Source organism: uncultured Phocaeicola sp. (assembly GCF_948499155.1).
GTDB lineage: Bacteria > Bacteroidota > Bacteroidia > Bacteroidales > Bacteroidaceae > Phocaeicola > Phocaeicola faecalis.
In genome coordinates, this window is the sequence record NZ_CAOOSE010000001.1 from 173,015 (window position 1) to 403,700 (window position 230,686).

General features: G+C 43.4%; 187 protein-coding genes, 1 tRNA gene, 1 other RNA gene and 1 pseudogene (1 of these 190 only partly in view). 113 read left to right on the plus strand and 77 right to left on the minus strand.

Annotation, left to right across the window (positions count from 1 at the left end):
- From QYT14_RS00790 to QYT14_RS00865, 16 genes are all read left to right on the plus strand, one after another.
- On the plus strand, positions 1 to 251 hold the 3' portion of the coding sequence (locus tag QYT14_RS00790; RefSeq protein ID WP_237038122.1) for an SPOR domain-containing protein. The gene continues 244 nt to the left of window position 1, outside the view; only the last 251 of its 495 coding nucleotides appear in the window; its start codon lies beyond the left edge, outside the window; the stop codon is at positions 249 to 251.
- Positions 252 to 379: 128 nt separating this feature from the next.
- Positions 380 to 1,339 carry a PCMD domain-containing protein gene (locus tag QYT14_RS00795; protein WP_237038121.1) on the plus strand — a complete coding sequence of 320 codons (960 nt, stop codon included), beginning with the start codon at positions 380 to 382 and terminating at the stop codon, positions 1,337 to 1,339.
- Between the two features lie 71 nt (positions 1,340 to 1,410).
- The gene (gene ruvX / locus QYT14_RS00800) at positions 1,411 to 1,833 is read left to right on the plus strand and encodes a Holliday junction resolvase RuvX (RefSeq protein ID WP_237038120.1); all 423 of its coding nucleotides are present in this window, start codon (positions 1,411 to 1,413) and stop codon (positions 1,831 to 1,833) included.
- Between the two features lie 7 nt (positions 1,834 to 1,840).
- Positions 1,841 to 2,395 carry a peptide deformylase gene (gene def, locus QYT14_RS00805; protein WP_237038119.1) on the plus strand — a complete coding sequence of 185 codons (555 nt, stop codon included), beginning with the start codon at positions 1,841 to 1,843 and terminating at the stop codon, positions 2,393 to 2,395.
- A 1-nt stretch (position 2,396) separates the two neighbouring features.
- Complete coding sequence (locus QYT14_RS00810) at positions 2,397 to 4,406, plus strand: tetratricopeptide repeat protein (protein WP_237038118.1); 2,010 nt, start codon at positions 2,397 to 2,399, stop codon at positions 4,404 to 4,406.
- 80 nt (positions 4,407 to 4,486) lie between these two features.
- Positions 4,487 to 6,427 (plus strand): threonine--tRNA ligase, encoded by a 1,941-nt coding sequence (gene thrS / locus QYT14_RS00815; RefSeq protein ID WP_288324067.1) that lies wholly within the window; start codon positions 4,487 to 4,489, stop codon positions 6,425 to 6,427.
- A 116-nt stretch (positions 6,428 to 6,543) separates the two neighbouring features.
- Positions 6,544 to 7,119: a translation initiation factor IF-3 gene (gene infC / locus QYT14_RS00820; protein WP_237038116.1), complete on the plus strand. Its 576-nt coding sequence runs from the start codon at positions 6,544 to 6,546 to the stop codon at positions 7,117 to 7,119.
- A 73-nt stretch (positions 7,120 to 7,192) separates the two neighbouring features.
- Positions 7,193 to 7,390: a 50S ribosomal protein L35 gene (gene rpmI / locus QYT14_RS00825; protein ID WP_237038115.1), complete on the plus strand. Its 198-nt coding sequence runs from the start codon at positions 7,193 to 7,195 to the stop codon at positions 7,388 to 7,390.
- 108 nt (positions 7,391 to 7,498) lie between these two features.
- Positions 7,499 to 7,849 (plus strand): 50S ribosomal protein L20, encoded by a 351-nt coding sequence (gene rplT, locus QYT14_RS00830; protein WP_005937092.1) that lies wholly within the window; start codon positions 7,499 to 7,501, stop codon positions 7,847 to 7,849.
- Positions 7,850 to 8,363: 514 nt separating this feature from the next.
- On the plus strand, positions 8,364 to 9,131 hold the full coding sequence (locus QYT14_RS00835) for an EFR1 family ferrodoxin (RefSeq protein ID WP_288324068.1): 768 nt from the start codon (positions 8,364 to 8,366) through the stop codon (positions 9,129 to 9,131).
- Between the two features lie 137 nt (positions 9,132 to 9,268).
- The gene (locus QYT14_RS00840) at positions 9,269 to 10,180 is read left to right on the plus strand and encodes a hypothetical protein (RefSeq protein WP_288324069.1); all 912 of its coding nucleotides are present in this window, start codon (positions 9,269 to 9,271) and stop codon (positions 10,178 to 10,180) included.
- Entirely contained in the window at positions 10,165 to 10,614 is a 450-nt protein-coding gene (locus QYT14_RS00845; protein WP_237038112.1) for a S24/S26 family peptidase, read from the plus strand. Before QYT14_RS00840 ends, QYT14_RS00845 begins: the two co-directional genes overlap by 16 nt.
- Positions 10,614 to 10,880: a PqqD family protein gene (locus tag QYT14_RS00850; protein WP_237038111.1), complete on the plus strand. Its 267-nt coding sequence runs from the start codon at positions 10,614 to 10,616 to the stop codon at positions 10,878 to 10,880. The genes QYT14_RS00845 and QYT14_RS00850 overlap by 1 nt, the downstream gene beginning before the upstream one ends.
- Complete coding sequence (locus QYT14_RS00855) at positions 10,877 to 12,001, plus strand: nucleotidyltransferase family protein (protein ID WP_288324070.1); 1,125 nt, start codon at positions 10,877 to 10,879, stop codon at positions 11,999 to 12,001. Before QYT14_RS00850 ends, QYT14_RS00855 begins: the two co-directional genes overlap by 4 nt.
- A gap of 1 nt (position 12,002) precedes the next feature.
- Positions 12,003 to 13,655, plus strand: coding sequence for an ABC transporter ATP-binding protein (locus QYT14_RS00860; RefSeq protein WP_288324071.1), 1,653 nt, complete (start codon positions 12,003 to 12,005; stop codon positions 13,653 to 13,655).
- A 16-nt stretch (positions 13,656 to 13,671) separates the two neighbouring features.
- On the plus strand, positions 13,672 to 13,944 hold the full coding sequence (locus QYT14_RS00865) for a hypothetical protein (protein WP_288324072.1): 273 nt from the start codon (positions 13,672 to 13,674) through the stop codon (positions 13,942 to 13,944).
- A 22-nt stretch (positions 13,945 to 13,966) separates the two neighbouring features.
- On the opposite strand, the gene mltG is transcribed toward QYT14_RS00865, so the two are convergent.
- Together mltG and QYT14_RS00875 are read right to left on the minus strand one after the other, a co-directional pair.
- Entirely contained in the window at positions 13,967 to 15,001 is a 1,035-nt protein-coding gene (mltG, locus tag QYT14_RS00870) for an endolytic transglycosylase MltG (RefSeq protein ID WP_288324073.1), read from the minus strand.
- Positions 15,002 to 15,380: 379 nt separating this feature from the next.
- A complete protein-coding gene (locus QYT14_RS00875; protein ID WP_288324074.1) occupies positions 15,381 to 16,238 on the minus strand; it encodes a DNA/RNA non-specific endonuclease in 858 nt (285 codons plus the stop codon).
- Positions 16,239 to 16,391: 153 nt separating this feature from the next.
- Between QYT14_RS00875 and QYT14_RS00880 the strand changes: the two genes are divergently transcribed.
- From QYT14_RS00880 to QYT14_RS00890, 3 genes are all read left to right on the plus strand, one after another.
- Positions 16,392 to 17,741 (plus strand): alpha-L-fucosidase, encoded by a 1,350-nt coding sequence (locus tag QYT14_RS00880; protein ID WP_288324075.1) that lies wholly within the window; start codon positions 16,392 to 16,394, stop codon positions 17,739 to 17,741.
- A 20-nt stretch (positions 17,742 to 17,761) separates the two neighbouring features.
- On the plus strand, positions 17,762 to 19,810 hold the full coding sequence (locus tag QYT14_RS00885; RefSeq protein ID WP_288324076.1) for a sugar-binding protein: 2,049 nt from the start codon (positions 17,762 to 17,764) through the stop codon (positions 19,808 to 19,810).
- A gap of 136 nt (positions 19,811 to 19,946) precedes the next feature.
- Positions 19,947 to 20,189, plus strand: coding sequence for a hypothetical protein (locus tag QYT14_RS00890; protein WP_177798027.1), 243 nt, complete (start codon positions 19,947 to 19,949; stop codon positions 20,187 to 20,189).
- 442 nt (positions 20,190 to 20,631) lie between these two features.
- On the opposite strand, the gene QYT14_RS00895 is transcribed toward QYT14_RS00890, so the two are convergent.
- The 5 genes from QYT14_RS00895 to gltB all read right to left on the minus strand — a co-directional run bounded on the left by QYT14_RS00895 (position 20,632) and on the right by gltB (position 29,024).
- Complete coding sequence (locus QYT14_RS00895; RefSeq protein ID WP_177798026.1) at positions 20,632 to 20,874, minus strand: hypothetical protein; 243 nt, start codon at positions 20,872 to 20,874, stop codon at positions 20,632 to 20,634.
- A gap of 266 nt (positions 20,875 to 21,140) precedes the next feature.
- Positions 21,141 to 21,213 (minus strand) — tRNA-Thr (locus tag QYT14_RS00900).
- 135 nt (positions 21,214 to 21,348) lie between these two features.
- The gene (gene asnB / locus QYT14_RS00905; protein ID WP_288324077.1) at positions 21,349 to 23,016 is read right to left on the minus strand and encodes an asparagine synthase B; all 1,668 of its coding nucleotides are present in this window, start codon (positions 23,014 to 23,016) and stop codon (positions 21,349 to 21,351) included.
- 148 nt (positions 23,017 to 23,164) lie between these two features.
- On the minus strand, positions 23,165 to 24,505 hold the full coding sequence (locus QYT14_RS00910) for a glutamate synthase subunit beta (protein ID WP_288324078.1): 1,341 nt from the start codon (positions 24,503 to 24,505) through the stop codon (positions 23,165 to 23,167).
- Positions 24,506 to 24,545: 40 nt separating this feature from the next.
- Entirely contained in the window at positions 24,546 to 29,024 is a 4,479-nt protein-coding gene (gene gltB, locus QYT14_RS00915; RefSeq protein ID WP_288324079.1) for a glutamate synthase large subunit, read from the minus strand.
- Between the two features lie 1,009 nt (positions 29,025 to 30,033).
- Here gltB and QYT14_RS00920 point away from each other — a divergent pair.
- The 4 genes from QYT14_RS00920 (at position 30,034) to QYT14_RS00935 (ending at position 38,900) form a co-directional block, all read left to right on the plus strand.
- On the plus strand, positions 30,034 to 31,917 hold the full coding sequence (locus QYT14_RS00920; protein WP_288324080.1) for an amidophosphoribosyltransferase: 1,884 nt from the start codon (positions 30,034 to 30,036) through the stop codon (positions 31,915 to 31,917).
- Positions 31,918 to 31,942: 25 nt separating this feature from the next.
- A complete protein-coding gene (gene carA / locus QYT14_RS00925) occupies positions 31,943 to 33,019 on the plus strand; it encodes a glutamine-hydrolyzing carbamoyl-phosphate synthase small subunit (protein ID WP_237038100.1) in 1,077 nt (358 codons plus the stop codon).
- Positions 33,020 to 33,157: 138 nt separating this feature from the next.
- On the plus strand, positions 33,158 to 36,385 hold the full coding sequence (gene carB / locus QYT14_RS00930) for a carbamoyl-phosphate synthase (glutamine-hydrolyzing) large subunit (protein WP_237038099.1): 3,228 nt from the start codon (positions 33,158 to 33,160) through the stop codon (positions 36,383 to 36,385).
- Between the two features lie 169 nt (positions 36,386 to 36,554).
- Positions 36,555 to 38,900, plus strand: coding sequence for a PAS domain-containing protein (locus QYT14_RS00935; protein ID WP_237038098.1), 2,346 nt, complete (start codon positions 36,555 to 36,557; stop codon positions 38,898 to 38,900).
- A gap of 718 nt (positions 38,901 to 39,618) precedes the next feature.
- On the opposite strand, the gene QYT14_RS00940 is transcribed toward QYT14_RS00935, so the two are convergent.
- From QYT14_RS00940 to QYT14_RS00960, 5 genes are all read right to left on the minus strand, one after another.
- Complete coding sequence (locus tag QYT14_RS00940; RefSeq protein ID WP_288324081.1) at positions 39,619 to 43,491, minus strand: TIM-barrel domain-containing protein; 3,873 nt, start codon at positions 43,489 to 43,491, stop codon at positions 39,619 to 39,621.
- 322 nt (positions 43,492 to 43,813) lie between these two features.
- A complete protein-coding gene (locus QYT14_RS00945; protein ID WP_288324082.1) occupies positions 43,814 to 44,257 on the minus strand; it encodes an Hsp20/alpha crystallin family protein in 444 nt (147 codons plus the stop codon).
- A 226-nt stretch (positions 44,258 to 44,483) separates the two neighbouring features.
- Positions 44,484 to 44,987 (minus strand): hypothetical protein, encoded by a 504-nt coding sequence (locus tag QYT14_RS00950; protein ID WP_288324083.1) that lies wholly within the window; start codon positions 44,985 to 44,987, stop codon positions 44,484 to 44,486.
- 77 nt (positions 44,988 to 45,064) lie between these two features.
- Positions 45,065 to 45,613 carry a GNAT family N-acetyltransferase gene (locus QYT14_RS00955; protein ID WP_288324084.1) on the minus strand — a complete coding sequence of 183 codons (549 nt, stop codon included), beginning with the start codon at positions 45,611 to 45,613 and terminating at the stop codon, positions 45,065 to 45,067.
- 177 nt (positions 45,614 to 45,790) lie between these two features.
- Positions 45,791 to 46,843 (minus strand): linear amide C-N hydrolase, encoded by a 1,053-nt coding sequence (locus QYT14_RS00960; RefSeq protein ID WP_237038093.1) that lies wholly within the window; start codon positions 46,841 to 46,843, stop codon positions 45,791 to 45,793.
- Between the two features lie 191 nt (positions 46,844 to 47,034).
- On the opposite strand from QYT14_RS00960, the gene QYT14_RS00965 reads away from it, so the two are divergent.
- Both QYT14_RS00965 and QYT14_RS00970 read left to right on the plus strand, forming a co-directional pair.
- Positions 47,035 to 48,096 (plus strand): MBL fold metallo-hydrolase, encoded by a 1,062-nt coding sequence (locus QYT14_RS00965; RefSeq protein ID WP_288324085.1) that lies wholly within the window; start codon positions 47,035 to 47,037, stop codon positions 48,094 to 48,096.
- 314 nt (positions 48,097 to 48,410) lie between these two features.
- Positions 48,411 to 49,499 carry an HpaII family restriction endonuclease gene (locus QYT14_RS00970; protein WP_237038091.1) on the plus strand — a complete coding sequence of 363 codons (1,089 nt, stop codon included), beginning with the start codon at positions 48,411 to 48,413 and terminating at the stop codon, positions 49,497 to 49,499.
- A gap of 539 nt (positions 49,500 to 50,038) precedes the next feature.
- Here the strand turns inward: QYT14_RS00970 and QYT14_RS00975 are convergent.
- From QYT14_RS00975 to thiD, 4 genes are all read right to left on the minus strand, one after another.
- Positions 50,039 to 51,736 (minus strand): alpha-amylase family protein, encoded by a 1,698-nt coding sequence (locus tag QYT14_RS00975; protein WP_288324086.1) that lies wholly within the window; start codon positions 51,734 to 51,736, stop codon positions 50,039 to 50,041.
- Positions 51,737 to 51,752: 16 nt separating this feature from the next.
- The gene (locus QYT14_RS00980; RefSeq protein WP_288324087.1) at positions 51,753 to 52,538 is read right to left on the minus strand and encodes a patatin-like phospholipase family protein; all 786 of its coding nucleotides are present in this window, start codon (positions 52,536 to 52,538) and stop codon (positions 51,753 to 51,755) included.
- Positions 52,539 to 52,806: 268 nt separating this feature from the next.
- Entirely contained in the window at positions 52,807 to 53,694 is an 888-nt protein-coding gene (gene fabD, locus QYT14_RS00985) for an ACP S-malonyltransferase (RefSeq protein WP_237038088.1), read from the minus strand.
- Positions 53,695 to 53,755: 61 nt separating this feature from the next.
- Positions 53,756 to 54,583, minus strand: a complete 828-nt coding sequence (gene thiD / locus QYT14_RS00990; protein ID WP_288324088.1) for a bifunctional hydroxymethylpyrimidine kinase/phosphomethylpyrimidine kinase — start codon at positions 54,581 to 54,583, stop codon at positions 53,756 to 53,758.
- 126 nt (positions 54,584 to 54,709) lie between these two features.
- On the opposite strand from thiD, the gene QYT14_RS00995 reads away from it, so the two are divergent.
- Both QYT14_RS00995 and QYT14_RS01000 read left to right on the plus strand, forming a co-directional pair.
- Positions 54,710 to 55,648 (plus strand): UDP-glucuronic acid decarboxylase family protein, encoded by a 939-nt coding sequence (locus QYT14_RS00995; RefSeq protein WP_288324089.1) that lies wholly within the window; start codon positions 54,710 to 54,712, stop codon positions 55,646 to 55,648.
- A gap of 8 nt (positions 55,649 to 55,656) precedes the next feature.
- Positions 55,657 to 56,796: a response regulator gene (locus QYT14_RS01000; RefSeq protein ID WP_288324090.1), complete on the plus strand. Its 1,140-nt coding sequence runs from the start codon at positions 55,657 to 55,659 to the stop codon at positions 56,794 to 56,796.
- A gap of 111 nt (positions 56,797 to 56,907) precedes the next feature.
- Here the strand turns inward: QYT14_RS01000 and QYT14_RS01005 are convergent, their stop codons facing one another.
- Together QYT14_RS01005 and QYT14_RS01010 are read right to left on the minus strand one after the other, a co-directional pair.
- Positions 56,908 to 57,969: an endonuclease/exonuclease/phosphatase family protein gene (locus tag QYT14_RS01005; protein WP_237038084.1), complete on the minus strand. Its 1,062-nt coding sequence runs from the start codon at positions 57,967 to 57,969 to the stop codon at positions 56,908 to 56,910.
- 3 nt (positions 57,970 to 57,972) lie between these two features.
- Complete coding sequence (locus tag QYT14_RS01010) at positions 57,973 to 59,823, minus strand: ATP-binding protein (RefSeq protein ID WP_288324091.1); 1,851 nt, start codon at positions 59,821 to 59,823, stop codon at positions 57,973 to 57,975.
- A 131-nt stretch (positions 59,824 to 59,954) separates the two neighbouring features.
- Here QYT14_RS01010 and QYT14_RS01015 point away from each other — a divergent pair, with 131 nt between their 5' ends.
- Positions 59,955 to 60,308 carry a response regulator gene (locus tag QYT14_RS01015; protein ID WP_237038082.1) on the plus strand — a complete coding sequence of 118 codons (354 nt, stop codon included), beginning with the start codon at positions 59,955 to 59,957 and terminating at the stop codon, positions 60,306 to 60,308.
- Here the strand turns inward: QYT14_RS01015 and QYT14_RS01020 are convergent, their stop codons facing one another.
- The 11 genes from QYT14_RS01020 to QYT14_RS01070 all read right to left on the minus strand — a co-directional run bounded on the left by QYT14_RS01020 (position 60,309) and on the right by QYT14_RS01070 (position 73,237).
- Positions 60,309 to 61,493, minus strand: a complete 1,185-nt coding sequence (locus QYT14_RS01020) for a glycosyltransferase family 2 protein (protein ID WP_288324092.1) — start codon at positions 61,491 to 61,493, stop codon at positions 60,309 to 60,311. It abuts the gene before it with no gap.
- The gene (locus QYT14_RS01025; RefSeq protein WP_288324093.1) at positions 61,490 to 62,611 is read right to left on the minus strand and encodes a glycosyltransferase family 1 protein; all 1,122 of its coding nucleotides are present in this window, start codon (positions 62,609 to 62,611) and stop codon (positions 61,490 to 61,492) included. The genes QYT14_RS01020 and QYT14_RS01025 overlap by 4 nt, the downstream gene beginning before the upstream one ends.
- A gap of 7 nt (positions 62,612 to 62,618) precedes the next feature.
- On the minus strand, positions 62,619 to 63,467 hold the full coding sequence (locus QYT14_RS01030) for a glycosyltransferase family A protein (RefSeq protein ID WP_288324094.1): 849 nt from the start codon (positions 63,465 to 63,467) through the stop codon (positions 62,619 to 62,621).
- A 6-nt stretch (positions 63,468 to 63,473) separates the two neighbouring features.
- A complete protein-coding gene (locus tag QYT14_RS01035) occupies positions 63,474 to 64,625 on the minus strand; it encodes a glycosyltransferase family 4 protein (protein ID WP_288324095.1) in 1,152 nt (383 codons plus the stop codon).
- A 61-nt stretch (positions 64,626 to 64,686) separates the two neighbouring features.
- Complete coding sequence (locus tag QYT14_RS01040) at positions 64,687 to 65,823, minus strand: glycosyltransferase family 1 protein (RefSeq protein ID WP_288324096.1); 1,137 nt, start codon at positions 65,821 to 65,823, stop codon at positions 64,687 to 64,689.
- Complete coding sequence (locus QYT14_RS01045) at positions 65,820 to 66,968, minus strand: glycosyltransferase family 4 protein (RefSeq protein WP_288324097.1); 1,149 nt, start codon at positions 66,966 to 66,968, stop codon at positions 65,820 to 65,822. The genes QYT14_RS01040 and QYT14_RS01045 overlap by 4 nt, the downstream gene beginning before the upstream one ends.
- Complete coding sequence (locus QYT14_RS01050) at positions 66,965 to 68,110, minus strand: glycosyltransferase family 4 protein (protein WP_177796099.1); 1,146 nt, start codon at positions 68,108 to 68,110, stop codon at positions 66,965 to 66,967. Before QYT14_RS01050 ends, QYT14_RS01045 begins: the two co-directional genes overlap by 4 nt.
- Positions 68,107 to 69,255 (minus strand): glycosyltransferase family 4 protein, encoded by a 1,149-nt coding sequence (locus QYT14_RS01055; protein WP_288324098.1) that lies wholly within the window; start codon positions 69,253 to 69,255, stop codon positions 68,107 to 68,109. Before QYT14_RS01055 ends, QYT14_RS01050 begins: the two co-directional genes overlap by 4 nt.
- Positions 69,252 to 70,424 (minus strand): glycosyltransferase, encoded by a 1,173-nt coding sequence (locus QYT14_RS01060; protein ID WP_288324099.1) that lies wholly within the window; start codon positions 70,422 to 70,424, stop codon positions 69,252 to 69,254. The genes QYT14_RS01055 and QYT14_RS01060 overlap by 4 nt, the downstream gene beginning before the upstream one ends.
- 73 nt (positions 70,425 to 70,497) lie before the next feature.
- A complete protein-coding gene (locus QYT14_RS01065) occupies positions 70,498 to 71,988 on the minus strand; it encodes a DnaB-like helicase C-terminal domain-containing protein (protein WP_288324100.1) in 1,491 nt (496 codons plus the stop codon).
- Positions 71,989 to 72,607: 619 nt separating this feature from the next.
- Complete coding sequence (locus QYT14_RS01070; RefSeq protein ID WP_237038071.1) at positions 72,608 to 73,237, minus strand: helix-turn-helix domain-containing protein; 630 nt, start codon at positions 73,235 to 73,237, stop codon at positions 72,608 to 72,610.
- A 379-nt stretch (positions 73,238 to 73,616) separates the two neighbouring features.
- Between QYT14_RS01070 and QYT14_RS01075 the strand changes: the two genes are divergently transcribed.
- The gene (locus QYT14_RS01075; RefSeq protein WP_288324101.1) at positions 73,617 to 74,051 is read left to right on the plus strand and encodes a hypothetical protein; all 435 of its coding nucleotides are present in this window, start codon (positions 73,617 to 73,619) and stop codon (positions 74,049 to 74,051) included.
- Between the two features lie 28 nt (positions 74,052 to 74,079).
- On the opposite strand, the gene QYT14_RS01080 is transcribed toward QYT14_RS01075, so the two are convergent.
- Complete coding sequence (locus tag QYT14_RS01080; RefSeq protein ID WP_288324102.1) at positions 74,080 to 74,310, minus strand: DUF4248 domain-containing protein; 231 nt, start codon at positions 74,308 to 74,310, stop codon at positions 74,080 to 74,082.
- Positions 74,311 to 74,588: 278 nt separating this feature from the next.
- Here QYT14_RS01080 and QYT14_RS01085 point away from each other — a divergent pair, with 278 nt between their 5' ends.
- The 13 genes from QYT14_RS01085 to QYT14_RS01145 all read left to right on the plus strand — a co-directional run bounded on the left by QYT14_RS01085 (position 74,589) and on the right by QYT14_RS01145 (position 87,326).
- Positions 74,589 to 75,011 (plus strand): HU family DNA-binding protein, encoded by a 423-nt coding sequence (locus QYT14_RS01085; protein ID WP_237038068.1) that lies wholly within the window; start codon positions 74,589 to 74,591, stop codon positions 75,009 to 75,011.
- Positions 75,012 to 75,334: 323 nt separating this feature from the next.
- On the plus strand, positions 75,335 to 75,442 hold the full coding sequence (locus QYT14_RS01090; protein WP_237038067.1) for a smalltalk protein: 108 nt from the start codon (positions 75,335 to 75,337) through the stop codon (positions 75,440 to 75,442).
- 4 nt (positions 75,443 to 75,446) lie between these two features.
- Positions 75,447 to 75,899, plus strand: a complete 453-nt coding sequence (locus QYT14_RS01095) for an N-acetylmuramoyl-L-alanine amidase (RefSeq protein ID WP_288324103.1) — start codon at positions 75,447 to 75,449, stop codon at positions 75,897 to 75,899.
- A 34-nt stretch (positions 75,900 to 75,933) separates the two neighbouring features.
- Complete coding sequence (locus QYT14_RS01100) at positions 75,934 to 76,314, plus strand: hypothetical protein (protein WP_288324104.1); 381 nt, start codon at positions 75,934 to 75,936, stop codon at positions 76,312 to 76,314.
- A 244-nt stretch (positions 76,315 to 76,558) separates the two neighbouring features.
- Positions 76,559 to 77,497 carry a glycosyltransferase family 2 protein gene (locus QYT14_RS01105; protein ID WP_288324105.1) on the plus strand — a complete coding sequence of 313 codons (939 nt, stop codon included), beginning with the start codon at positions 76,559 to 76,561 and terminating at the stop codon, positions 77,495 to 77,497.
- Between the two features lie 14 nt (positions 77,498 to 77,511).
- A complete protein-coding gene (locus QYT14_RS01110) occupies positions 77,512 to 79,164 on the plus strand; it encodes a DUF6056 family protein (RefSeq protein WP_288324106.1) in 1,653 nt (550 codons plus the stop codon).
- A gap of 115 nt (positions 79,165 to 79,279) precedes the next feature.
- Entirely contained in the window at positions 79,280 to 81,046 is a 1,767-nt protein-coding gene (locus QYT14_RS01115) for a sulfatase-like hydrolase/transferase (RefSeq protein WP_288324107.1), read from the plus strand.
- A 201-nt stretch (positions 81,047 to 81,247) separates the two neighbouring features.
- A complete protein-coding gene (locus tag QYT14_RS01120) occupies positions 81,248 to 82,417 on the plus strand; it encodes a glycosyltransferase (RefSeq protein ID WP_288324108.1) in 1,170 nt (389 codons plus the stop codon).
- On the plus strand, positions 82,414 to 83,271 hold the full coding sequence (locus QYT14_RS01125; RefSeq protein WP_288324196.1) for an ABC transporter permease: 858 nt from the start codon (positions 82,414 to 82,416) through the stop codon (positions 83,269 to 83,271). The genes QYT14_RS01120 and QYT14_RS01125 overlap by 4 nt, the downstream gene beginning before the upstream one ends.
- Before the next feature lie 83 nt (positions 83,272 to 83,354).
- Entirely contained in the window at positions 83,355 to 84,275 is a 921-nt protein-coding gene (locus tag QYT14_RS01130) for a glycosyltransferase (protein ID WP_288324109.1), read from the plus strand.
- A gap of 2 nt (positions 84,276 to 84,277) precedes the next feature.
- Positions 84,278 to 85,129 carry a glycosyltransferase family 2 protein gene (locus QYT14_RS01135; protein ID WP_288324110.1) on the plus strand — a complete coding sequence of 284 codons (852 nt, stop codon included), beginning with the start codon at positions 84,278 to 84,280 and terminating at the stop codon, positions 85,127 to 85,129.
- 51 nt (positions 85,130 to 85,180) lie between these two features.
- Positions 85,181 to 86,491: an ABC transporter ATP-binding protein gene (locus tag QYT14_RS01140; RefSeq protein WP_288324111.1), complete on the plus strand. Its 1,311-nt coding sequence runs from the start codon at positions 85,181 to 85,183 to the stop codon at positions 86,489 to 86,491.
- Positions 86,492 to 86,495: 4 nt separating this feature from the next.
- Positions 86,496 to 87,326 (plus strand): hypothetical protein, encoded by an 831-nt coding sequence (locus QYT14_RS01145; protein WP_288324112.1) that lies wholly within the window; start codon positions 86,496 to 86,498, stop codon positions 87,324 to 87,326.
- An 84-nt stretch (positions 87,327 to 87,410) separates the two neighbouring features.
- Here the strand turns inward: QYT14_RS01145 and QYT14_RS01150 are convergent, their stop codons facing one another.
- Genes QYT14_RS01150 through QYT14_RS01200 form a run of 11 tightly spaced genes read right to left on the minus strand, consistent with a single transcriptional unit; the run spans position 87,411 to position 99,017 of the window.
- Positions 87,411 to 88,376: a glycosyltransferase gene (locus tag QYT14_RS01150; RefSeq protein ID WP_288324113.1), complete on the minus strand. Its 966-nt coding sequence runs from the start codon at positions 88,374 to 88,376 to the stop codon at positions 87,411 to 87,413.
- Between the two features lie 3 nt (positions 88,377 to 88,379).
- Positions 88,380 to 89,204 carry a DUF4422 domain-containing protein gene (locus tag QYT14_RS01155; protein WP_288324114.1) on the minus strand — a complete coding sequence of 275 codons (825 nt, stop codon included), beginning with the start codon at positions 89,202 to 89,204 and terminating at the stop codon, positions 88,380 to 88,382.
- 6 nt (positions 89,205 to 89,210) lie between these two features.
- Positions 89,211 to 89,825 carry an acyltransferase gene (locus QYT14_RS01160; protein ID WP_237038056.1) on the minus strand — a complete coding sequence of 205 codons (615 nt, stop codon included), beginning with the start codon at positions 89,823 to 89,825 and terminating at the stop codon, positions 89,211 to 89,213.
- 2 nt (positions 89,826 to 89,827) lie between these two features.
- The gene (locus QYT14_RS01165) at positions 89,828 to 90,991 is read right to left on the minus strand and encodes a glycosyltransferase family 2 protein (RefSeq protein ID WP_288324115.1); all 1,164 of its coding nucleotides are present in this window, start codon (positions 90,989 to 90,991) and stop codon (positions 89,828 to 89,830) included.
- Positions 90,992 to 90,997: 6 nt separating this feature from the next.
- The gene (locus tag QYT14_RS01170) at positions 90,998 to 92,125 is read right to left on the minus strand and encodes a glycosyltransferase family 2 protein (RefSeq protein ID WP_288324116.1); all 1,128 of its coding nucleotides are present in this window, start codon (positions 92,123 to 92,125) and stop codon (positions 90,998 to 91,000) included.
- A complete protein-coding gene (locus QYT14_RS01175; protein ID WP_288324117.1) occupies positions 92,122 to 93,027 on the minus strand; it encodes a glycosyltransferase family 2 protein in 906 nt (301 codons plus the stop codon). The genes QYT14_RS01170 and QYT14_RS01175 overlap by 4 nt, the downstream gene beginning before the upstream one ends.
- Positions 93,008 to 94,471 (minus strand): O-antigen ligase family protein, encoded by a 1,464-nt coding sequence (locus QYT14_RS01180; protein WP_288324118.1) that lies wholly within the window; start codon positions 94,469 to 94,471, stop codon positions 93,008 to 93,010. The genes QYT14_RS01175 and QYT14_RS01180 overlap by 20 nt, the downstream gene beginning before the upstream one ends.
- Positions 94,468 to 96,615, minus strand: coding sequence for a hypothetical protein (locus tag QYT14_RS01185; protein WP_288324119.1), 2,148 nt, complete (start codon positions 96,613 to 96,615; stop codon positions 94,468 to 94,470). Before QYT14_RS01185 ends, QYT14_RS01180 begins: the two co-directional genes overlap by 4 nt.
- Position 96,616: 1 nt before the next feature.
- The gene (locus QYT14_RS01190; RefSeq protein WP_237038050.1) at positions 96,617 to 97,441 is read right to left on the minus strand and encodes a TolC family protein; all 825 of its coding nucleotides are present in this window, start codon (positions 97,439 to 97,441) and stop codon (positions 96,617 to 96,619) included.
- 40 nt (positions 97,442 to 97,481) lie between these two features.
- The gene (locus tag QYT14_RS01195; RefSeq protein WP_288324120.1) at positions 97,482 to 98,648 is read right to left on the minus strand and encodes a sugar transferase; all 1,167 of its coding nucleotides are present in this window, start codon (positions 98,646 to 98,648) and stop codon (positions 97,482 to 97,484) included.
- Positions 98,649 to 98,651: 3 nt separating this feature from the next.
- A complete protein-coding gene (locus QYT14_RS01200) occupies positions 98,652 to 99,017 on the minus strand; it encodes a response regulator transcription factor (protein ID WP_237038048.1) in 366 nt (121 codons plus the stop codon).
- Positions 99,018 to 99,470: 453 nt separating this feature from the next.
- Here QYT14_RS01200 and QYT14_RS01205 point away from each other — a divergent pair, with 453 nt between their 5' ends.
- A complete protein-coding gene (locus QYT14_RS01205; protein WP_288324121.1) occupies positions 99,471 to 102,047 on the plus strand; it encodes an SLBB domain-containing protein in 2,577 nt (858 codons plus the stop codon).
- Between the two features lies 1 nt (position 102,048).
- On the plus strand, positions 102,049 to 103,149 hold the full coding sequence (locus QYT14_RS01210; RefSeq protein ID WP_288324122.1) for a Wzz/FepE/Etk N-terminal domain-containing protein: 1,101 nt from the start codon (positions 102,049 to 102,051) through the stop codon (positions 103,147 to 103,149).
- A gap of 222 nt (positions 103,150 to 103,371) precedes the next feature.
- Here the strand turns inward: QYT14_RS01210 and rfbC are convergent, their stop codons facing one another.
- Together rfbC and rfbA are read right to left on the minus strand one after the other, a co-directional pair.
- Positions 103,372 to 103,941 carry a dTDP-4-dehydrorhamnose 3,5-epimerase gene (rfbC, locus tag QYT14_RS01215; RefSeq protein WP_237038045.1) on the minus strand — a complete coding sequence of 190 codons (570 nt, stop codon included), beginning with the start codon at positions 103,939 to 103,941 and terminating at the stop codon, positions 103,372 to 103,374.
- The gene (rfbA, locus tag QYT14_RS01220; protein ID WP_288324123.1) at positions 103,941 to 104,831 is read right to left on the minus strand and encodes a glucose-1-phosphate thymidylyltransferase RfbA; all 891 of its coding nucleotides are present in this window, start codon (positions 104,829 to 104,831) and stop codon (positions 103,941 to 103,943) included. Before rfbA ends, rfbC begins: the two co-directional genes overlap by 1 nt.
- Before the next feature lie 137 nt (positions 104,832 to 104,968).
- On the opposite strand from rfbA, the gene QYT14_RS01225 reads away from it, so the two are divergent.
- From QYT14_RS01225 to QYT14_RS01290, 14 genes are all read left to right on the plus strand, one after another.
- Entirely contained in the window at positions 104,969 to 106,033 is a 1,065-nt protein-coding gene (locus tag QYT14_RS01225) for a mannose-1-phosphate guanylyltransferase (RefSeq protein WP_288324124.1), read from the plus strand.
- Positions 106,034 to 106,081: 48 nt separating this feature from the next.
- Positions 106,082 to 107,164: a GDP-mannose 4,6-dehydratase gene (gmd, locus tag QYT14_RS01230; protein ID WP_237038042.1), complete on the plus strand. Its 1,083-nt coding sequence runs from the start codon at positions 106,082 to 106,084 to the stop codon at positions 107,162 to 107,164.
- Complete coding sequence (locus tag QYT14_RS01235; RefSeq protein WP_288324197.1) at positions 107,164 to 108,234, plus strand: GDP-L-fucose synthase; 1,071 nt, start codon at positions 107,164 to 107,166, stop codon at positions 108,232 to 108,234. Before gmd ends, QYT14_RS01235 begins: the two co-directional genes overlap by 1 nt.
- Before the next feature lie 337 nt (positions 108,235 to 108,571).
- On the plus strand, positions 108,572 to 109,138 hold the full coding sequence (locus QYT14_RS01240; RefSeq protein ID WP_288324125.1) for a UpxY family transcription antiterminator: 567 nt from the start codon (positions 108,572 to 108,574) through the stop codon (positions 109,136 to 109,138).
- A 163-nt stretch (positions 109,139 to 109,301) separates the two neighbouring features.
- On the plus strand, positions 109,302 to 110,423 hold the full coding sequence (locus QYT14_RS01245) for an MraY family glycosyltransferase (protein ID WP_288324198.1): 1,122 nt from the start codon (positions 109,302 to 109,304) through the stop codon (positions 110,421 to 110,423).
- Between the two features lie 3 nt (positions 110,424 to 110,426).
- Entirely contained in the window at positions 110,427 to 111,863 is a 1,437-nt protein-coding gene (locus QYT14_RS01250; protein ID WP_288324126.1) for a lipopolysaccharide biosynthesis protein, read from the plus strand.
- Positions 111,860 to 112,870, plus strand: coding sequence for a glycosyltransferase family 2 protein (locus tag QYT14_RS01255; RefSeq protein WP_288324127.1), 1,011 nt, complete (start codon positions 111,860 to 111,862; stop codon positions 112,868 to 112,870). The genes QYT14_RS01250 and QYT14_RS01255 overlap by 4 nt, the downstream gene beginning before the upstream one ends.
- Positions 112,871 to 112,874: 4 nt before the next feature.
- Positions 112,875 to 114,767: a hypothetical protein gene (locus tag QYT14_RS01260; protein WP_288324128.1), complete on the plus strand. Its 1,893-nt coding sequence runs from the start codon at positions 112,875 to 112,877 to the stop codon at positions 114,765 to 114,767.
- Positions 114,768 to 114,772: 5 nt separating this feature from the next.
- A complete protein-coding gene (locus QYT14_RS01265; RefSeq protein WP_288324129.1) occupies positions 114,773 to 115,774 on the plus strand; it encodes a glycosyltransferase in 1,002 nt (333 codons plus the stop codon).
- The gene (locus tag QYT14_RS01270) at positions 115,764 to 116,684 is read left to right on the plus strand and encodes a glycosyltransferase family 2 protein (protein WP_285947409.1); all 921 of its coding nucleotides are present in this window, start codon (positions 115,764 to 115,766) and stop codon (positions 116,682 to 116,684) included. The genes QYT14_RS01265 and QYT14_RS01270 overlap by 11 nt, the downstream gene beginning before the upstream one ends.
- Complete coding sequence (locus QYT14_RS01275) at positions 116,681 to 117,871, plus strand: glycosyltransferase family 4 protein (protein ID WP_285947408.1); 1,191 nt, start codon at positions 116,681 to 116,683, stop codon at positions 117,869 to 117,871. Before QYT14_RS01270 ends, QYT14_RS01275 begins: the two co-directional genes overlap by 4 nt.
- Before the next feature lie 88 nt (positions 117,872 to 117,959).
- Entirely contained in the window at positions 117,960 to 118,970 is a 1,011-nt protein-coding gene (locus tag QYT14_RS01280) for a hypothetical protein (RefSeq protein ID WP_288324130.1), read from the plus strand.
- Complete coding sequence (locus QYT14_RS01285) at positions 118,967 to 120,085, plus strand: glycosyltransferase (RefSeq protein WP_288324131.1); 1,119 nt, start codon at positions 118,967 to 118,969, stop codon at positions 120,083 to 120,085. Before QYT14_RS01280 ends, QYT14_RS01285 begins: the two co-directional genes overlap by 4 nt.
- Before the next feature lie 97 nt (positions 120,086 to 120,182).
- Positions 120,183 to 120,623, plus strand: a complete 441-nt coding sequence (locus QYT14_RS01290; RefSeq protein ID WP_237038032.1) for a hypothetical protein — start codon at positions 120,183 to 120,185, stop codon at positions 120,621 to 120,623.
- A 101-nt stretch (positions 120,624 to 120,724) separates the two neighbouring features.
- On the opposite strand, the gene QYT14_RS01295 is transcribed toward QYT14_RS01290, so the two are convergent.
- The gene (locus QYT14_RS01295; protein ID WP_288324132.1) at positions 120,725 to 121,942 is read right to left on the minus strand and encodes a VapE domain-containing protein; all 1,218 of its coding nucleotides are present in this window, start codon (positions 121,940 to 121,942) and stop codon (positions 120,725 to 120,727) included.
- A gap of 293 nt (positions 121,943 to 122,235) precedes the next feature.
- On the opposite strand from QYT14_RS01295, the gene QYT14_RS01300 reads away from it, so the two are divergent.
- Entirely contained in the window at positions 122,236 to 122,853 is a 618-nt protein-coding gene (locus tag QYT14_RS01300) for a hypothetical protein (protein WP_288324133.1), read from the plus strand.
- Between the two features lie 60 nt (positions 122,854 to 122,913).
- On the opposite strand, the gene tpx is transcribed toward QYT14_RS01300, so the two are convergent.
- From tpx to QYT14_RS01325, 5 genes are all read right to left on the minus strand, one after another.
- Complete coding sequence (gene tpx, locus QYT14_RS01305) at positions 122,914 to 123,417, minus strand: thiol peroxidase (protein ID WP_288324134.1); 504 nt, start codon at positions 123,415 to 123,417, stop codon at positions 122,914 to 122,916.
- Positions 123,418 to 123,478: 61 nt separating this feature from the next.
- On the minus strand, positions 123,479 to 124,105 hold the full coding sequence (locus tag QYT14_RS01310) for a DedA family protein (RefSeq protein WP_237038028.1): 627 nt from the start codon (positions 124,103 to 124,105) through the stop codon (positions 123,479 to 123,481).
- Between the two features lie 10 nt (positions 124,106 to 124,115).
- Positions 124,116 to 125,627: a tetratricopeptide repeat protein gene (locus QYT14_RS01315; protein WP_237038027.1), complete on the minus strand. Its 1,512-nt coding sequence runs from the start codon at positions 125,625 to 125,627 to the stop codon at positions 124,116 to 124,118.
- 10 nt (positions 125,628 to 125,637) lie between these two features.
- The gene (locus tag QYT14_RS01320; protein WP_288324135.1) at positions 125,638 to 127,377 is read right to left on the minus strand and encodes a glutamine--tRNA ligase/YqeY domain fusion protein; all 1,740 of its coding nucleotides are present in this window, start codon (positions 127,375 to 127,377) and stop codon (positions 125,638 to 125,640) included.
- Between the two features lie 58 nt (positions 127,378 to 127,435).
- Entirely contained in the window at positions 127,436 to 128,254 is an 819-nt protein-coding gene (locus QYT14_RS01325) for a PstS family phosphate ABC transporter substrate-binding protein (protein WP_288324136.1), read from the minus strand.
- A gap of 230 nt (positions 128,255 to 128,484) precedes the next feature.
- On the opposite strand from QYT14_RS01325, the gene pstC reads away from it, so the two are divergent.
- The 12 genes from pstC (at position 128,485) to nhaA (ending at position 142,928) form a co-directional block, all read left to right on the plus strand.
- Entirely contained in the window at positions 128,485 to 129,690 is a 1,206-nt protein-coding gene (pstC, locus tag QYT14_RS01330) for a phosphate ABC transporter permease subunit PstC (protein WP_237038024.1), read from the plus strand.
- A gap of 12 nt (positions 129,691 to 129,702) precedes the next feature.
- Positions 129,703 to 130,590 carry a phosphate ABC transporter permease PstA gene (gene pstA / locus QYT14_RS01335; RefSeq protein WP_288324137.1) on the plus strand — a complete coding sequence of 296 codons (888 nt, stop codon included), beginning with the start codon at positions 129,703 to 129,705 and terminating at the stop codon, positions 130,588 to 130,590.
- Between the two features lie 10 nt (positions 130,591 to 130,600).
- On the plus strand, positions 130,601 to 131,353 hold the full coding sequence (pstB, locus tag QYT14_RS01340; protein WP_237038022.1) for a phosphate ABC transporter ATP-binding protein PstB: 753 nt from the start codon (positions 130,601 to 130,603) through the stop codon (positions 131,351 to 131,353).
- A 43-nt stretch (positions 131,354 to 131,396) separates the two neighbouring features.
- Complete coding sequence (phoU, locus tag QYT14_RS01345) at positions 131,397 to 132,098, plus strand: phosphate signaling complex protein PhoU (RefSeq protein ID WP_237038021.1); 702 nt, start codon at positions 131,397 to 131,399, stop codon at positions 132,096 to 132,098.
- A gap of 405 nt (positions 132,099 to 132,503) precedes the next feature.
- On the plus strand, positions 132,504 to 135,080 hold the full coding sequence (locus QYT14_RS01350) for a DUF5686 and carboxypeptidase-like regulatory domain-containing protein (RefSeq protein ID WP_237038020.1): 2,577 nt from the start codon (positions 132,504 to 132,506) through the stop codon (positions 135,078 to 135,080).
- A 158-nt stretch (positions 135,081 to 135,238) separates the two neighbouring features.
- Positions 135,239 to 136,516 (plus strand): replication-associated recombination protein A, encoded by a 1,278-nt coding sequence (locus QYT14_RS01355; RefSeq protein WP_288324138.1) that lies wholly within the window; start codon positions 135,239 to 135,241, stop codon positions 136,514 to 136,516.
- 15 nt (positions 136,517 to 136,531) lie between these two features.
- Positions 136,532 to 137,488: a D-2-hydroxyacid dehydrogenase gene (locus tag QYT14_RS01360; protein WP_237038018.1), complete on the plus strand. Its 957-nt coding sequence runs from the start codon at positions 136,532 to 136,534 to the stop codon at positions 137,486 to 137,488.
- Positions 137,485 to 137,946, plus strand: a complete 462-nt coding sequence (locus QYT14_RS01365; protein WP_237038017.1) for a C-GCAxxG-C-C family protein — start codon at positions 137,485 to 137,487, stop codon at positions 137,944 to 137,946. Before QYT14_RS01360 ends, QYT14_RS01365 begins: the two co-directional genes overlap by 4 nt.
- Positions 137,947 to 138,104: 158 nt before the next feature.
- Positions 138,105 to 138,308, plus strand: a complete 204-nt coding sequence (locus QYT14_RS01370; RefSeq protein ID WP_005937362.1) for a winged helix-turn-helix domain-containing protein — start codon at positions 138,105 to 138,107, stop codon at positions 138,306 to 138,308.
- A gap of 99 nt (positions 138,309 to 138,407) precedes the next feature.
- Entirely contained in the window at positions 138,408 to 140,189 is a 1,782-nt protein-coding gene (lepA, locus tag QYT14_RS01375; RefSeq protein ID WP_237038016.1) for a translation elongation factor 4, read from the plus strand.
- A gap of 90 nt (positions 140,190 to 140,279) precedes the next feature.
- The gene (locus tag QYT14_RS01380; protein WP_237038015.1) at positions 140,280 to 141,458 is read left to right on the plus strand and encodes a cation:proton antiporter; all 1,179 of its coding nucleotides are present in this window, start codon (positions 140,280 to 140,282) and stop codon (positions 141,456 to 141,458) included.
- Between the two features lie 132 nt (positions 141,459 to 141,590).
- Positions 141,591 to 142,928 carry a Na+/H+ antiporter NhaA gene (nhaA, locus tag QYT14_RS01385; protein ID WP_237038014.1) on the plus strand — a complete coding sequence of 446 codons (1,338 nt, stop codon included), beginning with the start codon at positions 141,591 to 141,593 and terminating at the stop codon, positions 142,926 to 142,928.
- Between the two features lie 27 nt (positions 142,929 to 142,955).
- Here nhaA and QYT14_RS01390 read toward each other — a convergent pair whose 3' ends face one another.
- Together QYT14_RS01390 and gadC are read right to left on the minus strand one after the other, a co-directional pair.
- Entirely contained in the window at positions 142,956 to 145,202 is a 2,247-nt protein-coding gene (locus QYT14_RS01390; RefSeq protein WP_288324199.1) for a HAMP domain-containing sensor histidine kinase, read from the minus strand.
- Between the two features lie 257 nt (positions 145,203 to 145,459).
- Positions 145,460 to 146,953 carry a putative glutamine/gamma-aminobutyrate antiporter GadC gene (gene gadC / locus QYT14_RS01395; RefSeq protein WP_288324139.1) on the minus strand — a complete coding sequence of 498 codons (1,494 nt, stop codon included), beginning with the start codon at positions 146,951 to 146,953 and terminating at the stop codon, positions 145,460 to 145,462.
- Between the two features lie 163 nt (positions 146,954 to 147,116).
- Between gadC and QYT14_RS01400 the strand changes: the two genes are divergently transcribed.
- Both QYT14_RS01400 and QYT14_RS01405 read left to right on the plus strand, forming a co-directional pair.
- Positions 147,117 to 147,872 (plus strand): potassium channel family protein, encoded by a 756-nt coding sequence (locus tag QYT14_RS01400; RefSeq protein ID WP_237038012.1) that lies wholly within the window; start codon positions 147,117 to 147,119, stop codon positions 147,870 to 147,872.
- A 95-nt stretch (positions 147,873 to 147,967) separates the two neighbouring features.
- Positions 147,968 to 150,634, plus strand: coding sequence for a transglutaminase domain-containing protein (locus QYT14_RS01405; protein ID WP_288324140.1), 2,667 nt, complete (start codon positions 147,968 to 147,970; stop codon positions 150,632 to 150,634).
- A gap of 97 nt (positions 150,635 to 150,731) precedes the next feature.
- On the opposite strand, the gene QYT14_RS01410 is transcribed toward QYT14_RS01405, so the two are convergent.
- From QYT14_RS01410 to QYT14_RS01425, 4 genes are all read right to left on the minus strand, one after another.
- The gene (locus QYT14_RS01410; RefSeq protein ID WP_288324141.1) at positions 150,732 to 151,598 is read right to left on the minus strand and encodes a copper homeostasis protein CutC; all 867 of its coding nucleotides are present in this window, start codon (positions 151,596 to 151,598) and stop codon (positions 150,732 to 150,734) included.
- Between the two features lie 4 nt (positions 151,599 to 151,602).
- Complete coding sequence (locus QYT14_RS01415) at positions 151,603 to 152,925, minus strand: alpha-L-fucosidase (protein WP_288324142.1); 1,323 nt, start codon at positions 152,923 to 152,925, stop codon at positions 151,603 to 151,605.
- 143 nt (positions 152,926 to 153,068) lie between these two features.
- Complete coding sequence (gene glsA / locus QYT14_RS01420; protein ID WP_237038008.1) at positions 153,069 to 154,031, minus strand: glutaminase A; 963 nt, start codon at positions 154,029 to 154,031, stop codon at positions 153,069 to 153,071.
- 65 nt (positions 154,032 to 154,096) lie between these two features.
- On the minus strand, positions 154,097 to 155,545 hold the full coding sequence (locus tag QYT14_RS01425) for a glutamate decarboxylase (protein WP_237038007.1): 1,449 nt from the start codon (positions 155,543 to 155,545) through the stop codon (positions 154,097 to 154,099).
- Between the two features lie 242 nt (positions 155,546 to 155,787).
- Between QYT14_RS01425 and QYT14_RS01430 the strand changes: the two are divergent.
- The 12 genes and pseudogenes from QYT14_RS01430 to galE all read left to right on the plus strand — a co-directional run.
- Positions 155,788 to 155,910 (plus strand): annotated as a pseudogene (locus tag QYT14_RS01430) (AAA family ATPase); the annotation flags it as partial.
- A gap of 204 nt (positions 155,911 to 156,114) precedes the next feature.
- Complete coding sequence (locus tag QYT14_RS01435; protein WP_237038006.1) at positions 156,115 to 157,305, plus strand: MFS transporter; 1,191 nt, start codon at positions 156,115 to 156,117, stop codon at positions 157,303 to 157,305.
- A gap of 197 nt (positions 157,306 to 157,502) precedes the next feature.
- Positions 157,503 to 158,402: a DMT family transporter gene (locus QYT14_RS01440; RefSeq protein ID WP_237038005.1), complete on the plus strand. Its 900-nt coding sequence runs from the start codon at positions 157,503 to 157,505 to the stop codon at positions 158,400 to 158,402.
- Positions 158,403 to 158,580: 178 nt separating this feature from the next.
- Positions 158,581 to 159,009 carry a SoxR reducing system RseC family protein gene (locus QYT14_RS01445; protein WP_237038004.1) on the plus strand — a complete coding sequence of 143 codons (429 nt, stop codon included), beginning with the start codon at positions 158,581 to 158,583 and terminating at the stop codon, positions 159,007 to 159,009.
- 20 nt (positions 159,010 to 159,029) lie between these two features.
- On the plus strand, positions 159,030 to 159,959 hold the full coding sequence (locus QYT14_RS01450; RefSeq protein WP_288324143.1) for a Fe-S cluster domain-containing protein: 930 nt from the start codon (positions 159,030 to 159,032) through the stop codon (positions 159,957 to 159,959).
- 38 nt (positions 159,960 to 159,997) lie between these two features.
- Positions 159,998 to 161,335: an electron transport complex subunit RsxC gene (rsxC, locus tag QYT14_RS01455; protein ID WP_288324144.1), complete on the plus strand. Its 1,338-nt coding sequence runs from the start codon at positions 159,998 to 160,000 to the stop codon at positions 161,333 to 161,335.
- A gap of 14 nt (positions 161,336 to 161,349) precedes the next feature.
- Complete coding sequence (locus tag QYT14_RS01460; RefSeq protein WP_237038001.1) at positions 161,350 to 162,339, plus strand: RnfABCDGE type electron transport complex subunit D; 990 nt, start codon at positions 161,350 to 161,352, stop codon at positions 162,337 to 162,339.
- Positions 162,336 to 163,220, plus strand: a complete 885-nt coding sequence (locus QYT14_RS01465) for an RnfABCDGE type electron transport complex subunit G (RefSeq protein WP_288324145.1) — start codon at positions 162,336 to 162,338, stop codon at positions 163,218 to 163,220. The genes QYT14_RS01460 and QYT14_RS01465 overlap by 4 nt, the downstream gene beginning before the upstream one ends.
- A 14-nt stretch (positions 163,221 to 163,234) precedes the next feature.
- Positions 163,235 to 163,819: an electron transport complex subunit E gene (locus tag QYT14_RS01470; protein WP_005841504.1), complete on the plus strand. Its 585-nt coding sequence runs from the start codon at positions 163,235 to 163,237 to the stop codon at positions 163,817 to 163,819.
- Positions 163,820 to 163,837: 18 nt separating this feature from the next.
- Positions 163,838 to 164,440, plus strand: a complete 603-nt coding sequence (gene rsxA / locus QYT14_RS01475) for an electron transport complex subunit RsxA (RefSeq protein WP_005841506.1) — start codon at positions 163,838 to 163,840, stop codon at positions 164,438 to 164,440.
- Between the two features lie 139 nt (positions 164,441 to 164,579).
- Positions 164,580 to 165,476: a hypothetical protein gene (locus QYT14_RS01480; protein WP_237037999.1), complete on the plus strand. Its 897-nt coding sequence runs from the start codon at positions 164,580 to 164,582 to the stop codon at positions 165,474 to 165,476.
- 33 nt (positions 165,477 to 165,509) lie between these two features.
- Positions 165,510 to 166,544, plus strand: a complete 1,035-nt coding sequence (gene galE, locus QYT14_RS01485) for a UDP-glucose 4-epimerase GalE (protein WP_237037998.1) — start codon at positions 165,510 to 165,512, stop codon at positions 166,542 to 166,544.
- A 516-nt stretch (positions 166,545 to 167,060) separates the two neighbouring features.
- On the opposite strand, the gene ispE is transcribed toward galE, so the two are convergent.
- Positions 167,061 to 167,888 (minus strand): 4-(cytidine 5'-diphospho)-2-C-methyl-D-erythritol kinase, encoded by an 828-nt coding sequence (ispE, locus tag QYT14_RS01490; RefSeq protein ID WP_288324146.1) that lies wholly within the window; start codon positions 167,886 to 167,888, stop codon positions 167,061 to 167,063.
- Between the two features lie 232 nt (positions 167,889 to 168,120).
- On the opposite strand from ispE, the gene dnaB reads away from it, so the two are divergent.
- The 4 genes from dnaB to QYT14_RS01510 all read left to right on the plus strand — a co-directional run bounded on the left by dnaB (position 168,121) and on the right by QYT14_RS01510 (position 173,414).
- On the plus strand, positions 168,121 to 169,680 hold the full coding sequence (gene dnaB / locus QYT14_RS01495) for a replicative DNA helicase (RefSeq protein WP_237037996.1): 1,560 nt from the start codon (positions 168,121 to 168,123) through the stop codon (positions 169,678 to 169,680).
- 82 nt (positions 169,681 to 169,762) lie between these two features.
- Complete coding sequence (gene pheT / locus QYT14_RS01500) at positions 169,763 to 172,225, plus strand: phenylalanine--tRNA ligase subunit beta (protein WP_288324147.1); 2,463 nt, start codon at positions 169,763 to 169,765, stop codon at positions 172,223 to 172,225.
- Positions 172,226 to 172,435: 210 nt separating this feature from the next.
- A complete protein-coding gene (locus QYT14_RS01505) occupies positions 172,436 to 173,170 on the plus strand; it encodes a YebC/PmpR family DNA-binding transcriptional regulator (RefSeq protein WP_288324148.1) in 735 nt (244 codons plus the stop codon).
- 1 nt (position 173,171) lies between these two features.
- Positions 173,172 to 173,414, plus strand: a complete 243-nt coding sequence (locus QYT14_RS01510; RefSeq protein WP_237037993.1) for a TIGR03905 family TSCPD domain-containing protein — start codon at positions 173,172 to 173,174, stop codon at positions 173,412 to 173,414.
- Between the two features lie 736 nt (positions 173,415 to 174,150).
- Here QYT14_RS01510 and QYT14_RS01515 read toward each other — a convergent pair.
- From QYT14_RS01515 to QYT14_RS01540, 6 genes are all read right to left on the minus strand, one after another.
- Positions 174,151 to 174,876 (minus strand): LytTR family DNA-binding domain-containing protein, encoded by a 726-nt coding sequence (locus tag QYT14_RS01515; RefSeq protein WP_237037992.1) that lies wholly within the window; start codon positions 174,874 to 174,876, stop codon positions 174,151 to 174,153.
- Positions 174,873 to 175,928: a histidine kinase gene (locus QYT14_RS01520; RefSeq protein WP_237037991.1), complete on the minus strand. Its 1,056-nt coding sequence runs from the start codon at positions 175,926 to 175,928 to the stop codon at positions 174,873 to 174,875. The genes QYT14_RS01515 and QYT14_RS01520 overlap by 4 nt, the downstream gene beginning before the upstream one ends.
- Before the next feature lie 148 nt (positions 175,929 to 176,076).
- The gene (locus tag QYT14_RS01525; RefSeq protein WP_237037990.1) at positions 176,077 to 177,297 is read right to left on the minus strand and encodes an ABC transporter permease; all 1,221 of its coding nucleotides are present in this window, start codon (positions 177,295 to 177,297) and stop codon (positions 176,077 to 176,079) included.
- A gap of 41 nt (positions 177,298 to 177,338) precedes the next feature.
- Positions 177,339 to 178,082 carry an ABC transporter ATP-binding protein gene (locus QYT14_RS01530; protein ID WP_288324149.1) on the minus strand — a complete coding sequence of 248 codons (744 nt, stop codon included), beginning with the start codon at positions 178,080 to 178,082 and terminating at the stop codon, positions 177,339 to 177,341.
- A gap of 36 nt (positions 178,083 to 178,118) precedes the next feature.
- On the minus strand, positions 178,119 to 179,336 hold the full coding sequence (locus QYT14_RS01535) for an efflux RND transporter periplasmic adaptor subunit (protein WP_288324150.1): 1,218 nt from the start codon (positions 179,334 to 179,336) through the stop codon (positions 178,119 to 178,121).
- A gap of 34 nt (positions 179,337 to 179,370) precedes the next feature.
- Positions 179,371 to 180,714: a TolC family protein gene (locus tag QYT14_RS01540; protein ID WP_288324151.1), complete on the minus strand. Its 1,344-nt coding sequence runs from the start codon at positions 180,712 to 180,714 to the stop codon at positions 179,371 to 179,373.
- Positions 180,715 to 180,869: 155 nt separating this feature from the next.
- On the opposite strand from QYT14_RS01540, the gene QYT14_RS01545 reads away from it, so the two are divergent.
- The 4 genes from QYT14_RS01545 to QYT14_RS01560 all read left to right on the plus strand — a co-directional run bounded on the left by QYT14_RS01545 (position 180,870) and on the right by QYT14_RS01560 (position 186,218).
- Positions 180,870 to 181,088: a DUF4492 domain-containing protein gene (locus QYT14_RS01545; RefSeq protein ID WP_237037986.1), complete on the plus strand. Its 219-nt coding sequence runs from the start codon at positions 180,870 to 180,872 to the stop codon at positions 181,086 to 181,088.
- 21 nt (positions 181,089 to 181,109) lie between these two features.
- Entirely contained in the window at positions 181,110 to 182,615 is a 1,506-nt protein-coding gene (locus QYT14_RS01550) for a cytochrome ubiquinol oxidase subunit I (protein ID WP_237037985.1), read from the plus strand.
- A 45-nt stretch (positions 182,616 to 182,660) separates the two neighbouring features.
- A complete protein-coding gene (cydB, locus tag QYT14_RS01555; protein WP_237037984.1) occupies positions 182,661 to 183,806 on the plus strand; it encodes a cytochrome d ubiquinol oxidase subunit II in 1,146 nt (381 codons plus the stop codon).
- Between the two features lie 375 nt (positions 183,807 to 184,181).
- Entirely contained in the window at positions 184,182 to 186,218 is a 2,037-nt protein-coding gene (locus QYT14_RS01560) for a glycoside hydrolase family 2 TIM barrel-domain containing protein (RefSeq protein ID WP_288324152.1), read from the plus strand.
- A 170-nt stretch (positions 186,219 to 186,388) separates the two neighbouring features.
- Here the strand turns inward: QYT14_RS01560 and QYT14_RS01565 are convergent, their stop codons facing one another.
- Both QYT14_RS01565 and QYT14_RS01570 read right to left on the minus strand, forming a co-directional pair.
- Positions 186,389 to 188,041 carry an AMP-binding protein gene (locus QYT14_RS01565; RefSeq protein ID WP_237037982.1) on the minus strand — a complete coding sequence of 551 codons (1,653 nt, stop codon included), beginning with the start codon at positions 188,039 to 188,041 and terminating at the stop codon, positions 186,389 to 186,391.
- A 12-nt stretch (positions 188,042 to 188,053) separates the two neighbouring features.
- Positions 188,054 to 188,629: an XRE family transcriptional regulator gene (locus tag QYT14_RS01570; RefSeq protein ID WP_237037981.1), complete on the minus strand. Its 576-nt coding sequence runs from the start codon at positions 188,627 to 188,629 to the stop codon at positions 188,054 to 188,056.
- A 114-nt stretch (positions 188,630 to 188,743) separates the two neighbouring features.
- Between QYT14_RS01570 and QYT14_RS01575 the strand changes: the two genes are divergently transcribed.
- Positions 188,744 to 189,349 (plus strand): riboflavin synthase, encoded by a 606-nt coding sequence (locus tag QYT14_RS01575; RefSeq protein ID WP_288324153.1) that lies wholly within the window; start codon positions 188,744 to 188,746, stop codon positions 189,347 to 189,349.
- Here the strand turns inward: QYT14_RS01575 and QYT14_RS01580 are convergent.
- Together QYT14_RS01580 and rnpB are read right to left on the minus strand one after the other, a co-directional pair.
- Entirely contained in the window at positions 189,346 to 190,665 is a 1,320-nt protein-coding gene (locus tag QYT14_RS01580; protein WP_237038416.1) for a YihY/virulence factor BrkB family protein, read from the minus strand. The genes QYT14_RS01575 and QYT14_RS01580 overlap by 4 nt on opposite strands.
- A gap of 30 nt (positions 190,666 to 190,695) precedes the next feature.
- An RNA gene (gene rnpB / locus QYT14_RS01585) (RNase P RNA component class A) lies at positions 190,696 to 191,063 on the minus strand.
- A gap of 296 nt (positions 191,064 to 191,359) precedes the next feature.
- Between rnpB and QYT14_RS01590 the strand changes: the two genes are divergently transcribed.
- The 3 genes from QYT14_RS01590 (at position 191,360) to QYT14_RS01600 (ending at position 194,600) form a co-directional block, all read left to right on the plus strand.
- Entirely contained in the window at positions 191,360 to 192,883 is a 1,524-nt protein-coding gene (locus QYT14_RS01590) for a trypsin-like peptidase domain-containing protein (protein WP_237037979.1), read from the plus strand.
- A gap of 279 nt (positions 192,884 to 193,162) precedes the next feature.
- On the plus strand, positions 193,163 to 194,023 hold the full coding sequence (locus tag QYT14_RS01595) for an RNA polymerase sigma factor RpoD/SigA (protein WP_005937471.1): 861 nt from the start codon (positions 193,163 to 193,165) through the stop codon (positions 194,021 to 194,023).
- A gap of 172 nt (positions 194,024 to 194,195) precedes the next feature.
- Complete coding sequence (locus QYT14_RS01600) at positions 194,196 to 194,600, plus strand: hypothetical protein (RefSeq protein ID WP_288324154.1); 405 nt, start codon at positions 194,196 to 194,198, stop codon at positions 194,598 to 194,600.
- A 124-nt stretch (positions 194,601 to 194,724) separates the two neighbouring features.
- Here QYT14_RS01600 and QYT14_RS01605 read toward each other — a convergent pair whose 3' ends face one another.
- Positions 194,725 to 195,102 (minus strand): hypothetical protein, encoded by a 378-nt coding sequence (locus QYT14_RS01605; protein WP_288324155.1) that lies wholly within the window; start codon positions 195,100 to 195,102, stop codon positions 194,725 to 194,727.
- Positions 195,103 to 195,204: 102 nt separating this feature from the next.
- Between QYT14_RS01605 and QYT14_RS01610 the strand changes: the two genes are divergently transcribed.
- Entirely contained in the window at positions 195,205 to 196,458 is a 1,254-nt protein-coding gene (locus QYT14_RS01610) for an Nramp family divalent metal transporter (RefSeq protein ID WP_288324156.1), read from the plus strand.
- 58 nt (positions 196,459 to 196,516) lie between these two features.
- Here QYT14_RS01610 and QYT14_RS01615 read toward each other — a convergent pair whose 3' ends face one another.
- Positions 196,517 to 197,983 (minus strand): potassium/proton antiporter, encoded by a 1,467-nt coding sequence (locus QYT14_RS01615; protein ID WP_237037975.1) that lies wholly within the window; start codon positions 197,981 to 197,983, stop codon positions 196,517 to 196,519.
- A 143-nt stretch (positions 197,984 to 198,126) separates the two neighbouring features.
- On the opposite strand from QYT14_RS01615, the gene QYT14_RS01620 reads away from it, so the two are divergent.
- The 8 genes from QYT14_RS01620 to QYT14_RS01655 all read left to right on the plus strand — a co-directional run bounded on the left by QYT14_RS01620 (position 198,127) and on the right by QYT14_RS01655 (position 212,704).
- Positions 198,127 to 198,777: an HAD family hydrolase gene (locus tag QYT14_RS01620; RefSeq protein WP_288324157.1), complete on the plus strand. Its 651-nt coding sequence runs from the start codon at positions 198,127 to 198,129 to the stop codon at positions 198,775 to 198,777.
- Positions 198,778 to 198,829: 52 nt separating this feature from the next.
- Entirely contained in the window at positions 198,830 to 199,651 is an 822-nt protein-coding gene (gene panB, locus QYT14_RS01625) for a 3-methyl-2-oxobutanoate hydroxymethyltransferase (protein WP_237037973.1), read from the plus strand.
- An 11-nt stretch (positions 199,652 to 199,662) separates the two neighbouring features.
- On the plus strand, positions 199,663 to 200,832 hold the full coding sequence (locus QYT14_RS01630; RefSeq protein ID WP_237037972.1) for an MFS transporter: 1,170 nt from the start codon (positions 199,663 to 199,665) through the stop codon (positions 200,830 to 200,832).
- 18 nt (positions 200,833 to 200,850) lie between these two features.
- A complete protein-coding gene (gene ettA, locus QYT14_RS01635) occupies positions 200,851 to 202,539 on the plus strand; it encodes an energy-dependent translational throttle protein EttA (RefSeq protein WP_237037971.1) in 1,689 nt (562 codons plus the stop codon).
- 188 nt (positions 202,540 to 202,727) lie between these two features.
- Positions 202,728 to 206,078: a carboxypeptidase regulatory-like domain-containing protein gene (locus tag QYT14_RS01640; protein WP_288324158.1), complete on the plus strand. Its 3,351-nt coding sequence runs from the start codon at positions 202,728 to 202,730 to the stop codon at positions 206,076 to 206,078.
- Between the two features lie 457 nt (positions 206,079 to 206,535).
- Entirely contained in the window at positions 206,536 to 209,265 is a 2,730-nt protein-coding gene (locus QYT14_RS01645) for a TonB-dependent receptor (RefSeq protein WP_237037969.1), read from the plus strand.
- A gap of 19 nt (positions 209,266 to 209,284) precedes the next feature.
- On the plus strand, positions 209,285 to 211,168 hold the full coding sequence (locus QYT14_RS01650) for a choice-of-anchor J domain-containing protein (protein ID WP_237037968.1): 1,884 nt from the start codon (positions 209,285 to 209,287) through the stop codon (positions 211,166 to 211,168).
- Positions 211,169 to 211,312: 144 nt separating this feature from the next.
- Positions 211,313 to 212,704 carry an ExeM/NucH family extracellular endonuclease gene (locus QYT14_RS01655; RefSeq protein ID WP_286079317.1) on the plus strand — a complete coding sequence of 464 codons (1,392 nt, stop codon included), beginning with the start codon at positions 211,313 to 211,315 and terminating at the stop codon, positions 212,702 to 212,704.
- A gap of 899 nt (positions 212,705 to 213,603) precedes the next feature.
- Here the strand turns inward: QYT14_RS01655 and QYT14_RS01660 are convergent.
- On the minus strand, positions 213,604 to 214,149 hold the full coding sequence (locus QYT14_RS01660) for a 30S ribosomal protein S16 (protein WP_237037965.1): 546 nt from the start codon (positions 214,147 to 214,149) through the stop codon (positions 213,604 to 213,606).
- 220 nt (positions 214,150 to 214,369) lie between these two features.
- Here QYT14_RS01660 and QYT14_RS01665 point away from each other — a divergent pair, with 220 nt between their 5' ends.
- Entirely contained in the window at positions 214,370 to 214,852 is a 483-nt protein-coding gene (locus QYT14_RS01665) for a ferritin (protein ID WP_237037964.1), read from the plus strand.
- A gap of 171 nt (positions 214,853 to 215,023) precedes the next feature.
- Here the strand turns inward: QYT14_RS01665 and QYT14_RS01670 are convergent, their stop codons facing one another.
- The 7 genes from QYT14_RS01670 to QYT14_RS01700 form a co-directional block, all read right to left on the minus strand.
- Positions 215,024 to 215,872, minus strand: a complete 849-nt coding sequence (locus QYT14_RS01670) for an alpha/beta hydrolase (protein ID WP_288324159.1) — start codon at positions 215,870 to 215,872, stop codon at positions 215,024 to 215,026.
- A 294-nt stretch (positions 215,873 to 216,166) separates the two neighbouring features.
- Entirely contained in the window at positions 216,167 to 218,155 is a 1,989-nt protein-coding gene (locus QYT14_RS01675; RefSeq protein WP_237037962.1) for an oligopeptide transporter, OPT family, read from the minus strand.
- Positions 218,156 to 218,240: 85 nt separating this feature from the next.
- Entirely contained in the window at positions 218,241 to 219,005 is a 765-nt protein-coding gene (locus QYT14_RS01680; protein ID WP_288324160.1) for a hypothetical protein, read from the minus strand.
- The gene (locus QYT14_RS01685; protein WP_288324161.1) at positions 218,974 to 219,783 is read right to left on the minus strand and encodes a metallophosphoesterase; all 810 of its coding nucleotides are present in this window, start codon (positions 219,781 to 219,783) and stop codon (positions 218,974 to 218,976) included. The genes QYT14_RS01680 and QYT14_RS01685 overlap by 32 nt, the downstream gene beginning before the upstream one ends.
- Before the next feature lie 167 nt (positions 219,784 to 219,950).
- Complete coding sequence (locus tag QYT14_RS01690; RefSeq protein WP_288324162.1) at positions 219,951 to 220,352, minus strand: DUF1573 domain-containing protein; 402 nt, start codon at positions 220,350 to 220,352, stop codon at positions 219,951 to 219,953.
- Between the two features lie 90 nt (positions 220,353 to 220,442).
- Positions 220,443 to 220,796 (minus strand): diacylglycerol kinase family protein, encoded by a 354-nt coding sequence (locus QYT14_RS01695; protein ID WP_237037958.1) that lies wholly within the window; start codon positions 220,794 to 220,796, stop codon positions 220,443 to 220,445.
- Between the two features lie 29 nt (positions 220,797 to 220,825).
- Positions 220,826 to 223,039: a RelA/SpoT family protein gene (locus QYT14_RS01700; protein ID WP_237037957.1), complete on the minus strand. Its 2,214-nt coding sequence runs from the start codon at positions 223,037 to 223,039 to the stop codon at positions 220,826 to 220,828.
- Positions 223,040 to 223,185: 146 nt separating this feature from the next.
- On the opposite strand from QYT14_RS01700, the gene QYT14_RS01705 reads away from it, so the two are divergent.
- The 3 genes from QYT14_RS01705 to QYT14_RS01715 all read left to right on the plus strand — a co-directional run bounded on the left by QYT14_RS01705 (position 223,186) and on the right by QYT14_RS01715 (position 226,867).
- Entirely contained in the window at positions 223,186 to 224,703 is a 1,518-nt protein-coding gene (locus QYT14_RS01705) for a DUF4301 family protein (RefSeq protein WP_237037956.1), read from the plus strand.
- A gap of 184 nt (positions 224,704 to 224,887) precedes the next feature.
- The gene (locus tag QYT14_RS01710; protein WP_288324200.1) at positions 224,888 to 226,087 is read left to right on the plus strand and encodes a PNGase F N-terminal domain-containing protein; all 1,200 of its coding nucleotides are present in this window, start codon (positions 224,888 to 224,890) and stop codon (positions 226,085 to 226,087) included.
- 60 nt (positions 226,088 to 226,147) lie between these two features.
- Positions 226,148 to 226,867: a DNA alkylation repair protein gene (locus QYT14_RS01715; RefSeq protein WP_288324163.1), complete on the plus strand. Its 720-nt coding sequence runs from the start codon at positions 226,148 to 226,150 to the stop codon at positions 226,865 to 226,867.
- Between the two features lie 5 nt (positions 226,868 to 226,872).
- On the opposite strand, the gene QYT14_RS01720 is transcribed toward QYT14_RS01715, so the two are convergent.
- Positions 226,873 to 227,370, minus strand: a complete 498-nt coding sequence (locus QYT14_RS01720; RefSeq protein WP_288324164.1) for a GNAT family N-acetyltransferase — start codon at positions 227,368 to 227,370, stop codon at positions 226,873 to 226,875.
- A gap of 177 nt (positions 227,371 to 227,547) precedes the next feature.
- Here QYT14_RS01720 and QYT14_RS01725 point away from each other — a divergent pair, with 177 nt between their 5' ends.
- From QYT14_RS01725 to purT, 3 genes are all read left to right on the plus strand, one after another.
- The gene (locus QYT14_RS01725; protein ID WP_288324165.1) at positions 227,548 to 227,874 is read left to right on the plus strand and encodes a PadR family transcriptional regulator; all 327 of its coding nucleotides are present in this window, start codon (positions 227,548 to 227,550) and stop codon (positions 227,872 to 227,874) included.
- Positions 227,875 to 227,886: 12 nt separating this feature from the next.
- A complete protein-coding gene (locus tag QYT14_RS01730; RefSeq protein ID WP_288324166.1) occupies positions 227,887 to 228,942 on the plus strand; it encodes a PspC domain-containing protein in 1,056 nt (351 codons plus the stop codon).
- 241 nt (positions 228,943 to 229,183) lie between these two features.
- Positions 229,184 to 230,353 (plus strand): formate-dependent phosphoribosylglycinamide formyltransferase, encoded by a 1,170-nt coding sequence (gene purT / locus QYT14_RS01735; RefSeq protein WP_237037952.1) that lies wholly within the window; start codon positions 229,184 to 229,186, stop codon positions 230,351 to 230,353.
- Positions 230,354 to 230,686 lie beyond the last annotated feature (333 nt).

Genomic DNA, 230,686 nt, shown 5'->3' on the forward strand with positions numbered 1-230,686 from the left:
GCTTGAAGGCTTATAGCGTTGTTTGTGGAAGCTTTGGCGTAAAGGCAAATGCTGAAGGTCTGAAACAATATTTGGACGGACAAGGTTATAGTGCTAAAGTGGTTTATAATCCCGAAAGAAATATGTATCGCGTAATTGCAGCTTCTTTTGATGACCGCGTACAAGCTACACAAGCTAAAGAAGAATTTAAAGCGAAATATCCTAACCGTGACGACTTCCAGAAGGCATGGTTACTTTATAGAGTATATTAATAATTTCTTTTTGGTAAATTAAGAAGAAAATATAGTCTATTCTTCTTTATTAAAAGTGGCAACTGCGAAGTTGCCGCTTTTTTTTATAATTTTGTTCGTTCTAAAACAACAATAAAAACCAGTTGGATATGAAGTATTACAGTAGAATATCATTGCTCGCTTTGTTGGCCGTCATTCCGTTTTATGGTTCTGCTCAAGAAAGAGAAGTTCCTATTAAATATGGTGATATGGATCAATGGGTGACGCGCAAGATTCATGAATCGTCAATTATAGGTGGAAATACCAAACTGCTTTATGAAATAGCGCCAACTCAGGAGGTTGACGGCAATGTGGCTTATGAAAACATGGGAGGCTCTCCGTGGGGAACATCCAATGTGATGGCGAAGGTGATGGGGGTTGTCAAAACGAATAACACGGTATATAAGGAAAAGCGTTATCATGGTTATTGCGCCCGCATGGAGACACATATCGAGAGTATGAAAGTGCTGGGACTGGTCAATATAACCGTTCTGGCTGCCGGTTCCATTTATTTGGGGGATATGAAAGAGCCTATCACGAGTACAAAAGAAGGAGTAAAGAACATGAACTGGGGTATACCGTTTACAGAAAAACCCAAGGCGGTTCGTTATGATTATAAAGTTAAAATGTCGGGCGAGAAAGACCGTATCCGTTTGACCGGCTTTAGCAAAAAAGGAGTGGTGAAAGGGCAGGACTGTGCTATCACTGTGTTTTATCTTCAAAAACGCACAGAGGATGCCCAAGGCAATATCACTGCCAAAAGAGTGGGAACGATGGTGGTGAAATATGACAAGGATTCGGATGGCTGGGAAAATGACGCCACTTATGAAATCCTATATGGCGATATTACCAAAGATCCCCAATATGATCCTGAGTTCATGGGATTGAGGTCGACTGACTATGCCCGTAACAGTAAAGGGGAGAGTGTCCTCATAAATGAAACAGGATGGGCTTCGCCTGATGAAAAGCCTACACACATGTTGTTGCAGTTTTCTTCAAGCCATGGTGGGGCCTACGTGGGTTCTCCCGGCAATACTTTCTGGGTGGACAATGTGAAACTGGTTTATTGATAAGGCTTTTTCTATAATTTATCTTTATATATCGGACTGGTATGGAATAAATTTGTATTTTTGTGCTCAATATGAGTAGAATATTAGCTATAGATTATGGTAAAAAGCGCACGGGAGTGGCAGTTACGGACATTTTGCAGATTATTGCGAACGGTCTGACTACTGTTCCCACTCATCAATTAATGGACTTTATTCTGAAATATGTGGAGCGCGAACCGGTAGAAAGAATTATCGTAGGGCATCCTAAACAAATGAATAATCAGGAATCTGAAAACATGCGTAATATTGTTCCGTTCATTAATCAGTTAAAGAAAAAACTTCCCAATATACCTGTCGAACTGGTGGATGAACGGTTCACCTCCGTTTTAGCGCATCAGGCCATGCTGGATGGCGGACTCAAGAAAAAAGACAGACAGAACAAAGCTTTGGTTGATGAAATCAGTGCTACCATTATTCTACAATCTTATTTGGAATCAAAGAAATATATAAAATAAAAGAGAAATGATATTACCAATTTATGTTTATGGACAACCGGTATTGCGCAAAGAAGCGGAAGATATTACACCGGATTATCCTAATTTGAAAGAGTTAATCGAAAATATGTTTGAGACAATGGATCGTGCAGACGGAGTGGGGCTTGCAGCTCCTCAAGTGGGGCTTCCCATTCGTGTGGTTACGATAGACCTTGATGTAATGTCGGATGAATATCCTGAACTGAAAGGCTTCCGTCATGCATACATCAATCCGCATATTATAGAGGTGGGCGAAGAAGAAGTTTCGATGGAGGAAGGATGTTTGAGTCTTCCCGGTATCCATGAAGCAGTGAAGCGTCCGAACCGTATCCATGTCACTTATCTGGATGAAGATTTGAAAGAACATGACGAGTGGGTGGAAGGTTATCCGGCACGTGTGATGCAACATGAGTTCGACCATTTGGATGGCAAAATGTTTATCGACCACCTTTCTACGCTGCGCAAGCAGATGATTAAAGGTAAGTTGGGTGCTATGCTGAAAGGCAAGGCGCGTTGCTCTTATAAGGTGAAAACTTTGAAATGAGATGATAAAACGGATTCTATACCTATATATATTAATAATGTGTCCCGGTCTGGCATTTGCCCAGATTAATACGGACCGTGTAATGGCAATCGGACGCAATGCTCTTTATTTTGAGGATTATGTCCTTTCCATTCAGTATTTTAATCAGGTAGTCAATGCGAAGCCTTACTTGGCCGATCCTTACTTTTATCGGGGGTTGGCTAAGATAAACCTTGATGACTTTCAAGGTGCGGAAAGCGACTGCTCGGAGGCTATAGAAAGGAATCCGTTTGTAGTCAGCGCTTATCAGGTGCGGGGATTAGCACGTATCCGCCAGGATAACTATGCCGGTGCCATTGAAGATTATATGAAAGCGCTGGAGTTTGAGCCCGAAAACATAGGTGCATGGCACAATATGGCTTTGTGTAAGATAAAGCAGGGAGATTATTCGGGTGCAAAGAATGACTTAGACCGATTAATCACTATCTCTCCGCGTTACACAAAGGCGTATTTGATGCGTGGGGAAGTCGGTTTGAAACAAAATGATACGATTACCGCCGAGAAGGATTTCGGGCGTGCCATCGAGATAGACCGCTATGACCCGGACACATGGGCGAGTCGCGCGATTCTCAGACTTCAGCAACAGAAATATAAAGATGCTGAAGCCGACTTTGACCATGCTATTCATCTTTCAACACGTAATGCAGGTGTATATATCAATCGTGCATTGGCGCGTTACCATCAGAAAAATCTGAGAGGGGCAATGAGTGACTATGATATTGCTCTTGAAATAGATCCGAATAACTTTATCGGTCATTATAACCGAGGCTTACTGCGTGCTCAGGTAGGCGATGACAACCGTGCTATCGAGGACTTTGATTTTGTTATCAATATGGAACCTGACAATATGATGGCCATCTTCAATCGCGGTTTGCTTCGTGACCAGACGGGTGATTATAAAGGGGCGATTAAGGATTATTCTACAGTGATAAACGAGTATCCTAACTTCCTGATTGGCTATCAGTACAGAGCTCAAGCACGTAAGAAGGTGGGAGATATAAAAGGGGCTGACGCTGATGAATTTAAAGTTCTCAAAGCTCAGTTGGATAAGCAAAACGGCGTAAACCAGAATAATCAGACAGCGGATAACTCGGAGAGCGGGAACCGTACACGTAAGAAGTCTGATAAAAATATGAATAACTATCGAAAGATAGTAGTGGCCGATAATGAAGAAGGTGAAGAAAAGTATAAGAGTGAATACCGTGGCCGCGTGCAAGACAAGAACGTGACCATTGTTCCGCAACCCATGTTTGTGCTTACTTATTATGAAAAGCATAATGATGTGAAGCGTCAGGTTAACTATCATAAATATATAGAAGAACTGAACTCAAACAAGGTGCTGCCTGAACGTTTGCTTATCACAAATGAGGAAGCGCCGCTGACAGAGGAGCAAGTGAAAAAGCATTTTGCATCTATAGATGAACAGTCGGCCGCTATTGTAGCTAGTCCGAATGATGTGACGAAACGCTTTGCACGCTCTTTGGACTTCTATCTTGTGCAAGACTTTGCCAATGCCATTGAAGACTTGAATCAGGCTATTATGTGCGAAAGCAAATTCTTCCCGGCTTACTTCAACCGTGCTTTGATTCGTTTCAAACAGTTGGAGTATCAAAAGGTGGCGAAAGAATACAATGACAAGAATGCAGAAGAACAGAAGGCAAAAACCGGTGATTATGAAATGGTGAAACGCGATTTGGATAAAGTGGTTGAGTTGGCTCCCGATTTTGTCTACGGTTACTATAATAGAGGTAATGTGCTTTCGTCACTGAAAGATTACCGTGCTGCCATTGTCGACTATGACAAGGCGATAGAACTGGACCCCAGATTTGCCGAAGCATATTATAATCGCGGTTTAACCCATATCTATTTGGGTAATAACCGTCAAGGTATTCAAGATTTGAGTAAGGCAGGTGAGTTAGGCTTATTCTCTGCGTACAATATCATAAAACGCTTCACAGAGAGAAAAGAATAACATTTTTTTGCAAAAAAGAGAGGAAGTCAAAAAGAATTCGTTATTTTTGCATCCTCAAGAAAGAATTAAACGTAATAATTATGATAAAGATAACATTCCCCGACGACTCTGTTCGTGAATACAACGAAGGAGTTACAGGTCTGCAGATTGCAGAAAGTATCAGTTCACGCCTGGCGCAAGATGTTTTGGCTTGCGGTGTGAATGGCGAGACGATTGACTTATCACGTCCTATCAATGAAGATGCAAACTTCGTTCTTTATAAATGGGAAGATGAACAAGGTAAACATGCTTTTTGGCACACAAGTGCTCACTTGCTGGCAGAAGCATTGCAGGAACTTTATCCGGGCATTCAGTTTGGTATCGGTCCGGCTATCGAAAACGGTTTCTATTATGACGTAGATCCGGGAGAAGCTACCATTAAGGACTCGGATTTGCCTGTTATCGAAGCAAAAATGGCAGAATTGGCAGCCAAGAAAGAAACTTTGGTGCGCGAAAGCATTGCCAAGGAAGACGCTTTGAAGAAATTCGGAGAAAGAGGTGAAACATATAAATGTGAGTTGATTTCTGAACTGGAAGACGGTCACATTACTACTTATACACAAGGTGCGTTTACCGACCTTTGTCGTGGCCCTCACTTGGCATCTACTGCACCTATCAAGGCCATTAAGTTGCTTTCGGTAGCCGGTGCTTATTGGAGAGGTCAGGAAGACCGCAAACAGATGACACGTATTTATGGTATCACTTTCCCTAAGAAAAAGATGCTGGATGAATATCTGGAAATGTTGGAAGAAGCCAAAAAACGCGACCATCGTAAGATTGGCAAGGAAATGGATTTGTTCATGTTTACAGATATGGTGGGTAAGGGACTTCCTATGTGGTTACCGAAAGGTACTGCACTGCGCATCCGCTTACAGGACTTCCTGCGTCGCATCCAGGCTCGTTACGACTATCAGGAAGTAATGTGTCCGCCTATCGGAAACAAGAACCTGTATATCACTTCCGGTCACTATGCCAAATATGGTAAGGACTCGTTCCAGCCTATTCATACACCGGAAGAAGGAGAAGAATACTTCTTGAAACCGATGAACTGTCCTCATCACTGTATGATATATAAGAACTCTCCGCGTTCTTATAAGGACTTGCCTTTGCGTATTGCAGAATTCGGAACCGTATGCCGTTACGAACAGAGTGGTGAATTGCACGGCTTGACTCGTGTGCGCAGCTTTACACAAGATGATGCCCACTTGTTCTGCCGTCCCGACCAGGTGAAGGAAGAATTCCTCCGTGTAATGGATATCATCAATATTGTGTTCAAGTCCATGAACTTTGAAAATGTAGAAGCTCAAATCTCTCTGCGTGACAAAGTGAACCGCGAAAAGTATATCGGTAGTGATGAAAACTGGGAAAAGGCTGAACAGGCTATTATTGAGGCTTGTGAGGAAAAAGGACTGACTGCAAAGGTTGAATATGGTGAAGCCGCATTCTATGGTCCTAAGTTGGACTTCATGGTGAAAGACGCTATCGGTCGTCGTTGGCAGTTGGGTACTATTCAGGTGGACTATAATTTGCCGGAACGTTTCCAATTGGAATACATGGGCTCTGATAACCAAAAGCATCGTCCGGTAATGATTCACCGTGCACCTTTCGGTTCAATGGAACGTTTTGTTGCGGTATTGATTGAGCATACAGCCGGAAAATTCCCATTGTGGTTGACTCCCGAACAAGTCGTTATCCTGCCTATAGCAGATAAGTTCAATGACTATGCCGAGCAGGTGAAAGCCGAGTTGAGAAAATATGATATCCGTGCTATTGTGGATGGTCGTAATGAAAAGATAGGCCGTAAGATTCGTGACAATGAAATGAAACGTATCCCTTACCTGCTTATTGTAGGTGAAAAAGAGGCGGCTAACGGCGAAGTTTCAGTTCGCAGACAGGGCGAAGGCGATAAAGGAACCATGAAAATTGAAGAATTTGGAAAAAATATTGCTGAAGAAGTTTCTAATATGATAAATAAATGGTAACTTTGCAGCCGTTTGCAAAAGAATACATCGTTAAACCTTTGTATGGACTTTTGCGTTAAGATAAAGAAATAACTAATTTAAATAAGAAGAAACAAACAGGAACTAATAGTTTTTTAATGAAGAATGACAGTTTAAAAGGGCAACACAGAATCAATGAACAGATTCGTGCCAAAGAAGTCCGCATAGTGGGCGATGATGTAGAACCGGCAGTATATCCGATAGCTCAGGCATTAAAGATGGCTGAAGAGCATGAAGCCGATTTAGTTGAAATTTCACCCAATGCTGTTCCTCCGGTTTGTAGAATTATTGATTATTCTAAATTTCTTTATCAATTAAAGAAACGTCAAAAGGAACAAAAGGCTAAACAAGTAAAAGTAAACGTAAAAGAAATCCGTTTCGGGCCTCAGACAGATGACCATGACTATAACTTTAAGTTGAAACATGCCATCGGTTTTCTGCAGGACGGAGATAAAGTTAAAGCTTATGTATTCTTTAAAGGTCGTTCCATTCTTTTTAAGGAACAAGGAGAGGTATTGTTGCTTCGTTTTGCCAACGACCTGGAAGAATATGCCAAAGTAGAGCAGATGCCGTTATTGGAAGGTAAGAGAATGACCATTTCTCTGGCTCCGAAAAAAGCAAGCGCTCCTAAAAAGGCTGATGCTCCGAAAAAAGCGGAAGGAACACAAGAATAAAAAGAGTGCGTAACGCGCCGGTATAGTGCGTTACCACCTTATTTGAATAATAATTATTTAAAATTAAAACAAGATGCCAAAGATCAAGACTAACTCCGGTTCTAAAAAAAGATTCGCTCTTACCGGAACAGGTAAAATCAAAAGAAAGCACGCTTTTCACAGTCACATTTTGACTAAGAAAACTAAAAAGCAAAAAAGAAACCTTGTTCACTCTGGTTTAGTTGCTAGCGCAAACATGGATCAAGTGAAAGAACTTCTTTGCATGAAGTAATCTAAGAGAAAAAGCGTAATCGTATTATTTTAAGTATTAACCGAATGTCTTTAGCTTTAAGTTCACTGTGTGAAACAGGGGCGCTAACATTCAAAAAGAATTAAAACTATGCCAAGATCAGTAAATCATGTTGCTTCAAAAGCAAGAAGAAAGAAAATTTTAGGTCTTACCAAAGGTTATTTTGGTGCAAGAAAGAATGTATGGACAGTAGCAAAAAACACTTGGGAAAAGGGTTTGACCTACGCATACCGTGACCGTAAGAACAAGAAACGCAATTTCCGTGCTTTGTGGATTCAGCGTATTAACGCTGCTGCTCGTCTGGAAGGAATGTCTTATTCTAAATTGATGGGTGCATTGCATAAAGCAGGTATTGAAATCAACCGTAAGGTGTTAGCTGATTTAGCTATGAATCACCCGGAAGCATTTAAGGCTGTTGTTGCTAAGGCAAAAGCTGCTTAATATAAGTGTTGGTAAAATTGTTATTAAAAGACATAATAAAAGAGTCATCTCGTGAGGGGTGACTCTTTTTTTATGTTCTTCTTTGTAAAAGGGCAAATCAGTTCCGTCTGTGATAAGATAGAGGTAGGATAGGCAAATGATCGGAATGACAGACAGTTAGTATATTCCTTGTGATTTTTAACAAAGAAAATTCTTCTTGCTCTTGGTTATATCATAAAAAGGCTGTATATTTGTCATACAGAAAGAGATGAAAAGCGAGCCGCATTAGTTGGATTGGGAAACTCATCAAACTAATCTGAAAACCGAGACAAAGCTTCATCTTCCAATGGCGGGCCACGCCTTCGGGTAGCATTTATGCCGGTGGATTACAAAGGGAGAGAGCACTCAAAACCTGTCATTCGGAGTTTCATCGCATCACTGGTGCGGCTTCATTATAAGGCGATGCTAATTCAAAAGATTAGCATCGCTTCTTTTTTATAAAAACAAATGGTCTGAAAGATTAATGTAGGCGCTTATGATATTCTATTTTTCCGGTACAGGAAATTCAGCCTGGGTTGCCCGGCAGATTGCAAAAGCTCAGCATGAAGAATTATTGTCCATTGCTGAGGAAATGAATGAAAATAAAGAGTATATATTAAAAGACGGTGAGAAAGTCGGCTTTGTTTTCCCTGTGTATGCATGGGGCCCTCCTAAAATAGTACTTCGCTTTATCTGCCGGTTGAAGATGAATAGGCCGGAGTATCTTTTTTTTGTTTGTACCTGTGGGGATGACACAGGGCGTACTGCTCAGATTTTTTCGTCAGCTATTCGGAAAAAAGGATGGCACTGCATGGCAGGCTACTCTGTTACGATGCCCAACACCTATGTCGCCTTACCGGGGTTTGATGTGGATGCAGAAGATGTGGAAGAACGGAAAGTGCAGAATGCAGCAGCACGTCTTGACTTTATCAATGGCGAACTGACCGGCAGGATACAGATGAAGCATTTCAATTGTCATGAAGGGGCGTGGCCGTTTACCAAGACATATATACTTGGGCCGCTTTTCAATACCTTTTTAATGTCTCCCGAACCTTTTCATGCAACGGACGCCTGCATTGCCTGTAAGAAGTGTGAAAAGGTATGCCCCGTACATAATATAACAGTAACCGATAAACCTCAATGGGGCAATAACTGCACTCAATGTCTGGGATGTTATCATATTTGTCCGGTTCATGCGATAGAGTATGGCAAAATGACTTGTAGGAAAGGACAATATAGGGGAAATTCTTTGAAAGATTTATAGGTCTGATAGTTCCGACATATAAAATAATTTCCTACCTTTGTGATATAATGATATGAAAGGAATGACGGTTGAATGATATTTTTACGAGAGTGGTAGGAATACTATGAAAACTGTCGAATAATTGTGGAGCAGGGAGTATGAAAGAACAATATTACACAGTAGCGGAACATACTTTTTGTCTGAGAATGACAGAAGATGAGCCGTTGTGGTTTTCTTTGGCGACGGCCTATGCTCCTTTCCGCATAAAGATTTCGGACTCTTTAATCCCTCTTTTTATCTTAACGGTATATGATTTAACTTCTCTGGCACAGCATCCTGCAGAACCGTTTCTTTTAGAGCAAACAGGCGTTGACGGTAATCTTTTTCGTTATTATCAATCAGCTGGATATCATTGGTTTGAGGACTTTTCTCCCGCAGGAGAATTGAATGGGGTGTTGCGTGTAAATAGAGAGATGAAGTCAGCTGTTCTTTATGCATGTACCAATCCGGTCAGGCGTCGGTTGATGACAGACTATGGAATGATGCTGATGTACATATTGAATACTATTTGCCTTGACACTGTTGTCATGCATGCTTCTGTCGTGGTAAACGACGGAAAAGGATATCTGTTACTGGGAAAGAGCGGAACGGGAAAAAGTACACATTGTAATTTATGGAAAAGATATGTTCCGGGAAGCGACTGTCTGAATGATGATCATCCTGTAGTGCGTATTGTTGGAGATGTTCCGATGGTATATGGTTCTCCGTGGAGTGGGAAAACAGCGTGTTATCGCAACTGGTCGGTTCCTGTCAACGGTTTCATTCGTTTGCGCCAGTCCCATCGGAATCATATTTGTCGGCTTGTTCCATTGGAAGCTTATGCTTCTTTGTCGGCCGGCAGTGCAGCCATGACGTGGAATGAGGACCATGCAGATGCCAAGGATTGTATTATTCAATATTTGGTGCAAAAAATATCTTGTTGGTTGTTGGAATGTCTGCCTGATAAAGCGGCTGCCTGTTTGTGTGCCGACACTGTAAGAAAGGAAGCACAGATATGCAGAAACGGATAGTGGCCAATGCGCTTCTCTTGCCGGAAGTGAAGAAAATATTGTCGGAAGGACTGACAGTAACCTTGCCCGTGACAGGAAACAGTATGTTGCCTTTTATTATAGGAGGGCGGGAGAGTGTGGTGCTGCAGAAGCCTTCAGCTCCTTTGCAGAAGGGAGAAATTGTTTTGGCTCAGATAGCTCCCGATAGCTATGTGATTCATCGTATAGTGGATTGTAGAGGAGGGCAGATTATCTTGATGGGCGATGGAAATCTGAGTGCAACAGAAGCCTGTTGTCCGGAAAATGTGCTGGGAGTGGTTGTAAAAATAATGAAAGCCGGGAAAAGCATGGATTGCCGTACACCGTTGCAGCGCAGGAAAGCTGCGTTGTGGTATGTGTTGCTTCCGGTCAGAAGATATTTATTAGCAATTTATCGTCGTTTAATACTGAAATAATGAGAACAGTAGAAGGATTCCGGCTGCGCAAAATGGGCAGTGAATATATTATAGTAGGTGAAGGGCTGGGGCAAGTTGACTTTAACAAGTTGATTGCTCTGAATCATTCTGCCGCTTATTTGTGGCAGCGGATAGAAGGAAAAGATTTCACCCCGGATATGTTGGCTTCGCTGTTGGTGGAGCGCTATGGAATTGAGTTTTCCATGGCATTGAATGATGCTGAAGACATTATACGAGATTGGCTGCAAGTGAAGATAATAGAATGATGGAACTGAAGCAACAACTATTTTTAGCTTTATTGCGTGCCGGCTTATGGGATTCCTCAGTTGATACGGCTCTTTTTGAAGGGAATATTGACTGGACAGGGATTTTTAGGCTTGCTGCGCACCAAACGGTAAAAGGAATTGTTGCTGATGCTGTCAATAAATTGCCCGACACATACCGTCCTTTACAGCCGGTGATGCGTGAGTTGGCATTTTATATAGCGCGTAACAGGATGTGCCATGCAAGGCACAACGCTGTCTTGGGCGAAATAATACGTCAGTTTACTGACTATGGAATCAATCCCGTTTTATTGAAAGGACAGGGGATGAGCCTGAATTATCCTGAACCAACACTGCGCCATTGCGGTGATATTGATTTGTATATCGGAGAGGATAATTTTGAAAAAGGGGTGCAGCTGGCCGCACAATGCAAGGATGTGAATAGCGGCACTATGCTTATCGCCAAACATTATGAGTTTGAATATCGGCAGGTAAGTGTGGAACTGCATCGGATGGTGGAACTGAACTATATTCCGTGGCGCAATAAGTATATGAGGCGGTTGGAACGGAAATATCTGCAGGACACAGCTTGCCGTTCCATGGCATTGGAGGGCGTACAGACGGTCTTCTTGCCTCCCTGTCAATTTGATGTGGTCTTTATATTAGAGCATGCGTGGCATCATTTTGTGTTTCTGGGCGGCGTAGGGTTAAGACAGATTTGTGATTGGGCAATGTGTCTGCATCATTGTCACGATAAGATAGACATTCTTGCACTAGAGAAAGATGTAAGGAAGTTGGGCCTGAAGGAAGGGTGGAAATTATTTGGCTATATAGCTGTCAACTATTTAGGTTTGCCTCCTTCCGAGCTGCCGTTTTATGATGAGAGTGCAAAGACGCGGGCAAAGAGGGCATTGCAACAGATATTGACCGAGAGTTATGGACAGGAACACACGCAGCAAATACCTTCCGGCTATGTGGAGAGAAAAATGAAAGCATTCTCAACGGTGTTTGGAAGATGGAAAATAATCAGACAATATGAAGGTACATTCAATATGGCTGTATATCTCATCGGTTTCCTGACGGTTGGCTCTTATCGTATGTTAAGGTATTGGGGAAAAGAATGATATGACTGTGATTGAATATATACAACGGCTATGGAGGGCATCCGAAGGCTTTCGTTTCCGCATCATACAGATGACCGTGACAGGCATGGTGTCGGTGTGCGCTTCTTTGTTCTTTGTATATATCACCAAACGACTGGTGGATATTGCAACGGGAACGGTGGAGGGAAGTATCATGGAAAGCGTAGCCTTAATGATAGGCTGTATGGCACTTCAGTTATTGATATGGACGGTAGACAGCTGGCTGGAAACCCAGTATGGGCTGCAACTGGACAATAAATTGCGTTATCAGCTTTTCAATCGTTTGATGGTAAGCCGCTGGTATGGAAAAGAAAAATTTCATTCAGGAGATATGATAAGCAGACTGGACTCGGATGTCGGTCAAGTGTCGGGTATCATCTCTTATACGGTGCCGGCAGTTATCATTACTTTGTTCCAATTGGTCTTTGCCTTTATCTATCTTTGTACGATGGACGTCGGTTTGGCCTGGATATTGGTCTTTGTGATGCCGGTAGCTGTTCTGACCAGTAAATTGTATATGCACCGTATGCGTACTCTTAATAAAGAAATACGCAAGACGGACAGCCGGTTGCAAGAGCATATTCAGGAAAGTTTGCTGCACCGCACTCTGATACGCACTTTGGAATATACACCGGGGACTGTGCTGCGGATGGGAAATCTGCAAAAACAACTGTATGACCAAGTGAGGAGGCGGACTGATTTCGGTTTGTTTTCACGCGGCATGGTGCAAACAGGGTTTGATGTGAGTTATGTAGTTGCTTTCTTGTGGGGAATCAGAGGTTTGACGAGCGGCGAAGTTACGTTTGGAATGATGACCGCCTTTTTACAGTTGGTAGCAATGGTGCAGAGTCCCATTGTGAGCTTGAGCAGACAGATTCCCGCCTTTGTCCGCGCACTGACTTCCATGGAGCGTATTGCCGAACTGGAAGCAGTACCTATGGAGCAGGAGGCGAAATCAGTTCGTTTGCAGGGACCGGTGGGCATTCGTTTGAATGATGTTGATTTTACCTATCCTGAGGGAAGTCATAAAATATTGAATGAATTTTCTTTTAATTTCCTTCCGGGAAGCAGGACTGCCCTTATGGGTGAGACCGGAGTGGGAAAGAGTACGTTAATCCGTCTGATGTTGGCCTTGTTACAACCGGATAAAGGAACAATCGGGATTTATAATGAAAAACGGGAAGTGAGGGTATCTGTCGATACCCGCTGCAATATGGTATACGTCCCCCAGGGCAATACATTGCTGAGCGGGACAGTGCGTGATAACTTGTTGATGGGAAAGCCGGATGCCACCGAAGAAGAGATGGGCCGGGCGCTTCATACGGCTGCCGCCGATTTTGTGTTCGGACTATCCGATGGCCTGGATACTCTGTGTGGGGAGCAAGGGGCCGGTTTAAGCGAGGGGCAGGCCCAGCGCATAGCTATTGCACGCGGGTTACTTCGTCCGGGCGGTTTGCTGCTCTTGGATGAGCCTACCTCTTCACTTGATGAAGCAACAGAAAAACTGTTGCTGGAGCGGCTGATGACAAGTGTATGTGATAAAACGTTTATTATTGTGACTCATAGGGAAACAGTTCTCCAATGGTGTACACACGTTTTGAGATTGAAAAAGATATCGAACCAATTATATTATTAACTTAAAAACCAGTGTTATGAAGACAAGTTTAGATGAAATGAAGGTAGTGGAGGCTTATGAAAAGCCTTCTATGCAAGTCTATGAAATGGAACCGGAAACGGCTTTGATGGCACATTCGAGCAATAAAGGCAATGGCAATGGTAATAATGGCAGCAAAGGAGACGGCAACATTAACAGTGAGGCGAATGGCAATGGTATAGCAAACGACAAAGGATATAACAATGGCAACAATGTCAAGAGTTCTATGCCTGCCCATAATACCCGCCCATATATGGGGGATTATAAATAAGCTTTTTTAATCCCCCTTCTCCTTATCTGATGTTCCGCCGATTCAATGCCTGTTGGTATCGGCGGGCATTTGCCATGTGCTGTGACAGGGTGGCGGCAAAATTGTGAGTACCCGAAAAGTCCTCTTTGGCACACATATAGATAAAATTATGATGTGCATAGTTCAACACACTTTCCAGTCCCTGAATAGAAGGTATGCGTATCGGACCGGGAGGGAGGCCGGCGTATTTGTAAGTATTATAAGGAGAATCGACAGCCAGATGCTTGTTGAGGATACGTTTCAGTCCGAACTCCTGCAGCCCGAACTTCACGGTGGGGTCTGCCTGCAGCAACATGCCCTTGTTCAAGCGGTTGATGTAAAGTCCGGCCACCATCGGCTTTTCCGCGCTGTTGGTCGTTTCCTCTTCCACTATAGAGGCAAGTGTCGCCACCTCTTCGGGCGCGAGACCGATGCTTGCCGCTTTTCTCCGTCTTTCCTCGTTCCAGAAGGCTGCATGCTCTTTCTGCATACGCTTCATAAAAGCGTCAGCGCTCATGTTCCAATACACTTCGTATGTATTGGGAATGAAAAGGGCGGGGAGGGTCTCTCGGGTATACCCCATCGGAGTATAATAACTGCTGTCGGCCAGCAATCGGGCTATTTCCACAGAATCAATCATGAGCTGGCGGGCGACAGTGCGTGCCAGTCTGTCCAGCGTACGCACGCCGGGGATGGTGAGATTGACCGGAGTCTGATATCCCATCGAAAGGCGGCGGTAAAGATAGCGCATATTGTCTTCCGGGCGGATGGCATACCGTCCAGTGCGTATATTCTCTCCGTAATTTCCTCTTTCTGCCTGAAATTTGAAGCCATACATGCTTTTAGGATTCCCGGCCAACTCGATTTTGCTATAAATGGAATCTAAATTATCATCTCTGTCGATATAGATATAAGTCGTTTTTGATAAGTTGAACGGTCGGGAGAAGAAATAATAGTAAACCGTTCCGGCACTTCCTGCTCCGGCAAGAATAATTATCAATATAACTATTACTAAAAGATTGCGTTTCTTTTTATCCATTGTTATCAATTTGTTTTCGGTGCAAAGATAGATAAATATACGTGAGTTCGGTATAAGAGCTTATAGAAAAAAGTCCGGTCGTCAGATGATACGCTGTCATCCTTACCTTTGAAAAGCCATTAGACTCCATACATAAAGCCAATCGGCTCTTGATGTATTCGTGAATTTCCGCCACTGATTTATTAACCGATGGCAGAAATTCGCGAATCGGTGCCGCTGTTTATTAGGTCGGTGGCGATGATTAATGAATACAACGGATTGCTGTGAAGAATATATCAGCCTGCCGGATGAAATATCTATTGATTCGTTTGGGTTATTAAGCTGAAATGTCAGTCACTGTCATCAGCAACGCCCCCTCCTTCGGGTGGAGCAGACGTATTTAAGGAAGTTCTTTTGCCAGTTCCGCTTCAATCCTGTTTTCTATGTCATCCGGCAATGCAGGGAAAAAGTCAATGCCTGTTCTTTTCTCCACGCTGTCTACCGTGACGATGTACTTCTTCAATGGCTTATGCCCCGCTTTGTTGGGAAATAGGAAGCCGATGGCTTTGGGGGCCTTCGAATCATTGATGAGAATTACTTTATAAAAGGCATCGGGAACGGCAACCTTATTGTTTCCTATTCTTTGTGGCTTGCTGTGGTCATATACAGGCCCGCAAGTGATGTAGACAGCTCCATATTTTTTAGCCCATTGGCGCGACTTCTCTTCCAAGTCATTCCAGTCTCCGCGATTCAGGTTGGGGTTCTGCGGACAGATATTGCTCATGTAGAAAGATTCCGCCATCGCCTGTTTGCTCCATTTCATGTCGGCGGCCGGTGCCATGTGTCCGCGGTCGTAGCCGGATTTGGTATAGTCGCCGGTATATGCTTTCGCTCCGCGCACATCAGGGTCGGGCAAGAATTTGTCCGTTCTTTCCTCTTTTCCTTTTGTCTCTTTCTTGGTGAGCTCCCAGGCTACCCATTGCGGCGTTTTATAGTCGGCATTGTATGACAGCGTATATCCTTTTCTCTTGATAAGCTGGCCTCCGGTGCGCGACTGCATGACCGGAATCTCCAAAGCATCGGTAGAGGCGGAGGGCGGAAGGGGGGAGGTTTGTTCCGTAGAAATCAAATCGGGAAGTCCCTTAAAGAACTTTTCGTCCAACAGCCGGTATTTGTAGGCCATTAGTACTATCAGTGCTGCGATAATGAGTAGAGGCAGTGCTTTGCCGGAAGACTGTTTTTTCTTTTTTGTTCTCATAAGTTTTGATTATAGGACTGCAAAGATAGAAATTTAAAAGAAAAAGTAGGTAAACTTTAAGTCTGAAAGGGTAAAATGCGTTATCTTTGTTCAGAAAGTTACAGATTATACTAATTATCGAGCTAACCGATATTAATCAAACCTATTATGTATATGAAAAATAACCGATTATCACTGACGTTTCTTGGTTTGCTCATCGCATTGTCTCCATTGCGTGCACAGGAGATTGCCAAACAAGAAACACCCGAACAAAAAGACAAACGTATGGAATGGTTCTCACAGGCAAAGCTGGGAATCTTTATTCATTGGGGAATCTATGCCGTCAAAGGAGTTTCCGAAAGCTGGTCATTCTTTAATAATTATCTGCCATACGATGAGTATATGAATCAGGCGGGCGGATTTACCGCTTCCAAATACGACCCGAAGGCATGGGTGGATTTGATAAAGGAGAGTGGAGCGCAGTATACGGTTATCACAACCAAGCACCATGACGGTGTGGCTTTGTGGGACACCAAAGTGGGAGACTTGAGCACCGTAAAGAGCACTCCTGCCAAGCGTGACCTGATAGCGCCGTTTGTGAAAGAGGTGCGTAAGCAGGGCTTGCATCTTGGTTTCTATTATTCTTTGTTGGATTGGTCGCATCCCGATTATCCTAATAAGACGCGCACCGAGGTGCGTTACAAGGACGACCCCGCACGTTGGGCTAAGTTCAATAAGTTCAATTTCGGCCAGTTGGCTGAGCTGAACAAGACCTGGAAGCCCGACCTTTATTGGTTTGACGGTGACTGGGAACAGAGTGCCGAAGCATGGAATTCGAAAGGTATTGTGGAGTTGCTCCGTTCGGACAATAAGAATGTGATTATTAACTCCCGCATCCAGGGATACGGTGACTATGCCACTCCCGAACAAGGCGTGCCGGTGGTTCGTCCCGAAGACAAATATTGGGAGCTTTGTATGACCATGAACGACTCATGGGGATATCAGCATACCGACAGCAATTATAAATCACCTTATATTTTGCTTCGCACCTTTGTCGATTGCCTGAGCAATGGCGGCAACCTCTTGCTGGATATCGGTCCGAAAGAAGACGGAACTATTCCCGAAGAGCAAGTGGCTATTCTGAAAGAATTCGGCCGTTGGACAAAGAAGCACAAAGAAGCGGTTTATGATACCCGTGCGGGTATTCCGGCCGAACATTTCCAAGGCTACACGACGCTGAATAAAGCAGGGGATATTCTTTATCTGTATCTGCCTTATAAGCCTAACGGAGTGGTGGAAGTGAAAGGCTTGGTCAATAAAGTGAACCGTGTATGGGTGGTAGGCAACGGAGCTATGCTCAGTTACAAAGTCTATAATAAAAACTACTGGAGTGACGTGCCCGGCAATCTGTATATTGATGTGCCCGAACAAGTGCAAGACAGCCAAATCACAGTATTGGCAGTTCTTTTAGACGGTCCGGTCAAACTATATAGAGGTGTAGGCCGTGTGATTGAAAGTAATTAATCTGAAGCTTTGGAACAATCATGAAAAAACTGAAATACTTTTACTCGCTCCTGCTGTTGTTGTCTTGTCTCCCTGCCGGAGCCCAGAGTCTGTATGAGAAATATGAACGTTTCCTGACAGACCCCCGCACGTATGTTTGCTATCGTGCAGACGGAAAACTGAAGATAGACGGTAAGTTGAACGAAAGTTCGTGGCAGAAGGCCGAAGCTACGGCTCCTTTTGTCGACATCAGCGGAGAGGGATTTCCTGCTCCCAAATATGAGACAACGGCCAAAATGCTTTGGGACGACAATTATCTGTATATTGGCGCCGTCCTTGAAGAAGAGGATATAAAGGCGCGTCTGACTCGCCGCGATACCATTATTTACTATGATAATGACTTCGAGGTATTTATTGACCCGGACAGTGACGGACATAATTACTTTGAAATCGAGACCAATGCCCGGGGAGTCATCTTCGATTTGATGCTTGACAAGCCTTATCGCTCCGGCGGTAACTTCATGGTGCAGTGGGACTGTCCGGGAATGAAGATGGCTGTTCATTGCGAGGGAACGTTGAATAAACCGAAGGATAAAGACAGATATTGGAGTGTGGAGATGGCCATTCCCCATCAGGCGTTGACCATGAATTTCAATAATCCCCTGAAGGCGGGAAATACGTGGCGCATCAATTTCTCGCGCGTGCAGTGGTTGAAGCCGAACGGTCCTGAAGAAAACTGGGTGTGGAGTGCTACCGGAAAGATTGATATGCACATGCCCGACCGTTGGGGCTATCTTTATTTTTCCGATGATAAGGTAGGGACGGGCAAGGCCGGATTTGTCTATCCTTACAATCAGCCCATGTATAAACTGCTGTGGGCTATGTTCTATGCCCAGCAGGAATATTACGGAAAAGAGCATAACTATCTGCGTACCAAAGACAGCTTCTTCCTTACGGAAAAGGAACTGAAGAATCTTCCTGCCGGTGCCGAGATTACGGTGGAGGCTACCCGGAACACGTATCGCATCGCTATATCGAATCCGGCAGAGCGAGTGCGCTATGTCATTAATAATGAAGGACGTTTCCATATAGAGAAAATAGCTCCGCGCCAAGTGAAGAACTGGGTGTGGACAGGTGTTCCTAAAGACCGTTCGGCGGCAGACTGGCAGAAGTGGTTCAAGTTGTTGAAAGAATGTGGCATTTCGGGAGTGCTTTTTGAAGGTTATGATGAGGACATTTACCGCATGTGCAAGGAAGCCGGTCTGGAAGCCCACTATTGGAAGTGGACGATGAACCGTGCGGAATTGCTGGACAAGCATCCTGACTGGTATGCTGTCAACCGTAAGGGAGAGTCGAGTCACGACAAGCCTGCTTATGTGGATTATTACCGTTTCCTTTGTCCCAATCATTCGGGAGTGGCTCAGTATTTGGCAGAAGATTATGTGAAAGAGGCTCATAAGCCCTATGTAGACGGAGTTCATCTGGATTACGTCCGTATGCCGGATGTCGTGCTGCCGGTCAGTCTGTGGAAAAACTATGGCATCGAGCAGAAAGAGGAATTGCCTGAATACGACTATTGTTATTGTGACACTTGTCGGGCACTGTTCAAGGCGCAGACTGGTCAAGACCCTTTGGAACTGAAGTATCCGATGGAGAATCAGAGTTGGATAAACTTCCGTTTGGATGCGGTCACTCATGTGGTAGAGGCCATTACGAAAGCTGTAAAAGCCGACCATAAGTTTATTTCGGCAGCCGTATTCCCCGGGCCTTCCATGGCGCGGAAGATGGTTCGTCAGGATTGGGGCAACTGGTCGCTGGATGCTTATTTCCCGATGATTTATAATAAATTTTATTACGAAGGTGCCGAATGGATTGGCCGTTCGGTGCAGGAAAGCGTGCAAACCGTCAATGGGCGGGCAAAGGTATATGCAGGGTTAATGTTTGGCGATATCAAAGATGATTTTGAGAAAGCGTTGGACGAAGCCTATGACAATGGAGCTTCGGGCGTTTCTTTTTTTGCCGGCCCCAGCGAAGAATATCTGCACCGTTTTAAAGCTTATTTGGATAAAAGAGGCTTTATAGTGAAGTAAACCTGCATTATTCTTATGGAGTAGTGGGGTGAAGCTCCGATATAATTTTCTGATAAAGGGAAATTGTATCGGAGTTTTTATTTGTTTATTCCGATTAAATGCCGACCTTTGTTGCATATAATATAAAAAAGAGAATATGGAAGGAATGGAAGACCCCGAGTACTACTCAAGTGAGTTCTTTGTCAGAACGCTGGGTAGTGAGGATATAGATGTGAAGCACTTTATGTATTTGGCGGGGCGAGTCAGTATTTATTGTGACAGCATAGATTATATAACCGGTGAGCCGTGCGTGCCTCAAAGATTAAATGATGAGTTTATAACATTGGCACATAAACTGCATTATAGGGCGGTGATAAAATACAAGGAAGAGATTAATTAAGGAAGAGGGGGGGGTAAGGGAGTGTGTCAAAACTAAACCAGCCTATCCCATCGTCAGCTGTAGGGGCAGGGTTTGCCTGCCCGAAGACACAAAGTAAACTGTTTTCGGGCGAGCGAACCTCGCCCCTACGAACGAAACGACAGCATTATCCACGTTTTGACACAACCCCTTTGATGAGCCGAAACCGGGACCTATTCATTACGAATGAATCAAAAAATGATAGGTAATTATTGGTTTTAAATTCTTTAGACTTGCAAAATCTTATGTTGCGACAATCAAACCGACAGTCATACGATTGTTTTTAGTGATTTGGTAAGTTGATAATTATATTGTTTCTATAGGTTTTTCAACCATTTCTTACCGTTTTGTGTAAAAGTCCACAGATATATACCTCCGACTATTACACATCCTAATGCAAAAACTGCGACTAATGCTTCCATATCTACTTTAATATTTTATTCGCCAGCATAGCTGACGAAATTGTTAATACTGTTCCGAATAATGCCGCAAGCCATAATATTGTATTTTCAACATTAGAGAACAGCGGTAATATAATACTTATAACCAACCCTGCAAAAGAAAGTTTAGACAGGTCGAAGAAATACCCTGCGAGTTTTTCTCGTCTTGTTTTATCCTTTTCCTTCCCTTCTTTTTTTATTTCTTGCTGGTCACTCCAATTTCCCATTATTATATCATTTTGACAAAAATAGCTATTCTGTTTCAGAATATCAAGGATTCAGCTTAATATTTAATATAAGTTCCTTTTGCTGGTTTGTATTGTTTTTTAAGACTGATAGATAAATAGTTGCCATAAACTTTAATGTTTGCGACAATCATTTCCGACCATCATATCTACTGCACCGTAAAATCTCGTCTGATAAGTTCCCATTAAATTTCACTGCCTCGGAAAAAATAATAGGCTGCCATCATTGTGATGCAGCCTATTTGATGAGCCGAAACCGGGACTCGAACCCGGGACCTATTCATTACGAATGAATTGCTCTACCAACTGAGCTATTTCGGCAACTGTTTTTTTCTGCAATTGCAGATGCTTTTCTGAAAAAGCGTTGCAAATATATATCTTTCTTTTGAAACGGAGAAACTAAAAGCGGATAATTTTTTCAGTTATCCGCTTTTGTTGTGTCAATTGATGCCGGATTTATTGGTAGGCTTCTTCATGCACTCCCTTTACAGCACGGCCACTGGGGTCGTTCATGTTCTTGAAGGCGGTGTCCCACGCAAGAGCTTCAGCCGTAGAACAGGCAACACTGGGAACGCTCGGCACACATTTCGCCGCACTTTCGCTGGGGAAATGTTCTTCAAAGATGCTTCGGTAATAGTATTCTTCCTTGTTCATCGGAGTATTGATGGGGAAACGCTCGGCAGCATGTGCCATTTGTTCGTCCGTGACGGCCTCGGCTGTCACGGCTTTCAGCGTATCAATCCAGCTATAGCCCACACCGTCACTGAATTGTTCCTTTTGACGCCATACCACGCTTTCGGGCAACATATCGGCAAAGGCTTCGCGGACTATTTTCTTTTCGATGATGTTTCCAAAACACATCTTGGCTTTGGGATTCAGACGCATGGCTGTATCCAGAAATTCTTTGTCCAGGAAAGGCACACGTCCTTCCACTCCCCATGCGGCCAGTGATTTATTGGCGCGGAGACAGTCGTATAAATGGAGTTTACTCAGTTTGCGGACGGTCTCTTCGTGAAAAGCTTGGGCGGTAGGAGCTTTGTGGAAATATAGATAGCCGCCAAACACTTCGTCAGCTCCCTCACCACTCAGTACCATTTTGATTCCCATGCTTTTAATGACACGTGCCAGCAAATACATTGGGGTAGACGCGCGGACGGTGGTGACATCATACGTCTCAATGTAGTAAATGACATCGCGAAGCGCATCCAGACCTTCTTGAAGGGTATAATGGATTTCATGGTGGACAGTTCCGATAAAATCGGCCACTTCGCGGGCTTTTATCAGGTCGGGCGCACCTTCCAGACCAATGGCAAATGAATGGAGTTGAGGCCACCAGGCATCTTTCTTGTCATCAGTCTCGACACGCTTCTTGGAATATTTTTTGGCAATGGCAGAGATGACGGAACTGTCCAGACCGCCGGAAAGAAGTACGCCGTAGGGCACATCACTCATCAGTTGGCGTTTAACCGCCTCTTCCAGTCCGTCGTGTATGTACTGAGAATGAACACTGTTGTTTTTCACGGCTTCGTAGTCAAACCAGTCACGGACATACCAACGGGTCATCTTGCCCTCTTTTCCCCAATAGTAATGACCGGGAAGAAAAGGTTCGTATTCATCGCAGAACCCTTCAAGAGCTTTCAGTTCGCTGGCACAATATATTTTTCCTTCTTTGTCCTTACCTATATATAAAGGTATGACGCCGATGGGGTCGCGGGCAATGAGAAAATCGTCTTTCTCTTCATCATAGAGGGCAAAGGCGAAGATGCCGTTCAAATCTTCCAAAAAGCGGATGCCTTTGTCTTTGTATAGGGCAAGGATGACTTCGCAGTCGCTTCCGGTTTGGAATGCATACTTTCCGGCGTATTTTGCACGTATATCCCGATGGTTGTAGATTTCTCCGTTTACGGCAAGGATTTGTTTCCGGTCGGGACTGTATAGAGGTTGGCCTCCGCTTTGAGGGTCTACGATGGAGAGGCGTTCATGAGCCAGGATGGTAGAGCCTCCCACATAGATTCCACTCCAGTCCGGTCCGCGGTGACGGAGTTTTTGAGACATTTTCAAGGCTTTCCGGCGCAGTTCCTGCGTTTGTTGCTTGATGTTGAATATTCCGATGATTCCACACATGGTTGTATTTGTTTTTGGTAGTTAATATTAGTTGTATTTGGGGGGCGGACACATGGGTCTGCCCCTACGGTGGATGATGCCTCTCTTAAAAGTGCTGAAACACTTGTATGGAAAGAGTGGACGGTCAATGAATGCGAATATATTTTCCTTATTTAGTGAGATAACTGTTTATATCCGTTGCCGCTTTCCGTCCGTCGGCAATGGCGCGTACCACCAGGCTGGCTCCGCTTGCGGCATCTCCCGCCACAAAGACATTTTCGGGAAATTCAGGTTGTTCGGGCTTTAAGAATCCCATTGCCAGAAGAAGCAGGTCGGCTTCAATCACTTCCACCTTTCCGGTGGGTCTCATGATAGGGCGGCCACCGTCGGGATTGGGAATCCATTCCACCTGTTCCACTTCCACACCGCAGACTTTACCGTTTTTGCCGAGAAACTTATGAGTGGCAAGGGACCACCGGCGGCTACACCCTTCTTCGTGAGAAGAGGTGGTTTTCAGCACAATGGGGAATTGGGGCCACGGAGTGGCAGGGTTCTGTCCTACGGGCGGTTGAGGCATGATTTCGATTTGGGTGACGCTTGCAGCACCTTGCCGGTTGCTGGTTCCGATGCAGTCGCTACCGGTGTCACCTCCGCCGATGACTACTACTTTCTTACCTTTGGCAGTAACCAATTGTTCTTTTGTGAACGTCATGCCGGCAAGGATACGGTTTTGTTGAGCCAGCATATCCAGTGCCGGATGGATACCTTTCAGTTCGCGTCCGGGAACGGAGAGGTCGCGCGCGGTCGGAGCTCCGGTACAGATGCAGTAAGCGTCAAAACCTTCGGGGAGTTGCCGCACATCCATGTCGCTGTTCATTTTGAAGAGAATGCCCTCTTCTTCCATCACCCGGATACGGCGGTCGATGATGGGTTTGTGCAGCTTGAAGTTGGGGATACCGTAACGCAGCAGGCCGCCGGGAGCCTCGTTTTTGTCAAAGACGGTCACAGTGTAACCTTTTCCGTTAAGTTGGTTGGCAGCAGCCAGTCCTGCAGGCCCGGCACCGATAACGGCTACTTTCCGTCCGTTGCGTTCGATGTGTCGGGGTTTGATATAACCTTCGCGGAAGGCTGCTTCGGCAATGGCCGCTTCATTCTCGCGGATGGTGACGGGGGAGTCCATGCTTAGTTTCAGCACGCAACTTTTTTCGCAGAGGGCGGGGCAAATGCGGCCTGTGAACTCAGGAAAGTCGTTGGTCTCGTTCAATATCTTGTAGGCTTCCTCCCATTTGCCTTTGTAGAGGGCATCTTGAAATTCGGGCTGCTTGTTGCCCAGCGGACAGGCCCAGTGGCAGAAAGGAACACCGCAGTCCATGCAGCGTGAAGCTTGAAGTTTACGGTCACGGCTGTTCAAAGTCTGTTCCACTTCGCTATAGTCTGATATCCGGTCGTGAATGGGACGGTAGCCCGCCTCCTGACGCGGAATGGTTAAAAATGCTTTTGGATTTCCCATCTCTTTGTTGTATTTCTTTGTTGATAATTTGTGTGATGTATTAATAATCTCTTTGTACATCAGCTATTTTTTGCTGTAGCTTGCGCATTTGTTCTTCTTGCAATACTCGTTTATATTCGATAGGTACTACTTGGATAAATTCGTCCACATATCGATTCCAGTCATCCAACATGGTTCGTGCCAGTTTGGAGCCGGTATAAAGGTAATGCTGGCGAATCAGTTCATGCAGTTCTTTCCGGTAAGACGCTTCCTCAATAAGAGAAAGCTCCACCATCTCCATGTTGCAAAAATAATCGAAGTGGTGGTGTTTGTCCCATACGTAAGCCACCCCGCCGCTCATTCCGGCAGCAAAATTACGTCCGGTTTCCCCCAGTACCACGACTCGTCCTCCGGTCATATATTCGCAACAGTGGTCGCCTACACCTTCTACCACGGCGGTCGCACCGGAATTGCGGACGGCGAAGCGTTCACCCACTCGTCCGTTGATATATACCTCGCCATCGGTAGCACCATACAGCAGGGTGTTTCCGGCGATGGTATTCTTTTCCGCATCGAAATTGCTGCGCACGGGGGGCAGTACTGCAATGCGTCCGCCACTCAGTCCTTTTCCCAAGTAGTCATTCGCTTCACCTTCCAGCTTGAAACTGATGCCGTGAGTCAGGAATGCACCGAAACTTTGTCCTGCCGAGCCTTTGAATTTGATGTGGATGGTCTGTTCCGGAAGCCCTGCCTGTCCGTATTTCTTGGCAACTGCCCCTGCGAGCATGGCTCCTACCGAACGGTCTGTGTTGGCGATGGTGTATTCCAAGGAAATCTCTTTTCCGTTTTCTATGGCATCCCGGGCGGCAGTCAGAATGGTTACGTCCTTTACATGGGCGATATCGTGCTTCTGTTCTATGACATGGTGTATGGCGGCTCCGTTGTCCACTCTGTGCAATAGTTTGCCGAAGTCCAGCAGTGAGGATTTCTTCTCACCGGGCATTTGTTGTATTTCAATTAAATCCGTACGTCCGATGATATCTTCCAGTCGGGCGAATCCCATTTCGGCCAGATATTCGCGTACTTCCTGTGCCAGAAAAGTGAAATAATTCACTACATATTCATAATGCCCGCGGAAATGTTTGCGCAGTTCGGGGTCTTGGGTGGCCACGCCCACGGGACAGGTGTTGGTGTGGCACTTGCGCATCATGACGCATCCCAGCACAATCAATGCGGTGGTGCCGAAACCGAATTCTTCCGCACCCAGCAAAGCCATATTGATAATGTCCCGTCCGGTTTTCAACTGTCCGTCCACTTGCAGTTTTACTTGTCCGCGGAGTCCGTTCAGTACCAAGGTCTGTTGCGTTTCACTCAGCCCTATTTCGGGCGAGATACCTGCATACCGCATACTTGAGGCAGGTGACGCGCCGGTTCCTCCTTCGGCTCCCGAGATGACAATCAGGTCGGCTTTCGCTTTGGCCACTCCGGTGGCAATGGTTCCCACTCCGCTTTCGGCCACCAGTTTCACACTGATTCGTGCCTGTGGGTTTACGTTTTTCAGGTCGAATATCAACTGGGCCAAATCTTCGATGGAATAAATATCATGGTGGGGCGGAGGCGAAATCAGCGAGATGCTCGGAATGGAGTGGCGGGTTTTGGCAATCACCTCATCTACCTTGAATCCCGGTAATTGTCCTCCTTCTCCCGGCTTGGCGCCTTGGGCCACCTTTATCTGGATTTCTTCGGCACAGACCAGGTATTCGGCAGTGACGCCGAAACGTCCCGACGCTATCTGCTTGGTCTTGCTGCATAGTGAGATACCTTCGTAAGTGCCGGTAATACGGTCGCTGTCTTCACCCCCTTCACCTGTATTGCTGCGTGCACCCAGTTTGTTCATGGCCAGTGCCAGTGCTTCATGTGCTTCTTTGCTGATAGCACCGAAGGACATGGCTCCTGTCACGAAATGTTTCACGATGTTTTCTACCGGCTCCACCTTTTCAATATCAATAGGGTTTCGTTTGTGTCCGAAGAAGTCGCGCAGGAAGAGGGGAGAGTCTTTTCCATCTACCATAGAGGTGAATTCCTTGAACTTTTTATAGCTGCCCAGTCGGGTGGCTAGTTGCAGGGTGGAGATGGTTTCCGGATTCCAAGCATGCCGTTCTCCGTCTTTGCGGAAAGAGAACAGTCCGTTGTGTGGTAAAATGTCGTTCACTTCTTTCGGAGAGAATCCGGCATCGTGCAAGGCGATGGCATCTTTGGCGACTTCTTCCAGGCGGATACCCCCGATGCTTGATGTCTGTGTGCCGAAATAATCTCTTAATAATTCTTCACTGACTCCTACGGCTTCAAAAATCTTCGCGCCCCGATAAGAGCGGATTGTAGAAATACCCATCTTGCTTATAATTTTTAACAAGCCCTTGCAGATGGCTTTGATATAATTCTTTTCGGCCGTTTCGTAGTTCATCTGCACATCGCCTTTCCTCACCAGTTCATCCAGTGCGGCAAAGGCCATGTATGGATTGATGGCGCTGGCCCCATACCCCAGTAACAGGGCGGCGTGCATCACCTCGCGAATCTCGCCGCTTTCTACAATCAATGCGGTTTGTACGCGTTTCTGAACCGAGATGAGGTGATGATGGACGGCACTTACCGCCAGCAGTGACGGGATGGCGGCATGAGCCGCATCAACGGAACGGTCACTCAGAATGATATAGTTTACTCCGTCGGTCACGGATTGCTCAGCCTGCTTGCACAAGGCACTCAGTGCTTCCTGCAGTCCGGCTTTTCCTTTGCTCACCTCGAATAGGATGGGGAGTTTCACGGTGTTGAATCCTTTATACCGGATATTGCAGAGAATGTCCAGTTGGGTATTGTTCAGTACGGGATGGGGCAGACGTACCATTTTGCAATGGCTTTCGCTGGGTATCAGGATGTTCATTCCTACGGCGCCGATGTACTCGGTGAGCGACATCACTAATTCTTCGCGGATAGGGTCGATAGCCGGATTGGTGACCTGTGCAAACTGTTGGCGGAAGTAGTTGAACAATAATTGCGGCTTGTCCGAGAGGACAGCCAGAGGCGTGTCGTTCCCCATGGAGGCGACAGGCTCGGCCCCTGTGTTGCACATCGGTATGAGGGTGCGTTCTATGTCCTCGCGCGAAAAACCGAACGTGCGTAACATACGGTCGTAATCGGCTATCCGGTTGTCTATCTTGCGTCCGCTTTTCAAGGTATCGAGTTCGATGCGGTTGGTAGACAGCCAGGCGCGGTAGGGGCGGGCCGATGCCAATTGTTCTTTCAGTTCGCCGTCATAATATATTTTACCCTGTTCAGTGTCAATCATCAGTATTTTTCCCGGTTGCAGACGTCCTTTTTCTTTAATCTCTCCCGGTTCGAAATCCATCACACCTACTTCGCTGGCCACTACCATCATATCATTGTTGGTAATGAGATAACGGGCAGGGCGCAGGCCGTTGCGGTCAAGCATACCTCCGGCAAACCGTCCGTCACTGAACAATAGGGCGGCAGGCCCGTCCCAGGGCTCCATCAGAATAGAATGGTATTCGTAAAACGCTTTCAATTCTTCACTGATAGGATTTTTGTCATTGAATGATTCGGGAACCAGCATCGCCATGGCATGAGGCAGACTCAATCCCGACATCACAAAAAATTCGAGCACATTGTCTAGTGAGGCACTGTCGCTCATACCCGGCTGAATAATGGGGCGGATGGCTTTGATGTCTCCCAATGCCGGAGAGGAAAGAACACTTTCGCGTGCCTCCATCCATCCTCGGTTGCCGCGGATGGTATTGATTTCACCATTATGCGCCAACAGGCGGAAAGGCTGTGCCAAACTCCATGTAGGGAATGTGTTGGTGCTGAAGCGGGAGTGCACCAATGCCAGTCCGCTGGTGAAGTAAGGTTGTGTCAGGTCTGGGAAGTACTCGCGCACCTGCATGGACGAAAGCATCCCTTTATATATAATGTTTTTGCCCGATAGGGAAACGATATAGAAATCTTTATGCCGGACACGTTTTTCAATCTTTTTACGGATGACATAGAGGGTACGCTCCAAGTTTTCCACATCAGTCACTCCGGTGATAAACACCTGTTTGATATCCGGTTCGGTGGCCCGTGCGTCATTTCCCAAGCAATCGGGATTGGTGGGCACATTGCGCAGGTGCATCAGTGTCAGCCCTTCACGTTCTATTTCTTCAATCATAATACTTAGGATGCCGGCCTGCTCTTTTTCATCTTTAGGCAGAAACACCAGTCCGGTTCCGTACTTTCCTTTTTCGGGTACCGGTATACCTTGCAAGAGGATGAATTCGTGGGGAATTTGTAGCATGATTCCCGCGCCGTCGCCGGTCTTGTTATCAGCTCCTTCCGCACCGCGATGGCGCATATTTTCCAGAACCTTTAATGCGGAATCTACCAGCTCATGCGATTTATTGCCATGAATGTTGACTACCATACCTACTCCGCAGGCATCATGTTCGTTGGTTGCGTCATAAAGACCGTTTTGCTTTCTTTTTACCATTATAACTGTCTTTAGTTTGTGATAATGTTGATTTGTATTTCAATTTGTTCTGCAAATGTAAGTGTTTTATTTCTTTTTGCTTTCTGTCTGGCGGGTTTATATTGATAAAAAGATAGTCACTCTTCGGTCTGCCTTATACTCTGTTGGGTATGTACTGTTTTTGCTTTCTGTTTGAAATGTAATTCACCTGAAATGCTTTCAAATTATAAGTTTAGTCGTTTCATTTCTCTATAGATGATGGTCGGTGTCTGTATCCCTCCGGTTCTCCTTGCAACTTTCACATTGCCGGTTCCGATATGCAACTAACTTTTAAATCATAATGGAAGAGGGCGGAAGTGATATAAGAATGTAAGTATTCATATTTATTAAGAAAAGGAATAAAACATTTCTTTTAGATTTTCATTTCTACTTTTTTGTTGCTTTCGTCAATTATTTATGGTTTTTTATTGCATTTATGTTAATCGATATTTGTATCTTTGCAGCCGAATCAGAACATAGTATTTAGTAGATTATGTGTGGAATAGTAGGCTGCATTGAGAAACGAGATGTTTACCCTGCCTTCATAAAAAGCCCGAAACGGTGGGAACATCGGGGCTATGGCAGTGCAGGCATCGCATTGATTGACATAGGAAGGAGGTTAAGTATTACACCCAATACACCAAACTACGCATCCCGCCAACAGACACTTCAGCAACAGGGATTTATCTTCAGCCGTAGTTCCGATACCGCCTTTTTGATTCTACTATTTGAATATTTTCGGATTTCCCATCACTTAGACTTATTTTTTGTTTTTAATTGTACCGAGACAGCGGAAAACATTCGCTTGTCCGCACCGTTGATACATCAAAACCTGCCGGCCGTGTGCCGGGACAGGCAAGGAGGGCAAGGGCAAACAATGGAGACATCTTTGGCAAACAATGGAAACATTTTGCCAAAACAATGGAGACATCTTTGGAAAAGAGTAACGAGAGTTTTTTTAGTATAAAATAATGAGGTTAAAGGAGAGAAAATGGAACCGTTAAAGCATGAATGTGGCGTGGCAATGATACGATTGCTTAAACCGCTGGAGTATTACCGGGAAAAGTATGGAACCTGGATGTATGGCTTGAACAAGCTGTATCTGCTGATGGAGAAACAACACAACCGCGGACAGGAGGGGGCGGGACTGGCTTGTGTGAAGCTGGAAGCCAATCCCGGTGAAGAATATATGTTTCGCGAAAGGGCGTTGGGGTCGGGAGCGATAACAGAGATATTCGGCAATGTGCAGGCTAATTTCAAGGACTTGACTCCCGAGCAATTGAATGATGCCGAATATGCCAAGAAATACCTGCCTTTTGCGGGGGAAGTGTATATGGGGCATCTGCGTTATTCCACTACCGGAAAGAGTGGGATATCGTATGTGCATCCTTTCTTGCGCCGCAATAACTGGCGTGCCAAGAACCTGGCATTGTGCGGTAATTTCAACATGACCAATGTGGATGAGATTTTTGCACGCATCACGGCCGACGGACAGCATCCGCGCAAGTATGCCGACACTTACATTATGCTCGAACAAGTGGGACACCGCCTCGACCGTGAAGTGGAGCGTCTCTATGTGCAGTGCGAAGCCGAAGGATTAAAGGGCATGGACATCACTCATGCCATTGAGGAGCGTATTGACTTGGGCAATGTGCTGAAGACATCGAGCAGGGAGTGGGACGGAGGTTACGTCATCTGCGGAATGACAGGAAGCGGTGAGTCTTTTGCCGTACGCGATCCGTGGGGCATTCGTCCTGCATTCTGGTATATGGATGACGAAATCATGGTACTGGCTTCAGAACGTCCGGTCATTCAGACGGCACTCAATGTGCCTGTCGAAAGCATCAACGAGTTGCAGCCGGGACAGGCTATCTTTCTGAATAAAGCCGGAAAGATGCGCTTGGCACAAATCAACCGGGCAAAGGAAAAGAAGGCATGCTCTTTTGAACGTATCTATTTCAGCCGGGGCAGTGATGTGGATATTTATAAGGAAAGAAAACTGCTGGGTGAGAAGTTGGTAAACCCTATCCTGAAAGCGATAGATTATGATGTGGAGCACACCGTGTTCTCCTTTATACCGAACACGGCGGAGGTGGCGTTTTATGGTATGCTCGAAGGATTCGACAACTACCTTAATGAATTGAAGGTGAGAAAGATAGAGGAGCTGGGACACAACCCCAGTCACGATGAACTGGAGAGAATCCTTTCTTGGCGCATCCGCAGTGAGAAAGTGGCGATAAAGGACATCAAGCTGCGTACGTTTATTGCCGAAGGCAACAGCCGCAATGACCTGGCGGCTCATGTGTACGACGTTACGTATGGAAGTTTGGTGCCTCACGTAGACAATCTGGTGATTATAGACGACAGCATTGTGCGGGGAACAACGCTGAAACAGAGCATCATCGGTATCCTTGACCGTCTGAATCCCAAGAAGATTGTGATTGTCTCTTCTTCTCCGCAGGTACGTTATCCCGACTACTACGGCATCGATATGGCGAGCATGGATCAGTTTATCGCATTCAAGGCCGCCATCGAACTCCTGAAAGAGCGCGATATGAAAGATGTCATTGCGCGTGCTTATCATAAGTCGAAAAATCAGGCAGGGATGCCCAAAGAGCAGATGGTGAACTATGTGAAAGAGATTTATGCACCGTTTACCAATGAGGAGATTGCCGCCAAGATGGTGGAGCTGCTCACTCCGAAGGGAACGCGGGCAAAGGTGGAGATTGTTTACCAGACCTTGGGAGGATTGCGCGAAGCCTGTCCGTCGCACACCGGAGACTGGTACTTCAGTGGCGATTATCCCACACCGGGCGGTGTGAAGCTGGTAAATCAAGCATTTATAGACTATATAGAAAAGGTATACCAATTCTAAAAAAACAAAATTCAAGATAGATTAAATGAGAAATGTAACATTGATTCTTGACGACGGGAGCCGTTTCTCGGGCAAGTCGTTCGGTTATGAGAAACCGGTAGCCGGTGAAGTTGTATTCAATACCGCTATGACCGGTTATCCTGAGAGCTTGACAGACCCTTCATACGCAGGGCAGTTGATGACCTTGACTTATCCGTTGGTGGGTAACTACGGCGTGCCTCCCTTTAGCATCGGGTCTGGCGGGCTTGCCACCTTTATGGAAAGTGAGCGCATCCATGCCGAGGCTATTATTGTCAGCGATTATAGTGAAGAGTTCAGCCATTGGAATGCAAAAGAAAGCCTTGCCGACTGGTTGAAGCGCGAACAAGTGCCCGGCATTACCGGCATCGATACGCGCGAACTGACCAAGGTGCTTCGCGAACATGGGGTGATGATGGGAAAAATCGTGTTTGATGATGAACCCGACAATCAGCCCGAAGCCCGCTATGAAGGCATCAATTACGTGGATAAGGTTTCGTGCAAAGAAGTGATTCGCTACAATGAGGGAGCAGGCAAAAAGAAAGTGGTTTTGGTGGATTGCGGGGTAAAGACTAATATTATCCGATGTCTGCTGAAACGTGATGTGGAGGTGATTCGCGTACCCTGGAATTATGATTTCACCGGAATGGAATATGATGGATTGTTCATCTCGAACGGGCCGGGTGACCCTGATACGTGTGATGAGGCTGTACAGAATATTCGTAAGGCGATGGGGCTGAGCGACAAGCCCATTTTCGGCATCTGTATGGGTAACCAGTTGCTTTCCAAAGCGGGGGGCGCTACCATCTACAAACTGAAATACGGACACCGCAGCCACAACCAACCGGTGCGCATGGTGGGGACGGAGCGTTGCTTCATCACCAGTCAGAATCACGGTTATGCGGTCGATAATAATACGTTGGGAACTGATTGGGAACCGCTGTTTATCAATATGAATGATGGTTCGAATGAAGGTATCAGACACAAATCCAAGCCTTGGTTCTCGGCACAGTTCCATCCCGAAGCTGCATCAGGGCCTACAGATACCGAATTTCTGTTTGATGAGTTTGTGAAACTATTATAAAGCCGGTTGCCGTTATCGGGCGCCCGGTGACGGCTGTAGGGGCGGACCCGTGTGTCCGCCCGAATACAACCGCAAATATGCCACCCACCGCAAGGGGAACTCTGCGGTGGATGGGAAACGATAAAAAAAAGAACAAATATGAAAGACGATATAAAGAAAGTATTATTATTAGGTTCCGGTGCACTGAAGATTGGTGAAGCCGGAGAGTTCGACTATTCAGGTTCGCAGGCTCTGAAAGCGTTGAAGGAGGAAGGTATCGAAACCATTCTGATAAATCCCAACATTGCAACGGTGCAGACCAGCGAAGGGGTGGCCGATCAGATTTATTTCCTTCCTGTCACTCCTTACTTTGTAGAGAAGGTGATTGAAAAGGAACGTCCCGACGGCGTGCTCCTTTCTTTTGGCGGACAGACCGCCTTGAATTGCGGTGTGTCTCTATACAAAGCCGGTGTCTTCGAAAAATATAACACCCGCGTGCTGGGGACTCCGGTGCAAGCCATCATGGATACCGAAGACCGCGAACTGTTCGTACAGAAGCTGAATGAAATAGATGTCAAGACCATTAAAAGCGAGGCGGTGGAAACGATTGAAGATGCCCGCCGTGCGGCCCGTGAACTGGGATATCCGGTGATTATCCGCGCTGCATACGCTTTGGGCGGTTTGGGGTCAGGTTTCTGCGATAATGAAGAAGAACTGAACGTCCTGGCCGAAAAAGCCTTCTCTTTCTCGCCGCAAGTGCTGGTTGAAAAGAGTTTGAAAGGCTGGAAGGAAGTGGAGTATGAGGTGGTCCGTGACCGTTACGATAACTGCATCACCGTTTGTAACATGGAGAATTTCGACCCGCTGGGTATCCATACCGGAGAGTCCATCGTTATCGCTCCTTCTCAGACCCTTACCAATGCAGAATATCATAAACTTCGCGAGCTGGCCATCCGCATCATCCGTCACATTGGTATCGTGGGCGAATGTAACGTGCAATATGCGTTCGACCCCGAATCGGAAGACTACCGTGTCATCGAGGTCAATGCCCGTCTTTCGCGTTCGTCCGCATTAGCTTCCAAGGCCACAGGCTACCCGCTTGCTTTTGTTGCCGCCAAACTCGGTCTGGGCTACGGTCTGTTTGATTTGAAGAATTCTGTGACGAAGACTACCAGCGCATTCTTCGAGCCGGCTCTGGACTATGTGGTATGTAAAATTCCGCGTTGGGACTTGGGCAAGTTCCACGGTGTAGACCGCGAACTGGGTTCGTCCATGAAATCTGTGGGAGAAGTAATGGCTATCGGACGTACTTTTGAAGAAGCTATTCAGAAAGGGCTGCGCATGATTGGTCAGGGGATGCACGGCTTTGTAGAGAATAAGGAATTGGTGATAGCCGATGTGGACAAGGCCTTGCGTGAGCCGACCGACAAGCGCATCTTCGTCATCAGCAAAGCCATGCGTGCGGGCTATACCGTAGACCAAATCCATGAGCTGACCAAGATAGACAAATGGTTTCTGCAAAAATTGCAGAACATAATGAATACCTCCAAAGAATTGCACGAATGGGGAAACAACCATAAGCAGATAGCCGATATGCCTGTCGATTTGCTTCGCAAGGCAAAGGTGCAGGGCTTTACTGATTTCCAGATTGCCCGTGCCATCGGGTTTGAAGGCGACATGGAAGAGGGTAGCCTGTATGTCCGCACTCACCGCAAGCAGGCGGGCATCCTTCCGGTGGTGAAGCAAATTGACACGCTGGCTGCCGAATATCCGGCACAGACCAATTACCTGTACCTTACTTATAGCGGTGTGGCCAATGACGTGAAATATCTGGGCGACCGTCAATCCATCGTCGTACTCGGTTCGGGAGCCTATCGCATCGGTTCGTCGGTGGAATTCGACTGGTGTGGCGTACAGGCATTGCAGACCATCCGCAAGGAAGGCTACCGCAGTGTGATGATTAATTACAATCCCGAAACGGTATCTACCGATTACGATATGTGTGACCGCCTCTACTTTGACGAGTTGACTTTCGAGCGTGTCATGGATATCCTCGAACTGGAAAACCCGCATGGAGTCATCGTCTCCACCGGCGGCCAGATACCGAATAACCTCGCTCTCCGCCTGGACGGACAAGGTGTAAACATCCTCGGAACAAGTGCCAAGAGCATTGACAATGCCGAAGACCGCGACAAATTCTCGGCCATGCTCGACCGCATCGGGGTAGACCAGCCCGAATGGAGTGCACTGACTTCTATGGAAGATATCAATGCCTTTATCGGCAAGGTGGGCTTCCCGGTATTGGTTCGTCCTTCGTATGTGCTGAGCGGGGCGGCCATGAATGTATGTTCCAATCAGGAAGAGTTGGAACGTTTCCTGAAACTGGCTGCCAATGTATCGAAAAAGCATCCGGTGGTGGTGAGCCAGTTCATCGAGCACGCCAAGGAAGTGGAAATGGATGCTGTGGCACAGAATGGTGAAATCGTGGCATACGCCATCAGTGAGCATATCGAATATGCCGGCGTGCACTCGGGCGACGCCACCATTCAGTTCCCTCCGCAGAAACTATATGTGGAGACCGTTCGCCGCATAAAGCGCATTTCGCGTCAGATAGCTAAAGAACTGAATATCTCCGGGCCGTTCAATATCCAATATTTGGCAAAGGATAACGATATCAAAGTAATCGAATGCAACCTCCGTGCCTCGCGAAGTTTCCCCTTTGTGAGCAAAGTGTTGAAGATAAACTTCATCGAGCTGGCAACAAAAGTCATGCTCGGCCTTCCGGTAGAAAAGCCGAACAAGAACCTTTTTGAACTGGATTATGTCGGAATCAAAGCAAGTCAGTTCTCATTCAACCGTTTGCAAAAGGCCGACCCGGTGCTGGGCGTGGATATGGCCTCTACCGGTGAGGTGGGCTGTATCGGTTCCGACACTTCGTGTGCCGTTCTGAAAGCTATGCTTTCCGTGGGCTACCGCATTCCCGAAAAAGGTGTGTTGCTGTCTACCGGTAATGCCAAGCAGAAAGCCGATACGCTGAATGCAGCCCGTATGTTGCAGAAGAAAGGGTATAAACTTTATGCCACCGGCGGCTCTTCCAAGTTCCTGACCGAGAACGGAGTAGAGAATACCCGCGTGTACTGGCCCAGCGAAGAAGGACACCCCCAAGCCCTCGATATGCTTCATAAGAAAGAGATAGATATGGTAGTCAACATTCCCAAGAACCTGACTGCAGGCGAGTTGGACAATGGTTATAAAATCCGTCGTGCCGCCATCGACCTGAATATTCCCTTGATTACCAATGCTCGTCTGGCAAGTGCATTTATCCATGCATTCTGCACCATGACCATAGACGACATTGCCATCAAGAGCTGGGAAGAATACAAGTAATCAACTTTCGCGCCCATTATTTATCCACCGTAGAGGCAGTTAATCAAGCTTGCCGCTGCGGTGGATATTTGTTAAAATTAAATTTAACGGTAAATATTGCGGTGATTCCTTCTTTTGTTCATGGAAAGTGGTTATATTTGACCCATAAGTAATTATAAACTTACTTGATATGTCGGGGCAAGAGAAAACAAGGGAATTATTGGAGCAAGAGCTTGAAAGATTACAACATGAAAATCGTCGGCTCAAAGAGGAACTGACCTCTCTGAAAGAAAAAGAAACGGACAAGAGTTTCAAGGAGAAGTATGCAGTGAGGATTCTGGAGTCTTTACCGGATATGCTCACGGTCTTTAATCATGAAGGAACAGGTATAGGAGTGGTGTCTAGTGAAGAGACCAATCATGTAGGAGTCCCTAATAGTGCTTTTGCCGGTATGCACATGCGCGACATGATTCCGGAGGAGGCGTATCACAATGTTTATAATAATCTTCAGAAAGTGATAGCGACGGGCAAAGGTTCTACGGCCCATCACGAACTGGATTTCAATGGTGCACATCATTATTATGAAAACCGTATCTTTCCGTTAGACGGAGAGTATGTGCTGATTATGTGTCGTGATATCAGCGAGCGGGTGGCTACACAAAAGAATCTGGAGGTGTTTAAACGCGTTCTTGATAAAGTGAGCGACAGCATTCTGGCTGCTTCTACCGATGGCACTTTGGTGTATGCCAATAAGCAATTCATTGAAGAATATGGTGTGAAAGGCGAACTGGGTGTACAGAAGGTATATGATTTGCCGGTTTCACTTCATACAAAAGAGATATTCGAAAAACGGGTGCAGGAAATACGTGATAACGGAGGCAGCATGGGATATCATGCCCGATATACCCGTGTGGGCGAAGTAAAAGAACGTGTGCATCAGGTGTCTGCCTTTATAATAGAGGACGGACAGGAAGAGGTGGTATGGTTCTTTACTCAAGACATCACGGATGTGATTCGAAACAGGGATGAGTTGCGTGAACTGAATTATCTGATGGATGCCATTCTGAATAATATTCCTGTATATATGTTTGTAAAAGACCCGGAAGATGATTTCAGGTATTTGTATTGGAACAAGGCTTTTGCCAATCATTCCAAGATTCCGGCTTCGCGTGCGTTGGGCCATACTGATTTCGAGATATTTCCCGAAAGGACGGATGCAGAGAAGTTTCATCAGGATGATTTGGAACTGATGCGTACCAGGGAACGTCTGGAGATGCAGGAGACGTATGTGACTGCCACCGGCGAGACGCGTATTGTTCAGACATTGAAGACATTGGTGCCTCTCGAAGGGCGTGCTCCTCTTATTATCGGCATTTCGTGGGACGTTACGAATATGCAGAACATAGAGCAGGAGTTGATTCAGGCACGTATCAAGGCGGAGCAGTCCGACCGGTTGAAGAGTGCTTTTCTGGCTAATATGAGCCATGAGATACGCACTCCACTAAATGCGATTGTGGGTTTCTCAAGGTTGATGACTACCACAGACAATCGGGAAGACGAAAAGCTTTATTCCGAAATCATCAATCAGAATTCGGATGTATTGTTGCAACTGATTAATGACATTCTTGATTTGTCTAAAATAGAGGCAGGGACGTTTGAATACGTCAAGCAGCCTATGGATTTAGGTGAGATGTGCCGTAATGTGTATGAAATTCATAAAGGGCGTGTACAGGAAGGGGTGACGCTGATTTTGGATAATGAGGATGACAGCTTGGTGATTAACGAAGATAAGAACCGCATTTTGCAACTCATTACCAATTTGATAACCAATGCGATTAAGTTCACTTATGAGGGTGAGATTCATTTTGGTTTCGAGTTGAAGAAGGATTATGTAGATTTCTATGTGAAGGACACCGGTATAGGTATCTCCGAAGAAAAATTATCCCACATCTTTGGCCGTTTCGTCAAGCTGAATTCTTTTGTTCAGGGCACCGGGTTGGGCCTTGCCATTTGCCAGATGATTGTAGAAAAGATGGGCGGCGCTATCACGGTGGAGTCTGAACTCCATGAAGGTTCTACGTTCCGTTTTACTATTCCGTATGATATGCATAACAAGCGGGAGGAGTTTAAAAGAAATGCGGAAAGGCAACAACACTTGAAAGTAGCCATAAAGTCATTGCAATTGCGCACCCTGTTGGTGGCGGAAGATGTGGATAGTAATTTCTTGCTTATGAATACTGTTCTGGGCAAGAGGTATAAACTGATACGTGCCCGGGATGGTCGTGAGGCTGTCAATATGTATAAGGAGCATCATCCCGATTTAATCTTTATGGATATAAAGATGCCTTATATGGATGGATTGGAAGCAACCCGCCTGATTCGTGGCTATTCGAAGGATGTTCCTATTATTGCATTGACTGCTTTTGCTTTCGAGTCGGACAGGGAAAGGGCAATAGAGGCGGGATGCAATGATTATTTAACGAAGCCCGTATCGCAGGAGGCTATAGAGAGGATATTGGAAAAGTATTCATTATAAACTGTTTCCGGAAAAGGGGCGCGATGATGACTCCGGAGAATAATAAGGAGGCTGTCAGGGCTCTGAAGTTACTGCCACATTGTGGTATTCGAGGGCTGTGCCCAAATGATGGGGAGTGTGTCAAAACTAAACCGACCTATCCCATCGTCAGCTGTAGGGGCAGGGTTTGCCTGCCCGAAGACACAAAGTAAACTGTTTTCGGGCGAGCGAACCTCGCCCCTACGAACGAAACGACAGCATTATCCACGTTTTGACACAACCCCTTTTTGGGGTCAATCCGAAAGTCCTGTGGGTGATATAAGCGTAAACTATGAGTTACAATGCCGGTATCAAATCGAGTGGTCGTCTGCTATACTTCATTTATAATGCCTTGAAAGAAATCTGTATGCTTACATTGTAATATTGGAATTTTCTTAAAATAGGATGCCCACACACTTATTGACTTGATTCGTAAAAAAAGAGGGTGTGCCGAAACGCTCATAAACCAAAAATCACCCTCGCCACTACCTGTGGCGAGGGTGATTTCGATAAAAGGGAGTGTGTCAAAACTAAACCGGTCTATCCCATCGTCAGCTGTAGGGGCAGGGTTTGCCTGCCCGAAGACACAAAACAAACTGTTTTCGGGCGAGCGAACCTCGCCCCTACGAACGAAACGACAGCATTATCCACGTTTTGATACAGCTCCCTTTGGGGTTACTGCCGAGGGCAGTGAAGTCTCTTAGAACTTACAAACATTCAGCTTCTTGTCAACCAATAATCCGTCAATCATTTTCAGATTGAAGCTTACTCTTTGTTTAGCTTTCAGTTTCAAGATAAACAAGTCATTGGTTCCTTCGAGTGAAGGTTTGTTGCCGATATTGACGAAAGTAGGATACAATGCTTTTGTGCCATTGGTGTGAAGGCGGTCATAAGTAAAGTTTTCCATCTCTTTCATGCTAACCGGTTGTACACCGACAAATTCAAACTTCTGCTGGTCGTATGGCAAAGCGAAGCTCAGTGCATTGACAGACTTCAGGTCTATACCTTTCACTACTACTTCAATGATTTCATCTTTGTTATAACTGCGTTTGGCAGTGCTCATTTCGATGCTTCCGCTTACTTTTTCAGTTTCGTCGCTTTCGTCTACACCGTCTTCCAACTGAGTGGCTACTACCGAGATGTCATAAGCGTCAATCAAATCATTCTTGTTGATATCACCATTGCTGATGTAACCTTCAAAGTCGCCGTCGCCTTTGCGCAGACCGGTGTAGTTGGTATAAGAAGTCAAATCGTTGTTGTCAATCTTACCGTCATTGTTGATGTCGCCCGGTAAGTAACTTTCAGTTCCGGGAACTTTGAATACATACAGTTCACGGCCGGAACCATAATTGCCAACACCTTCTGTTACAGAAAGTTTGATGTAACGTGCAGTCGGACGTTCTGTGAATGTGAATACTTTCACTTCATCCTTGCGGTTCCATTCAAATGCACCGGCTTCTGTCCAGTGTTCTTTGTCCATACTATATGAAACGGTTCCTTTCAACAATGTTCCGTTGCCTCCGTCCTTACGGCTCAGGTAATGGAATTTATCCAATTGGTTGACACTTCTCAAGTCGATAATCATGTCGAACGGCAAAGCGTTAGCTCTGTACTTGGTGTGCCACATATCACCCATTTCGGCAAAGTCGAAGAGACGGTCGATTTCAAATCCTTCTTGTGCCTTGGCTGTTACTTCACCCTTGATGCCTCGGATTGCAAATTCCAACGGGTTGGATTTGGTCTTGGTTGTAAAGTTTGCCCAGTCTGACTGACCGTCCTTGTTTACGGCGCGAATCTTGAAGTCATAAGTTGTTTCGGCTTCCAGTCCTTCAAACAACAGTTCTGTATCTTTGATAGTACTATACAGAATGCCGTTCAATTCGATTTCATAATAGTCAGCATTGGCTACCGGAGCCCATGTCGGTTTCAGTGTATAGGCTTCAGTGTTTTCGGCAGTTACTTCGGCTTTCGGAGCTGTCAATGAGCCCGAAGTGACGCGGTGAGTATCGGCCGGTGCATAGCGGAATCCGCTGACAGTCATATTAATCTGATTAGTGGTGATATCCATCGGAGCCAGCTTGACGAGAAGTTGGGGGTTCTTGACGATAGTCACCTTTTCAAATTCACTTCCCGGAGTGGCAAACTTGTTCAGATTGGGAGCAGCATCGTAGAAGTATACGTTCTGTCCGTTTTGGAATTGTTCCAGAGAGGTAACCTCGGTCAGCTTAATCTTGTTCTTTCCTACTTTGGCAGAGATAGCTTTGGGCTTTTCGGTTACATTGATTCTGAACTCAGTGGCTTTCTCTTTCACGAAGCCGTCAAAGTCACCCTGAGTGCGGTGTACGGTGATAAGCACTTCATTTTTGGGAGTGACATTCGATTCGACGAAAGTAGTTACACCCTTACCGTCCTTGTATGCTTCGGTGATACCGTCATCGTCATATTCCACGGTCATGGTGTGCTTATGCGGATACATTTCATAGATGCGCAGACCCTTGTTGATTTCACTCACGTTATTGTTCGGGTTGGTCATCGGGATGATGGCTCCGTTCTTGACAAATACGGGGAGCTTCCACAGAGGAGCGGCAAAGTTGTTGATAACGCGTCCGCCTTCATATTTCTCGCCGGTGAAGTAATCAATCCATTCACCTTCGGGCAGATAGATACCGTTGCGGATGTCATTGCCTTCGGCATCTGCCTTGGTGTTCTGATAGATAGGTGCCACCAGGAAGTCGGTACCATACATATATTGGTATTTAGTGGCGCTGCCCATTGTGTAGTCATTCGGGAATTCGAGGAACATGGCTCTGATGATAGGCATTCCGTCTACCGCTTCTTTGGCAAAGCTGTAAGCGTATGGCATCAGTTCTGATTTCAGCTTCAGATACATACGGTTGATAGAAGTGGCAGGTTCGCCCAGGGCATGAGGATACTTTTCGTTGCTGCCCCAGCCGTCCATGTTGAGTTCCATCGGTGTCCATGTCTTCCACTGGAAGTCGCGGGTATTCATGGCCAGGTTCTTTCCACCGAAGATACCGTCCATATCGGAGGTGATATTAGGCTGTCCCGAAAGGCCCGAACCGATATAAGTCGGGATATGGAAGCGGATATATTCCCATTCGCCGCCGGTCTGGTCGCCCGACCATACTCCTGCATAGCGCTGGGTGCCTGCCCATCCGTCCAATGAGATGATAAACGGGCGTGCGTTATTGCCATAATAAGGCATAATCGTGCCCACATCGGCCACACCGTTCAAACCGAATGAATAGCCTGCGCCCACCCATGCAACGTCTGTTTTAAGAACACGTACACCGGCGTCTCTCACTTCTTTCACGATATCACGCTGAAGCAGTGCGCTGACTCCTTCTTTGGGATGGAGGTCGGATTGTGTCCAGAGTCCGATTTCCACTCCGTTCTTACGAGCATAGTCGCCCAGTTCTTTCAGGTTCTGGATATTGCCGTCCAATGTTTCGGTCTGTCCGTATCCGGCTCCGTAACCGTCGTTGGGGAGCAGCCAGCCCAAAGGCATGTCATGGTTCTTGTAACGGTCTATCACAGCGCGTGCCGAGAATTGGTAATTGTTCTTTTCGCCGTTCAAAGATTCCTTGATGCCGCCATTGTCCTTTTGGCTTTCTTTATAGCGTTTTCCGTCTTCAAACAAGATTCCCTTTTCGTCTTCTTTCCAGTAGTCGCGGTTGTAAGCGTTCAGGTGTCCCTGATAGAAGCCGAACTTGGGCAATAATACCGGATTACCGGTGAGTTGATAGAAGTCGTTCAACAAAGCAACGACACCGTCGCCCACCATATAAAAGACATCCAGATAATCCGTTTCGTGCGATAGTTTTACTTTTCCTTTTTCTTCTGCACCGAAGTCGTATTTACCTTTCTTGAAGGTGTGCCACATCACGCCATATCCGTTGGTAGACCAATAGAAAGGAGTGGGAGAAGCCACGCCTCCGTCGGTCCAGCTGTTCTGGTTTTCGATGGCGATTGCTTTTCCTTTGTGTGAGAATCTTCCGTTCTGCACACCACCTCCGTAGAAGTATTCTTTCGGATTTTCTTTCAGGGTGATGGTCACTTTATCTTTCTCGAATGAGACGGGGGCAAGTTGTTCCACCGCTACCTTGTTTGTTTCGAGGTTCGTGATTTTCAGTAATGAACTGGCCTTGTCAATCTGTATGTTGATACGTCCGGTCGTGATACTGATTGTGTTTCCGTTGTCGTCAATGTCCAACTTTGACAATGGCAGTCTGGGGTTGTCCACCAATATCTGTGCTTCGGGTTTGGCTTCCGGATTCCGGATGATTCCACCGGCATTATCTTGAAAGACTCTGAAGATGTTATCGCCGTAAAAATCAAGTGTCATACGCTGGTTGTTGGCAAACAAAACTTCGACAGCTGTCGGGTTGAGTCTTTTGATACTCACAATTTGAGGGCTTGGGAGCGTTGTCTCACTTGCGGCATGCATCGACTGGGCAGCCTGCACGGGTGCACCTGCCAGAACAAGCGGGAATGCCAGGGCAAGTAGTGCCGCTTTTTTTCCTTTGCGGTGTTGATTAGGGGTATTTTTCATAATAAACTATGATTAAATTAGAATATAGTTTTGATTTATTCGGTAAAGATAAAGCGTAATATTGATAAACAGGCAGATTTTTAAGAAAAAATTAAGCATATCCTTTAAACTTTTGTATTCGGGGGCCCGAAAAGGTCGTATTCAGCGTGGGCTTGTCTGTATAAAGGATGTATTACAGGCTTTTTAGGTTGATATAAATAAGCAAGGTGTCAAAAATGCTCTTACAGCAACAATGCGGCAGTTGCTTTGGAGTTTTGACACCTCTTTATTATCTCCCGAATGGCATTGTGGCTGCGTTTCGGGAGATATCCGGTCTTATCGTTTATTTGACTTCAATCACTTTCGTTGCTTTTTCCTTTTCTTCAGGAATTCGTTTCGGCAATTCGATAGTCAGGACACCGTCGTTCACTTTGGCGTCTATTTTATCCTTGTCTACATCATCCGGCAGAATCAGGGTTTGCTGGAACTTGGAGTAAGAGAATTCGCGACGCAGATAACGGCTTTCTTCCTTGCCTTCTTTGTCGCCTTCCGTTGTTTCTGTTTTCTTTTCCATAGAGATGACCAAATCATTGTCTTCATTGATATGGATTTGGAAATCGTCTTTTTTCATTCCCGGAGCGGCAACTTCCACTTTATACTCTTTTTCTGTCTCGATGACATTGATGGCCGGTGCTGTCGGGTTGGCTTTTACCATCCAGTCATTGTTCAAAAAATCGTTGAAAATACTTGGCAACCAAGTTTGGTTGGCTCTTCTTACTGGCATCATAATCTTAATCTCCTTTTGGTTTATGGTTAAACATTTTGTTTACTTTTGAATTTCGTCTTCTTTCGATTCCGTCATCCACTATCCATAATGCAAATACCATACTTTAGTTCGATTTCCTATGCTCCATATTCCACTCTTTTAAGTCTATAAAACCTTTCTTAAAGATAGGCGGCAAGACTTTAAGAGAGGATAAAACTATTTAAACGTTGACACAGACCGACTGCTGTCAAAATGTAATTTTTGAAGACGAATTGGCAGACGGACCGGCTTCTGTAAGTTTGAACCTCATGCGGAAAATGCCTTCTTTATAATCATGGCTGATGATTTTGAATGTACCTATCTGCGATGTGTTTTCCACGTGCAGACCGATGCAGAGGCATTCATCGTAATCGCCCACGTGCACCACTCTCACGGTTTCGGAGGCATGGTCGGGCAGACGTTTCAGGTCGAATCGCCCCACGGCTTCCTCTTGTGTGATGAATTCTGTGGTGATTGGCAGGTTTCTTTTCAATGTCTCGTTTACGGTCTTTTCTATGTGGCTTATCTCCTCTTCGGAGGGGCAGGCGGGTAGGGCGAAATCCAATTTACTTTTCTTGCGTTCGATATGTGCCGAAACTGCACGCCCGCAGCCAAAAAGGTTTACCATTGTTCTGTTTACGATATGCTCTGTGGTGTGCATCGGGGCGATGGACGCATCCTGAAACTTGGGAGCTGCTTGGTTTATTTCCATAATAGATTTATTTTATTGTGTTTGGACATGAAAGGTTATATGCGCCTTGGCCGGATATTTCTGTCTGTTGTTTTCAGTCAATCCTTCCATTGCTTTATCTCTCTCTTTAAGATGCTGTAGACATTGAGGTTGACAAACTTTCTTGTATACATCAGCTCGCCGTCGCGTTCAGTCCCTTCCAGGTGGAAGCCGAGCCTTTGCGGAATGGCATTGCTGGGAGCATTGCCTTCGGCGCAACGGATTTGGATGCGGTTCATGCCTCGCTCTTCGATGGCAATCCGGCAGAGATGCCGCACACATTTGGTCATGATTCCCCGGTGTTGGTACTCGGGCAGGAGCCAGTAACCAATCTCCGTGCGCAGGTTGGCGGCATCAGAAAAATGGAAACCGACCAGTCCGCACACTTCTCTTTTTTCTTCGATGATATAGATGAAGTCCCGGCGGGCCCGAGGCACTTTGAGTACGGATGCTAGAAAGGCCTTTTCTTCTTTCGCGGTCAGAAAGGTGACGAATGGGAGCCATTGCTGCAAATACTCGCGGTGCAAATGAATGGCATTGTATATTTTTTGTGAATCGCTTATGCGTACTTCCCGAATAGTTATGTTATCAGTAATCTTAGTTTTCATGGCGAATATGAATTTGATTTATCAAAGGTAAATCTTTTTTTTGGGTGAAGAGGAATAAACAGCGTGTTTTCTTTGAGAGTACAGACGGAAACGACGCGGATTTCACGCATTCGGGAGGAGAAAGAGCGTGAAATCCGTGTCCGGAGGATGGGCTGTCGGAGCCGCCTTCTCTTGTTTTTACAGAGCGGGTGTCTGAAACAGGAATACGAAAGATTTACTGTCTTTCAAGTCCTTGACGGCATCTCCGGCATATATCTCGCCCTGTGTCAAAGATAATTTCTTTATCCCTGCCTTCGGACTGAAATCTATCTCTTTCAAGTCGAGCCAAAACAGATTGGGGGTTAATACATTGTCAAAATAGTACACTTTGTTCTTCTGGTCGCACACCGAGCGCCAACGGGTGGAAGAGATGTGGGGCTTGTCGGGAGTGGTGATGCCGAAGGGAACGGATACGTTTCTCATCACGCTCAATACACTTGGGACGGCAATGCGTGCATCGGGAGTCTGCGGGATGGCGTGGACATAGAATGAGGCACGCACAAAGCGGTCGCTCGAACGGTTCGTGCCCGGCAACATTTGCAATCCTCCCACCTCTTTCCAGTAATCGTTGATAGCCAGTTGTGACGAATATTTGGGTGAGTTTGTCATTACCTGATACTCCTTTCCCTCGTGTATTTCCAGCTTTCCGTCCAGATATTCCAGCACAGCCGTATTTCCTGTATCGTCGGTGATGGCCAGATGTAAAGTGGAGGCCGAGCCGTTGGGCATTTGAGGTGCGTCAATTCGGAATGTCTCTTTTTTCAGCTCATCCACCGCCTCGCGCACAGTGGCGAAATTGTCGAGTACATATTGTGTCCAAATGCTGATTCCCATCACCGGACGTGTGTCTCCGGGACGCTCGTACACGGATTCGGGCAGGAATAAAAGGCTGGCTACCAACCCCTTCTCGTTCATTCCGTCACATGTGCCGATGTCATATCCTGTAGCGATGACACTGCCGTATTTCGAAGTCCATGTCACCGTCTCTCCCTTGTTGTATCCTGCTCGTTGGATACCCCTCGGAAAGACATACAAATTACTCATGATATCTTCTTTCCAGTCCATGGTGCGTCCGGTGACAATCAGATTGTCGGGCCCGATGTATACAGCCCGGGTGCAAGCTTCCACTCGCGGCATGCGAATGGACAGCATAATGGCTAATGCGATTAGCGCAATGTTTTTTGTTCTCATTTTTTTATCTTAAAAGATTATTGTTTATCTATAAAACAGATACCGGATGCGGCTTGTTTAGGCGGAAGCGGTGATTCAGGTATAAAAATCAGTAATTCATATACCTGTCGGGTGTGATAATTCTCATATCTTTGTTCCGTCTCAATAACTTTGCTCTGTTTATGAATAAAAAGAACCGTAAAAAGATAAGTATGATACTTTATAGTCTGTTGATAGTGATAGTGCTGGCAGGAGCCGCAGTGTATGCTTTTCTTCACTCGCCAAGTTTCGGCCGGCTTCCGCGCGGAACGCGTTTGGAACGAATCTTGAATTCGCCCCACTACCGCGACGGAGCTTTCCGCAATGAGCCTGAAGTGCCGTTGATGACTTCCGGCAAAAGTAGGATATCAGGGATGATTGATTTTCTTTTCCGGAAGCCTGAAGGATTACGTCCCGAAACAGTGCTGCCCGTTATAAAGACAAACCTGAAAGAACTGTCTCCCGGTGAGGATATCCTGATATGGTTCGGACACTCGTCTTATTATATACAGATGGAAGGGAAACGCTTGCTGGTAGATCCGGTCTTTTACGATGCCTCTCCGGTTGCGTTTGTGAACCGTGCTTTCAAGGGAACCGATATTTATCGTCCCGAAGATATGCCCGACATTGATTTTCTGATTATCACCCACGACCATTGGGATCATCTGGACTATCGGACAGTGACCGAACTCAGAGAGCGGACAGGGAAGGTAATCTGCGCATTGGGGGTAGGTGAGCATCTGGAGTATTGGGGGGTTGACAAAAATCGCATCGTGGAGCTGGACTGGAACGAAGATGCCTCGCTCGGTGATGGATTTACCGTACATTGTCTTCCCGCCCGACATTTCTCGGGTCGCGGACTGAATGCCAATCAGACGCTATGGGCTTCCTTTTTGATGGAGAGCCCCTCCCGACAGATTTATATGGCGGGAGATGGCGGATACGGTCCTCACTTTGCCGCCATCGGAAAGCGTTTTCCTTTCATCGATTTGGCGATACTCGAAAACGGCCAGTATAATGAGGACTGGCGCTATATTCATCTGATGCCCGGCTACATGGCTCAGACGGCCAAAGACCTGAAAGCAAAGAAGGTTCTGACCGTGCATCACTCTAAATATGCATTGGCAAAACACAGATGGGACGAGCCTTTGGCCAATGCGCACCGTCTGGCGGAAAAAGATTCGCTGAACGTATTGATTCCTCATATAGGGGAGGTGGTGAAATGGGGTGACTGAAAGAAATAGGGGGTCTGGGTATGTCCTTTATTTGGCATTAAAGGGGGGGCAATCCGAAAACCCTGTGGGTATGTTAAAGGGCGTATGCCACTCTATAAAATGAAAAAAGGAGCAACGCCTTGCTCCAACCTTTTGTTAACCTTAAATCTAATACTATGAAAAACACATTGCAAAGGTACGGACTTTTTGGATAATAGCAAATAATTGGAGCTAAAAAATATGCTGCATAACATTGTTTAAGATTTGCTTTTCTCAAAAAGGCTTCTTTTAATACTTCTTTTACTTATCTTTGCACCCATTAAACAGTAATCGATATGGCATTTGAAGCAACAAAGAGAGAGTGGGGCGAACTTTACGCCTTTTTCCGCTTGCTGGCGGACGGATATGTGTATGCAGGAACTCCTGAAGTGAAGAAAAATGAGGCGCAACGATGGCCCGTTGCCATGATTCAGCGGGAGGAACACGACGGAACCCGCCGGTATATCATTGAAGATGAAGAGAATATACACATCTGTGGAGAAAAAATTGACAAGCTGGTGGCGCGTGAGGATTTTGCGGCTGTGGCGGAGCTGATTTTATCGGCTGTGAAAGAAAGTCGCGGAAACGAGGTCATGTCACCCGATGGGGTGGAGGAGTTCTTGGATGAGGTGGCTATCTTTGACCTGGAAGCGAAAACGGATGACCGTACCGATTTTCATGTTGCTTTTTACAGTGTGGATGCCCCTTTGACAGGCTTCTGTGTCCGTTCTCGTCTCAGCTCCATGTTTCCATTGCTGGACGGCGGACGAACTGCCAATCTGAAGTTTGAGCAGACCGGCATCAAGTTTGCCACGCCCACGGTCAATAAGATTAATGCTTTTGGTGAGGAAGACGATGTGGCGGGACGTATGTTGATGATAGAACGTCTGGGAGGTGTCTTGAAGTATAGCGATGTGGCCGACAAAGTGTTCCGTAGCAATTTGAGTATGATAGACCTGCACTTTCCCCGCATGTTGGGCGAAATGCTGCGCATCATGCATCTGGACGGCATCACCAGAGTGAGCGAGCTGACGGAGGTGATGAAGCAAGTCAATCCGTTGAAGATTAAAGAGGAACTGATTGGCAAACATCATTATTACGAATATAAGATGAAGCAATTCCTGCTGGCGCTTGCCTTGGGAATGCGTCCGGCAAAGCTCTTTACGGGAGTCGATTCGGCAGTGTCCGGCTTTTTATTGGTGGACGGTAGCGGTGAAATATTGTGCTATCAAAAAGCTGACCGTCAGACTTTTGCCGATTTCCTGTTCTATAACTCCCGCTTCGAAAAAGGCTCTACTGAGAAAGATAAATATGGCTATTTGGAACGTGAAAACGGAGTCTATTATTTTAAGTTGAACGCAAAAATCGGCTTGTTGAAACGGTAAGATAATACAGAAGGCTGCCTCCGAAGCCCGGCAGTCCTGTCATCCTAAATGCTAATGAAGAATGATAATAATATCAGACAGAGGAAAGGCTGCACTGTCACCCATTCCTCTGCCATTCATTGTCAGGTTTTGTCTTTATAATGAATCAATTCGAAAATCCTGTGGGTGATAAGCGTGAACTATGAGTTACAATGCTAGTACCAAATCAAATGGTCGCCTGATATACTTGATTCATAATATTTTAAAATTGTATCTTGTCATCCTGAACGCTGGTGAAGAACGACAATAATATCAGACAGAGGAAAGGCTGCACTGTCACCTATTCCTCTGCCATTCATTGTCAGGTTTTGTCTTTATAATGAATCAATTCGAAAATCCTGTGGGTGATAAGCGTGAACTATGAGTTACAATGCTAGTACCAAATCAAATGGTCGCCTGATATACTTGATTCATAATATCTTAAAAGAATCTGTATTCTTACATTGTAATATTGGAATTTTCTCAAAATATGATGCCAACACCCTTTTTGACTTGCCTTTTTATAGCTTGAATTTCAGGATTTTTCCATTCATGGCATCCAATAAAACAGGAGTCGTCTTATCGGGCGACAATACCAGCTTCTCCGTATTTCCTGTCAGCAGTTCCACCGCATCATATTCCAGATTGTAAGGTATTCCCAAAAAATCAAAAGCGTGCTGCGGAATGTTCACCGCTGCCCGTGCCGGTATGCTGTCAAAGTTGACCATCACCAGCAACAGCTCGTCATCCTGCTTGCGCAGAAAAGCATATTGCTTATGCTCGTTGAACACCCATCCTGCCAGGTTAGCGTATGTCAAATCAAAGAATGCCCCTTCGCGTATCGCCTTCTCCGTGTTGCATAAATTCAACAGCCGAGTGTAGAAAGCACGCAGCTTCTTTTCTTCCTCATTCAATAGCTTATCGTCGAACTTGCCGTTATTGCGCCAACGGCGGATACTGTCCACACTCCAATAATCGAAGATGGTCGTCCGTCCGTCCCGTCCGCTGAACCCTTCGGTATCCATACCTTGTTCGCCTATTTCCTGTCCGAAATAAATCATGACCGGATTGTCGTTCATGCAGGCAGAAACAATCATGGCAGGGATGGCGCGGGCACCGTTTCCGGCAAAGAAATCGGAAGCAATGCGTTGTTCGTCATGATTCTCAAGGAAGTTGAGCATACGGTGCTCTATTCCATTCAGGCTTTGCCAGCGATGGGGGATGGCGGTGGCCGATTCCCAACCCGAAGTGATGGCTCTCAGCGTGTCATACAAGCCCACTTTGTCATATAAATAGTCGAATTTGCCATTGAAAAGATAGTTGCGGTATTCTGCCGGATTATAAACTTCGGCTATGAATATCAAGTCGGGATATTGCGCTTTGACCTGCGGAATCACCCATCCCCAAAATTCGACAGGAACCATTTCTGCCATATCACAACGGAATCCGTCAATGTTTTTTAATGCCCAAAACAGCAATATGTCGAGCATTTTAGTCCACGTGTCGGGGATGGGGTCGAAATGGGTGCTTCGTCCGTTCATGTAATCCACACCATAGTTCAACTTCACCGTCTCATACCAGTCGTTGATGCCGGGCCATGCGTCAAAACGGTCGTTGCCGGTGGCTTTGGCAGGAAACTCCACGTAGGGTTCGGGAGCACCGCGGTGAAGGTCGATATTGCCTTCCAGCTTGGTGCCGGGAATGTAATAAAAATTATTATTCGGACTGAAAGCCTGGTTTACATCATCCTGTTCGCCCAGGTCGGCCACTTCTGCCGGTTTGGAATCCGAACCATACTGGCGGGCAACGTGGTTGGGGACAAAATCAATGATTACTTTCAGCTCCGCCTTGTGCGACCGTTTGACCAGGTTCTCAAATTCTTTCATCCGGTCGGGGATACTGTTTGCCAAATCGGGGTCTACATCATAATAATCCTTGATGGCGTATGGCGAGCCGGCCTTTCCCTTCACCACGGCAGGGTGGTCCGGGCGTATGCCGTAACGACTGTGATTGGTTTGGGTGGCGTGTTCGATGATGCCTGTATACCAAATATGTGTGGCTCCCAGACGCTTGATTTCTCCCAATGCCTTAGCCGTAAAGTCAGCCATTTTTCCACAGCCGTTTTCGTCCAGCGAGCCATTGGTCTTACAACGTGGGTTTCCGTTTCCAAACAAACGGGTAAACACCTGATAGATGATAATTTTTTCTTGTGTTTTCATTATATTGTTTTTTTATTTATTTCCATATACTTCCTTTCTCGTGCTGCAAACGGTCTATAATTTCGTTCGCCGTCGTATATCCTTGTTCAAATATTTCTTCGGCTTTCTCCAGCTCCCGGTTGCTGTAGCCTTCCAGTCCGTAGGGCTCAATCAGCAAATCGCTCAGCGGCTTTTGCGGCAGAGTGTTCGCCTGAAAGATAAAATGATAGGCCCTTAAAGCAATTGTCACCACATTCTTTTTATATTCGTCTGCCACCAGCGGACTGACGTTGAATGCTATCACTTTTTCACACATTTCGCGGATGGGGGTCACCGGTAGATTCATCAGTATTCCTCCGTCTACATAATAAGTATTGTTGATTTTCTGTGGTGCAAACAACACCGGCATACAGCACGAGGCGGCCACTCGCTCGGCTATTTTCCCCTTGCGGAAGGACACTATTTTTCCGTGGTCTAAGTCGGTGGCCGAGATGATGGTGGGGATGGAAAGCTCTTCTATCAGTTTTGTTCGCAAGTTGCTTTCCAGAAAATCAATGAAACTGTCGAGTTTCAGCAGTCCCTGTTTGTTGATGGAGAAGGTGGTGAGTTCTGTAAACGAGTGGTGTTCAAATAGTTCGATGACGTGATAGGGCTCTCTGCCATCGGCGTAGAATACGGCGGCCAGTGCGCCGGCACTCACCCCTGAAAGTATGTCGGGCGTTATGCCGTGTTCGTGTAGCGCCTGCATGATTCCCAAGTGAGCGAAGCCTTTGATGAACCCTCCGCTCAGGGCATAGCCTATGTTGTATTTGAATGTACTCATTAACCTATCTCGTTTGTTACATGGGCAAACATAATCATTTTTAACGAGATATGGAAAAAAGATGGGATAAAAATGGGGCAGATATAACTTTTCCACCGCATGAAATGCCTTGTCTGCATTCCTGCGGTGGATATGGGGGGATGCCGCCATTCCTACCTGAAGATGTCTCCATTGTTTGAGGAAACTCTCTCCATTGTTTGTCGAAACTGTCTCCATTGTTTAAGGAAACTCTCTCGAGGGTTTGGAGGGAGAATGGCGGTGTGTTTTCTTATGCTATTCCGTGAGCGTTTGCGTCCTTGTCTATTTTCTTAATCAAGCCTTGCAATACAGCACCCGGGCCACATTCTGTAAACTCGTCGGCTCCGTCGGCAATCATGTTCTTTACCGTCTGAGTCCAGCGGACAGAAGCAGTCAGCTGAGCCACCAGATTCGCCTTGATTTCGGCAGGGTCGGTGTGGGGCAAAGCGTCTACGTTCTGATAAACAGGACATTTCGGTGTATGGATTTCAGTCGCGTTGATAGCCGCTTCAAGTTCTATTTTGGCCGGATTCATCAGCGGAGAGTGGAAAGCACCGCCCACTTTCAGAGGCAAGGCACGTTTGGCACCGGCTGCTTTCAGTTGTTCGCAAGCCTTGTTGATGCCTTCGATGGAACCGGAGATAACGATTTGTCCCGGGCAATTGTAATTGGCGGCAACCACCACTTCGCCTTCTTTGGAGATGGCTTCGCACACTTCTTCCACTTTTTCGTCGGGCAATGCGATGATGGCAGCCATGGTCGAGGGTTGTGCTTCACAGGCTTTCTGCATAGCCATGGCGCGTGCATACACCAGTTTCAGTCCGTCTTCGAACGACAGAGCTCCGGCGGCAACCAAGGCAGAGAACTCGCCCAGTGAGTGTCCGGCTGTCATTTCGGGCTTGAAATCGTCACCCATGCAGAGGGCCGAAATAACCGAGTGGAGGAACACGGCAGGCTGAGTGACCTTGGTCTGGCGAAGGTCTTCGTCCGTACCTTCAAACATGATGTCTGTGATGCGGTATCCTAAAATGTCATTCGCTTTTTCAAATAATTCTTTGGCCAAAGCCGAGTTTTCGTACAGGTCTTTTCCCATACCTACAAACTGTGCTCCCTGTCCGGGGAATACAAATGCTTTCATATTTTTTCCTTTTTTGGTTTAAAAACGTTGCAAAGGTAATTATTTCTTTGGAAACTAGGTGCTATTCTTCCTTAATATTCATGGAGACAGGCTGATAAAAGTGGTTTAGCGGGCCGTGTCCTTCGCCGGTGCGGACGTCTTTTCCGGCCTCTATGCCGAGGGTCACATACTGTTTGGCACGTTCCACTGCTTGCGGCATCTCATCTCCCAGGGCCAGGTATGTGGCGATGGCGGAAGAGAGGGTGCAACCGGTTCCGTGGGTGTTCTGGCTCTCTATTTTGGCGGAGGTGAACAGGTGAGGGGCGTTTTCTCCGGCTATCTGCAGCACGTCGCACATCAGTCCGCCTTCCAGGTGGCCGCCTTTCAGGAGGACGGCCTTGCTACCGAATTTCAACAGTTCGAGGGCGGCGGATTTCATCTCCTCTACATTATTAATAGGATGTGCTGTCAATACTTCTGCTTCTCTCAGGTTGGGCGTGATGAGGGAGGAGAGGGGCATCAACTCGTCGGCGAGGGCTGCGATGGCATCATCTTCTATCAGTTTGTGTCCGCTGGTAGATACCATGACGGGGTCGAAAACCACATGCGCGGGCCGGTACTTGCGCAGACAGGCGGAGATGACCTTTACAATCTCAATGTCATTTATCATCCCTATTTTGATGGCATCGGGACGTATGTCGTCCATGACGGCCTCTATCTGCCCGCGCACAAAAACAGGGGGGACGGGATGGATGGCACGCACGCCGGTGGTGTTTTGAACCGTGATGGCGGTGATGGCGGTGGCGGCATAGGCCCCCAGTGCTGAGATGGTTTTCAGGTCGGCCTGAATGCCGGCGCCTCCGCTGCAATCGGAGCCGGCTATGCTCATAATGGCTGGATATTTTTTCATTTATTTGTCGGATTAATTATCATGCCTGCAAATATAAGTAATAATATTGTATTTAAAGTTTGCAGGAATGGAACTAATCGCTTATTTTTGCTTTACGAAAGGAAATATAATATAAATGATAGAAGGATGAAGAAAGCCCTGGTAAGTGGCGGTGCGGGCTTTATAGGTTCGCATCTTTGTACGCGTCTGATAAACGAGGGTAACCGGGTTATCTGTCTTGATAACTTTTTTACCGGTAGCAAAGATAATATAAAGCACCTGATAGACCATCCATGTTTCGAGTTGGTGGAGCATGATGTGGTGAATCCGTATTGTGCGGAGGTGGATGAAATATATAATTTGGCATGCCCCGCTTCCCCCATTCATTATCAATATGATGCGATAAAAACGGCTAAGACGGCTGTTTTCGGAACTTTTAATATGTTGGGATTGGCAAAGAAAAACAATGCGCGCATGCTTCAGGCATCGACAAGCGAAGTGTATGGTGACCCGATTTCACATCCGCAGCAGGAGTCTGACTGGGGGAATGTGAATCCTATCGGTTACCGTTCTTGCTATGATGAAGGGAAGCGGTGTGCCGAGACATTGTGTATGGATTATTACCGCCAGCATCGGGTGAAGATAAAGATAGTGCGGATATTCAATACCTACGGTCCCCACATGTTGCCCGACGACGGGCGTGTCATTTCCAACTTCGTGGTGCAGGCCTTGCAGAATAAGGATATCACGATTTACGGTGACGGAAAGCAGACGCGCAGTTTCCAATATGTGGATGATTTGATTGAGGCAATGGTGCGTATGATGGCTACGGAGGATGACTTCACGGGGCCGGTGAATATCGGCAATCCGCGTGAGTTCTCGATGCTGGAACTGGCACAACTGGTGCTGGGACTGACGGGCTCGGAGTCAAAAATAGTCTATCAGCCTCTTCCTTATGACGATCCGCGCCAGCGTCGGCCCGATATCACGCTGGCTAAGGAAAAATTGAACTGGAAACCGACGGTGCAGTTGGAGGAAGGATTGATAGAAGTGATTAGTTATTTTAAAAAAGTTCTCTCTAAATAGTGGCGAATATGACAGCTGATGTAAATGTGGTGATAGATCATTCGGAATACACCATCTTGGTAGTGGATGATGTGGTTTCTAATGTGTTGCTATTAAAAGTACTGCTTACGAACGAGAAGTTTAAGGTCATTACCGCAAATAATGGTAAGGACGCGTTGGTGCAGGCAGCCGAAAAGCAACCGGATTTGATTCTGTTGGATGTGATGATGCCGGAAATGAATGGTTTTGAGGTGTCGGAAAAGCTGAAGGCAGACCCTGTTACCCAAAATATTCCTATTATCTTCCTGACTGCCTTGAACACGACTTCCGATATTGTGAAGGGGTTCAAGGTGGGGGCGAATGATTTTATCTCAAAGCCTTTCAATAAGGAGGAATTGGTGATTCGTGTGACTCACCAGATTTCGCTGGTGGCGGCAAAAAGGATTATTCTTCGTCAAACGGAGGAGTTGCGTAAAACAATCATGGGGCGTGATAAGCTTTATTCTGTGATTGCGCATGACCTGCGTTCTCCTATGGGGTCTATCAAGATGGTGCTCAATATGTTGATATTAAGTCTGCCTCCTTCTCAGATTGGGGAAGAAATGTATCAGATGTTGAGCATGGCCAATCAGAGCACTGAGGATGTGTTCGCTTTGTTGGACAATCTATTGAAGTGGACAAAGAGTCAGATTGGTAAACTGAATGTGGTGTATCAGGATTTCAATATCGTTGAGAATATTGCATCGGTCATTGAGATTTTTAATCTGGTGGCAGGCATGAAGAATATCAAATTGCGTTATCAGGGGGATGATAAGATAGAGGTTCATGCTGATATCGATATGATGAAGACGATTATGCGTAACTTATTGAGCAATGCGATTAAGTTCAGTTATAATGATTCTGAAATCGTGGTCGGTGCCCGGATAGTGGACGACAGTGTGGTGGTCAGTGTCAGGGATAGCGGAAAGGGGATGAGTGAAGAGGACCAGCGGAAGTTGCTGAATACGGAGACTCACTTTAGTAAATATGGCACGAATAATGAAGAGGGTTCCGGTTTGGGACTGTTGTTGTGCCTTGATTTTGCCGTTAAGAATGGAGGGCGTCTTTGGTTTGAATCGGAGGAGGGGAAAGGTTCTACCTTCTATTTCTCGGTTCCGTTGAAGAAATAAACTGTGGTCTCAAGATAGACTTGAGCATCGTATGGAGAACAGGAAAATCCCTCTGTTTTGGCCTTGTATATAATGACTTAAGGCTGAAATAGGGGGATTTTCATACGTTTGCTAGAGTCCTACTTCCAGATAAACGGGGTTATGGTCACTCATGTCATAAGGCATTGTGCCATATTTGAGGCCCAATAAAGAAGGGGAGTGAAACAGATAATCAATTCTGAGCAGATTATGCAGTCCGCGATAAGTGGCTCCATATCCTTCTCCGGCAGAAAGAAAACCGTCTTGCAGATTCCCCTTCAGTGTTTCGTAAGTAAATGTTCCCGGAGTGTCATTGAAGTCACCGCATAAGATAATGGGAGTCTCGGTGGCATTCACCAGCGAGGCGATGTCTTTGGCCTGTTCTGCACGTTGGATGATATTGGCCTCCATGTTGTCGGTGAACTGTGTATAAATTTGATTTTCTTTTTCTTCATCTCCGGCGCCTCTGGCTTGTGCGGCTTTCGAACGCATCCGGTCAAAGCTGGTGGTCTGCATGTGTACGTTAATTACTCTGATTGTCATACCCTTGACATCCAAATCGGTCCAGATAGCTCCGTTGTTGGTATTCGGAAATTCGATAATCTGAGACTGTTTGATGGGGTAGCGGCTATAAATGGCTTGTGCACGTCCTTCCGGGATGTATGAGTAAGGAAAATTCTTGGAATAAGTATTGTATAAGTCTTTGGTGGTGAAGTCTCCGTTGCCTCTGTACTCTTGGAAACACAGTACGTCTACTCCTTCTTTGTTCAGGATGTCGGCAAATTCTTTCGCCGAGAAACCGGTGATTTCTCCTCCGAATGAATGTACGTTATAAGTCACGACTTTAAGTTGGGTATCATTGGCATATTTGGTCGAATTGTAAACCTGATACATAGACGCAATATATCCGTAGTTTATCAATAGCCCCAGTAGCGGAACCCATGCCCAATACCTGAACCGGATGAGCCAGTAAAGCAGCAGCAAGGCATTGATAATGACCAGTATAGGTTTCCCCAATGCGATATAGGCTGCAAACATATTACTTTCCGGATCTATTCTTCCCGCAAAATAGGCGAAAACGGATAATCCTAAAATCAGAAAGGTGAATATGATGGATAAAAGGTATGCAAATTTGTATACAGCTAGTCTTCCCATAATTTATGTGTTTTTTAAATATTTGTTGATGGTATCTTTTAGTAAATCGGGAGATATGGGTTTAATCAAAAACTCATTGCATCCACTTTCTATTGCAGCAGCCTTATCTTTTTCGTAAGCGTAGGCGCTGACGGCAATCACAGGTATCTCGGGAGATACTTCTCTGATGATTCGTGTGGCGTCCAGACCGTCGAGATTGGGCATTTTTATGTCCATAAGAATCAGGTCGGGACTATATTTCTCGTAGTATTGGATGGCCTCCATACCGTCAAGGGCATGTACCAGTTTATAGGTCTTGCCAATCATGGCTTCTATTAAGTCATAATTACTTTGATTGTCTTCCGCTACTAGTATAACAATTTCTTTCTGTATAGATTCTTTGTTGTCTGTGTATCGGGTAAAAGTATGTTTTTCTCGTTTTACTTCGCCATTGACAGATATATAGGGGATGGTGAATGTAAATGTGGTTCCTTTTCCCGGTTCGGAGTTTACCCAAATTTTTCCTCCTAGTTTCTCGGCAATTATTTTACTGATGGACAGCCCCAGTCCTGTGCCGGCTATACTCTCATTGGCCATTATAAAGCGGTCGAATATCTTGGGGAGCTTTTCGGCCGGAATACCGGTACCGGTGTCGGTCACATGAAAAAGAATCTGGTCGTCCACCTTTTTATATCCGAAACTGATATACCCTTTCTGAGTAAATTTAGTGGCATTGCCTATCAAGTTGGAGAATATCTGGAAAAGTCGGTTTCTGTCGGTAGATATGTAAAGAGAACGGTCTGATTTCTCGAAAATCAGCTCTACTCCGCTCTGACAACGGAAACGATAAGTGTTCTTTACATCATCACACAATGTATAGAGATTGACAGGCGCATAGTTGAACTCCATCATTCCGGATTCTATCTTCGATAAATCCAGAATTTCGTTAATCAGCTCTTGCAGGCGCATATTGTTTTTCTCCACAATATCATAATATTGTAATCTTTCTTCGGAGTTGTCAGTCTCTGCGATAATGCGCGAAAAGCCTAGAATAGCATTGAGCGGAGTGCGTATTTCATGGCTCATATTGGCAAGAAACGCAGATTTCAGTTGATTGGACCGTTCGGCTTTCCACACTATCTCTGAGGTGTTTTGTATATATCCTTCCAGCAAGATGCGGTTGGTATACACTTCCCGGTTATAGATTTTCAGTCGCATATCCACTGTTTTGCCATTCATCAGCAGTTTATACGAAATGGTGTCGCTGCTTTCTTTGCCATGTAAATAATTCTCTACCCAATTTTCTACTCTTGTCTTATCTTCGGGATGGATGTAGGCGATATATTCGTCCAGAGTAATTGTCTTTTCTTCTTCATTGTCAGAAAACACCTGAGTGTATCCCGAATAAGTGAAAATCCGGGTGAGTGAGTCGAAAGTCCACAGCCCGATATGAGCCGCCTTTTCCACCTCACGTAAGTCCTTTATCTTCTTTTCCAACTTCAGCCTCACGACGCTGCGCCCCGTGATGTCACGATATTGGAATATCAGATGGTCTTCATTGAATTTCGAAATAATACATTTGTAGTATTTCACCTCTTCGCCCAAAATGAGCTTATAGTTTTGTGCAGAGGACGATACCTTCCCGTCGATGACCTTTTTAAATTCCTTGTGCATTTCGCGGGCCGTCTCCAAAGGGAAGTATGAGAAAATGTTCTTGCCTATCACTTCCTCTTCCTTGATATAGAAATCCGGTCGGTTAGGCTTAAAGTCAAGACAGGTTCCATCCTTGTATACAAAGAACATTGTATCGCCGGTAATCTCTAAGATTCTTTCGGCATACTGCTTTTCATGCAATATTTTGTTAGAAGCCTTCATATCAATCTTACGGTACTTAACTTAATATTAAGACGTAGTGTTTTTATTAATCTCAGCAAATATACGAAAAAAATATTGCTTATATCATTTTATATCGTAATTTTGCACGGAGAAACAAGCAAAATAGAGAGATGAAAAAAATATTAGTTGCAGAAGATACAGAAAGTAATTTCCTTTTACTGTCTATCATCTTGCGGAGGGATTATGAAATACTCCGTGCTTATAATGGGGAAGAGGCAGTTGAAATATGCCGTGTAGACCAACCTGACCTGATACTTATGGATATAAAAATGCCTGTAATGGATGGTTTGGAGGCTACCAAAAACATCCGCACATTCAATAAGGATATCGTTATTGTAGCTCTTACTGCCAATGCATACGACAGCGACCGTGAAAAGGCATACCTTGCCGGTTGTAATAATTATATGGCAAAGCCCGTCATGGCAAACAAGCTGCGTGAAATGATACATTCATATTTGGGATAATCATACGGCTCTGCGTGCTTTTTCCCAAGTGCCGTCATTTTTGCTTTTCCTTTTGAGATAGGAGAAGCCTTTAATGACATTTATATTCATGAACAAGAAGTAGTAAGGGACATAGAGCAGTTTGTTTTTTACTGATTTTGTGGATAAATAATACCCATACCCCCCGCCTGCATAAAACAATAATTGCAGTGCCAAGAGTATGATATAGAGGTGGGGATGCTTGTTGCCGACAATCAGCAGCACATTTAGCGGTACGAGCGAGAACAGGGCTATCGGTGTGACAGACCACCTCAGCACACGATGGGACACGTATTGAAAGCTGAGTATTCCATATCGGAATGGATTGAGCAGGCCTCGTAGCCGATAAATGGCCTGGAGTCCTCCTGCTGCGATGCGTACCTTTCTCTTTTCTTCCTCTTTCATACTTGCCGAACCGTTTTCCATGGCGTATGCTTTGTCGCAATATGCGATAATATATTTTTTCATGGCTATTCTTAAGGAAAGGACAAAGTCGTCCAACAGCGTATCATTGGGCATCTGTTCGTACAAAGCAGTACGAATAGCGAACAATTCTCCTGCGGCGCCTACGGCAGAATGGAGTTGTGCGTCCAGTTTCTTTAAAAAAGATTCATATTTCCAGTACATTCCTTCACCTCCCGCTGCTGCTCCGTCCTTGGTGTGCATGTGGATGCGTTTCTCGCCTGCCACACACCCCACCTTCGGATTATTGAAGCAACGTACCATTTCGCGGACAGCTTGTGGATGGATGAACGTATTGGCATCCGTGAAAATAACAATCGGAGTGGTGACAAATTTTATTCCGCGATTCATGGCTGCGGTTTTCCCTTTGCGCTCGGCAGAATAGTACACAGTTGCATCGGGATATGCCTTCAGCTTTTCGTTGGTGGCATCGCAACTTCCGTCCGTTACCCATACTATTTTGAATTTTTCTTTCGGATAATCCAGTTCGCGGCAGTTCTGCATCTTCTCATCCACTACCTGTTCTTCATTGTAGGCTGTGATGAAGAGAGTGACTTCAGGGAGCTCTTCGGGCATAGGCTCACTTTTTTCTTTTACAAAAATCCGCTTGATTCCGACCAGTGCCCACAGTATGATTCCGTATCCGAGATAGGTATAGAAAACGAGGGACAGAAGGATAAAGAATATGATTTCAATTGTATTCATTGTCGTATTATTTCATTGTATAATTCTAATGTCTTGAGCGCAGTTTCTTTCCATGAAAATTGCTGTACCCTTCCCAGTCCGTATGCTGACTGTGACTGACGGTATTCGGAGTCTTCCTCCAGCCGAAGCATAGCCCCGGCAATCTCTTCAGGCTTGTAAGGATTTACCAAGATAGCATCCTTTCCAGCTATTTCGGGCATGGCAGAGGTTTGTGAAGTAATGACGGGCGTGCCACACGCCATCGCTTCCAAAATAGGGATGCCGAAACTCTCGCGCAACGAAGTGTAAATGAATGCGGTAGCCCCGCTATACAAGGCAGGCAAATCCTTGTTGGGGATATAGCCTGGGTAATAAAGCATGGATTTGATATCCGTCAAACCATATTCACGTAAGTAATTATTAATAGTCTCTTCTTTCAAGTCGGCGATGAGAAGCGGGAGAGGATGAGACGAAGCATTCAGATAGTGGCAATAGGCTTGTAATGTTCTTGCCGTATTCTTTTTAGGGTCGGTATTGCCTAGGAAGAAGAAATAATGCTCCGTTCCGATGTATTTCCGTGTTATGGGTAGATACTCCGTCATGGGCTTGAAATGTGAAGAATAACCATTGTACACGGTGGTCACCCGCTCTGTCCCCAATTGCAGAAATTGACAGATATGCTCCCTCTCAAAATTGGATACAGTAATAATCTTTCTACATTTGTTCAATATTCGGGGGACTATAAACCTTCTGTAACAGCGTCCTAAATTCTGATATAAAGATTGGTTTCTGCCTTGCTTGGGCTCAAGAAAAATAATGTCATGCAAGGTCAGTATCAGCGGAGTGTGACACCACAACGGAGCCGTGTTGCCGGTGCAGTGCAGCAAGTCGGGCTCTATCTTTTTCAGGGCCGACGGCAATCCTATTTGCTCCCACAAAGGGTAGGAGGGGTAATCTATCTGTACAATATGCATATTATCCGATTCCTGCAGACACCTGTCCTCTCCCGCACCCACCAAGATGAAGTATTCATTTTGGCAGTCCATTTTCTGTATCTCCCTTATGGTTTCAAGGGCTACATAGTCCATGCCGTGCTTTTCTTTTCTAAATATTCTTTGAGCCTCTATTGCTATTTTCATGTACTGATTATTTTATCAAGTTTGAATCCTCGTCTTCATATTTTTCTTTGCTGTGAAATAAAAAAGTAAGATTTTTGAATCCTTTGGCCGCCCTCTTCCGAAAACTGTTGAACAGCGAGCCGTCGGCAGAGATAGTGCCATAGCCGGTGATAGCCCGCGCCTTACGGTTTCTGACAAATTTTATACGTCCGTATTCTTTCAGTTCCAATGCCAGCGACCCATCCTCGCCGCGGATGATGTCGGTCCTGAAACCTACTTGGCGTGCCGTGTTTGTCCGAAATCCAAAGACCATTCCGCGCACATTGAGTTCAGGTCTTTGTATATGCTGAATGTTAAAATAAATGTCACGCATCGCTTCATATAGAAAAAGCCCCATTGGTGAATAATCCTTATTAGGGAGGAAGCTCCAAAGGGCATACGCCGCCACGACTCCATCTTGTCTCAATGCGTCTGTCATGGTTGCGATATAGAAAGGCGGATATATCGTGTCCGAATCCATGCAAAGACAATACTTTCCTTTAGCATAATTCAGTCCGCATTGGCGGGCAAATCCCGGCCCCTTCTTTTCCTCATTATAATACCTCACCCCCAGTTCCTTTAAAATATTTTCCGTATTATCTGTAGAATGATTGTTGACAACTATGATTTCTATGCAGAAGAGACATTGGTTTTCGCTTATCGACCATAGGCAAGGGAAAATTCTGCTTTCTTCATTATGAGCGATGACCACCACCGAAACCAAAGGATTCCCGGCTTGTAATTGTTTAATTCTTTTTTTGACCCTGTCGGTGAGTCGGGGGGGCAGCTCACTGTATGGCTTTTCATACGTGGATAAGTAATCGGTGTACCATTTCATAATTCTCTACAATTTTAATAATTCTTCGAATAGTTTTATCCACTGAGACATAATCTGTTCCACTTCAAATCTTCTTACATTGATGCATGCTTTGCGTCCCATTTCTTTCCTTATGTCTTCGTTCTCAATCAGATAGCATATTTTTTCGGCTAATTGCTCCACATTTCCGTTTTCCACCAAGATGCCGTCTTCGCCATCCCGGATAATATCTCCGGGTCCGCACGGACAAGCGAAAGAAACAGGGGGAACACCACACGCCATCGCTTCTGCCACTACCATGCCAAAGCCTTCATATCTGGAACTTAATACAAAAATAGAGCTTTCGCGATATTTGTCAATGATATCGGGAGTATCCGCTTTTAGAATGACATGGTTTGATAAATTGAGTTTACGGACCAACTCTTCATACGGAGTCGGATTCCCTTTTCCATAAATGAAAAGTTTCCATTCGGGGTGTTTGCAGGCAACCGTGCTCCAGGCTTGTATTAACAAGTCGAATCCTTTTTGATAAGTATACCGTCCTACGGCAATGGCTTGATTTCCAGGCTGGTGATTGGCCGGTACGATTGGGAAAGGCAAAGGATTGCCGATAACTTCTACTCGGCGGAGCTGATGCCAGTTTTCCCTGTCTTCCTTGCAGAGAACCACAAATCTGTCCAGTCTTTTGATATGCCTTACCAGACTCATCATCCATATTTTCGAGAAGAGAGTCGTTACCATGTTTTTGTCCGCTCCATTGAAGTTGCGATAATGCTTTTTATTGACATGCAGTTCGCCCACCTTCTTGCTGCCATCCTTTATGGAAGTAATGAAATTTATTTCCCTTCGCATCAAAGAGACTGTAATGTCGGGCTTAATGCTGAACAAGGTCTCTCTCAGCTTACGTTTATATATGCGTTGTTTTTGGAGGTATACGATTATTTTTTTGTACAGAGGCAAGTCCCACAGCTCTTCAAAGTCAATGTCCAGCCGGATGAGCCGTATGCGAGAAGACAACGGATAATAAGGCGGTTTATTTTGGCCGTCTGTCAAAATGATGTAGACTGTATATCCCGCCACATCTGCCAGATAATTAGCCTTTGTTGTTAAAACTCTTTCTACTCCTCCGGGAATATAAAGAGACGGTGTGCAATAAACGATTACCGGTTTTCTATCCATCCTGCCCCTTCTTGTATGTTGTTTGACAAATGTAAGTCTTTTATCTTTGATATTAAAATATTTATAACTCTTTTATCACCTTTTTCATTTGATTTTTCCAAGACAGCCGGCCGATGGAGTTTCTTATTTGTTCCGGCGGAATATCGAGAGCCGAATAAAACCGGACAATCTCATTGATATCGATGGCGCTTTCGTCGGCAGGTGCTTTGAGAATGTAGGGCATACGGTCAAAATCCTCATCCGTTTCCGAATAAATGAACGGTATGCCGCGAGCTGCATACTCCCTGTTTTTGAGTGTTTTTATTTTGTCGATGTGGCTGCGGTGGCGTGCCAGGCTGCCGATGGCAAAGTCTGCCCGGTCGAACAGTTCATCCAGTTCTTTTCCCATCATCTGTCCGTGAAAAATGACTTGCTTCCTGATGTGATAGCGGGTGATGAGTTCGTGGAAACCCGGAGCGTGCTGCGAATCATACATTTCTGATTTCCATACTCCGCCTACGATATGGAAGTAAATTTCCCTGTCGTGAGGTTGCCGGTAATATTCTCCCAGTCCGTGTATCAGTCGGTCGTATCCGTGCCAGTAGTGGACCTCCGCAACCCCTATCAGATGGATGGCAGAGGACGAATCAAGACCGCTCGTCTTTCTGAGCGGGACAGCGTCGAAATCCACTCCGTTGGATATCCTGATGGTGCGTTGGCCGAATATCCTTGCTTCGTCTGAAAACGTGACAATGGCATTGACCCACTTTGCCAACGCCCTGCGGAACAGCCTGTCTATTTGCAGTCCGCACCGGGTAATGAATGGAAAACCTTTGTACTCCGAATCGTATGGATAAGTGGGGATTTCCATTGCAATCTTTATTCCGGCTTTCTGCAACCGGTGGAATAGGCGAACCGTAAACGGGTTTGCATTGTGAAATGAACGTACATAAATCATGTCAACACCCTGACTGACGGCATAGCGGTAAATGCTGCCGTATGAAATCCTTTTCCTGACCGCCGCCCACTTCCCCATACCATAATCTTCTATGACCTCTTCGTTCATCATGCGCACCCGGTGTCTGTTTTTATTTATGCCATACGTGCAGATGTCCACCGTGTGACCCAGCTCGCGCAACGCCTTTATCTGACATAGAATCTTCTTACTTATGCCGCTGCTCTCGGAGAAACCGTGATATAATAAAAAAATGATTCTCATGACTGACCTGTTAAAGAATGAAACAAATTATTCCATTTTTCCATAATCTGTTTTTGCGAGTAGCGTTGTATATTCGTTTTAGCTTGCGTTCCCATTCTTATTCTTTTACTTTCATCTTCTATCAATAGGCATATTGCTTCTGCAAGTTCCTTTATATTACCATTTTCCACCAGCAGGCCGTCTTCTCCGTTTGTTATTATTTCTGCCGGACCATGAGGACAGTTAAATGAAACACAAGGGAGTCCGCACGCCATTGCTTCCAGGAGTGCCATCGGCAAACCTTCAAATCGGGAGCTCATGACGTACATGGAACTTTCCATATACTTCTCCTGAATGTTTCGGACAGGTTGGCATAACTTGAAGTTTTTTTCCAGTTTATGCTTTTCGATAAGGGATTTCAACATCTCATATTCCGTTCCTTCACCGTAAATATTTACTTCCCAGTCAGGATGTTTCCGGTTGACAATTGCCCAAGCTTCGATAAGCCGTTCGTATCCTTTCTGTTCATTGAGCCTCCCGATGCTGATGATGCGTTTATTTTTGCAGGAACTGCTATATTGCGGATAGAATGGGAGTGAATTCGGAATGACAAATGCTTGTTTTATGCTTGCCCAGTTACCGGCATCATGTTCGGTCAGCACCACTAAAGCATCCAGTCGGCTTACCCCTTTTTCTTGTTTTTTCCGCCAATATCTTGCTATTTGTCTGTATGGAAATCCGCGTTGTTCCAATAAGTGAAAATTGCGGCTGTAGGGTTTGGCTATATGCGATTCTCCCACCTTCCTGCTTCCATCTTTTAGTTGGGTGAGGAAGTCGAGGTCACGTCCCAGCGTGCTGATAACGATGTCCGCTTTCAGGCGTTCCAGCAGTCTGCCGAGTTTTCTTCTGTAAACAAACATGAGTGTGAAGTAGTAAAGACTTCTGAGCAGCAAACCATGACGGTATTGTCGGTCGAAGTTGATGCCCAAGTCAATATGCCTCACCTTGGACGAGAGCGGAAAGACGACCGCCCTTCCTGCCTGTGAATCAGTGACTATATATACCTCATGCCCCATCACGTCGGCCAGATAGTTTGCCTTCTGAATGATGATTCTGTCGGCACCGCCCACGGTGGTCAAGGCCGTATATAGATATACAATTTTCATTTCTCCTTCAGTTCGTTGAAAAGCTTTTCCCACATCGGCATGATAGCCTCCGGTGAGTAGCGCTCAATGTTTTCCCGTGCCTGACGGCCGAATGCTTTTCGTTCTTCCTTATACTCTATGAAGTAACACAATGCTTCGGCAAATGCCTTAATATCACCGTTTTTCACCAAGAAACCATCCTCTCCGTCACGGATAGTCTCTGCCGGTCCGTTGGGACAGTCGAAGGCGACACACGGCAGTCCGCAACCCATAGCCTCCAGCAACACCAAGACGAAGCCTTCGTAATTGGAACTCAGGGCGAAGATGGAACTGTTAAGATATTCTTGTGCTATATTCTTCGTGAAAGGATGGATGGTGACCGACTTTGCCAAACCGTTGCGGCGGATTTGTCCGTTCAATGCCTCCCGGCGGATGCCTTCGCCGAAGATGTCCAGCCGCCAGGAAGGATGCTGCTTGTTGACGATGCTCCAGGCATCAATCAGTCTGTCAAATCCTTTCTGATACGTGAGCCGCCCGACCGCTATCACGCGGTGTGCCTCACACGGACTGCTTTGGGGAGGGATGAATTTCGTGAAATTGGGAATAACACGCACATGCGGTGCCTTGCTCCATGCTTTCGCATCCGCCTGCGTGAGCGTCACCACCACATCACTGTACTTTTCTATCAGCCGGAAACGTCTGCGGGTGTTCCATTTATTTCTCAAATCTTTAAAAAATCCCAGCCTGAAATCATCCGTCAGATGGATAAACTCCCTCGCGCCGTGTGACTCGATGACCTTCTTGGCGCGGCACTTCAGCCGGCATATCTCGCCCGCCATATAAGTTGTAGTGCAAATGATAATGTCAGGGTCTATTTTTCTTATTATCTCTTTCAGACGCCTTTTGCCCAACCGCTGCAGTCTGAACCTCATCCATACGCGTCGGGGCAACATATACCGGTAGCACACATGATGGCGTATGTCGAGGTCGACATGATGCACATTGGGCGACAGAGGGAAGCTGACCGGATGGTCTCCCTGCGACGAAGTGACCAGATACACCTCATGGTGCAGGCGGTCGGCCAAGTAATTCATTTTGTCGACGAATATCCGTTCTATCCCGCCCACAACGGCTATCGTGTCATATACATATATAATTCTCATATCATTTTTTTGAACAATGTATCCCATTTTGCCATGATGTTCTCCGGCGAATAACGCTCCATGTCGATTTTGGCATTGTGCCCCATCCGCTCTCTGTCTTCATCGCGCAGAATCATTTTTATCAAGCTATCTGTAAAGTCTTTTAAATTACCTTTCTCCACCAGAATGCCGTCTTCTTCGTTGTAGATGATGTCGGCGGGTCCGTGCGGACAGTCGTATGCCACACAGGGCAGCCCGCATGCCATTGCCTCGATGAGCACCAGTCCGAAGCCTTCGTAATTGGAACTGAGCACAAAAAAGGCACTCTTGTAATACTCTTCCGCTATGTAGTCCGTAAAGGGACGGATTGTCACCGTTCCCTCCAGTCCGTAAGTTTTTATTTGCGCGTTCAGCTCATCCTTCAGCACCCCTTCGCCAAAGATGTCCAGCTTCCACTTGGGATATACCTTGTGTACTTCCGCCCACGCTTTAATCAGCTGGTCAAATCCTTTTTGATACGTGAGCCGTCCCACGGCGATGGCGCGCGTGGCGTTGTAATCGAGATAACCTTCCAGAGAAACGAACCATGTGAAATTGGGGAGGACACGTATCGGCCGCCTGAATCCCTTTGCCCACGACCGGGCATCGCTTACGGTCAGCGTCACCAGCACGTCACAATATTTCTGCACGGCACGACACTTTTTGTATGCCTCATAGCGGTCGAACCAATCGCGGATGCAGCCCCGGCTGAAATTGTCGGGTATTGCCATATACTCCTTGGCGCAATGCGATTCCATTATCTTTTTCGCTTTTCCTTTCAACCGCCCGATTACTCCGGGCTTCCAGGCCGTGGTGCAGATAATGAAGTCGGGACAGATGTCGTCTATCACCGCCTGAGCGCGTTCTCTGAACAGATTGTCCAATCTTTTCGCTTCGCGCAGACGCTTGAAATACCGGTATCGGTACTGCGAATGAAAACGGACTCCCAGGTCGATGTGCCTCACCTGGGGCGACAGTGGAAAGCTGAAGGGAACGTCTCCCTGTGAGGTGGTAAGTAAATATACCTCATACTGAAACTTGTCTGCCAGATAATTCATTTTCTCGACAAATATCCGTTCCAGTCCTCCCTTATAGGCGATGCTTTCGTGTATATATATTATTTTCATTGTGCCGTGAGCCGATTAAACAAATCAATCCATTTTATCATCACTTTATCAGCCAGGAAACGTTTGGAATTTTCTTTTGCCTCCTTGCCCAGTTGTCTTCTCAGTGGATGGTTTATAATCAGTCTGTGGATGGCCGTCGCCATGTCCCACAGTTCGTGTCCGTCGGGCGACATCCTTTCAAAATAAGGCAACAGTATTCCGTCTTCGTCGTGATGTATTATCTCGCCCGGACCGTATGGACAATTGAGTGCGATGCAGGGCAGTCCGCACGACATCGCCTCGATTAGCACCAGCCCGAAACCCTCATACAACGAGGACATCAGAAACATGGAACTGTCAAGAAATTCTTGTTCAAGGTCGTCGCTGAAAGGATGGATTTTCACCACTTCCTCCAGTCCCAGTCTTTCAATCATGTGTAATAAAGATTTCTTTTCTTTGCCCTCTCCGTAAATGTCCAGCCGCCAACCGGGATGTATGCGGTACACCTTCAGCCATGTGGCAATTATCCGGTGGAAAGCCTTTTCTTTGGTGAGCCGGCCGGCGCTTATGGCGCGTTTCACCGTGAGGGGGCTGGTAGCGGGCGGAAGGTCGGGTATGGAATTTGGAATGACAAATTTCCGCTTGCTGTCTGTGTTCCATTCCTTGCTGTCTCCGTCGGTGAGCGACACGATGGCGTCACACTTCTCCTCGATGGTGAGGAAGCTCTTCCGTATCATCCGTTCGTGTAAAAGCTGGATGGGCTTGCTGCGCTTTATTCCGTCATTGATGCCGGTGCGCGACTTTACGCAATGCGATTCGACTATTTTTTTTGCACGGCACTCCAACCGGCACACCACGTCTGCCTTATAATAGGTGGTGGCGATGATGATGTCGGGGTCTATCTGTGCGATTTGTTTCTTTATTTTCTTTTCAAAGTCGCAGTCCATCCGCCACTTCATCCACCATCGCAACGGAGCTTTATGCCGATATTGCAGATGGAAGCGGACGTTGAGGTCGACGTGCTTCACCCGTGCGGAGATGGGGAATGAGAAGGGATGCTCTCCCTGTGCGGCAGTAATGAGATAAACATCATAAGCGCATACATCGGCAAAATAATTCATTTTGTCTGTCAAAATCTTTTCTACGCCTCCAATCCGCGCGATGGCGTCATAGACATATACTATTTTCATCCTTCATATTATTTTCTACAAAAATAAGCTTTTCCCGACAGACATCCAAATAAAAACGTAATGGAAGTTACCGTTAAAACGGTAATTTTCCATTATTTTTCGTTTTCTCTTCCTCTGCGCGGAGAAAAGCTTGAAAAGCCCGGTCGTGTGTGCGCCAGTCGTTTTCTGCCGCCGGTCCTTCGGAGGCACTGTGAGAAGCCCTTTGGAGCCACTCCGCGGAAGGGGCGTATTCGGCAAATTTGGTCATGCTGGGGTTGTGCGAGAGATAAATCGTGCCGCAGGCGCCGTTGCGGTTTTTCGCCACGATGAGCAGCATCATGTCCGGGGTGACGGGGTACTGGCTGTCGGGCACCACACGCATTCCCGCCTTGTGGGGGTGGAAAATGAAGCTCACCGTGTCGGCATCCTGTTCGATGCTTCCGCTCTCGCGGATATTTTCGAGGTGCGGCATTTTGTCAAAATTGCTCATCACCTCGCGGTTCAGCTGGCTCAGGGCGATGACGGGGATGTCCAGTTGCATGGACAGCAGTTTGAGCAGTTGGTTGTTGGCGGCTACGTCCTGTTCGCGGGTGCCGGTGGTGCGTGTGGTGGCGAAAAGTTGGAGGTAATCCACGCCCAGCAGTCTGCATTTTCCTTCGGCATGGAGTGCTTTCACCACCACCGCCACTTCCTCCATGGTGATGTTTCCGCGGTCAAAAAAACGGATATCCATCTGTTCCATTGTTTTCCTCATCTCGCGCACCAGTGTCAGTTCGGCATCGGTGAGCCGCCCCCTGTTCCAGTTGTCGGGCTTGATGTCCGTCAGGCTCAGAATCCAGCGTTCCACCAACTTGTCGGCCGACGACTCCATACTGATGAGACACACGGGGACCCCTTGGCGCACGGCGGTGAGGAGGGTGTACATCAGGATGGCGGTCTTGCCCTCGTTGGGGCGTCCGCCGATGACGTTGAGCGTGCCGCCGGGCCATCCCTGCAGCATCTCGTTCAGTGGTGCGAAACCGGTGTCGATGCCCGGCAGTTCGCCCTCCGCGCGGTTCATGCGTTGCTCCAGCCGTTCCATGACGCGCTCCATCACTTCGGGCATTTCGCGCAGCTCGTTGATGGCGGGCAGGTGGTTGCTCAGGTCGTTCACCTGCCGCAGCACCTCCACCAGCGTCTCTTCGATGTCGATGGTTTCGTCGGCGGCGCGGTTGTCGCCCGACAGCAGGATTTCGCGCAGCCGTCGGCGCATGTAGAACTGCGACAGGATGTCGATGTGTTGTTCGAGGTGTGCCGAGCTTGCCACCCTGCCGCTGATTTCGGCGATGCGGTATGCTCCGCCCACGGTGTCCAGCATTCCTTCTTCGCGCAACTGCTGTGCGACGGTGAGGATGTCTATCTGCAGGTCTTTTTTCTGCAGCGCGAGGCAGGCGTTGAATATCAGTTTGTGGGCCGGTTCGTAAAAGTAGTCGGGGTGGATGAGCGGGATGTATCTCCGCGCCGCCTGTCCCTCTATCAGGATGGCGCCGAGCACTGCCACCTCCAGTTCGGGGGCGGCGTGGGGCATGACGCCGGTGCTGCCCATAAAGATTTTCTGTACTATTTTTACGTCTCTTTTGTTGCCTGAATTCTGCTTCTGACTTTCTGAATTCTGTATTTGGGAATCTGAATTCTGTTTCTGACTTTCTGAATTCTGTATTTGGGAATCTGAATTCTCCTTTCGGAAGTCTGAATTCTGCATTTGGGAATCTGAGTTCTGCTTCTGACTTTCTGAATTCTGTATTTGGAAGTCTGAATTCTGTTTCTGACTTTCTGAATTCTGGATTTGGGAATCTGAATTCTCCTTTCGGAAGTCTGAATTCTGCATTTGGGAATCTGAGTTCTGCTTCTGACTTTCTGAATTCTGTATTTGGAAGTCTGAATTCTGTTTCTGACTTTCTGAATTCTGGATTTGGGAATCTGAATTCTGTTTCTGAGAATCTGAATTCTGTATTTGGGAATCTGAATTCTGTTTCTGACTTTCTGAATTCTGTTTTCGGAAATCTGAATTCTGTTCTTGACTTTCTGAATTCTGCATTTGGGAATCTGAATTCAGCATTTGGGAATCTGAATTCTGTTTCTGAGAATCTGAATTCTCCTTTTGGGAGTCCGAATTTTCCTTTCGGTCTCCCGCATCTTGTTTGTTTTCTTCCATTTTTTTGCTTCTAGAACTTGAAACTCTTGTCCTTCAGGTAATTGCATGCCAGTTTGGTATGCTCCTTCTTTCGGATGGTGTCTTTATACAACTGCACATTTCGAATCGCCTCCTCGCGCTCTTCCAGACTCAGTTTTCGCCATTCGCGGCGTGCCTTTTCCTGTTCCGCAGGCTGAACTTCAAGCATGAAGCTGTAGTACTTGAAGAACTCCTGAAACTTCTTCTCCGTCTCACTTCCCAGCTCGATGTCCCGCTTCGTTTTCTGCTCCTGCAGACGCACGCTTTTTCCGCAATGCTCTTCGTAGTGGGGCAGCCAGAAGAGGTTTTTGGAAATCTCTGTGCATCTTTCAATCAGACCGCTCATTTCCAGCAGTTTGATTTTTTCGTGCGCCGTGCTTCTGCTCCATCCGGTCAGTTTCATGATGTCGCCGGGGGTGAGATAAATGCTGCCTCTTATCAGCTTGACGCCCTGGTTGGTTTTGCCGTCGCCAAAGTTGGCGTAAACCAGCATGTAGAAATACAACGTTCCTGCACTTCGAATCGGTATTTGATTGATAATCAGTTCAGCCAACTTGCGTGGCAACGCCATGTAACCGTTCTCGTTGAAATTCAAAATTGAATCTAATAAATCTTTTTCCATGTCAAATGTTTTTGTGGACATGCATCCGTTACATTTCCGGACACTTAATCCATTGGTTTATAATTACATAAGGGGTAGGCTCCGTGACCCTTCCGGACGGTGACCCGGACAGCCTTTCCTTATTGTATTTAGAATTAAAAAAAGAAACAAAGAAAACTCTCTTGAGGGCTTTGGGAAAGTCTTACCATTGTTTGGGAAGAATGTCTCCATTGTTTTCGGAAAGTGTCTCCATTGTTTGGGGGTACTGTCCCCGGCTTTTTCGACGACAAAAGTATAAAACTGAAAAAACTAATGTTTCAAGAAGTTGAAAAATCATTTTATTTTTGTACTTTTGCGCCCATTTTTATTAATTATTATTCATTTAAAAAAATGTAACATCATGCTTAAAAAACAAGACGATGAGATTTTGCGAATTGCGTATCATATTGAAAGCTCGGTTATGAGCGTACTTCGGGCTTATGCCGATTTGATTTCCTACAAGTTCACTTCGGCGAAAGTGGATATGAAGATGTCTTATAACACGTTGGAAAACAACTTGAAAGACAATCACCACCCCAAGTTGGAAGTGATGGTAAGAATCGCCCGCGGGCTGTTTCCGGGGCTGGAGGAAGAGATTATGCCGGGGCTTCCCCGCAAGCTCTCTTCCCATCTCTGCCGCAATGAAATGATGGCGCGTATTTTTGCTGCCTTTTTGGGTAATAACGCCAAGCGTATCAAGCAGGTAGCTTCTTTGATGTCCCGTTTGGCCGACGGTGAGCTTCCCACGCTTTCCGAGCTTGATGTGATGAAGAAAGCAGCAAAAAAAGACAAATAAAATTATTTTCTAATTTTATTTAAACTTTTTAGGGCATCCCCAGATAATTGAAGATTAGTTCCACTTGTTTGGGGGTGAAGGAGTGCTGGGAAGGGATGTATCCGCTTTGGTTCAATGCCTTTTCCAGCACTTTATTTCGTTCTATCCACTTGCGCAGGGTGCGCAGGGCGCTGACGTAACTCATTGTGGGATTGTAGAGATGGGCTATTTCCGCCTTTCCGTAGCTTTTGATTTCGATTTGTTTTTCAATTTCTTCCATATACTTCTTTATTTTTTTAAGTAATAAGTAAAGGTACTCATTATTAGTGGTTTATGCAATAATTTTTGATTATTTATTTCCTTTTCTCATCTTATATTTTCGTTTGTATATTGTTTATATCTTAATTTATCACTTACGTTCGGTTTGTAAACCCGGCGTCGCCGCGCTGCCGTATCTTTGTGGTGTTCCAAGCGGGGGAGGGCCTCTCCCGAAGCTGTGTAAAGGCAGCGTGTGGGGACGAGAGAAACGGATTATTAACCTGATAAAAAAGTAAGATTATGGCAAATGTGAAATTTTCAGTTGTGGCCAAAAAGAATCCTGTGGAGCCGGAAGCCGGTGCCAAATTCTATGCCTGTGCACAGAGCGCGGGGGTGCAGTCGCTCGAAGACATGAGTAAGGTGATTGAGAAAAACTGTACGCTGACTTCTACCGATATTATGGCGGTACTCCATGCCATGGACGAGGTGATGCGTGACCAGTTGTGTAATGGACAGATTGTGCGCATCGGTGATTTGGGCTATGCCCGCCTGTCCTTGCGCAGCCGCGGGGCCGACTCGGAGGACAAGTTTGATTCTTCTCTCATCAAGCAGGCACGCGTGGTGTTCACGCCCAGCGCCAATACGCGCCGCGCTCTGATGCACCTCGTTTATGTGAAGGTGGAGAAGCGTCCGGTGAAGTCCAAGAAAGTGGTAGAGGAGTAACGTATCGAATCGTGAACAGACTTTTCTTAGAAGGAAAACGAAACGTATCGAATCGGGAACAGACTTTTCTTCAAAGGAAAACGGAACGTATCGAATCGTGAACAGACTTTTCTTAAAAGGAAAACGGAACGTATCGAATCGTGAACGGACTTTTCTTCAAAGGAAAACGGAATGTATCGAATTGTGAACGTACTTTTCTTCAAAGGAAAACGGAATGTATTGAATCGGGAACAGACTTTTCTTCAAAGGAAAACGGAATGTATTGAATCGTATCGAAAAACAGATTTTTATTAAAAATGAAACGAACTAAACAACAAAACAAAATGAGTAAAATGAACAAAACAGCTTGGGGAATCCTCCTCAAGCTCATTATTGCAGTTGCGACTTCGGTTGCCGGTGTTATCGGAATCACTTCATGCATAGGAGGCTGAGAAAATGGAAAGAGAAGTAAATTTAATTGTCGTTCACTGTTCCGCCACCCGGGTGGACAGAGACATAACGGCACGCGACATCGACAGCTTTCACCGGGTACGCGGCTTCAGCAGTTGGGGCTATCATTACTATGTCCGCAAGGACGGTTCGATAGAGAAAATGCGTGACGAAAGCGAGCCGGGTGCCCATGCCTACGGTCATAACCGTGACAGCATCGGACTGTGCTATGAGGGCGGACTGGACGTGAACGGGCGTCCGGCCGATACCCGCACTGCTGCGCAAAAACGTACACTGGTAGCGCTGCTCCGTTCCTTGCGGGCTGATTATCCAGGGGCGCGGATTGTGGGACACCGTGATTTGAGTCCGGACGTGAACGGCAACGGCCGTGTGGACAAGTGGGAGCGCACCAAGGAGTGCCCCTGCTTTGATGCGGCGGAAGAGTATGCGGATTTGTAAAGTATATGTAAATAAAAAAGAAGGAGTACGAGTGATGGCAATAAGATATAGTTTGTCAAAGAAAGGTGCCAATGGCGACGGTCTTTATTACGCGAATACGCGCAGTGCGGGAGTGGTGGATTTGAAGGAGTTGTGCAAGCGCATCACGCAGCGCTGCCGCCTGAAAGAGCCGATGCTGCTGGCGTCAGCCATGGCATTTGCAGAAGCGATGGAGGAAGAGCTGGCAGAAGGCAGGATTGTGGAGCTGGGTAATGTGGGCCGGTTTCAGGTGTTGTGCAGCAGCACCGGTGCGGAGACGGCCGACTGTTTTTATGCGTGCAAGCACATGAAGCCCGCCAAGATTCAGTTTCGCCCGGGCAAAGGGCTGAAACAGATGCTCAAAGGGGTGGAATACAGAAGGGTGGCACTGAAATGAAAGGTGCGGATAAGGTGGTGGATAAGGCGGCAGCGGTGAAAACGGCTGCCGTCTTTTTTTAAGGGGTGGATATAATTGTTTCTTTATGTATGGCTATGAATATAAAAAGAGTATCTTTGTCGGACAGAAATTCTATTGGGCAAGAAGGGGAGCCGGATAAAACTTAGAATGGAAAAGCAAGGAAGTGATATGATGTTTGTCTCTGTATGTCCATGAAGATATGTTGGTGGTAAAACATGGAATTATGAAAAAGAAAGTTTCAATATTGATTCCCACATATAATGAAGAAAGGTCACTGCCGTTTTTATATGATGCACTGATAAAAATAGTAGATAAGCTGGATGCTTACGACTGGGAAGTGCTGTTTGTGAATGACGGCAGTTCGGATACTTCTCTGAAGCAAATCAAACTGTTGCGGCAAAAAGATGAACGGATATGCTATGTCGACCTTTCACGTAATTTCGGCAAAGAAGCAGCAATGCTGGCCGGATTTGACTATGTGACAGGAGATTGTACGATAGTGATGGATGCTGATTTGCAGGATCCTCCATGTTTGATAGAATCCATGCTTTATTATTGGGAAAAAGGGTATGACGATGTGTATGCCAAAAGGAATGACCGTGGCGCGGAAAGCTTTTTAAGAAGAAAATTTACTCTTTTGTTTTATTCCATATTACAAAGGAGCACTCGGGTGGAGATATTGCCCAATGTCGGCGACTTTCGCTTGTTGGACAAATGTTGTATCCGCACATTGAGAGGTTTACGTGAGAGTGAACGTTATACCAAAGGGATGTTTGCATGGATTGGTTTTAAGAAGAAGGAAATCTGTTTTGACAGAAATGACCGGCTGGTCGGACATTCTTCGTGGAGCTTTTTCCAGTTGTTGGGGCTGGCAATAGACGGTATCACTTCATTTACAATTTTCCCATTACGCTTTGCGACTATTTTGGGAGTAATTCTATCTTTGTGTGTATTTATTTATATGATTTATATTTTTATAAAAACATTGTTGTATGGCGATCCGGTTCAAGGTTTTCCCACTTTGATTATTGTGGTTTTGTTTTTAGGAGGAATTCAATTGCTGTCATTAGGTATTATTGGAGAATATTTAGGACGTATTTTCAATGAAGCGAAAAATAGGCCGGTATATATTGCCAGAGAATACAACGATGTAAAATTATAAAAAAGAGAAGAATCGTGGAAAAATATATCAAGAAATATATACATATTGTGTCACTTCTGGCATTGGGAATCCTTTTTTATGCATTAAATGCCAATGTGCCTTTACGAAATGATGACTTAATGTATTCTTTTATGTATTTGAGGGAGTGCGTAGGCAATGTTCCTCATCCCATTGATTTAAATGCTCCGATAGATGGGATAGGAGACGTGTTCGTTTCTCAATTCAATCATTATTTTTCGATGAACGGCAGGACGCCTGTACATTTTGTAGTGCAGTTGTTTTGTGCTGTGTTTAATAAAGATATATTTAATATCTGTACATCGCTTGTTTATATCCTCTTTCTTGTGGGGGTAGCAAAATTAGTTTTTCCTGACCATCGTTCTTATGTGCATTATGTGGGGATAGCAAGCGTGTTTTGGTTCTTTTTCCCTTTTTCTTTATTTTATGCGTTGGGCATATCTTTTGCTGTAAATTATATGTGGTCTCTTACAGCCTGTATTTGGTTTTTACTGTTATACCGCAAAGTGAGAAGTGGGCTGGTTATGGGAAAATCCGGTTGTGCTTTGGCCTTGGCCGTCAGCTTTTTGGCAGGGTGGTCACACGAGGCTTTTGCGATGGGCATAGCTGGAGCTTTGTTTATTCATACATTGTATGATTATAAGAAAAATGAAAATGGGGGACAGAAGTTTTACTTGGCTGTCGCTTTTTGTTTAGGCGCGGCTATGTTGGTGATTTCGCCCGGAACCTTGGGGCGACTGCATTCGGTAGGAGCGGTTGTAGATATTGTTGATGCAGTTTATTCCCGAATCGGGGTGTTGTTTTTCATGAAGCGTCTGTGGCTATTGCTTGGTTTGACCTTCTTCTTGACAGTGGCCGGATGCTTGAATATAGCTTCGTTTTTAAAAGAAAATACGTTTCTGTTGATGGCACTTTGTATAGAAATCCTTTTTATTTTGCTGTTAGGGTTTGTAAATGAACGTGCGCTGTTGGGAGTAGAGTTCTTTTCTTTTTTGTTATTGCTTCGTATGTTGTGTAAGTGGAAAAAGGAAAAATACTTGTTGAATAAATATATATTGATTTCATTCTTTTCCATTTTTCTATGTATGGAGTTGAATGTCATAAAAGTTTTGTCGCTGACAGAAAAGGAATACTTCTCTATTATTGACAGCTATCTGGCTGATGCGAATGGTTTTGCATATCAGGCAAATCTTGATATTCCTTTTTATTATAACAGATATATAAGTCGTTTGTCTCCTGATAGTTGGGAGGTGAAGGCACTTTCTTATTATTATGGCAAGCCTATGCATTTGTTTCCGGCTTCATATAAGGAATATTTGTTACATATTGATTCTTATTTATCTCCTGCTTACCAAGTGGAAAATGGGGGCGGGCTATATAAAATACCCGAAACGTCCCTTTATATAGCTCAAGTTGATTCGTGCCATGAGGAAGATACTTTTGTGTGCACGTTCAGTTATGAACCGGTTCCTGTTAAAGAGAAATATTCTTTAAGACAGGTTTGGGATAGGAGTGTGTATGAAAATAAATATGATAGATATGAGATTAAGGTGTCTCCGGTTAGATGGAATGACAGGTCTGTTGTAATAATTGATAATGCTGCTTTCGAAAACAGAGTATTGCAGAATATCGTGATGAAGGCCGATTAGATTTTTATAAGTTTTTATTTTAAAATGAAAAGATATGAAGTGTGACAATAAGAGTTTGAAAAAGGGTGCTTTATATTGTTTGATGTGTTCATTAATTTTGTTTTCACAACTGTTTATGTATGTATTAAACAGCCCTGTTCTGAATGTCATGACCCCCCTTTCATGGTTCTATTATACATGTGCGTGTTTTAGTCATGCTGTGTGTATTTTTGCCGGTGTGTATGTTGCCTATTGCTGTGTTTCGTTATTCCGCCTGAAAAAAACGGCAGATGGGGTTTTAATCGTTGCTTCTTTGTCTGTCTTTATACTTGTCTATGTCGATCGTCAGGTTTATTCGCTGTATAAGTTTCATATACAGGGTTTTGTCTTTGACATGCTTTTGGATGAAGGGGCGGGAGATGTGTTTGTCTTCGACAAAGGAATCTATTATAAAATAATCATCTTGTTTGTCTTGATGCTTTTGTCGGTTTTTACGTTGGTGTATCTGACGAAAAAAATAGTCAATGTTTTTAGCATCGTCGTTAAGCCGTTTTTGGTTGTATTTCTTTTTTCCCTGATAGCGGGCAATATTGTTCATCTGTATGGAGATTTCATGATGGACTCATCCATTCAGAGAACCTCAAAGATGCTTCCGTATTATTATGCTGTATCAGCAAATATGACTCTGAAAAAACTGGGATTCCGTGCTCCCCAAAGTAGGTTTCTTAAAGATTTCGGAGGTGCCGGTGCCGGTACTGCCATTTATCCTCTTCATCCGTTGGAGACAGAGCGGCCGGATACCTTATACAATATTGTGTTTATCCTTATAGATTCCTGGTCTAAGAAAGTTCTTACAGATGAATGTATGCCCAACATAACAAGCTTTGCAAACAGCAGTCAAGTCTTTGTCGATAATATATCATGCAGTAATCAGACAAGTGGTGGGTTGTATGGTCTTTTTTATGGTTTGCCTGCATATTACACGACTTCGTTTGCAGCTGCCGGATATCATCCATTGTTTGTACAACAATTGTTACGTTTGGGCTACCAATGCTCGCTGTATCCCAGTGCAAGCCTTAAATGGGCGGATATGGACAAGAATCTTTTTTCATTGTTGCCCGCCCATCGCTTTGACACAAATGGGGAAACCACGTATGAGCGTGATTCGATGATTACCGCCGACTTCATATCCTCTGTCAGTGATATGAAAGAGCAGACTCGGCCTTCGTTTTGTCTTGTTTTTTATGACCTGCTCCATAGCAACCAATTGCCTAAAGAGAAGAACGGAATATTCAAGCCGTCATGGGAGTATGAGGATTATACGAAGTTGGACAATGATATGAATCCGGTTCCTTATTTTAACCTGTATAGAAATGCGTGTCATGCTTTAGATGAGTTTGTAGGTGAGGTGTTGGCATGTCTTGAAAAGAATGATTTGTTGAAAAATACGATAGTAGTATTGACGGCGGATCATGCGCAGGAGTTTAATGAAAATCATAATAACAGTTGGGGACATGCCGGTAATTATTCAAAATATCAGATAGGAGTTCCTTTGATATGTCATTTCCCTGATAAGGAGCACATGGTTTACAGGCATAGGACATCGAATTATGATATCGTTCCTACTATAATGAAAAATTACTTGGGAGTGGCCAATCCGTTGGAGGATTATTGCTTGGGAAAAGACTTGTATGACACGGATAGAAACGATTGGATAGTTGTGGGACGGCATGAGTTGGACTATGGGTATGTGTTGCCCAATGACTATGTAATTGTGAGAAATGAGAATGATTTGATTGATGTTTATGATGATAAATGGGAATATAAGGATAACTATAATGTTGATATAAAAGCTTTTAATAAAGCGAATGGGAGGCTTAACAGATTTTTTAAAAAAGAATAGTATCCGTTGTGGTTGTTATCCCGGCCTTCTTCCTGTTTCAGTGTCGGAGGATGCCGATATAAAAGTGGATTTTTTTAAAACATTGAACTTAAACAGTCGGATTTCTCAAAAAAAACATATCTTTGTATATGTGCTGTGCACGACAATAATAAGAAATGAGAATGGAAAAACATAATGTAAGAATCATGAAACCGATGAGTGATGAAGAAAATTCTTTTTTATTGTGATACGGTTTTCGGCGTTGGCGGAGTGCAACGCGTACTGGCGGAAGTGGCGAAGCGGCTTTCGGAGGAGTATGAGGTCACGATATTGACCACGGATGACATTAGACAGACTCACCGGTATGGTTACGATAAGTCTTCGGTCAGGTTTGTGTCCCTCACCTATGCTCCGGTCAGTATCTGGCGGCGTTTGCGACAGAAGTGCTGCAGTTTTGTATTTAAATATTTACTCCCGAAGAATGAATGGACTTGCTCTATGTATGCACGGAGCTTTTTCTTATTGCCTTATCAGGAAGAACTGGTAGAGAAAATAAATGACGGAAACTATAACGTGGCGATTGGTGTGCATGCTTATTGTTCTCTTCATTTGGCTATTGTCCGGTTCGAGTTGAATGTGCAGCGAACGGCGGCTTGGATGCACAATTCTTATGAAGCGCTTTTTGAAAAGAAGCATCCGTATCTTCCTCGGTTGAAGTCGTTTTTCTGCAATCGGATGGTTGACATTGAGCGGACTATTGTCCTGAGCCGGAGGGACCAACAGAGGTATATGAAGGAGTTGGGACTGGAAACGAGGGTGATATACAATCCGCTGACCATGGAAGTGAAGGAGTGCACTCAGCCCGGCAATAAATCTTTTTTATCGGTGGGACGCTTCTCTAAAAATCATAAAGGTTTTGATTTGTTGATAGAGGCATTTGCCTTGTTCGCCAAGCGGAATGTGCAATGGAATCTTGTTATTGTGGGCGAGGGGCCCGAAGAGGCTTTGTATCGTTCTTTGATAGCGAAACATGGGTTGAAGGACAGGGTGAGGATAGATTCGTTTACCGATGATGTACATTCTTATTACCTCCGCGCCGGAGTTTATGTTTTGGCGTCGAGATGGGAGGGAATGCCGTTGGTGCTGATGGAGGCACTGGCGCACGGTTTGCCGGTCATTGCTTCAAACCTGCCTGTCGTAGAGGAACTGCTGGGAGAAAGCCGTGCGGCGATGCTTTTTGAAAACGGAAATATAGCGGAGTTGGCAGACCGGATGTTCGACATGGCTGCAAGTGCGGATTTGGCCGAAAGGGGCAGGGCTGCTGTGGATTGTGCACGCGAGTTTAGTATGGATAAAGTCATAGAAGAATGGAAACAAAAGATAATCAGATGATGGAAGAAGAAAAATGGTCACTGGTGATTGTGCCGAAAACGGGACTTTTCAAGTTGGACTTGGGAGAGTTGTGGCGTTATCGTGATTTGCTGGTGATGTATATCCATCGTGACATTGTGACTTTTTATAAACAAACGATATTGGGTCCGCTATGGTTTCTGATACAGCCTCTGTTCACTACTCTGATGTTTATGTTCGTTTTTGGCGGCATAGCCGGTATCTCTACAGACGGGCTTCCCCAGCCGTTGTTCTATATGGCGGGACTGCTGTGCTGGAATTATTTTGCCGAGTGTTTGAACCGTTGTTCGGATACATTCAATGCTAACCAGAATGTTTTCGGCAAAGTGTATTTTCCGCGGTTGATTGTTCCATTGTCCATTGTGGTGTCGAGTATCGTAAAAATGGGAATTCAGTTCGGACTGTTCCTTTTTATTTACTTGTATTATATTGTCGGAGGGTATTCTCCGGTGTTAAATGCTTACGCTTTTTTGCTTCCTTTGCTCATTTTGATATTGGCCGGTTTGGGATTAGGTTTTGGGTTATTAATATCTTCTCTCACTACCAAATATCGTGATTTGAGGTTCTTGGTTACTTTTGGCGTACAACTATGGATGTATGCTACACCGGTCATTTATCCGTTGTCGGTCATGCAGCAAGACCACCGGCAATATATGTGGCTGATATTGGCCAATCCTTTGACTGCTGTCATTGAGACATTCAAGTTTGGTTTTTTGGGTGAGGGGACTTTCAGCTGGTGGTATTTGGGATATAGTTTTTGCTTTATGGCGGTAGTCATGCTTTTGGGGATGATTACATTTAATAAAGTGCAGCGTAGTTTTATGGATGTAATCTAGAATCAGGAAGAAATAGGGGAGCGTCTTGATTCTGATACAGGTGAATTTGATGGGTTTGATTGATAATTTGAAAAAAAAATGATATGAAATTCTCTTTTGTGATGCCTTCTTATAAGGTCAGATATATGAAACTTGCCATTGATAGCATTCTGAGGCAGAGTTATGAGGATTTTGAGTTGGTTATAATCAATGATGCGTCGCCGGAGGATATGGATGGCCTGGTTGACTTATATCATGATTCGAGAATAGTGTATTTGAAAAATGAAAAGAACATTGGTGGATTTGATTTGGTTAAAAATTGGAATCGCTGTATACAGTATGCAAAAGGTGACTATCTGATTCTTGCATCTGACGATGATATTTATGGAGGTGATTTCCTCTTGGAAATAAATAATCTGATTAATCAGTATGGTAGTGTGGATTTGTTTAGGGCCAGAGTAGAGAGAATAGATAGCGATGGATTTGTGACGGATAAGGATTTTATATATCCGCGATATATGAGTCAGGTGGATTTTATCCGTTTTTGGTCAAAAGGATTTATTAATTGCATTTCCAATTATGTGTTCAGGCGAGAGGTGTTGATAGGAAAGGGGGGATTTATAGATTTCCCGTTTGCCTGGTTCAGTGACGATGCATCCGTGATACGATTATCGGAAAAAGGAGTGGTCAGTTCTGATGATATTCTTTTTCAGTTTCGAACTTCTGGAATCAATATTTCTTCAAGAAAGGATGTACATGTTTTAAAAGGAAAAATGAAAGCTACGGAAATGTTCTATCATTGGATTTCCAATTACATAATGGAATCAGGATTTGAGAAGAGGGAGAAAGAAATTTTAAGTTTCCGTGTGAGGAAGTATATAGTAGGTATATTGATGCCGACTATGTCAGGCCTTGGACTGTCGCATATTTGGTATGCTTTTTGTTATTTAAGGCATAATAATTATCTCTACAAAAAAGAAAAATTGTATATTATGCTTACTCTTATAATTAATTTAAGGCATTAATTATGAAATTCTCTATTATTACTATTAATTTGAATAACAAGATTGGTCTTGAGAAGACCATTAAAAGTGTTATATCTCAAACATTCAAAGATTATGAATTCATAATTATTGATGGTAATTCTACGGATGGAAGTAAGGAGGTGATTGAGAAATATCAGTCTTTCATCAGTTACTCCATTTCTGAACCTGATGGCGGGATTTACGAGGCGATGAATAAAGGTACTGCGGTGTCGCATGGTGATTATTGTAACTTTTTGAATTCGGGTGACTGTTATCATGATTCAACAGTTCTGGATCATCTCTCAAAAATGAATCAAAAGGCTGATGTACTTACAGGCTGTCATGATTTGGTGTTTGGTAGAAATGTCGGTGAACATGGCGTGACGATGCTTGATTTGTTTCGATGGTCTTATAATCATCAGGAATCGTTTATCAGGAGAGAACTTTGTATAAAACATCCTTATGATGTTGAATATAGACTGGCCGCAGACCGCAAATTTTTTATTGAAGTTTTTGTAAAAGATAATTGTATGTTGTCGTTTACTAAAAAGTTAATTGTTGATGTAGAGCCGGGAGGGACAAGTTCAAGACACCTGGATGAGTGTGAACGCGAGATATTGCATATATTGCATGAATTTTTGCCCCCGAGGATTTTTGAGGACTATGTGCGTTTTGCTAAATGTGATTCGTCACTATTAGAAGTTCTGCCTTTATTGAGTAATACGGTGGGTTTGCAATCTTTGGTTTGTAAGTTTGCCGCATTACTGTTGGCTGTCAGGAACAGTCGGTTGTATAGATTTGTGTTTAGAAAAAGCAAACTTGAACCTCGTCGTTTTTTCTTTGATAAGGTGTAAATGTGAAAAAATGAAAGATGATTGTGATAAAGGATATAATATGGAATTGTCATGGGACGTATAGCAATAGAATTTGAAAATATCAGTAAGCAGTATGCCTTAGGAAATATCGGAACCGGTACTTTGAGCCGTGATTTGAACCGATGGTGGGCACATGTGCGCGGAAAGGAGGATCCTTATTTACGGATAGGTGAGGTGAATGATCGCGCTAAAAAGGCGGCTGGTGATTTTGTGTGGGCGTTGAAAGATGTCTGTTGCAAGGTGGAACAGGGTGAAGTTTTGGGTATTATAGGAAAGAACGGTGCGGGGAAATCTACTCTGCTGAAGATTCTTTCGCGTGTTACTTCTCCTACCATGGGGTGTATCCGTGTCAGGGGGCGCATTGCTTCTTTATTGGAGGTGGGTACAGGTTTCCATCCTGAAATGACGGGGCGTGAAAATATTTATATGAATGGCTCCATTATGGGGATGACTAAGGTGGAAATTACTCGTAAACTGGATGAGATTGTGGCTTTTGCCGGAATAGAGAAATATATTGATACGCCTGTAAAGCGTTATTCTTCGGGAATGACAGTGAGGTTGGGGTTTGCTATCGCTGCGCATTTGGAACCGGAAATCCTGGTAGTGGATGAAGTGCTGGCAGTGGGGGATGCGGAGTTTCAGCGGAAAGCGGTGGGCAAGATGCAGGATGTGGCAAAAGGAGAGGGAAGGACTGTGTTGTTTGTGAGTCATAATATGGCTGCTGTGAGAAGTTTATGTACGAAAGGAATGTTGTTGGAAAATGGAATGATGACTTTTATGGGGTCTGTTCCGGATACTATTAATCACTATTTGGAAGCGACGGATGCTGTGCAAGGCTCTAAAATTTTGGATAATGTGAAATGGACGAAGCATACTCTTAAAATAGTGGGCATCGAAATCAATGGGACGGAATGTTCATATTCTGTAATTAAAAGTCATCAAAGAAAGTTAGAAGTAAAGATTAAGGGATATACTGATGAAAAAATGATTTATGATGTGATGTTGGTCATTAAAAATAAAGATGATATTCCTTATGCTTCTTATAGCTTAGGGCATAATATGGGGGATATACACTCTTGTGAGGCTGGTGAATTTTGCATATCTCGTATGATAGAATTGCCTCCAATATTGAACAAAGGAATTATAAAAGTTGATTTGAATTTACATCATCCTATGGTGGAATGGCTGATGAAGGCACCTGACTGTTGTACCATGGAATGTGAAGGGATGCAGATGGGATTTGGAAAGCCCTTGAATATGCATGATTCAGGATTGATAGGCCTTGATAATTATACGGAGTGTCATCATTCTGAAATGCATTTGCGAAAAGTGGACGAATAGCGGTATGGGAAATAAATATGTCATTGTGCTCACTGCCTGCATCAATCCGGGGAAGATGATTCATACTTCTCTGACGGATGTGGATATACGGAGGAGGCAGTATGAGGACGCACTGGAGTTTTATCTTTTACAGACGGATTATCCGATTGTTTTTGTTGAGAATTCGGGGACTGATATCAGTGGGGGTTTTCGGAAGTTTGTAGATTGTGGACGTTTGGAGTTTCTTACATTTCAAGGAAATGAGGAGTTCGACAGGAAAAAAGGAAAAGGATATGGAGAGGCACTCATCTTGGAGTATGCATTAGAGCATTCTTTGTTTGTCCGTCAGTGTGATTTTTTGGTGAAGATAACAGGACGGTTAAAATTATTGAATGTAAATAGCATGATAGGGTTTCATCGGTATATCCTTCCTCGCTGTGATATTCAGAGTGAGATGGATAGGAGGGAGAGGTATTCGGACAGCAGAATGTTTATTACCGGTAAAGAGTTCTTGCAACATTCGTTTTTGGCGCGTAAGGAGGGGATAGACGACAGCAGGGGGTGTAACTTTGAGCATATTCTTTTTACGAGCATTGATGAACAAAAAGATTTTGTCTTTTATCCTTTCTTAATACGTCCTTTGTGGCGTGGAATATCAGGCACCAATGGTAGGGAGTATTGGGAAGGAAATTATACAAGTTTGAAGTTGGCTTATTTCAAGAGGATGTTGGACTGTATGACGGAATACAATGGGTGTCATCCCTGCAATAAGCCGTCGGTGGGAGTACGTTTGGTGTTGGGCATGGCTGGCATGGCGGTTGGCACTGTGCTTCGTTTTTTTGATTGGATAAAGTGATGAATAAGGGGATTGCGCAGGCTCATGGTGAATATCCGGATTTCATCGGATGGTTTATAGGCTGGTGAAGTTTTTGCTGCGCTGCTATCGTTGGATGGGCTGACGATGGAATTTTTTAAGAACCAGTATGCGGACAAAGGATAGTGTGTACTTTATTTTCTCACATACGGAGAGACAGGGATAGTGGTTTCTTTTGATAGTGCGAATCCGGTTTTGTATTTCATGCATGGGCATTTGAGTGGCATATTTTTTGAAGAACGAAATCGAGCTGTGGATGTAATCTTGTGACAAGGCTCGCCCGACAGACTCGGGAAAGGAGGCGGAGAGGGTGGCCATAATATCAAAAGCATCCATAAATGTACACATGTTGGCGCGATATGAATTTCCGAATGTGTGCATGGCACTTGCATTTCTGATGATATAGTGATAATAGGGAAGGGTGGTGCAGGCTATTGATGTGCAGTGCATCATGTATTGGAAGATGAAGAGCCGGTCTTCATTGTAGTCTATGTTTTCGTTGAATGTCAGTTGATGCTTGTCAATAATCTTTTTATCGTATAGCTTGTCCCATAAATTGCCTTTATATCTGTAATAAGAGTCATGAAATAAAGAAGATATGCCTTCTCGCTTATTCATGATGTAGGTCTGCTTTTCTTTTATTTGGTAAATGATATTTTCGTTTTCGTCTTCAATCAAGTAACCGCATGTAGACATATTTGCATTATATCGGAGGATGAGACGATAGAGTTCAGATAACATTTCGGGCTCCATCCGGTCGTCACTGTCGGTGAAATGGATGTACTTTCCTTGGCTCAGTTCTATTCCTTTATTTCGTGCATGACTGACTCCGTGATTGGGAGTGTGTGTCACATGTATTCTTTTGTCTTTACAGGCATAGCTGTCGCATATCTTCCCGCTGTTGTCTGTACTTCCATCGTCAATCAGGATTATCTCGATGTCCGACAAGGTTTGTGCCAGAACGCTTTCTATGCATTTGGGCAGGAATCGTTCGGTGTTATAGATTGGGATGATGACGGATACGAGTGGCATACTTTATAGTTTTGTAAGTTTATATATCAAGTCGTTTTTTAAGCGGCGCAGGGTGTAACGGAGGTTGCCGGGGTTTCGGAATGCTTCATTCAGGGGCATGATGACAGGAATGTACTTCACCTTCAACCGGTTTCGGATGCAATATATGTTGATGAGCCGTTCGGATAAATAGCCGAACAGCCGGGCTTGGTCGGGGTAACCGGAGAGCTTTACACGTTTTTCCAGTTCGAATAAAACCTTGAATAGCCATTCGGAGTATCCGTCAAAATGTTTCCATCGGGTGATGAACATATTATAACCGGAATAGGCATTGCTGTGATACATCAGTGTGTCGAAGGCGGTGGAGTATTCGGGGCTGATATCATGAATCACTTCTTTTAATATATGGAGGTCGTTTACAATGTGGAAAACGGCATACTGCGTGCCCACATTGTAAGGATAATGACGTTTGGACGGGAGTATGATGTCATAATCATTCAATAACTTCTCTACATCGGGAAAGCAATATTTCTTTTTCAGAAATGTGTCATGGTCTACAAAACTTCTGTCGGGCGAAAAGGAGGCGAACGGTCGGTAGAAATCAAAGAAACGCCTGTAATGGTTCAGTCCGATGATGTCGCATCTCATGTTTTTCCAAGCCCAGTAATGTGCTGTCAACTCACAAAAATGGGGATTCTTGTCAGAAATGTTGTCACCGGTATTGTCTTGCGCATGGTAGAACCGGGTGTTGGTGAGGGCGGCTCCTACCTGGATGGGGTAGAAGTATTTATGGGACGGGAGGGCTGCTTCCCGGTGTGCACAGACTAATATTTTAATTTCTTTTTCCATAGTTGTTCAGTTGACTTTTTCCCACATTTGTGTTTGTGGATTAAACCGCTTGATGATACGTGCCGGGTTGCCCACTGTGACGCAGTAATCAGGAATGTCTTTAGTCACCACACAGCCGGCACCGATAAAGCAGTGTTTCCCAATGTTTACACCGGGCAGTACAATCACGTTGGCTCCGATAATGGTATGCTCTCCGATATGGATGGGGGAGGTGGTGATGCCTTGTTCGATGATACCTTTGGTGATGTCGCGATAGTTATGGTTCAAGCCGATGAGGACTACATTTTGAGAAATATTGACTCCGTTGTCTATTTGGATGGGGCCGATAACCGTGTTGCTCAGTCCGATTCGGCAATAATCGCCGATAATGATATCTCCTACGGCATTGTTCAGGCAGGAGTAATCTTCAATGACAGAATATTGGCCTAACCGGAATTGGTGGAAGGGGGGCAGGTCTTTCCGGACGCTGCGATAGATGACTGCTCCTTTTCCTTTTTTGATATAGAATGGTTGCAGTATCCGTACCCACCAATAGGGACGTGTTTTCACCGGATGCATGATGAATCGGTGAATCCGTTTCTTTAACTTGGGATTTCTATGTAGATAATTCTTTAGATTCATAGCTATCCATGTTGTGTATGGGTAAATTTATTTGCCATTCCTTTTAAATGAAACAAATTAAGTGTCATTATGATTGCAAAATAAGGAACTTGCCTTATGGTTTTGCTTGCATATTTATGTCTCATGTCGGGAGGGATGGCGATGTATAGTGATAGGGTCAGCAATATAAACAAAATCCACCATTTTACAGACGAAAGTGGGGAGACGGTACAATAAATGAGCGAAATGACGCCTAGTACTGCCATGAGGATGCTGCGCGGAAGGATAAATGTCTGAATTGTTTTTAATAGATAATCCCGGTTCCCATGCAGGAGGGCTGAAGGCAGGTTGCTTCCCATTTTGAGGGCAAGGAATAGTTGGGTGGCTATCCAGCGGCGGCGCTGGTGGCGCATGGTGTCTGCTTTTTGTACCTTTTCGTCCAGCGTTTCTATCGCATCGGCATATGCTATGTGGATGCCTTGGCCGAGTAACAGTTCTTCTAATTCTTTGTCCTCTCCGGCGGTGTGTGTATGTATGATATTTTGCTTAAACCATTGGAAGTCAAAAGCCATCCCCGAGCCGATGAGTGCTGAGGAGAATCCTAGTCGGATGTGTCCTTTTCTGAATATGGCATTGTTCATTTCTTCTATGACTGCATCCAGTATGGCTGTATCCGAGTTCAGGTTTTTGGCTTTTCGGTGTGTCTGTATCGCTTTTGCACCTTGGGATACTGCTTTGTTTAGTTCATATAAATAACCGGTGGATATGAGGTTGTCGGCATCTAATATAATGACATAATCATATTGGAGGCGGGAGATGTGTGCTGTTGCCAGACGCAAAGCTTTGGCTTTGGAACTTTCCGGTTCTTGTATTTTCAGTAAGGTGATACGTGGTTCGTCACTCAGCAGACGGTTGGTGGTGTCGCTCATTCTGTCGGAGATGACAATGACGTCATAGTGCTGCTCAGGATACGTTTGCTGTAATACGGAATGGATGCAGTCAAGGATTACATTGTCTTCCTTATAGGCGGGTATGAGTATGGCAAAGCGTTTGAATTCATGGCTTTCGGGGTATTGTTGTGGCTTGAAGAAACAAGATGCAACAGCGAAGATAACTATATATCCCACACAGACGGCGAAGTAGATATATAGTACAAATTCAATGATATGTATCGTTCCCGACAGCATATTAATTTACTTTTTCTTTTTCCCGAAAAGGAAGTTGACGGCCATCCCTGCAGCCATGACCGGAATGGCTTTCATCGCTTTGTTGAACTTGTCGTCTACCAGGTAGTTGGGGATTGCCAGAGCCATTGTGAATAAGAGGCAGAAGAGCAATATCCACCATTTGACACAGGCTGACCAGTCAAAAAATATCATTATGGTGCCAAAGAGCAGGATGAGTCCCAGCAAGATGGTGCGCGGGAAAATGAGCCATTGCAGGATGCGGTCGGCATAGTCGAAATTCCCGCTGAAAATGGCATGGGGCAGGTTGCCGATGTTGGTAAACAGGGAATAGTATTGTGCTTTTATCCAACTGTTGCGTTGGGCGTAGAACCGTTTCTTTCCACCGTCTTTGAGGGCATATACGTGGGTCTGGTTCAGGTATTCCACATAGATTCGTTCCCTCAGCAGCAATGATTCAATGGTCTTTTCATCCTCATCGTCGCTCAGTTTCCTGATGTTTTCTTTGAGCCAGTTGAAGTCGATGGCTGTGCCCGATCCGTTGAGTGAGGCGGATAGCCCGAAGGTGACATGGCCGGCCCGCAGGATGGAGTTGTTGATTTCATCTGTCACGGCGTCTAGGACAATGACATTGTTGGGCCTGTCTTTGCGTATCCGGTGACTTTGGATGGCATTGGAACCGCTTGCATACGTATTGTTTATTTCGTTCAGGAAGTTTTTCTCCACCACATTGTCGGCATTCATCAGCAGGGCAATGTCGTATTGGCCGTCTGCGAGTTGTGATAGGGCTGCTTTGATGGATTTGGTCTTGGAGCTTTTCTTAAAGTTGGCTTTTAATAAGATGATAGGCAGTTGGGCCAATTGTTGGTTGGTTTCCGACTTCAAGTGGTCGGAAATGACGATGATGTCGAAACAGTCGATGGGGTAGTCTTGCTGTAGAAAAGACCGGATGGCATAAAAGACGTATTCGTCATCCTTGTAGGCAGGGATGAGGATGGCGAACCGATGTTTTATCCTCGATTCGGAATATTTGTCTGTACGTCTGACTGTTGCTGCTATGGCATATATCAGCATATAGACAACAGTGAAGGCGCATAATGCGAATAATACTAAATCTAAATATCCAATAAATATCATAGCTGTTTGTCTTTATTTCTAAGTTTGAAAAATGCTTTTGTCCCTTCCCGGTGTGCTTTGGCTGCTTCTGTTTGCCCTTTGCTCCATGCCGTGACGATGTTTTTGGGACATACAATGGTCAGTTGGTAGAGCAAGGCAAGGCACCGCCTCCAACCGGAGAGGTTGCGCTGAGCGTATAATAATCTGTTTCTGCTCAAATAATAACATTGCAGGGGGCTGCCTTTTCCGCTGGAACTGCCGTCTTTGTGCCATATTTCAAAGGCCGGATCGTACCAAAGCTTATATCCTTCTGCAGTGATGCGGGTGCACCAGTCCAATTCCTCATAATACAAGAAGTACTCTTCCGGCATACCCCCTATCTGGTCTATAACCTGCTTTTTGAGAAGCATGGCAGCACCATGCAGATAGGGTGTTCTTTTTGCCGGATAGCGGCTTTTGTCCCGGCTTCCTCTGCCTGTCGTGCGGTTTCGGAGGGTGATGGAGGATAGGGGGGTATATCCTGCAAACTGGATGGTGTGTGGCTCTGTGTAATTAAGTATTAACGGGGAAACACCCGCAATACCTTCTGACGAGCGCAGGCGTTTGATTAACAGGTCTACAGTATCTTTTACAATAAGGGTGTCATTGTTCAATAAGAAAAGATAGTTTCCTTGGGCACTTCTTATACCTAGATTATTGCCGCCTGCAAAGCCCAGATTTTGTTCGCTTCGTATGACATGGACGGAAGGGTATTTCTGTTGCAGAAGGAGCCCTTCGTTGGCGGTTGAGCCATTGTCTACGACAATGATTTCATAACAGACAGACGTGACGGTGTTCACCCATGAATCAATGAATTCACAAGTGTCATGATAACCGTTGTAATTGACAGTTATAACTGATATGTCAGGTTGTGCGCTGTTCATGTTCTTTGGTATATAATCTGTCTAAATGCGGGCCTAGAAAGATAAACGTAAAACAAGAATATATCAGGATTCCGTTAGGAAACTGAAAATAAACCATGTTGGCATACGAGGCGACAAGCATGCCTGCACATCCGCATAACATACCTGTCAGCGGTCCTCTTATTTCGGGATTGCTGATTCGGAACAGTATGATGTATGCTCCCAGTATGAATAATGCGGCGTGCATGCCCAGAAAGACGGTTAATCCCACTACGCCCATCTGTATCCATACGTCTACAAGGCTTGAGTCGGCAGGACAGATGGAGACGAAATAGTATTTGTTTTGGGGGGAAATGACTCCGTTTTGCACGCCCATTCCTATGCCGAAGGGCATCTCCGACATATAGGCTTTGAGTGCTTTCTGATTCTCAAAACGTACGAGCAGCGACTGGTCATTCGAGTCGAAGACGGTGCGCATACGGCGTATCAACCGGTTGTCTTCTCCAATCTTTGTGTATTTCAACATTCCCACTCCGCCGAAAAGCAAAAAGAATGACAATACACCGATTTTCCAGTTCTTTGATAGGAAGAGAAAAACACCCAGTCCTGCTATCGGTATGGCAATGGCGGCTCGTGTTCCGGCAATGAGCAGACCATAGAATCCTGCCATGCTGACTACAAAATAGAATAGCTTGAGGTATCGGTTTTTGGAATATAGCGCTGACAGGAAAAAGGTGGTGCACGACAGTCCCATCGTGGCTCCGAAGATGGCGGCATCTGTGAAAAACGAGAAATAGCGGATGCCCGAATGTATGAAGTGGGTGCGTGCGCCGTATGCCCACAGCCATGCCAGTTCGGTACTGTCAAATCCTTTATTCTTTTGCCAATACCCTTTTGCGGCAGCCAGCAAGGTGAATATTCCCCATAGAATCAGGAAATAATGCAGAAAGGCATAGCGGTTGCAATGTATGGATAGAATGATGCAGGTGAGCAACGGGTATATGGCCCAAGGTCTCAGTATTCTGAGCCATGCCTCGGGGTATAGCTCTCCGGTGATGCCGTTTCCTACATTGATGATGCAGTATAACAGCCATCCTGACAAGATGAATGTGTACGCATTCATTGCGTTCTTTCTGTTGTCGTCATCCGTATATACTTGCTTGAGTACGATGAGTGTCAGCATGATGCCGAACAGCAAATCGAAGATATTGGTGATGGGAATCGGAATCGGATAATACCGGTTGACTCCCATTATAATATAATTGATGATAAAGGTGATACATAGAATAATGGCCGGCCGGTTGATGCAGATAAAAATGAAAGTGAGCAGGAAAGGAATCAGACCGATTGCGGTCGCCACTGTCGCTTTCATGGTAGTGGCGGTCCAGATGCAAAGCAATAATCCGACAATCACGACAATTGCATTGATTCCTTTTTCAAAGATGTTATATTCCTTAACTATCATTTTTTGTTATACTCCACAGCGGTCAAGCCCAGTTGGAAGAGTCTGTATTCTATATTCTTAAACTTCGTATATGGAGGAAGCTGTCCGGTGAATTCTTCAACCGTGTTTCTTCCGGCCTGCGTCAAGTAGAAGAACAAGGGCACCTGCTCGTCCTTAGCCTGCAATAAACGCTTGTACATCAGTTGGTCAATGTCTTTCCATGTTCTGTTGGCACGTACGACCATCAGGTTGACAGAAGCCTCATTCAGTAGCGTGGGAGGAATCGGATTACCCTTTAGCACCGGATATTCTATTAAAAGAATTTCGTCTTTCCCGAGGTCGGGGCACAAGTCTTTTATGCTGTTGGCCTGAACGTACTGGCTGTCTTCGCTTAAGAAATCTTCGTCATACGTGATGCGTCTCACATCCAGTCCGATGCTTGTCCAATATTGTTCCAAAGCCAGTGCTATGTGCGTCTTGCCGTCTTTCTCCTCCGTACTCAGCAAGTTGATGATTCGCTGTTTGTTTACACTTAAAAGAGGCAGCAGGCTGGTACTCAACTGCTTGATGGCCATTTCGTCTATTGCCTTATTATACCTTCTGTATCGCAGGGCACTGTCTTTGGGATACGCTCCGATGACGGTACCTCCGGTGATGCGTTGTGTGCGTATCTTGTCTCTGAGGGTGCGGTCTAAGATTTCGATGATTAGGAAATAGCCGATAATAAACAATAAGGTACCCAATATGGATGAAAGTATAATCATCCGTGCATTGGTGGGGGAGGAAGTAAGAGGGAACAACGGCGGATTCATGATTTTGAGGGAGGCCGAAGTCATCTCCAGATTCTTTTGTCGCAAGATGGCGGCATTCAATGCCCCCATTGTTGACATATAATTACTTTCTACGAAACCGATGTGTCGCTCTTTACGTCCGAGTGTGGCGCCGATAGGAGAGAAGTACAAGAAGTCCCGGTCTATCTTCTCTCTCATGATATCGCGGGTATCCATCTGCGCTTTTGTCTTTTCCATCAATACGACCTGCTCCAGCCACTGGCTTATCAAGGTTTCGTAGGGCACGTTGTTGGTCGAAGCTGATTCGGCACTCAACTGCATGGCAATGTCACTAATACTTTTCTCCGCATCACTGAGCACTCCCTTCTCATTCTCCAGCACTTGTTGGTTTTTCTGGTCGGGAGTAATCTCCATGGTAGATATTTTTGTATTTAATTGTGATATTTGTTGCAGCTTGTTTAAGAACTGGTTGTTGGTGCGGATTGCTTTGGCGATGTCTCCCAATTTATATTCATAAAAATCAATTAACGCTTTACTGGTGGAGTAAGTGATGAGCAAGTCATTGTCCATCATCTGATAACTGGCATCCATCCCCGCCACTTGTTTGGTTTGCTCGCCGTAGTTGATGATACGGTGCTCAATGTTGTATTCTATCAACGAATCTTCGGCAGAGGTCAGCATTTTGCCCAGTCGGGCTAGCTCTTCTTGAAAAAACTTGATGACATTATCCGTCTCACCGTATCGCAGCTCATGATATTGTTTGACAAATTCTTCATTCAATATATCAAGTGTGTTGTAAGCAATTCCGGGGTCATTGGAACTATACGCTATTTCTATCATGTCACTGTTGCCCAGTCTGGCCACTTTGATATTCTGAGAAAGGAGCGGTATACTAAAGTATGGATGCGTATAATTGAGCAGCCTGTAAATAAAATTATTAACAGACGGTCTCTCAAAGGCAACCAGATTATTGTACGTCTTTTCCTCATTCTGCTTGTCGATGAGTGCTTTCATCTCTCTGGGCACACCACCCACCAACTGCTGATAGTGCTCTGCCGAAATGTAGCTTGTATTCTTCTCGGCATCTCCATACACCAGGCAACGGGCAAGCAACTTGAGAGAGACAATCTTCAAGGTACGTTCGGTCGTGATGATGTTCATCAGATTGCTCAGATGCACTCCCGCATTTCGGGAGTCGGTGGCATCTACATTGTATCCTGAAATAATACCTGTAAAAATAGTTGTTTTTACATCGTATGTCTTTTCAAGGTCTCGGGTCATAAACCATGCTATGACACCGGCAATACATGGAAAGATAACCATCCACCAGCGGATGCGATAGAAAAATCTTACTATATATTTGAATAATTCCATATTATTTCAGTTCAGTATTTTCACTCTTGTCCATTCCGTCGGTAGCACTTAACTCTTCCTGAATGGTAAGAATCGGTGTATGAGAAATAATTTCGAGCATCAGCAATTGGTCATTGATGGTTGAACGCAAGGCCGCGAATCCCTGATTGGCGCCGAATTCCTTCTCTTTTGTTTGAGCTACCGCTTCTATTGTCGTGCGCCTGTTTCTGTATTCCTGTTCGGCAATGGCAGATGCACCTTTATATAAAGCAAGATGTTCTGCCGAGCGCTGCAAGGTTTCGATATTCGACAAAATCTGGACATACAAATGGGCTATCTGTATTTTCAGTTCCTCGTATGCCTGTTGCTTTTTCAATTCTGCAATATCCACCTGAATGCGTTGCCGCTTCACTCTGCCCGGTAAATCGAATAGCGTTTCGAGCGGCACTGACACGGAGCCGCCCACACTCCACGAGGTCTGTTCCGTTCCCGTATAACGATAGATTAAAGGAGTGGTCGGGTCGGTGGACGAACCGATGTTATCGGCAATGCCGTGCGAAATATTTCCGAAGGCATTAAAAAGGCTCATCCAGCTTCTTTTTTCTTTTGCCAATATTTTTTTCTGCAGTTGCTTCTCTTTCTCCAGAATCTCGATACTCGGAGTGCTGCGTGCATTCTCGTACAACACACTCAGCGGAGGTAGTTTGATTTTGGCTATATCTATATTTAGACTCGAATTTACTTCATCCTGTGTTGTGACAGGTTGCTGTATTCCGTGTGTTTCCTGAGCTTTGGCATAGCCTGTAAACAGAAATATGAGAATGCTTATAGCATATAGTTGTTTCATAGAATGTCTTTTTCCCCTTTAAATCATTGTTTATTATTGTTTATACATCTCCCTTTTGGACGAAAGCGGTAAATGTTTTCAGTAGAATTTTCATGTCCATTCCAAACGAGAATTCTCTGCCGTATCTTAAATCCAGTTCTTTTCGTTCTTTGGCAGATAGCCGTCCCGAGTCTCCCCGTTTCTCCACTTGCCACAAGCCCGTCAGTCCCGCAGGAGCCATGAACCGGTCTATACTGTCGTCGTTCGTCAGGCGCTCGGCTTCGTAGAGCGGGAGGGGCCGGTTGCCTACCACAGACATATCTCCTTTTAATATATTGATAAGCTGCGGCAGTTCGTCCAAGCTGTATTTACGTAAGAAACGTCCTACTTTCGTGACACGAGGGTCTTTCTCTATTTTTACAAAAGGTTCCTCTTGTTCACTGTTTCTTTTGGATGCGAATACTTCTTCCGGAATGATGAAGTCGTCAGAAACCAGTATCACGCCGTCGTCTCCAATCAGAAAGCCACCCAAGTCATCATCGGCGAATCCTTTTGGCTCGGCTGCAGTGTCGTTTTCAGATTTATATTGGTTTAAGTCCGACAGTTCTTTCAGATGCTTGTCCGCATCATTGTACATGGAGCGAAACTTCAGAAAGTCAAAGATATTGTAGTTCGTGCCTACTCTTTTTGCTTTATAAATAATCGGCCCTTTGCTTTCCAGCCGAATCGCCAATGCTATAATAAGGAAGACGGGCAACAGGACGATAAGTGCTATACTGGCAAAAGTGATGTCAAAAAAGCGTTTCCACCGAGGCAGTATGAAACGCTTTACCACTTTTTTCTTTCTGTTGCTGATGTAGAGCAGTTCTTGTCTTTTGTTAATCAGGTCAATCTTCTGAATCAGCTCTTCTTTTGAAATGTCGGGGCTGATTGTGTCATTGATACCGCTTTTCAGATACGCCGCGCTTTCTTCTTTCTTCAAACCGCCGGTGACCAGCACCACATACCCCTGATAGAATTTTTTCCTGAAAAGAGTGATGTTTTCCACATCCTCCTTCAAGTTTCCCTGTTCATAGAGAATGATAATATTCTCTCTCGCTTTAAGGTTGATACAAATGGTAATAGCGTCTTTATGGTCTTTGGCATAAATTAACTGCACATCTTCCAACTTCCCGAATTGAGTCAGGAAAGATTTGCTTTTTCCTATATAAAGCAGATTAGTTGCCATAACCTATTCGATTATCTTCTTTACTCTGATTTTGAGTTCCATCGGGTTAAAGGGCTTTACGATATAGTCTTCCGCGCCTATTTCGAGTAGTCTTATTCGTTCGGTGGTGCTGTCTTCGCTGCTCAACATAATGACAGGGATATGCTTGAACAGTTCATTTGCCTTAATCCATTCCAGGAAATCGTCTCCTCTCATTTCCGGCATGCGTATGTCTGAAATTATCAAGTCCGGCAGGTTCCCTTCCTGTAACCATTTCATTCCTTGAACTCCATCCTGCAACCAAATGCAGTCATAGTCAGCCATCAAATAAATAGACAGTACTTTTGCTATTGTTTCTTTGTCGTCTAGAATCAATATTCTCTTTCTCATATCATTCTTTATTATGTTTGGCAAAAATAAGGAAAAATATTGGTATAAAACAATATAAATCGATTAAATTTAGGAGTATATACCGCTTTTTTGTCGATATTATTGTCGATGAGGGTGTTGCCGGGAAATAAATCATTTATTTTTCATCGGAAACAAGGTTTTTATCAAATGAGGAAAGCGATGACTAATTGGATTGCCCGGAAGAACAAAAAGATGTCTCCATTGTTTTCAAAGATAGTCACCATTGTTTATGAAAACTGTCTTGATTGTTTCGTTAAACCCTCTTGAGGTTTTTTTGATATAATAAATGAAAATAACGATTTTATAATGAAGTATGATACATACTCTTTTATTAGCAATATTTTAATGCTTATATCAAAAAGATTGCGTACTTTTGCGGAGTTTATACTAAACTAGTCGAAAAAATAAATTAAAAGAACTATTGAAGGATTTATGATGAGAAAAATAGTAACATTTGCATTGCTATTAATTTGCCTGTCTGTTACTTCTGTTGCGCAGACAGGAGGTGGTATGACCGATAAGCAAGTGGTGGAATATGTGCAGTCAGGATTGGCACAAGGCAAAAGCCAGCAGCAAATCAGCACAGAGCTTGCTCGTCGGGGGGTGACCAAGGAACAGGCGGAACGTGTCAAATTATTGTACGAACAGCAAAAGAAGAATGGGAAAAACTCATCGTCTTCTACCTTAGACAACACAAAGGGACGCGGTCGTACGAAGAATGGAGCCGGTGAAAAAGAAGACGGAAAGAATGGCAATGATTACATCGATAAGAATTTTAATTTTGACGAATCCTCGGAGAAAAAAGAAGTTCCTGTTTATAAATATGTAACAACCGAACCTTTGGAGCCCAGAGAGATGGGTACCTATACCATTGATAAGAATGGTAATATTGTATATGACAATAACACGGTTCTTTATTTGCAGGAGGATGAAAAGAAGGAGGAAAAGGTTTTCGGACGTGATATTTTCAATACCAAGAATCTGACATTCGAGCCCAGTGTGAATCTGGCTACTCCGGTGGATTATCGTTTGGGACCCGGAGATGAAGTGATTATAGACATTTGGGGAACCAATCAGGCTACCATACGCGATAATATTTCGCCCGACGGATACATTAATATAGAAGATATCGGTTTGGTGTATCTGAACGGCATGACGGTGAGTGAGGCAACGGACTATTTACGCAAGGAGCTGAACCGGATTTATGCCGGCATAGACAGCGAAAATCCTGTTTCACAAATAAAGGTGACGTTGGGAGACAGCCGTACCATTCAGGTGAACGTGATGGGAGAGGTACTGACTCCCGGTACTTATGCGCTTTCTTCTTTCTCCACAGTTTTCCATGCTCTTTACCGTGCGGGCGGAGTAAATGATATCGGTAGTTTGCGTGCCATTCAGTTGGTTCGCGGCGGCAAGCCTATCGCCACGGTCGACGTGTACGATTTTATCATGCGCGGTAAGACCACCGATGACATTCGTTTGCAGGAGGGGGATGTTGTCATTGTGCCTCCTTATGAAGCATTGGTGAAGATTGAAGGGAACGTAAAACGCCCCATGAAATACGAAATGAAGAATGGCGAGAATGTAAAGACTTTGCTTAAGTATGCCGGTGGTTTTTCGGGAGATGCATACACTCGTGCCCTGCGCATGATTCGCCAGAATGGGAAAGAATATCAGGTCTATACGATTGATGATATTGATTACTCCGTTTTTCCGGTGAAAGATGGCGACAAGGTGACTGCCGAGGCTATCTTGAATCGTTTTGAAAACAAGCTGGAGATTAAGGGTGCGGTTTACCGTCCGGGCATCTATCAGTTTGGAGGCTCATTGAATACGGTTCGCCAGTTGGTAGAAAAAGCGGACGGTTTGATGGGGGATGCGTTTACTGCCCGTGCCGTGCTGTATCGCGAGCGTAATAATTTGACTCGTGAGGTGATTCCTATTGACATTAAGAAAGTGCTTGACGGCACTATTCCCGATATCCCTTTACAGAAGAATGATGTTCTTTATATTCCCAGCATCCATGATTTGCAGGATATGGGTGTAATTACAGTGTTTGGTGAGGTGGCCCGTCCTGGGGAGTTGCCGTATGCCGACAATACGACGCTGGAAGATATTATTATTCAGGCAGGAGGATTGAAGGAATCGGCATCTACAGTGCGTGTGGACGTTTCGCGGCGTATCAAGGATAGTAAGAGTACGGATGTTTCTTCTACTATTGGTAAAATGTATTCTTTTTCTTTGAAGGATGGATTTGTGATTGACGGCGAACCCGGCTTCGTGTTGCAGCCCTACGACCAGGTGTATGTCAGAAGAAGCCCCGGTTATCAGGAGCAGGCCAATGTAGATATTACAGGTGAGGTGCTTTATGACGGTACTTACTCACTGACCAATAAGAGTGAGCGTCTTTCTGATTTGGTGAAAAAGGCCGGTGGTGTGACTCCGTTTGCTTATGTGAAAGGCGCCAAGCTGATTCGTCAGGCGAATGACGAGGAGCTGAAGCGTATGGAAGATGTGTTCAAAATGATGCGTCGTGAAATGGGGCAAGCCAATATGGATTCATTGAAGTTGGACTTGGACAGTGTTTATTCTGTGGGTATTGATTTAGAGTTGGCGATGAAGAATCCGGGTTCCAGTGCAGACGTGGTGCTTCGTGCCGGTGATAAGTTGGTTGTTCCCGAATTGAGTAATACTGTAAGGATAAATGGTGCGGTGATGTTGCCCAATACTGTAGCCTATAGGGATAATAAGTCAGTGAAATACTATATTAGTCAGGCTGGTGGATTTGCAAACAATGCTCGTAAGAGCAGGGCATTTATCATTTATATGAATGGTCAGGTGGCCAAAGTCAAAGGTTCGGGACGAAATATGATTGAGCCGGGGTGCGAGATTGTTGTGCCGGTAAAAGACAGGAATGGAAGAATGAATTTCCAAACCATTCTGGGAATCGCTTCGTCTTTAGGCTCATTGGGATTAACTGCGGCGTCTATTGCTAATATATTGAAATAAGATGAGTGAAGAAAAGAAAGATACAGTGTCCAAAGCGCCGGAAATAGATTTGATGGCGTATGTCAGGAAGTTGTGGCTTGCCCGAAAACTTTTATTAAAAGCAGCCGGGGTAGGGGCTTTATTAGGTTTAATAATAGCTTTTAGCCTTCCTCCTTTGTATAAAGTTGAGGTAACTTTGGCACCGGAGTCAGGAAAGGGCGGTGGAAATGAGTTGTCTGGTATGGCATCAATGTTGGGACTTGGCGGCATGAATGGGGGAATGGACGCAGATGCATTAACAGTGTCCCTTTTCCCGGATATAGTGGAATCTACTCCGTTTATTTTGGAATTATTTGATATACATGTAAAAACATTGCATGGTGATGTAGACACGACTTTAGTGGGTTATTTTGAACATAAGAAGGCTCCGTGGTGGGGAATAATAGTGGAACTTCCCGGAAAAATCCGAAATCTTTTCTCTTCATCTTCTAATCAGAAGGAAGAGATGAAGAATTTGGACCCTTTTCAGTTAACTCGTGAGCAAATGTCTATAGTTGCAGGATTGCGTAAAGCAATAACAGCCGATGTAGATAAGAAAAGTGGGATGACCACAGTAGGAGTCGTGTTACAAGACCCTTTAGTTACAGCAATGGTAGCCGACTCTGTGGTTGCTAAGTTGCAAAAATACATCACATCATATAGGGTGTCAAAAGCCCAACAGGATTGTAACTATTTGGAGCAGTTGTATAAAGAGAGACAACATGAATATTATGTAGCTCAACAAAGTTATGCAAATTACATGGATGCGAATAAAAATGTTATTTTACAAACTGTTTTGACAGAAGGTGAACGTTTGCAAAATGAAATGAGTTTGGCATATCAAGTATATAGTCAGGTGGCTACCCAGTTACAGGTGGCTCGTGCCAAGGTTCAGGAAGCAAAACCTGTTTTTGCAGTGGTTGAGCCGGCAAGTGTACCTTTACATCCATCAGGAACAAGCAAGAAAATGATTCTAATCGGTTTTGTTTTTCTTGCAGTAATAGGGACTTCGGCTTGGATTTTGTTTGGCCGTGATTTATTGGCTGGCTTGAAGAAAGGATTGTCTTCTTCCGGCAATGAATAATAGATATTGATATATTGGCAAGACCGTTTCAAAATAGAACTTGTGCGTTGACAATCTTATGATTGAAGCTTTGAGAGGAAAAACTCATTTGTCTTGTCTCGTATTGTAATGAATAAGGAGGTGTGGCAAAGCTCCTCTTTTATCAAAATCACCCTCGCTACAACTACCTGTGGCGAGGGTAACTTTTAGTTTATGAGAGTTTCTACACACCCTCTATTTGTTTTAATATAGTTTCTGATTGTAATTAAAAACTATTTCGTGTTCTTTTAGAGTAGGGTGCACCTTATCTTTTTCCGATAAAATGATTTTATCTTCCGGAATACGCCAGTCGATATTCAAATCAGGGTCATTCCATGCAATGCCTCCTTCGCTTTGCGGAGCATAAAAGTTGTCACATTTATACTGGAACAAGACTTCATCACTGAGCACGGCAAAGCCATGAGCAAACCCTCTTGGTATAAATAATTGTCGATGATTTTCTCCGGTAAGTTCTACTGCCACATGCTGTCCGAAGGTTGGAGAACCTTTACGGATATCCACTGCCACGTCCAGCACGGCGCCTTTAATGACGCGTACTATTTTACTTTGCGTATAAGGAGGTTTCTGAAAATGTAACCCTCGTACGACACCATAGCTGGAGAAACTCTCATTGTCTTGCACGAAAGTGGTTTTACATACCTTTTCTTCAAATTCGCGGGAAGAGAAACTTTCAAAAAAGTAACCTCTTGCATCCTTAAAAATACGGGGCTCTAAAATAAGAACCCCGTCTATTGCCGTTTTAATAACTTCCATTATTTATCTAATCCTAATTCTTTAATTACTTTAAGTAAATATTGTCCATATTGGTTCTTAAGCATCGGTTGAGCCAGTTCGCGCATCTTTTCTGTCGAAATCCAACCTTTTCTTAATGCTATACCTTCCAGGCAGGCTACTTTTAAACCCTGGCGTTTTTCGATGACTTCTATGTAAGTACTTGCTTCTGCCAAAGAATCGTGTGTACCTGTGTCCAACCATGCAAATCCGCGTCCCAATGTCTGTACCTTTAATTCCTTCTCCTGCAGAAAACATTGGTTTACCGTCGTGATTTCCAGCTCTCCGCGTGCCGATGGCTTGATGTTCTTGGCAATTTCCACTACTTTATTGGGGTAGAAATACAGCCCCACTACGGCATAATTGGATTTGGGTTGAGCCGGTTTTTCCTCAATGGACAGGCAGTTTCCCTCTTTGTCGAACTCTGCCACTCCATATCTTTCAGGGTCACTTACCCAATATCCGAATACTGTTGCTTTTTTATCACATTCGGCAGCATGTACGGCTTCTCTCAGCAAAGCAGAAAGTCCGTTCCCATGGAATATATTATCTCCTAAGACAAGGCAGACAGAATCCTCTCCGATGAATTTCTCACCGATGATAAAAGCCTGCGCCAAGCCATCGGGAGACGGTTGTTCCGCATATTCAAAATGTACTCCAAAATCACTTCCGTCACCTAGCAGCCGTTGGAAACTGGGCAAGTCGTATGGGGTTGAGATGATTAATATCTCCCTGATTCCTGCCAACATTAATACAGATATGGGATAATATATCATCGGTTTGTCAAATACAGGGAGCAGTTGTTTGGAAACTCCTTTCGTTATAGGGTAAAGACGTGTGCCTGAACCGCCAGCCAATACAATTCCTTTCATTATAGTAAATTTTATAATTGTCCGTAGACGGAAATTTGTTGATTTCATGCAAATATAGAGTATATAAATTAATATACAATGCCTTTTTCTGAAAATAATAGTTATCTTTGCACTTATACAATGTAAAATGAAAATGTATGAATATTAAGAATAATCACCTCGTTATTATGGCGGGTGGCGTAGGCAGCCGGTTTTGGCCGATGAGCACCCCCGATTATCCTAAACAGTTTATAGATGTGTTAGGTTGTGGACGTACATTAATTCAATTAACGGCAGACCGTTTTAAAGGTATTTGTCCGCCTGAAAATGTTTGGGTGGTTACTTCTGAAAAATATGCAGAAACGGTAAAGGAGCAATTGCCCGAAATAGCTGATGATCATATTTTGCGCGAACCTTGCCGTCGCAACACGGCTCCCTGCATCGCTTATGTCAGTTGGAAAATCAAGGCGCGTAATCCCAAAGCCAATATGGTGGTAACACCCAGTGACCATATTGTGATGGATGTAATAGAATTTCAGCGGGTGATAAACTCCGCCATGAAGTTTACTGCCGATTCGGATGCAATTCTGACTTTGGGGATGAAACCTACCCGTCCCGAAACAGGATATGGATATATAGAAGCGGATTTGACTGTACCTTCCACCTCAAACAAAGAGGTGTATCGGGTGTATTCGTTTAAAGAAAAGCCTAATTTGGAGACAGCCGAAAGATATATCAAGAAAAATAATTTCTTTTGGAATGCCGGCATTTTTGTATGGAATGTGAGTACGGTTGTAAATGCGCTGCGGGTGTATCAACCGGCCATTTCGAAAATCTTCGAGCGATTGCTGCCTTACTATTACACGGAGCGGGAGCAGGAAATGATAAATCAAAATTTTCCGTTATGTGAAAACATTTCTGTCGATTATGCCATTATGGAAAAGGCGGATGAGATATTTGTTTTCCCCTCCAACTTTGGATGGAGTGACTTGGGTACATGGGGTTCCTTGCACGGAAACCTGCCTAAAGATGCCCATAATAACACTCAGATAGGGCAGAATATAAAATTGTATGAGACACGGAATTGTGTCATTCACACTACGCAAGAGAAAAAAGTGGTGGTGCAGGGGCTTGACGGATATATCGTAGCAGAAAAAGACAATACTCTTCTTATTTGCAGACTGAGTGAGGAGCAGCGTATCAAGGAATTTTCGGCCGAATGACCAGACTATTCTTTTCAGAGAAAAGAAGCTAAATAAATTTTTATAAGAATGAAAAAGGTAGCATTGATTTCAGGTATTACAGGACAGGACGGTTCGTTCCTGGCAGAGTTTTTAATTGACAAAGGGTATGAAGTCCACGGCATTTTGCGCCGTTCTTCCTCGTTTAATACGGGGCGTATTGAGCATCTTTATCTTGATGAGTGGGTGCGCGATATGAAGAAAAGCCGTCTGATAAATTTACATTGGGGAGATATGACGGACAGCAGTTCTTTGATTCGCATCATTCAGGCTGTCCAGCCGGATGAAATATATAATCTGGCAGCGCAAAGCCATGTAAAAGTAAGTTTCGACGTTCCCGAATACACTGCTGAAGCTGACGCGATAGGCACATTGCGTATGCTGGAGGCAGTTCGCATCTTGGGATTGGAAAAAAAGACCAAGATATATCAGGCTTCCACCTCCGAATTATTCGGACTGGTGCAGGAGGTTCCTCAGAAAGAGACGACTCCGTTTTATCCGCGTTCTCCGTATGGAGTAGCCAAGCAGTATGGTTTTTGGATTACAAAGAACTATCGTGAAAGTTACGGAATGTTTGCTGTGAACGGCATTCTGTTTAACCATGAAAGCGAACGGCGTGGAGAGAATTTCGTGACACGTAAAATAACGTTAGCGGCCTCTCGTATTGCCCAAGGCTTTCAAGATAAATTGTATTTGGGAAATCTTGACTCATTGCGCGACTGGGGATATGCCAAAGATTATGTGGAATGTATGTGGCTGATACTTCAGCACGAGACACCGGAAGACTTTGTGATTGCAACCGGCGAATACCATACGGTACGTGAATTCTGTACATTGGCATTCAAGGAAGTTGGTATCGAACTGCGTTGGGAAGGAAAAGGAGTAGAGGAAAAAGGAATCGATATTAACACAGGCAGAGAACTGGTGGCTGTTGATCCCAAGTATTTCCGTCCGGCTGAAGTAGAACAGTTGTTGGGCGATCCTACCAAAGCGAAAACAGTGCTGGGGTGGAATCCACGTAAAACTTCTTTCCCGGAGCTGGTGAAGATTATGGTGCGGCATGATATGAAATTTGTGAAGAAATTGTATTTGAAGGAGCAAATCGGGGAATGATGGAAAAAACGGCCAAGATATATGTGGCAGGCCATCATGGATTGGTGGGCTCCGCTATATGGAACAATTTACAGAAGAAAGGATATACTAACTTAGTAGGCCGTTCTCATAAAGAATTGGATTTGCTTGATGGAGTTGCTGTGAGGACTTTCTTTGATGCCGAACAGCCCGAATATGTTATTTTGGCGGCAGCTCATGTGGGAGGCATTATGGCAAACAGTCTCTATCGGGCTGATTTTATCTACCAGAATCTGCAAATTCAGCAAAATGTGATTGGGGAGAGTTTTCGTCATGGAGTGAAGAAATTGCTCTTTTTGGGCAGTACCTGCATTTATCCTCGCGATGCGCAACAGCCCATGAAAGAAGATGCGCTGCTGACCTCTCCGTTGGAATATACCAATGAGCCGTATGCGATAGCCAAGATAGCCGGGCTGAAGATGTGTGAAAGTTTTAACCTGCAATATGGTACAAACTATATCGCAGTGATGCCTACTAATTTATATGGGCCGAATGACAACTTCCATCTTGAAAACAGCCATGTCATGCCTGCCATGATTCGTAAGATTCATTTGGCGAAATGCTTGAATGAGTCTGATTGGGAATCTATACGTAAGGACCTGAATCTCCGTCCAATAGAGGGAGTGAGCGGAGCCGGTAGTGAAGACGAAATCCTGTCTGTTTTACATAAATACGGCATCACCGGACAATCGGTAGTGCTGTGGGGAACCGGTAAACCGCTTCGCGAGTTTTTGTGGAGCGAAGAGATGGCTGATGCCAGCATTTACATAATGGAGCATGTCAATTTTGAAGACACTTATCAGAAAGGTACAAAGGATATTCGGAATTGCCATATTAATATCGGTACGGGCAAAGAAATAACCATTGCCGACCTAGCCAATTTGATAGTGAAGGAAACGAAGTATCAGGGTCAGGTGATTTTTGATTCAACCAAACCGGATGGTACTATGAGGAAACTGACCGATGTGAGCAAACTGCATGCATTGGGGTGGCATCATCGGATTGATATTGATGAAGGGGTTCATAAAATGTATCAATGGTATTTATCCTAAAATATAATGGAACGACCAATTAACTTAAAATGAGTTAGTTGGTCTTCTTTTTTTGATATAATCCGAAGGGATAACAGCGATAATAGGATACAGCCGAAACAATTTACATCTAATTCTGTTAAACATAAGTATCTGTCTAACTAGATAATGTTAATTCGTTTGCAAAATATTTTTTTGAATATAATTGCTGATGTGCGGAATAATTGGATAAATAATTCAAAAAAGCTGTTTTATTACGCAGTATTCCATTATATTTGCATTATCTTAGTATGATAGGTGTATCTATTATTAAATATGTGAATAATAGATATATGCTAAAATGCTAATTATGAGTTTTATGGATTCAGAAAAAGAAGCGCTTGATTTACCTGCTATTGTGACAGGTAACGGCGAAGCCTACCCAAAGCAGTGGTTGGCTGTGTACGTCCGCCTTTATCACGAGAAGAAAACAAGTGCTCGCCTAAACGCTATAGGGATTGAAAACTTTCTTCCGATACAAGAAGAAATTCATCAATGGAGTGATCGCCGGAAAAAAATATCCAGAGTATTGCTTCCTATGATTGTATTTGTTCACGTAGATGCTTTGGAACGGAAGAAAGTGCTTGAATTATATTCGGTGAATCGGTATATGGTGAATCGTGGCGAAAGTGTGCCATTGGTCATACCCGACGAACAAATGGAGCGGTTTCGGTTTATGCTCGATTATTCGGACAGTGCTGTTTCGCTTAATGATTCTTCCCTGATACCCGGTGAAAAAGTACGGGTAATCAAGGGACCTTTATCAGGACTGGAGGGAGAGTTGGTCACTGTAGACGGGAAAACCAAGGTTGCCGTTCGTATTGCAGCATTGGGTTTTGCTTGTGTAGAGATGCCCATAGGATATATAGAAAGACTTAATAACTAGACACAAAAACTAAAGGAATGGATGTAATTTTGCAAAAAAAGAAAACGATTACTGTTGCCCTATTATCTCTGGGTAATGGTGAACATTATCATATCTGTCATTTAAATTATGATTACCCCCATTGTGAGAAAACTTATTCTTTGGCTTTATAATTTAAATTATGATGGAGCATTTGATAATTATCTTAATAGGCTTCGTGCTGGCTATCAGTCTGGCACGTATCATTATTCCCAATATCATCATCATTTCAAGAAGAAAAGGGCTGTTTGATCTTCCTGATGGCAGAAAAGTTCATATACGTCCGATTTCACGTTTGGGAGGCGTTTGTTTTTTCCCCACCATACTTTTTGCCATTACGTTTTTGGTAGCATTGTGTGAGAAGGCAGGATGGTTCTTTTGGACGGATAGCGCGACCCAATTTCCGGAACTTTTATTGCTATGTAGCGGTCTGACTCTACTTTTCATTGTCGGTATTGCCGATGATTTAGTCGGAGTGCGCTGGCGTCAGAAGTTTGTGGTACAGATTTTTGCGTCAGTCATGTTCCCGTTGGCAGGTCTGTATGTAAATGATTTTTACGGAATGTTTGGCATTTATTCCATTCCTGCATACATCGGGATGCCATTCTCTATTTTGCTGGTTGTATTTATCACAAATGCCGTCAATTTGATTGACGGTATAGATGGTTTGGCTTCCGGACTGAGTATTGTTGCCCTGTTTGTATACGGTAATCTGTTTATTTATAATAGCTTATGGCTTTACAGCCTTTTAGCCTTTACTACCATCGGTGTATTACTTCCTTTCTTTTATTACAATGTATTTGGTCAGGCAGAGCGTGGAAAAAAGATATTCATGGGAGACACCGGTAGCTTGACTTTAGGCTTTATTCTCAGTTTTCTAACCATCAAATATATAATGAACCAATATGTAGTGATGAATTTCAATTACAATGGTGCTATATTGGTTGCATTCAGTGTACTACTAGTCCCGTGTCTGGATGTCATTCGCGTTGTCATCCGTCGGGTTCGTAATGGAAAAAGTCCTTTTTTGCCGGACAAAACGCATATCCATCATAAGTTTCTTGCCATGGGATTTACTGTCAGAAACGCAATGATTACTATTTTGTTCATTTCTTTTTTGTTCAGTTTAAGTAATATCCTTTTGGTTAGCTATGTTGATAATACATTGTTGTTTATTGTGGATGTAGCAGCCTGGACAGGGATGCATATGTATATGGATAAAGTGATTGAGAGAAAGAAAGCTATTAATAATGTAACAACTGATTAATTAATGTCTGAATCACTAAAGCATAAAGCTACTAATAGTGTATTTTGGAGTGCTGTTGAAAGGTTTTCAGTTCAAGGTATTCAATTCTTATTGAGTATTATTATCGCTCGTTTGGTTTTGCCATCTGATTATGGCTTAATAGCCATGTTAGGGGTTTTTATGGCATTGGCACAAACGTTTATTGATAGTGGATTTTCTAATGCTCTTATACAAAAGCAAAATCGAACAATAGTTGATTTCTCAACAGTTTTTTATTTTAATATTGTTGTTGGAATTGTTATATATATATGTTTATTTTTAGGTGCGCCTTATATTGCAGAATTTTATAATGAACCTCAGCTAACCATAATCATGAAAGTGGTTGGACTTAATATCATTATTATATCTTTTTCAATAGTTCAAAGAGCTATTTTGACTATAAAGTTAGATTTTAAACGTCAAGCATTAGCTTCTTTGATTGCGGTGATAATTAGTGGAGGAATGGGGGTATATTTGGCATATAATGGATATGGAGTATGGGCATTGGTCTTTCAGGCATTGCTGAATAATTTGCTATGCTCTTGTCTGCTTGCTATTTTTGCAAAGTGGTGGCCTAAATTATGTTTCTCATTCCAGTCATTTAAGAGTTTGTTTTCTTTTGGATCTAAATTGTTGCTGTCTAGTGTGCTACATACTATTTATCAAAATCTTTATAATTTGGTGATAGGTAAAAAATTTAGTGCTTTAGATTTAGGATATTATAATAGAGCATATACACTGGCTTATTTTCCCTCAAGCAATATTATAAATGTTATTGTACGTGCTATTTATCCTATACAATGTAACATTCAAAATGATTTGGATAGATTGGAACGAACATTTATACAATATTTGAGAATGACTTCCTATATTATTTTTCCATTGATGTTAACGTTATGTGTGTTAGCCAAACCTCTAGTAATTTTAATATTAACAGAAAAATGGTTACCTATTGTTCCCTTATTGCAGATTCTTTGTATAGCTTATCTATGGGATCCTATAATGGTTATTAATTGTAATATTATTAATGTTAGGGGTAAGAGCAATTATTTGTTAAAAGCTGAAATTTTAAAGAAAATGATTGCAGTAATTATTTTAATTATTACTATACCATTAGGAATTAAAATAATGTGTATAGGGCTCATTGTATATGCTTTTTGTGATATGTATATTATTACAAGATACTCAAGATTGGTTATTAATACTAGTTTAAGAAAACAATTAATATCATTATTCCCTATATTTATACTTAATATCGGGCTAGTTTGTATATTGTATATTTTGACATTTTTGGGATTAGAACCACTAGCTCAGATAATCTGTTCTATTATTTTAGGTGGATGTTTCTATTTATTGGTTTCTTATTTATTTCGTTATAGTGAGTTCCTCTTTATAAAAAAACTTATAGAAAATTATAAATGAAAGTTTCAATAATAATTCCAGTATATAATGTTGAGAAGTATATATCTAGGTGTCTGAACTCTGTTATAAATCAGACAATGACTGAAGGAGTTGAGTGTATTATAATAGATGATTGTACTCCTGATAATAGTATGGATATAATAGAACAAATTTTAAAAGATTATAACGGAGGAATACAATTCCAAATTATTCATAATAAAAACAATAGAGGAATAGCCGCTGTTAGAAATATGGGACTACTTCAAGCAAAAGGAGATTATATATCATATATTGATAGTGATGATTATTGTGAGCCAAATATGATAGAAGAAATGTATATGTTGGCTATGCAAAAAAATGCTGATATGGTAATATCAGATTATTATGTGCATACATCGCATCAAGTATCTTATATACATCAATTTGTGCCTAATACTTGGGAAGAATGCTTTAGAGCAAATTTATCTGATCGCTTAAAAGGTTTTTTATGGAATAAATTAATAAAAAGGGAACTTTATTTTGCTAATAATATATTTTATAAGAATGGCGTCAATTATGGTGAGGATTTTTTGATTTCTTTGCAATTGTTTTATTATGCTCAAAAAATAGTACATATTCCTCAAGCATTTTTGCATTATATGCAGGATAATTTAGGATCTTATTCTAGAGCAATTTCACGACATTCATTGGAAAATATTCGAGAATGTGAAAAATATCTCTATTCTTTTTTGGAAGAAAAAAAGATACTTAGTAGGTTTAGTGATGAGATTGATATGATACGATTGCGTAATCTTATTCAATTATTATTTAGGACTTCTGGAAAATTGCAATCTGAATGGATGGAACCGTATCGGGATTTAAAAATAAAGGTTGTGATAAAGAATAAAGATTTACTTCCTAGCCTGTATTGGAGAACCGCTGTGATATTTGCATTAATGGGAATGCTTCCGATATACAATGGGATGCGTAATATATGGAGAATATTGCGGCCTGAACAAGCAAAATTAACTCCACTATTTAACAGTTAATAATATGCATTATTCTTTTGATATTTTTGATACTTGCTTAATTAGGACATGTGGCTTTTCTCATAATGTTTTTGATATACTGGCTCTTCGAACATTAGGAGTTGATAGTAGTGAAAGTTTAAGGGCTGATTTTGTAAATTCACGTATTACGGCAGAAGCACGTGCACGAAAAAGGAAAAAAGGAGAGGTTACCTTACAAGAAATCTATGATGAATTTGACTTCCCTATATTGACCCTAAAAGCTAAGAATGATATTCTTAAAAAGGAAATAGATATAGAACGTGATGTTTTGGTTGCTGTATCATCTATCCAAAATAAGATAGTTGAATTGCATGAATGTGGTATTTCTGTTTTATATATTTCAGATATGTATCTTCCAGAAGTTTTCATAAAAGAAATATTGGTAAAATATGGCTTTTGGAAAGATGGGGATAAATTATATGTTTCTTGTGAAGTTGGTGCAACTAAAAATGAAGGTACATTGTATGATTTAGTAGCTAGAGACAATAATTTGTCTTATCAGCATTGGCATCATTATGGTGATAATTATTATAGTGATTATGTTGTACCTAAAAAGAAAGGAATTATTGCCCATAAAGTAACTCATAGTTTTTCTAATTATGAAAAACAATTATTGCAACTTAGCTTATATCCTGGAGTATTTCTAAATCAAATAATGGCTGGTATTCAAAAGGCTGTTCGTCTTTCGTTTAAAGGTTCTCCTCAGGTAGATTTAGCTAGTAATATTGTTATACCTTTAATGACGGGGTTTGTTAATAATATTTTAGAAAATGCAAAGAAAGAGAAAATTGAAAAACTTTATTTTTTATCAAGAGATGGCTATCTTCCATATTATATAGCCTGTTTGCTTCATAATCAATATCCAGAAATAGAATTAGAATATTTTTACACATCTCGTAGTGCATTATATTTTCCGGGTATAGATGTGCCATCAGAGGATTGTCTTTTATTGCTTTTGGGTAATTTGGAAGGAAAAAAATTGAAAGAGGTATTTGCTGATAAAACAAATATTGATATTAGCCAATTTATATCAACGGAAGAATTCGACAAAGTAATAATGTCCAAAGATGAAGGGATTAATAAAATACATATGCTTTATGAGAATCCTCACTTTGTAAAAACTATAAATAATGAATATTTAGAGCAGAAAGGGCTAACAGTTGAATATTTGGAACAAATAGGTCTTGCTTCCACTAAATATAGTAATGCTATTGTAGATGTTCGCGGAACTAGAAAATGTCACAAAATCATTAATAAATTACTTAATGAAGCAGGCTATCCTTCTGTAAAGGGGTATTATCTTGAAGTTACAGGAGAAAGAGAATTGTCATTGAATGCAGGGGACTATTATTCTGAGTTTTATGGAGAACGATATGTAAATGATACTGACACATTGAAGAATATGGGATCATTATATTCTGTGATTGAGCAATACTTTTGTGCAACAGGTAGCTTAAGGACAATAAAATATAAAAAGGAAAATGGAATAGTCCTTCCGGTTTATGAGGAAGGTTCATCTTCTCAAATTGGTAATGATTTGTGTGTTATTCATAAAAAGATAGCAGAAAAATATGTTTTATATTACACTAATAATATGCTTTATTTATATAACAAAGAGATACTTCCATTTATTTATTATAATCTATTTTCTTTTGCTCGGATTCCATACAGACGAGACTTATTGGCATTAATGAATATAATGTCTAATGATGACAGATTTCATTATGTTTCATTAATCCGGAAATACTCTTTTGTGCAGATACTAAAAAGAAAATTTGATTGCAAAGAATGGATTAGGGGATCTTTGGTTTATAGTGTTTATTCGTGGATAGGAGAATCAATAGGTAGAAAAGTATTATCTAAACTTATTAAATAATATCTATGAAAGTATCGATTATTATACCCATTTATAATGTTGCAAAATATGTTACAGCATGTTTGAACTCTGTTTTTAATCAAACTTATAAGGATTTAGAAGTAATACTAATCGATGATTGTGGTCAGGATAATAGTATGGAAATTGTGCATAACTTTGTTGAATCACATCCGCAACCTTTTCCAATTCGAATATTATATCATAAACAAAATAGAGGACTATCTGCTGCTCGTAATACAGGCATAAGTGCAGCAGAAGGGGATTTTATATATTTCTTAGATAGTGATGATACTATAGCTAGCAATTGTATAGAATATCTTGTGGAACCTTTATTTAATGAACCAAATTTAGATTTTGTGATAGCAGATTATCATGTTATTGGTTCTGATAAATTGTATCCGCCATTATTATTAAAACAAGGGAAAATATCAGGAAATGAAAATATTCTTAATGCTTTCGTTTCAGGTCAATGGTATATGATGGCTGTAAATAAATTGCTCAATAGGAAGCTTATTCTTGAAAAGGAACTGTATTTTAAAGAAGGGTTGTTGCATGAGGATATGTTGTGGTCATTTCAATTAGCATGTGTTGCTGATTCTATGTATGTTATTAGAAAACAAACGTATTTGTATTATATACATGAAAATTCAATAACTACTAATTTTAATAGTCGTAATTTTGTGGCTTATTCTAATATTGTTTCTGAGTTAAATAAACTTGTTAAACAATATAATTTGCGTGAAAATATTGAGGTCTTTCATTTTGTAGAAGGGGTAAAGATATCTACGTTCTTAAAGAAAATTGAGGTGCATTATCCAGATACGCTATATACTATTTATTTAAATTATAGGAATGATGTTATATTTCCTTCTTTGAAATCACTGAGAAATAAGCTGTCTAGGTTATTTTGGCATTTGCAATATTATTTTCCTGCAAGAGTAGGCTATATTTATTGCTTATGTATAACTCATTTGTTTTATTATTTAAAAATGAAAAATGGAAAATAAGATAAAGTTTTCTGTTATTGTTCCATTGTACAATAAAGAACTCTACATTGAAAATACTATTTTGTCTATACTGAAGCAGTCATATACTGATTTTGAAATAATAGTAGTAGATGATGGTTCAACGGATAACAGCTATGAAATAGTAGAACGTATTCAAGATTCTCGTATACGATTAGTTTCTAAAAAAAATGGAGGAGTATCCGCAGCTCGTAATTATGGTATATCTTTAGCTCGCTATTCTTATATTGCATTTATAGACGGAGATGATTGGTGGAGCAGTTTGTTTTTAGAAAAAATGTGTACTTTAATACAACAATATCCATATGCTGCTATGTATAGTTCTTCTTTTGCAGAAGTTTGTAAAAAAGATATTTTACCTGTATTTATCCACCGCCTTATGCCCAGTGGGGCACAGATAATCGACTATATTGATATTTTTTCTACTAATTTAGTCTCTCCAGTGCACACATCTTCCGTTGTTATACGCAAGGATATTTTGTTAAAAAAACAATTTAATGAAAATATATCCACTGGAGAAGATATTTTATTGTGGTTACAAATAGCTTCAGAATACAAAGTAGCATATATGAATGAAGTTTTATCTTATTATAATAGAGATGTGTCAGGGAGTATTACTCGTAAGTTAATTCCAGTACATAATAATTTTATGTATTATATAAAATCAACTTTTACAAATCCTTCTAGTAAATTGGCTTATTTAATTGATGCATTGATTGTACGTATGTTACGTCCATATTATCTGTTTAATATTTCACCTGATGAAGTAAAAAATATTTTATTATCAGTGGATTTTAAGAGACAGAAGTATGTATATTATTTATTTTACAATTTGCCTAAGCCTATAATGAGAACTATCTATAAATTGGCTAAAAAAATAAGTAAAGGATGAGAATTCTGTTATTAAATGATTTTAGAATAGGTGGTGGTGCCGAAATTATTTTCCAAAAGACACATGAAGTTTTGGTGAAGCAAGGCTATGATGTTGATATGGTATATCATAGTGAACGTATTTCCCCTCAGGGTTCTATTTTTTCTTATGTATTTTCTATCAAGAATTTTAGAACTATATTAAAGCGTTTGAGGGAAGGGAAATATGATATTATTTATGTTTTAAATTATGCTTATTCTTTTTCTCCTTCTATTCTTTGGGCTATAAAGAAATATAAAAGAAAGAATCCTAATATTAGAGTTATATATAATGCACACGATGCACATTTGATTTGTCCTAATAGTGGGTTAATGTATTTCAAGGATAAAAAGATGCATTTATTTCCCCAAATATTGGGCGTAAAGGATTTTATTTTTAAGACATTAGATCACAGAGGACATGTATATAGTATTCTAAAAAAAATTCAATGGTTATTTGCCTATAAAATATTAAAGTTACATTCTGTTTTTGATGTGATATTATGTCCAAGTTTGTTTTTGGTTTCGAAAATCAAAGAATGTTATCCCAATAAAAAGGTTTGTTTGCTAAGAAATCCATTGGATATGAAAAATATTTCTTTGGCAATTTTGCAAAAAGAAAAAAAAGCTTCTTTGCAATTAGTTTATTTTGGACGTCTATCATTAGAAAAAGGGTTGGATGTGCTAATAGAGAATTTAAGTAAAGTTTCTGATTTATATGAATTACATATTTATGGAGATGGGCCTGAAGCTATTAATTTGCATAAATTAGTTAATGATTTAAATATGCAAGACCGGATTTTCTTTAGAGGGAAATTGCCTTGGAAAGAGCTAATGAGTAGACTGCCATTGTATGATGCCTTTGTACTTCCTTCTTGCTGTTATGAAAATGCGCCATTGTCCATTATTGAAGCTGTTGCTTCTGGTTTATATATATTAACGATGAATTATGGAGGTATGAAAGAACTTGCCCAAATAGTGGGTAACTATTATTTTATAAATCCTCTTTCTCCTGAGAATTTATATGGTGCTTTTGATTTTATTAAAAAATCGGGATTTCATTTACCTGATTTATCATTATTTTCAGAGGATACATTTAAAAACATATTAAGTGAGTATATAGAATATAAGCAAAATGGTACTACTGGAGATTCTCATATTACTAATTAATATATATTGTATATTGAGGTTTAGGAGTGTTTTACTCCAATTAATATTATTAGTTTCTTTGTTTCCATTGATAACAATGATTGCTTTTATGAATGAGCTGCCTGTTCCCGGGGTTTTGTCATTGTATCGTAATATTTTTTCTGATAAGACAATTTTTACTGGTTTTATTTTATTAGTTCTTACTAATTTCATCTTATTATGTGTGTTGTATCCATTAAGAAAGAAATCTTATTGTTATACTCCATTCAAATGTACCAATATTTCGTATTACTTACTGTTGGCTTTATTATTTTTTAGTGCTGTAATGTCATACCCTCGGGTATTTGGGGTTGATTTTGGAATTGATATGTCCACTATTTATATATCTACTAATATAGCTTTGTTATTATGTAAGAAAGAAAGAATGTGTTGGTGCTCTATATTGCATACTGTTATTTTATTGCTTGTTATTGTTGGAGGAGATAGAGTTGATAGTATTGTTTCTATCGTTTTCTTATTTATTATGAATTATGAAGGTGGAGTAGTAACGGAAAGCATAAAAAAAGTATATCTTGTTTGTGGAGGATCTATTTTGTTTGTGTTATCTGTTATTAGTGGTATTATCCGTGATGGGAATGCTATTTCTATTGAGACGATTTTTTATAGTTTATATGCACAACAAACGGTGTCAGATGTTTTATATGTTTTCTTATGTAGTATAGGTTATTATTATGAAAATGGTATTAACCTATCAGTTCTTGGCAATTTATTATTTGGATTATTTCCAGGGCCTTTTTATGGAGTTGTTTCTGATTATAATTATACAATATTATTATTGAAAAAATTTATGCCAAATCCTGGTGGAGGATTATTTTTTTCTGAGGGGATGATTGCATTAGGCCCTATAGGGGTATTACTATATATGTTAGTTTATTCTATTTGTATTCGTTTATTATTTACTAATAAGAGGAAAATATTTGTTGCATTATTTATTTTGTTATTTGCTATGCTTTGTCGTATTCAATGGTATGGCTTTATTTATGCTTACAAACCTATTATATTTACATTGCTATTTTATTTTATTTTTATCCATAATATTCAAAGAAAGGAAACAGCGTGAAAATCTTGCATATATCTAAGTATTATCCACCATATAGTGGTGGGATTGAGGATGTTTGTTATAATTTGGTAAAATCCTTGTCAGAAGAAGAACAAAAAGTAATATGTTTTAATGATGTTAACTCTGATAATATTTCATGCGATGGTAAAGTTGAGATTATTAGAATAGGCTCTATTGGAGAACTGGCTAGCCAGCCTATATCTTTCTCTTATTATCATAAATTAAAAGTATTATTAAAGACGTATGTTCCAGATATTATACATTTACATTTGCCAAATCCTCTACTTTGTTTTTATGTACTTCTTTTGATTCATGATCATACAAAATTGGTTTTACATTGGCATTCGGATATAGTAGCACAGAAATATATATATCGTTTGTTTGCTCCAATAGAAACTCGAATTTTGTGTCGGGCTGATAAAATTTTGGTTACAAGTCCTCAATATTTGGAGGATTCTCTTCCTTTGGCTCCTTATAAGGAAAAATCAATAATAGTGCCAAATGTTATATCTTTGGATAAACTTGAAATGAAGGATGCAGATAATGATAAAGTGAAGAAACTAAAAGAGGTATATTGGAATAAAAAAATAATCTTTTTTATGGGAAGGCATGTTCCTTATAAGGGCATTGAATATTTGATTGAAGCAGAAAAATATATCCAATCAGATTGTATCATATTTTTAGCAGGAAAAGGTCCTTTAACTTCTTCTTTGCGAGAAATTTCAAAATCTAATAGAATTAAATTTCTTGGAAGAATTTCAGATGATGATGTGAAAATATATATGAATGCTGCTGATATATTTGCTTTTCCTTCGATTACTAAAAATGAGGCATTTGGAGTTGTTTTAGCAGAGGCAATGTATTGTAAAGCTGTTCCTGTATGTTTTACCATTCAAGGGTCTGGAGTAAATTGGGTTAATGTTAATAATGTTACAGGATTGGAGGTACCTAATCGGGATGCACAAGCTTTTGGTAAGGCGATTGACCTATTATTGACTAATGACAAATTGAGAGCCAAATTATCTGATAATGCTCATCAGAGAGTTGTAGATATGTTCACAATTGAAACTGTAGGTAAGCAATTGAGGGATATATATAAGAAGCTGGTTCTTTAGATTTGTAAAAACTTGAAGATGTTTTTTTCTTACTAGAACAAATCTCTTCTCCCCATTGTTAAGACTACCAATTTAATTTATAAACAGTAGTCCAACAATGAGTAAATATTTTAAGCTGAGCATATTTTTATGCTTTCTCTTACCGACAATATCATTGGCACAGGTAAAGAATGCCAATAATAACACCTTTGCTTCCTTCATTTGCAAGTTCATTAATGAGAGGGGCTTGGTAGAGTGCCGTATGGTGAATGAGGGTAATTTTCTTACTCTGATGAACAGGGCAGATAAGCTGGTGAATGTGATGTGCACTTGGTATCCCTTTGCAGAAAGTGACGGCTATAAATTCTCACGGAAAGAACTGATTGACCGGAGAAGGAAGAAAGTCGACTTTGTATTAATAGGGTACGGACAGAGGCCGAATAATCCGATGCTCTATTATCTGGTGCCTGTTTCTAAAGTAAAACGGAAAATGAGTGAGAATACTTTGAAAAAGTATCAGGTCGGAATACCGGTATGTGACTTGAGCTTTGTCAATTAAGAATAAAACAAAAATAGTACGGAGAGAAAAGTTTAGGAAAACTCCTTTCACACAAAATGCGCTGTAAGTGTTTGACTTATAGCGCATTTATGTGAAAGGAGTTATTTCATTTCTATCACGCGATAAAGATTGCCGGTGCGCGTATGTATCCTTTCTACCCCAAGTGACATCAATACTTTGCTGAAACTAGCCGGAGATGCCTGCTTTAATGCATGGGGATAGCGTTTCTTGATGGATAGGAAGATTTCTGCTGCCGACAGTTCCATATACGTTTCATCAGGTTGTGCCGCCCGGAAACAACAATTAAATATGCTCTCTTCTGTTGATTGTCTGTAAAATTCCCGGTTATGGAGATTGATTTCCGCTTCTTCGTCACTGTCAAACCAATAGCGTTCACCACGTAACAGCTCTGTTTTCAGCTGGGCATAGATTTGTGAATGTATGATATCTTCCGTATTGATTTTCTCTTCTACTTCGATGCAGATAAAACGGCGGCTTCCCGAAGGGTCAGTTAAGATATCTTTACGGTTGGATGTGCCTGCGAACGAAGCGATTCGAGGCAGTTTGGAGAAACTCTTTTGATATGATTTGATGAAACTCAGGCTTGCCATCTGCATCAGATTCTTTAATAAAGGCATCTTCTTGGTTGTTTCTTTGTCAAATTCATCCATACATACCAGCCCGTATTCCGATAATTTGCGGGTGGCCTGTCCCTTAGCGTTCAGGTTGAAATCATCGGTATAATAGTTTTGCAATTCGGGCGGTATCAACATTTTTATATATGTGGATTTTTGTTTCCCTTGTTTCTGACTGACCAGGATGGGGGCCACGCTATTGGCATGGGTGTCGTCCAGGCCCATCCATTGGGCTACCATTGCCAACATCCATCGGTGGAAACTGCGCACCCAGTAATCGTGGGCAGAAACACGCTGTGCCAAGTCGGTCAGCCGGTCTGTGCCGTCCCACAACGGAAGTTCCTGCATATAGAGCCGGAAGGGATGATAGCTGCCGGTTTGTGTGGAGTAAATAAAACGGTTGACGTCTTTATCCCAACAGTTTATCCCTGCCTTGCGGACTGCAATGCAGATGGAGTTTAAGTCACGCTGGCTCAGGGGGGCGAAAGGCAAAGTACCGTGCAGGCGGTATTCGGTTATTTCATTTATCCGGTTAAAGCGGAAATCATAGTGGCGTTTCAGGTATGATTCCATTTGCAAAATGGCATCCAATGCAGGGTCGGTGGACGGAGTTGTTTTTCGGGCACACATTTCTTTTAAGGATTCATTCTCTTTTCTCAGATTTTTCAAGTTCCTTTTGCTCATTTTTCTTTTGTTTTTTGGTTTCTATGCAGCTAAGTTACGACATCGGGAGAGGGGTTTGCAAATATTTTGCCGCCTCAGCAAATATTTTTCCGCTTATTGGAAATAAATGCCTGATATGGTGTCAGTCTGCCTTTTTTTTGTTACCTTTATGCTGTAAATGGCATCGTTCCACTTGGCTGGCACGACCGTTCCACTCGGGTGGAACGAGCATGTCAGCCGAGTGGAATTCTCGTTTCACCCGGCTGAGACGATGAGGAGAAAACGTATGGAATAATCGCTAAAAAGGGAAGATTATGAAGGTGGAATATGATTTGTATAAGAGCCCTCCCCGCGAAGTGGACGGGAAGGAGGTGGCGCATCTGCATGCTCGTGTAGCCAGGTCGAAAACAGTTAGTATCTGGAGTCTGGGAGACGATATACAGAAGGCGACCAGTTTGACTAAGAGTGATTTGAGGGCTGTGTTGTGCGAAATGAGTGACCGTTTTGTGGAGGAACTGCAAAAAGGAAATTGTGTGCATATCGACGGCATTGGATATTTTCAGATGACGTTGTCGTGTCCGGCCGATGTGGAAAAGGAAGGAGAGGTGCGGGCGGAGTCTATCCGTTTTAAGTCGGTGGTGTACAAGCCGGAGAAGGCTATATGTGGTAAACTGGAGGGACTGAAGTTTGTTCGTTCCGAAAGAGGGGAGCATACGCTGAATTATTCGGACATTGAACTGATGGGAATATTGAGTGACTATTTTCAATACAACAGTTACATCACCCGCCTTGAATTGGAGCGTGTATGCGGTATGACACGCAGCACGGCTTATCGTCGGATAAAGTCTTGGATAGCGAGGAATATGTTGGAGAAAGTTTCCGGTATTGATGCTTACCGTCCGGTGCCGGGATCTTTTAGGGTTTCACGTTAACCCGCTTATTATAAGCGGATTAACGTGAGGTTAGGTGTGAAAGCACCTTTATGAATTGTTTTACTCTACAGCTTTTAAGGCTGCTTCGTAATTGGGTTCCTGCGTAATTTCGGGTACCAGTTCGGTATATATCACTTTGCCTTCCGGGTTGATTACCACTACCGAGCGGGCCAGAAGTCCTGCCAAGGGGCCGTCTGTCATCAGTACACCATATTTCTGTGCGAAATCGGATGTATAGCGATAGTCGGACAAGGGAACAACATTGGCGATGCCTTCTGTGGTGCAGAAACGTCCCTGTGCGAAAGGCAAATCTTTTGAGATGGCCAGTACCGTCACGTTCGGGCGGTTGGCTGTCAATTGATTGAATTTGCGTACAGAGGTGGCGCATACACCGGTGTCCAGACTTGGGAAGATGTTGAGTACTAGATACTTGCCTTTTCCGTCTTTCAATGTATAATTGCTTAAGTCACCTTTTACCAATGTAAATTCGGGTGCAGGAGTTCCTGCTTTTACAAACTCGCCGGCCAGTGTCACCGGCGTGCCTTTGAATGCTGTTTTTGCCATAATTTTATTATTTTAGTTTTGATATTGTAATTATAACAAATGCAGGTGGAAAAAGGTTCACTTACTTTCGTCCTTTGTAAACCAGGAAGCATACTATCAATACACCGATGGCGATGAAGCAGTAGCCCAGCTCGTGGCTGTACTCGGTCACTGTGCTCAGAAGTTGTTCTTCGGGCACTACTGATTGCAGGTAATAGCCGATTGATGCCAAGATACAGTTCCAGATGCCTGCACCTAATGTGGTGTAAAGCAGGAAAGTGGATAGCTTCATTTTGGCTAGGCCGGCAGGGATTGAAATCAACTGGCGTACTGCCGGAATGAGGCGGCCGATAAAAGTGGAGAGCGCACCGTGCTTGTCGAAGTAACGCTCGGCGTTCTGTACTTTTGCTTCGTCTATCAGACACATGTGACCGAAGCGGCTGTTGGCAAATTTGTATACCAAGGGTCGGCCGACAAAGTAAGCAATGTAATAATTGATGATGGCACCGATGTTGGCTCCTATGGTGGCGAAAATAACTACCAGAAATACATTCAGGTCACTATTTCCTCCTGCTGCTTTATAAGCGGCCGGGGGAACCACCACTTCCGACGGGAAGGGGATAAAAGAGCTTTCAATGGCCATTAATAACGTAATAGTCCAATAATTAAGGTGGTCTAAGCACCATTGGATAAATGCAACTGATTCCATGATTAATTAATTATAAGAAATTGTCTAAGTCTACTTTTCCATTATTGACACTGTCTTTCAGGTTACGCATTAACTCGTTAAAGCGTGTGTCGCTCAGTACGGAGTCGCTTGTACCCAGGTTGCTGTATGCGTCGGGCAACTCATGTTTCATCTTTGCGATGTAATGCATACAGGAGATGGCTTCTTCCAGATAGAAATAGCAATAGGCCAGAAAGAAATAGGTGGCCGGTGCATTATCGGGAAATTCGCGGTTTATCTGTTCGTAGTATTGTGCGGCGAGTTTGAAATTCTGTGTGTCGAAACAGGCGGCACCGATGGTGAACAGAAACTCCAGTCGTTCATCTTCCATAATTAGGGTCAATGCCTGCCGGAAGTGCAGTTCTCCTCTGGCTTGGTTTTCTTCTTTGGCAGCCTGGTCATTACATTCCTTGGCTTCCATCAGGAAGAACCGTCCTGCAACGACGAGTGTGTCGGGGTCGTTTTCGTTCAGTTCCAAGGAGCGCCGGATGAATGCCTGCCCCACACCGCTGTGCCCTAAAGCAGCATGGCATAAGGCAATGTCGCCATACAGTTCGGACAGTTCGTATGTATTTAATACATCTTTATTGTCTAGCAGTTCCTCTATATAATAGATGGAGGAAGTATAATCCTGCATTTCGAAATAGGTCTTTGCCAATGCCAGATAAGCGCGTGCTTTATTCTCCTGTCGGTCTGCCAGGCGGAGATAGTAATCGCAGGCTTTTTGCAATTCACCGCTTTGCTGGTAGCAGAAAGCTTTAAGTGTCAGTGCCTCTGTATTGCCGTCGTCGATGGCCAGTGCAAAGTCTATTGCCTCGTGTGCCTCTCCGAAATCATTGGTACTCAGGTAGCATTTGCCCAGACTGTTCCAATGGTTGATGGAGTAGGGGTAGCGGTCGAGTGTGGTCTGCAGGAGAGGGATGGCCTCTTCGGGATGGTTGAAAGTGATATAGAAGTCACACAACAGGTCTCTGAATTTCTGACTTTTTTTGGGAAGGGAGTCAAGGTCGTAGGTGTCGCTGACGCGTTTAATCCATTTCTTTGCCAGTGCTTCCTGATTGGCGTCTATATAGGCAAGGATAATATCGATAAGGGTTTCGAGCTTTCCATCCTCGTCGGCAGCCAGTTCTTCGAATACATGGTCGGCCTCTTTCAGACGTCTTTCTTCCATTAGCAAGTCGGCTTTCAGGAATTTCACTTCGCGGTCTGATTGGTCTTCAATCAATTCCATTACCAAATACGCTTCGTCCAGCCTGCCTTTCATGGCTAGGGACCGGGCACGGAAAATCAAGGCATCCGTATCATTGGGATGCAATTGTAAAGCAAAATCTATTGCAGCTTCTGCTTCTGTTTGTCTTCCTTTTGAAGCATAATATTCAGCGATGTCTGTCAGTTCGTCAGCATCAAAATAAGCGGGGGTATGGTTTTCTACCATACCCTCGTATTTTTCTAATGCTTCTTTAAATTCCGGGTCTTCAAAATAGGAAGACAGGTCATTGTTCATAAGCAGTTTTTTATTTATTGATTTTACTCCAGGTATCTTTTAAAGATACGGTGCGGTTGAACACCAGGTGTTCGGGCGTGGAGTCTTTGTCTACATTGAAATAGCCGATGCGCTGGAACTGTAAGTAATCCAGTGGTTTGGCATCTGCGAGGTATTTCTCTACATAGCATTCGCTCAGGATATGTAATGAATCCGGGTTAATCATTTCTTTCATGGCTTGCAGTGCGTCGCAGTTTTTGGCTTCGCGGATGGCGGCCATTTCGTCACGCGGATTCTCTACCTTCCATAAGCGGTCATACAGGCGTACTTCCGCTTTCAGACAGTGGGCACAGCTCACCCAGTGCAGTGTGCCTTTTACCTTGCGGCTGCTGCCGGGCATACCGGTTTTGGTGTCGGGGTCGTATTCGGCATATACCTCCACCACGTTGCCTTCTTCGTCTTTCTTGCAACCGGTGCACTTTACGATGTATGCGTTTTTCAGGCGGACTTCCTGTCCCGGAGTCATACGGAAATATTTCTTCGGAGCGTCTTCCATGAAGTCTTCGCGTTCCATCCAGAGTTCACGGCTGAATTCGATGGTATGTGTGCCGGCTGTCGGGTCTTCGGGGTTGTTGATGGCTTCCATCTCTTCCACTTGGCCTTCCGGATAGTTGGTGATGATAAGCTTCACCGGATTGACTACGGCGGATACACGAGTGGCGCGGGTATTCAAGTCTTCGCGTACTGCGCTCTCCAGCAGGGCGAAGTCGTTTAAGGCATCGTATGTGGTGTAACCGATTTTGTCAACGAAGTTGCGGATAGACTCGGGAGAATAACCACGGCGGCGGAAACCGCAGAGGGTCGGCATACGGGGGTCGTCCCAACCGTTCACCAAGTGTTCCTTAACCAGAATCAGCAGGTTACGCTTGCTCATCAGTGTGTAGTTCAGGTTCAGTTTATTGAACTCGTACTGATGGGGGCGGTTGTCGTTCAGGTCTTTCCCTTCTTTTACCCAATCCACAAACAAGTCGTAAAGCGGACGGTGGGGGACAAATTCCAGTGTACACAAAGAGTGGGTCACACCTTCGAAAAAGTCACTCTGTCCGTGGGCGAAGTCATACATCGGGTATGCCTTCCATGTTTCGCCTGTACGGTGATGGGGTGTTTTCACCACACGGTAGATGATAGGGTCACGGAAGTGCATATTGGGGCTTGCCATATCTATCTTGGCACGCAGCACCATCTTTCCTTCCTCTATTTCTCCGGTGTTCATCTTTTGGAACAGTTCGAGTGTCTCCTCTATCGGGCGGTTGCGGTAAGGGCTTTCCACACCCGGCTGGGTGGGCGTGCCTTTCTGTGCGGCAATCACTTCGGAGCTCTGTTCGTCTATATAAGCTTTTCCTTCCTTGATGAGACGAATGGCGAAGTCCCACAATTGTTGGAAGTAGTCGGATGCATAATATTCATTTCCCCATTGGAATCCGAGCCACTGGATATCTTCCTTGATGGCTTCCACATATTCCATATCTTCTTTGGTCGGGTTGGTGTCGTCGAAACGCAGGTTACATACTCCACCATAGCGTGCGGCTATCCCAAAATCCAGGCAAATGGCCTTGGCATGACCGATGTGGAGATAACCGTTGGGTTCCGGCGGGAAACGAGTTTGGACCTTTCCTCCGTTTTTACCTTCCTTCAGGTCGTTCTCTACTGCCTGTTCGATGAAGTTCAGACTTCTCTTTTCTGTAGCTTCTGTAGCGTTCATTTCAGTCATAGTGATATTAATTTTACACTTTAGGGTGCAAAAATACGTATTCTTTTTGGGATATGCGTTATTTCACGGGAATATATCCTCCCTTTTTTATAATATTTTGCCCCTCGGGGGAAAGTATATACTCGATGAAAGGGCTGACTTTCGCTTTGTCGGACACATTATAATAATAGTAGAGCGGGCGCACTATGGGGTATTGTCTTTTGGTTCCGTTTTCCAGGGTGGGCAGTACATAGTGTTTTCCTCCGTCATACGAAACGGCTATCGGCTTGACACGGTCCGACAGATAGGCGAGGCCTACATATCCGATGGCTCCCTTGGTTTGGCTGACAGACTGGATGACGGCGCCGGTTGCCGGCATGGAGAGGCTGCCGCTCATGTAGTTCTTGTTCTTCAGGACGCTTTCTTTAAAGAATTCGTATGTTCCCGAAGAGGTCTCGCGAGAGTAGACAATGATTTTCATATCGGGGCCTCCCACTTGTTTCCAGTTCACAATCTTGCCGCGGAAGATGCCCTCCAGCTGCTGCCGTGTAAGGCGGCTGACGGGGTTATCCGGATGGACAATGACAGCAAGGGCATCGTAGGCGATAATCACTTCCTCCACTTCCTGTTTGGCCGCTTTCAGTTTCATTTTTTCGCTGAACTTGATGGGGCGTGAGGCCATGGCGATATCGGTGGTATAATCCATGAGGGCGGATATGCCTACTCCGGTTCCGCCGCCGGTGACGGTCACCCGCTGTTCGGGATAGGCATTCATAAATATTTCTGCAGTCTCTTGTGAGACGGGTAGTACGGTGTCGCTGCCTTTGATACGCTGTGCGGAAACATGGAAACAGGTCAGTAACGATAGTAAGAAAAACAATGTCTTGAATGGGCTCATAAGCTCTTATATTAATTTATTTGCAAAGAAAACGTTTTGAGATGTCATTTGTTTTACTTGTGTGTTACGATTCTGTTACGAGTGAAAAGTGACGGTACAGTGTCCGCCTTTTTTTTTGTTTGTAACATCTTTGTAACACAATTGTAGCAAATGCTTCAAGCTTCTTTCATACCGTCTTAATATAAAGGAGCTTTTTTTGCATTCGGTTATTAATAGAAGACTAAAACTGTATGAAACGAGTTTGGGAAAAGATTATCGAAGGAATATTGACTTGCAGCGGCTTTATCACAAGCATCGCTATAGTGCTGATTGTCGTTTTTCTGTTTACAGAGGCATTCGGACTCTTTGGAAACAAGGTGATAGAAGAAGGGTATGTGCTGGCTGTCAACAAGGAAAATCCGGTCAGGAAACTGAGTGCGGTGCAAATTAAAGATGTGTTTGACGAAGAGATAACCAATTGGAGCGAAGTCGGCGGTTTCGATACCGGTATCAAGGTGTTCCGACTGGAAGATATCACTTCCTACTTTTCGGAAGAAGAGTTGGGCGCGGAATACGACAAGGCGGAAGCATGTATCAGTAAGATAGTGGCAGACAATCCGGGCATCATTGCTTTTGTTCCGGCTAAATTTATAGAAAAGGACTTCCCGGGACATTTGCTGGAAGACGGACATATTTCATTTTCGGAAGTGTTTGCCGGAAAAGAATGGTTTCCGACGGCAACTCCGGCTCCGCAGTTCGGCTTTGTCCCTTTGGTTATGGGAACGCTTTGGGTGAGTTTCTTCGCTATTCTCCTTGCCCTGCCGTTCGGCCTGTCTGTAGCTGTATATATGTCGGAAGTGGCAAGCAGCCGTACACGCGGATTTCTGAAGCCGGTTATCGAATTGCTGAGTGGCATACCGTCGGTGGTATACGGTTTTTTCGGACTGATAGTCATTGTGCCCCTCATTCAGAAGGTGTTTGACCTGCCGGTGGGAGAAACCGGCCTGGCGGGAAGCGTCGTGCTGGCTATCATGGCTTTGCCCACTATTATCACGGTGAGCGAGGATGCCATGCGCAATTGTCCGCGTGCCATGCGCGAAGCGAGTCTGGCCTTGGGAGCCACACACTGGCAGACCATCTGTAAAGTGGTGATTCCGTTTTCCATTTCCGGCATCACATCGGGAGTGGTACTGGGCATCGGACGTGCCATTGGCGAGACGATGGCTGTGCTGATGGTGACCGGCAATGCGGCTGTGATACCGACTACGATTCTGGAACCGCTACGCACGATTCCGGCAACGATTGCCGCCGAACTGGGAGAAGCCCCTGCCGGCGGTGCGCATTATGAGGCCCTGTTCCTGTTGGGGGTGGTGCTGTTCCTGATTACCATGATTATCAATTTCAGTGTAGAATATATATCATCCAAAACCGGAGCAAGTTCCGGAAGGAAGTCATAATACGATAGGAATATGAAAGAAAGTATATTTAATGCCCGCCAAGGGGTGCGCAAGAGACGTTTGCAGTGGATGGCGTTCGGAGTGTTCAAACTGCTGAGTTACAGCATTGTGCTGATTCTGTTCAGTATCTTGGGCTTTATCATATATAAAGGTATAGGAGTCATCAACTGGAAATTCCTCACTTCGCCTCCCAGCGACGGAATGACGGGAGGAGGTATCTGGCCGGCTATTGTGGGTACTTTTTATCTGATGGCAGGCAGTGCTTTGTTTGCTTTTCCTGTGGGCGTGATGAGCGGTATTTATATGAACGAATATGCTCCGAAAGGCAAGTTAGTCCGTTTCATACGGGTGATGACAAACAACCTGAGCGGCATTCCGTCCATTGTCTTCGGCTTGTTCGGTATGGCACTGTTTGTGAAATATCTGGGCTTCGGCGACAGTATTCTGGCGGGTTCACTCACTTTGGGCTTGCTTTGTGTGCCGTTGGTCATTCGCACCACCGAGGAGGCTCTGAAAGCCATTCCGGACAGTTACCGCGAAGGCAGTCTGGCGTTGGGGGCTACCAAACTGCAAACCATCTGGCATGTGATTCTTCCGATGGGAATGCCCAATATCATCACGGGACTTATCCTTGCAATGGGAAGGGTATCGGGTGAAACCGCACCCATCCTGTTCACTTGTGCCGCTTACTTCCTGCCGCAGTTGCCGCATAGCATATTAGACCAGTGTATGGCCCTTCCTTATCACCTTTATGTCATATCGACCAGTGGAACCGACATGGAGTCGCAATTGCCCATTGCTTACGGAACCGCTTTGGTGCTTATTTTCATTATTCTGGTCATCAATTTACTGGCAAACGGACTTCGCAGGTATTTCTCAAATAAACTAAAAACGAATTAATCTATAATATATGAATAAGATAGATGCGCGACATGTGAATTTCTTCTATGGAGATTTTCAGGCATTGAAAGATATCAGTATGACGATTGAAGAGAAAGCGGTAGTGGCTTTTATCGGTCCGTCGGGATGTGGAAAATCTACCTTTCTCCGCCTCTTCAACCGTATGAACGATTTGATTCCCGGTGCACGCCTGGAGGGGGAGATACGGATAGACGGCATGGACATCTATGATAAATCCGTGCAAGTGGACGAACTCCGAAAGAATGTGGGGATGGTGTTTCAGCGTCCCAATCCTTTTCCGAAAAGTATTTTCGAAAACGTGGCCTATGGGCTGCGGGTGAATGGGGTGAAGGACAATGAGTTTATCCGTCACCGGGTGGAGGAAACATTAAAAGGGGCTGCCCTGTGGGATGAGGTGAAGAATAAGTTGAAAGAGTCGGCCTTTGCCCTTTCGGGCGGGCAGCAGCAGCGTTTGTGCATAGCGCGTGCCATGGCTGTATCGCCTTCTGTTCTGCTCATGGACGAACCTGCGTCGGCACTCGACCCCATTTCCACTGCCAAGGTGGAAGAACTGATTCATGAACTGAAGAAGGAATATACCATCGTTATTGTCACCCATAATATGCAGCAGGCGGCGCGTGTCAGTGATAAGACCGCTTTCTTCTACATGGGCTCGATGGTGGAATATGACGATACGAAGAAGATTTTTACAAACCCAAGCAAAGAGGCTACCCAGAACTACATTACGGGGCGCTTCGGATGATGGGGGTACCATCAGGAACAGAATATAAAAGAAAGATGATATTATGGTGAAATTTATAGAATCAGAACTAACCTCACTGAAAAAAGAGGTGAACGAGATGTGGACACTGGTGTATAACCAATTGGACAGGGCCGGAGAATCGGTACTGACATTCAACCGTGATTTGGCGCAACAAGTGATTGTCCGCGAAAAGCGGGTCAATGCTTTCGAACTGAAGATAGACAGTGATGTGGAAGATACCATTGCCCTTTATAATCCGGTGGCGATAGATTTGCGCTTTGTATTAGCCATGTTCAAGATAAACAACGACCTGGAACGATTGGGAGACTTTGCCGAGGGCATTGCCCGCTTTGTGGTGAGAAGCGATGAAACGGCCCTCGACGGAGAATTACTCCGCGAACTGCGGATAGAGGAGATGCAAAGACAAGTGCTCGGTATGCTCGAAATGACCAAGACAGCACTGAATGAAGAAAATTTGGATTTGGCGTTGACCGTCTTCAGTAAAGACAATTTGCTGGATCAGATTAATGCGGATGCTCCGGGTGTGCTGACTGCATATCTTGAAAAGCACCCCGATTGTTTTTTAACTTGTCTGGAACTGGGAACTGTGATTCGCAAACTCGAAAGGGCAGGAGACCATATAACGAATATTGCTGAAGAGATTGTTTTTTTTATAGACGCAAAAGTCTTAAAGCATAGCGGAAAAGTGGATGAACATTTCATGGGGAAAGAAAAAAAACAATAAAATGTGTTCATTCGCCAAATTTTTGTTATCTTTGTCAACATAACAGGGCAGATAAAGGGCTTTCAGTTCGTAAATAGCCAAAAAAGACAGAAAAGTCTAAAAACATGTTGTATGGCATAGTTTTTTATTTGGCTGGTTTAAAAAAAGGCTCGATATTTGCAACGTTATCCTGAAAACAATCTTTTTACCTTAAAAAAAACTAATACCTATTGAAAACTTAAAAAGGGGGCTTTGTGAAAAGACCCCTTTTTTATTACTCTCTGTCTGAGGGGAGTATTTGTTATATTTCACCTAAATATTGGTCAAAACGTAAGATTTCTGTTTTTATTAGCTTATATTAGCAACTTCTTTTTAAGTTAATGATTAAATTTGCACTCTCATATATATAAGATACCGGTAAAAAGAATGGAGAATAAATATATAAAGTCATTTTTATTGATTTGGGTGTTGATGATTGGTACGCTTACCGCATCTGCCCAAAAAATACAAGGCGTTGTAACTGACTCATTAACCAATGAACCAATCCCCTATGCTTCTGTGTATTATGATGGTAAAGGAGTGGGTGGAATAACGGACGCCGACGGGCGTTATAGTGTGGAAACACGCCAGGGATGGAACAAACTGACGTTCTCGTCGGTGGGGTATGTCAACAAGGTGGTGACCATCATTCCCGGAGTGACCAAGACGATGAATGTAAAGTTGCGTCCGGATGATATCGAGTTGCAGGAGGTAATCGTGAAGCCTAAACGCGAAAAGTATTCCCGTAAGAATAATCCAGCCGTGGAGATGATGAAGAAGGTCATTGCCCATAAGCGAAACAACAAGCTGGACGAGAATGATTACTATCAATACAATAAGTATCAGAAGATTACGATGGCTCTCAATGATGTTACTCCCGAAATGTTGGAAAAAGGGATGTATAAGAAGATGCCTTTTCTGAAAGACCAGATTGAACTGTGCGAGGAAACAAGCAAGTTTATTCTTCCCATCTCTGTGGACGAAACGGCCTCGCAGAAAATCTATCGTAAGCATCCGAAGAGTGAGAAGAATATCATTAAAGGTATGAGCTCATCGGGGGTGAACGAACTGTTTGCCACGGGGGATATGCTGAGCACGGTATTGAAAGACGTATTTACGGATGTGAACATATATGATGACGATATCCGCTTGTTGCAATATCCGTTTATCAGTCCTATTTCTTCCAGTGATGCCATTTCTTTCTATAAGTATTATATCATGGACACGACGTATGTGGACAAGGATCGTTGTTTCCATTTGACGTTTGTTCCCAATAACTCACAGGATTTCGGCTTTACCGGACACTTGTATGTATTGGCCGACTCTAGTTACACGGTGAAGAAGTGTACCATGAACTTGCCTAAGAAATCAGGTGTGAACTTTGTCGACAACATGGATATCATTCAGGAATTTGAGCAACTGCCGAATGGCGAATGGGTGCTGAAAACGGATGATATGATTGTGGAGCTGACACTGATGAAAATCATGCAGGGATTTCAAATCCGGAGAACGACGCGCTATTCGGACTATGCCTTTGATGAACTGCCGCAACAGTTGTTCAAGAGGAAGGGGTCCGAAATAAAGGAGGCGGATGCCATGATGCGGGGAGAGGACTTCTGGAACCAGTACCGGCAGGTGCCGCTGACAGAGACGGAAAGTTCGATGGACATGCTGGTCAAGCGCTTGGAGCAGATGCCCGGCTTTAAATATGTGATATTTGTATTGAAGGCGTTTATTGAGAACTTTGTGGAAACCGGAACGAAAGACCACCCGAGCAAGGTGGATATAGGCCCGGTGAATACCATGATTTCGAATAACTATATAGACGGTCTCCGCCTGCGTATGAGTGCGCAGACCACGGCAAACCTGAATCCGCATTTATTCTTTAAGGGCTATTATGCATACGGTTTCAAGGACCACCGCTCCAAGTATATGGCTGAAATGGAATATTCTTTCAATAAGAAGGAGTATCTGCCGCGCGAGTTCCCGAAAAACTCCATCACCCTGAGTTATCAGTATGATGTGATGTCGCCGACGGACAAGTTCCTGAAAACGGATAAGGACAATGTGTTTGTGTCATTCAAGACGTCTACGGTAGACCAGATGTCTTATGTGCGCAATATTGCATTGAAATATGAGAATGAAACCCAATACGGATTGAAGACTACCGTAGAGGTGAAGCACAGTAAGGATGAGCCTACCGGAGGATTGGCTTATATAACCAATGATGATAAGAAAACGCTGATACCTGAAATACAGACGATGGAGGCTTCGTTGGCTTTCCGTTATGCGCCGGGAGAGACTTACATCAATACCAAGCAACGTCGTTTGCCGGTGTCTTTTGATGCGCCGGTGTTCACACTGTCGCATACGACCGGTTTTAAGGGTGTCTTTGGAGGCGAGTATAATTATAATCTGACTGAGGTGGGTTTGTACAAGCGTTTCTGGTTCTCTTCATGGGGCAAGATAGATATGTTCCTGAAGGGAGGGGCACAGTGGAATAAGGTGCCGTTCCCATTGCTGATTATGCCGGCGGCCAACTTGTCATATATTCTTCAGCGTGAGACTTTCAATCTGGTCAATAACATGGAATTCTTGAATGACCGTTATGCTTCGTTTGATATCTCATGGGATTTGAATGGTAAGATATTCAATCGGATTCCGTTGCTGAAGAAGTTGAAATGGCGTGAGGCTATCGGTTTCAAGATGCTGTACGGTCATTTGACGGACAAGAATAATCCGTTGAAGAATCCGGGTGACAGCGAACTGTTCCTGTTCCCGACGCGCGACGGTCATCCCACCAGTTTTGTGATGAATCCCAAAACGCCTTATATGGAATGCTCGGTAGGTATTCATAATATCTTCAAGATATTACATATCGACTATGTACGCCGTCTCAACTATCTGGACAATCCGGGTGCCAATAAATGGGGTATCCGATTAATGGTGATGATGACCTTCTAATCAGACTGTTGTTCCGGTTATCCGGAAAACCATTTCTGTTATATTCTTGAAATGCCCCTGTCGTTTGAACAAAATGCAGGGGCACTTTTTTATGTCAGTGGGTCGGTTGAAGGCATTATTTTATTAACTTTGCAACATCAGTATAACTAGATACAACTATGGCACAACCGTTAGCAGAACGCCTGCGTCCGAAGACGCTGGATGATTATATAGGACAGAAGCACCTGGTAGGACAGGGGGCTATTCTGAGAAAGATGATTGATGCAGGGCGCATTTCCTCTTTCATACTTTGGGGCCCTCCGGGGGTGGGAAAGACCACATTGGCACAAATTATCGCCAATAAGTTGGAAACGCCTTTCTATACGTTGAGTGCCGTCACTTCGGGTGTGAAGGATGTGCGCGATGTGATAGAGAAGGCAAAAAGCAACCGCTTCTTCTCGCAGGCCAGTCCCATCTTGTTTATAGATGAAATTCACCGTTTCAGCAAATCACAGCAGGATTCGTTGCTGGGAGCAGTAGAGACCGGAGTGGTGACATTGATTGGAGCTACTACCGAGAATCCCTCTTTCGAAGTGATTCGTCCGTTACTGTCCCGCTGTCAATTATATGTGCTGAAGTCATTGGAGAAAGATGATTTGCTGGAGCTCCTGCATATTGCCATTACTAAGGACTCTATTCTGAAAGAGAAGAATATCGAGCTGAAGGAAACGGACGCGATGCTGCGCTTTTCGGGCGGAGATGCCCGTAAGCTTCTGAATATACTGGAGCTGGTGGTTGAGGCTGATACCGACAGCGAGGCGATAGTGATAACCGATGAAAAGGTGACAGAACGCTTGCAGCAGAATCCATTGGCTTATGATAAGGATGGTGAGATGCATTATGATATTATATCCGCTTTCATTAAGTCTATCCGGGGCAGTGACCCCGACGGTGCGCTTTACTGGCTGGCGAGGATGGTGGAAGGCGGGGAAGATCCGGCTTTCATTGCCCGAAGGTTGGTGATATCGGCGGCGGAAGATATCGGACTTGCCAATCCGAATGCATTGCTGCTGGCAAATACGGCTTTTGATGCAGTGATGAAGATAGGCTGGCCCGAAGGACGTATTCCCTTGGCAGAGGCGACCGTATATCTGGCTACCAGTCCGAAGAGCAATTCTGCTTATGAGGGAATCAACAGTGCATTGGAGTTGGTGCGCTCGACAGGAAACCTGCCTGTGCCGTTGCATTTGCGCAATGCTCCTACCAAGTTGATGAAACAATTGGGGTATGGAAAGGATTATAAATATGCGCATGCCTATCAGGGAAACTTCGTGAACCAGCAGTTTTTGCCTGATGAGATAAAAGACAGCCGGATTTGGCATCCGCAGAATAATGCTCAGGAAGTAAAGCTGAAAGAACGGATGCAAGGGCTCTGGGGAGATAAGTTTAAAGAATAATTATAATAAAAAGATATGAAAATAGTAGTTTTGGATGGTTATGGGTTAAATCCCGGCGATTTATCATGGAAGGGGATGGAAGCATTGGGTGAACTGACGGTTTACGACCGTACTGCTCCCGATGAGTTGATGGAACGCTCTGCCGGAGCGGAAGTGCTTATCACCAATAAGACGGTGATTACTGCAGAAAATATGGCGGCATTGCCTGCATTGAAATATATCGGTGTCTTGGCTACCGGATATAATATAGTGGATGTGGCGGCTGCCAGGGAACGTGGCATCATTGTGACAAATATACCTGCCTACAGTACCGCTTCTGTGGCGCAGATGGTATTTGCCCATCTTCTGAACATTACCCAGCGTGTGGGACATTATGCTCATGACAATCGTCGGGGGCGTTGGGCAGACAATCCCGATTTCTGCTATTGGGACACCGGACTGACGGAGTTGGACGGAAAGAAAATCGGTATTGTCGGATTGGGAAATACGGGAAAGGCGACAGCGCGCATCGCTTCCGCTTTTGGGATGAAGGTGTGTGCATACACTTCGAAAGCACAGTCTCAGTTGCCTGAAGGAATACAAAAAATGGAATTGGACGAGCTGTTTCGTGAGTGTGATGTGGTGAGCCTGCACTGTCCGCTGACCGCAGAAACCAAAGAATTGGTCAATGCGGCTCGTCTTGCAGTTATGAAGCCCACTGCCATACTGGTCAATACCGGTCGCGGTCCGCTGGTGAATGAAAGAGACTTGGCGGATGCGCTGAATAAGGGAGTGATTGCTGCTGCCGGTCTGGATGTGCTCTGCTCCGAACCGCCCGAACACGACAACCCGTTGCTGACGGCCAGAAACTGTTTTGTCACTCCTCACATCGCCTGGGCAACCAAAGAAGCCCGCATGCGCCTGATGGACATTGCGGTGGAGAACCTGAAAGGATATATGAATCATGAAATAGTAAACAACGTAGCGAAATGAAAGAAGATAGAGTGGCAAAAGCAGTGGCTTTGTTTAAAGAAGGATATAATTGTTCACAATCCGTTGTCGCCGCTTTTGCCGACGAGTACGGTTTTACGCGCGAACAGGCGTTGCGGATGGCCGCTTCATTCGGAGGCGGCATAGGACGTATGCGTGAAACATGTGGGGCCGCTTGCGGTATGTTTCTGCTTGCCGGACTCGAAACCGGCGCTACAGAAGGCAGTGACCGCGCGGGAAAGGCTGCCAATTATGCGCTAGTGCAGGAATTGGCGGAAGAGTTCAAACGCAGAAACGGTGCCTTGAGATGTTCCGATTTGTTGGGATTAAGTAAAAAAGAACCGGTTGTTTCTACTCCCGAAGCCCGCACGGAGCAGTATTATGCCAAGCGTCCGTGTGTAAAGATGGTAGAAGAAGCCGCTAAAATTTGGAGTGAATATCTCGAAAACCATAAAAAATAGCTGCGAAAATCGCTTTTTCTTATAGAAAACAAAACTTTTTTGAATCAAACGTGTTGAACAACATAATTTTGTGTATCTTTGCAACCGATAAGAAACACAAACATTCGCCAACATTAAAAGCGGATGCGGATTAACGTTTAACTAAAAGTAAATCGAAAATGTTGAAAGAAAAAGCTGGTGCTCTTGCCGGACAAATCTGGGAAGCACTGAACGGAACCGAAGGTTTAACACAAAAACAAATCAAAAAGGCTGCGAAATTGAAAGCAGATAAGGATTTTTATCTTGGTTTGGGTTGGTTGTTAAGAGAAGACAAAGTGGAAACTTCTGAAGTAGAAGGTGAAGTCTTTGTAAAATTGGTGTAAACAAGAAAAAGAAACTCATAAAAAAATGCGTTGGCACATCGTTTTTATATGTAGCCAACGCATTTTTTTGTATATTTGCGCGAAATTTAAACGACGAAGATGAAGAATATCCGTAACTTTTGTATTATTGCACATATCGACCATGGAAAATCAACCTTGGCCGACCGTCTGCTGGAGTTCACCAATACCATTCAAGTGACTGAAGGGCAGATGTTGGATGATATGGATTTGGAGAAAGAACGAGGCATTACCATTAAGAGTCATGCCATCCAGATGGAGTATACCTATAAGGGAGAAAAATATATTCTCAACCTGATTGACACTCCGGGGCACGTGGACTTCTCTTATGAGGTATCGCGTTCGATTGCTGCCTGCGAAGGGGCTTTGCTGGTAGTGGATGCTTCGCAGGGAGTACAGGCACAGACTATTTCCAACCTTTATATGGCATTGGAGCACGACCTCGAAATTATTCCCGTGATGAACAAGTGTGATATGGCAAGTGCAATGCCCGAAGAAGTGGAAGATGAGATAATCGACCTGCTGGGCTGCAAACGTGAAGATATCATTCGTGCATCAGGCAAGACCGGTATGGGAGTTGAAGATATTCTGGCCGCTGTAATCGAACGCGTACCGCATCCGGTGGGCGATGACGAAGCTCCGCTCCAAGCCTTGATTTTCGACTCTGTATTCAACTCGTTCCGTGGTATCATAGCCTATTTCAAGATAGAGAACGGAGTGATACGTAAGGGAGACAAAGTGAAGTTCTTCAATACGGGTAAGGAATATGATGCTGATGAAATCGGAGTTCTGAAAATGGATATGGTGCCTCGTAACGAGTTGCGCACCGGCGATGTGGGATATATCATTTCGGGTATCAAGACATCACGTGAAGTGAAGGTGGGAGATACCATTACCCATATTGCCCGTCCTTGCGAGAAGGCGATTGCCGGATTTGAGGAAGTGAAGCCGATGGTGTTTGCGGGAGTTTATCCGATTGAAGCGGAAGATTATGAAAATCTTCGTGCTTCGCTTGAGAAACTCCAGTTGAATGATGCTTCTTTGACGTTCCAGCCTGAGTCTTCATTGGCTTTGGGTTTTGGGTTCCGTTGCGGTTTCTTGGGATTGCTGCACATGGAGATTGTACAGGAGCGTTTGGACCGTGAGTTCGATATGAATGTGATTACTACTGTTCCGAATGTATCGTATATGATATATGACAAGCAGGGACATGCCAATGAGGTGCATAACCCCGGAGGTATGCCGGACCCGACTCTGATTGACCATATCGAGGAGCCTTATATTGATGCTACCGTGATAACTGCGACCGATTATATCGGCCCTATTATGACTTTGTGTCTGGGCAAGCGCGGAGAACTGGTGCGTCAGAATTATGTATCGGGCAACCGTGTGGAGATACATTACAGAATGCCGTTGGGAGAGATTGTGATTGATTTTTATGATAAGTTGAAGAGTATTTCCAAGGGGTATGCTTCATTTGACTATCATCAGTCCGGTTTCCGCCCTTCTAAACTGGTGAAACTGGATATCCTGTTGAACGGTGAGTCGGTGGATGCTCTTTCTACATTGACACATGTCGACAATGCTTACGACTTGGGTAAGCGGATGTGTGAGAAACTGAAGGAGCTGATTCCGCGCCAACAGTTTGATATTGCTATTCAGGCGGCTATCGGTGCAAAGATTATCTCGCGTGAGACGATAAAGGCTGTCCGTAAAGATGTAACGGCAAAATGTTACGGTGGTGACGTGAGCCGTAAACGTAAATTGCTTGAAAAGCAAAAGAAGGGTAAAAAGCGCATGAAGCAGATTGGTAATGTGGAAGTACCGCAGAAAGCGTTCCTTGCTGTATTGAAGCTGGATTAAAAAAAGTAAAATACCCGGAATGATTGTCGCTGTCAGCAGAACTTTCAAGGCAATCATTCCATTTATTATATAATCTTTAAATAAATATAAATGAGAAAAGTTCTGTCTTTTTCGGCCTTTCTGATGATGGGTCTTTTGGTGTCTCAAGTCTTGCCGGGTGCGGTAGGCGAGGGGTACACCACCATAAAGAGTGTGTCTGATGTGTTGCTCTACATCTGCTTGAGTTTTATCATGATTAATGTCGGTCGTGAGTTTGTCATGGACAAGACGAGATGGAAGAGTTATGCTGAGGATTATTTTATTGCAATGGCTACGGCAGCGATGCCTTGGATTTTGATAGCCGTTTATTATGTATTTGTTTTGTTACCGCCCGAATATTGGCATAGTTGGGAAGCATGGAAAGAGAATCTTCTGTTAAGCCGTTTTGCGGCTCCCACTTCTGCCGGTATCCTGTTTACCATGTTGGCGGCTCTCGGATTAAAATCAAGTTGGATTTATAAAAAGATTCAGGTATTGGCCATCTTTGATGACCTGGATACTATCTTGCTGATGATTCCGTTGCAAATAATGATGGTGGGACTGCGCTGGCAGTTGATTATCATTGTTTTAGTAGTGTTCATATTGCTTTCTATCGGTTGGAAACAGTTGGGGAAATACAATTGGAGGCAAGACTGGAAAGCCATTTTCTTTTACTCGGTCATGGTTTTCGCCGTTACACAGTTGGTGTATATGGTGAGCAAGCACTTTTATGGAGACGAAGGAAGTATCCATATTGAGGTGTTGTTGCCGGCTTTCGTTCTGGGTATGATTATGAAACATAAGGAGATAGATACTCCTTTGGAGCATAAAGTGTCTACCGGCGTCTCTTTCTTGTTCATGTTTCTGGTGGGTATGAGTATGCCTCTCTTTATCGGAGTGGATTTTTCGGAGGCGCATAGCGGTACTCATTCCATTACCGGCTCACAAGAGATGATGTCCTGGGGAATGATTATTTATCATGTGGTAATCGTGTCTTTGTTGTCGAATATCGGAAAACTGTTTCCGGTGCTGTTCTATAGAGACCGTAAGTTGAGCGAGCGCCTTGCTTTATCTATCGGTATGTTTACCCGTGGAGAAGTGGGAGCGGGAATCATCTTTATTGCATTGGGATATAATTTAGGCGGCCCTGCACTGGTAATTTCTGTGTTAACTCTTGTGCTAAATTTAATTTTAACTAGTATATTTGTACTGTGGGTGAAAAACCTTGCATTGCGAAGTTATAACGGCTGACATATACTTTGTAAGAAGAGTATTTTATACAAACAATAAAGCGTTCCTTTCTGTTATTGAATTCAAAGATAACAGGAAGGTTCGTGTTTTATAAGAATTTATCACGAATCTAATATTATAACAGAGAAAGACATGGAAAAACTCAAAATCGGAAACATGAATGTTTCGTTTCTAAGTGCTACTCGGTATCACATTAATGGGGGAATTCTATTGATGGTTATCGTACTTCTGGCGATGATTATAGCCAATTCGCCCTGGGGAGATGCTTATGCGGCCTTTTGGAATAAAGAGGTGCATCTTCAGATAGGGGAATTCAATTTATTCAGTCATAACGGGAGCCACATGACCTTGATGAATTTTATCAATGATGCCTTGATGACTATTTTCTTCTTTAGTGTGGGACTGGAGATTAAGCGTGAAACATTGGTGGGTGAGTTGTCCAGCTTTCGACAGGCTTTGCTGCCGATAGTGGCGGCTTGCGGAGGTATGATTGTTCCGGTTATTATCTATTATTATATGACATCGGGTACAGATGCCGAGAGCGGTCTGGCTATTCCGATGGCTACGGATATTGCTTTTTCTCTGGGGGTGCTGAGTTTATTCGGCAACCGGGTACCTATCAGTCTGAAGATATTTCTGACCGCTTTTGCCGTGGTAGATGATATTGGCGGCATTCTGGTAATAGCCTTGTTTTATTCCTCCCATCTGGATGTGAATTTCTTGTTGTATTCTTTTGGAGTGCTTTTTGTGCTTTGTGCCGGCAATCATTTGCATATACACAATCGTTGGTTCTATCTTCTGCTGGGGCTGGTGATGTGGTACCTGTTCTTACAAAGCGGCATTCATGCCACTATTGCAGGGGTGATAGTAGCGTTTACGATTCCGGCTACGCCACATTATAAGATAGGTAGGTACATCAACCGCATAAAGGAGAACATAGAGATATTTCCGAGCACGGACAAGGAAGGCATTATTCTGAGCAAGTTGCAAATAAATGTATTGAAGAGCATTGAGTCGGCTTCCGACAGGGTGATTTCTCCTTTGCAGTCATTGGAAGACAGTTTGCATGGATTAGTGAATTATGTGATTATTCCTTTGTTTGCCTTTGCCAATGCCGGTGTGGTGCTGACGGCCGGTCATGGGGGAATAGAAGTGGGAACCCCCACATGGGCGGTCATGGTGGGATTGGTAGTCGGTAAATTTATCGGCATTTACTCTTTTACATGGCTTATTGTCAGAAGTGGATTGGCTAGCATGGCTAGAGGCATGAACTGGGTGAACCTGTCGGGTATCTGCCTGTTGGGAGGTATCGGTTTTACTGTTTCCCTGTTTATCGCCAATTTATCATTCGAAACGTCTCCGATTCTTTTGAGTCAGGCAAAATTAGGTGTTTTGGGGGGTACAATCATAGCCGGTATGTTGGGCTATATCGTTTTGCATTTTACGCTGCCGAAAAAGACGTTGTCTTAACGTGGAGCGATATTTGGAATAACTTATTTACAGACAGGGCAGTACGATGGTAAAACGGCTGCCCTTGTCTACTTCGGAAGTAACCTCGATGCGTCCCTGCATCTTTTCAACAATCACTTTACAGATGGACAGGCCGAGCCCCACTCCTTGTGAGAACTCATTATGTTTATAGAACCGGTCGAATATGATTTGCTGTTCTTCTTTCGGAATACCGGCTCCGGTATCCTCTACAAAGATATGTACTTCATGGGTAGCCGGTTGATGGCGGTATCCTAAGGTGATAAATCCGTTCTTCGTGAATTTCCTGGCGTTGTTGAGGAAATTAGTGATGACCTGTGTCATACGCATATTGTCTATGCGTACAAGTACATCTTCTTCGGGAAACTCTTTGATAAATTCCAAGGGTGGCAAAATCATCAGTTGATGAGTGCTGTAAATGCTGTTGAGCAAGGAACGGACACTTTCTTCCCGGTAACTGAATGACATATTGCCGGATTCGATGCGTGATAATTCCAGTACATCATTAACCAGTTTCAACAATAAATCGGTATTGTCATTGATGATGGAGACAAATTCCTGTCTCTCTTCTTCCGAAAGGTCTTTTTCCGTAGTCAGCAGATTGGAGAACCCGGTGATGGCATTGAGAGGAGTGCGTATCTCGTGGCTCATATTATCTAGAAAAGATTGCTTTAACTCTGCCTGCTCTGCAATCTTGCGGGCCTGAATCAACTCTTCCTCCTTATCTTTTACCTCCTGAATATTTTGCAGTAAGCCGGTGATGAGGTGAGTCTTGTCATTGTGATAAATCTGTTTGTAGCGAAATTCCCACCATTGATATTCATCTGCAAACTTACAGCGGTATTGTGCTGTCCGTTTGGGATAGTCTGACAGGTGGGCTACCTGATGCAGGAATTTCCTCCGCTCGTCGGGATGAATGAAGTTGGTCATTTCTTCGATGCTCATTTGTGTAGAGTCATGATGAATCAGTTCGCAAAACTGTGAATCGAAAACAGCTTTCTCTCCATCGAACCGCCATGCATACGTGTTTCCGCTTTCCATGGCCAGACTCAGTAACTCATGCTCATATTTTAAGTTGCGCAAAGCATCTTGTTTTCGTTTTTTCTCCCGTCCATATATATAAATAAGGTAACTCACGAATATCAACAGGAGGATGCCGACAGCAATTCTGATGCTCAGGATAAGACTGGAATATTCTTTGCTGAAAGGTTTGTACATGATGATATACTCCTTGGGAATCCTTTCTTCTGCTATTTTAAACTTTTCCAAAGTTCCCCAATTGACAACATACTGTTTGGCACATTGCTGCAATTGCTGACCAGGTATCTTCTTGTCCAGTCTCTCTCTTATTCCTGCCGCCATATCTTTTATTTGAGTTTCGATAGGTGCAAAATAGCCTCCGAGCATATAATCATTTGCTCCGAACCCTTCGTTTATAGTCTCAAACCCGGGATTGTCGAACAAACTGCCGATGCGTAAAGTGGTGAAATCACGTTTGGTATATAGAAACAAGGAATAATCGAAGACTCCGCTAGCCATCCACAGCAACCGGCGTGCGGGGACGGAGTCGCTGACCAGTTTGGCAATCATAGTCGTATCGAGATAGGAAAGTTCTGTCGGCTTTTCCGAATCAAAAGGAGAGAACTTTTTATTCTCTAATGAATCCGGTGATATATGTAATGTCTGTTCGTTTACCCTGTCTCGTATGTTGATATTGTGCCCTCCGCATTGTTCTTCCAAGTCTTGCCATATAATTCGATCCAGAAAAGTACCTCCTTTAATGACATGGATACATACTTTTCCCATGATTCGTTCAATCATTTGGCAAGTCTTAAGGTAATCGGGCTTGTCAATGTATCCGGTTACATTGGGGTATTGTTGCAGCAGCTCCATATTGGGATAGTTCACTCCGCTGAAGACGACAGGTATTTCTCTGACTTTCGGATGATTGCACGCCATCAGTGAGTAAGTGGCTTGGTCGTCAAGGACTGCTATTAAATCGGCCCCCCATACACTTGAATCGTCAATGAATCTGGAGATGCGACGTTCTTCATCTATGCTGTTGTATTTTTCGCAGTTGAGATAATAACTTTTAATTTTACATTGCAATCCGTTTCTCTTTAATTCATCGGCAAAGAGTCTGTTAATTCGTTCGGCATTGCTGTAACCTTTCTGGTAAGAATGGATAAGCGCTATTTTATATTGAGATGAACGAGGGGAATAAGTACACCCGGGAAGGCATACCAATAGCAGCATCACAATAAATCCATAACCCAACACTTTCATATCATTAAAGAGTAATATTGAAGATAATTACTCCGCAAATATAGGAATGTTTTCTTGAATAGGAAGAATGGGAGGGAAAGAAATGTAGGCCGAAAGAGAAAAAGAGAGTGTGTCGAAACGCTCATAAACTAAAAATCACCCTCGCCACAGACAGTTGTAGCGAGGGTGATTTCGATAAAAGGGAAGTTTTGACATCTTCTTCCCAAAGTAGAAGCATGGAAGATAACTTATTTTGTTTCTCCGGTTGTCTTGGTGTCTGCAGGAGCAGCTTGTTCTTCCCAGTGGAAGGGCTCAAACTGTGTGTTCTTGTCTACCCATGACGGTTTACGGGATGCATAGATAATGAACGGAGCAGAAACAACAACGATACATCCTATAATCAGTACGGCAAACCATACGGTGTTACTGCCGATTGAAATCTGGCTGGGCGGAATGAAACTGAGCACGAATGCCAGTAAGGAACCGCAGAAACCGAGTCCGGCAATGAACCACATCAAACCGTTGCCTTTACTGCCGATGCGGAAAGGACGTGGAGCCTTTTTCATGTTATAGCGCAGATAAATGGCACCGCTAAACATCAACAGGTACATGATGAGGTACAATAATACGGTGAGCTGAGACAGAATCTGATAGAAGCTCTGTACGGAAGGCATGACTACGAATAACAAACTGAGTAATGTTACAGCCAAACCTTGGATTAACAAGATATTCTTCTGCACGCCGTTGTTATTGGTTTTCTGGAAGAACGGAGGTAAATAACCTGCTTTACCTACGGCAAAGATACCTTTGGACGGACCGGCTACCCAAGTCAGTACACCTGCCAACACACCGAATGCCAATGCAACGGCAATGATAGGAGACAACCAGGAAGCATGTACATACTTAAAGTAGTTGTCGAAGCCGACCAGCAAACTCTGAGTCAGGTTGATATCCTTTTCCGGGATAATGATACCCAATGCGAAAGTACCCAGTACGAAGATGACAACTGTGATGGCAGCACCGATAAATACAGCCTTCGGATAATTCTTGGCCGGGTTCTCCATATCTTTTACATGGATACCGCCCATTTCCATACCGGCATAGAAAAGGAAAATACTGGATGCAAGTACCAGATTGTCGAAATTACTGAAATCGGGGAAGAAGTTGCCGTCAAAGTTCATTTGGCTTTGTCCGCCCGATGCCAGATAAATAACCGCCAGTACCATTAATAGGCCTGCCGGAATGATGGTACCCACCATACCGCCCACTTTGGCCACTTTTCCTACCCAGCCCATTCCTTTCAGTGAAATGAAAGTGGCAAGCCAGTAAATGATAAGCACTACCGCCAATGAGTAATAGCGGTTGGAGGCCAGTGACATATCGTGGGCATCGTTTGTGCCGATAAAAGCCAAAGCCACCGCTCCGAAAGTTAACACCGTAGGATACCAGATTGTACTCTCCACCCATTGAAGGAATATAGCCAGGAAGCCCCACTTCTTTCCGTATGCCTCACCAACCCAGCGGAATACACCACCTTGTTTGTCCTGAAACATTGCTGCCAGCTCTGCCGCTACCAATGAAGTAGGTATCAGGAAGACGATGGCTGCAAAAAGATAATAAAATGCCGAACTCAGTCCATATTCGGCTTCTGCAGGTAGCCCGCGAAGGGAAACAACCGCAGTCACATTCATAATTGCGAGGGTAAACACCCCGAGCTTGACTGATTTGCTAATGTTTGCCATAAAGTTTAGGTTTAAAAAATATATTTGTTTTTGTTACGTGTCTATAACAACCTCCCTGAATTGATGTTTATCCGTTTAGGTTTATTAACCCCCGGTTTTGCCGAGTAAACAAAGCGCTATTCCGGGGTGTTTTAGGGGAAACAATAATAAATTGGTATAGTTTATGAAAACGGCATTTTCTTCTTTTATCTATTCCCGAAAAGGAATTTATGGGATTTTGCATGTCTTAATCCTCTGTCTGTCTCTTTTTTTAATTATAAGTATTTCGATAGATACTTTTCACAACATTCCTTTTCTTAATCAGGGGAGTTATCTCAGGATACAGTTTTGGATATGTATGTTTTTCCTTTTTGATTTTCTGCTTGAATTCTTTCTGGCACCCGATAAGTGGAGATACCTGAGCAGTCACTTTATCTTCTTGCTGGTTTCTATTCCATATCTGAATATCATTGATTATTATCACATCACTTTTTCTCCGGAGATAAGTTATTTCCTTCGTTTTATACCTCTCTTAAGAGGAGGGTATGCGTTGGCCATTGTGGTGGGGTGGCTCTCGGGGAGCAAAGCTTCGGGTTTGTTCACTTCCTATATCACTATGTTGATGGCAACAGTTTATTTTGCCAGTCTGATATTTTTTGTGCTGGAGCATAAGGTGAACCCGATGGTGACCGATTATTGGAGTGCATTGTGGTGGGCATTTATGGACGTGACCACAGTGGGTAGCAATATTTATGCCGTGACTCCGACCGGTAAGATACTTTCGGTGGTGCTGGCTGCGCTTGGAATGATGATGTTTCCTATCTTTACTGTGTATGTCACCAGCCTGGTGCAGCAGGCAAATAAGCGGAAACAAGAATATTATGAAAAGCAAACGGTGGATGGCGATACTCCTCAGCATAATGTTTCTGCAGATAAATAGCTTTTAGGACACTTAAAAATATTTATTTTCGCATTCCTGCTAAAAAGTTTTATCTTTGTAGCCAATAATAATTGCTAACTTAATTAATTAACAACATGAAGTTATTGGCTCTATGTGCCACAGGGCTTAGTTTAATGCTGAGTTTTACCTCGTGCACCAACAACAAACATTTGATAAGTGATGCTGCCGAACGGGATGCCGTTCAGCAAGACTTTGAAACCCGGCGTTCAAAGTTGTCGCACGGAGACCTGTTTCAGGTGTTCGAACAACCGATGAGTGATGAACAGCGGGAAGCTATGACCTTCCTATATGCCTATATGCCATTAGGAGACATTACGGACTATTCCGGTGAGTATTATCTGGAAAATATTGATTACTCATTGAAGGCTCGTGAGGAGATGCCGTGGGGAAAAACAATTCCGGAGCGTGAGTTCCGTCATTTTGTTCTGCCAGTCCGGGTGAATAATGAAAACTTGGACGATAGCCGTAAGGTGTTCTATGAAGAGTTAAAGAATCGGGTAAAGGGACTTTCATTACATGATGCCGTGCTGGAGGTAAACCACTGGTGTCATGAAAAAGTAGTCTACACGCCATCCGATGCACGTACCAGTTCTCCACTCGCTTCTGTAAAGACGGCCTACGGGCGTTGCGGTGAGGAATCGACTTTCACGGTAGCTGCACTCCGTTCGGTAGGTATTCCGGCCCGTCAGGTTTATACGCCCCGTTGGGCACATACAGATGATAATCATGCCTGGGTGGAAGCTTGGGTAGATGGAAAATGGCATTTCTTTGGTGCGTGTGAGCCCGAACCGGTTTTGGATTTAGGCTGGTTTAACGCACCGGCTTCACGTGGGATGTTGATGCATACAAAAGTGTTCGGTCGATATAATGGACCCGAAGAAGTAATGTATGAAACTCCCAATTATACAGAAATCAATGTAATTGATAATTATGCGCCGACAGCTAAAGCCGAGGTGACCGTAGTGGATGCCGAGGGCAATCCGGTGACTGACGCAAAGGTGGAATTCAAAGTATATAATTATGCTGAATTTTATACTGTAGCCCGTAAACAGACAGATGCTCAGGGAAAAACGTTCCTTACTGCCGGTAAAGGTGATATGCTGGTGTGGGCCTCTAAGGACGGTAAGTTTGGATATTCCAAACTCTCGTTTGGAAAAGATAATAATCTGACCGTGAAGCTGGATAAAACAGCAGGAGATAATTATAGGATGGAAGTGGATATTGTACCTCCTGCCGAAGGTGCCAATATGCCTGAGGTTACTCCCGAACAGCGTGCGGAAAATAATCGCCGGATGGCACAGGAAGATTCTATCCGCAATGCGTATGTCGCTACGTTTATGAGTGATGAATCGGCCCGTAACTTTGCGAAGGAATATAAGTTGGATGAAGAGGCCGTGGCTAAGATTTTGGTTGCGTCACGTGGTAATCATCTGGTAATCCGTGATTTCCTTGCCCGTTTGCGTTCCGACAAATCCAAAAAGGGTGGGATAGACCTTCTGCAGAGAATTTCATCTAAAGACTTGCGTGATGTCAGTCTTGAAGTGTTGGTAGACCACATGCAGTCCCGTCTTTGTGAAAATGCAGAGTATTTCCGTCGTTTTGTCCGCAATCCACGTGTAAGTAATGAAATGCTGACTCCGTATAAGTCTTTCTTCGGTAAGGTTATTTCAAAACAAGAAATGGAAGCGTTCCGTGCCGACCCGATGAAGCTGGCTACTTGGGTGGCCGACAGTATTCAGGTGGACAAAAACTGTAATTTGGGTGGTGCGCCGATTTCTCCTGCCGGAGTATGGCGTGCTCGTGTGGCTGATGCGCATAGCCGTGATATTTTCTTTGTATCGATGGCACGCAGTATGGGGATTCCGGCACGTATTGATGAGGTGACGGGTAAAGTACAACTAATTATAGGCGATGACAGACCGGTTGATGTAGACTTTGAGGCTGTTTCTCCGTCTGCCGCACAAACAGGCAAACTGATTGCAAAATATACACCCATCAAATCATTGGAAGATCCCAAATACTATTCTCATTTCACTATCTCAAAGGTGACTCCCGAAGGAACCTTGCAATTATTGAATTATGACGAAGGTGATATCGACATGGGAGGTGGTGCTACCTGGAGCAATTTGCTGAAAAACGGGACGGCACTTGATGAAGGTAATTATATGATGGTTACGGGAACTCGCCTGGCAAACGGTGGTGTGCTTTCTGATATCACTTTCTTTACCATCAAGCCGGGAGAAACAACGACTGTTGATTTGGTGATGCGCGAAAGCAAGGATGATGTTCAGGTAATCGGTAATTTCAATTCCGAGTCTCTTTATAAGCCGATTGATAGCAATGAGTTGAAATCCATCCTTTCTACCACCGGACGCGGTTATTATATCGTGGCAGTATTGGGAGCCGGTCAGGAACCCACCAACCATGCATTGCGTGATATTGCAGCATTGAGCAAAGATTTTGAGCAGTGGGGTAGAAGTATCGTATTGTTATTTCCCAATGAAGAACAGTTCAAAAAGTTCCGACCTGAAGAATTTCCGGGATTGCCTTCCACTATTACTTATGGTATAGATGCAGACGGTTCTATCCAGAAACAGATTGCTGAAGGTATGAAGCTGCCTAACAAGACTATTCTGCCTATGTTTATTATTGGCGATACCTTTAACCGTGTGGTATTTGTCTCACAAGGTTATACCATCGGTTTAGGTGAGCAACTGATGAAAGTAATCCATAAGCTTTAGAATCTTATAGGCTGGTATAAAAGAAGTGAGGCTGTTCCGAATATTCCGGACAGCCTCGTTTCTTTTAATGATTGATTCGAGTGACTCTCATCTGAATTTATTTATCATCTTCCAAGTCATCATCTTCATCATCCCAATCATCATCCTTTTTAGCTCTCTTTGATTTTTTGGATTCTTTGGCTTTCTTTTCCAAAGCCTTATCATTATCGTCCTTCAAGGTTAGTTCTATACAAGCGGCTTTAACGATATCCGGGTCGGTTACATCCTTTTTATATTCTTCGATTTTCACCGTGCCACCCATTGAAACTTTGGGGTTGCGGTATAACATATCGCTTTCGCAGGTGGTACGTCCTGAGAAATGGAACTCGCAAGCACCGGTTTCTTCGGCTATTTTACGAATGTTTTTAGGATTTATTCCACATCCCGGCATGATGATAATGCGTTCGCCGGCCAGTTCTACCAACTCTTTTAAAAGAGGAATACCCTTTTCGGCAGTGGCTTCCTGTCCTGAAGTAAGGATACGGTGGCAGCCGAGTTCAATAATTTGTTCTAATGCTTCTTGCGGATTACGGCACATATCAAAAGCGCGATGGAAAGTGACACTCATGTCGCCTACGGCATTCATCAATTTTTCCATGGCTTCCATATCTACTTTGCCATCGGCTGTCAGACAACCGAATACTACTCCGTCTGCTCCCAATTGGCGGGCTACTTTGATATCATGCAACATGATTTCTTGTTCCAATGGAGAATATAGGAAATCTCCGCCGCGAGGACGGATGATAATGTGCAATTTAGTTTGTTGTAAGAGTTGGCGTGCCATGCGTATTTCGCCAAATGACGGAGTGGTACCTCCTTCGGGAATACCTGCGCATAATTCCACACGATAAGCTCCGCCCTGCTGTGCTTTTATTGCACTTTCAACGGAATTGGCGCAGATTTCAATTTTTGATTTGTTGCTCATAAAGTTATTTAATAATTAATTCTATCACGTAATCAATCTCGTCGGGCACTTTCGGTAACTTTAACAATATACCGTCTTTGTCTTGTTTGAAGGAAAGAGAAGCCTTATCAGTGAATTGCATTGCTTTTTTAACTTTCGCCTTCAGAGGTATATAAAGCGTATTGTCCTGCAAATCCAATACGTGGATAAACAAACGGTCGCCTTTGCGGGTTGATACGCCCCATGAATGGGGAGCTACATCTCCGCCACGGGTTCCATAAATTGTTTCTCCATATTGGTTCATCCATTCGCCCACTTTTTTCAAGCGGTCTACAGCTGTGGCAGGAAGTTCTCCATTGGGTTGCGGGCCGATATTCATTAACAGGTTTGCATTCTTTCCGGCTGCTTTAACCAAATAGTGTATTAACGCTTTCGGTGACTTGTAATTTTGGTCTTCAATTTTATATCCCCACATCCCATTCATGGTTTCACAAGTTTCCAAAGGAAGTGAGCTGACACTCTGTCCTGAAAGTCCGGCTTTGTTTTCACCGGGCAGGTCACGTTCGAACATTTGGAAGTCTTCACCGGCATACGGAATGCGGTGGTGGTTGTTACCTACCAGACAGGCGGGCTGCAGCTTATGAATTAATGCGTATTGTTCTTCCAGTTGCCAATCGAAATCTTTGGGCTGATCCCAAATGCCGTCAAACCAGATAGCGCCAATCGGTCCATAATTGGTCAATAGTTCGGTCAACTGGTTGTTCATGAAGGTATAGTAGCTCTTCCAGTCCCCATGTCCTTTCGGACGTCCTGTTCCGCGGCCGGTGCCTCCTCCTTCGGGATAATCATCGCGGCGCCAGTCCAAGTGTGAATAATAGAAATGGAGCTTGATGCCTTGTTTGTGGCATTCGTCTGCCAATTCTTTCAGCACATCCCGTTTGAACGGAGTAGCGTCTACAATATTAAAATCCGATTCTTTGGTATCGAACATTGAGAAACTGTCGTGGTGGCGGCTGGTAATACAGATATATTTGGCACCTGATGCTTTGATGGCCGATACCCATTCGGCGGCATTGAAGCGTGAAGGATAAAATCCCGAAGCTAGTTTGGCATATTCATCGCGGTGGATGTTGTGGGTGGTCATATACCATTCACCTTGTGCGGTCATGCTGTAAATGCCCCAATGAAGGAATATTCCAAATTTGTTATCTTGGAATTCCTGACGTGCTTTTATATTCTCGGGAGTCGGTGTATAACTTTGCTCGGGAGTTTGTGCGAAGGCGGCATTGCTTGTAAATAGCAGTAGTGCAGCGCCTAGACTGATTTTCTGTATAAACTTGCTTTTCATAATATTGAATAATTATCTTTGCAAAGATAGATATAATGTCAGAATGCTAAAAATGTTTTGAGGAAAATATTTTAAAAGGAAAAGCCGGTCTTTTCCTGAACGGGTAGGGAGAAGACCGGCTTTTGATTAAGAATGGGGCAGGTTTAACTGATGCTGATGCGATGTCCGTTAAAGATATTCATACCTAGTTTATTCATGATATATTTAATGGCAAGTTGTGCTTTTACAGAGTTCCCCGCATCGTCCAAAGGAGGTGCGAAAGCCGCAATGCCCATTATTCCGGGCATCACTCCCAATACTCCGCCGCCTACTCCTGTCTTGGCAGGAATACCGGAAGTGTAAAGCCAGTCACCTGTGTGCTGGTAGAAGCCTACGGTGGCTATCAGAGAAGTGATTTTCGGAGCAAGCTCTTTATCGAATACTTGTTTTTGGGTGCCAGGGTTGAGGCCGTCATTGGCGATTGTAGCTGCGCAGACTGACAATTGTTCGGCTGTGATGCCCATGGAGCACTGACGGGTATAGAGGTCGAGTGACATATCAGGGTCATCATAGATACGGTTGTAGTTTTTCAATAACCAGGCAATAGAACGGTTATTGAAGTTAGTAGCCGATTCCGATTTATAAAGTTCGTCAATCAGTTGGGGAGCACTGCCACAGAGTTCTGTCATATTGTCGACAATGGCTTTCCATTTGGCATCACTGTTGCCAATGGGTTGCACCATACTGTCTGCACTGATGGCGCCTGCGTTTACCAATGGGGTAGAGGGATGGTCATTCTCCAGCAAGATAGCCATGATGGAGTTAAACGGCAGTCCGGTTGCATCTGCACCAATCATTTCGAGTACTTTCTGTGCACCATATTGACGAAGAATCAGTATGGCTGTCAATACCTTAGACACAGATTCAATGCCGAATTGGTATTGATAGTCACCCAGTTGAATCTTTTCTCCATTCATCAGGCAAATACTGATACCGAATAGTTTCGGATTGATATTAGCCAAATAAGGAATGTAATCGGCATTTTTACCTTCTGTATTGTCTTTATACAGATTGTAAGCCTCTTGTGCGACATCTTTTATCTGTTGGATAGTTATAGTTCTTTCCATAAATTAATTTGATTGAAGTAACCATCCACCATAAAGGCGGATAGTTACATTATTATTATCTACGCTTATTTTTTAGCGGCATTGCTATGTGCGTTGTGAGTGAACACAGTGCCCTTTACAGGAATGTTCTTGTCTTGGGCGATGCGGGTCTGAGTAGGATACTCCAGTTTCTCGAATTCGGTGATAGCATTCTTGATATCATTCAACAACATATCCGCCATATCACGGCTGAATCCCTGACGTACCACAACACGCATAACCACATAATTCTGAATGTTCTCCGGCAAAGTATAGGCAGGAACCATCCATCCGCTTTGCTGTAATTTAGCCTGCAAATCGTAAAGAGTCCATTTGGCGTTCTTTGCATATTCGGGTTTCATGTACCAGATGAACAAAGGATTCACTACATTGTCGCTGTAGTTTACGAATGGAGTCATCTTGGCTATTTCGCTGTGAATATACTTGGTGATTTCCATGGAATTGTATTGAATGGCTTTGTATCCTTCGAATCCCAGACGGATAAACTGATAGTACTGTCCCAAAATCTGTGCAGCGGGACGGCTGAAGTTCAAACCAACCTGTGTGATGTTTGCACCCAAATAATTGACGCTGAATGACATGGCATCAGGAAGGTATTTCTTGTCTTTCCATACTACCCATCCCAGACCCGGATAAACCAGTCCGAACTTGTGGCCGGAGGTACTGATAGAGAGAACCCATTTTAAACGGAAGTCCCACTTTGTTTCGGGGCTGAGGAACGGCAGGATGAAACCGCCGGTTGCAGCATCTACGTGGATAGGAATTTCATAACCGGTCTTGGCATTGTATGCGTCCAGCGCTTTGTCCAGTGCTTCCACGTCATCGTTCAGACCTGTCCATGTCACACCTTGGATAGGAACAATGCAGATGGTGTTCTCGTCACACATCTTTAATGCTTCTTCGGGGTCCAGGGTGGTCTTGTCCAGAGTAAGAGGTACTTGGCGCATTTCAATCTGCCAAAGTTGGGCGAATTTCTCCCATACCACCTGAAAACCGCTTGAGATGACGAAGTTAGGTTTGTCGGTCGGTTTGCCCTGGGCCTTACGTCTGTCTCTCCAGCGCAACCAAGCAGCTACGCCACCCAGCATGCAAGCTTCACTGGAACCGATGGCCAATGCTCCTGATTTCCATTTTGCCTGTTCGGGGGAATTCCACAGGTTGGCCATGATATTGATACATTTGGCATTCATTACAGCGATACGCGGGTACTCAGTCTCATCAATGTAATTGATGTTGATAGCTTCGTTCATCAATTTGGTGGCATAGTCATCCATATAGGTCGTAACGAAAGTAGCCAGATTAAGACGTGGCTGGGTCTGAGCAAATGTTTCGTCTTTTACCATTTGATAGGCAATCTGCGGGGTAGTAGGGTTCATCGGAATAGTGTCTACCGGTGAGGGTTGTAGCATTTCGTTTGAGCCAAACACAGATGTCTTTGCATCACCTTCTCTCAAATCACAATTACAATCTTTCATTTTACTTAAAGTTTAGGTTAGTAATATAATGAAGAACGTGGGAGTTTCCCGCGTTTTTCTCCCTCAACATAGGGGTTGGTGAAAAGTTCCTTGATTTTATGTTTTTTAATGTTGCATCGGGAAATACAAAAAAAACGATGGGAATCATCATTGGACTATGAACGAAAAAAAGATACCTTTGTTTATATATAAAATCATTGGATGCCTGTAATCGATATTTTAGGAGCATGTAATTTGATAAACTGCGTTTAGGAGATTACCTTTACATTGATAAAACGGCATTGGTTTATCAGATAGTGACTTCAGGGGCGTATTATTTTTTGAGCCGTTCCCGCCGTTTTGGAAAAAGCTTGTTGATTTTTACAACACCGACCTATTTGGTTGAGTTATTAAAACGGAGTGATTACTCGTGAACTTCGCGCAGGTGATTATGATTCTTTTTCCGCTGCTTGCAAAGCTTTCTTGCCGATATTCTTTATGAATGGAAAGTAGAGGGATAAACGATATGTTGTATTGAACCAAACGTCTTTTGCCTTGTTGTGTATCTCATACAATAAATTACTACAAGTATGAAAGTACAGACAGGGCAGGGGACTATTCCCCTCATTACATTAATAGGTATATTTTCTATCTCGGCATTAAATGCATTGCCGGGATTGGCAGTTTCTCCCATCTTGGGGGATTTGAACAAAATCTTTCCGTCGGCCACGGATTTGGAAATTCAGATGCTTTCCTCGTTACCTTCACTTCTTATTATCCCTTTTATTCTGCTATCGGGAAAGTTGACCGAGAAAGTGAATAATCTATTGTTGCTGCAAGTTGGCTTGACTATTTTCGGAGTGAGTGGCATACTTTATCTGCTTTCTAATAAGATGTGGCAGTTGATTGTCATCAGCGCAATGCTCGGTATAGGTTCGGGTTTGATTGTTCCGCTTTCTACAGGATTGATATCTCGTTATTTTGTGGGGAATTACCGTACCAAACAGTTTGGTTACAGTTCCGCTATCACCAATATTACGTTAGTACTTGCCACTACACTGACCGGTTATCTGGCAGAAGTGAACTGGCACCTGCCGTTTTTGGTTTATCTTTTTCCGTTTATATCCATCTTTCTTACTTATTATTTAAAGAAAGATTTGTCCGGCTATCATCCCAAAGACGACGCGCCTGCCGCTACCTCTAAAGAGATGGGGAAGCGAGGCATTGATGTAAAGGCATTGATTAAACTTATGGCATTTTACGGGCTGGCTACTTATTTGGTGATAATCATCAGTTTTAATCTTCCTTTTTTGATGGAAGAATATGGATTGTCCAGTGGGCGGGCAGGTATCCTGATTTCGTTATTTTTCCTTGCTATCATGGCGCCGGGCTTTGTATTAAATAAGATTGTGCAAGCATTAGGGCGGCGTATCTATATGATTTGCTTGTTGTTGATAGCTTGTGGTATGGGAATTATCTTGGTAAGCCGTTCCGAGATACTGATTGCTTTGGGGTGTATTTTGAACGGATTGGCCTATGGCATTATTCAACCGTTGATTTATGATAAGACTTCTGATGTGGCCGTACCCCATAAGGTGACATTAGCACTCGCTTTTGTAATGGCGATGAATTATGTGGCCATTCTTCTCTGTCCGTTTATTGTGAATATAGCTCAAAATCTGTTTCATTCCCATTCGCAGACCTTTGCTTTCTGGTTAAACCTGATGATTGCGTTAATGGCCATGTTTATTGTGATGAAACAGGAAAAGCTGGAATTCTGAGTGTTTATAGGGGAAGGCAGCCCCCCTTCCCTTTCTTTTAGTCTTAGGGAGGGAAATACTTCATGTTAGGCATGGGAAAGGTAGTGTAAACAGGCGGCACATCAAAGGATATTATCCTATCGGTATACAGAACTTTGGTTGCTTTGAACCAAAAGGCTGTTTTTACGGTTATATATCCATGTAAAAAAAAGCTCATTATGAACAAACAAGTTGAAGCAAACCTTAGCATGATAGTCTCCAAAGCACTGGGAGGCTTTAATATGAACGCGTTAAAATATCTTTTACCTTTGTGGATAGCTCCGGTTACAGGGGTTACATTCCGTCTGGTATTCGGAGCGGCAGCATTTTGGCTTATCGATATTTTCTGTAAACCTGAAGATTCTACTACCCGCCAGAAATGGCAACTCTTTTTGCTGGGAGCATTTGGAATGTACGGATATATGATTTTTTACCTTTTAGGTATCAGTATGACTACGCCGGTGTCCAGTTCCATATTTGTCAGTCTGGAACCCATTTGGGTGTTTGTTATCGCTGTCTTGTTTTATAAAGAGAAAGTAACATGGATGAAACTTGTTGGTATCGGTTTGGGACTGGGAGGAGCAATTCTTTGCATCGCTACACAGCCCAGTGACGATTTGGCATCCAATGCCATGGCCGGAAATTTGATATGCTTTGTCAGTTCGGTAGTTTATGCCATATATTTAGTTGTCAGCAATCGGTTTCTCAAGGGAGTGGGAGATATGACCTTGCTGAAATATACATTCCTGGGAGCGGCAGTAATGTCACTGATTGTCAACTCAATCTATGGATTTGAAGCACCTATAATGAGTATGTCGCTCTTTTCTACTCCGATGTTGGTATTGCTTTTTGTACTCATATTTCCGACAACCATCAGTTACCTGCTTCTTCCCATCGGACTGAAATACTTGAAAACGACATTAGTGGCTATTTATGGATATCTGATATTGATAGTGGCAACCGTTACTTCATTCCTGCTGGGGCAAGACCGTTTTTCATGGACGCAACTGGGAGCGATTGTTATGATTTGCATCAGTGTCTATCTGGTGGAAGTAGCAGAAAGTAAGAATAAGGTTTAAAAAGAAAAAAGGTATATCAAAAGAGTGTCTGGGGGCTTTTGATATACCTTTTTTGCTTGTTCTTTCAATATCTCCCGATAAAAAAACGATTTTTATAACGAAAATATCATTTTATCCTTCATAGATTGCAATTAAAGTATTACTTTTGCCACAGTTTTGTAATGTAGAGTTTGCAAAAATGACCGATATAATCAAACATCGTGGTATTGTGGAAAGCATAAACGGTTCTCATATTCGAGTGAGAATCGTTCAAACTTCTGCCTGTTCTGCTTGCAGCGTAAAAGGACACTGCAACGCATCCGAGAGCAAAGAAAAACTGGTTGATGTTTTCGACACGAAAGCTTCTTCTTACCGAGTGGGTGAGGAGGTGATGCTTTATGGAACGACTTCTATGGGGATGCAGGCCGTATTTTTGGCTTTTGGCGTCCCTTTCTTGATATTGTTGGCTGCTTTATTCATCACGATGCATCTCACCGGGGGAGATGAACTGAAGTCGGCCATTATTTCTTTATTGGCTTTAGCTCCATATTACCTTATTATATATATGTATAGAGGGAAGTTGAGCAAGAAGTTCTCTTTTACGCTTGAACCTATAAAAAATAATTAATAAATAACTAACTAAAACTTATGGATTTAATTCTGGTTGCAGTAATTTCGTTGGGAGCGATTGGCTTGATTGCCGCGGTTATCTTGTATGCCGCTTCTAAGAAGTTTGCTGTGTATGAAGATCCGCGGATTGCCCAAGTTAGCGAAGTGCTTCCTCAGGCAAATTGCGGTGGATGTGGTTATCCCGGTTGCTCTGGTTTTGCAGGTGCCTGTGTGAAGGCGGCAGATGCCGGTTCGCTGGAGGGTAAATTATGTCCGGTCGGCGGTGCTCCTGTTATGGAGAAAGTTGCTGCCATTTTAGGATTGGAAGCCGTTGCTGCCGAACCGAAAGTTGCGGTGGTAAGATGTAACGGTAGTTGTGAAAATCGTCCTCGTACTGCTCTGTATGACGGAGCCAAGTCATGTGCCATTGCTCATGCCACTTCGGGTGGTGAGACCGGTTGTACATTCGGCTGTCTGGGTTGTGGTGATTGTGTGGAAGTATGTCAGTTTGACGCTATTCACATGAACCCCGAAACCGGCCTTCCGGAAGTGGACGAAGAAAAATGTACGGCTTGTGGAGCTTGTAGCAAGGCTTGTCCGCGCAAGATTATCGAAATCCGTCCGAAGGGTAAGAATAATCGCCGCGTAGTGGTGATGTGTGTGAACAAAGACAAAGGTGCTGTGGCTAACAAAGCTTGTAAGGCAAGTTGTATCGGTTGCGGCAAGTGCGTGAAAGTTTGTCCGTTCGAGGCGATTACGTTGGAAAACAATCTGGCATACATTGACCCGGCTAAGTGTAAGTCTTGCCGCAAGTGTGAATCAGAATGTCCGAAGGGTGCTATCCAAGCCATCAATTTCCCGCCGCGTAAGCCGAAGGTGGAAGTCCCGGCCGGTGAAGCAGCTGCTAAACCCGCTGCTGCAAAGGTGGAAGCTCCGAAAGCACCTGAAGCTCCTAAGGCGGAAGCATAATCAAATTCAAAGTAAGTAAAAATTAAAAAGATATAACAGTGAAGACATTTAGAATTGGTGGAGTACATCCAGCAGAAAATAAATTGTCGGCAGGCAAAGCTATCGAAACCCTTGCACTTCCTAAGCAAGCGGTATTCCCTTTGTCGCAGCATATCGGTGCTCCTGCTACTGCCATCGTGAAAAAAGGCGATGTAGTGAAGGTAGGTACGAAGATTGCTGAGGCGGGAGGCTTTGTTTCTGCAGCCATCTTCTCGTCTGTATCCGGTAAAGTGAACAAGGTGGACGCCGTAATCGATGCAAGCGGTTATCGCAAGCCGGCCATTTTTATCGATGTGGAGGGTGACGAGTGGGAAGAATCAATCGACCGCAGTTCAACATTAGTAAAAGAGTGTGCGTTAACGCCCGAAGAAATTGTTGCTAAAGTAAAAAATGCAGGTGTAGTAGGTATGGGAGGTGCTTGTTTCCCCACCCATGTGAAGCTTTCTCCTCCTCCGGGCTGCAAGGCCGAATGTGTAATTATCAATGCCGTAGAGTGTGAACCTTATCTCACAGCCGATCATCGTCTGATGTTGGAAAAGGCTGATGAAGTATTAGTTGGTGTAAGCATCTTGATGAAAGCTGCGAAAGTGACTAAAGGATACATCGGTATTGAAAATAATAAACCGGATGCTATTAAGTTGATGACTGAAAAGGCTGCTCAATATCCCGGCATCGAAGTGGTTCCTTTGCAAGTGAAATATCCGCAAGGTGGTGAGAAGCAGTTGATAGATGCTGTAATCAGCCGTCAGGTTCCTGCTCCTCCCGCTATTCCTATCAATGTAGGTGCGGTGGTTCAGAATGTAGGTACTGCATTTGCCGTTTATGAAGCTGTTCAGAAAAACAAACCTTTGTTTGAACGTATCGTAACTGTTACCGGTAAGTCTGTCAAGAATCCGTCCAACTTCCTCACCCGTATGGGGACTCCGATGAGCCAGCTGATTGATGCGGCAGGCGGTTTGCCCGAAGATACCGGAAAGGTGATTGGTGGTGGCCCGATGATGGGTAAGGCACTGGTAAATACCGAAGTTCCTATCTGTAAAGGTAGTTCGGGTGTGCTGATTATGAACGATAAGGAGGCTGCCCGTGCAGAAGCCCAGCCGTGTATCCGCTGTGCCAAGTGTGTCAGTGTGTGTCCCATGGGACTGGAACCCTTCTTATTGGCGACACTTTCGGCTCACAAGGATTGGGAGAGAGTAGAAAAAGAAGATGTAATGTCGTGCATCGAGTGCGGTTCGTGTCAGTTCACATGTCCGTCTCATCGTTATTTGCTGGACTATATCCGTTTGGGTAAGGGCACAGTAGGCGGTATTATCCGTGCACGTAATGCTAAAAAATAATTCGACAAAATAGTATGGCTAATAAATTAATAGTATCATTATCGCCCCACGTCCATAGCGGTGACAGCGTACAGAAGAATATGTATGGTGTGCTCATCGCTCTGATACCTGCGTTGCTGGTGTCATTCTATATGTTCGGACTGGGCGCCGTGGTGGTAACCCTGACCTCGGTTGCTGCCTGTGTATTCTTCGAATGGGCGATTACCAAGTTTATTTTGAAGAGAGAACGCTCTACCATCTGTGATGGTTCGGCTATCATAACCGGCGTGTTGCTGGCATTCAATCTGCCTTCCAACTTGCCTCTTTGGATTATTATTATCGGTGCATTGGTGGCTATCGGTGTGGGTAAGATGACTTTCGGCGGATTGGGATGCAATCCTTTCAATCCTGCGTTGGTAGGTCGTATCTTCCTGCTGATTTCTTTCCCCGTGCAGATGACTTCATGGCCTAATGTTCAGCAATGGGCCAGTTATACAGATGCCGAAACCGGTGCTACTCCGTTGGCATTGATGAAGATGGCTGTAAAAGGTGATGTGAATGCGTTGGGACAGTTGCCCGATACATTAAGCCTGTTCCTGGGTAATAATCCGGGTTCATTGGGTGAGGTGAGTGCTTTGGCTTTGTTGCTCGGCTTGGGTTATATGTTGTGGAAGAAGATTATTTCCTGGCATATTCCTGTTTCTATTCTGGTGACTGTATTTGTATGTGCGGGACTGATGCATCTGGTTGATCCGGTTGCTTATGCATCTCCATTGGTTCACCTGTTTACAGGTGGTTTGATGTTGGGTGCTATTTTTATGGCAACTGACTATGTTACTTCGCCTATGACTCATAAAGGTATGATTATTTACGGTGTGGCTATTGGTTTCCTGACCGTGGTTATCCGTTTGTTCGGTGCGTATCCCGAAGGTATGTCTTTCGCTATATTCATCATGAACGCATTCACTCCGTTGATCAATACTTATTGTAAACCTAAAAGATTCGGGGAGGTAGTGAAGAAATGAAAAAGCTAGAATCATCTTTGAAGAACATGGTTATCGTGCTGACAGGCGTAACCGTGGTGGCCGGAGCATTATTAGGCTATGTAAATGAGTTGACGAAAGAACCTATTGCACAGGCTAATGCCAAGGCTTTGAGTGATGCCATCGCTATCGTTGTTCCTTCGGAATTCGATAATAATCCTGCTGAAGCTCCTGAAACAATCGAACTGGAAGGTGCTACCTATAAGATATATAAAGCAACCAAAGGCGGGGAATTTATCGGTGCGGCTGTAGAATCTTCAGCAAATGGCTTTGGCGGCGCGCTGAATGTATTGGTAGGCTTCGATAAGGAGGGTAATATTATTGATTACTCTTTGTTGAGCCATGCCGAGACTCCGGGATTAGGATCAAAAGCAGCCGACTGGTTTAAGAAAGGCGGCAAAGGCGATATTACCGGAATGAATCCGGGCGCAAAAGCATTGACAGTAAGTAAGGATGGCGGGCAGATAGATGCCATCACCGCTTCTACTATCACTTCTCGTGCTTTCTTGAAAGCTGTGAATAATGCTTATGCAGCATATAGCGGTCAGAATGTAGACGGAGCTAGTGGCGCAACTCAGCAGGTGTCTGAGGCTGTTGCCGAAAGTGCTGCCGCTTGTGATGCTCAATGCAAGGGAGACGGAGCCTGTAAACAGGCTTGTGATTCCACTGCATGTAAAGCGGCTTGCGGTGATAAATGTGATTCTGCCAAGTGTGACAAGGCAAATTGCAAGAAAGCTAACTGTGACAAAGAGACTTGCAAGAATGCGAACTGTGACAAAGCTAACTGCAAGAAAGCTAACTGTGACAAGGCAGACTGTAAAAAAGCAGAATGCCCCAAGCAAGATTGTAAAAACAAAAAATAAGGAAGGAGCAGACTATGAATAATTTTAAAGTATTGATGAACGGGATTGTAAAAGAGAATCCTACGTTTGTACTCCTTTTGGGTATGTGTCCTACATTGGGAACCACTTCCTCGGCCATTAACGGTATGGGTATGGGACTGGCAACCATGTTTGTGTTGATTTGTTCGAATGTGGTAATCTCATCTATCAAGAATCTGATTCCTGATATGGTGCGTATTCCTGCGTTCATTGTGGTTATTGCATCATTCGTGACTTTGTTGCAGATGATTATGCAAGCATACGTGCCGGCGCTTTATGCTACATTGGGCTTGTTTATTCCGCTGATTGTAGTAAACTGTATCTTGCTGGGACGTGCCGAAGCCTTTGCTGCAAAGAATGGTCCTGTACCTTCATTCTTCGACGGACTGGGTATGGGACTCGGATTTACTCTTGCATTGACTATCCTCGGTGGCGTACGTGAGTTCCTTGGCACAGGTAAGCTGTTTGATATCGCTATTATGCCTGAGCAATACGGAATGTTGATTTTCGTTCTCGCACCGGGAGCCTTCATTGCATTAGGTTACCTTATTGCGATTGTGAATAAACTGAAGAAAGCATAACCCGTAAAAAGTAAGAATATGGAATATATATTGATATTTATCACCGCTATATTTGTGAACAACATTGTGTTGTCACAATTCTTGGGTATCTGCCCGTTCCTCGGTGTATCCAAAAAAGTTGAGACAGCTACGGGTATGGGTGCAGCCGTTGCATTCGTGCTTACCATTGCTACTATTGTCACCTACCTTATCCAAAAGTTCGTGCTCGATGCTTTCGGGCTGGAATATTTGCAGACCATTGCCTTTATCCTTGTCATTGCGGCATTGGTACAGATGGTGGAAATCATTTTGAAGAAAGTTTCTCCCGCCCTTTATCAGGCATTGGGAGTATTCCTTCCGCTGATTACCACGAACTGCTGTATTCTGGGTGTGGCTATCCTGGTCATCCAGAAAGACTTTGATTTGTTGACCGGTGTGGTTTACGCCTTCTCGACAGCTCTTGGTTTTGCTTTGGCTATGGTGCTGTTTGCCGGTATCCGCGAACAGTTGAGTCTGGTGAATATTCCGAAAGGAATGCAGGGAATGGCTATCGCGCTGGTTACTGCCGGTCTGTTGGCCATGGCGTTCATGGGATTCTCTGGTGTAGACAAAGGTTTGGGAGTGTTGTTTGGTATAGAATAATCTAATTCATCGTCCAAATAGACCGATTCAGAAGTCCGGAGCACTGCTTCGGACTTTTTTGTACAAAGAATTTCGTCTTTCGTACTGTTTAATTCAATTATTATGCTTATTTTTGCAATAGAATTAATAGAGAGACCAAATGGCTATGACATTGATTGTACTTGCGGCCACTATGGGGAATAAGTATGGCGGATTAAAACAGCTGGAGGGAATTGGACCCAATGGCGAGACGATATTAGATTTTTCCGTATATGATGCCGTAAGAGTGGGATTTGATAAAATAGTATTTGTCATAAGCAGACATTTTGAACAAGAGTTCAAGAAACTGGTTTCAGGCAAATACGAGCACGTGGTGGATGTGGAATATGTTTATCAGGATGTAGAAACCATTCCCGAAGAGAAACGTAATCCGAAGCGAACAGCACTCTATGGTTCGGTAAGAGCTGTATTGATGGGCGAAAAGTTAATAGATGCCCCGTTTGGAGTGATTAATGCGGTTAATTTCTATCAGCGTGAGAGTTTTGAATTATTGTATAATAATTTAGTGGCATTGAAAGATGCCGGTTACCATAGTTTCAATGTTTGCTATAGATTGAAAAACGTTTTAGCGGAGAGTGGGGGAGTAACCCGGGGAATTTGTGAAGTGGATGAAAACGGATATTTGATTTCTGTGACAGACCGTACAGGAGTAGAACGTATCAGTGGTAATCCTATGTATCCTAACGAGGTGCATAAATGGGTGGCGCTGGATGATAATAGCTTGGTTTCGATGAATATGTGGGGTTTTAGACCGGATATATTTAATGAGATGCAAGCTGCATTCGATAAGTTTATTGATGAAAACGGAATGGATTTGAAAGCTCATTATTCCATACCTGCTTTTATGAATGAACGGATAAGAGAAGGAGTCAGAGTGAAAGTGATTGAAACGCCTGCCCGATGGATGGGGTTGGTTTCGCACGATGATAAGATTCAGGTGGTTCTTCGTATCAATGACATGATTCGTAAGGGCATCTATCCTTCCAAGTTGTTTTGAACCTATTAAAAAAACGACAGAATAATAAGTCTTATGAAAAAGAGAATTTTAGTAACAGGAGGAACCGGATATATTGGTTCTCATACCGTAGTTGAACTGCAACAAAGCGGTTACGACGTAGTGATTGTAGATAATCTCTCAAACTCTAACGCCGATGTAGTTGACAATATTGAAAAAGTAACAGGTATCCGTCCGGCATTTGAGAAGTTGGACTGTCTGGATTATGAAGGTATGGACAAACTGTTTACTAAATATGCCGGTATCGAAGGTATCATTCACTTTGCAGCCAGCAAGGCAGTCGGTGAATCTTGCCAAAAACCGTTGTTGTACTACCGTAACAACTTGGTTTCATTGATTAACTTATTGGAGTTGATGCCTAAGCATAATGTAAAAGGTATTATCTTCTCTTCATCATGTACAGTATATGGTCAGCCTGATGTGTTGCCTGTAACCGAAGCTGCTCCTATCAAGAAAGCGGAATCACCATACGGTAATACAAAACAAATCAATGAAGAAATTATCCGCGATACGGTAGCATCAGGTTCTCCTGTTCACGCTATCATGTTGCGTTATTTCAACCCGATTGGCGCACATCCGTCTGCATTGATTGGTGAGTTGCCTAATGGTGTACCTCAAAACTTGTTGCCGTATGTCACTCAGACTGCAATGGGCATCCGGGAACAATTGAGTGTATTTGGCGATGATTATGACACTCCTGACGGTTCTTGCATCCGTGACTACATCTATGTAGTGGATTTGGCTAAGGCTCACGTAATTGCTATGGATCGTATCCTGAATGACAAACAGAAAGAAAGTGTGGAAGTATTCAATATCGGTACAGGCCGTGGTTTGTCTGTATTGGAATTGCTGAATAAATTTGAAGCTGCTACAGGCGTGAAGGTGAACTATAAGATTGTAGGCCGTCGTCAGGGAGATATCGTTAAGGTATGGGCTGATCCGACTTTCGCTAACGAAGAGTTGGGATGGCAGGCAAAGGCTACTATCGAAGAAACACTGAAATCTGCATGGAATTGGCAGGTTAAGTTAAGAGAAAGAGGAATTCAATAAAGAATTAAGATATTTTTAGAAAGACCGATGAACAAAGGACGCTAGTGTGGCGTTTTTATAGTGCAAATAACCTGAAACCCCTCTTGGATATGTGAATACCTGACCGGCGGTAAGTTATGTTACTCAAACATAGAGCAGGCTAAAAAATTGCATAGTAGTTTTGTCGTGTTTTATTTTGTGTTTGTGTTGTGGCTGTTCCTCGACGTGAGTCGGGGGACAGTTTTTTTTATGTTTGGTAGTTCTATATTTGACTCCATAAAAATCAGGCGTCCATTCTCCGTTCTTTGTGTTGTTTCAAAGAATGCCTTCACGAAAGAATGATGCAAAACGTGCGAGGTTACACATACGCAGGTGTCGGACTACACATACGATGCCATAAGTTGTATAGCCTTATGAAACTTTTAGAGTCTCTTTATGTTAACCAAGTTCTCAAACTGAATAAAAAAACTCTTCAAACAGCCGGTTCATGCTGTTTAAAGAGTTTCTCGGATAAATGGGAAGAACGGTCTATTGCTCTTATTCCAATTCACGCTGTCTGCAGAAGCATTGACAGAACTTGTTTTCTACATTCTTTATAGGTTCTTTGAATATACCATATACGCATGAACCAGAGCCACTCATAGAAGCGTATATGGCTCCCAAATCATATAATTCATCTTTAATGGCAGCTATCTCGGGGAATTTTAAGAATACACTGTCTTCAAAATCATTTCTCATGTTGTCTTTCCATGTCTCTATCGGCTGCTTGATTACTTCTTTTAAGGAAACAGCAGGACGCTGTGGCTTTATGGCAGCGAAAGCATCGCGGGTAGAAACAAAAATATCCGGCTTAACCAATACGATGTGATATCCTTTCAAAGACAAATCAACCGGTTCGAAGATATTGCCGATACCCGTTGCAAATACCGGTTTGTTTTGAATGAAAAATGCACAGTCGGCACCGAGGCGTGCTGCGTATTCTTCCATTTTCTCACGACTGATGTTCAGGGCAAACTTTTCATTTAATAGTTTAATCATGTGTGCCGCATCTGACGAGCCGCCACCCAATCCTGCTCCTGCAGGAATATGCTTGTACATGTGAATTTCGATGGCATCCATTTGTGGAAAATCCTGTTTCAGCAACTTATAAGCCTTGACTACCAGATTATCTTCCGGTTCGCCGTCTAAGGTTGTACCGCTTACATGAAGATTGTACTCTTTATCACTGCTTGTAGAACGTGTGACTTCCAGCGCATCTTGAAGGTTGATAGGATAAAAAATTGTTTCTAGGTTGTGGTAACCATCCGGGCGTTTTTCTATAATATTCAGACCCAGATTGATTTTGGCATTCGGAAATGTTATCATATTCTTTTATTTAGATTAATTTCTAGTGTGTCTTTATTATGGCTTCTGAGCACGTGACACGGCTCAAATATAAGGTAAACTTTTCATTTAACCATATAAAAAACCATTTTGTGTATGGATTGTTCATATTTTATAGAAAAAAGCCTTCGTATTTCTTTTGTTATTTTTGCTCCCGGCTGGATGTTCAACTCGTCAAAAAGTTCTATCTTTGCCCTACTTTAAACGAATGGAAATGGCAGAAGTAAGAAAAACGACACGTACTCCTAAAACTGTAAAGGCAAAACCCGTTGATGAATATGGGCATTTGCAGCCACAGGCGCCCGAATTGGAAGAGGCAGTATTAGGAGCGTTAATGATAGAAAAAGACGCATATTCACTGGTGAGTGAGATTCTTCGCCCCGAATCTTTTTACGAACATCGTCATCAGTTGATATATCAGGCTATCACAGCTTTGGCATTACGCCAACAGCCGGTGGATATTCTGACCGTTGCCGAACAGTTGCGTAGCACCGGTGATTTGGATGAGGTGGGAGGCCCTTTTTATATCACTCAGTTGAGTGGTAAGGTAGCATCGTCCGCCCATATTGAATATCATGCACGAATTATAGCCCAAAAGTTTTTGGCGCGCGAACTGATTTCTTTTACCAGTAATATTCAGACAAAAGCCTTCGATGAGACACAGGATGTGGATGACTTGATGCAAGAGGCTGAAGGGAAGCTGTTCGAAATCTCGCAGCAGAATATGAAGAAGGATTATACGCAAATCAATCCGGTTATTCAGGAGGCGTATGAGATGCTTCAGAAAGCGGCGGCGCGTACAGATGGTTTGAGTGGTTTGGAAAGTGGTTTCCATGCGTTGGACAAAATGACTTCGGGCTGGCAGAACTCCGACCTTGTTATTATTGCTGCTCGTCCGGCCATGGGTAAAACTGCGTTTGTGCTTTCAATGGCTAAGAATATGGCAGTCAATGCAAAGATTCCGGTAGCTTTGTTTTCGCTTGAAATGGCGAATGTACAGTTGGTAAATCGTTTGATTGTCAATGTGTGTGAGATACCGGGTGAGAAAATTAAGAGTGGGCAGTTGGCTCCATACGAATGGGGCCAGTTAGACTATAAGATTAAGGAGTTGTATGACGCTCCTTTGTTTGTCGACGATACTCCTTCTCTTTCGGTTTTCGAATTGAGAACAAAGGCAAGGCGTTTGGTACGTGAACATGGAGTGAAAATAATTATCATTGACTACTTGCAGTTGATGAATGCGAGTGGTATGTCGTTTGGCAGCCGTCAGGAAGAGGTTAGTACCATTTCGCGTTCATTAAAAGGATTGGCAAAGGAGTTGAACATTCCGATTATTGCTCTGAGTCAGTTGAACCGTGGTGTGGAAAGCCGTGAAGGTATTGACGGAAAGCGTCCTCAGTTGAGTGACCTGCGCGAATCCGGAGCCATCGAGCAAGATGCCGACATGGTGTGCTTCATCCATCGTCCCGAATATTACAAGATATTTCAGGATGAAAAAGGAAACGACCTGCATGGTATGGCGGAAATCATTATTGCCAAGCATCGTAATGGTGCTGTAGGTGATGTATTGTTGCGCTTCCGCGGTGAATTCGCCCGTTTCCAGAATCCGGATGATGAGATGATTATACCGTTGCCGGGAGAAGAACCGGGTATTATCCGCTCCAAAATGAATGGCAAGGGCGGGGGCAGTATTCCTCCTCCTCCGGCAGATGCGGCTCCGGCAGAGAATAATCCTTTTGGTGCGCCGATTCCCGAAGGGCCTTTGCCTTTCTGACATTTTTCATAAAAACAAAGCTTATCCCAAAAAAAACTATTAAATTTGCAGGTCATTTTGAAATACATAAAATATATCATATATGAATATCTCTTATAATTGGCTGAAAGAATACGTCAACTTCGATTTGACCCCTGAGGAAGTGGCAGCAGCGCTGACTTCTATCGGTCTGGAAACAGGAGGCGTAGAAGAAGTCCAAACAATTAAAGGTGGTCTGGAAGGTATTGTTATCGGCGAAGTGCTGACTTGCGAACCTCATCCCAACTCTGACCACATGCATGTGACTACGGTTAACTTGGGACAGGGAGAACCTGTGCAGATTGTTTGCGGCGCTCCTAATGTAGCTGCCGGACAAAAAGTAGTGGTTGCCACTCTGGGTACTAAACTATATGACGGTGAAGAATGCTTTACCATCAAAAAATCAAAACTTCGCGGTGTTGAGTCCATCGGTATGATTTGTGCCGAAGATGAGATTGGCATCGGAACCAGTCATGACGGTATCATTGTTTTGCCGGCAGATGCTGTGCCCGGAACTCCTGCCAAAGATTATTATAACATCAAGAGCGATTATGTGCTTGAAGTGGACATTACTCCGAATCGGGCAGATGCTTGCTCTCACTATGGTGTGGCCCGTGACTTGTATGCTTATTTGATTCAGAACGGCAAACAGGCTACGTTGAGCCGTCCTTCAGTGGAAGGCTTTAAGGTGGACAACCATGATATGGATATTGCCATCGAAGTGGAAAACACCGAAGCATGCCCTCGTTATGCCGGAGTTTCCATTAAGGGAGTTACTGTAAAAGAAAGCCCCGAATGGCTACAAAACAAACTGCGTTTGATAGGTCTTCGTCCAATCAATAATATTGTGGATATCACCAACTACATTCTTCACGCTTATGGTCAACCGTTGCATTGCTTTGATGCCGATAAAATTAAAGGTGGTAAGATTGTTGTAAAGACCGTTGCCGAAGGCACTAAGTTTATCACTTTGGATGAAGTGGAACGTACCTTGTCTGATAGAGATTTGATGATATGTAATACTGAAGAACCGATGTGTATTGCCGGTGTATTTGGTGGCTTGGATTCAGGTACTACGGAACAAACCGTGGATGTGTTCCTCGAAAGTGCATATTTCAATCCTACTTGGGTGCGTAAAACAGCACGCCGTCACGGATTAAGTACCGATTCTTCTTTCCGTTTCGAGCGTGGTATTGATCCTAACGGAACTATCTATGCGTTGAAAGAAGCTGCTCTGCTGGTGAAAGAGCTGGCAGGCGGAACCATCGCTTCTGAAATTAAAGACAATTATCCTCATCCGGTTGCTGATTTCATGGTAGAGCTAAACTATGAGAAGGCTCATTCACTGATTGGAAAAGTCATTCCGGTGGAGACGATAAAGAGTATCGTTACCAGTCTTGAGATGAAGATTGTAGACGAGACTCCCGAAGGACTGACTTTACAAGTTCCTGCTTATCGTGTAGACGTTCAGCGTGACTGTGATGTGGTAGAAGACATTCTTCGTATCTATGGATATAATAATGTGGAAATTCCCACAACATTAAAGTCAAGCCTGACTACGAAGGGGGAAGTAGATAAATCCCAACAGCTTCAGAGCTTGATATCCGAACAGCTGATTGGTTGCGGATTCAATGAAATCCTGAATAACTCACTGACTGCTGCCGGATATTATGAAGGTTTGGAAACTTATAAGTCCGAAAACCTTGTCAATTTGATGAACCCGTTAAGCAATGACCTGAACGTAATGCGTCAGACTCTGTTGTTCGGCGGTTTGGAAAGCATCCAGCACAATGCCAACCGTAAGAATGCCGATTTGAAGTTCTTTGAGTTCGGCAACTGCTATTTCTTTAATGCAGAAAAGAAGAACCCCGAAAAGGTTTTGGCTGCATACAAAGAAGAATATCATTTGGGATTATGGGTGACAGGTAAGCGCGTGAGCAACTCATGGGCACATCCCGATGAAAACACCAGCGTTTATGAACTGAAAGCATACGTGATGAATATATTCACTCGTTTGGGCTTGAACTTCGGTAACGTGGTATTCGGTAATTTGAGTAATGATATCTATTCTGTAGCTGTCAGCGTACACACGCGCGGCGGTAAGTTGCTGGCTACGTTTGGTATTGTCAGCAAGAAGATTCAAAAAACATTCGATATTGACAATGAGGTATATTATGCCGAAATCAATTGGAATGAGCTGATGAAAGCTATCAAGACTTCGAAGGTCAACTTTAAGGAACTTTCTAAGTTCCCGGCTGTAAGACGTGACTTGGCGCTGTTGCTTGACAAGAACATACAATTTGCCGAAATCGAAAAGATAGCTTACGAGACAGAAAAGAAACTGCTGAAAGAAGTAGAACTGTTTGATGTATACGAAGGCAAGAATTTGGAACCGGGTAAGAAGAGCTATGCTGTCAGCTTCTTGTTGCAGGATGAAAATGCAACACTGAACGACAAGCAAATCGACAAGATTATGTCTAAGCTGATTGCCAATCTGGAAAACAAATTGAATGCGAAACTAAGATAAGGATATAATGACTCCTAAAAGAAATATGCATTGATTGCCCTTTTCATTATTTTGCTGATAAGTGCTGTGGGTCTTTGGATTTATAGGTATTCGGCAGACGGATGGGATAGGGGGCTGATTTCGCCTTCCTTAAATATATTAGGCTTGGGAGTCTTATGTTCAGCGAAGAAAAGTAAATAATAAAATAACCATTTATAAAAATATAATCCAATGGGAAGAGCATTTGAATATAGAAAAGCTACAAAGCTGAAAAGATGGGGCCACATGGCCAAGACATTTACAAGACTGGGTAAACAAATCGCTATTGCTGTAAAGGCAGGCGGACCGGAACCGGAAAATAACCCCACTTTGCGTGGTGTTATCGCTACTTGTAAGCGCGAAAACATGCCGAAGGATAACATCGAGCGTGCTATTAAAAATGCAATGGGTAAGGATACCAGCGACTACAAAGGTATGACTTACGAAGGATACGGCCCTCACGGGGTGGCAGTATTCGTTGATACTTTGACCGATAATACCACTCGTACCGTGGCAGACGTTCGTTCTGTATTCAATAAATTCGGCGGTAATTTGGGAACTACCGGGTCATTGGCTTTCTTGTTCGATCATAAATGTGTCTTTACTTTCAAGCAGAAAGAAGGTCTTGACATGGAAGAACTGATTCTTGATTTGATTGATTACGGTGTAGAAGATGAATTCGATATTGATGAAGAAGAAGGAACAATCACTATCTATGGTGACCCGAAGAGCTATGCCGCTATTCAGAAGCACTTGGAAGAATGTGGTTTCGAGGAAGTAGGTGGTGACTTTACTTATATTCCTAACGACCTGAAGGATGTAACTCCCGAACAGCGCGAAACAATTGATAAGATGGTAGACCGTCTGGAAGAGTTTGATGATGTTCAGACCGTTTATACAAACATGAAACCAGCTGAAGAAGAGTAAAATGAAGATTACTTATAAGACGCAGGGTACTTGCAGTAGCCACATTGAGGTGGAAGTAGAGAACGGCGTCATTCAACAGGTCTTCTTTTGGGGCGGATGTAATGGAAATCTGCAAGGGATTAGTCGGCTGATAAAAGGAATGAAAGTTGAAGATGTGCTCGATAAATTGGAAGGAGTGAAGTGTGGAAATCGTTCCACTTCCTGTCCTGACCAACTATGCAAGGCATTGCGTGAGATGAAATAAAAGAAGAAAGAGGTTACCCATTGCTGAGTGACCTCTTTTTTCTTTTCAGATAAACGCTTTTATCTGTAAGTGTACTGACTTTCACAAGCAAATACTAACTATTAATCTTAAATCTATTACTATGAAAAACACAAATATATAACGCGCCATTCATTCATTTAGTTCACCCTCCCACTGAAATAAATTCGTTAAAATTAAATAAAGACATCTCTATATCCTGCCACCGGATGTTGCCTCCTCCGGTTTTCAACCTCTGCATACGTTTTAAATTCCCCAAGTCGTTTCATTAGCCAGACTAAGCGTTTTTGTCCTTTCGATTATGCCTGTCTATCAGTCGAATTACTACAGTCTCCGGCAGTGGACCGTACAGTCTCCGGTAATGGACTGTACAGTCTGCAGCAGTGGACTGTACGGTCTGCTACCGGAGACTGTAATAATCTTCCGTTTAAAAAGCCTTGACTGACCCTATGAAACGGCTTACTCTTCCCTTTGTTGTGATATGATATGTGAAACTCCCCCGGAATAAAGGCTGACCCAAGAAAAAAATGTGCTCCCTAACCATTCTCTAATGGAGGGAGCACTTACAACACAAAAACTAAACTAGACTTAACTAAACTATTCTATTAAGAAGTTTCACAACTTCCCTTGTCTATGTTGCAAATATACGTTATTTATTTGTTTTTAGCAAAAAGATATCGACGAATTTGATTTATTATCCTATTAATAATAAGATTTTTTATACAGAATGACTATTCAAATAAGTTTGTATCTCTTGCTTGTAACTGTCAGAAATGGGAATGTATTCCTTGCCGAAAACAATGCGTCCCCGGTCAATTATCTTTATTTTGCTCTTTTGCACTATAAATGAGCGATGTATGCGTATAAAACGGCTTGATGGAAGTTTTTCTTCCATGGCTTTCATGCTGATAAGCGACAAGATGGCTTTCGGTTCGTTTTCCAGATGTATTTTTATATAATCTTTCAGGCCTTCGATGTATAGAATCTTGTCGAGAGCTATCTGTACCAGTTTATAATCGCTTTTAACATAAATATATTCGTGGCTTGCTTCTTCCTCCGGTGCGTTGCCGGCTTTTTGTTTCAGTTCAAACCATTGCACCGCTTTGTTTACCGACTGCAGAAAGTCGGCATAACTTATTGGTTTTAGCAGGTAGTCAAGCGCATTGACTTTGTAGCTGTCTAATGCGTATTGCCCGAAAGCGGTGGTGAAGATAATACGTGTCTCAGAGCTTACCATGTGCGAAAATTCCAATCCATTCAGTTCCGGCATCTGTATGTCGAGAAAAAGTATGTGGACTTCTTCGTGTGCGGGAATCTCATTCATGGCTTGCACGGCACTGGAGTATTTGCCTACCAGCCGTAGGAAAGCAGTCTTTTCCACATAGCTTTGTAATAACTCCAAAGCCAAAGGCTCGTCATCTACTATTGCACAATTCAGTATCATAGTTTCTTGGTTTGAATGGTTAATATAGAAGAATAGACCTGACCGTTGGCACTGATGCCTTTTTCCCATTCATAATGTCGGGGATAAATCAGCTCCAGTCGTTTGCTCACCTGCTCCAGTCCGATGCCGCTGCCGCTTTTGTCCTGCTCGGTCTTGGGATGGTTGCTGTTCAGTATCTCGCAACGCACTGTGCCATCGGCATTTCCGGTGATGGCGATGCTGATAAAGCTGTGGGCAGTGGGACTGATGCCATGTTTAAAGGCATTTTCTATCAAAGAAATAAAGAGCAGAGGAGCAATGAGCAACGAGTTGCCTGAATCTGTTGCCAGATGCAGGCTTACTTTCACTTGTGGAGATAGGCGGATGCGCATTAGTGCCACGTAATTGCGGATGAAGTCAAGTTCTTTCTCTAACGGAACAAAGGTTTGCTGATTGTCGTAAAGCACGTGTCGGAGCAATTTGCTCAGCTCTTGAACTGCTTCTTGCGCCTTGTCACTGTTGAATGCTATCAGGGCATAGATATTGTTCAGCGTGTTGAGCAGGAAATGCGGGTTCAATTGGTTCTTTAGATTCTTCAGTTCCGCTTCCGTTTTCTGTCGTTCGGCTTCCAGAAGCATCTCTTGTGCTTGCCTCCATCGCAGACTGGTGCGGATGGCAGCTCCCAGTCCGGCAACGAATATCATTGATACGACATCGCGTATGTAGAATATCCAGCGTGGAGGCATGCGGCGTACAAATTCCTCGGGTGGAGGAGTGCTGAATTTCTCCAGCAACAGGTGGAGTAGCAATGAAGAGAGAAGAATCAGGATAGTATTGCCGATAATATATTTTCGTATCTCATCATTGAAGAGATAACGCGGCACCAACCATAAGTAGTTGATATAGAATATCAGGAAATAGCAGAGGGGGACACAACTGTGGCGTAGGAACTGATGCCAGTTCATGCCGCTTCCTCTGTCTACAAAAACAAGTGGGAAGCCGAATATCAGCAGCCAACTGACAATATGTATGGTCAGTTCCAGCGGACGACGTTGAGATAATATTTGTTTCATAATAGGCAAAGATAAAAAAGTTCAGGGTTAAAATAGGATTCTGAAGGTATTAAATTTATCTTATCGTACCGATAAATTTCTCGTTCCTTGTCTGTGGAGAAGTATCTCACAGGCATGAAACGAGAAGAATGGCCGGTGCCAAACCTTTTTATTCATAACGTATGGCATCAATCGGGTCGAGGTCTGCCGCTTTCTTGGCCGGATACCATCCGAAGAAAACTCCCGTAACCGTACAGACGGCGAAGGAAAGCAGGACACTCCAAGGTTGGATGAACACGGGCCAATGCGCTATTGCCTTAATCATAAAGCTGGCACCGCAACCGATAATCACGCCTATCAAACCGCCGGTGATACTGATAAGAATGGCTTCGATGAGGAACTGTGAAAGGATATCGACGCCACGTGCCCCGACTGACATCCGCAGGCCGATTTCGCGTGTACGTTCGGTAACGGAAACATACATGATATTCATAATTCCGATGCCCCCGACTACGAGCGAGATGCCGGCAATGCAAGCCAGCAAGGTAGTCATCAGGTCGGTGGTGGTATTCAGCATACTGCTTAGCTCTTGCTGGGTGCGAATGGTGAAATCGTCATCATCGGTGGCTTTCAACTTATGTTCCCGACGCAGGATGGAGGTGATTTCTTCCACAGCCTCTTCAGTCATGTCTTCTGTCAGGGCAGAGGCAAAAATGCCACCCAGATAGGTCTGTGCGAGTAATCGCTTCATGACGGTACTGTAAGGAGCAAGCACCACATCATCCTGGTCTTGCCCCATGGAGTTGTAGCCTTTTGATTTCAGTACACCCACTACACGCATGGGAATTTGGTTGCAGCGGATGACTTTTCCGATGGGGTCGGAACCGTCGGGGAACAGATTGTCGACAATGGTCTTGCCGATGACACAGACTTTGGCTGCGGTGCGGATATCGTTTTCGGTAAACATTTCGCCTTGTTCCACACTGAGCTGGCGGATGTTGAGGTAATCAATGCTGACTCCACTGACGGAAGAAGGGTAGTTGTTCGAGCCTGCCACCAGTTGTCCGGAGGAAGATACATTGGGGCTAATGCCCGAAAGGTAAGTGCACTCTTCACTGAGTTTCTCATAATTATCCAGTTTCAATGTCTGCATGGCCGAAGGGTCTTGGCGAACCCCGCCGCGCATCTCGGCTCCCGGATGAATCATAATCATGTTCGAACCCATCTCCGAGATTTGTTGCTGGATACTTTTCTTTGAGCCTTGGCCGATGGCAAGCATGGCGATAACGGATGCCACACCGATGATGATTCCCAGCATGGTGAGGAAGGCACGCAGCTTGTTGTTGGCTAGAGCCCGAAGAGCTATTTTGAATAGGTTTGTTCCGTTCATAATTGGGTATTGTTTAATTTATTTCTTGTTGCTGATGAAGATTAGTCTTCATCATTTTTGGGCAGGGCAGCCAGTGCTTCGGAGGCAGACAGGATATGGGTATTGACAGTGTCTTCTATCACATGACCGTCGCGCAGGCGGATGTTTCGGCTGCTGTATTGTGCCAGTTCGGGGTTGTGGGTAACGAAGATAATGGTACGTCCTTCGGCATGCAACTTTTGGAAGAGTACAAGGATTTCGAAGGAAGTGCGGGTGTCAAGGTTACCGGTAGCTTCGTCGGCAAGGATTACTGCCGGATTGTTGACCAAAGCGCGGGCAATGGCGACGCGTTGCATCTGTCCTCCCGACATTTGGTTGGACTTGTGTTCCAGGCGGTCGCCCAGACCGACAGACATCAGTGAGTCAACCGCTCTTTTTCGTCTTTCGGCTGCCGAGACAGAAGAGTTGTACATCAGCGGGAGTTCCACATTTTCCACTGCTGTGGTTTTGGGCAGCAGGTTGTAGTTCTGGAATACGAAACCGATTTTGCGGTTGCGCAGTATGGCACGCTGTGGCTTGCTCATGGTGCGGACAGATACGCCGTCCAGCAGGTATTCTCCGCTGGTGGGAGTATCAAGGCAACCCAATGTATTCAGCAGGGTGGATTTACCCGAACCTGAGGTGCCCATGATGGTGACAAACTCTCCTTCGTAGATGGTGAAGGAGATGCTGCGCAAAGCGTGTACGGTTTCTTCACCCACTTGAAAGTTTCGTTTGATATTTTGAAGTTCGATAATCTTTTTCATCTGTTTTTGGAATAAATAGGTTCTGACTGCGCAAGTTTATTTATTGTTTTTTTTCTTGCTTCCCGGAGGGCCGGGCATAAACGGACTTCTTTCTCCACCTTCGGCCGATTCCTCCATTTGGGGAGTATTGCTGTTGACTACCGTTTCGGTAACGACAGGCATATTTTCGGTGATGCCGCTTAGAACCTCGGTCTGTGTACCGTTTGATATGCCGATTTTAACCGGATGTGCGGTGAACGTATTGCCTTCCAGTGTCCACACTTTGTGCTCTCCTTGGCAGTCGTTGATTTTATATCCTTTGGCTATGTCTTTATTCGGTGTGAACCGCAGTGCTTTGCTAGGTACAGTCAATACATTGTTTTTGTTTAATGTATAGATAGTGGCATTGGCTGTGAGGCGGGGTTTCAGTTTTAAGTCGGGATTGTCGGCAGTAATGACTACTTCGTATGTGACAACTGTGGTACTGCTGGTAGTGGAACTGCTGCTACTGCTGTTCGTACTTCCCAAACGTATCTGTCTTACATAACCTTCGAATACATCGTCGGGATAGGCATCGACAGTGAAGGTGACGCGGGCGCTGTCTTCCACTCCGGCGATATCGGCCTCATCCACGTCTGCCACTACCTGCATTTTGGTCAGGTCAGCAGCAATGGTAAAGAGAGTCGGGGTTTCGAAACCGGAAGCGACAGTCTGTCCTTCTTCCACATCACGGCTGGTTACCACTCCGTCAATGGGGGAGGTGATGGTCGCATACGAGAGGTTGCGCTCGGCTTTGGCAAGGGCGGCTTTGCTGGCATCGAATGAGCTTTTGGCACGTTCGTAGTTATATACATACTGTTCGTAATCGGTATCACTGATGAGCTGTTTGTCGTGCAATTTCTTGTTGCGTTCATACAGTTTTTTTTGATAGTCGTATTCCGCTTTGCTGCCATCGTAGGTAGCCCGGGCAGATTGAAGTTCGCTTTGGAGTGTGATTTTATCCATTTCGGCTATCAGTTCGCCTTTGGTTACTACGGAATTATAGTCTACATAAATCTTGTCGATGATGCCGGATACTTGAGTACCGACTTCGACTTCCGTCACAGGTTCGATTGTTCCTGTAGCTGTGATTGAGTTGCTGATATTACCTTTCTTCACCTTTTCTGTTGCAAAGCCTACTGTACTTTTTGCTTCAGAGCCTCCGAGCATCCACAAAGCGCTGACTGCAACCATTACAACTGCGGCACTGAGGAGGATAGTTTTTTTCTTTTCCATATTATATTTATGTATGACGTTTATATTTTCGGTATTATAACTTTATTTCTTGTCCTGCATAGAAGTTCAGCAACGTGCGGTCCAGGATAGCCATATATTTGGCTTGAATGCGTTGTTGCTGTGCACTGAGCAGGTTGTTTTTTTCGGTCAGGAGTTCCACCGTATTCTTCATGCCCAGATTGAATTGTTCGCTTACCATATCAAAACTGGTCCGACTGCTTTTCAGTTTGCTTTCGGCAGCATCATATTGCTGCCGGGCATTTGTGGCATCCAGCCAAAGGCTTTCTATATTTTTGTATAGCTCCTTTTGTTTATTAATCAAATCGAGCTGACTGCTGCTGTATTGCAGACGTGCTTTCTGAACAGCACTTTTGTTTTGGCGGTTATCGAAGATAGGGATGCTGAGATTAATTCCTATCATGTTGTTCCAACCATATTTCATCTGTTTCCCCCAAGCGTTTTCGCTGGCACTGTTGGTGGTACTGCCTGTAGAGGCACTTAAACTGATGGTGGGGTAGTAGCCGGCTTTGGCAACGGAAATGTCCAACTTTGAACTTTCGATATTAAGTTTGCTGCTTTGTATTTCGGGACGTGAAGCCAATGCCTGCTGATATACATCTGTCTGGCTGGGCAAGGGCTGTAGCACGTGTTCGTCTGCCAATTCGGGGAGAACAAGATTCATTTCCTCCGTTCCGTCCAGCTCGAGCAGTTGTTTGAGTTGCAATTTATAATCCCGAAGTGAACTTTGGGCTGTGACCAATTGGTATTGGTCATTACTAACCTGAGCTTCCAACTGTGCAAGGTCGGCTTTGGAGATACTTCCTTCGTTGAAGAGTTCCACGCCACGTTCGTAAGTGGCGCGGCTCACTTGCAAGGTATTCTCATTAATTTTCACCGATTCGTCGGCATATAGAATTTGGATAAACACTTGTGCAATCTGTTCTTGCAATGAGTTTTCTGTTTCGGCTACGGTGAGTCCCGCTATTTCGCGGTTCATTTTTCTTTGCTTGATTGTATTCATACGTTTGTTCCCATTCCAAACCGTCCATTGGGCATTCAGTCCGTAGTTGCCGCTATAAGTGGTTTTGTTGTTACTGCTGATGATTTCAGTACCGCTGACGGTGCTGCTGTTTTCCTGATACGGACGGTTTGTAACATTGTGTCCGGTGCTGAACGATAGGCTGGGGAAGAGGGCTGCTTTCGCAGTCTTTACATCCACATCACTTTCTTCCAATGAGATTTTGTCCTGCTGTAACTGGATATTCTTCTCCAAGGCATATTCAATGCAGTCGTTCAAAGTCCATTTCTTTGCTTCCTGGGCGGTTAATGAAGAGGCCGCTAATAAGCTAATTGCTAAATATACTACTCGTTGTCTCATCCTTTTTGGGGTTTAATTTGTTATTGCAAATGTAGGGAGCATTGCTTTTATCGGCAATAAATATAGATTATCGGCATATTTCTATGGACAAAAACTTGCTTTTTACCGATAAAGTGTTTTCCTTTGTAATAATTACAAGTTTAAGATAAGTTTCTATGAGTAATACTTTGTTAGCCCGTATATGGACGTTCTATCGGGACGGTTTCCGTGAAATGACCCTTGGCCGGACGCTTTGGGCCATTATCCTTATCAAACTGTTTATTATGTTTTTTATTTTGAAGCTTTTTTTCTTTCCTTCTTTTTTAAAGGAGAAGACCCCTCAGGAGAAGCAGCAATATGTGGGGGAAGAGTTGATTAAACGTGCAAATCCATAAACATTTTAATATCAAAACGGTATGTTTGAAAACATTGACACTTCGCTAATTGACTGGTCGCGGGCGCAATTTGCACTGACGGCCATGTATCACTGGCTTTTTGTTCCTCTAACATTGGGACTGGCTATGATTATGGGGCTCATGGAGACTTTTTATGTAGCCACAGGTAAGGAATTCTGGAAACGCACGGCAAAGTTCTGGATGAAACTTTTCGGTATTAACTTCGCTGTAGGTATTGCAACAGGGTTAATCCTCGAGTTTGAGTTCGGTACGAACTGGAGTAATTACTCATGGTTTGTGGGTGATATCTTTGGTGCTCCGTTGGCAATTGAAGGTATTTTGGCTTTCTTTATGGAAGCGACGTTTATTGCCGTCATGTTTTTCGGCTGGAACAAGGTAAGTAAACGCTTTCACTTGGCATCTACATGGCTGACAGGTATCGGTGCAACGCTTTCCGCATGGTGGATTTTGGTAGCCAACGCTTGGATGCAGTATCCGGTGGGTATGGCATTCAATCCTGAGACGGTGCGTAATGAGATGGTGGACTTTGCGGCGGTGGCACTCTCACCAATGGCAGTGGCTAAGTTTTTCCATACCGTACTGAGTGGCTGGGTACTCGGTGCTGTGTTTGTGGTGGGTATCAGTTGTTGGTATCTGCTTCGCAAGCGCGAGACTGAATTTGCAAAAGCAAGCATTAAGGTAGCTGCCGCTTTTGGTTTGGTAGCTTCGTTGATAGTAGCATGGACCGGAGATATCTCCGGTGTGCAGGTGGCGAAAGTGCAGCCAATGAAAATGGCAGCGGCCGAAGGACTTCGAGATGGCGGCAACGGAGTGCCGTTTACTGTGATAGGAGATATTAAGATTCCAAAAATGCTTTCTATTCTGGCTACTCATGACATAGATGGGTATGTGCCGGGCATCAACAATTTACTGGAAGGCGGTTATCAAACTCCGGAGGGAACCATCGCTCTTTCTGCACAAGAGAAGATAGAGCGTGGTCAGAAGGCGATTGCTGCCTTGGACGCTTTCCGTAAAGCCCAGAAAGAAGGTAATAAAGAGGCTGCAAGTGTAGCGCGCCGAACATTGGACGAGAATGTGGCTTATTTCGGCTATGGATATATCAAAGATCCTACTCATTTAGTTCCTCCTGTCGGGCTGACTTTCTGGTCGTTCCGCATCATGGTAGGGCTGGGAGGATATTTCATCTTATTCTTTATTGTAGTACTTGTCCTGTCGCAGAAAGACAAGTTGAAAGATGCAAGGTGGTTGCAGAAACTTGCACTTTGGACTATTCCGTTGGGATACATTGCCGGACAAGCTGGTTGGGTGGTAGCCGAGGTCGGTCGTCAGCCGTGGGCTATTCAGGATATGTTGCCGGTGGGAGCCGCTATATCCAAGTTGCAGACGAGCTCCGTACAGATAACTTTCTTTATCTTCCTGATTCTGTTTACCGTTATGCTGATTGCCGAAATCAATATTATGGTTAAGGCCATAAAGAAAGGGCCGGAGGCAATAAAGGGTGAATAACCTTGTTCGCTGTAATTCCATCATTTATCATTTAAATAAAATTCTATGGACTATATATTTCTACAAAACTATTGGTGGTTCCTGGTTTCATTGCTGGGTGCCCTGTTGGTGTTCCTGCTTTTTGTACAGGGCGGCAATTCTTTATTGTTCACTTTGGGCCGTACTCACGAAGAGCGTACCATGCTGGTGAATTCCACCGGGCGTAAGTGGGAGTTTACTTTTACTACGTTGGTTACTTTCGGAGGAGCTTTCTTCGCTTCCTTTCCTTTGTTTTATAGCACCAGTTTCGGTGGTGCGTATTGGTTGTGGATGATTATTTTGTTCACTTTCGTGTTGCAGGCTGTGTCTTATGAGTTTCAGTCTAAACTGGGTAATATTTTAGGTAAACGCACCTATCAATGGTTTTTGGTAATTAACGGAGTGGTAGGACCGTTATTACTGGGTGGGGCAGTGGCTACATTCTTTACCGGTTCTAATTTCTTGGTGAATAAAGGAAATATGGGTAATGAACTGATGCCTGTCATCAGTAGTTGGGCTAATGGATGGCATGGGTTGGATGCACTGACTAATCCGTGGAATCTTGTTTTGGGTTTTGCTGTCTTGTTCTTGGCACGTATCTTGGGTAATTTATATTTTATCAATAATATCCGCGATGAAGAATTAATTCCTCACTGCCGCCGCCAATTGATTACGGATACGATTCCTTTTCTTATTCTTTTTCTGGCATTTGTGATACGTACATTATTGAGTGATGGCTTTGCTGTCAGTCCCGATACACAGGAAGTATATATGGAACCTTACAAGTATTTTATGAATTTCATTGATATGCCTATCCTCTTGGTTTTATTCCTGATAGGAGTGGTCGGTGTGCTATTCGGCATCGGTAAATCTATTTTCAGTAAGACATCTACCAATGGTATCTGGTTTGCGGGTATCGGTACTGTGCTGACAGTTTTGTCACTGTTGCTTTGTGTGGGTTATAATAATACAGCATATTATCCCTCTACTGCTGACTTGCAAAGTTCATTGACACTGGCCAACAGTTGTTCCAGTGAGTTTACTTTGCGCGTCATGGCTTATGTATCTATTTTAGTACCTTTTGTTTTGGCATACATTGTTTATGCTTGGCGTGCAATAGACCGAAAGCCTATTACAGCAAAAGAATTGGGAAAAGACAGCCATACTTATTAATCAAGCTTTAATGAAATTAAAATCGGTATCCCAGTTTAGCTAACAGCTGTAAATGGGATGCCGATTTATGTTAAATAACATTGTTTTGATGCATAAAAGACGGACAAACTATTGCAGGATTCCCAAAAGTCCGTACATTTGCACTGTGTTTTTCATAGTATTAGATTTAAGGTTAACAAAGGTTGGAGCAAGGCGTTGCTCCTTTTTTTATGCCCATATACTCCGTTCTTCCCTTATTTGGACAAATTTATGAGATGAAATCGACAAAAGTTATAGTTGGTGGTAGCGATACTGCTCTATCTTTGTACAATAAACCCTCTGTAGAGGTAATGATATTGTTAAACTTAAATTGCATGGATGCTAAAAGATAAGAACATGAAACACCTTCGACTGACTTTCTCTGCATTATTTGCCATGGCAGTAAGTATGCAGACTCTTGCACAAAGAGAGAATATACTCATCAATCAAGATTGGAACTTCCGGTTCTCCCATCAAGTGGATAAGAATTCAAGTCGCCGGGTAGATTTACCCCATACTTGGAATGCACAAGATGCTTTGAGTGGCAAGCCCGACTATAAACGCGGTATCGGTAATTATGACAAGAAACTATTTATTCGTTCCGAGTGGAAAGGCAAGCGACTGTTTCTCCGTTTTGAAGGGGCGAACTGTGTAAGTAATGTTTTCATCAACGGCAAACAGATAGGAGAGCATCGGGGTGGTTATGGGGCATTTATTTTTGAAATCACTGATAAGGTGAATTATGGGAAAGATAATACTGTGCTGGTTCGTGTGAACAATGGTGAACAGCTTGATGTCATGCCCTTGGTAGGTGACTTTAATTTCTATGGGGGTATCTATAGGGATGTGCATTTACTTGTTACAGAAGATATTTGCATCTCTCCTTTAGATTATGCTTCTCCGGGAGTATATCTTGTTCAGCAGCAGGTGGATAAGAAGCAAGCCGGCATTTTGGCCCGTATCAACCTGTCGAACGGAACGGAACACCCCCGGCAGGCAACTCTTAAGCTCCAAGTGAAAGAGGGCGATAAAGTGGTTTATCAGGCAGATAAGAATGTGACTGTTGCACCCCATACCAAGGTGCAATCTGAAGAAATGAGCTTTACCTTGCCAAATCCCCATTTATGGAATGGTACTGAAGATCCTTTTATGTATCAGACCGTGATAACCCTCATGAAGGATGGAAAAGAGATAGATAAAGTGGAACAACCATTGGGACTTCGTTATTATACGACAGATGCCAATCAGGGTTTCTTTCTTAATGGGAAACATTTGCCTCTGCATGGGGTATGCCGCCATCAGGAATGGGCGGAGGTGGGAAATGCACTCCATCCTATGCACCATGAAGAAGATACCCGGTTGATGCTTGAGATGGGGGTGAATGCCATTCGGCTGGCCCATTATCCACAAGCTGCTTATATGTATGATTTGATGGATAGGAATGGAATAGTGACGTGGGCGGAGATACCGTTTGTGGGCCCGGGAGGTTATGCAGACAAAGGTTTTGTCGACCAGCCTTCTTTTCGTGAGAATGGTAAAGAACAGTTGAAGGAGATGGTCCGCCAGCATTTTAATCATCCTAGTATATGCTTTTGGGGGTTGTTTAATGAACTGAAAGAAAATGGAGACAATCCGTTGGAGTACATCAAAGAACTGAATGTGCTGGCACATCAGGAAGACCCGACACGTCCCACTACATCAGCCAGTAACCAGGGCGGTGCTATTAATTTCATAACAGATAATATTGCCTGGAACAGATATGACGGTTGGTATGGAGCAACCCCGGCGACATTGGCTTCGTGGTTGGACAAGACACATCAGTCACATCCCCAAATAAAGATTGCTATCAGTGAGTATGGGGCAGGAGCAAGTATTTACCATCAACAGGATTCATTGGTGCAGACCAGTCCGGGAAGTTGGTGGCATCCGGAAAATTGGCAGACGGAATACCATATTCAGAACTGGAAGATTATCAGTGAACGTCCATACGTTTGGGGAAGCTTTGTTTGGAATATGTTTGACTTCGGAGCTGCTCATCGTACGGAAGGTGATCGTCCGGGTATCAATGATAAAGGGTTGGTAACACACAACCGTAAAGTTAAAAAGGATGCATTCTATTTCTATAAGGCCAACTGGAACCCTGAACCGATGGTGTATATTGCCGGGCGTCGTAGCGTGAATCGCGTAAAACCGGTGACAGAGGTACAGGTATTTTCTAATTGTGCTGAGGTAACTCTGAAGGTAAATAACCAATTGGCAGGAAAAATGCAACCGGATGGCGTGAAAGTATGCGTCTTTAAAGATATCCGGCTGAACAAAGGAAAGAACATGATAGAAGTATCGGCAAAGAATGGTAAGAAAGTAGTAACTGATGCTTGTTGTTGGATCTTATAACAAGGAAAACGTGAGGGTGTGTCGAAATTAAATCGGCCTATCCCATCGTCAGCTGTAGGGGCAGGGTTTGCCTGCCCGAAGACACAAAGTAAACTGTTTTCGGGCGAGCGAACCTCGCCCCTACGAATTAAACGACAGCATTATCCCTGTTTTGACCTCATGAACATATATTAAATAATTTCTATTCCATGTTTTTGGCACAACTCCAGTCCTACATCTTTTAACTTGAATTTCTGAATCTTTCCGCTACCGGTCATTGGAAATTCATCTACAAAGAAGATATATTTGGGAATCTTGTATCGTGCAATTTTGCCTGTGCAGAATTCGCGAACATCAAATTCATTCATTTCTACTCCTTTGTGCAGGATAATGAAGGCACCTACTGCCTCACCATACTTTTTCGATGGGATGCCGGCTACTTGTACGTCTTTGATTCCTTCCATCTGATAGAGAAATTCCTCTATTTCACGCGGATAGATATTCTCCCCACCACGGATAATCATATCTTTGATACGTCCTGTGATTCGGTAATTTCCATCTTCGTCTTTAATTCCCAAATCTCCCGAATGTAGGAAGCCGTTTTGGTCTATCACTTCGGCCGTGGCTTCCGGGTTCTTATAATAGCCTTTCATGGTGTTGTATCCGCGGTTGCACATTTCTCCTTGTACGCCTATCGGACATTCTTCGCCTGTTTCGGGGTCGATGACCCGGACTTCTGTAAACTCAAAATCGTGGCCTACCGTGTTGCAACGCACATCGAATGGGTCGTCCAGGCGAGTGGCCGTCATGCCGGGAGCGGCTTCTGTCAGTCCGTATACACTGGTCACTTTCATAAACATCTTTTCTTCCACTTTTTTCATCAGTTCTACCGGACAGAGAGAGCCTGCCATAATGCCTGTACGAAGGCTTGACAAGTCAAACATGTCAAACATCGGATGATTCAGTTCGGCGATGAACATTGTCGGCACTCCGTAAAGAGCTGTACACCGTTCTTTATGAATAGATGCGAGTACTAGCAACGGATCAAAACGTTCGACCATTACTTGTGTACATCCATGTGTCAGGCAGTTCATGGTGGCAAGTACTACACCGAAACAATGGAAAAGAGGAACGCAAACGCATAGCTTGTCATTCGAAGTAAACTTCATGTGCTCTCCGGTGAGGAAGCCATTGTTGCTTATATTATAATGTGTAAGCATGACTCCCTTTGGGAATCCTGTCGTACCGGAAGTGTACTGCATATTCACCGTATCATGGCAGTCTACTTGTTTTTTGGCTTCGGTGAGTTCGTCATCCTCTACATTGCTTCCCAATAGAAGAATTTCGGAGGTATTATACATTCCTCTGTATTTTTCCTGGCCAATGTAGATGACATTCTTCATGCATGGAAAACGTTTGCTTTTTAAATATCCGCGTTGCGAACTTTTCAGCTCGGGTAGCATAGCATAAACCATGTTGACATAATCGTCTGAGCCGCGATCGCCATTGACGATACATAATGTATGCATATCTGAATTCTGGCAAAGATATTCCAGTTCGGCCTGTTTGTAGTTTGTATTTACAGTTACAGCTACGGCACCGATTTTGGCACAGGCATAGAGGAAAGTGAGCCAGTCGGGTACATTACCTGCCCAGATTCCTACATGAGTGCCTCGTTTGACACCGATGGCAAGCAACCCTTTTGCCATATTATCCACACGTTCATTGAATTGTCTCCAGGTAAAACGCAGGTTGCGGTCTGAATAAACGATATATTCTTTATCCGGAGTGGTTTCAGCCCAATGTTCGAGCCAGTCCCCAAGAGTTCGGGTATATAATTCCATGTCAAATCCGGTTTAGATGGGTGTGTAAATTACTGCCAATATCTTGGCTGCCTGTCCGCAAAGTCCATGTACATGATGAGGAACAATAGAGTCATAATAAATGCTGTCACCGGCTTCTATTACATAACATTTCTTGCCGTGGCATACCTCAATGGCGCCTTCCATGACATAAATGAACTCTTCTCCTTCATGTGATGAAAGAGTAAACTCAACATTCTCATTCGGAGCTACATCAACAATGAAGGGTTCCATGTGACGGTCGGCTTTCGATTTTGAAAGAGAATGGTAGCGCATGTGAGTGCGTAAGTCCATTGCATTATTTGAAAAACTGATTGTATCTTCGGCAGTCTCTTTGCGACAAACTACTGCCCCCTGCTCTTCTTGGTCATCCAAGAAAGTGCCCAAGCGTACACCCAGTGCACGTGCTATTTTGATGAGAGGAGCTAAGGAAGGAAGATCTACATTATTTTCTATGCGGTTGATTTGTTCCTCGGCAAGCCCCGAACGTTCTGCTAGTTCTGCTACACTGATTTCTTTTGTTTCACGCAGCGATTTAATCTTTTCGCCAACGATTCTTGTGCTATCCATATTTGTTAGTATTAGTAATGTTTGCAATGTAATTTGTGCAAAAATACATAAATCTTTTATTTAAGACGGCTTTTTCTCTTTATCTTTGCACTTCAACTATTAAATTAATGAATTATGTTCTCAGGAATTGTAGAAGAATATGCAGAAGTAGTACGTTCGGAAAAAGAACGAACTAATTTACACCTTACATTGAAATGTTCGTTTGTAGACGAACTGAAGATAGACCAGAGCATTGCTCACAATGGTGTTTGCCTGACAGTGGTAAGCATTCAGGATGGTACATATACAGTGACTGCTATTGAAGAAACGTTGGAACGTTCCAACCTCGGACTGTTGAAGGTAGGGGATAAAGTGAATGTGGAGCGCAGTATGATGATGAACGGACGTTTGGACGGACATATTGTGCAGGGGCATGTAGACCAGACTGCGGAATGTATCGGTATTCAAGACGTGGACGGCAGTCGTTATTATACTTTCAAATATAAATTTGACAAGGAAATGGCAAAACGTGGTTATATTACAGTGGATAAAGGTTCGGTTACCGTAAATGGGGTTAGTTTGACCGTATGCAACCCGACAGATGACACTTTTCAGGTTGCTATTATTCCTTACACCTACGAACATACCAATTTCCACACTTTCCAACCGGGAAGTATCGTAAATATAGAGTTCGATATCATCGGCAAATATTTGAGCCGCATGATGCAGTTCAATAACTAAAGGTCTTTCAGCAGTATCTTGCTGGTGCTTTGATAATATTCTTCGCGGGCCTGCATCAGTGCCTCCCACGGAGCACTGTATCGCTCGCGGTCAATCTTGAATGCTTCTGAACCGGCTACATCCAGTCTGTTCAGGAGCATTGCTACATTCATCCGGTTTATATCTACAGACGGAAGGTATGCAAAAGATTCATCGTCATCGTCTACCGGGGTTTCATAAATCATGTGCATGTCTTGCAGTTCGTATAATATATTTTTGGTAAGCCGGATGGGAATCTTATGCTCATCACTCAATGTAACGGCAGTATAAGGAGGTTCTTCCGTTTCAAAACGTTTACAGATGAGTGACATGATGAGGATACAAAGGAAGTCATGATACCGGCGGCTGATATGTGCTGTCTCTTTGCTGAAACTGTAATTCTTCAGATTTTGGGCCACATAGCACAGTTCCGCACCATAAAGACAGATACTCCACGATATTTGTGTCCACAACAGGAACATCGGGATAGCGGCGAAACTACCGTAAATGGCATTGTAGCGCGAAACCCATATCTGGCTTCCGATATATAAATATTGGAATGCCTGAAAAGCAGTACCGGCTATGATACCGGGTATGATAGCATATTTGATTTTTACCTTTGTATTGGGCATAAACACATATAGCCCTGTGAACATTCCCCACGTGAGTATGAAAGGAATAAGCCTGACCATAAATTTCATTAGCGGTGCCAACAATACAAAATCCTCCATATTTTTCAGCATTGTCGTCATGAAGATTGAAATACCGCTTGACAATACAATTAATAACGGAAGAAGTAAAAGGATGGAAAAGTAGTCTGTCATTTTACGGTAAAGCGTGCGTGGCTTCTTCACCTGCCAAATGTAATTGAAAGTACGTTCTATGTTGTATGTCAGGCTGAGGATAGTCCAAAACAGCATGATTAAACCGACACCGATAAATACGCCGCTTTTGGCGTGAATCAGATAAGAGTCAATCAATCCGAGAACCGTCTCTGCGGCTGCACTCTGGCCTTCCAGTCCACTGCGAAACTGGGTTTCCAATAAATTGGAGAAACCAAAGCCGCGTGCAATGGCAAATAATATGGCCAATATAGGAATACTGGAAAGCAATGTGCTGTATGTCAGCGCAGAAGCTTTGTTGATAATACGTCCTTGGGTAAATTCACGGATGGAGAGGGTTGCTATCTTTATTGCATTATAAAGTATTCCACGAGATTTGCTAACCTCGTCTTCCGTCACTCGCCATATATCATCTTTGAGAAACGATTGCAGGCCTTTCAGCTTTTCCTTGTTCATGGTACTCATTTAGGCTCTTTATATATAAAAAAAAGCAGTCGGCCTATAAGCCGGGTTCTGTTCCTTGCCTTGCGGCAAAGCGTCTGTCATTTATCTACGCCTGTTGTCACCAACAGGCTCTAGCGGTCTACCCTCCGACGTGGGGCGAGCAACCCTCATAATGCCGGTTTACATGACCTTACAACTCCTAAGATACACAGCCCGACATGTCACCATGCGGCTGGTGGGCTCTTACCCCGCCTTCTCACCCTTACCTTGTCCCCGAAAGAACAGGGCGGTTCTTTTCTTCTGCATTACTCTACCTTCGCAGATAGCTTTCTGTTAGGAAGTAGGATGCTCTATGTTGCCCGGACTTTCCTCTTCTGCCTTGTGGCATCAGCGACAGACCGGCCGACTGCTTTGAGCGGACAAAGATAATGCTTTTGGCCCGAAGTGCAGCAAAAGGATGAGAAAAAGTATTTAAATGAATGTAAAATGTTGAATTTATGCCTCTGACAGATGTGCTGTCAGCTATTGATAACGAATGCAAATTTGGCAGATATTGCGGTTAACCCCTGTTAAGTGTCTGTATGTCTCTGTTAAAAGAGGGAAAATTTACCTGACAATGCATACAACCGTACATATTTTGTCATTACTTTAGCGATATAAAAGTTAAACTAAAAAATGAAATTAACAAATTAATAGATATTAAGTTATGAAACAAGCAACTAAAATGGTACTAGGAGCAACGGCGATTGTAGCTGTTAGCGCAGGTGTGGCAGGAGTAACGACTTATACTATGTTGAAGCCTGAACAGAATAAGAGTTTGGCTTTTAATGATGTATTCCAACAAAACCAGAATACAAGATTGGCAGCTCTGGATGCAATAAATATGCAACCGGTCGATCTGACTCAGGCGGCCGAGAACTCTGTACATGCAGTTGTCCATATAAAGTCTACCCAAGAATCTAAGACTCAGACTGTAACAGTTCGTGACCCATTCTCCGATTTCTTTGGTGATATCTTTGGAAACGGTAGAGGCGGAGGCCAGCAACGCCAGGTACAAACTCCGGAAAGGGTTGGCTTTGGTTCAGGTGTGATTATATCAAAGGATGGCTATATTGTTACTAATAACCATGTGATTGATAATGCAGATGTAATCAGTGTCAAACTGAACGACGGACGTGAATTTAAAGGACGCGTGATAGGTGCAGACCCCAGTACGGATTTAGCTTTAGTTAAAATTGAAGCTGATGACCTTCCGACAGTACCTATAGGTGACTCGGATGCATTGAAGGTAGGAGAGTGGGTGTTGGCGGTAGGTAATCCATTCAACATGACGTCTACTGTAACTGCCGGTATTGTCAGTGCAAAAGCTCGTACATTGGGTGTATATAATCAAGGTGTAGAATCATTCATCCAAACGGATGCTGCCATTAATCAAGGTAATAGTGGTGGGGCACTGGTTAATGCGGGAGGTGAATTGGTTGGTATCAACTCTGTACTGTATTCACCGACAGGGGCTTATTCAGGATATGGTTTTGCTATCCCGACCAGCATTATGAAGAAAGTTGTATCAGACTTGAAAGAGTATGGGACTGTGCAGCGTGCTATTCTAGGTATTAAAGGCACACCGATTAATGATGACCAGCAGTTAATGGATGATGCAATGAAGAAACAAGTGAAAGACTTGGGCGCAGTAGATGGCGTATGGGTTCGTGAAATCATCGAAGGAGGTTCTGCTGCAGGTAAGTTGCAGGAGAATGATGTTATCATTGGAATAGATAGCAAGAGAGTGAAGAACTTTGCAGAACTGCAGGAAGGTTTGGCTAAGCATCGTCCGGGTGACAAGGTTACAGTAAAAGTTTTACGTGACAAGAAAGAAAAAGATATTGAATTGACTTTAAAGAACGAACAGGGGACTACGAAGGTAGTGAAGAATGCAGGCATGGAAATATTGGGTGCTGCGTTCCGCGAAGTTCCTCAAGAGCTGAAGAAACAACTGAATCTCGGTTCGGGTATTGAAGTAACAGGTGTGACGGAAGGCAAGATGAAAGCTGCCGGTGTCCGTAAGGGATTCATTATTCTGAAAGCTAATGGACAGGTCATTAGAACGGTGAATGATTTGGAGAATGTGCTGAAGGCTGCAACTCAGTCACCCGATCAGGTATTGTTCTTAAGCGGTATGTTTCCGTCAGGTAAACGCGCCAATTACGCTGTAGACTTGACTCAAGAATAATTCATAAAGGATAAAAAGACATAAGGTAATAAGATTTTTTCAATAGGTGTGTGTTTGGTGGATGCACGGCAGTATTATACTAGTCGTGCATCCTATTATATTTAAAGGAGTGTCCTTAATGAAAATAATAGGACTATATGCATTGGAATAACCTAATAATTTTAAGAACTACCCTGATAAAAGTCCTTTTTTGATTTATTGGCAAAAATATTCCAAACAAAATGGATGTTATTCCATTTTAATGTTGTAAATTTGCATCCCAAATTTGTTTTATAGAGAATGAGACAATTAAAGATTACTAAAAGTATCACTAACCGAGAGAGCGCATCTCTTGATAAGTATCTACAGGAAATTGGGCGCGAAGACTTGATTACTGTAGAAGAAGAGGTAGAGCTCGCTCAACGTATCCGTAAAGGCGACCGGGTGGCATTAGAAAAACTGACACGTGCAAACTTGCGTTTCGTTGTATCTGTTGCCAAGCAGTATCAAAATCAGGGGTTAAGTCTTCCTGACTTGATTAATGAGGGAAACCTGGGACTGATTAAGGCAGCCGAAAAGTTTGATGAAACCCGAGGCTTTAAATTTATCAGTTACGCTGTATGGTGGATTCGTCAGTCTATCCTTCAAGCATTGGCAGAACAGTCACGTATTGTTCGTTTGCCGTTGAACCAGGTAGGTTCGCTGAATAAAATCAGCAAAGCTTTTTCCAAGTTCGAACAGGAAAACGAGCGTCGTCCTTCTCCGGAAGAATTAGCCGATGAATTGGAAATTCCGGTAGACAAGATTTCGGACACGTTGAAAGTTTCAGGCCGTCACATTTCTGTAGACGCTCCTTTTGTGGAAGGAGAAGACAACAGCTTGTTGGATGTGCTGGTAAATGACGACTCGCCTATGGCAGACCGTTCCTTGGTTAATGAGTCACTTTCGAAGGAAATCGATAGAGCACTCTCTACGTTAACCGAAAGAGAAAAGGATATTATCCAGATGTTTTTCGGTATTAACACGCAGGAAATGACGTTGGAAGAAATCGGCGATAAATTCGGACTCACTCGTGAGCGCGTACGTCAGATTAAAGAGAAAGCCATTAGAAGATTAAGAGCAAATTCACGTAGCAAGCTGCTCAAGGCCTATTTGGGATAAGACCAAATTCGGTTTCCAAAACAAAAAAAAACAAAGCATGAGTTGAAAGTTTGAGCTTTCATCTTGTGCTTTTGTTCGTTTATAGAGGAATAATGTTAATTTATCTATTACCTTTTTATATTTAGCGGTAAATAACTACTTTTGTCCTCAATAAAATAATAAAAAACAAATTATGAAATTCATCAAGATTTTCTGCTCTTTATTTGTCGTGCTGATGTTGTGCTCGGCATTTTCTTTAAAAGGAAATAAAACCAAGGCTGTATATATAGTAGGTGTGTCTGCTTCGTTTACAGATTCATTGATTTATTTTACAGATATCCAGTTGTTGGATAGTGTGAAACTGGATAATAATAAATTGTTGCCGCAACGTTCTCATTATAGTTATCAGTTGAAGAATTATTTGGAAGGCCAGGAAGGGCTGGTGAACCGTACTTGCTTTGTGTATTTTGATACTAATAAATCGAAATTGGAGAAGACGGTTGCCAAACTGAAATCTAAGTTTCAAAAAGGACACAATGTGTTGATTCGTCCGGTAGACCCGACCCTGTTTCGCTTTACAAAACCGGAGGAAGAATAAACGTTAGTACGCGTGGGTTTGCACGTACGTATGCATGAGCTCACACGTATATACGCATAAGCCCACACGTACGTACGCATGAGGCTACACGTACGTACGTGTGGAATGGGTAGGCCGAAGTTGACTAGAAAGCGAACTCCGCCAGTTTCTTCTTATTGCTCCCCGAGTAATAAATGTATTTGATTTTACTTCCAAATTTCCGATATTCCTCCATTTCCACTGAATTATCAATAGCTTCTTGCAAAGCCTTTTTATAAGTGGCATAATTACTGTTCATGAACTGTGGGCTGTCCAGCTCTCCTGTTACAGTATAATAGTAACTCACAGTATTGTTCTGTTCGTCATAATGAGTACTGTCAATGGTAACGGTTTCATTCAAACGGATAGGGTAGGTTTTATTTAGTTTTTCGGCGGTCTCTTTAAATTTGCGGGCCGGTCCTTTGCTGGTACAAGCAGTCAATGCAGCTATGAGCAAGGCGGATAATACGATTTCTTTTTTCATTATTGTTGGGTATTTTAGGGCGAAAATAGAATATATATGTAAACAAAGCAAGTGTTTATTTGTTTTTTATTCGTATGTTTGTGCAAACAAAAAAAGTAAGACATGTCTAATTTCATAGATGAGCTAAAACGGAAAGACCATAAACGCTATTTAGGTGGTCTTGATTTCTTTAAATATATTGGTCCGGGGTTATTGGTTACAGTTGGATTTATCGATCCGGGGAACTGGGCGTCCAACTTTGCAGCCGGTTCGGAGTTTGGCTACGCTTTATTATGGGTCGTTACACTTTCCACGGTGATGTTGATTGTTTTGCAACACAATGTTGCGCACTTGGGCATTGTTACCGGTCTTTGTTTGAGCGAAGCAGCTACACAATATTGTCCCAAATGGATAGCACGTTCAGTCTTGGGGAGTGCGGTTTTGGCATCTATATCTACTTCTCTGGCAGAGATTCTGGGAGGCGCTATTGCGCTGCAGATGTTGTTGGATATTCCTATTGTGTGGGGGTCTATATTGACCACTCTCTTTGTGGTTATCATGCTGTTCTCCAATTCATATAAGAAGATAGAGCGAGCTATTATTGCGTTTGTCTCTGTTATCGGGTTGTCATTTCTATATGAACTCTTTTTGGTGGATATAGACTGGCCGGTGGCAGCACGTGCATGGGTTGTGCCGAGTATCCCGCAGGGCAGTATGCTTATTATAATGAGTGTTCTCGGTGCAGTAGTGATGCCCCATAATTTATTTTTGCATTCGGAGGTGATACAGAGTCATGAATATAACAAGCAGGATGAGGGTTCGATTCGTAAAGTTTTGAAATACGAGTTTTATGATACGCTGTTTTCCATGATTGTGGGATGGGCGATAAATAGCGCAATGATATTGCTGGCTGCTGCCACTTTTTTTAAAACAAGTACGCCGGTGGAGGAATTGCAACAAGCGAAGTCGTTGCTTGACCCGCTATTAGGGAATAATGCCGGAGTGATTTTTGCATTGGCTTTGCTGATGGCGGGTATTTCGTCTACGATAACCAGCGGTATGGCAGCCGGTTCTATTTTTGCCGGTATCTTTGGAGAATCATATCATATAAAGGACATTCACTCACGTATAGGTGTGCTTTTATCATTGGGGGTGGCTTTAGTGATTATATTTTTCATTGACAATCCGTTTTATGGATTGATTATTTCTCAGATGATTCTAAGTATTCAGCTTCCGTTTACTGTATTTTTGCAGGTAGGGCTTACCTCTTCTAAAAGAGTGATGGGCAAGTATGTCAATTCCCGTTGGAGCAGTTTTGTGCTCTATACCATTGCTATTATTGTTTCAATACTCAACATCATGTTGTTGTTCAGTTGAATAGAAGAGGGCGTTTTTAAACTGAAGGGCCTGTTATTCGATACACTTGCCCCTTTCCTTATTGAGGAGTGGCAGGTGTACTTTCTTTATTTTCTGAAATAATCAGCAATTTATCTCCTGCGTGTAATTGCAGTGAACCATTGGGAATCATAAATTCGTTTCCTCGTTTTACCAACATCACCAATGTACCTTTAGGTAGGTTCATGTCCATCAGGCGGTTGCCCTTGGCCAGCATTTCTTCAGTCAGGATGATATCTCTTAAATCGGTATTAATTTCATCGGGAATCTCTACACCGAAGTCATTTCCGGTCTTTTCGAGAGGAGTGGCCAAATGGAGTAATTTAGCTATCCATGAAATTGTTGTTCCCTGAACCACTAAAGATAAGATAGTGATAAAGAACACGATATTAAATATTTGATTGGAATCCGGTATATTGGCTACCACAGGATAGGTGGCAAATATGATAGGTACTGCTCCTCTCAAGCCTACCCATGATACGAATATGCGTGAGTTAAAATTCATTTTCTTAAATGGTAGCAGGCAAATCAGGACACTCAGAGGGCGTGCAAAAACAATCATAAATACACCGATAAGGAGGGCAGGAACAGCAATGTTCAGCATTTCATGGGGGTTAACCAACAGTCCCAACGTCAGGAACATAATGATTTGGAATAACCATGTCATACCATTCATGAAGGTTGAAATTTCTTTCCGGTTCGTTATGCGGTTGTTTCCTACCATGATACCGGCAATGTAAACAGCCAGATAGCCGTTCCCTTTACACAAATCAGTGACCGTGAAAGTGAAGAATATAAAACTTAATAATAGAATGGGATAGAGGGATTGGTTGTTAAGGTTTATCTTATTCAAGATGAGGATGGCTAACCTGCCCAATAAGAACCCCGAAGCTCCACCTACTATAAACTGAATGCAGAATGAGCCTAGAATATCCATCATTCCCATACCCGAAGAGTTTATAAACTGAATTAAAACAATAGTCAGCATATATGCCATCGGGTCATTGCTGCCACTTTCCAGTTCGAGCATAGGGCGTAGATTATGCTTTAAATTCATGCTTTGCGAGCGGAGAATATTGAAAACGGAGGCTGAATCTGTGGAAGACATGGTGGCTGCCAGTAGCATGGCCGTAATGAGTGACATGGTGATACTCACATGCTCAAAACCTGAAATCCAATATATAAAGAGACCGGTAAAAAGTGTAGTCAGTAATACCCCCACCGTGGAGAGCAGTATCCCTTGTGACAGCACTGGACGAATCTCTGAAAATTTGGTATCCATACCACCTGAGAATAGAATAATGCTCAATGCTACCATACCAATGAATTGTGCTTCATCGGCATTGTGGAACTGCAGCCCCAATCCGTCACTGCCAAAAAACATTCCGACTAATAAAAATACCAGCAATGTAGGTACACCGAAACGATAGCCTGTTTTACTAACTACAATACTTACAAAAAGTAATACCGACCCAATTAATAGGATATTTTCTGCGTTGAATAACATATCTCGTTTTTTACATTATTAGATTATAACAATAGAATCATTTCTAAGGTTCATACTTATTTTATGATTTTTAAGCAATGCAAAGTTAAGAATGTGATGGATTATTCAGACCTTTGCCACGTTAAATCAATCTAAATTTATATATGGATACAACAAAAAATATTGCAGCTTTATTTGACTTTGACGGTGTGGTGATGGACACAGAAACTCAATATAGCGTTTTTTGGGATGAGCAGGGACGCCAATATCATCCTGAAATAAAAGATTTTGGACGTGTGATTAAAGGCCAGACCCTTACGCAGATTTATGATAAATATTTTGCCGGAATGGACGATGCTCAGAAAAAAATAACAGATGGCTTGAACAACTTTGAGAAAAGTATGTTGTATGAATATATACCCGGCGTAGAGAATTTTATGAAAGAATTACGTGCCAATGGAATAAAGATAGCTATAGTAACAAGTTCGAATGCGCAAAAGATGAGTAACGCCTATCGTGTGCATCCTGAGTTGAAAGCAAATGTAGATTTTATCCTTACAGCAGAAAAGTTTACCCATTCAAAACCCGACCCCGAATGTTTTTTGTTAGGAGCTAAGGTCTGTGATACAGTCCCTGAAAACTGTGTTGTCTTTGAAGATTCATTTCATGGGCTGGAAGCCGGAAACCGTGCGAAAATGACGGTAGTGGGACTGGCAACGACCAATCCCGAGGAGGCAATACGCGATAAGGCGAATCTTGTTATTCAGGACTTTAAAGAGTTTAGTTTCGAAAAAATGAAAGAGATAATGAGGTAATGTCATATAAAACATCTACCTTTGCAGCCGTTTTATAAAATTTAAAGTAAATATGGCAGGATATATTTCTGGTGATACACGCAAGGTGACCACCCATCGTTTGGTGGAAATGAAACAGAGAGGTGAAAGAATTTCGATGCTGACCTCTTATGACTATACCACTGCACAGATTGTGGATGAAGCTGGTATTGATGTTATTCTAGTGGGTGACTCCGCTTCTAATGTAATGGCGGGAAATGTAACTACGCTCCCAATAACACTCGACCAGATGATTTATCACGGTAAATCGGTGGTGCGCGGAGTGAAACGTGCTTTAGTGGTGGTTGATATGCCTTTTGGTACTTATCAAACATCTGAGTACGAAGCCGTGACCAATGCAATTAAAATAATGAAGATAACTCATGCCGATGCATTAAAACTGGAAGGCGGAGAAGAGATTATCGATGCAGTAAAGAAGATTATTTCGGCAGGTATTCCAATTATGGGACATTTGGGCTTGATGCCTCAATCCATTAATAAATATGGAACTTACACAGTACGTGCAAAGGATGATGCAGAGGCGGAAAAGTTGATTCGTGATGCTCATTTGCTGGAAGAAGCCGGATGCTTTGGACTCGTGCTTGAAAAAATTCCGGCTGCATTGGCCGAAAGAGTGGCAAAAGAGCTGACTATACCCGTAATCGGCATTGGTGCCGGTGGTAATGTCGACGGTCAGGTACTTGTCGTAGCCGATATGCTTGGAATGACTGACGGCTTTCGTCCGCGTTTCCTTCGTCGTTATGCAGACTTACACACAGTAATGAAAGGTGCAATCGGTCAATATGTAGAGGATGTGAAAAGCGGAGATTTCCCTAACGAGAACGAACAATATTAAAAGGTTCCGATATGTTTGATGACTTCTTCTTTCCGTATGAAAAGGCGAAATTATGGACAAGAGATATGATAATCCTGTCTCTTTCAAACTTTTTCCTTTATATTTCGCTCTATATCATGTTGCCCGTACTTCCTTTGTGGATAGTGCAACATTGGTATTGCAGCTATGCGGAAGCAGGGGGAGCCGTTGCCGTCTTTGGATTGACAATGTTTCTGCCCGGTCCTTGTAACAGCTATATAATAGACACCTTCAAACGGAAAAGTGTATGTATCATTACTCTGGCGTTACTGGCCGGAGTAAGTTTATTATATCCCTATGTCGCCACCGTTGGGATGGTAGCTTTACTGCGTATGGCGCAAGGGGCATTGTTCAGTGTGGTGACAATGACTACCGGAAGCACTTTGGTAATTGATGTTACAGCTTCACGCCGACGTACAGATGCTAACGTCGCTTTTACTTGGTTCGGAAGGTTTGGAATGGCATTGGGACTGGCGTTAGGTGTTTATATATATCCTTATTGGAGCTTTACCTGTGTGGTTTATGTGTGTGCGGCATTTGGAATAGGTGCATTATTATTGATTCCGTTGCTTCATATTCCTTTCCGTGCACCTTTATGTCCTCCTCTTTTCTCTTTAGACCGTTTTTTATTGCCTCGCACGCTTCTTCCCGGAATAAACATGTTGTTGGTCTCTTTTATATTTGGAGTCGTTATTGCACATATTTATAATGAAATATTCTATATTTGCATTCTGATAGGTTTTGCAGTTTCACTGCTTGTTTCCAAGTATGCCCTTTCGCATACTTCGTGTCGTGCAGAGATGGAGTTCGGACAAGCGGCTTTAGTTGCAGGAATATTGTTGATGGCATTTTCAAACAGTTTAGTGAGCAGTTATATCGCGGCCCTTTTGTTGGGTGTCGGCATTGGAATCACTGCATCCCGCTTTTTTGTAATAATGATAAGCTTGCCGTTGCATTGTGAGAGAGGTACAGGAAATAACACTTATCAGTTGTTATGGGAAGTAGGTTTGTTGGGAGGTTTGTTTTTCGAGAATATATGGACAGAAAGCTATCCTGACACAATATATTGGATATGTTTGGGCATCTGTGTGGTTTCATTGGTTCTTTATGAAACGGTGACACACTGTTGGTATTATAAGAGAATGGAAGAAAAACAGTTATAAAATTTAAGATATAAAGATATGGCAGACGACAAGAAAATCATCTTTTCGATGGTGGGCGTGAGTAAAGCTTTCCAGGCGAATAAACAGGTATTAAAAGACATCTACCTATCCTTTTTTTATGGTGCCAAGATTGGTATTATCGGTTTGAACGGTTCGGGTAAGTCTACATTGCTTAAGATTATAGCCGGCTTAGAGAAGAGTTATCAGGGTGAGGTAGTCTTTTCTCCGGGTTATTCAGTAGGCTATCTGGCACAGGAACCGCATTTGGATAATGATAAGACAGTAAAAGAAGTCGTAATGGAAGGCGTGCAGAATATAGTTGATACGCTTGCCGAATACGAAGAAATAAACAATAAGTTCGGTCTTCCCGAGTATTATGAAGACCCCGAAAAGATGGATGCACTTTTTGCTCGTCAAGCAGAGTTGCAAGACATTATCGATTCGACGGATGCATGGAATTTGGATAGTAAACTGGAACGTGCGATGGACGCTTTGCGTTGTCCGCCCGAAGACCAGCCGGTGAAGAATCTTTCGGGAGGTGAGCGCCGTCGTGTGGCATTGTGCCGTTTGTTGTTGCAAAAACCGGATATCTTATTGTTGGATGAGCCGACCAATCATTTGGATGCCGAAAGTATCGATTGGTTGGAACAGCATTTGCAACAATATGAAGGAACGGTTATCTGTATCACTCACGACCGTTATTTCCTTGACCATGTGGCTGGATGGATTCTTGAGCTCGACCGCGGTGAAGGTATTCCTTGGAAGGGTAATTATTCCAGTTGGTTGGAGCAGAAGACCAAACGTATGGAGATGGAAGAGAAGACGGCCAGCAAACGTCGTAAAACGTTGGAGCGCGAGTTGGACTGGGTGCGTATGGCACCGAAGGCCCGTCAAGCGAAAGGTAAAGCTCGTTTGAACTCGTATGATAAACTATTGAATGAAGATCAGAAAGAGAAAGAAGAAAAGCTGGAGATTTTTATTCCGAATGGTCCTCGTTTGGGAAATAAAGTGATTGAAGCCAAAGGAGTGGCAAAGGCGTATGGCGATAAACTGTTGTTTGACAATCTGAACTTTATGTTGCCTCCTAATGGCATTGTGGGCGTGATTGGACCGAATGGTGCCGGTAAAACGACTTTGTTCCGTTTGATAATGGGACTGGAGACAGTAGATAAAGGTACTTTTGAAGTAGGTGAAACAGTGAAGCTGGCTTACGTGGATCAGCAACATAAAGATATTGACGCTAATAAAAGTGTGTATCAGGTAATCAGTGGAGGTAACGAACTTATTCGAATGGGAGGACGTGACATTAATGCGCGTGCTTATCTGAGCCGTTTTAATTTCTCGGGAGCCGATCAGGAGAAACTTTGTGGAATGCTTTCGGGTGGTGAACGGAATCGTTTACATTTGGCAATGGCATTAAAAGAAGAAGGCAACGTGTTACTGCTCGATGAGCCTACCAATGATATCGATGTAAATACTCTTCGTGCATTGGAAGAGGGGTTGGACGACTTTGCCGGATGTGCTGTGGTTATCAGCCATGACCGTTGGTTCCTGGATCGTATCTGCACTCATATCCTTGCCTTTGAAGGAAACAGTGAAGTGTTCTTCTTCGAGGGTTCTTATTCTGAATATGAAGAAAATAAGATGAAGCGTTTAGGCAATGAAGAGCCTAAACGGGTTCGTTATCGCAAATTGATGGAAGATTGATGGGCATTTGATATTTCATGCCGGATTCCCCCTTAAGAGATTTTGTCTTTTAAGGGGTTTTTTATTCATTATTCTGTTATAACCCCCCATTTTGTAATTAGAATGTAGTATATATCCCATTCTTATTTGCTATCTTTGCAACGTCTTTTAAGACATTAATTATAATATTAATTAATTCAGTAGGTTTTATGGTAAAAAGAATGCGATCTTTTTTATCAGCAGTCATGCTAGTGATTGCTGCTACGGTCAATGCACAAGTTACTACTTCTTCTATGAGTGGTAAATTGGTTGACACAAACAATGAGGTCATTATCGGTGCTACTGTTCAGGCTATTCATGAGCCTTCGGGAACACACTATGGCGCAATTACTAATTTTGATGGACGTTACTCTATTCAAGGCATGCGTGCCGGCGGTCCTTACAAAGTAGAGATTTCGTACATCGGTTATCAAACACTTATTTTTAAAGACATCAATCTTCAGTTGGGAGATAACTATGTCTTGGACGCACAACTGAAAGAGTCTTCAGAATTGTTGGATGAAGTTGTAGTAACAGCATTCAAAAGCAGCAACATGAAGTCCGACCGTGCCGGAGCTGTAACCAATATTGGAAGCGAACGCATGTCTTTGGTGCCGACCGTGAGTCGTAGTCTGAATGATGTGATGCGTCTTACTCCTCAGGGAGCCAATACCACCGGATCGGGTTTTGCTGTGGGCGGTGGTAACTATCGTCAATCGTATGTAACAGTCGACGGTGCGGCATTCAGCAATGCATTTGGTATCGGTTCGAATTTGCCGGGAGGTGGTTCTCCTATCTCTTTGGATGCGCTGGAACAGGTTTCCATTTCGGTTACTCCATATGATGTGCGCCAAAGCGGATTTACGGGAGGTGCCATCAACGCCGTAACCAAGAGTGGTACAAACGACTTCAAGGGAACAGTTTATACTTATTTGTCTAATGAAAGTCTGAAAGGAGACCATATCGGAGATACCAATTTAAATGTGGAGAAATCTCAATATTACACTTATGGTGCAAGTCTTGGTGGCGCTATCATTAAGAATAAATTGTTTTTCTTTGTGAATGGGGAATATGAGGACAACGTGAGTGCCGGCCCGACAGCTATTGCACGTACCGATGCTTCTCAGGTTAACTTTGATGATGTTGTTCATCGTCCTTTTGCTACCACTACAACCGATGCAAGTGGACGCACTTGGATAGGTATGGATAATATGAGCAGTTATTTAATGGAGAAATATAATTATAATCCGGGTCGTTATCAAAATTACTCTATCAAGACTCCGGCTTATAAAGTAGTAGCTCGTGTGGATTGGAATATTAATGATAACCATAAATTGAATGTCCGTTTCACCCGTGCTCATTCTAAAGACAACTCAGGCCCTTCTTCATCTACTTCTCCTCTTTACGCCAATGATATTTATCCCGGTGGAGATGGTATTTCAAAAGGTTCAGGTCGTGGCAAAGCAGGGTCTTTGTATTTTGAAAGTGCCCGTTATTTTAAGGAGTACAACTTTACTTCGTATGCTGCCGAATGGAACTCTAAGTGGTTGGAAGGAAGATTGAATAATGTATTACGTGCCACATACTCTTTCCAGGATGAGCCTCGCAGTTACGAAGGCGACCTCAACTTCCCGACTGTGGATATTCTCGAAAATGGTGCTTTATATGCTACTTTCGGTCCGGATGTATTTACGGTAGGTAACTTGGGACAGGCCAAGACATGGGTAGTAACGGACGAAGCTTCTTATAATATGGGTATCCACAACTTCGTTTTAGGTTATCAGTTTGAACACAACAAAGCCGTCAATGGATTTCAGCAGGCAGGTAATGGATATTATGTATATTCATCATGGGATGATTTTGTAAACAATCGTCAGCCGGCTGCATTTGGTATGATGCATTCCAACTCTGAAGATTTATCTCAGTTTATGGCTAAAATGACTACCATGCAACATTCATTATATTTGCAGGATCAGATGAATATTAGCGATAACTTTAAGCTGACCGCCGGTATCCGTTTTGAGTTGCCTGTTTATCCTTCTTTAAAAGATAATTATAATAAGGACTTTGCAGAGCAAAGTTATAATGGAATCCATTATTCGACCGACCAGCTTCCTGATGCAAAAATTACCGTATCTCCACGTGTAGGTTTTAACTGGGATATGACCGGAGAACGCAAATATGTGCTTCGTGGCGGTACCGGTATATATGTCGGACGTATGCCTTTTGTATGGTTGGTTTCGACAGTAGGAAATTCAAATGTGGGACAAACCAGCTATTTCTTCAATAAGAGAGAAGAAGCTACAGGAGTTATTCCCAGCTTCCATGGTTCGGATAGAAAAGCTTTGCTTCAAGAGCTTTACGGAGGAAACTTTAAGCCGAAAGAGTTAAAGGCTTCCAATCAGTCAACCATTCTGGATAAAGACTTGACAATGCCCACAACTTGGAAAACGTCTTTGGCTTTTGATGCCAAACTGCCGGGTGACATTGATTTCACGTTAGAAGGTATCTTTAATAAAGACCTGCAAACGGTGGTGGTTTCCAATCCTCACTATTATGTAAGTGATGAAACCGTTGCCTTAAACGATAATGATGTGCGTCATAAACTAGGTCAGTACCCCGGTGTACAAGACGCTTATCTGCTGGAGAACGGTCCTCATGGTGCATATTATTATTCTATTACAGCACAGTTGGCAAAGCGATTTGATTTTGGTTTGAATATGTCAGTGGCTTACACTCATGCTTGTGCTAAGTCGTATGGAGATGGTGTGGGCGACCAAGTCAGTTCTGCATATAAAAACAATATGTATTCTATTGACCCGATTAATGCTCACGAATTAGGCTTCGGAAACTACGTTTCTCCTCATCGTATAATTGCCTCTGTGGGATATCGTAAGGAATATGCCAAGCATTTTGCTTCTGCCATTTCTTTGATTTACGAAGGAATGAATACCGGTTATGATGGCTGGGGATATGGTGGCGCTCGTCATACTTATACCTTCTCAAGCAATGTGTTAGGTGACAAAGCCAACAGTTTGCTTTACATTCCGGCTTCTCGCAACGAATTGGATTCATGGAATTTCGAAGCAACAGAAGTTAAAGATGATAATGGCAAGAAGATGGCTTATACAGCAGATATGCAAAGAGATGATTTCTGGAACTATATTAATAATGACAGTTATCTGAAAGGACGCAAAGGTAAATATACCGAGCGTGGCGGTGCAGTAATGCCTTGGCATCATCAGCTGGATTTGAAGTTTATGCAAGACTTCTATATGAATATCGGCGGAAAACGCAATACGTTGCAAGTTGGAGTTGATATTAAGAATTTCTTGAATCTCCTGAACAGTAAATGGGGAACTTATAAAAAGATTAATAATGATGCTTTGTTAAGCTATAAAAACGGAGCTTATCAGTTCCAGCAGAACAATGGTAAGCGTCTGACTTCTGTACATTCTGATTATATGAGTTTAAATTCTACTTATTCAGTGCAGTTCAGCGTCCGTTATCTTTTTAATTAATTTGCTTCCATCGTATTGATGGACTCCTAAAAAGGGGGGTGTGTCAAAATGTGAATAATACTGTCGTTTTGTTCGTAGGGGCGAGGTTCGCTCGCCCGAAAACAGTTTACTTTGTGTCTTCGGGCAGGCAAACCCTGCCCCTACAGCTGACGATTGGATAGGCATTTTAGTTTTGACACACCTCCCTTTTTTTTGTGGGATAACCATGTCGGAAGAGCGGATAGAAGACATTCAACCGCATAAACGGAAGTGCTTTTTCAAGTGTGTGGGTCACTATACAGTAAAAGAAGTATAGTTGTGGTCATTAGCAAATGTAATACAATCTTAATACTCCTTGGGAAAATCCGCATACCTCCTTTAATTATTGCAATATTAATGCAATTAATATGAATATAATTTCTACCTTTGTTATCTATTTAGTGTTTCTAACTATTAACTATTAATCAAAAACAAAATTATGAGAAATCATCTAAAGCATTTCCTCATGTTAGCAGTCTTAACATTGTGTTTTGCTGCTACTGCTGGTGCGCAGGCAACGGTAAAAGGAACAGTGGTAGATGCCGAAAACAATGAGCCATTGATTGGTGCAACTGTTACGGTAGGCGGTACTGGCTTGGGTACTGTTACAGACTATGAAGGTAACTTCACATTGAAAGTGACTTCAGCTAAAGCAACAATTGAATTTAAGTATTTAGGTTACTTGGATAAGTCTGTTAAACTAACTCAGCGGGGTGAAGTAAATTTGGGAGTAGTCAAAATGGATTTGGATACTCATACTTTGGGGGATGTTGTGGTGACTTCATCCATTGCCGTAGCTCGTAAAACTCCGGTGGCTGTATCTACCGTAGCACCGGAATTCATCGAAGAGAAGCTCGGTACTATGGAATTTCCTGAGATATTAAAATCAACTCCAGGAGTATATGCCACTAAACAAGGTGGTGGTTACGGTGATTCGGATATTAACTTGCGTGGTTTCAAAACAGAAAATATTGCAGTTATGGTAAACGGTGTTCCTGTAAACGATATGGAATGGGGTGGCGTTTACTTTAGTAATTGGGCTGGTTTGAGTGATGTCACTCGTAGCACACAGGTGCAGCGTGGATTGGGAGCTTCTAAGGTATCAGTTCCTTCTGTCGGTGGTTCTTTAAATATTGTAACTCGCTCTACAGACGCTAAAAAAGGCGGTTCTATTTCTTATGGTATGGGTAACGATGGCATGAACAGCATTTTGTTCTCTGTTTCTACAGGTATGATGAAAGGAGGATGGGCCATCAGTTTACTAGGAGGAAAGAAATGGGGCGATGGTTATATCCAAGGTACAGACTTTGAAGGTTATAACTATTTTCTTAATATCTCTAAGAAATTAAATGATGCTCATCAATTGTCATTTACTGCCTTTGGTGCACCTCAAAGCCACTATCAGCGTAGTAGCAGTTATGACGGCTTGACTATTCAGGGTTGGCAGGAAGTGAAGAAATATATGAAAGGCAAAAGTGAATATCGTTATAATCCATCTTATGGTTTCGGAAAGAACGGCGAACGCAAATCTTCCAATTATAATGAATACCACAAGCCTCAGATTTCATTAAACCATCAATGGCAGATAAATGACAAATCTACTTTGAGTACTGTCGCTTATGTTTCTATTGGCCGCGGTAATGGTTATAACGGACAAGGAAACTCTGAGTTTGGTTATTCTTATACAGATTGGCGTGGCGCTTCTTATGGTAAGCTGACTACAAAATTCCGCAATGCAGATGGTACATTTGCGTATGATAAGATTCAGGAACTCAATGAGCAGAGTGAAAACGGTTCTATGTTGGCTATGTCGAAGTCTAAAAACTACCATAACTGGTACGGTTTATTGTCGACTTTCACTACGAAGTTAAACGAGAATATTGATTTTTATGGCGGAGTAGACTTCCGTTATTATAAAGGTACTCATACCAATGAGTTGAATGATCTTTATGGTGGTGAATATTATGTAGATTATGATTCACGTAAAAATGTAAAAGCTGTCAATAATGCAGCGGCTGCAGATCCTAACTGGAAGTATGAGAAATTGACCGTAGGTGATGTGGTTTACCGTGACTATGATGGATATGTTATGCAGGAAGGAGTATTTGCACAAGCAGAATACAATAAAGATAAATTAAGTGCTTTCTTGGCAGGTTCTATCTCCAATACCGGTTATTGGCGTTATGACCGTCTTTATTATGACAAGCAGCATGCTGAATCGGAAACTGTAAACTTCATTGGTTGGACGGCCAAGGGTGGTGCAAACTTTAATATTACTGATCACCATAATGTGTTTGCTAATGTCGGTTATATCAGCCGTGCTCCATTCTTCTCGTATGGCGCTTTCTTGTCGGCAGCAGTAAGTAATGCCACCAATCCCAATGCCGTGAATGAGAAAGTATTCTCTGCAGAATTAGGTTATGGATATCGTTCTTCTTGGTTGAATGTCAATTTGAATGCATATTATACTCGTTGGATGGATAAGACGATGACAAAGGGTGGCGATATTTTGGATGAAAATAGTAACCCGGTAGATCGTTATAGCATTAATATGCAAGGTGTTGATGCACGCCACATGGGTGTAGAACTTGATTTCGTTGCAGAGCCGACTCGTTGGTTGACTATTAATGGTATGCTTTCTGTAGGTGATTGGCAGTGGGATAGTAATGCTACCGGATATTATTATAATGGACAAGGACAGCCTTTGGCTGATTTGAAGGGTACGATTGCTTCTGATATATATGCGCCTGATCATGCTAAGTCTGAAGTTCAGTTGAAGGGAGTGAAGGTAGGCGACTCTGCGCAATTGACTGGTGCATTGGGGGCTACAGTGAAGTTCCTTGATGGTTTCCGGGCAGGCTTGGATTATAACTTCTATGCAAACAACTATGCAGACTTTGCATTGAGTGGAAGTAGTTTGGTTGTAGGTGGAGTAAAGACGTTTAAAGATCCTTGGAAGATACCTTCAGGAGGCCAGTTTGACTTTAATGCAAGCTATCGTTTTAATATCGGTAGTTGTAAGGCTACACTGTATGGCAACATTAATAACTTGTTCAATCAGGAATATATTGTAAATGCAACAGATGCAGACGGTACATGGCAGAATGCTTATGGTGTATTCTATGCTTTTGGACGTACATACTCATTGCGATTGAAGATTAATTTCTAAATTCTAAAAGCGATAAATAATGAAAAAGTATACATTATTATATAGTGCATTTATAGCCTTGGCTCTAGTGGGTTGTGACTATAATGAAGATAACTTTGATGGCTTCGATGATTTTGGCAAGCCAACTGATGTAAAGAAGGGAGCTATTACATTTACAGATTGGGCTTCTTTGAAAGGTAACCCGAAGACTAATCAGTATTTTTCTGCTGCAGATGAAGCTCAGAATTATTTGCCTGATTGGTTGTCCAAGCAATATCCTTCAGCCGATGATGGTTCCAGCTTTAAAATCACATTCGATTATAAAGAAGACAAGTCGGTGAAACATGATAAGTTTTATAAGATTGATTATTATAAGTTGAAGAATGATGATTATAAGATTGTTCATGGGGCCGGATATTATGGAGCATATCTTAATAAGTCGACGACTTCAAAATTATATAAGGTTTTGAATAACGCTTTTCCTGATGCAAAAGAAGGAAGCCATGTGTTTGCAGAATATAATTATAATGCGAATGCTGTGCCGCAGAAAATGGATGACCCTGTCTTTTCGTATGATTTTGAATCATTGAAAGGTGGTGATGTGACTTCTATCAGTAAGTGGTATGTCAATGCGACAGGAGGGGCTAAATGGTCTGTGAAAAATTATAGTGATAATCAGTATATCAGTTATTCGGCTAACGGAAAGGGAGCCTGTGAAGCATGGCTGGTGACTCCGTCTATTAAAATTGACGATGCAAAGAAGAAACTGGCTTTCGATGTTTGTGTCGGCTATTGGAATGCGGACTGTTTGTCAGTTCTTATTTCGACAGATTTTGACGGAAAAGATGTATCAAAGGCTACATGGACTGATATTACAGCAGAGTTTACTCTTCCTCAAGAACCGGTAAAAGGATATGGTACGATGGCTCCGGCAGGAACTGTTGAACTGAAGGACTATGAAGGCAAAAGTGTTTGTGTAGCATTTAAGTATGTAGGTAATGGAGAGGATAAGAAATCAACTACTTACCAGCTCGATAATATTATCGTAGGAAATGACATTCCGGTTCTGGTTAAGTCTGAACCTCAATATGCTTTCTATGAAAAATCGGCAAAAGGTTGGGATGTGGTAAGTGATGAGGATGTATTTGTACTGACACCGGATGATTATACAGCAATGGGCGAACCGGGCAAGAACTTTAACTTCAGCTCTAGTGTTTTGGCTGAGGACTATTTACCTGCTTATCTGGCGAAGAAGGTGGCTTATCCTTTGAATGATGATGAAAAGATTATCGTGTATAAGTACTATAGCGGTTCTGTTAAGGCTTATAGTGATTCATATATTTATTCTGCTGCCGATGCTCGTTGGGGAAAGAATACTTATATGACAACCAAAACAGAACAATATGTAAAAAGTAATGGTAAATGGAACTACGATCCTAGTGTTGTGGTAAACCTGCCGAATGGTAGAGACCAAGCTGATATATCTGCATATTATCAGGCTATAGTAGATTGGGTGTGGGAAAATGTCGACCAAAAAGAACTTGGCATTTCCAAGAAAGGTGATGGATATACCACTACCTATGCTTCTCCGACCGGAAGTGAATATTATTTCGGAGCTACTGCATATCAGAACAATATAGATTTGCGTCCTGCCAAATTCCGCGAACAGTATGCCAAAGGTTATGAAGGAATGGATGACGCCAAGATTACGGAAACTGTGATGGCTCGTTTGCCGAAAGCATTTATCCCCGCTTTGGAGAAAATGCATGCAGATGCTGTTCCTGTAGACGGTATTGATGTTACCTATACTGTAAACTTTGTAATTTATGACGGTAGTTCCAACATTAATTGGACAGCCGTTTATAAAGTGATTGGTAATGGTAAGTTTGAGTATGTGGAAGATTCAATGAAAAAGGTTGAATAATAAAGAGTTGAAATGAAAAAGTAGAGGGTGCGTCGAAACTCTCATAAACTAAAAATCACCCTCGCCACAGGCTGTTGTAGCGAGGGTGATTTCGATAAAAGGGAAGTTTTGACACATCCCTTTTTTTATTGAAAGGAGATGTATATGAAGATTTTAAACGTTAAGAATATAATATGGACAGCAGGAATCCTGTTGGCGGTATCTTGTAGTAAGGGAAAGGATGCTTTAGAACCAGAACCTGCACCCGTCACAAAGGCTTATCTATTTCCCGAAGATTTTACAGATGAATTGCTCGGGAAGGAAGTAACGCTAAAAAATGCAATGTTTGTTACTGCTACCTATAAAGTGTCGGCAACAGGCAATATAACTCTTTCTTCTCAAGTTTTACGGACTCCTACTGATAAAGTGACACCGGGTAGCTCAGACTATAAAAAAGCTTTGGAAGAGAATATGAGAAATAAGTTGTTGCTAATTCCGGGTGACATTGTATTGACAGACGAGAACCATACATTGCGTGTGGGAACCAGGCTGGAGAATCTGAAAGGAAAGGTGTCTGTTTCGGGGAATCACTATGCTTTGACTATTACTGACCGCCCGGTTATAAAAAAGAACGACCGCCCGCAAATGCCTGAGGTGGGAAAATATAATATGAAAGTAGCCAGCATGAATCTTGAATATTATATGGCGAGTCCTTCCATGTGGGGACATAGCAATGGGGCCAAAAATGAAGCCGCTTTTCAGAGGCAACGGAAGAAAATATTGGCGGCGATGAAAGAAATGGATGCTGATGTGTATGCTGTTTGTGAAATAGAAGAGGGAGATTATTCGGTCAATGAATTAGTACAGGCATTGAATGAGGAGTGTGGCGTAACCGGTAAATATAGAGGTATTGACAGCGGCGACAAGAAAATAACGAGTTATACAAAGAATGCTTTTATTTACAATACAGAAAAGGTATCTCCTTACATGGAGTTTAAAACTTATGGAGGCACATATCTGCCCCTTCGTCATGTGGCTCAATGCTTCGAGTTGAAAGAGAATGGCAGCAGAGTGATTCTGGCCATGAACCATTTTAAATCCAAGTCAGGCAATAATGCTACCGGAGGTGATAAAGATCAGCAGGATGGTCAGTCTCAGTTCAATTTTCGACGGGTGCAAGAGGCTAAGGATTGCTTGGCTACGTATGAAAATCTGAAGAATTATTACGGCGACACTGATGTGTTGGTGGTAGGAGATTTGAACAGTTATTCCAATGAAGATCCGGTACGCATATTTACGGAGGCCGGTTATACTAACGAATTGCAAAAGTATGCTCCTGACAGATGGAGTTATGTTTATCAGGGTGAGGTAGGTTACTTGGATCATTCTCTTAGTTCCTCCACATTGACCGGGCAGGTGACCGGTGCTGCACCTTGGGATATTAATGCGAGTGAACCGGTCTATTTTGAATATCAATATACGTCCTTTTATCAATCCAATCCTTATCGTTATTCAGACCATAATCCTATTATCACAGGTCTAAAACTGACTGAATAAAATGTGCTTTTCAAAAAGAACCGGAGGTTTTCAAGAAAGGCTTTGAAGTTTCAAAAAAGACCTTGAAGTTGTTCGAAACGGACAAGGGCTTTTGATGAGAAGATGGAATGATGCCGGTGAAAGGAATCCCGTCCGTCAGGAAAGTTGATATAATCTTCTTTCACACATAATGAGTGTTGAAACCTCCAGTTCATGGGGGTTCTGCGTGAAAGCTATCTCTTCCTTGTAATGGGTCACATTGTTTTCTTGGGGATTTAAATCATTGTTTTATCTCCTTATAACGTATCCCCCACAAAGGGAAGAGTAAGCCGTTTCTTGCTGTCAGCCAAGGCCTTTTAAACGGAAGATTATTACAGTCCATTACAGCGGACTGTACGGTCTGCCGTAGTGGACTATACAGTCCACTGCCGGAGTCTGTAGTAATCTGACTAATAGACAGGCATAATCGAAAGGACGAAAACGCTTAGGCCGACTAATGAAATGACTTAGGGAGTTCATGATGTGTGCAGTGTTTGAAAACCGAAGGAGACAACATCGGATTAATCCGGAAATTCTGTGGGTGATAAGTGTGAACTATGAGTTACAATGCCGGTATCAAATCAAGCAATCGTCTGATATAAAAAGTACTTTTCAAAAAAGACCTTGGAGTTTTCCGAAGCGAGCAAGAGTTTTTGAAGGGAAGATGAAATGATGCCGGTGAGGGGAATCCCGTCCGTCAGGAAAATTGATATAATCCTCTTTCACACATAATGAGTGTTGAAACCTCCTGTTCATGGAGATTCTGTGTGAAAGCTATCTCTCTTGTAATTAGCACTGAGCCATAAGATGGGACTTATACATACAAAAAAACTCCCCCGAATAAATCGGAGGAGTTAACTCTTTTGAAGTAAAGGAGCGGATTATGCTTCAGCAGGAGCTTCAGTTGCTTCAGCAGCGGGAGCTTCTTCAGTAGCAGCAGCTTCAGCTTCAGCCTTAGCAGCAGCTTCAGCAGCTTTCTTTTCAGCTACTTTCTTTGCAATTTCTTCATTTACTTTCTTTTCAGCTTCCAAACGAGCTTTAGCTTCAGCCTTCTTAGCTTCTTCTTGCTTAGCTTTCAAAGCAGCCAAACCTGACTGTTTGTTGTTTTTCCAAGCTTCGAATTTAGCTTCTGCTTCTGCTTCGGTGAATGCGCCTTTAGCAACACCACCCAGTAAGTGTTTCTTCATGTAAACACCTTCTTTAGAAAGGATGTTGCGTACAGTGTCAGTAGGCTGTGCACCGCACATTACCCAATGAAGGGCGCGTTCGAAATTCAAATCTACTGTGGCAGGGTCGGTATTAGGGTTGTAAGTACCGATTTTTTCAGTAAATTTACCATCACGTGGAGCTCTTACGTCAGCGATAACGATTGAGTAAAACGCATAACTTTTGCGTCCGTTTCTTTGCAATCTGATTTTAGTTGCCATTTTCTAAATAACGTTTTTATAATTAATGATTTGAATTTATGCTAATATCTCGTATTAGCGGATGCAAAGATAAACCTTTTCTTTTGAATGACAAAGCTTTAAGTGGTGTTATTCAAAAAAAACAAGAAAAAAAGCTTTTGTAGTGATGTAAAGTATTGAATTTAATTTTATATTTGCCATTATAATTTATGATAAGTGACTAACTAAAAAAGCTAAAATTATGATTTCGCAGAAATTACAAGACGCTATTAATGCGCAGATTGTGGCTGAGATGTGGTCAGCCAACCTTTATCTTTCTATGTCTTATTTCTTTGCGGCCAAAGGATATGAGGGCTTTGCTGCATGGATGAAAGCTCAATCTCGTGAAGAAAATGAACATGCTGATATGTTGGCTCAGTATGTCTTGAAACGTGGCGGTGTGGCAAAAGTGGGTGCTATTGATTCCGTTCCGCAAGAATGGGAGTCACCATTGGCTGTATTTGAACATGTTTACAAGCATGAGTGTCATGTTTCTGAACTGATTGACAAGTTGGTGGATGTTGCCGCCGGTGAGAAAGACAAGGCTTCTCAGGACTTCTTGTGGGGATTTGTTCGCGAACAAGTGGAAGAAGAAGCTACAGCGCAAGGTATTGTTGATAAAATCAAATTGGGTGGTGAAGCCGGTTTGTTCTATCTGGATGCACAGTTGGGAGCAAGAAAATAAGAAATATGATATTTATGTTTGAAGGTCTGCAAATGTAAATGTGTCAAACTCTCGTAAACTAAAAGTCACCCTCGCCACAGGTAGTTGTAGCGAGGGTGATTTCGATAAAAAGGGAGTTTTGACACATCTCTGTGATTTTTAGTGTATGAGCGTTTAGACACACCTTCGTTTTTATTGAATTTCTTTTCTTAGCCACTGTTCCAATTCCTCAGTCCATTGGCGTTTGTATGGGAAACTGTCACGGAATCCCCAACCATGTCCGCCGATGGGATAGGTGTGAAGTGAGGCGGGAACCTTATTCTTGACTAGTTCCATATAATAGTTTATACTGTTGGCCACCGCTACGGCTCCATCATTGCTGCTGTGTAAGATGAAAGCAGGGGGAGTGTCCGACTTTACTTGCAGTTCGTTGGAGTAGAGTGTTTCCGATTCTTTAGACGGATTTTTACCTAATAGATTGTCATGTGAGCCTTTATGAGTAAGGACGGGATTCATACTGACCACAGGGTAGAGAAGAATCTGAAAATCAGGGCGTGTATCGGGGGTATAGTGTGTGGCGGCGGTGCTTGCCAAATGCCCGCCGGCAGATGCTCCCATGATTCCCAGTTTGGTGAAGTTCCATACCTTGGCATGTTCGCGCATCAGACGGATTGCTTGGTGGGCATCACTTAAAGGGATGTCACTATGTCCATTGGGCATGCGATATTTTAATACTGCATAGGTAATGCCTTGTGTGTTGAACCATTGTGCCATGTCATGCCCTTCATGATCCATTGCCAGACGAGCATATCCGCCACCGGGACACATGATGATTGCAAGGCCGTTTGGCCGGGTAGCCGGGTAGATGGTGAGGGTAGGGACTGTGACATTTGAGATGCGGTTCTTTTCCAATTCTTGCTCTTCGGTGGTGATGCCGTTTGTATTGGGAGCGCCATTGGGCCACAGTTTCAATACTATTGGTTGTTGTGCCGACAGAGCGGTGGATATTGCGAGTAAGCTCATCATGAATAGTCGTTTCATTATATTTGAGTTTTTCATGTTTATCAGTTTTTTTGGGGGGCAATTATTTGATGAGGAGGGTGTGTCGAAACTCTCATAAACTAAAAGTCGGGAGTGTGTCAAAACTAAGCCGACCTATCCCATCGTCAGCTGTAGGGGCAGGGTTTGCCTGCCCGAAGACACAAAGCAAACTGTTTTCGGGCGAGCGAACCTCGCCCCTACGAACGAAACGACAACATTATCCACGTTTTGACACAATTTCAATATAAGGGAAGTTTTTCTCTCTCATGCTGGCTTAAGTATATGCCTGTTGTTTTATTTCTTGATATGCATACTTGCCTTTACCAGCCAGATAATCAGTAGTATGTAGGCACCTAATGAAGCCACTTCGCTCCATGAATTGTTCAACCATTCCTCGTTGACCAGATTGATGCCGCCAAAACGCATTGCTGCGCTGACTACTCCCATCAATGCACCGCCCGCAATGAAACCTGATGCCAATAATGTGCCTTTTTCGCCCCGTTCTGTATTGACAGCTTCGTCTTTGCTGCGGGAAGTCACATACCAGTTGACAGCTCCACCCACCAGCAATGGCAAGTTGAGTTCCAAAGGAATGAACATACCCAGTGCAAAAGCAAGTGCGGGTACTTTGAAGTAAGTAAGTACAAGTGCCAGCACTGCACCGACACCATAGAGTAACCAGGGTGCACCTACTCCATTCATGAGGGGGTCGATGACGGCTGCCATAGCGTTAGCTTGGGGAGCTGCTAAAGCACCGCTTGAAAAACCATAAGTTTTATTCAGAATCATGATTACTCCACCTACGGTAGCGGCAGAAACCAAAGTTCCGAGGAACTTCCATGTTTCCTGTTTGGCAGGAGTACTTCCCAGCCAATAACCAATTTTCAGGTCGGTAATAAAACCTCCTGCCATAGACAGTGCGGTACAAACAACACCTCCCATAACCAAGGCGGCTACCATACCGGTTGCACCTTTCAGACCGACTGCCACCATGACGACAGATGCCAGAATCAAAGTCATCAGCGTCATTCCCGATACGGGATTGGTTCCGACAATGGCGATTGCATTGGCAGCGACGGTAGTAAATAGGAAAGCAATGCCTGCAACCAACAAAATGGCTACAATGCTATGCAGTACGTTTCCGTGCATTACATCGAAAAAGAAAAAGACGGAAATAAGCAGAATCGTAAAGATAGACCCGAAAGCGATAATCTTCATTGAAAGATCCTTTTGTGTGCGGATGACATTGGTCTCTACTTTCTTGCCTCCCATTTCTTTGGACGCTAATCCCACAGCACTCTTGATGATACCCCATGAGCGCACGATGCCGATGACACCTGCCATGGCAATACCACCGATGCCGATACTCTTGGCATATTCTTTGAAGATAAGTTCGGGAGACATTTCACTGATGGTTTGTGTTAAAGCCGGATTCCAGGCATTCAGAACCTGATCGCCGAACAATATCGACATTCCAGGGACGATAACCAGCCATACGACTAATGAACCGGCACAGATGATGGCGGCATATTTTAGACCGACGATATAACCCAAACCGAGAACGGCTGCACCAGTATTGATTTTGAGTACAACTTTCGCTTTGTCTGCCATCATTTCACCCCAACCACAAATGCGGGTTGTGAAATTCTCGTTCCACCAGCCAAAGGTAGCTACGATGAAATCATAAAGACCACCAATCAGACCGGCAAATAAAAGTGGTTTGGCCTGACTGCCGCCTTTCTCGCCCGAGACAAGCACCTGAGTGCTGGCCGTTGCTTCGGGGAAAGGATATTCGCCATGTTTGTCACTCACAAAATATTTGCGGAAAGGAATCAGGAACAAAATACCCAAGATACCTCCTAACAGTGAGCTGACAAACATTTGGAAGAAATTGACTGTCATTTCGGGATATTTGTCTTGCAAGATATAAAGGGCGGGAAGAGTAAAGATAGCACCGGCCACAATAACTCCTGAGCAGGCACCGATAGATTGGATAATTACGTTTTCACCCAATGCATTTTTTCGTTTGGCTGCACCTGACACACCGACGGCGATAATGGCAATCGGTATGGCTGCTTCAAATACCTGACCGACTTTTAAACCCAGGTAAGCTGCTGCAGCTGAGAATAATATAGCCATTAATATACCCCAAACTACAGACCACGCATTCACTTCCGGATACTGTCTGTCGGGTGACATGATAGGGTGATACTTTTCTCCCGGTTTTAATGGACGGAAGGCGTTTTCGGGCAATCCGACCGGCTTTTCTTGTTCTTGTTTCATGTTTCTCTATTTTATTATTTTTGAAATTTATCACAATAAATGCCCAAAAATAATGAAAAATTAGAGAAACATACCTATAATCTCATTAGAATATCTGAAATTTCAATCCGAATGATAACCGGAGGTAATCTAAAGGGGTAAGATAACTATTGGTAAAAGCACTGACCAAATAGAAATCGCATGAGCTGATTTCATAGAAAGCAGTAATGCTTTTTGAGAATTTCCGGTATTTATCGGGTACATCAAAACGAATGCGTTGTCCTAAGAATATATGGGTACGGATACGGGTGGAAAAGCCATAATACCCATGTGGGTAGCGTTCGGGTTCTTCTGTCCAAAAGTCATCGCTGAATACGGTATTAAAATAAAGACCGCAAGTCAACGGTTCCAATGAAAAGTCTTTTCCTAAATAGACGCTCCAAGGGATAAAATTCTGTTTTAATGTCATTGTCATTTTGAAATGACGGGAAGAGTAGCGAGGAATAAAGCCCAATAAAAGGTCGGTTTCCCATTGTCCGCGTTTCCCATAATCCCAACCGATACCCCATGAAAGCAATCCCATACCTCCGGCGTATTGTATTTTGGTGTGTGTGGGAATCAAGGCTTCCCATGCACTGCGATAGCGGTGGATACGTTTATCGTATTTGCGGTAATGTTTGGGAACTTCCGTAAATATACCTTCTCCCTCCTCTATTGCTGTCTGGCTTTTTTGTGGAATAAGAATACTATCTTGAACTAATGTTCTGTATAATAATGTATCTTGTTGCCCAAGTGCCCGGTAGGGGCAGGCGTATATTGTTAGGAATAATAGGATAATCTTAAAATTCAACAGCTTCATAATCATATTCATGAGTTCCCTCTTTAATAGTAAATACCAAATATGTTCGTTTCCCGATGTTCGGACACTGATAATAGAGGATTCCGTCTTCAAATAAATCGTCTACTGTCAGTTGGTGTTCGTGTCCATAAAGGCAAAACTGTACGTTTGGAAACTGTTTTACATATTCCTGAAATACTTTGGCTACGTTATTATTGAAAATAAACTCATACGGCTTTACGTGCATCAGGAAAACAGTTTTTTCAATGCCTTCGGAGAGGTTGGTCAATTCGTCTTCCATGAATCCGAAATCGGGTACGGGCTGTGAATAGTCATATTCCATGGCATTGGTGTTGAGACAAATGAAACGAACATTCCCGGCTGTAAAAGCAAAGTTTGGATTGCCATAGATTGCTTTATATACATCTTCTCCTGTGCCGAGGCAATCGTGGTTTCCCAAAACACAGACGAAAGGCATTTGGAATCCTTTCATAATATCGCGCATCCAGAGAAATTCTTTTGTTGCACCGAAGTCCGATTGGTCTCCGCCATGAAGAACAAAATCAATATCTCCACGTTCATTGATTTTCTCCACTACTTCTTCTGTCTCATCATACCATCGCTGGGTATCGCTAATCATAGCAAAGCGAAAGGTTTTCTTGCCTTTCATGGCTTCTTCTATACGTTCACAGTTTTTGGCATTTATATCTCGTTCGCCTGTAATGTGTGCATCATAAGGGTGTGATTCAAGCATCTCGCATGAAGTAAAGCACACTGTTAAGAGTAGCAATAATAAGTTTCCTTTTCTCATTTTTTCGAATTTGTTGCAAAGTACGTCATTTTTGGGGAATAAAGAGTGGCTTATTATTTAGGAAAAATGTTCTTTTTTTCTTATATTACAAGATACAGTGGTAAAAAAGAACTCCCCAAACAACTTTTGAAAGCCATTTAGGGAGTTTCTGGAAGAGAAATCTTTTATTATTTTGTATCTTTGGGAAGCATGTCACCTTCTATATAAAGACGAGTCATTTCATTCTTTCCATTACTACGGATAGTGATGGATTTCTTAAAGTGTCCCGGAAACTTGCCGGCACCATTGTAAATGACTGTAATCTGCCCGCTTTCTCCCGGTTTAATGGGTTCCTTGGGATACTGGGGAACAGTACATCCGCATGATGCAATTGCCTGATGGATAATCAATGGACCGTCTCCTGTATTTTTAAATTTGAATGTACATGTTACTTTCGGGCTTGATTCTGAGAATGTACCGAAATTATGTGATGTGTTTTCAAAAGTAATTTCTGCCTCTCCACCTTGTATTGCTGCATAAGAAACTAAACTGATAATCAACAATAGAGTTGAAACTAAAATCTTCTTCATAATTTTCATATTAAAATAATCGCTGCTAATTTAGCGATTTCTATATAAAGGGTAGAAAAAGTTAGTGAAATAAATGTTTAATTAACACCTTTAAAAATAGGGGATGAAGATTATTACCCCCACAATGGCAGCTGTAACAGCGCATATCAAAACGGCTCCGGCAGCTATATCTTTTACATCTCCGGCTATGGGATGATAGTCGGGAGATACAAGATTAACCAATCGCTCGATGGCTGTATTAAAGGCTTCTGCGGCTAATACCAGGCCAAAACACAGGAGTATTGCAACCCATTCCATCCGGCTGATACCAAGGATGAATCCGGCTATGGTCACTACTATAATGGCTATGCAATGAATCCAGGCATTATGCTCTTTACGCAAAAAACTGCCTATACCTGTAATGGCATAGGCAAAGCTTTTTATTCTTTTCTGTAATTCGTTCATCGTTTTGGTTTTGTTATACACACGTTTGGTCAGCCTCGATTGACTTGTTTGACTCCTTTTACAGTTTTTATTTTCTTTACCAGCAATTCCAATTTGGAGGTATCGTCTACCATCACTGTCATCATACCTGAAAATAATCCGTCGTGCGAGTCAATACTGATAGAACGTAAAGTGATGCTGCTCTCCTTATTAATAATGGAGGTGATATTGGTTACAATACCTATATCATCGTGACCGACGATGCGCAGGGTTATCGGATATTGTTTACCCTGACTTTTGCCGGCCCAACGTGCTTTTACTATACGATAAGCAAAACGTGCTCTCATTTCTTTGGCATTGGGGCAATCGGTACGGTGAATTTTAATACCTCCGTTGATAGTAACGAAACCAAAAACATCATCTCCGTAAATCGGATTACAACATTTGGCCAATTTAAAATCCAGTCCTTTTAAGTTCTGGTCTATTACCAGTACATCATCTTTGAACGTTTTGTCATCGGCAGGAGCTTGGATGCTATAGGTTTCGGCACTGCGATAGGTGATATCCTGCTGTGCTTCCGTCTCTTTCTTTTTCATTTCCACATACTTATCCAGTATGCTGTTGGCATCCAGCTTTTCGTCGGCAATATCCTGATAGAATTCTGTAACTGTTTTATAGCTCAGTTTCTTGATGAGACGCATCATGGTCGCTTCATCATATTCCAGTTTGCGGTTTTTAAACTTGCGTTCAATGGTCTCCTTGGCAAACTGCACTTGCCGTGCCTCAATTTCCTTTAATGCCTGACGTATCTTGGTGCGTGCTTTTGAAGTGGTCACGATATTCAGCCAGTCACGTTTGGGGGTCTGGGTATTGGATGTCATGATTTCCACCTGATCTCCGCTATTCAGGATTTGTCGTAGTTGGGCATTCTTACCGTTCACTTTGGCACCGATGCATTTGCATCCCAATTTACTATGGATGGTAAAGGCAAAGTCGAGTACGGTAGCTCCCTTTGCTAGTTTATAAAGGTCACCTTTCGGAGTAAAGACAAATACTTCATCTTCATACAGCTCGAGTTTGAACTGATCCATCACGTCCAGGTCGCTGTCTGCGTTTTCCAGTGTTTCACGGATAGTGGTCAGCCATTCGTCCAGTCCTGTTTCGCCTTTTACTCCCTTGTAGCGCCAATGAGCCGCAAGTCCTCTTTCGGCAATATCGTCCATACGTTCTGTTCGTATCTGTACCTCTACCCACTTTCCTTCAGGTCCCATAACTGTGGTGTGCAAAGACTCGTATCCGTTACTTTTGGGAACGGAAAGCCAGTCGCGCAACCGTTTAGGGTTGGGCATATACATGTCGGTTACGATAGAATACACTTGCCAGCATTCCTGTTTTTCTTTCTCAATAGGAGAGTCGATGATGATGCGGATGGCAAATAAATCATATACCCCTTCGAACGGACATTTCTGCTTCTTCATCTTTTGATAGATGGAGTGGATAGACTTGGTGCGTCCTTTCATGTGAAACTTTAGTCCGGCCTGCTCTAGTTTCTTCTGAATCGGCTCGATAAAGGCGGCTATATATTTGTCGCGTGATGCTTTCGTGGCATTCAGCTTATCTTTTATATGATAATAAACATCATGTTCGGTGTATTTCAGTGACAAGTCTTCCAATTCGGACTTTAATTTGTATAATCCCAGCTTGTGTGCAAGTGGTGCATAAAGGTAGGCTGCTTCATTGGATACTTGTTGGCGGGCTTCCTCATTCTCTGAGTCCTTGATTTGACGCATCAGGTTGACACGATCGGCAATCATAATCAGGATGACACGCATATCTTCAGCAAAAGAAAGAAGCAGATTGCGGAAATTTTCTGATTCGATGGTCGGACTTTTGGCATATAATTCATTGATTTTAACCAGTCCGCGAATGATTCCTGCCACGTCTTCTCCATATTCAGCTTGTACCGATGCCAAACTGCATAAATGGTTTTTTACTGATTCATGTAACATAATTCCCAAGATAGAAGCCCGCTTCATGCCGATTTCTTCGGCGACAATGACAGCAGTCTGCATATCTTTGATAATGAGGTTCATCCCAAAGTTATTTCGTGGCATATTGCCTTCGGCAACCGCCTTGATAAGATGCGTTTTGAGCTTGTGACAGTCGTCTTTTTGCAAGGTATCCCCCGATAGACGGAGTAACCGTTTATAAAGGGTGAACAGTTGTTCACGCTCTTTGGCTGTGAAAAATGTTTTTTCTTCCATAACACGTGAAATCTTTTCTTTCGGCGTAAAGGTAGTTTTTTTCTTTCTTTTTTAGATGGCTTTATGGCATTTTTTTGTATTTTTGGGCATTGATGAATAATCAAAATAGATAACGGATAATTTAAACCATTTAAATTCATATACTTATGTTAACACCTGAAGACAAAGATTTATTAGTTAAAAAAGGTATTTCAGAGCAGCAGATAGCTGAACAATTGGCTTGCTTTGAAAAAGGTTTCCCTTTCTTGGAACTGGATGCAGCCGCTTCCATTGATAAGGGGATTATAGCTCCTGCAGAGAGTGAATTGAAAGAATATCTGGAAGCATGGGATACATATAAACAAGGTGACAAGACAATTGTGAAGTTTGTACCGGCGTCTGGGGCGGCAAGTCGTATGTTTAAGAATTTATTTGAATTCTTGGGCGCGGATTATGAGGCTCCCAAAACAGATTTTGAAAAGAAGTTTTTCGACCATATCCATAGTTTTGCTTTTTACAATGATTTGAATGCCGCTTGTTTGGATAATACCGGAAAGAATATTGATGCATTGATTGCTGAAAAGAACTATAAACCGGTGGTGGCAAATTTGCTGGAAGCTGTTGGGCTAAATTATGGTGCTTTGCCAAAAGGTTTGTTGAAATTCCATCGTTATGCTGATGGCGTGCGTACTCCATTAGAAGAACATTTGGTGGAAGGAGCCCTATATGCAGCTGGAAAAACCGGAAAAGTAAACGTGCACTTTACTGTTTCTACCGAGCATCGTGAGTTGTTTAAACAGCTGGTGGATGAGAAGGTAGCGGTTTATGCTAAAAAATATGGAGTGGAATTTAATGTTTCGTTCTCGGAACAGAAACCAAGTACCGATACGGTAGCGGCTGATATGGAGAATAATCCATTCCGTGATAACGGCAAATTATTGTTCCGCCCCGGTGGTCACGGTGCTTTGATTGAAAACTTGAATGATTTGGATGCGGATATTGTATTCATTAAGAATATTGATAATGTGGTGCCCGACCGTTTGAAGGACGAAACCGTTACTTATAAGAAATTGATAGCCGGTGTCTTGGTCACCCTTCAGAAACAAGCGTTCGAGTATTTGGAATTGTTGGATAGCGGTAAATATAATCATGAACAATTGGAAGAAATCATTCGTTTTGTTCAGCAGAAGTTATGTTGTCGCAATAATGGGATTAAAGACTTGGAAGATGCGGAACTGGTGATCTATTTACGCAAGAAACTAAATAGGCCGATGCGTGTTTGCGGTATGGTGAAAAATGTGGGAGAACCTGGTGGTGGTCCATTCCTTGCATATAATCCTGACGGAACAGTGTCTTTGCAGATTTTGGAAAGTTCTCAGATTGATATGAATGATGCTGAAAAGAAAGCCATGTTTGAAAAGGGTACTCACTTTAATCCGGTAGATTTGGTTTGTGCTGTACGTGACTATAAAGGCCGTAAATTTGATTTGGTGAATTATGTAGATAAAGCTACCGGATTCATTTCGTATAAGTCAAAAAATGGCAAAGACTTGAAAGCATTGGAACTTCCGGGACTTTGGAATGGAGCTATGAGTGATTGGAGTACTGTTTTTGTAGAGGTACCGTTGGGCACTTTTAATCCGGTGAAGACAGTGAATGACTTGTTGCGTGAGCAACATCAATAAATCATTGATAACTCAGAGTGAGATTCTGATATAATTGATACATAGTTAGTAAAGCGGGGAGCCTTATATATAGACTCTTCGCTTTATTTGGAATGGATAATATTAATAAACTTGATATAGCTGTATGAGAAGAAATAGCCTGTTGGCCTTTATTGTACCTTTTGCTTTGGCGGTAACTTTTATTATGCCGATAAATGCAGCCAAACATAAAGAGCTGCCTGCATTGGGAGATACTCAAATTCAAATTTTTAGCAATACGAACATTTGCTTCCGTCCCGATTCCTTTCCCAATTATACTCCGGCCAATGCAGACGGCGTTATCCGTTTGGTGAATGGACGCATTATTCTTAAAAAGATATCTTTACCTGATTATAAACGGAATGTACGTGTGAAGCTTCGCTTGACATTGGCTTCTGATGGTGATCGTTGGGATAAGTCGGGCTCTTGTTTTGCATTGCCCAAAGAGTCGTTTGTCAATTTGATGAGTATTGCAGAAGGAAAGGCGGCTTTTCCATCGGTGGACAGTCTGAAATATGAAAATATGATTGGTATTGTTCCGGGTAAGGATTATGTGCCTACATTAGAACTGATGCGCTTTATGACTCCGTTTGGAGTAGGCTTTTATAGCAAAAAAGAGAATGAAATAGGAGCTAAGCGCAAGCCGGTTTATATTCCTGAATGGGCAGAGAATGTAGTTTGGGAACAAGATATTACCGATCTTTATTCTGCATTGGAAAAGGAAGCCTATGTAGGTGTTTTTATTGATACGTGGACGGCCGAAGGCTATGTTGTCAGTCTGGACATTGAGATAAAAGAGAGTAAGATAAGTTGTGATGCGTTGCCCAAACGTCATGTACAGCCTTTGATGAATACCGTTTATTATATTGGTCAGACTTACCCCGATATATTTGCCCGTAAAGATGTGGCGATGGATTTTGAACTGCCTCGTAATGCAAAAAATGTCCGCTTGAAGTATATTGTTACCGGGCATGGCGGTCATAGCGGTGGAGATGAATTTGTGAAGAAACGCAATATTGTTTCGGTTGATGGCGAGAAAGTGCTGGATTTTATTCCATGGCGGGATGACTGTGCCTCTTTCCGTCGTTTCAATCCGGGGACAGGAGTGTGGCTGATTAAGCGGCTTTCTTCTTATATCGGTGAAAACGGTTATGAAGAAAAAGAAATTGAAGAACCATTAGGCTCATCGGATTTATCACGCTCCAATTGGTGTCCGGGCTCGGATGTGTTACCCGAGGAAGTAATGCTTGGCGATTTGAAAGCCGGTAAACATACTTTTAAGGTTAGTATTCCTGACGCTCAGGAAGTAGATGGTGATAAATTGAACCATTGGTTGGTTTCGGCTTATCTGGTTTGGGATGAATAATTTTGTATTTTTTATTGAGGTTGGAAGGAAGCTTGTTATAATCTAAACGAATCTATTACGATGAATGAATATCGCATCAATGGGTTAACCATAAAGGAAAATTTGTTGCAATTGGCTGGAGAGGGTAATAAAAAGTTTACTGAGGCTCTCCATCCGGGTATTGAAAATGTGTTGGGCGTTCGTGTTCCGGCTCTTCGACAATTGGCGGCTCAAATAGCCAAAGATGATTGGCAGGCTTATTTGCAATCGGCTGACATCTATTATATGGAAGAACGCATGCTTCAAGGCATGGTGATAGGATGTGTGAAAATAAAGGATGTGGAAGAGTATCTTTCATTAGTATCAACGTTTGTACCGCTCATTAATAGCTGGTCTGTATGTGATACTTTCGATTTTGCAGGTAAGCAACGCTTTGTTGATAGGAATAAGGAACGTATATGGCAATTTCTGGAAGGATGGATGAAATCAGACAAGGAATATGAAATTCGTTTTGGAGTGGTTATGGCAATGGCGCATTACATTGATGCAGATTACATACAGAAGGTATTGCAATGGATGAATCGTATCAACCATGAAGGTTATTATGTAAGGATGGCAGTGGCTTGGGCGCTTTCTGTCTGCTATGTGAAATTTCCAAAAGAAACGATGCTGTTGTTAGAGAAAAATCATTTGGATGACTTTACGTACAACAAAGCACTCCAAAAAATAATAGAATCCTTTCGGGTCAGTCCGGACGATAAAGATATTATCCGTGGCATGAAACGTAAGGTAGTAAAATGAGGGACTCAGATAGTGAGTCCCATTATATAATCATTCATATAATATCCGTTGCCGATAGCAAAATCCCCTTCGTCTACTTTCTCCATTCCCATATATTCATAAAATCGGAGTGCTTTATTATTGCGATTTACATTCAGGTGCATTTTGCAAGGTGCGGGATGAATTTCTTTTATTGCTTTTATAGCTTGTTCGAACAATAACTTTCCTAAATATTTTCCTTGGAAAGAAGGGAGTACATAAATTTTCTGTAAATGGAACAAATTTTCCCCTTCGGGTTGGATGGAGACGTAACCGGCAGGTGCATCTTCTTTAAAAGCAATATAGTAAATATGGCCTTCTTCTTCCATTTGTTTGCGCAGATTTGTAATGGAATACATCCACTCCATCATGTAATCGAGCTGTTCAGGAGAAAGGATGTCTGCGTAGGTAGCAGGAAATACTTCCTTTGCCATAGTGTGAATCAATGGAATATCTTCTGTTGTCGCTTTTCGTATTGTAAACATACTCTTTGTGCTTTTATGGGTTTAATGGGGGACAAATATAAGTTTTTCCTTCCTAATATTGTTTTCTCTCTTTCCCTTTCTTTCGTCTTATAGTTAAAATACACAAAATAAAAGTACTATGCAATACAAAGTACTAATATAATGCATATATTTGTGTCAAACAAAGTACTATTGAATATGAACGTTGATAATGTAAAATCTCAGATGCGCAAAGGAATGCTTGAATATTGCATTTTATTGTTGCTGCACAAAGAGCCCTTTTATGCTTCGGATATTATTTTAAAATTGAAGGAAGCACGGCTCATCGTGGTAGAGGGAACGCTTTATCCACTGCTTACCCGGTTGAAAAACGACGACCTGCTCTCTTACGAATGGGTAGAATCTACTCAGGGTCCTCCCCGTAAATATTATCGGCTGACGCCTCAAGGAGAAATTTTTCTTAGCGGATTAGAAAATGCATGGGATGAACTTTCGGATACAGTAAATCATTTAAGAAACAATTAAAAACAGAATACAATGAAAAAGACGCTGACTGTAAATTTAGGTGGCACCGTTTATCATATAGATGAAGATGCGTATAAGTTGTTGGATACTTACTTAAGTAACTTGCGGATACATTTTCGCCGTGAAGAAGGAGCGGAAGAAATTGTGCATGATATGGAGCTACGCATTTCAGAACTGTTTACAGACCGTTTAAACGGTGGCAAACAGGTTATTACGATAGAGGATGTAGAGGAAATTATTGCTCAGATGGGTAAACCCGAAGACCTTGGTGATGAGGCCGGTAGTGGTGAGGAATCTTCGAAAGGCACAAAGACCGGAAACACTTATTCACAAACAGCAAAAGGCCCTCGCCGGTTGTTTCGTGATTCGGATAATAAAGTATTGGGAGGTGTGGCCTCCGGTTTGGCTGCTTACTTTGGTTGGGATCCCACATGGGTGCGAATTGTCTTTTTGATATTGGGAATTTTCCTTCACAGCTTTATTATAGCATATATCATAGCTTGGATTGTCATTCCTCTAGCTCGAACCGTACCTGAGAAACTGGCGATGCGCGGAGCGAAAATTAATGTGGAGAATATAGGACGGACGGTTACGGATAACTTTGAGAAAGTAAATGAATACGTTCATTCGGGCAAGCCCCACAGTGTGTTGCAGCGAATAGGTGAGGGGATTGTTGGTGTGGCAGGAGCATTAATCAAATTTATATTGATTGTTCTGGCTATCTGTTGCGCTCCGATAGTATTTGTGATATTTGTGGTATGCTTTGCTATGTTAATGGTGGCAACCGGACTGATTGCAGCTACACCGGCTATCCTTTATGAAGTAGTGCCAGCTGTGGATTGGAATGCTGCCGGAGCATCTCCTACAGCTACTATCGGCCTGGCTATATCCGGCATATTGGTTATTGGTATTCCTGTCATTGGATTGATACATATCCTGATGCGTCATTTCGGTGGTTGGCAACCCATGTCTGCTGCCACTCGAATTATCTTTATCGTGCTGTGGTTTATAGCTTTGTCTGTCGGCTTTGGCTTTTTCTTCCAAATACACCATTTATTGGCAGTTTGATATATTAGTAGTTTAAAAATACATTATCTTTGCAAGCGGAAAGGATTGTGTCAAAACGTGGATAATGCTATCGTTTAGTTCGTAGGGGCGAGGTTCGCTCGCCCGAAAACAGTTTGCTTTGTGTCTTCGGGCAGGCAAATCCTGCCCCTACAGCTGACGATGGGATAGGCCGGTTTAGTTTTGATACACTCCTCTCCGCTTTCAGTTTATGGGAAATTCAAAAATAAAGAGATAGATAGTTATGACAAAGAAGATTTTATTGCTAGGCTCCGGCGAACTGGGAAAAGAATTCGTTATTGCAGCGAAACGTAAAGGACAGTATGTAATAGCTTGTGATTCCTATGCAGGGGCACCGGCAATGCAAGTAGCAGACGAATTTGAAGTATTCAGTATGCTGGACGGTGATGCGCTGGATGCAGTTGTGGCTAAGCATAAGCCTGATATTATCGTTCCTGAGATAGAGGCGATTCGTACTGAAAGGCTTTATCATTTGGAGAAGGAAGGCATCCAGGTAGTACCTAGTGCAAAAGCGGTGAACTATACCATGAATCGTAAGGCCATACGTGATTTAGCCGCTAAGGAACTGGGATTAAAGACTGCCAAGTATTTCTATGCCAAGTCTTTGGAAGAGTTGAAAAAAGCTGCCGAAGAGATAGGCTTCCCTTGTGTGGTCAAACCGTTGATGTCTTCATCGGGCAAAGGACAGTCATTGGTGAAGGGTGCGGAAGAGTTGGAACAGGCATGGCACTATGGTTGTGAAGGCAGCCGTGGAGACATTAAGGAACTGATTATCGAAGAATTTATCAAATTTGACAGTGAAATCACTTTGTTGACTGTTACTCAGAAAAACGGTCCCACATTGTTCTGTCCTCCTATCGGTCATGTGCAGAAAGGCGGTGATTATCGTGAAAGTTTCCAGCCCGCACATATTGACCCTGAGCATCTGAAAGAAGCACAGCGTATGGCTGCTAAAGTCACTGAGGCATTGACGGGTGCCGGAATATGGGGAGTTGAATTCTTTTTGAGCCACGACAATGGCGTATATTTCTCTGAATTATCTCCACGCCCGCATGATACAGGTATGGTAACATTGGCGGGAACTCAGAATCTGAATGAATTTGAACTTCATTTACGGGCTGTTCTTGGACTGCCTATTCCTGAAATTACTCAAGAGCGTATAGGGGCCAGTGCGGTTATTTTGTCACCGATTGCCAGCAAAGAGCAACCGCGTTATCGTGGCGAAGAGGAAGTGTGCAAGGAAACCAATACTTATTTGCGTATTTTCGGTAAACCTTATACGAAGATTAATCGCCGTATGGGAGTTGTGGTATGCTATGCTCCGAATGGAAGTGACTTGGATGCGCTTCGTGACAAATGTAAAGCTATTGCTGCTAAAGTTGAGGTATATTAATTGATATCTTATTATATAGTGAAGAGTTGTTTCAGCTATGCTGGAGCAGCTCTTTTTTTTGTTTTTAGAAGCACTAATAAGGAACATTTGTCACCGGATGTTGTCTCCTCCGTTTTTTTAACTCTGCATACGTTTTGAACTCCCTAAGTCGATTCATTAGTCGGACTAAGCGTTTTCGTCCTTTCGATTATGCCTGTCTATAGGTCGAATTACTACAGACTCCGGCAATGGACTGTACAGTCTGTTGGCGTAGTCTGTAATAATCTTCCGTTTAAAAAGCCTTGGATGACCTTAAGAAACGGCTTACTCTTCCCTTTGTTGGTGATATGATAT

Excerpts from the sequence above, each read along its gene's own strand:
- QYT14_RS01355 (WP_288324138.1), top strand. The coding sequence starts at position 135,239 with ATGGCACAACCGTTAGCAGAACGCCTGCGTCCGAAGACGCTGGATGAT.
- QYT14_RS00880 (WP_288324075.1), top strand. The coding sequence starts at position 16,392 with ATGAAAAATAACCGATTATCACTGACGTTTCTTGGTTTGCTCATCGCA.
- QYT14_RS01405 (WP_288324140.1), top strand. The coding sequence starts at position 147,968 with ATGAAGTTATTGGCTCTATGTGCCACAGGGCTTAGTTTAATGCTGAGT.
- QYT14_RS00910 (WP_288324078.1), bottom strand. The coding sequence starts at position 24,505 with ATGGGAAATCCAAAAGCATTTTTAACCATTCCGCGTCAGGAGGCGGGC.
- QYT14_RS01595 (WP_005937471.1), top strand. The coding sequence starts at position 193,163 with ATGAGACAATTAAAGATTACTAAAAGTATCACTAACCGAGAGAGCGCA.
- QYT14_RS01315 (WP_237038027.1), bottom strand. The coding sequence starts at position 125,627 with ATGAACAATGACCTGTCTTCCTATTTTGAAGACCCGGAATTTAAAGAA.
- QYT14_RS01085 (WP_237038068.1), top strand. The coding sequence starts at position 74,589 with ATGGCAAATGTGAAATTTTCAGTTGTGGCCAAAAAGAATCCTGTGGAG.
- QYT14_RS01005 (WP_237038084.1), bottom strand. The coding sequence starts at position 57,969 with ATGGGAAGACTAGCTGTATACAAATTTGCATACCTTTTATCCATCATA.
- QYT14_RS00975 (WP_288324086.1), bottom strand. The coding sequence starts at position 51,736 with ATGAAAACACAAGAAAAAATTATCATCTATCAGGTGTTTACCCGTTTG.
- gmd (WP_237038042.1), top strand. The coding sequence starts at position 106,082 with ATGAAAAAGGTAGCATTGATTTCAGGTATTACAGGACAGGACGGTTCG.
- pstA (WP_288324137.1), top strand. The coding sequence starts at position 129,703 with ATGAAAGAAAGTATATTTAATGCCCGCCAAGGGGTGCGCAAGAGACGT.
- QYT14_RS01140 (WP_288324111.1), top strand. The coding sequence starts at position 85,181 with ATGGGACGTATAGCAATAGAATTTGAAAATATCAGTAAGCAGTATGCC.
- QYT14_RS01575 (WP_288324153.1), top strand. The coding sequence starts at position 188,744 with ATGTTCTCAGGAATTGTAGAAGAATATGCAGAAGTAGTACGTTCGGAA.
- QYT14_RS01000 (WP_288324090.1), top strand. The coding sequence starts at position 55,657 with ATGACAGCTGATGTAAATGTGGTGATAGATCATTCGGAATACACCATC.
- cydB (WP_237037984.1), top strand. The coding sequence starts at position 182,661 with ATGGACTATATATTTCTACAAAACTATTGGTGGTTCCTGGTTTCATTG.
- QYT14_RS01390 (WP_288324199.1), bottom strand. The coding sequence starts at position 145,202 with ATGCTGCTATTGGTATGCCTTCCCGGGTGTACTTATTCCCCTCGTTCA.
- QYT14_RS01280 (WP_288324130.1), top strand. The coding sequence starts at position 117,960 with ATGAATGAGCTGCCTGTTCCCGGGGTTTTGTCATTGTATCGTAATATT.
- QYT14_RS01035 (WP_288324095.1), bottom strand. The coding sequence starts at position 64,625 with ATGGATAGAAAACCGGTAATCGTTTATTGCACACCGTCTCTTTATATT.
- QYT14_RS00980 (WP_288324087.1), bottom strand. The coding sequence starts at position 52,538 with ATGAGTACATTCAAATACAACATAGGCTATGCCCTGAGCGGAGGGTTC.
- lepA (WP_237038016.1), top strand. The coding sequence starts at position 138,408 with ATGAAGAATATCCGTAACTTTTGTATTATTGCACATATCGACCATGGA.
- fabD (WP_237038088.1), bottom strand. The coding sequence starts at position 53,694 with ATGAAAGCATTTGTATTCCCCGGACAGGGAGCACAGTTTGTAGGTATG.
- QYT14_RS00965 (WP_288324085.1), top strand. The coding sequence starts at position 47,035 with ATGATACTTTATAGTCTGTTGATAGTGATAGTGCTGGCAGGAGCCGCA.
- QYT14_RS01465 (WP_288324145.1), top strand. The coding sequence starts at position 162,336 with ATGAAAAAGCTAGAATCATCTTTGAAGAACATGGTTATCGTGCTGACA.
- QYT14_RS01425 (WP_237038007.1), bottom strand. The coding sequence starts at position 155,545 with ATGAAAGATTGTAATTGTGATTTGAGAGAAGGTGATGCAAAGACATCT.
- QYT14_RS01115 (WP_288324107.1), top strand. The coding sequence starts at position 79,280 with ATGTATGTATTAAACAGCCCTGTTCTGAATGTCATGACCCCCCTTTCA.
- QYT14_RS01690 (WP_288324162.1), bottom strand. The coding sequence starts at position 220,352 with ATGAAGAAGATTTTAGTTTCAACTCTATTGTTGATTATCAGTTTAGTT.
- QYT14_RS01685 (WP_288324161.1), bottom strand. The coding sequence starts at position 219,783 with ATGAGAAAAGGAAACTTATTATTGCTACTCTTAACAGTGTGCTTTACT.
- QYT14_RS01075 (WP_288324101.1), top strand. The coding sequence starts at position 73,617 with ATGCTTAAAAAACAAGACGATGAGATTTTGCGAATTGCGTATCATATT.
- QYT14_RS01695 (WP_237037958.1), bottom strand. The coding sequence starts at position 220,796 with ATGAACGAATTACAGAAAAGAATAAAAAGCTTTGCCTATGCCATTACA.
- QYT14_RS01195 (WP_288324120.1), bottom strand. The coding sequence starts at position 98,648 with ATGGCAACTAATCTGCTTTATATAGGAAAAAGCAAATCTTTCCTGACT.
- QYT14_RS01040 (WP_288324096.1), bottom strand. The coding sequence starts at position 65,823 with ATGAGAATCATTTTTTTATTATATCACGGTTTCTCCGAGAGCAGCGGC.
- QYT14_RS00885 (WP_288324076.1), top strand. The coding sequence starts at position 17,762 with ATGAAAAAACTGAAATACTTTTACTCGCTCCTGCTGTTGTTGTCTTGT.
- QYT14_RS00860 (WP_288324071.1), top strand. The coding sequence starts at position 12,003 with ATGACTGTGATTGAATATATACAACGGCTATGGAGGGCATCCGAAGGC.
- QYT14_RS01010 (WP_288324091.1), bottom strand. The coding sequence starts at position 59,823 with ATGAAGGCTTCTAACAAAATATTGCATGAAAAGCAGTATGCCGAAAGA.
- rplT (WP_005937092.1), top strand. The coding sequence starts at position 7,499 with ATGCCAAGATCAGTAAATCATGTTGCTTCAAAAGCAAGAAGAAAGAAA.
- QYT14_RS01080 (WP_288324102.1), bottom strand. The coding sequence starts at position 74,310 with ATGGAAGAAATTGAAAAACAAATCGAAATCAAAAGCTACGGAAAGGCG.
- gltB (WP_288324079.1), bottom strand. The coding sequence starts at position 29,024 with ATGGTAAAAAGAAAGCAAAACGGTCTTTATGACGCAACCAACGAACAT.
- QYT14_RS01255 (WP_288324127.1), top strand. The coding sequence starts at position 111,860 with ATGAAAGTTTCAATAATAATTCCAGTATATAATGTTGAGAAGTATATA.
- QYT14_RS01145 (WP_288324112.1), top strand. The coding sequence starts at position 86,496 with ATGGGAAATAAATATGTCATTGTGCTCACTGCCTGCATCAATCCGGGG.
- QYT14_RS01135 (WP_288324110.1), top strand. The coding sequence starts at position 84,278 with ATGAAATTCTCTATTATTACTATTAATTTGAATAACAAGATTGGTCTT.
- QYT14_RS01165 (WP_288324115.1), bottom strand. The coding sequence starts at position 90,991 with ATGCTGTCGGGAACGATACATATCATTGAATTTGTACTATATATCTAC.
- QYT14_RS01580 (WP_237038416.1), bottom strand. The coding sequence starts at position 190,665 with ATGAACAAGGAAAAGCTGAAAGGCCTGCAATCGTTTCTCAAAGATGAT.
- QYT14_RS01205 (WP_288324121.1), top strand. The coding sequence starts at position 99,471 with ATGATGAGAAAAATAGTAACATTTGCATTGCTATTAATTTGCCTGTCT.
- QYT14_RS01320 (WP_288324135.1), bottom strand. The coding sequence starts at position 127,377 with ATGACTGAAATGAACGCTACAGAAGCTACAGAAAAGAGAAGTCTGAAC.
- carA (WP_237038100.1), top strand. The coding sequence starts at position 31,943 with ATGAGAAATGTAACATTGATTCTTGACGACGGGAGCCGTTTCTCGGGC.
- QYT14_RS01235 (WP_288324197.1), top strand. The coding sequence starts at position 107,164 with ATGGAAAAAACGGCCAAGATATATGTGGCAGGCCATCATGGATTGGTG.
- QYT14_RS01260 (WP_288324128.1), top strand. The coding sequence starts at position 112,875 with ATGCATTATTCTTTTGATATTTTTGATACTTGCTTAATTAGGACATGT.
- QYT14_RS01540 (WP_288324151.1), bottom strand. The coding sequence starts at position 180,714 with ATGAGACAACGAGTAGTATATTTAGCAATTAGCTTATTAGCGGCCTCT.
- galE (WP_237037998.1), top strand. The coding sequence starts at position 165,510 with ATGAAAAAGAGAATTTTAGTAACAGGAGGAACCGGATATATTGGTTCT.
- QYT14_RS01370 (WP_005937362.1), top strand. The coding sequence starts at position 138,105 with ATGTTGAAAGAAAAAGCTGGTGCTCTTGCCGGACAAATCTGGGAAGCA.
- tpx (WP_288324134.1), bottom strand. The coding sequence starts at position 123,417 with ATGGCAAAAACAGCATTCAAAGGCACGCCGGTGACACTGGCCGGCGAG.
- QYT14_RS01645 (WP_237037969.1), top strand. The coding sequence starts at position 206,536 with ATGAGAAATCATCTAAAGCATTTCCTCATGTTAGCAGTCTTAACATTG.
- dnaB (WP_237037996.1), top strand. The coding sequence starts at position 168,121 with ATGGCAGAAGTAAGAAAAACGACACGTACTCCTAAAACTGTAAAGGCA.
- QYT14_RS01245 (WP_288324198.1), top strand. The coding sequence starts at position 109,302 with ATGGAGCATTTGATAATTATCTTAATAGGCTTCGTGCTGGCTATCAGT.
- QYT14_RS00855 (WP_288324070.1), top strand. The coding sequence starts at position 10,877 with ATGATGGAACTGAAGCAACAACTATTTTTAGCTTTATTGCGTGCCGGC.
- QYT14_RS01525 (WP_237037990.1), bottom strand. The coding sequence starts at position 177,297 with ATGAACGGAACAAACCTATTCAAAATAGCTCTTCGGGCTCTAGCCAAC.
- purT (WP_237037952.1), top strand. The coding sequence starts at position 229,184 with ATGACAAAGAAGATTTTATTGCTAGGCTCCGGCGAACTGGGAAAAGAA.
- QYT14_RS01445 (WP_237038004.1), top strand. The coding sequence starts at position 158,581 with ATGACCGATATAATCAAACATCGTGGTATTGTGGAAAGCATAAACGGT.
- QYT14_RS01620 (WP_288324157.1), top strand. The coding sequence starts at position 198,127 with ATGGATACAACAAAAAATATTGCAGCTTTATTTGACTTTGACGGTGTG.
- rfbC (WP_237038045.1), bottom strand. The coding sequence starts at position 103,941 with ATGGAAGTTATTAAAACGGCAATAGACGGGGTTCTTATTTTAGAGCCC.
- QYT14_RS01650 (WP_237037968.1), top strand. The coding sequence starts at position 209,285 with ATGAAAAAGTATACATTATTATATAGTGCATTTATAGCCTTGGCTCTA.
- QYT14_RS00810 (WP_237038118.1), top strand. The coding sequence starts at position 2,397 with ATGATAAAACGGATTCTATACCTATATATATTAATAATGTGTCCCGGT.
- QYT14_RS01450 (WP_288324143.1), top strand. The coding sequence starts at position 159,030 with ATGGATTTAATTCTGGTTGCAGTAATTTCGTTGGGAGCGATTGGCTTG.
- QYT14_RS01045 (WP_288324097.1), bottom strand. The coding sequence starts at position 66,968 with ATGAAAATTGTATATCTATATACGGCCTTGACCACCGTGGGCGGTGCC.
- glsA (WP_237038008.1), bottom strand. The coding sequence starts at position 154,031 with ATGGAAAGAACTATAACTATCCAACAGATAAAAGATGTCGCACAAGAG.
- QYT14_RS01130 (WP_288324109.1), top strand. The coding sequence starts at position 83,355 with ATGAAATTCTCTTTTGTGATGCCTTCTTATAAGGTCAGATATATGAAA.
- QYT14_RS01025 (WP_288324093.1), bottom strand. The coding sequence starts at position 62,611 with ATGAAAATAGCAATAGAGGCTCAAAGAATATTTAGAAAAGAAAAGCAC.
- QYT14_RS01700 (WP_237037957.1), bottom strand. The coding sequence starts at position 223,039 with ATGGAAGAAAAAACATTTTTCACAGCCAAAGAGCGTGAACAACTGTTC.
- QYT14_RS01660 (WP_237037965.1), bottom strand. The coding sequence starts at position 214,149 with ATGGCAACTAAAATCAGATTGCAAAGAAACGGACGCAAAAGTTATGCG.
- QYT14_RS01615 (WP_237037975.1), bottom strand. The coding sequence starts at position 197,983 with ATGTTATTCAACGCAGAAAATATCCTATTAATTGGGTCGGTATTACTT.
- QYT14_RS01250 (WP_288324126.1), top strand. The coding sequence starts at position 110,427 with ATGTCTGAATCACTAAAGCATAAAGCTACTAATAGTGTATTTTGGAGT.
- QYT14_RS00795 (WP_237038121.1), top strand. The coding sequence starts at position 380 with ATGAAGTATTACAGTAGAATATCATTGCTCGCTTTGTTGGCCGTCATT.
- QYT14_RS01610 (WP_288324156.1), top strand. The coding sequence starts at position 195,205 with ATGTCTAATTTCATAGATGAGCTAAAACGGAAAGACCATAAACGCTAT.
- QYT14_RS00945 (WP_288324082.1), bottom strand. The coding sequence starts at position 44,257 with ATGATGCCAGTAAGAAGAGCCAACCAAACTTGGTTGCCAAGTATTTTC.
- QYT14_RS01240 (WP_288324125.1), top strand. The coding sequence starts at position 108,572 with ATGGATTCAGAAAAAGAAGCGCTTGATTTACCTGCTATTGTGACAGGT.
- QYT14_RS01710 (WP_288324200.1), top strand. The coding sequence starts at position 224,888 with ATGCCGATAAATGCAGCCAAACATAAAGAGCTGCCTGCATTGGGAGAT.
- QYT14_RS01655 (WP_286079317.1), top strand. The coding sequence starts at position 211,313 with ATGAAGATTTTAAACGTTAAGAATATAATATGGACAGCAGGAATCCTG.
- QYT14_RS01275 (WP_285947408.1), top strand. The coding sequence starts at position 116,681 with ATGAGAATTCTGTTATTAAATGATTTTAGAATAGGTGGTGGTGCCGAA.
- QYT14_RS00995 (WP_288324089.1), top strand. The coding sequence starts at position 54,710 with ATGAAGAAAGCCCTGGTAAGTGGCGGTGCGGGCTTTATAGGTTCGCAT.
- QYT14_RS01565 (WP_237037982.1), bottom strand. The coding sequence starts at position 188,041 with ATGGAATTATATACCCGAACTCTTGGGGACTGGCTCGAACATTGGGCT.
- def (WP_237038119.1), top strand. The coding sequence starts at position 1,841 with ATGATATTACCAATTTATGTTTATGGACAACCGGTATTGCGCAAAGAA.
- QYT14_RS01325 (WP_288324136.1), bottom strand. The coding sequence starts at position 128,254 with ATGAGCCCATTCAAGACATTGTTTTTCTTACTATCGTTACTGACCTGT.
- QYT14_RS01380 (WP_237038015.1), top strand. The coding sequence starts at position 140,280 with ATGAGAAAAGTTCTGTCTTTTTCGGCCTTTCTGATGATGGGTCTTTTG.
- QYT14_RS01210 (WP_288324122.1), top strand. The coding sequence starts at position 102,049 with ATGAGTGAAGAAAAGAAAGATACAGTGTCCAAAGCGCCGGAAATAGAT.
- QYT14_RS00920 (WP_288324080.1), top strand. The coding sequence starts at position 30,034 with ATGGAACCGTTAAAGCATGAATGTGGCGTGGCAATGATACGATTGCTT.
- QYT14_RS01270 (WP_285947409.1), top strand. The coding sequence starts at position 115,764 with ATGGAAAATAAGATAAAGTTTTCTGTTATTGTTCCATTGTACAATAAA.
- QYT14_RS01190 (WP_237038050.1), bottom strand. The coding sequence starts at position 97,441 with ATGAAACAACTATATGCTATAAGCATTCTCATATTTCTGTTTACAGGC.
- QYT14_RS01410 (WP_288324141.1), bottom strand. The coding sequence starts at position 151,598 with ATGAGCAACAAATCAAAAATTGAAATCTGCGCCAATTCCGTTGAAAGT.
- QYT14_RS00890 (WP_177798027.1), top strand. The coding sequence starts at position 19,947 with ATGGAAGGAATGGAAGACCCCGAGTACTACTCAAGTGAGTTCTTTGTC.
- QYT14_RS01200 (WP_237038048.1), bottom strand. The coding sequence starts at position 99,017 with ATGAGAAAGAGAATATTGATTCTAGACGACAAAGAAACAATAGCAAAA.
- QYT14_RS01095 (WP_288324103.1), top strand. The coding sequence starts at position 75,447 with ATGGAAAGAGAAGTAAATTTAATTGTCGTTCACTGTTCCGCCACCCGG.
- QYT14_RS01160 (WP_237038056.1), bottom strand. The coding sequence starts at position 89,825 with ATGAATCTAAAGAATTATCTACATAGAAATCCCAAGTTAAAGAAACGG.
- QYT14_RS01605 (WP_288324155.1), bottom strand. The coding sequence starts at position 195,102 with ATGAAAAAAGAAATCGTATTATCCGCCTTGCTCATAGCTGCATTGACT.
- QYT14_RS01070 (WP_237038071.1), bottom strand. The coding sequence starts at position 73,237 with ATGGAAAAAGATTTATTAGATTCAATTTTGAATTTCAACGAGAACGGT.
- QYT14_RS01720 (WP_288324164.1), bottom strand. The coding sequence starts at position 227,370 with ATGTTTACAATACGAAAAGCGACAACAGAAGATATTCCATTGATTCAC.
- QYT14_RS01570 (WP_237037981.1), bottom strand. The coding sequence starts at position 188,629 with ATGGATAGCACAAGAATCGTTGGCGAAAAGATTAAATCGCTGCGTGAA.
- pstB (WP_237038022.1), top strand. The coding sequence starts at position 130,601 with ATGAATAAGATAGATGCGCGACATGTGAATTTCTTCTATGGAGATTTT.
- QYT14_RS01730 (WP_288324166.1), top strand. The coding sequence starts at position 227,887 with ATGAAAAAGACGCTGACTGTAAATTTAGGTGGCACCGTTTATCATATA.
- QYT14_RS01155 (WP_288324114.1), bottom strand. The coding sequence starts at position 89,204 with ATGGAAAAAGAAATTAAAATATTAGTCTGTGCACACCGGGAAGCAGCC.
- QYT14_RS01590 (WP_237037979.1), top strand. The coding sequence starts at position 191,360 with ATGAAACAAGCAACTAAAATGGTACTAGGAGCAACGGCGATTGTAGCT.
- rsxA (WP_005841506.1), top strand. The coding sequence starts at position 163,838 with ATGGAATATATATTGATATTTATCACCGCTATATTTGTGAACAACATT.
- QYT14_RS01515 (WP_237037992.1), bottom strand. The coding sequence starts at position 174,876 with ATGATACTGAATTGTGCAATAGTAGATGACGAGCCTTTGGCTTTGGAG.
- QYT14_RS00845 (WP_237038112.1), top strand. The coding sequence starts at position 10,165 with ATGCAGAAACGGATAGTGGCCAATGCGCTTCTCTTGCCGGAAGTGAAG.
- QYT14_RS01180 (WP_288324118.1), bottom strand. The coding sequence starts at position 94,471 with ATGATAGTTAAGGAATATAACATCTTTGAAAAAGGAATCAATGCAATT.
- QYT14_RS00935 (WP_237038098.1), top strand. The coding sequence starts at position 36,555 with ATGTCGGGGCAAGAGAAAACAAGGGAATTATTGGAGCAAGAGCTTGAA.
- nhaA (WP_237038014.1), top strand. The coding sequence starts at position 141,591 with ATGGAAAAACTCAAAATCGGAAACATGAATGTTTCGTTTCTAAGTGCT.
- QYT14_RS01105 (WP_288324105.1), top strand. The coding sequence starts at position 76,559 with ATGAAAAAGAAAGTTTCAATATTGATTCCCACATATAATGAAGAAAGG.
- QYT14_RS00950 (WP_288324083.1), bottom strand. The coding sequence starts at position 44,987 with ATGGAAATAAACCAAGCAGCTCCCAAGTTTCAGGATGCGTCCATCGCC.
- pstC (WP_237038024.1), top strand. The coding sequence starts at position 128,485 with ATGAAACGAGTTTGGGAAAAGATTATCGAAGGAATATTGACTTGCAGC.
- QYT14_RS01480 (WP_237037999.1), top strand. The coding sequence starts at position 164,580 with ATGGCTATGACATTGATTGTACTTGCGGCCACTATGGGGAATAAGTAT.
- QYT14_RS01050 (WP_177796099.1), bottom strand. The coding sequence starts at position 68,110 with ATGAGAATTATATATGTATATGACACGATAGCCGTTGTGGGCGGGATA.
- QYT14_RS01435 (WP_237038006.1), top strand. The coding sequence starts at position 156,115 with ATGAAAGTACAGACAGGGCAGGGGACTATTCCCCTCATTACATTAATA.
- QYT14_RS01020 (WP_288324092.1), bottom strand. The coding sequence starts at position 61,493 with ATGAATACAATTGAAATCATATTCTTTATCCTTCTGTCCCTCGTTTTC.
- QYT14_RS00970 (WP_237038091.1), top strand. The coding sequence starts at position 48,411 with ATGGCATTTGAAGCAACAAAGAGAGAGTGGGGCGAACTTTACGCCTTT.
- QYT14_RS00895 (WP_177798026.1), bottom strand. The coding sequence starts at position 20,874 with ATGGGAAATTGGAGTGACCAGCAAGAAATAAAAAAAGAAGGGAAGGAA.
- QYT14_RS01310 (WP_237038028.1), bottom strand. The coding sequence starts at position 124,105 with ATGGAATCAGTTGCATTTATCCAATGGTGCTTAGACCACCTTAATTAT.
- QYT14_RS01090 (WP_237038067.1), top strand. The coding sequence starts at position 75,335 with ATGAGTAAAATGAACAAAACAGCTTGGGGAATCCTCCTCAAGCTCATT.
- QYT14_RS01360 (WP_237038018.1), top strand. The coding sequence starts at position 136,532 with ATGAAAATAGTAGTTTTGGATGGTTATGGGTTAAATCCCGGCGATTTA.
- carB (WP_237038099.1), top strand. The coding sequence starts at position 33,158 with ATGAAAGACGATATAAAGAAAGTATTATTATTAGGTTCCGGTGCACTG.
- QYT14_RS01670 (WP_288324159.1), bottom strand. The coding sequence starts at position 215,872 with ATGAAACGACTATTCATGATGAGCTTACTCGCAATATCCACCGCTCTG.
- QYT14_RS01120 (WP_288324108.1), top strand. The coding sequence starts at position 81,248 with ATGAAGAAAATTCTTTTTTATTGTGATACGGTTTTCGGCGTTGGCGGA.
- QYT14_RS01505 (WP_288324148.1), top strand. The coding sequence starts at position 172,436 with ATGGGAAGAGCATTTGAATATAGAAAAGCTACAAAGCTGAAAAGATGG.
- QYT14_RS01630 (WP_237037972.1), top strand. The coding sequence starts at position 199,663 with ATGTTTGATGACTTCTTCTTTCCGTATGAAAAGGCGAAATTATGGACA.
- QYT14_RS01100 (WP_288324104.1), top strand. The coding sequence starts at position 75,934 with ATGGCAATAAGATATAGTTTGTCAAAGAAAGGTGCCAATGGCGACGGT.
- QYT14_RS01675 (WP_237037962.1), bottom strand. The coding sequence starts at position 218,155 with ATGAAACAAGAACAAGAAAAGCCGGTCGGATTGCCCGAAAACGCCTTC.
- QYT14_RS01705 (WP_237037956.1), top strand. The coding sequence starts at position 223,186 with ATGTTAACACCTGAAGACAAAGATTTATTAGTTAAAAAAGGTATTTCA.
- QYT14_RS00840 (WP_288324069.1), top strand. The coding sequence starts at position 9,269 with ATGAAAGAACAATATTACACAGTAGCGGAACATACTTTTTGTCTGAGA.
- QYT14_RS00850 (WP_237038111.1), top strand. The coding sequence starts at position 10,614 with ATGAGAACAGTAGAAGGATTCCGGCTGCGCAAAATGGGCAGTGAATAT.
- mltG (WP_288324073.1), bottom strand. The coding sequence starts at position 15,001 with ATGGATAAAAAGAAACGCAATCTTTTAGTAATAGTTATATTGATAATT.
- QYT14_RS01065 (WP_288324100.1), bottom strand. The coding sequence starts at position 71,988 with ATGGGCAGCACCGGCGTCATGCCCCACGCCGCCCCCGAACTGGAGGTG.
- pheT (WP_288324147.1), top strand. The coding sequence starts at position 169,763 with ATGAATATCTCTTATAATTGGCTGAAAGAATACGTCAACTTCGATTTG.
- QYT14_RS01175 (WP_288324117.1), bottom strand. The coding sequence starts at position 93,027 with ATGAACAGCGCACAACCTGACATATCAGTTATAACTGTCAATTACAAC.
- thrS (WP_288324067.1), top strand. The coding sequence starts at position 4,487 with ATGATAAAGATAACATTCCCCGACGACTCTGTTCGTGAATACAACGAA.
- QYT14_RS01290 (WP_237038032.1), top strand. The coding sequence starts at position 120,183 with ATGAGTAAATATTTTAAGCTGAGCATATTTTTATGCTTTCTCTTACCG.
- QYT14_RS01060 (WP_288324099.1), bottom strand. The coding sequence starts at position 70,424 with ATGAAAATAGTATATGTCTATGACGCCATCGCGCGGATTGGAGGCGTA.
- QYT14_RS01400 (WP_237038012.1), top strand. The coding sequence starts at position 147,117 with ATGAAAACGGCATTTTCTTCTTTTATCTATTCCCGAAAAGGAATTTAT.
- QYT14_RS01545 (WP_237037986.1), top strand. The coding sequence starts at position 180,870 with ATGAGTAATACTTTGTTAGCCCGTATATGGACGTTCTATCGGGACGGT.
- QYT14_RS01680 (WP_288324160.1), bottom strand. The coding sequence starts at position 219,005 with ATGAATATGATTATGAAGCTGTTGAATTTTAAGATTATCCTATTATTC.
- phoU (WP_237038021.1), top strand. The coding sequence starts at position 131,397 with ATGGTGAAATTTATAGAATCAGAACTAACCTCACTGAAAAAAGAGGTG.
- QYT14_RS01365 (WP_237038017.1), top strand. The coding sequence starts at position 137,485 with ATGAAAGAAGATAGAGTGGCAAAAGCAGTGGCTTTGTTTAAAGAAGGA.
- QYT14_RS01725 (WP_288324165.1), top strand. The coding sequence starts at position 227,548 with ATGAACGTTGATAATGTAAAATCTCAGATGCGCAAAGGAATGCTTGAA.
- QYT14_RS01470 (WP_005841504.1), top strand. The coding sequence starts at position 163,235 with ATGAATAATTTTAAAGTATTGATGAACGGGATTGTAAAAGAGAATCCT.
- QYT14_RS01150 (WP_288324113.1), bottom strand. The coding sequence starts at position 88,376 with ATGCCACTCGTATCCGTCATCATCCCAATCTATAACACCGAACGATTC.
- QYT14_RS01170 (WP_288324116.1), bottom strand. The coding sequence starts at position 92,125 with ATGATATTTATTGGATATTTAGATTTAGTATTATTCGCATTATGCGCC.
- QYT14_RS01300 (WP_288324133.1), top strand. The coding sequence starts at position 122,236 with ATGAAGGTGGAATATGATTTGTATAAGAGCCCTCCCCGCGAAGTGGAC.
- QYT14_RS01715 (WP_288324163.1), top strand. The coding sequence starts at position 226,148 with ATGAATGAATATCGCATCAATGGGTTAACCATAAAGGAAAATTTGTTG.
- QYT14_RS01185 (WP_288324119.1), bottom strand. The coding sequence starts at position 96,615 with ATGGAATTATTCAAATATATAGTAAGATTTTTCTATCGCATCCGCTGG.
- rfbA (WP_288324123.1), bottom strand. The coding sequence starts at position 104,831 with ATGAAAGGAATTGTATTGGCTGGCGGTTCAGGCACACGTCTTTACCCT.
- QYT14_RS01535 (WP_288324150.1), bottom strand. The coding sequence starts at position 179,336 with ATGGAAAAGAAAAAAACTATCCTCCTCAGTGCCGCAGTTGTAATGGTT.
- QYT14_RS00835 (WP_288324068.1), top strand. The coding sequence starts at position 8,364 with ATGATATTCTATTTTTCCGGTACAGGAAATTCAGCCTGGGTTGCCCGG.
- QYT14_RS01125 (WP_288324196.1), top strand. The coding sequence starts at position 82,414 with ATGATGGAAGAAGAAAAATGGTCACTGGTGATTGTGCCGAAAACGGGA.
- QYT14_RS01550 (WP_237037985.1), top strand. The coding sequence starts at position 181,110 with ATGTTTGAAAACATTGACACTTCGCTAATTGACTGGTCGCGGGCGCAA.
- QYT14_RS01265 (WP_288324129.1), top strand. The coding sequence starts at position 114,773 with ATGAAAGTATCGATTATTATACCCATTTATAATGTTGCAAAATATGTT.
- QYT14_RS01510 (WP_237037993.1), top strand. The coding sequence starts at position 173,172 with ATGAAGATTACTTATAAGACGCAGGGTACTTGCAGTAGCCACATTGAG.
- rpmI (WP_237038115.1), top strand. The coding sequence starts at position 7,193 with ATGCCAAAGATCAAGACTAACTCCGGTTCTAAAAAAAGATTCGCTCTT.
- QYT14_RS00875 (WP_288324074.1), bottom strand. The coding sequence starts at position 16,238 with ATGAGAACAAAAAAGAAAAAACAGTCTTCCGGCAAAGCACTGCCTCTA.
- gadC (WP_288324139.1), bottom strand. The coding sequence starts at position 146,953 with ATGGCAAACATTAGCAAATCAGTCAAGCTCGGGGTGTTTACCCTCGCA.
- thiD (WP_288324088.1), bottom strand. The coding sequence starts at position 54,583 with ATGAAAAAATATCCAGCCATTATGAGCATAGCCGGCTCCGATTGCAGC.
- infC (WP_237038116.1), top strand. The coding sequence starts at position 6,544 with ATGAAGAATGACAGTTTAAAAGGGCAACACAGAATCAATGAACAGATT.
- QYT14_RS00955 (WP_288324084.1), bottom strand. The coding sequence starts at position 45,613 with ATGAAAACTAAGATTACTGATAACATAACTATTCGGGAAGTACGCATA.
- QYT14_RS01415 (WP_288324142.1), bottom strand. The coding sequence starts at position 152,925 with ATGAAAAGCAAGTTTATACAGAAAATCAGTCTAGGCGCTGCACTACTG.
- QYT14_RS01055 (WP_288324098.1), bottom strand. The coding sequence starts at position 69,255 with ATGAAAATAATATATATACACGAAAGCATCGCCTATAAGGGAGGACTG.
- QYT14_RS01015 (WP_237038082.1), top strand. The coding sequence starts at position 59,955 with ATGAAAAAAATATTAGTTGCAGAAGATACAGAAAGTAATTTCCTTTTA.
- ettA (WP_237037971.1), top strand. The coding sequence starts at position 200,851 with ATGGCAGACGACAAGAAAATCATCTTTTCGATGGTGGGCGTGAGTAAA.
- QYT14_RS01030 (WP_288324094.1), bottom strand. The coding sequence starts at position 63,467 with ATGAAATGGTACACCGATTACTTATCCACGTATGAAAAGCCATACAGT.
- QYT14_RS00865 (WP_288324072.1), top strand. The coding sequence starts at position 13,672 with ATGAAGACAAGTTTAGATGAAATGAAGGTAGTGGAGGCTTATGAAAAG.
- QYT14_RS01640 (WP_288324158.1), top strand. The coding sequence starts at position 202,728 with ATGGTAAAAAGAATGCGATCTTTTTTATCAGCAGTCATGCTAGTGATT.
- QYT14_RS01600 (WP_288324154.1), top strand. The coding sequence starts at position 194,196 with ATGAAATTCATCAAGATTTTCTGCTCTTTATTTGTCGTGCTGATGTTG.
- asnB (WP_288324077.1), bottom strand. The coding sequence starts at position 23,016 with ATGTGTGGAATCATCGGAATATTCAACATCAAGCAACAAACGCAGGAA.
- ispE (WP_288324146.1), bottom strand. The coding sequence starts at position 167,888 with ATGATAACATTTCCGAATGCCAAAATCAATCTGGGTCTGAATATTATA.
- QYT14_RS01350 (WP_237038020.1), top strand. The coding sequence starts at position 132,504 with ATGGAGAATAAATATATAAAGTCATTTTTATTGATTTGGGTGTTGATG.
- QYT14_RS01225 (WP_288324124.1), top strand. The coding sequence starts at position 104,969 with ATGAATATTAAGAATAATCACCTCGTTATTATGGCGGGTGGCGTAGGC.
- QYT14_RS01665 (WP_237037964.1), top strand. The coding sequence starts at position 214,370 with ATGATTTCGCAGAAATTACAAGACGCTATTAATGCGCAGATTGTGGCT.
- QYT14_RS01460 (WP_237038001.1), top strand. The coding sequence starts at position 161,350 with ATGGCTAATAAATTAATAGTATCATTATCGCCCCACGTCCATAGCGGT.
- QYT14_RS01520 (WP_237037991.1), bottom strand. The coding sequence starts at position 175,928 with ATGAAACAAATATTATCTCAACGTCGTCCGCTGGAACTGACCATACAT.
- QYT14_RS01440 (WP_237038005.1), top strand. The coding sequence starts at position 157,503 with ATGAACAAACAAGTTGAAGCAAACCTTAGCATGATAGTCTCCAAAGCA.
- ruvX (WP_237038120.1), top strand. The coding sequence starts at position 1,411 with ATGAGTAGAATATTAGCTATAGATTATGGTAAAAAGCGCACGGGAGTG.
- QYT14_RS01560 (WP_288324152.1), top strand. The coding sequence starts at position 184,182 with ATGAAACACCTTCGACTGACTTTCTCTGCATTATTTGCCATGGCAGTA.
- QYT14_RS00960 (WP_237038093.1), bottom strand. The coding sequence starts at position 46,843 with ATGAGAACAAAAAACATTGCGCTAATCGCATTAGCCATTATGCTGTCC.
- panB (WP_237037973.1), top strand. The coding sequence starts at position 198,830 with ATGGCAGGATATATTTCTGGTGATACACGCAAGGTGACCACCCATCGT.
- QYT14_RS01530 (WP_288324149.1), bottom strand. The coding sequence starts at position 178,082 with ATGAAAAAGATTATCGAACTTCAAAATATCAAACGAAACTTTCAAGTG.
- QYT14_RS00940 (WP_288324081.1), bottom strand. The coding sequence starts at position 43,491 with ATGAAAAATACCCCTAATCAACACCGCAAAGGAAAAAAAGCGGCACTA.
- QYT14_RS01295 (WP_288324132.1), bottom strand. The coding sequence starts at position 121,942 with ATGAGCAAAAGGAACTTGAAAAATCTGAGAAAAGAGAATGAATCCTTA.